Consider the following 219,485-nt stretch of genomic DNA (forward strand, 5'->3'; position numbering starts at 1 on the left):
ACGACGTACTACTGGAACACCTATGACGACCCCGCTGTCCAGAGTGTCGCGCTGGCGGACCACGATCCGGCCGGCAAGGAGCTCGTCGTCGTCTGACCGCTGATCGCACCTGGGTCGCGGCTCGGCGATCACCGGGGGCTGGCTCTAGCGGTGTGGCGCTCGTCCCGCTGTCTCGGCGCGGCTGCCGAGGAGGCGGAAGGCCTGGGCGAGCTCAAGCGGCTCCACGGCCTCGATCTCGGCGTCGAAGCGCAGGAGCGAGGCCGCGAGCGCGGGCCACGACCACGAGCCCTCCACGACCCGGGTGCGGTCGTCCGTGACCGCCTCGACGTGGCCGTCGCGGACGAACGGGCGCACCCGGTCGATCGGCAGGTGCACCACCGCTTCGCCGCGGCACGGCCACTCGTTGTCCTCGGACCCGCGGAACCGAGCGGTGACGAAGACGGCGGGGTCGCCGCCCGGCAGGTCGCGCGGGACGAACCGAGGCCCGTTCGGTACACGCGGGCTGATCCGGTCGGCGCGAAAGACGCGCCAGTCCTCGCAGCCGAGGTCCCAGCCGACGAGGTACCAGCGGCCGTGCCGGTGGACGAGGTGATGGGGCTCGACGCGGCGCCGAGCGCCGGCGTGGTCGAACCGCAGGACCTCGCGCGCATGGACGGCGGCGCCGATCGCGAGGAGGACGTCGCGGTCGACGGCCGGGCTCGATCGCGCCTCGACCACGTCGACGGGCAACGCGTCCAGGCGGTGCCGCAGTCGTGACGGCATGACCTGGCGCAGAACGGTGAGCGCCCGCAGTGCCGCCTCGCCGATCCGGTCGTCGAGCCCGAGGCCGGTGGTGGTGGAGACCTGCAGTGAGAGGGCCAGGGCCAGTGCCTGGTCGTCGTCGAGGAGCAGGGGCGGAAGGTCCGCTCCGGCGTCGAGACGATAGCCGCCGGCCGGCCCCGTGAAGGCCTCGATCCGGTAGCCGAGCTCGCGCAGCCGCTCGACGTCGCGGCGCACGGTGCGCGGGCTGACGTCGAGACGCGACGCGAGCACCTCGCCCGTCCAGTCGCGGCGGGTCTGCAGGAGCGAGAGCAGGGCGAGGAGCCGTCCCGAGGTCGTCGTCACGTCTCGATTCTGGCGCAAGTAACGGACAGATGCTGACCGCAATGCTCGGGAGGCTGCCACGAGAGCGGCCACCGTGGCCGCCGGAAATGAGGGTCTCCATGTTCAACGTCCTGGGTGACATCAGCTGGGTCGCCTTCGCGCTCGCCGCCGTGGCCTCGATCGTGCTGGCGGGCGTGTGGTTCGCGGTCGTCGTGTCGCGTCCCTACGCGCTCGCCCTCGGCCGGGTGGGCGAGGAGGCGCCTCCGGTGAGCGCCGTGTCCGCGGTGGGGCCGGTCGTGTGCCAGCTCGTCACCCTGCTCGCGACCGCGGTGCTGCTCGAGGCTCTCGGTGTCACGACGACGGGCGATGCGGTGGTCTTCGGCCTCGTCGTCGGCGTGGGCTACCTGACCGCGATGGCCTTCCAGATGGCGATCAATCCCAACGTCCCGCGACCGCTGCTCTACGGCCTCGTGAACGCGCCCTACTTCGTGGGCACGAGCGTGCTCGCCTCGGTGCTCCTCGTCGCCGTCGGATGACGTGCGAAGGGGTCGAAGGGCGGGGTCACCTCGTGCCCTTCGGCCCTGTGCGCGCCAGCGTTACGGCGGGACGATCGAGGGGTAGGAGGCGAGGGCCATGTGGACGATCCGGACCATGGGCGGCATCGCACTCCTGCTCGCCGGCAGCACGTGGCTGTGGCTGACGCCGGCGTTCGCCGGGCGCGGCGTCGCGACCTCCGGGGCGCTGTGGTGGGTCACGCGGCTTCTCTGTCTCGTGACGATCGCGGGATTCTGCTTGGCGACCTACGGGCTGTTCGCCCGCCGCCCCTGGTGGGAGACGGCGGCACTGACGTCGTCGGCCATCGGGCTCGTCGCCCTCCTCACCTACGCCGTGGCCGCCGCCCGCGGTGGTGAGCCCACCGGCACGTGGCTGTGGAACGCCTTCGTCCACGTGCTCATGCTGGCGGGGATCTCCGCCCTGCTGCTCGTCCCGGCGCTGGAGCGCTGGGTGGACTCCCACGTGATGAGCCCCTAGGAGGAGGAGGCCCCATGAGCTGGCTGTTCGGTGCCTTTCTCATCGCCCACGGTCTGGTGCACGCCGCCATCTGGATGGCGCCCGCCTCGGACGACGTGCCCTTCGACGTGCGGCACTCGTGGCTGCTGGGCGAGCTCGGCTCGTCGACGACGGTCGTGGCCCTGGCGGCGGCAGCGGTGTTCGTCGTCGCGGGCATCGCGTTCCTCGCGGGTGCGCCCTGGTGGCCGGGTGTGCTGTTGGCGGCGTCGCTGATCTCGCTCGCGCTGCTGCTCGTGACCTTCACCCCGTGGTGGCTGCTCGGCGTCGGCATCGACGTGGCGCTGGCGGCCGTGGCCCTGCGGGAGCTGTGGACCTGACCCACCGCTCCGCGGCGCCAGATGTGTAGCGTTCGCCACCGTTCTTCGGCCCCATCCTCCGGAAAGGGGTGGAGACCGCTACACATCTCGCGCGCCGGAGGCGTGGACGCGGACGGAGGTCAGCGCTGGCCCGGCAGGGTGCCGAAGCTGTTGCGGTACCGCGTGCCCTCCTTCGGGCGGGTGAACCGCAGCCCGCTCCACGTGGGGTCGACGGACAGGCAGGTGCTCTCCACGAGGCCGCAGTCGTAGCCGATCTCGATGACCTTCGGAAGGGTCAGGTCGGAGCCCAGGCCGCGTCCCTTCGGCCACGAGAGCCAGAGCTTGCCCTGCGGCGCGACGTGCGGCACGAGGCGGGGGAACTCGGCTCGCATCTGGTCCTGCGTGACGACGAAGAGGTGGAGGTAGTCGATCTCGCCGCGCAACGGCACCATCCTCAGGTCGGGGAGTCCCATGGACTCAGGCACGCCGTCGGGCGCGTGCACGAAGTGGGCCGTCCAGCCGGGCTTCACGCCCATCTTCTCGGCGACGCTCCGGTTGCCCACGGGCTCAGCCCTCGACTCGCACGTGCTGTCGGGCGGGGCGACCGGTCGCGACCACGGCCACGGCAAGCGGGAGCAAGATGACGCATCCGGCCGCGCTCGCGTGCGCGAGCGCCTCGTGAATCGGGAAGAGCTCGTTCGGGACGGTCTCGCCGGGGATCGGCATGTCGTGGGCATTGGCCCACACCACGAACTGGACGAGCCACAGGAGCCAGGTGACGAGTGCGACGGCCTGCGTGACCCTCCGGAGTCGACGACTCGGTCTCAGCAGGCCCGCGAGTGCGGCGATGGCCGGGGCGATGAAGGCTGCGAGCGCCCAACCCAGGATGATCCACCACTCCGCGAGGCTCTCCATGGCGCAAGGCTAGGCCTCGCGGCGCTCGCCGGGGCTGTTTTCGACGGTGACCGGTGGCATGCTGCCACCCATGGAGTCCCGTCACGTCAGCCGCGTCATCGCCGCATCGCCCGAGAAGGTCTACGACTTCGCCGTGGATCCCGCGCACCTGCCGCGCTGGGCGGCGGGGCTGGCTCAGGCCGAGGACATCGAAGTGCAGGGCGACGTCCTGCGGATGCAGTCGCCGATGGGAGAGGTGTCGGTGCGCTTCGTCCCGCGCAACGACCTTGGCGTCCTCGACCACGACGTCACCCTGCCGAACGGCGACGTCGTCACCAATCCGTTCCGCGTGCTCGCGCACCCGGAGGGCTCCGAGATCCTCATGACCGTGCGCCAGCTGGACCTCTCGGACGAGGACTTCGACCGCGACTGCCGCCAGGTGGCGGCCGACCTCGACACGCTGGCCGGCCTGCTCGAGGGCTGACTCAGGGCGAGACGGCGCGCGCCTCGGCCGGGTGTCCGGGCTCGAGGTCGTCCGCGTCCGAGACGCGCAACGGCGTGAACGGCCCGCCGCTGTGGGCCGAGAGCACGCGCGTGGTCAGGCAGACGTGGTCGCCGCCGTCGTCGAGCACCGCGATCCGCTCGAGCAGCAGCCGGTTCGGGAGGTCGCGCAGCAGCGGCGTGCCGTGCTCGTCGGTGTCGACCTCGAGGTCGGCGAACTTGTCGGTCTCGGCGCTGCACACGGTGCCAAACCGCTCGGCGAGCGCGTGGTCCTGGTCGGTGAGGAAGTGCACCGCGAAGTGCGTGGCGCGCAGACCCGTGCGGTACGTGTGGTTCGCCTTCGACAGCCACAGGCTGTAGTGCCCGCTGTCGATGCTGGACTGGGAGTGGAAGCCGACGAGGCAGCCCGCGCGCTCGTCCTCCGCCGCGGTCGTCACCACCACCAGGGGCGGGTCGACGGACGTCATCAGGGACTCGAAGGCCTCGTCGCTCACGCCAGCACCCTACGTCCGCCGGGCGTGCTCCGCAGCGGACGAACGATGAGGCATTCGGGTACCCCGGCGGGGCGAAAGGCATCATTCTGCGTCCCCTACGGTGGACGGGTGACCGAGCTGCTGATCGCGCGCCTCGTGCTGTTCGTCGTCATGGCGGGTACGGGAGTGCTGCTGCTGTGGATGGCGCGCGCCGCGGCCTCGGGCCGCCTCCGTCGCAACGCGCTCGCCGGGATCCGCACGCCCAGCACGATGGTCAGCGACGAGGCCTGGCTCGCCGCCCACCAGCGCGCCGAGCGCCCCACGCAGGCAGCGGGGGTCGTGTCGATCCTGGTCGCCCTCGTCATGCTCGCGCCGGTGTCGGAGGCCGTCATGCTCACCACGGTCCTGGTCGGCGCTGCCGCGATGCTCGTGCTGGTGATCCACGGCGCCGTCGTCGGCGGGCGCGCCGCGCGGGCGCTCGACGACTGAGGTCACACGTCGGCGAGGTCCGTCCCTTCCGGTGCCCAGTTGCCGTGGAAGCCCGCGGGCACGCGGCCGGGAAGGTGCACCGTCGCGACGTCCTCGAGCGTCGCGGCGTCGAGCAGGCGCAGCTGGCTCCGACCCTCGGCGCGGTCGTGGACGTAGCCCATCAGCACGCCGTCGTCCTCGGCCGTGCCGTCGGGGTCGGGCACGAAGCAGAACTCGCTCGCCTCCATCCCGGAGCCCAGCCGGCGCGCGTCGGTGGTGCCGGTGGCGAGGTCGTGCCGCAGGACGGTGTCGCCCGGGACGCCGTCCTCGAAGCCCACCGCCCAGCCGTACCGGTGCCGTCGTCCGGTGAGCCGCTCGTCATGCCGAGGGAACTCCTGCGACCGCTGGTCCAAGCCGCTCTCGTGGGCCCGGCCGGTGCGCAGGTCGAAGGTGAACCGGGTCAGCACCGCAGGGCCCTCGTCCGGCCCGTTGAGGACCGTGTCGAACATCCGCGGGTGCCGCACCACGTCCACCACGACGGAGTCGCCGTCGTCGTAGGCGTTCAGCGTGTGGAAGACGTAGCAGGGGTCGATCTCGAACCACCGCACGGCGTCACCATCGGCGTCGCGCGGCAGGATCCCGATCCGGGCGGGGTAGTCGCGGTTCCACAGGTAGGGGAGTGAGGGCTCGTCGCTCCCGCCGCGCGCGATCCGGGCGATCACCGGCTCCGGCAGCGGATTGCGCCCGATCACCCGGTTGAGGACTCCGCGGACGAGAGGCCTGATGAGGCGCGGCACGTCGGCGGTGGCCATCGCGATGTCGAACGTGACGGGCAGGTCGAGGATCACGACGTGCCGTTCGGTGAGGGCGAAGTCGTGCATCATCGGGCTGCCGTGCACCTCGATGTCGACGCTGCGCCGGATCCGGCCGTCGTTTCCGAGCACCGAGTAGGCCACCTTGTTGCCGCGCATCCAGCTGTAGGACAGGGCGTGCAGCTCCCCGGAGTCGGGGTCGCGATGGGGATGCGCCGCGTAGCCGGGCCGACCGGGCAGGCTCGGCAGGGTGCCGCCGAAGTCGCACGGGCCCACCGTGTCGAGCTCGTGGGTCAGCTCGTAGGGCGGCGCGCCCGCCTCGACGAGAGCGAGCGTGCGCCCGGCGTGCTGCAGGACGTTGGTGTTGGCGGCGAAGTCGAGCTCGCCGGGCGTGCCGCGCACGGGCTCGCCGAGGGCGTCGGCGACATCGGCCGAGCGCACCCAGCGGTTCCGGTACCACTGGGCCTGTCCGTCGCGCAGCCGGACGCCGTGCACCATGCCCTCGCCGAGGAACCAGTGGTGCTGGTCGCCGGGGTCGTCGAGCGGGTTCGGGCCGATCCGCAGGTAGCGGCCGTCGAGGTGGGCGGGCAGTCGCCCGGTGACGGCCAGGTCGGTCGCCGTGAGCTCCTCGCGAACGGGCGCGAAGTTGTCGCGCAGGTACCGGTTCGTCGAGCTGGTGATGGGGTCGATGGTGTGGGTCATGGCGTCTCCTCAGACAAGCGCCCGAGCCGCATAACGCTGTTATCGCTCGACCATAACGCCGTTATGGCAGGGTGTCCAGCATGAGCTCGGAGACCACCGCCGACGCGCCGGACGCCCGTCGCAGGCTGCTGGAGGAGGCGGCGCGCATCCTCGACGAGCAGGGCCCGTCGGCGCTGTCCGCCCGCCGGCTCGCCACGGGTGCCGGCACCTCCACGATGGCCGTCTACACGCACTTCGGCAGCATGGGCAAGGTCGTCGACGCCGTCGCGACCGAGGGATTCCGTCGCCTCATCGACCGGGTGGACGCCGTCGAGAGGACGGACGACCCGGCGGCCGACCTGTTGGCCACCGCGGCCGCGTACCGCGAGAACGCCCTCCAGAACCCCCACCTCTACGCCGTGATGTTCGGAGCGATCAGTGTGCGTGGTCTGGGTGGCCAGGGACCTGACCCCGATGTGGCCTACGCGGCCTTCCGGCAGCTGGTGACGCTGGTGGAGCGGGCCATGGACGCCGGGAGGCTTCGTCGCGACGACCCGAAGGCCGTGGCGGCACAGTGGTGGAGCGCGCTCCACGGCTACATGATGCTGGAGCTCGCGGGGATGGACCAGGTGGTGAGGGATGCGGAGCACCACGTGCTGTGGCGGCTCATGGGCAACCTCCTCGAGGCGCTCTCGGACTGAGCGCACCCACGAACGATGAGGCATTCGGGGACCGGAGCGGGGCGAAAGTCATCATCGTTCGTCCCGCCGGAGGCCGGCCTCAGGCGCTGCGGGGGGCGTACATGATGACGGCGACGCCGACGAGGCAGATGGCGGCGCCCGCGACGTCCCAGCGGTCGGGGCGGAAGCCGTCCAGGAGCATGCCCCAGGCCAGCGAGCCGGCCACGAACACGCCGCCGTAGGCCGCGAGGATGCGCCCGAAGCTCGCGTCTGGCTGCAGCGTGGCCACGAACCCGTAGAGGCCGAGTGCCACGACGCCCAGTCCCATCCACATCACGCCGCGGTGCTCGCGCACGCCCTGCCAGATCAGCCACGCGCCGCCGATCTCCGCGACGGCGGCCACGGCGAACAGGGCGATCGAGCGCAGGACGTCCATGGCGCGATCATGCCGTGTCAGGCTGGAGCCGTGACCGACCAGCCCCAGACGGCCGAGGCGCTGATGCGCTCGCGGTTCGACGCATTCCGGCGCGGCGACCGCGACTGGCTGCTCGCGACATGGCACCCCTCGACCCGCCCGGACGACCTCGATCTCGCGGACAACCCACGCTGGCGCGGCTTGCAGATCGTCGACACGCAGGCCGGCGGGCCCGGCGACACGACGGGCGTGGTGGAGTTCCGCGCCACGTACCTCGTCGACGGCGAGCTGGGCATCCTGCACGAGCGGTCGCGCTTCGTCCGCGAGGACGGACGCTGGCTCTACGTGGACGGGGACGTGCGGTGAGCGCCGCGCGAGACCTCCCGACCTCGATCGGCAGGCCGGCGACCCATGCGCTCCACGCCGCCGGCATCACGACGCTCGCGCAGGTCTCCGAGCGCTCCGAGGCGGAGGTCCTCGCGCTGCACGGCGTGGGACCCAAGGCCGTGCGGCTGCTCCGCGAGGCGCTGTCCGACCGAGGCCTGCGCTTCCGTCCGGGCGACTGACTACGCTCGCACCATGACGGAGAGCGTGAAGGGCCCCGCCTCGTACTTCCCGGCGATCGAGAAGAAGTACGGCGAGCCGATCGAGCACTGGATGAGCGAGCTGGAGTCGGTCGCGACCGCGAAGCACATGGAGCAGGTCGCGTTCCTCAAGGACCAGCACGGCTTCGGCCACGGACACGCCAACGCGCTCGTCGCGGTGTTCCGCCAGCGGAAGGGACTCTGAATGGCCCAGCGCATCGCCTTCGCCACCTGCGCCAAGCTCGCCGAGGGATTCGAGGACGACCACGCGGCCGCGCGCCTGCTCGACGCGGACTTCGTCGTCTGGAACGACCCCGCGGTCGACTGGTCGGTGTACGACCACGTCGTGATCCGCTCGGCGTGGGACTACACGATCCAGCGCGAGGCGTTCGTGGCCTGGGCGCGGTCGCTGGGCGAGCGGGTCTCCAACGCGCCCGACCTCATCGCCTTCAACTCCGACAAGGCCTACCTCGGCGCGCTCGGCGTGCCCACGGTCCCCACGGCGTACGTCGTGCCCGGTGCCGAAACGCCCCAGCTGCGCGGCGAGGTCGTCGTCAAGCCCACGGTCTCCGCCGGCGGCCGCGACACCGGCAGGTTCGACCCCGACCACCACGACGAGGCCCGCGACCTGATCGCGCAGATCAACGCCTCGGGTCGCGTCGCGATGGTGCAGCCCTACGTCGAGGGCGTCGACGCCGCGGGCGAGACCGCGGTCGTCTTCCTCGACGGCGAGGTCTCGCACGTCCTGCACAAGAAGCCGGTCCTGCGCGAGCAGGGCACGCCCGAGCTGCTCGATCCCGACGACCCGGCCTCCGAGGCCGCGGTCATGCACGACGAGGACCTCGTCACGTCGGGCGAGGCGTCCCCGGAGTTCCTCGACCTCGCGCACGCCGCCCACGGCGAGCTGGCCACCCGCTTCGGCGTGCCGCTCTACGTGCGCGTCGACATGGTGCCAGGCCCGTCGGGTCCGGTCGTCATGGAGATCGAGGCCGTCGAGCCGTGCCTCTACCTCGACCTCGCCGAGGGAGCGGCCGAGCGCCTCGCGGACGCCGTCAGAGCGCGCGCGACCCGGTGACGACGTCCTCGGGACGCAGCTTCTCGGGGGCCAGCCACACCGCGATCGCGGTCGTGATCGGCACCGCCAGCACGAGCCCGATCGCGCCGACGAGCGTGCGCACGATCTCCTGGGCAATGCCCTCGGTGACGGCGACCTCCAGCAGGGGCCGCTGGTAGGCCGAGATCAGCAGCAGCGTCGTCATCGCCGTGCCCGCGTAGGCGAACACCAAGGTGTAGACGCTCGACGCGATGTGGTCGCGGCCGATCCGCATCGCGGAGCCGAACAGCTCGGCGCGGCCCGCGGTGGGCTTGAGGGCGCGCATCTCCCAGACCGCGCTGGCCTGGGTCACGGTGACGTCGTTCAGCACGCCGAGGCCGGCGATCACCATCGACGCCGCCACGACTCCCGCGAGACTCATCGCGGGCGCGGTGGCCAGCAGCAGGTGGTCGTCCTCGGAGCCCACGCCCGTCAGGTGCGCCCAGTCGGTGGACATCGCCCCCACCAGCGCCGTGAAGGCGATGCCGAACAGGGTGCCGAACAGGGCGGCGGTGGTGCGGATCGAGACGCCGTGCGCGAGGTAGAGCACGGCGAGCATGATCACGGTCGAACCCGCCACCGCGACCGCGATCGGTGGCTGGTCGGCCAGCAGGGCGGGCAGGACGAAGCGCAGCAGCACGAGCAGCGTGATCCCGATGCCCAGCAGCGCGAACAGGCCGCGCCAGCGACCCACCACGGCGACGAGGATCGCGAAGACGACGGCGAGGATCAGCAGCTGCGGCCCTCGCTGGTGGTCGTAGAACTCGTAGGAGGCCGGCTGGCCCTCGGGCTGGACCTCGATGACGCGGATGCTGTCGCCGACCTCGACGGCCCCGCCGACGTAGCGCGTGGGATCGAGCGTGAACACCGCGGACGAGCCGCGCTCGGTCTCGGCCGTGACGTTCGCGCACGAGCCCTCGACCATCGGGATGTTGTCGGGCCCGGTGCCGGTGCTGCCGCAGTCGAAGGGGTTCACCTCGGTGACGGTGGCGTCCAGGATCGCGACCGAGCCGTAGGGATCCGCGCCCTGCGGGACGTCGGCCTTGTCGGGCCACAGCGCCGCGACCGCGCCGAACGCGACGAGCGCGACGACGAGGACGACGGCGGTCAGCGACCACGCGAGGCGGGGTCGCGGCGGTCCCTCGGGAGGCTGGATCGCGTGGTGGTGTGTCACGATGCCAGCGTGTCAGAAGGCGAAGAGATCCCCGAACACCTCCCCGGTGGATCCGGCGGTGTCTGGCGGGTGGGCCGAACGGTCCGCCGCCCGACCGGTGCCTGGACCCCCGCCGTCCACGAGCTGCTGCACTGGCTGGAGAACGAGGGCCTGGGCGGCATCCCGCACGTCTCCGGGCTCGACGACGACGGCCGCGAGATCGTCTCGTACGTCGAGGGCCGCGGCGTGCCGGTCGACGACGAGGTCGTCCTGGACTCCGTGCTGGTCGAGGCCGTGGGCTGGCTGCGCGACTTCCACGACATCGTCGAGGACTTCCGTCCTGAGGGCCCGCGCGTGTGGCGTCAGGCGGGCGAGGTCGAGCTCACCGGCGACCAGATCATCTGCCACAACGACCCGGGCGCCTACAACTGGATCATCCAGAGCGGGCACTTCGTCGCGATGATCGACTGGGACCTCGCCGGCCCGGGGGAGCGGATCGACGATCTCGCGTTCCTGTGCTGGACCGCGATCCCGCTGTACCGCGAGATCCCGCTCGAGGACGTCGTGCGCCGGCTCGACCTGGTCGTCGACGCGTACGCCGAGTGGGGGCCGATGGCGCTGCTCGACGCCGTGGTGGCCCGCATGACCACCGCCACCGAGCGGATCGCGGCGGGCATCGAGCGCGGCGACCCCGGCATGCTGAACCTCACGCGCAAGGGCGAGCCGCAGCGCACGCGCGACCGGCTGGCGGCTTTCGAGGCCCGTCTGCCCGAGATCCGCGCCGCGCTCTGAGGCCTCCGGGACCGACCTCGTCGGACCGCCCCGGAATGTGACACGTGTCACGTAGGGTGTCGGCCATGGATTCGATGCTGTCGACCGTGGGACTGCCCGTCGCCCTCGGGGTCATCATGTTCGGGCTGGGGCTGTCGCTGACCGTCGCGGACTTCGCGCGGGTGCGCAAGTCGCCCAAGGCGGTCGCGATCGCGCTGCTGTGCCAGCTCGTGCTGCTGCCGGTGGTGTGCTTCGGACTGGTGCTCGCCCTCGACCTCCCGCCGCTGCTGGCCGTCGGCATGATGCTGCTGGCCGCGTCGCCCGGCGGCAGCACCGCGAACCTCTTCAGCCACCTGTTCCGCGGCGACGTCGCGCTGAACATCACGCTCACCGCGATCAACTCGGTGGTCGCGATCATCTCGCTGCCGATCGTCACCAACCTCGCGATGGCCTACTTCGACCTCGGCGACGAGGTCTCGCTGCAGTACGGCAAGGTCATCGAGGTCTTCGCCGTGGTCCTGGTGCCCGTCGGCCTGGGCATGCTGGTCCGCGCCAAGCGGCCCGACTTCGCCGACGCGATGGACAAGCCCGTCCGGATCGGCTCGGCGGTGCTGCTGTTCGTCATCATCGCCGGCATCGTCGTGGACCAGCGATCGAACGTGGGCGACTACGCCGCCTCGGTGGGCCTCGCGGTCACGATCTTCTGCATCGCCAGCCTGGTCATCGGGTTCGTCGTGCCCTCGTGGGCGGGCGTCACCGACCGGCAGGCCGTGGCCTGCTCGTTCGAGATCGGCGTCCACAACGCCACGCTCGCGATCTACGTCGCCGTCGAGGTGCTCGACAGCGTCGAGCTCTCGGTGCCCGCTGCGGTCTACGGCCTGGTGATGTTCGTGCTGGCGGCGCTGTGGGGTCTGGTCCTCACCCGGTGGATCCTGCCGAGGTCGAAGGCGCGGGCGCTACCGTCGCACCATGGCTGACGTGCACTTCGACGAGCGCGACGACGCGATCGCGTTCGTCGCCTCCCTGGGGGCGCAGGACGTCCCGTGTCGCCTCCACCGCGACGAGTTCGCCGGCGAGGACGACTTCGAGGACGCCGCGTGGCTGGTCGAGGTCGATGCGTCCCTCCCGGGACTCGCGCAGCGCGCCGAGGAGGCCGGGGGCTGGCTCGTCGAGGCGTCGGAGGGACCCGCATCGGTCCCGCCGCCGCTGCCGGAGGCGCCGAAGCGGCTCAAGCGCGCCTGAGGCTCAGGCGGTCTGCGTGGCGTCGTCGTCCTCGGGCAGCTCGATGATGCCGTGGAAGACCGTCACCATCATCTGGTCGAGGACGGTCTCGCGGTCGAACGTCCGGCCCGTCCAGCGCGCCATCTCGGCCGAGAACCAGAGCGCGCCGAAGACCTCCTCCAGCCCCAGGCGGACGTCGATCTCGTCGCGCATGAGGTCGGGGATGCCGTTGACCGTGATCGCGGTGGCCACCTCGAAGAGCGCGTCGAGGCGCTCGATGAGCTTGGTGCGCACGGGGGAGTTCGGCCCGAAGCCGGTCGCGCCGATGAGCGGGCCGAGGTCGACCGCGAGGTCGGCGAGGTCGGTGAAGAACCTGCGGATGCCGTCCTCGACGTCGCTCGCGGAGCCGGCCAGGTCGCGGCTGATGCCGTGGGCGTTCTCGGTGGCGCGGACCATCGCCGCGTCGATCGACTCGAGCACGGAGGCCTCGAAGAGCTCCTCCTTGGACGGGAAGTGCCGGTACAGCATCGCCTCGTTGACACCGGCCTCGGCGGCGATCTCGCGGGTGCGCGTGGCGGCATAGCCGCTCTCCGCGAAGACGCGACGGGCCGACTCGATGATCTGGGCCCGTCGACGCTCCGCGGACATCCGCCGCTTGGGTGTGCGTTCTCCGGTCACGGAAGAGACGGTAGGACACACCACGGCAACATGGGGCAGAAGACTTGAAACTTATGGGGTTTGTGTGACACATGTGACTGGATGTGCGACCAAAAGTTACGCAAATCACCATTTCGACGAATTCGATTGCAGATCGCGTCATGGCGGCCCTAATCTGGCGTCACTCTCTTGAAGTCAATACCTACTTACTTAGGTCGGGATGCTGCCCCGGCCTTCGCGAAGGAGAAGATATGAGCGTTCCGAAGCCGCTCGTCCGGACCCGGCTGTTGATGGCCCGGTCCGTGATGCACTCCACCCGCGTGAGCCTGGGCGCCAAGCGCACCATGGCCGACTCGATGGCTGGAGCTGCCCGCGCCCCCGAGGGCGCGATCTACGACTTCGACGTGATGGCCGGACTGCCCGTGCAGTTCGTCACCGTCGAGAACACCGGCCCGGCCACCGGCCGCGCCACGATGATCTACCTGCACGGCGGCGGCCACGTCGTCGGCAGCTCGCGCGCCTACCGCGCCTTCGCCGCCCATGTCGCGATGCACGCGGGCATGGACGTCCTGCTGCCCGAGTACCCGCTGGCCCCCGAGAGCCCCTACCCGGCGGCGCTCGACTCCCTGATCGCGCTGTACCGCGCGCTCCCGTCCTACGGCGTCGACCCGAGCACCGTGGTGCTGGCCGGCGACGACGCCGGTGCCGGCCTGGCCCTGTCGATGGCGCTGGAGATCCGCGACCTCGGCCTGCCGATGCCGGCCGCGATCGGCATGATCAGCCCGTGGCTCGACCTCAACGCCGACATCGAGCGGGCCCGCCCCTCGGCCTCGGACCCGTGGTTCACCCCCGCGCTGGCCACTCGCTGGGCGCGCACCTACCTCGGCGGCGCCGACCCGCTCGACCCGAGCGTCTCGCCGCTGCACGGCGACTTCGACGGCCTCCCGCCGATCGTGGTCCACTACAGCGGCCTCGACCCGCTCCGCACCGACGCCGAGGCGTTCCTGCAGAAGGTGACGCTGCGCACCGAGAGCCCCCGCGTCATCGCCCGCGAGTACCCCGACATGTGGCAGTCGTTCCACCTCCAGGCCGGACGCCTCGAGGCGGCCGACCAGGCCACCGAGGAGTTCGGCAAGGCGATGGCCTCGCTCGTCGAGGCCCCGCGCGGTCACGGCGACGTCGTGCCGATCAACCGCCCGGTCGCCGGACTGGGCGGTCGCCGGCTGCGACTGGTCAAGCCAGCTGCTGCCGCAGGAACTCCATCTGTATGAGCTCGAGGTTCTCGGCGACCTCCTCCTGAGGCGTCATGTGCGTGACCCCCGACAGCGGCAGGACCGTGTGGGGGCGTCCCGCCGCCAGGAGTGCCGAGGAGAGCCGCAGCGTGTGCGCGGCGACCACGTTGTCGTCCGCGAGCCCGTGGATGAGCATGAGCGGTCGCTCGAGCCTCGGGGCCAGCGGCAGCAGTGAGTTGGCGTCGTAGACCTCGGGCACCTCGTCGGGGTGGCCGAGGTAGCGCTCGGTGTAGCAGGTGTCGTAGAGGCGCCACTCCGTGACGGGCGCTCCGGCGACGGCCGCGTGGAACACGTCGGGGCGCTGCAGCACCGCGAGCGCGGCGAGGTAGCCGCCGTACGACCAGCCCGTGATGCCGACGCGGCCGGTGTCGACGTCGTCGGGATAGCGCTCGGCGATCGCGGCGACCGTGTCGACCTGGTCCTGCAGCGTGACCTCGGCGAACCGGTGGTGGATCGCGCGGTCCCACTCCGAGCCACGACCGGGCGTGCCGCGGCCGTCGGACACGACGACGCAGAACCCCTGGTCGGCCATCCACTGCGACTTGAGGAACATCCGGCCCGATGCCAGCACGCGCTGGGCGCCCGGGCCGCCGTACGGGTCGAGCAGCAGCGGGAGCCGCGTCGAGCCGGGCACGTGGTCGCGCGGGAAGAGCACCGCGGCACGCAGCTCGCGCTCGCCCAGGCGCACCAGCTCGACGGACGGTGAGATCGGCGCGGGCTCGGACAGCACGCGGAGCGAGCCGGTGGCATTGCCGCGGCGGACCGTGAACGTGCTGGCGGTGGAGTCGAGGTCCGTGCGGACGACGACGGTGGTGCCGCCGCCGACCACCGCGCCGTGGACGGCTGCGCCCTGGGTGAGGACCTCGGCGTCGCGGCCGGCGGCGAACCGCACGAGGTGGACCTCGGTGGGCTCGTCGGACGCGGTGGCGAGCACGCCGTCCTCGTCGACCTCGACGATCGAGCGCACCTGCCAGGCGTCGCCGCTGACGGGGGTGCCGTCCACGCACACGCGACGGCGGCCGTCGACGTCCTCGACCGTGACGAGGCGGCCCTGCGGGTCGCGGCGCGGACCGGCCGACAGCTCGACCCACGCGTCGTCGGAGAGCTCGCGCAGGGTGCGGGTGGCGCCGGTGGCCGGGTCGGCCTCGAGCACGAGGCTGCGGTGCTGGTCGCGGCTGAGCACCTGCAGGAGCGGGTCCGAGCCCTCCGACCAGTCGACCCGGGCGAGGTACTCGAAGGCGTCGTGGTCCCACGCGATCTCGACCGGCTCGCCGCCCTCGAGCGGCACGTGCCACAGCGTGACCACGCTGTTCGCGGTGCCCGCGGCCGGGTAGCGCTGCTCGACCGCGGGGCGGTCGGGGTGCGCGGGGTCGGCGACGTGCCACACCTCGACGTCGACGTCGTCGTAGCGCTCGACCAGCAGCGAGCGGCCGTCCGGCGCCCACCAGAAGCCGCGGTGGCGGTCCATCTCCTCGGCGGCGGTGAACTCGGCGCGGCCCCACACCCGGGTGGGCGTGTCGGGCGTGACCAGCGCGCGGTCCTCGCGGCCGGCCACGTCGACCACGCGCAGCTCGCCGGCGGAGTTCGCGTAGGCGACGTGGCGGCCGGTGGGATCGAGTCGCGGGTCGATCACGGCGCCCTCGGCGGGCAGCTCGCGCACGGCGTCGGCGCCCAGGTGCACGGCGAAGAGGCGTCCCGAGAGCGCGAAGCAGGCCCAGCGGCCGGTCTGGTCGACGTCGTAGGACACGAGGCCGCCGGCGCCCTCGCGGCTGCGCTCGCGGCGCGCGCGCTCCTCGGGTGAGAGGTCCTCGTCGGCCCCGCCGAGCACGGCGACCGGGTCGACCAGCAGCGACTCCTCGCCCGTGGCGACGTCGTACTCCCACAGCCCGCCCGAGCGGGAGACGCCGTTGGCGGTGCGGATGAAGCGCACCGTGCCGCCGTCGGGGGAGACGGTCAGGTTGCGGGGGACGCCGAGCGTGAAGCGCAGGGTGCGTGCGGCCAGCCGGGGATAGGACTCCGTCATGCCCCCATCCTGTCAGGGCGGTCTGTCACCGTCGGCCCCTACATTGGGACCCATGTCCGACCGCCGACTGCTCCTCGTGCACGCCCACCCCGACGACGAGTCGATCCAATCGGGACTCACCATGGCGAAGTACGTCGCCGAGGGGGCTCAGGTCACGCTCGTCAACTGCACGCTGGGCGAGCACGGAGAGGTGCTGGTCCCCGAGCTGGCACACCTCGCGGCCGAGCACGAGGACCGCCTCGGCCCCCAGCGGCTCACCGAGCTCACCGACGCGATGGCCCACCTGGGCGTCACCGACTTCCGCCGGCTCGGCGGCGACGGCGCCTACCGCGACTCCGGCATGGTCTGGGACGAGAACGGCAACGCCGCCGCGATGGACGAGATCGACCCGCGAGCGTTCTGGCGGGCCGACCTGCTCGAGGCCGCGAACCACCTCGTCGCGATCATCCGCGAGGTCCGCCCGCAGGTGCTCGTGACCTACGACGAGTTCGGCAACTACGGCCACCCCGACCACATCCAGGCCCACCGGGTCTCGACCTACGCGGCCGCGCTGGCCGCCGTCGAGTCGCACCGGCGCGACCTCGGTCCCGCGTGGGACGTGCCGAAGATCTACTGGACCGCCGAGTCCGCCTCGCGGCTGCGCGAGGGCGCGGCGATGATGGCCGAGGCCGGCCAGGAGATGCCGTTCCAGTTCGACCTCGAGAACCTGCCGCCGATGTTCTCCGAGGACGAGGACCTCAGCACGGCCGTCTCGTCGACGCCCGAGCACGTGCAGGCGAAGCTCGACGCGATGCGCGCCCACGCCACCCAGATCACCCCCGACGGCGAGTTCTTCGCGATGGGGATGGACCTCGCGGCGATCACGTGGGGCACCGAGTACTACCGCCTCGCGAAGGGTCGGCGCGGACCCGTGGGGGAGTCCGGCTTCGAGGACGACCTGTTCGCCGGCCTGCGCTGAGTCGGGCTGCTTGGGCCGGAGCCCGTAGGCTTGACGGGTGGAGAAGTCCGTCGATCAAGCCGCATTCCGGGGTGCGCTGTCGCGATTCGCCAGTGGCGTGACCGTCGTGTCCACCCAGCACGAGGGTGTCGACCACGCGATGACCGCGAGTGCGTTCACCTCCGTCTCGCTCATTCCACCGCTCGTGCTGGTGTGCTCCAACAAGGGGAGTCGCTTCCACGACGCCGTGCGTGAGTCGCGCCGCTGGGGCGTGTCGATCCTGTCCGAGCACGGCCGCCAGGCCTCCGCCTGGTTCGCCCACCGCGGGCGCCCGCTCGACACCCAGTTCGCCGACATCCCGCACCACCGCAGCCCCGGCGGGCTCGCGCTGCTCGACGACGCGCTGTCCTGGCTCGAGTGCGAGACCGAGGCCGAGCACGACGGCGGCGACCACCTGATCCTCGTCGGCCGGGTGACCTGGGCGCAGTACCAGGACGAGACCGACGACCCGCTGCTCTACTACCGCTCGCACTACGGCACGATCATTCGCCAGCCCGAGTCCGAGAAGACGGCCTACCGAGGGGGCGCATGAGCCGCCGTCGCCTGCTGATCGTCGCGGGCGCCGTCGTGTCCGTGATCGCCCTCGCCTACGTCGCCGGGTACGTCCTCACCGGCCAGCGACTGCCGGCCGACACGTCGATCGCCGGCGTCGACGTCGGCGGCCAGAGCCCCGACGAGGCCGAGGAGACCCTCGAGCAGGGACTCGCGGAGCGCTCGAAGGAGCCGATCCGGGCCACGTTCGACGACCGCGACTTCGAGATCGAGCCCACCCAGGCCGGCCTCGCGGTCGACGTGGCCGCCAGCGTGCGCGCCGCGGGCGGCCGCTCCTGGGACCCGCGCGACATGGTCGCCCTGGTCGCGGGCGGCTCCGACCACGACCCCGTGCTCGACGTGGACGAGACGAAGCTGGCCGCGGCGGTGGCCTCGGTCGCCGAGACCGTGGACCAGCCCGTCGTCGAGGCGCAGATCACCTTCCCCGACGCGAAGCCGAAGGCGCGCGCGCCGAAGGCCGGCAACGAGGTCCCGCAGGACGAGTTCGCCGAGGCGATCCAGGACGCGTGGCTCACGCAGGACGAGCCCGTCGAGGTCCCGGTCGAGGCCGTGGCGCCCGCCGTCGACCGCGCCGGCCTGCGTCAGGCCATCCGCGACATCGCCCGGCCCGCCGTGGCGGCGCCGGTCAAGCTCCAGGTCGGTGACGCGACCATCGACCTGCCCGTCACCGCGTACGCACCGGCCCTCGCGGTGGTCGTCAAGGACGGCGCGATGACCCCGGTCATCGACGCGAAGGACCTCGCGAAGCCGCTCACCAGCTCCACCACCGGCATCGGTCGCAGCGCCGTCGACGCCTCGTTCCGCTTCGAGGGCGGGAAGGCGTTCGTCGTGCCCGGCAAGGCGGGTGTGGGCCTCGACCCCAAGACGATGGCCACGCAGCTGGTGCCGGTGCTGACGAAGACGGGCGACGCCCGCTCGATCACCGTCGAGGCCAGCGCGGTGCAGCCCGAGTTCACCACCGAGGACGCGAAGGCGCTCGGCATCAAGGAGCGCATCAGCTCCTTCACCACCGAGTACCCCCACGCCGACTACCGCAACACGAACCAGGCCGAGGCCGCCCGCCGCATCGACGGCGTCGTCCTCGAGCCCGGCGAGACGTTCAGCTTCAACGACATCGTGGGGGAGCGGACCGCGGCGAACGGCTTCGTGTCGGGCTTCGTCATCAACGGCGGCGTGTTCCGCGAGGAGCTCGGCGGCGGCGTCTCGCAGGTGGCCACCACCGCGTACAACGCGGCGTTCTTCGGCGGCCTCGACGACGTCGAGCACCACCCGCACGCGTTCTACATCGACCGCTACCCGGTGGGCCGCGAGGCGACGATCTACTACGGCAGCCTCGACCTGCGCTTCCGCAACCCCTACAAGACGGGCGTCGTCATCCATGCCTGGGTCGACAAGAGCGCGCCCGGCACGGTGGGCCGCATGAACGTCGAGATGTACGGCACGAAGGTCTACGAGGTGAAGTCGCGCTCGAGCGACCGCTACAACTTCCGCAACCCGGGCACGCAGTACGACGACACCGACCGCTGCGTCTCGCAGGCGCCGGTCACGGGCTTCGACATCGACATCCACCGCGACTTCTACCAGGGCGGCAAGCGGGTCAAGACCGAGAAGGACACGGCCTACTACCAGGCCGCCGACCGCGTCATCTGCGGCAAGAAGCCCGAGAAGGACGACTGACGGCTCGCCGCGCCCGTTCCCCTTCCCCACTTGTGGAACGCGTTGCACGTTCCTGAGTCCGAGAAGCGTGCAACGCGTTCCACAAGTTGCACGGTTCGCTCGGAGGCTCAGGGGGCGGTGAGGTACCGGTACGCGTGGTGCGTGCGGAAGCCGAAGGGCGCGTAGAGCGCGATCGCCGGGTGGTTGTCGCGCATCGTCTGCAGGTAGGCCTTGTCGGCGCCGTGCGCCGCGGCCCAGGCCAGCGAGGTCTCGACGATCCGCCGGGCCAGCCCCTGACGGCGGTGCGCGGGATCGACCTCGACCGCCGCGAGTCCCGCCCACTCGCCAGTCACCACGATGCGCCCGATCGCGGCGTCGCCGATCGACACGAAGCCCACGGTCGCCGGGCCCTCGAGCACCGCGCGCGCGGTGGAGGCGTCGCGCACGCGTCCGTAGTGCCGCAGCCAGCCGTCGGTCGCGTGGTCGGCGACGATCGCCTCGGGATCGGCGGCAGGCACATCGCGCAGGTCGGCGACCTGCACGATCGCGCCCGGCGGCTGGTCGGTGACGCCGACCCAGCCGGCCTCGACGAACCGCTGGTGCCACGCCGAGTCCTCGACGATCTGGACGAGCGGACGCAGGTCGCGGGCGCGGTAGAAGTCGACGACCGCGCCGAACGGGTCGTCGGTGCCCGGGTCGCCGTGCACGGCCGCGGAGTTCGCGCGGCCGGTGAATCCGCTCGCCGCCCGCAGCTCCCACGCGCCCAGCGGCACCGACTCGGTGGCCGGCCAGCCGCGCGACGTGACGCGGGTCAGGTCCTCGGACGAGATCGCGCCGGCCGCGCGCGTGCGGACGGGCCGGTCGGGCACGACGCGCATCGCCAGCACGGTGCCCGCGGGCACGAACGCGAGCTCGCCATCGCGCCGCTCGATGCGCAGCCCGTCGGGCTCCGCGCTCAGCACGCGGCCCACGACGTCGCGCGCGCCGTCGCCGCTGCGATGGCGCACGGAGACGCGACGACCGACCAGATCCACGGCGACACGATCTCATGAGGCGAACCCGGCCAGCGAAGCCCGGGTCCCCCGGGAGATACTGGGGACCGACCCCGAAGGAGCAAGCCCGTGACGTATGTGATCGCCCAGCCTTGTGTCGACATCAAGGACCGTGCGTGTGTGGACGAGTGTCCGGTCGACTGCATCTACGAGGGCAACCGCATGCTCTACATCCACCCGGACGAGTGCGTGGACTGCGGCGCCTGTGAGCCGGTCTGCCCGGTCGAGGCCATCTTCTACGAGGACGACACCCCGGACGAGTGGAAGGACTACTACGACGCGAACGTCCACTTCTTCGACGACCTCGGCTCGCCCGGTGGTGCCGCGAAGATGGGCGTGATCGACGCCGACCACCCGTTCGTCAAGGCCCTGCCTCCCCAGAACCAGGAGTGACGGGCCATGGCCGAGGCCCGGGTGTCGGGACGCTTCCCCGACTTCCCGTGGGACACGATCGCCGCCGCCAAGGCACGGGCCGCCGAGCATCCTGACGGCCTCGTCGACCTGTCGATCGGCACGCCGGTCGATCCCACGCCCGAGGTCGCGCGCCAGGCGCTGATCGCCGCGGCCGACTCGCCCGGGTACCCCACGGTCCTCGGCCCCGAGTCGTTGCGGCAGGCCGTCGTCGACTGGCTCGAGCGCCGCTTCTCCATCACCGGCGTCGGCACCGACAACGTGCTGGCCACGATCGGCAGCAAGGAGCTCATCGCCAACCTGTGCGTGCAGCTCGGCCTCGGCCCCGGCGACGTCGTCGGCCTGCCCGAGACGGCCTACCCGACCTACGCCGTGAGCGCGGCCTACGCGGGGGCCACGGCGATCGCCACGGACTCGCGCGTGGCGTTCGGCCCCCAGCGTCCGAAGCTCGTGTTCATCAACTTCCCGGCCAACCCGCACGGCCGCGTCGTCGGCCGCGAGCACCTCAAGGCGTGGGTCGACTTCTGCCGCGAGTCGGGCGCGCTGCTCGTCAGCGACGAGTGCTACCTCGAGTTCGTCTGGGAGGGCGAGCCCGTCTCGGTGCTCGACCCCGAGGTCAACGGCGGCTCGCTCGACGGCATCCTCGCGCTGCACTCGCTGTCGAAGCGCTCCAACATGGCGGGCTACCGCGACGCGTTCCTCGTGGGCGACCGCTCGGTCGTCGCCGAGCTGCTCGCGGTCCGCAAGCACCTGGGCTTCATGGTGCCCACGCCCGTCGCCGCCGCGATGGAGGCCGCACTGGCCGACGACACGCACGTCGACGAGCAGCGCGAGCGCTACCTCGCGCGGCGGGCCACACTGCGCACGGCGCTGGAGCAGGCGGGCTTCCGCATCGACCACTCGCAGGGCTCGCTGTACCTGTGGGCCACGCGCGGGGAGCCGTGCCGCGACACCGTCGAGTGGCTGGCCGACCGCGGCATCCTCGTTGCTCCGGGCGACTTCTACGGCGCCACCGGCTCGCACCACGTCCGGTTCGCGGTCACGGCCACCGACGAGCGCATCGCCGCCGCTGCCAAGCGCCTCTCGTCCTGAGCGCTGCCTGATCAGCCGGGCAGCTCGACGGCCTCGAGGGCCATCAGCACGCTGCCCACGCACGACGGGCGGTCGTCCAGCTCGGACCCGGTGACCCGCACCTCCCGGGCCACGGGCGTCAGCGCGTGACGGCGCATCGACGCGCGCACCTCGTCGAGCAGCAGGTCGCCCGCCGCGGCGAGGTCGCCGCCGATCACGACGACCTCGGGGCCGAGCAGGTTCGCGACGGCCGCGACGGCCTCGCCCAGGTGGCGTCCGGCGTCCTCGATGAGACGTCGGGCGCCCTGGTCGCCGCGCAGCGCGCGCTCGACGAAGCCTTGCACGTCCAGCTCGCCGCCCGTGGGCGCGTACTGGGCGATGAGGGCGGCGCCACCGACGTAGGCCTCGAGACAGCCGCGGCTGCCGCAGCGGCACAGGGGACCCGACTCGTCCATCGTGAGGTGGCCGAGCTCGCCGGCGGTGCCCAGGCCGCCGTGGTGGACGCGGCCGTCGAGCACGAGTCCGCAGCCGACGCCCGAGGCGATCTTGATGTAGACGAGGTCCTGGTGGCCGCGGCCCGCGCCGCGCATCCACTCGGCCAGCGCGCTGAGGTTGGCGTCGTTGTCCACCACCGTGGTGCGCTCGAAGACCTTCTCGGCCGCGGAGCGGGCGTCGACGCCCACCCAGCCGGGCAGGATCGAGCCGGAGTCGATGATGCCGTCGCGTCCGATCGGGGCGGGGATCGCCATGCCGATGGCGCGCAGGCCGTCGTGGTCGAGGCCCCCGGCCTCCAGCAGCTCGTCCACCATCGAGCGCGCGAGGTCGAGCGCCTCGTCGCTGGGGGCGTCGGGCGCGAGCGGGACGACGCGCGAGTCGCGGATGTCGCCGGCGAGGTCGGCCAGCGCGACCTGCAGGTGCGAGTGGCCGAAGTCGACACCGGCCACGACGCCGGCCTCGGGGGAGACGGTGACGGTGGCGCCGCGGCGTCCCGCCCCGGCCTCGGAGTGCAGGAAGCCCGCCGTGACCAGCTCGCGGATGATGCCCGAGACGGTCGCGGGGGCCAACTGCGTGCGGCGCGCGATCTGTGCCTGGCTGAGCCCGCCGGCCTCGCGGACGACCCGGACCACGCGACTCTGGTTGGAGACGCGCAGGGCAGCGGTCGAACCCGGGCTGGAGGACATGGCGTCCACTGTGACTCACGTCGCAGTTGTCGTCAAGTGTTGAAGACAAACACGGGCTCTACTGTTGCGTAACAAGATTTGCGTTCATCACTTGACGCTTTTCTTGTGACGTAGTTCACTGGTCATGCTCCACGCCGACGTGGGGACGACATTTCTTGGAGGAACTGTGAACACCATCTCCCGCGTCGCCATGCTCACGGCGACCCTGACGATCGGCCTCGGCGGCCTGGCCGCGTGCGGCTCCAACGACGACGGCGACAGTGGCTCGGACGAGGGCAAGACCATCGCCCTGCTGCTCCCGGAGACCAAGACCACCCGCTACGAGAGCTTCGACAAGCCGCTCTTCGAGGCCAAGGTCAAGGAGCTGTGCGACAGCTGCAAGGTCGACTACCTCAACGCCGACCAGGATGCCTCGAAGCAGCAGCAGCAGGCCCAGTCGGCCATCACGAACGGCGCCTCCGTCCTCGTGCTCGACCCGGTCGACGGCAAGGCCGCCACCACCATCGTGAAGTCGGCGCAGAGCTCCGACGTGCCGGTCGTGGCGTACGACCGCTTCATCGAGGGCGCGGACTACTACATCTCGTTCGACAACGAGCGCGTCGGCCAGATGCAGGGCGAGGCCCTCGTCGAGGCCACGGGCGACAAGGGCGACATCCTCATGCTCAACGGCTCGCCGACGGACCCGAACGCCGCGCAGTTCAAGAAGGGCGCGCACTCGGTCCTCGATGCGAGCGGCCTGAACATCGTGGCCGAGTACGACAACCCGGACTGGAGCCCCGACAACGCGCAGAAGTTCACCAGCTCGCAGTTCAACAAGGTCGATCCCGGTGACCTCGCCGGCGTCTACGCCGCCAACGACGGCCAGGCCGGCGGCGTCTTCGCCGCGTTCAAGGCCGCCGGCGCCGCCGACGTCCCGCCGATCACCGGCCAGGACGCCGAGCTCGCGGCGATCCAGCGCATCGTGGCCGGTCAGCAGTTCATGACCGTCTACAAGCCGATCAAGGCCGAGGCCGAGCAGGCGGCCGAGCTGGCCGTCGACCTCGCCAATGGCGAGGACATCAGCGGCACCGAGGACTTCCAGGGCGTGCCCTCGTTCATCCTGGACCCGATCTCGGTGAAGCAGGACAACGTGGGTGACACGGTCGTGAAGGACGAGTTCTACACCGTCGACCAGATCTGCACCGCCGAGTACGCCGACGCCTGCCAGAAGGCCGGCCTGTCCTGAGTGGCACACGGTGGGGCCGGCCGCCGCCGGCCCCACCGTGCTTCCCTTTTCTCCCGTCGCTCGACCCCAGGAACACTCATGACCACACCCGTGCTGTCCATGCGCGGCATCGGCAAGCGATTCGGTGCCGTCCAGGCGCTCACCGACGTCGACTTCGACGTCCGACCCGGCGAGGTGGTCGCCCTCGTCGGTGACAACGGCGCCGGCAAGTCGACCCTCGTCAAGATCATCTCGGGCGTCTACGGCTCCGACTCCGGGACGATCGAGGTGGAGGGCCGCGAGGTCCACATCCACGGCCCGAAGTCCGCCCAGGCGCTCGGCATCGCCACCGTCTTCCAGGACCTCGCGCTCGCCGACAACCTCGACGTCGTCGCGAACCTCTTCCTCGGCCAGGAGGCCACCGCCGGCGGCGTCCTCGACGAGGAGACGATGGAGTCGCGCAGCTGGGAGCTGCTGCGCCAGCTCTCCGCCAAGATCCCGTCGGTGCGCATCCCGATCGCCGCCCTCTCCGGCGGCCAGCGCCAGACCGTGGCCATCGCCCGCAGCCTCGTGGGCGAGCCGAAGATCGTGATGCTCGACGAGCCCACCGCGGCCCTCGGCGTCGCGCAGACCGCGGAGGTGCTGAACCTCATCGAGCGGCTGCGCGAGTCGGGCCTGGGCGTCGTCGTCATCTCGCACAACATGGCCGACGTGCAGGCCGTCGCCGACCGGATCTACGTGCTGCGGCTCGGCCGCAACGCGGCGGAGTTCCACATCGACGACGTCACCACCGACCAGCTGGTGGCCGCGATCACCGGCGCCTCGGACAACGTGGTGGCCGCCCGCCGCGCCCGTTCCGAGGGCGCCGACGTGGCCCCCAACCCGCAGGCCGACCTGTTGGTCGAGGACGAGGAGGGGAAAGCATGAGCAGCGGAAGCTTCGCGGACCGCGCGGACGAGCGCCTGGTCCAGGACTCCTCGCCCAAGGCCCTGCTGGGCAACCTGAAGCGGCGACTGCGCTCGGGCGACCTCGGGATGATCCCCGTGGTCGTGGGCCTGGTCGTCATCTGGATCGTGTTCTACGCGATGAACCCGCGGTTCCTCTCGTCGCGCAACCTCGTCGAGCTGAGCCTGGACTCCGCCACGATCGGCATGATCTCCGTCGGCATCGTGCTGGTGCTGCTGCTGGGCGAGATCGACCTGTCGGTGGGCTCGGTCTCGGGCCTGTCGGGCTCGATCCTGGCGGTCCTGCTCGTCTACCAGGGCTGGCCGCTGCTGGGCTCGATCCTGGCCGCGCTGTGCGCCGGCCTGCTGATCGGCGTGTTCTACGGCGTCCTCTACACGCGCTTCGGCGTGCCGAGTTTCGTCATCACCCTGGCCGGCCTGCTGGCCTTCCTCGGCGCGCAACTGCAGGTGCTCGGGTCGAACGGCACGGTCAACCTGCCGGGCGAGTCGGCGCTGATCGACTTCGCGAACTTCACGTTCCTGCCCCCGTGGCTGTCGTACGTGCTCGCGGCGGCGGTGGGCGTGGCCTACCTGCTGGCGCGGCTGCGCACCCTGCGTCGCCGTTCCGCGGCGAACCTGTCGACGCCGAGCGTGCAGTCGGTGCTCGTGCGCGCGGTGCTCATCACGGCCGCCATCGCCGGCGTGGCCTGGTACCTCAACATCGACCGCGGCATCGGTGCGATGCCGCTGCTGTGGGTCGGCGTCATCATCGGGATGGACTTCCTGCTGCGCCGCACGACGTGGGGCCGGCACGTGTTCTCCGTCGGCGGCAACGAGGAGGCCTCGCGGCGCGCCGGCATCGGCGTGGACCGGGTCTACATCTCGGTGTTCGCGCTGTGCTCGATGTTCGCGGCGCTCGGCGGCGTGCTGGCGGCCGGCCGTCTCCAGGCGGTGAGCCAGACCTCGGGCGGCACGGACACGAACCTCATGGCGATCGCCGCGGCGGTCATCGGCGGCACCAGCCTCTTCGGCGGGCGTGGCTCGGTGTACTCGGCGCTGTTCGGCATGCTCGTGCTGCAGTCCATCACCAGCGGCCTCAACCTGGTCGGCGTCGACGCCTACGTGCGGTACATGGTCACCGGCGCGGTCCTGCTGCTGGCGGTCACGATCGACTCGCTGTCCCGCCAGGCCCGCAAGAGCAGCGGCAGCGGCTGAGCCGTCCCCTGGTCGCCCTCGCCCCGTCCCCCCGGCGAGTGGCGCAGAGACGCCCGCCACTCGTCGAGTGGCGGGCGTCTCCGCGCCAGTCGGCACCCCGGCTTGCGCCAGTCGCGGACCAAGGTCGGACGGACGTTAGGGTCGAGTCATGCGAACCGAGACCGACATCGTCGTCGATCACCTGTCCAAGCAGTTCGGTTCCGTCAAGGCCGTCGATGACCTGAGCTTCACCGTCCGCCCCGGCGCGGTGACCGGATTCCTCGGCCCGAACGGTGCCGGCAAGACCACCACGCTGCGGATGCTGCTGGGCCTCGTGCGTCCCACCGGGGGCCTCGCGCTCATCGGCGGGAAGCGCTACGAGGACCTCGTGCGCCCCGGCTCCACGGTCGGCGCCGCGCTGGAGGCCTCGAGCTTCCACCCCGGCCGCACCGGCCTCGACCACCTCCGCGTCTTCGCGCCCCAGGTCGGCGCCACCGACGCCCGCTGCCACGAGCTGCTCGAGCTGGTCGGCATGACCGACGCGGCCAAGCGCCGGGTCGGCGGCTACTCGATGGGCATGCGCCAGCGCCTCGGCCTGGCCTACGCGCTGCTCGGCGACCCCGAGGTGATCCTGCTCGACGAGCCCGCCAACGGCCTCGACCCGCAGGGGATCGTGTGGCTGCGTCACCTGCTGCGCGCGTTCGCCGACGAGGGACGCACGGTGCTGGTCTCGAGCCACGTGCTCAGCGAGGTCCAGCACACGGTGGACGACGTCGTGATCATCGCCGGAGGCCGCCTCGTGCACGCCTCGCCGCTGCAGGGCCTGCACGCGCTGGTCGAGTCGCGGGTGCGGCTCGCCGGCCCCACGCCCGACAAGATCGTCGCGCTGGCGTCCGAGAAGGGCTGGCGCACCGAGCCCGTCGCGGGCGGCGTCGACATCATCGACGTCCCGGCGGCCGAGGTCGGCTCCGCCGCCTTCGCCTCAGGCATCGAGGTGCACCAGCTGGCCGACGTGGGCGTCGGCCTCGAGGACGTCTTCCTGCGCCTGACCTCCAGTCCCGACGCCCCGGCGTCGCGAGGCGGTGTTGCGGCATGAGCGAGCGCCAGCGAGTGAACCAGGAGAATCTCATGTCGGTGCCGACGTACCGTGCTCTTTCGACGGAGGTGGCGGCATGAGCGCTGCAGTGAAGGCAGAGCTGCGCAAGCTCTTCAGCACGCGTCTGTGGTGGCTGCTGGCCCTCGTGCTCGTGGCATACCTCGTGTTCATCGGCGCCGTGATGGCGTTCTCGTTCACCGTCGACACGGGGACCGACATGACCGGCGGCGGCCCGCTGGCCGAGGGGGAGGAGCTGGCGAAGCAGATCTACTCGCTGACCAGCCCGATCGGCTACGTCTTCCCGCTCATCATCGGCAGCCTGCTGTTCACGGGCGAGTTCCGGCACAAGACGATCACCGCGTCGCTGCTGGCGCAGCCGAACCGGTCGATCCTCATGGCGGCCAAGCTCGTGGCGGGCATCGCCGTGGGCGTCGTCTACGGCGTGATCGGCACGGCCTCGACGGTCCTGGGCGCGGCGCCGATCCTGGCGTGGCGCGGCGACGGCGCCTACCTCGGCTCGAGCGCGGTGCTCGAGCTGCTGGGGATGTCGGTCCTGGTCATGACGGTCTGGGCCCTGCTGGGCACCGCGATCGGCAGCGTCCTGACCAACCAGGTCGCCGCGATCATCGTGATCCTGGCGTTCACCCAGTTCGTCGAGCCGATCGCCCGCGTGGCGCTCGGCGCCTGGGACGCGACGTCCGAGGTGGCCAAGTACATGCCCGGTGCCGCGGCGGACGCCCTGATGGGCTCGAGCTTCTTCGCCTCCGACGCCAGCGCCGACCTGCTCTCGCGCGGTGCCGGCGCCGCCGTGCTGCTGGCCTACGTGCTGGTCTTCGTGCTGATCGGCCGTCTCGTCACGCTGCGTCGCGACATCGGCTGACGGCCCCTCGCCCCGCCCCTCCACTTCTGGAACGGGATGAACGCCTCCTCGCGCTGAGAGGGTGCATCTCGTTCCAGAAGTGGGAGGGGGCGGGGCGTTCGCGTTCCCGGGTTCAGCGCCGCACGAAGCGGACCTCGGTGCGGCTGGCGTCCTCGGTGGGGCTCCAGCCGGGCTCGTCCTGGTCGGCCTCCCAGCGCATGTCGTCGAAGGTGACCTCGGCGATGCGGAACTCGGTGGAGTTCGCCACGAGGAACTGCGCGAGCGCCCAGCCGCGGGCGTCGACGTCGTCCCCGGTCAGCGCGATCGCGCTCTGGCCCGAGGACGGGTCGGTGTCCACGCGGACCCGGCCGAACGCCTCGTCGAGGTACTCCTCGAGATCGGACGAGACCGAGCCGGCCTTCGGGTCGGTGGCGCACGCGAACGCGGCGGGGGAGTAGCCGCGCAGCGACGAGGCCAGCACGCGCGCGTCGGCCTCGTGGTCGGCGTACGCCTCGGGAAAGCCCGAGCGCTGCACGGCCTGCGCAGCGTCGGTGATCTCCATCGACTCGTAGCCGTCGATCCTCACCAGACCGTCGTAGAACTTCCCGATCGAGTACGACGGGTCGAGGATCTGCTCGACCGAGCCCCAGCCCTGCGACGGGCGCTGCTGGAACAGTCCGACGGAGTCACGGTCGCCGTAGTCGATGTTGCGGATCTTCGACTCCTGGTAGGCGGTCGCGATCGCGATCGTCGTGGCGCGCGGCGGCAGTCCACGCTCCTGGGCCTTCGCCGCGATGAGCGCCGACCACTTCGCCTGCTCGAGGTCGACCTCCACCGTGCGGTCGCCCACCGTGGCCACGCAGTAGTCGCGCGCCTGCGCCTCGGTCTCGTAGATCTTGAAGACGACGAGCACGAGCGCCACCGTCGCGACGACGGTGGCGACGATCCAGCGCATCAGTTGGCGTGCAGGTCGGCGTTCAGCTCGACGCCGGTGCGGCCGCCGCGGGGGCGCGCCTCGATGGCACCGGTCTGGCTGTTCGTGAGGAAGAGGATGCCGTCGGAGCCCGACAACTCGGCGGCCTTGACGACCGCGCCGTCGGGCAGCGTGACCTTGGTGCCCGCGGTGACGTACGTGCCCGCGGCCACGACGCAGTCGTCGCCGAGCGAGATGCCGATGCCGGCGTTGGCGCCGATCAGGCAGCCCTCGCCCACGCGGATGACCTCCTTGCCGCCACCGGACAGCGTGCCCATGATCGAGGCGCCGCCGCCGACGTCGGAGCCGTTGCCCACGACGACGCCGGCCGAGATGCGGCCCTCGACCATCGCATGGCCGAGCGTGCCGGCGTTGAAGTTCACGAAGCCCTCGTGCATGACCGTGGTGCCCTCGGCGAGGTGGGCGCCGAGGCGCACGCGGTCGGCGTCGCCGATGCGCACGCCCGAGGGGATGACGTAGTCGGTCATGCGCGGGAACTTGTCGATGCTGGTGACCGCGACGACGAGGCCGGCGGCGCGGGCGCGGGCGCGCACGTCCTCGAAGCCCTCGACGGGGCACGGGCCGATCGACGTCCACACGACGTTGCTGAGCAGACCGAAGACGCCGTCGAGGCTCTGTCCGTGGGGCTGGACGAGGCGGTGCGAGAGCAGGTGCAGGCGCAGGTAGACGTCGTACGCGTCGGTGGGCGCGGCGTCCAGGTCGGCGATCTCGGTGTGGACCACGCGGGTCTCGACCCCTCGCACGGCGTCGTGGCGCGACGCGGCCACGAGCTCGGCGGGCTCGACGGTGCTCTCCGGCGCAGGACCGAGGGCCGGGGCGGGGTACCAGACGTCCAGGACGGTGCCTTCGGGCGTGACGGTGGCCAGGCCCCAGGCGTGGGCGGATCGAGGGGAGTCGCTCATGCCCCCAAGGCTATCGAGGGGTCACACCCCGCCGGCGAACCCGTGCTGGCGCCAGGCCTCGTAGACCGCGATGGACGCGCAGTTCGCGAGGTTCATCGACCGGCGCGACGGCTGCATCGGCAGCCGGAGGCGGTCGGTGACGCGCGCGTCGGCCATGACCTCCTCGGGCAGACCGGTGGGCTCGGGGCCGAAGAGCAGCACGTCGCCCGGCTCGTACGCCACGTCGCTGTACCGCGTGGTCGCGGCGGTCGTGTACGCGAAGACACGCGCCGGCAGCAGGGCCTCGTAGGCCTCGTCGAGCGTGCGGTGCACCGTGACGACGGCGAGATCGTGGTAGTCCAGGCCTGCCCGGCGCAGCTTCGCGTCCTCGAAGTCGAACAGCGGATCCACCAGGTGCAGGTGCGATCCCGTGGCGGCGGCGAGGCGGATGGCGTTGCCGGTGTTCCCGGCGATGCGCGGCTCGAAGAACAGGATCCGGAACACGCCCCCACAGTAGGCGCTAACACCTTTCCGGCTTCGCCGACGCCAGTTCTTGGAGTGTGAGACGTGGTCGGAGGGGTTCGTGGGACCTGCCTACGGTCGTCGTCGCCCCTCCCACAAGGACCGGGGCGCCCCGCACCGGAAAGGAACCACCGTGTCCGACAACTCCCCCCTCATCGAGGCACCCAAGCGCCGCGGCCCCGCGATCGCGCTGGCTGTCGTCGTGATCGCCGTCGTGGCGGCCCTCATCGCGTTCGCCCTCACCCGGGGTGGCGACAGCGCCGGCGGCGACCTGACGAAGGTCAAGCTCGGCACCGTGGGCGCCAGCGACCCCTACTGGAAGACGCTCCAGGACGAGGCCGAGAAGGAGGGCATCGATCTCGAGGTCGTCGACTTCGCCGACTACGCGCAGCCCAACCCGGCGCTCACCGAGGGCGAGATCGACATCAACCAGTTCCAGCACATCGTCTACCTGGCGGACTACAACGTCTCGAACAAGCAGGACCTCGTGCCCGTCGGCGCCACCGCGATCTACCCGCTGGGCCTGTACTCGCAGAAGGTCGACTCGGTCGAGGAGCTCAAGCAGGGCGACACCGTGGTCGTGCCGGACGACGACAGCAACCAGGCCCGTGGCCTGCTGATCCTGCAGTCGGCCGGCCTCATCAAGCTGAAGGACGGCGGCTCGATCTTCTCGACGCTCGCCGACGTCGACAAGGCCGCCTCGAAGGTCAAGGTCAAGGCGATCAAGGCCGACCTGACGCCCACCTCGCTGCCCGACGTCGACGCCGCGATCGTCAACAACGACTTCGTCGAGAAGGCCGGCCTGAAGTTCTCCGACGCGATCGCCCAGGACGACCCGTCCGACCCGAACGCGCTGCCGTACGTCAACATCTTCGCCGTTCGCGCCGAGGACAAGGACAACAAGACGTACCAGAAGCTCATCGAGATCTACCAGAACAGCAAGCCCGTCCTCGACGGCGTGCAGGAGGTCTCGGGCAACACGGCGCAGCTGCTGAAGACGCCGGCGGCCGACCTGCAGGCGTCGCTCGCCGACGTCGAGGCGGACACCGCCGCGCAGGGCTGACATGGCACTGGTCGAGCTGCGCGACGTCCACAAGATGTTCGCGCCCACGAAGCGGGGCGCGGCCCCCGTCGAGGCGATCCGCGGGGTCGACCTCGACGTGGAGGCCGGTGAGATCCACGCGATCGTCGGCTACTCCGGCGCGGGCAAGTCCACCCTGGTGCGACTGGTCAACGCGCTGGAGCAGCCGACCTCGGGCAGCGTCACGGTGGACGGGACGCGGCTCGACCAGCTGCGCGAGCGCGACCTGCGTGGCGTCCGTCAGGGCATCGGGATGATCTTCCAGCAGTTCAACCTCATGCGGTCGCGCACCGTGTGGGGGAACCTGGAGTTCCCGCTGCGCCTGGCGGGCGTCGACCAGGCCGAGCGTCAGCGCCGGATCTCCGAGCTGCTGCACTTCGTCGGCCTGGCCGACAAGGCGCACGCCTACCCCGAGCAGCTCTCGGGCGGGCAGAAGCAGCGCGTGGGCATCGCCCGGGCGCTCGCGACGAACCCGTCGATCCTGCTGGCGGACGAGTCCACCAGCGCCCTGGATCCCGACACCACGCGTGAGGTGCTCGGGCTGCTCCGCAAGGTCAACGAGGAGCTGGGCATCACGATCATCGTCATCACGCACGAGATGGACGTGGTCCGCACGCTCGCCCACAAGGTGAGCGTCATGGAGCACGGCCGGATCGTCGAGAGCGGACGCGTGGCCGAGATCTTCGCCCGCCCGCGCGAGAACGTGACGCGGCGCTTCGTCGGCACGCTGGTCGAGGAGGTCCCGCAGGGGCCCGAGCTCGCGGCGCTGCGCGAGCGCTTCGGCGGGCGTCTCGTCGTCGTCGACGTCGAGGGCCGCACGAGCCAGTCCGACGTCTTCGCGGCGCTCGTCGCACGGGGACTGAAGGTGGAGATCGTGCAGGGCGGCGTGAACCGCGTCGGCGGCTCGGTCTTCGGGCACGTCACGCTGTCGGTGCACGGTGACGGCGTCGACGAGGCGGTGGCCCAGGTGGGTCGCCTCGAGGGCGTGGAGGTGCTCGCATGATCGCCCGGGACACCAACCTCCCCGAGCTGTGGCCGCTGATCGGCACGGCCACGTGGGAGACGTTCTACATGGTCGCGATCACCGTCGCGATCGGTGGCTTCCTGGGCCTCGTCGTGGGCCTGGCGCTCTACGCCACGCGCGCCGGCGGCCTATTCGCGAACCGCGTCGCCTTCACGGTGCTCAACGTGGTGGTGAACTTCTTCCGCCCGATCCCGTTCGTGATCTTCATCGCGGCGGTGCAGCCGTTCGCGCGGCTCGTCGTGGGCATTGGCATCGGTAACCGGGCGATCATCTTCGCGATGACCCTCGCGGCGATGTTCGGCATCGCGCGCATCGTCGAGCAGAATCTCGTGACCGTCGAGCCCGGCGTGATCGAGGCTGCTCGCTCGATGGGCGCCAGCCGGCTGCGAATCCTCGCGACCGTCGTGGTGCCCGAGGCCCTCGGTCCGCTGATCCTGGGCTACACGTTCGCGTTCGTCGCGATCGTCGACATGAGCGCGATCGCGGGCGTCATCGGCGCCGGCGGCCTGGGCGCCTTCGCCCAGCAGTACGGCTACCGCCAGTTCGACACGGTGGTCACGTGGACGGTCGTGCTGATCATCGTGGCCTTCGTCCAGGTGGGCCAGTTCTTCGGCAACACCCTGGCCCGCAAGGTCCTGCGCCGCTGATCCACGCCTCCGGCGCGCCAGATGTGTGGCGGCATCCACCCTTTTCGAGCCGAATCGGCCGGAAAGAGGTGGATGCCGCTACACATCTCGCGCGCCTCGGGGGCGCGGCCGGCGGTCAGCCGCGGGTCGGGCGGGTCTCGCCGGCCTCGACCGCGACCGGGAGGCGGTTCGCCGCGGGCGGCAGCGGGCACAGGTAGTGGTCGCTGAACGCGCACGGCGGGAGGTGGGCGCGGTTGAAGTCCAGCTCGACCGATCCGTCGGCCGCCGGCGGCCTCGTGTCGAGGAACCGGAACTGCTGGGTCCGGGCCCCGTTGGTGGCGTCCGCGAACACGATCTGGAGGCCGCCCGGGCGAGCCGAGGACGGGAAGGCGAGGAGGTCGGCCTCGTGGTCGCCGATCCGCACGCGCACGCTCCCGGCCAGCGGGTCCTCTGTCGTCGCGCCGTCGACGTGCTCGACCTCGAGGCCGGTCCCGGCCACGGCGGGCGTGAAGCTGCCCGTGAGGACCCATTCCGGACGATGGTCGAAGGCGTCGATGTCGCGCAGGCTCGTCCGGGTCGCGGCCGCGGGATCGAACACCCGCAGCCCCACGTGACCGCCACGCAGGATCGCTCGGAGCTCGACGTCGCCGAAGGGGGCCGCGCCGCCCACGGGCACCACGACCTCGTCGTCGTCGACCCCCCGCACCACGTCACCGGACACGAACCACGTGCCCGGGAGGCCCGGCACGGTCGCCGGGTCCTCGCCGAGCCACGTCGTCGTGGTGAGCGCGGCGACTCCGTGCGGGGCCGTGACGGCGACGAGTCGCTGCGCCCGCCAGTCCTGCCACGACCTCCGCGCGGTGTCGTCCAGCGTGGCCGTCACCGGGCACCCACGAGCTCGCGCTCGGCCAGCTTCGCCCGCACGAGCGGCAGGACGTAGCGCCCGTAGTCGATCGCGTCGTTGAGGTTGTCGTAGCCGCGGATCGAGATCAGGTCGGCGCCGAGCTCCACGTAGTCGACGATCGAGTCGGCGATCGTCTCGGGCGACCCGACCAGCGCGGTGGAGGCGCCGCGCGCCCCGGTCGCCGTGACGGTCGGGTACCAGAGCGCGCGGTCGTGGACCTCGCCCCGGGCGGCGATGTCGAGCAGCCGTTGCGAGCCGACGTTCTCCGGAGCCGGGCCGCCGGGTCCCTTCACGAGGTCGCCTCGCGAGGTGTTCCCCTGGAGCGCGTCGAGGATCCGGTGGGCCTTCTGCCAGGCGAGCTCGTCGGTCTCGGCCACGATCGGGCGGAACGTCACCCAGATGCGCGGCCGGTCCGTGCGGCCCGCCGCGGCGGCCTCGGCGTGGACGCGGTCGATCTGCTCCTTGGTCTCCTTCAGCGGCTCGCCCCAGAGCCCGAAGATGTCGCCGAGCCGGCCGCCGACCCGGTAGGCGGCGTCCGACGAGCCGCCGACCGAGACCGGGATCGTCCCGTTGACCGGCCGGACGGCGTTGCTGAACCCCTCGAAGCGGTAGTGGCGACCCTCGAAGTCGAACGGCTCGGGGGACTCCCAGGCCCGCTTGAGGATACGGACGTACTCCTCGGCCCGGTCGTAGCGCTCGTCCTTGTCGAGGAAGTCGCCCTCGCGGGCCTGCTCTGCGGTGTCGCCGCCGGCGATGACGTGCACCACCGCCCGGCCGCCGCTCAGCTGGTCGAGGGTGGCCAGAGCCTTGGCCGCCACGGTCGGGTAGACCGTGTTCGGCCGCAGCGCGACGATCGTCCGCAGGTGCGACGTGTGCTGCGAGATCGCGGCGGCCTGGACGAACGGGTCGAACGAGGACGAGTGGTACGGCAGCAGCGTGTAGTCGAAGCCGCCCTCGTCGAGGGCGCGGCTGTAGCGCCGCAGGAAGGCCGGGTCGAGCGCGGCGCCCGGGCGCGGGCTCAGCTCGGTCGCGTCGTTCGGGTAGGTGAGGCTGATGAACTCGGTGGTCACGAGGTCTCCCCGCGCGATCAGGCGACCGGCGCGGCGGCGCGGTCGAGCAGCGCGCGGATCTCGTCGTCGCCCTTGGCTCCAGGCGGCAGGTCCTGCTCGACCGCCTCGGCGGTCAGGACCTGCATGGCCTCGTTCAGGGGCGTGGGCACGCCGTGGAGGCGACCCAGCAGCACGATCTCGCCGTTAAGGTAGTCGGTCTCGAGCGGCGCGTGGCGCAGGTAGCTCTGCAGCGTCGAATTGCCCGGGCGGGACCGCCCCGCGATGTCGCCCTCGAGCACTGAGTGGGGCCACAGGGAGATGCCGGACTCGATGGGGCTCAGCGGCGTGATCCCGATCGCGGCGAAGACGCGCAGCGCCTCCTGGCGCAGCCCCTCCTTGACCTCGTCGCGCAGGTCGCTCGGGGCGAAGACCGGCTCGAGGCCGTTGATCGTGTTGTAGCTTAGCTTGGAGGCCTTGATCGCGGTGATGTCCTCGACCGCCTGGAAGCCCAGGCTGGGGGCGACGGAGAGCGCGTCGACGATCGCGCGCAGCTCGTCGTCGACGCCCCGGGTCAGGTAGTGGCCGAGCCACAGCAGGACGCGCTTCTCGCCTCCGTAGTTCTCGATCTCGCCGACCCTCTCCTTGCCTCCGGGGCAGTAGATCGAGCCCGCGACGATGTGCGAGAACCAGCGCAGGGCGGAGCGGTCGGTGTTGAGGCCGTTCTGCACGGTCACCAGCGGCAGGTCGGTGCCGGCGCGACCGCGGCTGCCGTCGGCGCGCAGCACCGGGGCCCAGGCCCAGTCGCGCAGCGCCGCCTCGGCGTCCTGGGACTTCGTCGCGAGCAGCAGCACGTCGCGGTCGGTCAGGGTCAGCTCGGCGGGACCGCCCACCACGTCGAGCGGGACGGTCCGGGTGCCATCGGAGGTGTGGTAGATCAGCCCGCGGCTGCGGATGGACTCGAGCTCGGCGCCGCGCGCGACGGCCACCACGCGGGCGCCGTGGAGGTGGAGCTCGGCGGCGATCGTGCCGCCCGTGGCACCGGGGCCGATGACGATGATGCGGCGGTCCGATGCGGTGGGTGTCGGGTTCGACATGGGGAGGGGCCTTTCGTGGCGGGGTGCGGAGGTGACCCCATCGTGTGCGGGTCGCACGACACGCGTCCAATCACGATCGACGATCGTCACCGATCACGGATCGGCCTTGGACCCCAGTGAATTTACTTCCTAACGTCGTGGTGTCGAATCGTCCGCCCCAGGCCTGCTGGCCCGACCGTCCGGAGCACCCAATGACCACCATCACCACGCAGCAGCCGCCGGCCGCGGAGGCGCCCTCGCCGGGCGCCACCGTGCTCGAGCGGCTGTCCGTCGGTGCCGAGACCTCCGCCCGCCGGCGGCGCTGGTTCTCGCCGCGGAACCTGCTGCGCGCGGCCCTGCCGCTCGGCGCGCTGCTGGCCTGGCACGTGCTCAGCGAGACCGGCGTCATCCCGGCGCTCTACTTCCCCTCGCCGGTCACCGTCTTCGAGGCCCTGGGCGAGCTCGTCCGCAGCGGCGAGCTGCAGGCCGCGGTGCCGACGTCGCTGGCCCGCGCCGTGACGGGCCTGGGCATCGGCCTGGCGATCGGGCTGGTGTTCGGCGTCGCGAACGGGCTCGTGCGGATCTCCGAGGAGATCTTCGACTCCAGCTTCCAGATCGTGCGCCAGGTGCCGTTCATCGCGATGGTGCCGCTGTTCATCATCTGGTTCGGCATCGGCGAGTCGTTCAAGGTCATCGTGATCTCGCTGGCGTGCGTCTTCCCGATCTACATCAACACGTACCACGGGGTGCGGCACGTCGATCCCCGCCTGGTCGAGGCGGCCCAGGTCTTCGGGCTCTCGCGGCTGCGCACGATCGTCACCGTGGTGCTGCCGGCCGCGCTGCCCCAGATCCTCGTCGGCCTTCGGATGTCGATGGGCGTCTCCCTGTTGGCGCTGATCGTGGCTGAGCAGGTCAACAGCCGCAACGGCATCGGCCACATCATCTTCGTCGCCACCGGCGCCCTCCGGATCGACATCATCGCCGGCGCGATCCTCATCTACGCCCTGCTGGGAGTGGTGGTCGACATGATCATGCGCTTCCTCGAGCGACGACTCCTCCCGTGGAAGTGACGGCCATGACGACTCTCGACCTCACCACCGACCCCCGGCCCACGACGGACGAGCCCGCGGTCCGACTCCGTGGGGTCGACAAGCGCTTCGGCGACCGCGTCATCCTCGACGGCGTCGACCTGACCATCCGGCGGGGCGAGTTCGTGGCCCTGCTCGGCGCCTCCGGCTCGGGCAAGACCACACTGCTGCGCATCCTGGCCTCGCTCGACCGGGCCACCGAGGGGGAGCTCGAGGTCTCGCCCCAGCGCTCCGTCGTGTTCCAGGACGCCCGGCTGCTGCCGTTCCACAAGGTCTGGCGCAACGTCCGGCTCGGGCTGCGGCGCGACCGGGCTCCGCGCGAGCGGATCCTCGAGGCGCTCGCCGAGGTGGGCCTGCAGGACCATGCCGACGCCTGGCCCAAGACGCTCTCCGGTGGCGAGGCCCAGCGAGTGGCGCTGGCGCGGGCCCTCATCCGCGACCCGCACCTGCTGCTCCTCGACGAGCCGTTCGCGGCGCTCGACGCACTGACCCGGCTCCGGATGCACGACCTCGTCCTGGGCCTGTGGCGCCGCCACCGTCCCGCGGTGCTCTTCATCACCCACGACGTCGACGAGGCGATCCTGCTGGCCGATCGGATCCTCGTGCTCGACCAGGGACGGTTCGCGGAGGACCTGACGATCGACGTCCCGCGCGAGGAGCGTCGCGTGTGGTCCGGCTTCCTCGACACCCGGGCACGCCTCCTGCGCCACCTCGGCGTCACCCCCTGATCCCTGCGGCGCTCGTCGCAGTCCATCCCCCCGCACGAAACGAACAAAGGAACCGTCATGTCCCTCAGTCCCCAACGCCGACGTCGCACCGTCGGAGCCGCCGTGGCCCTCGTCGCTGCGATGGGGCTCGCGGCCTGCGGCGCCGACGCAGCGTCGGACGGCTCCGGGAAGACGTCCTCCGTGACGCTCACCCTGGGCCAGAACGACCCGTCGGTGAAGGTCCTGCTCCCCGCCTCGGGCGTCTTCAACGACGCGCCGTACGACCTCGAGTTCGTCGACTTCACCAACCAGGTCGACGCCTCCACGGCGCTGACCACCGGTGAGATCGACGGCTCCTTCCTCGCGCAGTACACCGTCGTCCAGGCCGCCGCCAACGCCAAGCCGACGTGGACGCAGAAGACGGCGCCCTACCGCACGATCGGCGTCCCGGCCTTCATCGACGTGGAGAGCCACGACCCGTTCGGGACGGTCTCCTCGGCGAAGTCGGGCATCACCGAGCTGACGGCCGAGTCGGTCCGGGGCAAGAAGTGGACCGCCTCGCCGGGAGCCACGAACTACCTGACGATGCTGCAGACGCTGAACCACCTCGGGCTGGGCATCGACGACATCGAGTACGTCCAGCTGGACAACGCCGCCGGCGCGATCGCGCTGCTCAACAACGAGGTCGACCTCGCGTCCGGCGCGTACTCGGCCTACATCGAGACGGTGAACGCCGGCGGTCACAACCTGGACTCGTCGCACGACGTCGGCCCCGGCAGCCCGAGCGCGCTCGTCGCGACGACGAAGTCGCTGGGCGACCCCGACAAGGAGGCCGCCTGGGAGGACTTCACCCGTCGCTACGCCGCCTACCGCGTGTGGGTCCTGGAGAACAAGGACGAGTACGTCAAGGCGCTGGTCGAGGCCAACAAGGTGACCGAGGAGGCCGCCGCCGCGCAGTGGCTGCAGTTCGGCCGCGGCGGCTTCGGCCCCGTCACGCCGGAGAACGTCGCCGCCGGCCAGGACATCGCCGACCTCGCCTTCGGGGAGGGGGTCATCCCGGCCGAGATCGACGCGTCGATCGGCTACGACGACCGCTTCACGGCCGCGATCGAGAAGGGCGTGGAGGAGAGCGGACTGGACGCCGCGATCGCCGCCTCGATCGAGGAGAACCCGGCGCAGTGATCCCCGCGCGGGCGGCCGGCACGGACACGTGCCGGCCGCCCGCGCCTCGTCCCAGGAGGACCCGATGAAGCTGTCCGTCTTCGATCTCAACCCCGTCTCCGACGGCACGACCGGCGCGGAGGCGCTGCGTGCCGTGGTCGACCTCGCCCGCAACGCCGAGGACTGGGGCTTCCACGGCTACTGGTTCGGTGAGCACCACCTCGGTCGCGGTCGCGTGGGGTCCGCCCCGGTCGTCCTGACGTCGCTCGTGGCGTCGCGGACACGCACCCTGCACGTCGGCACCGCGGTCGCGGTGCTGCCGCACTACCGGCCCCTGTCCCTCGTCGAGCAGGTCGGCACGATCGCCGAGCTGTTCCCGGGGCGCATCCACCTCGGCCTCGGCAAGGGGCTGACGCACGCCGTCGAGCCGACACCCGCACGGGTGACCGCCGCCATCGCGGCCCTCGCCGACCCCGATCGCGAGCCGCCCGAGCTCGAACGGGGCGACCACCCCACGCTGCTGCGCGAGCTGCTCGTCTCGAGCCCGTCCGACGCCGAGGGCTACGACACCTCGGTGCGTCAGGTCCTGAGCCTGCTGCGGCGGCCGATCGCGACGGTGGACGGGCAGCCCGTCCAGGCATCGCCCGGGCTCGGTGCTCCCGTGCGCCCCTGGCTCTTCGGGTCGTCGGGCGTGCCCAGCGCGCTGAGGTCGGCGGCGCTCGGACTGCCGTTCGTGGTCAACCACCACGTCATCGACGAGTCGCTCACCGAGGCCGTCACCGCCTACCGCGACGCGTTCACGCCCTCGGTGCACCTCGACCGGCCCCACGTGGCGGTGTCGGTGCACGCCGTGGCCGCGGACACCGACCGGCAGGCGCAGGAGGCGGCGCGGAGCTACCGTGCTTGGATCTCCGGTGTCCTGACGCGCGGCTTCTCCGACGTCGTGCACGCGCCCGACCACGCGATCCACGGCGACCCGTCGGCCCGGCACGAGAAGTCGGACGGACCCGTCGGGACCCGCATCGTGGGCACGGGTGAGGAAGTGGCCGATCGGATCGCGGAGTTCTCCACGGCGCTCGGCGCCGACGAGGTCCTCGTCAACACGATCGTCCACGGCGACAAGGTGAAGGCCCGCTCGTTCGAGCTGATCGCCGAGCACTGGGCCGCACGGACCTGAGCCCGTGCGCGGGCCCGGCCGTCAGGCCGGGTCCGCGACCACGAGGTGGGAGTGCCGGCCGACGCCGTCGATCTCGATCTCCACCCGGGCGCCCGCGCGCACGGGCGTGAGCGGAGCCTGGTCGAGCTGGCCGGGGCTGCCCACGAGGATGACGTCGCCCGGCAGCAGTGGGACCCGGTGCGACAGGCGCGAGACGATCTGCGCGGCCGAGAAGACGTAGTCGGCGGTCGTCCCGTCCTGGACGAGCTCGCCGTCGATCCAGAGCCGGATCCGCAGGGAGTCCAGCGGACCGACGTCCTCGAGGGCGACGACGTGCGGCCCGACCGGCGCGAAGCCGGGCAGGGACTTGGCCGGGTTGTAGTAGGTGGTGCCGGGCCGGTCGGGGTCTGCGGCGGGGATCGTCACGAAGGCCTCGGCGTCCGCGATGTCGGCGGCGGCGGTGACGCCGGCGACATGCTCGAGCGCCGTGTCCTCGTCGACGCGCCACGCCCGACGGCCGACGACGAGTGCGAGCTCGGCCTCGACGTATACCGCGTCGCTCGTCCGCGTGATCGCGTCGTCCGGGCCGGCAAGGGCGGACCGCAGCTTGGAGATGAAGCCGACGTCGTCGGGATCGCCGAGACCGAACTGGCGCAGCTTGATCCGCGAGTTGATGCCGACCGCGATGATCTGGCGGGGCTCGGGACTCGGGGGCAGCCACGCGGCGTCGTCGGCCACGTGAGCGGCACCGGCGGGGTCGATGGTTCGCGACCAGGCGACGAGCTCGTCCCAGCGCTCGAGCAGCTCGTGGGGGTCGCTCGGCAGGGCGCCGTCGCTGGCCTGCGCCACGTCGATCACGCCCTCGTCCGTGACCAGGACGCCGCGGCCGTCGAGGTTCCCGAGCCGTGTCATCGGGCGCTCGCCCCGGTCGCAACGGGCAGGTCGTGGTGGCTCCACTGCGACCACGAGCCCGGGAACAGTGCCGCGTCGAAGCCGGCGACGGCCAGCGCGGCGATCTCGTGGGCCGCGGTGACGCCCGAGCCGCAGTAGGCCGCGACCGGCTCGCCCTCACGGACGCCGAGGGCCTCGAAGCGCTCGCGCAGCTCGGCCGCCGGCAGGAAGCGCCCGTCGTCGGCGAGGTTGTCCCCGGTGGGGGCGCTGACAGCCCCGGGGACGTGCCCGGCCTTGGGGTCGATCGGCTCGGTCTCGCCGCGGTAGCGCTCAGCGGCACGCGCGTCGAGGAGCACACCGGAGGATGCGAAGTCCGCGACGTCGGACAGCCCCAGCACGGGCACCGAGCCGGGTCGCAGCGTCACGTCGCCCTCGGTCGCGGTGACGTCGTCGGTGGAGAGCGGGAGGCCGGCAGCCGTCCAGGCCGGCAGCGCGCCGTCGAGGAGCCGGACGTCGGCGAGGCCGGCCCAGCGCAGCAGCCACCACGCCCGCGCCGCGGCGAGATTGCCGCCGCCGTCGTAGGCGACGACTGCCGCGCCCTCGGTGACGCCCCATCGGCGTGCCGCGGCCTGCAGCGTCTCGACGCTCGGCAGGGGATGACGACCATCCGTGGGTGCGCCGTGCGACGCGAGCTCGGTGTCGAGATCGACGTACACGGCGCCGGGCACGTGGCCGGTCAGGTAGGTCGCGTGGCCCGGCGGCCCGCCCAGCGACCAGCGCACGTCCAGCACGACGGGTGGCCGGTCGGAGGCGAGGGCGGTGGCAAGGGCATCGGCAGAGATCAGGACCATGTCACCACGCTAGGAACGGCGTCGCGGCCGGTCCAATACGGATCCCGCATGCGTCCCCATCACGCCTCGCGATCGGTCAGACCGCGATGTCGAGCAGGTGGTCCGAGCTGAGTCGGGCGAAGAACGCCTCGCCCGCCTCGATCGCGGTCAGCTCGACCTCGGGGTCCAGTCCCCGGCGCGTGAGCATGTTGAGGCCGGCCGACCCGACGTCGGGGAGGTCGTCGCGCACCACGAGCCCCACGGGAGTGCGGCCGACGTTCGGCAGCAGGGCGACGCCGAGGCCCGCCCGCACGCCGGCGATGACGCCCTCGAGCGTGGACGACTGGCCGGCGACCGCGACGCGGTGGCCGTCGCTGCCGAGCGCGGTCAGGGCGCGCTCGCGCAGCGCGCACGGCTCCTCGAACGCGACGAGCGGGAAGGGCGCGTCGTCGGCGGGTGGCGTCCAGCCGGGGGCCGCGTACCAGTGCAGGGGCAGGCGCCCGATCTCGCGCCCTCCCTCGTTGCCGCGCGACGCGAGAACGAACGCGAAGTCGACGGTTCCCTTGTCCACCGAGTCGGCCAACTGGGTCGAGCGTCCGATCTCGAAGCGCGTGGTCACCTCGGGGAACGCGGCGTGCAGCGCGCGGATCATCTCGGGCAGCACCTGCTCGGCCGAGTGCTCGCTCGAGCCGACCACGACGACACGCTCGGAGCGGACCTGGAGGCGTTCCAACGCCTGGTCGTGGGCGGCCAGGACGGCGCGCGCCTCGCCCAGCACCTGCTCGCCGTCCGCCGTCAGCTTCATGCCGCGCCCGTCCTTGACGAAGAGCTTGCGCTTGAGGCTCCGCTCCAGGAGCCTGACGTGCTGGCTCAGGGCGGGCTGGCTGATGTGGAGCACGACGGCGGCCTTGTTGAACCCGCCGCACTCGGAGATGGCGACGAGGGTCCGGAGGTGGTCGAGGTCGAGCGTGGTGGCCATGGGCTCGACCGTAGGCGGGCGCGGCGGCGGTGAGCCCCGCGTCCACGATGCGGTACCACGTGGATGGCACTGCCTCTCTGGGGGCAGGCACGACCGATCACGCCCGGTGGGGTGCACCGATCAGCGATCGTTGTTGGACGACGGCGTGCGGGTCGGGCACGGTGGACCGGTGACCGTGCTTCCCCCCGGTGCCCTGACCGACCCTGCGGCCCGCGCGGCCGCGACCTCCGACCGCAGCGGACGTCCGGGGGCCGAGCCCCTCGCGGTCGTGCGCGCCGTCGACGTCGACCACGTCGTGGAGGTGCTGCGCTGGGCCACGTCCACGCGGACGCCGGTGGTGACCCGGGGCGGCGGCTCCGGCCTCGCCGGGGGAGCGGTCGCGACGCAGGGCGCCGTGGTCCTCGACGTCGCGGGCCTGGACCGGATCGTCTCGCTGGACCCGGTGGACGAGATCGCCGTGGTGGAGCCGGGCGTGATCACCGCCGACCTCGACGCCGCCGCGCGCGAGCACGGCCTGTTCTACGCCCCCGACCCCGCCAGCGCCCACCTCTCGACCATCGGCGGGAACATCGCGACCAACGCGGGCGGCATGCGCTGCGTGAAGTACGGGGTCACGCGCGACGCGGTGCTGGGGCTGGAGGTCGTGCTGGCCGACGGACGTCGGCTCGCCACCGGCCGCGGCACGCTGAAGGGCGTGACGGGCTACGACCTGACCTCGCTGCTCGTCGGCTCCGAGGGCACGCTCGGCGTCATCGTCGGCGCCACGCTGCGGCTGCGTCCCGTGCCCGTCGCGGAGGCCACCGTCGCGGCCAGCTTCGCCGACGTCGAGACCGCGGCCGCCGCGACCTCGGCCCTGGCCGCGGCCCGACTCGTGCCCTCGGTGCTCGAGCTGCTCGACGCCTGCACCCTGGCGACGATCGACGCGGCGCAGGGCACCTCCCTGAGCGCGCGCGGGGGAGCGCTCGTGCTCGCCCGCACGGACGGCCCCGATGCGGCTTCCCAGGCCTCGGCCGTCGCCGCGGTGCTCGGAGCGACCGCCACGTGGATCGAGCACACCGAGGACGCCGCTCGCGCGGACGAGCTGCTCGCGGCACGGCGGCTGGCGCTGCCCTCGATCGAGCGCTTCGGCCGCGCCCTGATCGAGGACGTCTGCGTGCCGCGCTCCAGGCTCGCCGAGGCCGTGCGCGGCATCGAGGCGATCAGCGCGGAGACCGGCGTCACCGTGCACACGTTCGCCCACGCCGGCGACGGGAACCTGCACCCGATCGTCTCGTGGGACCCGAGACTCGGCGACGAGGTGCCCGAGGACGTCCAGCTGGCCGCCGACCGCATCTTCGACCTCGCGCTGGAGCTCGGCGGCACGCTCACCGGCGAGCACGGCGTGGGCCTGCTCAAGCGCGAGCACGCCCGCCGCGAGCTCGGCGACACGGGTCTCGACGTCCACCGCGCGATCAAGCACGCCCTCGACCCCCTGGGCCTGCTCAACCCGGGCAAGGCCTTCTGACCCTCGTGCACGCCTCCGGCGCGCGAGATGTGTAGCGCTGCCCACCCTTTTCGCGGCGGATCCGAGGGAAAACGGTGGATGCCGCTACACATCTGGCGTGCCCGGGGGGTGCGGCTGTACGGCGGCGGCTGTCAGGCGAGCGGCCGCATGGTGAGACGGCTGGAAAGTGTCCGAGGCGCGTGGCTGACTGGGAGCTCGAGCCCACGAGCACACGCCTGGAGGTGACCGTCATGACCGAGCCGATTGCGAGGCCCGTCTCGCAGCTGCGAGCCGGCGACCTGATCGCGCCCGACGACGAGGGGACCGTCTACGTCGTGTGTGCGGTCTCGCAGCCCGTCGGCACCAGCCGCAGGGCCGAGCTCGTCGACGCCCGCACGGGTGAGGCCGGGCGCTGCGTCCGGCTCCAGCTGCACGACGCCGTGCTCACCGTCCCGGGACGCGCCCAGTGGGTGGTCGTCGCGGGCGGCGAGGCCTCCGAGTCGCTGCTCGTCGGAGCCGACTTCCACGCCGGCGACGAGCGTCACCACCTCACCACGTGGGACGTGGAGATCGACCTGCTCGGTCGTCCCGGCTGGGAGCAGCTGCGACGCGGACCCCGGCTGGAGGCCGCGCGCGCCGCGTGATCAGAGGAAGTCGCGCGGGTCGAACTCGTCGATCGGGATGACCTTGATGCGCGGCAGTGCCACGGTGAACGCGTCGACGTCGTGCTCGAGGTCGTAGCACTCCAGCCCGCGGGGCACGAGCGCGCTGAAGCGGGAGTTGCGGAACTCGTCGAAGCCGAGCACGGCCACGCGGCGCGAGCCGCTGACGAGCGCCTCGACCTGCGGGACGAAGTCGCCGTCGTTGCTCGCGAGCATGACGTCCGCGTCGCGCCGGGCGATCTCCTCCAGCGTGCGCTGGATGGCCAGGTCGACGACCTTCTGGTCGGGCGTGCCCGACAGCGGCACCGGACGGTAGCCGATCGACGTCAGCGCCTGCACGAACGGCATCGGCAGGTCGGTGTCGACCGCGAGGAAGAACAGGCCCTGGACGGGCTGGCTCCAGAGGTCCTCGGCGAACCGGAGCAGCCGGTCCCACCGCGGGCGCTCCTGCGGTTGGGGACGGCGGCCGAGGATCGACATGCCGAGGGTGGCGTCGATGTTCTCGCCGTCCACCAGCAGGTAGGTCTGGGAGCCCGAGTCGCTGTTCACGCTCCGAACCCTACGCGGCCGCGGGCGGTCGGTCCTGCGCGCGGCCTCCCCACTTCTGGAACGGGATGAACGCTTTCGATCGCGGGGAACGTGCAACCCGTTCCAGAAGTGGAGAGGGGCGGCGGGCGTCGGAGGCCGCGTACACGACGACGCCCCCGGGACCGAGGTCCCGGGGGCGTCGTGCGGAGGTGGATCAGACCAGGTCGAACCGGTCGAGGTCCATGACCTTCGTCCACGCGGCGACGAAGTCCCGGACGAACTTCTCCTGCGCGTCGGAGCTGCCGTAGACCTCGGCCAGCGCGCGCAGCTCGGAGTTCGAGCCGAACGCCAGGTCGGCGCGGGTGCCGGTCCAGCGGCCGTCCTTCGTCGCGAAGCGCGTGCTCGACGAGTCCGTGGCGGTCCACTGGGTGTCGATGTCGAGCAGGTTGACGAAGAAGTCGTTCGTCAACGTGCCGACGCGATCGGTGAGGACGCCCAGGTCCGAGCCGTCGTAGTTGGCGCCCAGCACGCGCAGGCCGCCGACGAGGACGGTCGTCTCCGGAGCGGTCAGCGTGAGCAGGTTGGCGCGGTCGATGAGCTCGTACTCGGCCGGCATGCCGCCCTTGCCCTCGTAGTTGCGGAAGCCGTCGTGGCGCGGCTCGAGGTGGCCGAACGACTCGACGTCCGTCTCCTCGAGGCTGGCGTCGACGCGGCCCACCGTGACGGGGACCGTGATCTCGACGCCACCGTCTCGCGCGGCCTTCTCCACCGCGGCCGCACCGGCGATCGCGATGACGTCGGCCAGCGAGACCGCCTTGTCGTAGGCGTCCGCGACGCCCTGCAGGACGTTGAGGACCTTCGCCAGCTGCGCGGGGTTGTTGACCGCCCAGCCGTTCTGCGGCGCGAGACGGATGCGGGCGCCGTTCAGGCCGCCGCGCTTGTCGCTGCCGCGGAAGGACGACGCAGCGGCCCACGCCGTGGAGACGAGCTCGGAGACGGTCAGGCCGGTCTCGAGGACCTTCGCCTTGAGCGCGGTGACGTCGGCGTCGCCGATGACCTCGCCCTCCCACGCCGGCAGCGGGTCCTGCCAGAGCAGGTCCTCCTGCGGGACCTCGGCGCCGAGGTAGCGCGCCTTCGGGCCCATGTCGCGGTGCGTCAGCTTGAACCAGGCACGGGCGAACGCGTCGGTGAACGCCTGCGGGTCGTTCTTGAAGCGCAGCGAGATCTCGCGGTAGGCGGGATCCTCGCGCAGCGCGATGTCCGACGTGAGCATGCGCGGCTCGCGGGCTCCGGAGCCGTGGGCCTCGGGGACCATGTCCGCGCCGCCGCCGTTGACCGGACGCCACTGGTGCGCGCCGGCGGGCGAGGTGAACAGCTCCCACTCGTACGCGAACAGGATGTGGAAGAACTCGTTGTCCCAGCGCGTCGGGTGGTAGGTCCAGGTGACCTCGAGGCCCGACGTGATGGTGTCGGCGCCGTGGCCGGTGCCGTGGTTGTTCTTCCAGCCCAGGCCGAGCTGCTCGATGGGAGCGCCCTCGGGCTCGGGCTCGAGGTTGTCGGCGTCGGCCGCACCGTGCGTCTTGCCGAAGGTGTGGCCACCGGCGATGAGCGCGACGGTCTCCTCGTCGTTCATGGCCATGCGGCCGAACGTCTCGCGGATGTCGCGGGCGGAGGCCAGCGGGTCGGGGTGGCCGCCGGGACCCTCGGGGTTGACGTAGATCAGGCCCATCTGCACGGCGGCGAGGGGAGCCTCGAGCTCACGGTCGCCGGAGTAGCGGTGCTCGTCGCCCAGCCACTCGGTCTCGGCGCCCCAGTACACGTCGGCGTCGGCCTCCCACACGTCCTCGCGGCCACCGGCGAAGCCGTAGGTCGGGAAGCCCATGGTCTCCAGCGAGACGTTGCCCGCGAGGATCATCAGGTCGGCCCAGCTGATCTTCTGGCCGTACTTCTGCTTGACCGGCCACAGCAGCCGGCGGGCCTTGTCGAGGTTGACGTTGTCCGGCCAGGAGTTCAGGGGAGCGAAGCGCTGCTGGCCGGCGCCCGCGCCGCCGCGACCGTCGGTCACGCGGTAGGTGCCGGCGCTGTGCCACGCCATGCGGATCATGAGCGGGCCGTAGTTGCCGAAGTCGGCGGGCCACCAGTCCTTGGAGTCGGTCAGGACGGCCGCGATGTCGGCCTTGACCGCGGCGAGGTCGAGCGAGCTGAACTCCGCGCGGTAGTCGAAGTCGTCGTCCATCGGGTTCCGGACCGGCGCGTTCTTGGCCAGGATGCCGAGGTTGAGGCGCTCGGGCCACCACTTGCGGTTCGCGTCACCGGCCACCGGCTTCGGCAGCTGGTTGTGCACGACGGGGCACTTGCCCTTCGCCTCGTCCGGGTCGTTGACCTCGGCGAGGATCGCGTCGTCGTGGTTCTTGTCAGACATGCTGGTCCTTTCGGGATTCGTCAGGCGTTCTGGGCAGAGCAGGAGGGGCACAGGCCCCAGAAGACGACCTCGGCCTCGTCGATGACGAAGCCGTGGTCCTCGGCGGGCGTGAGGCAGGGCGCGGCGCCGATGGTGCAGTCGATGTCGACGATGCGGCCGCAGGACCGGCACACGAGGTGGTGGTGGTTGTCGTCCGTGCGCGACTCGTAGCGCGCCACCGAGCCGGCTGGCTCGATGCAGCGGACGAGGCCCGCGTCGGTGAGGGCGTGCAGGGCGTCGTAGACGGCCTGGTGCGAGATCTCGGGGAGCGTCGACCGGGCGTGGTCGATGATCGTCGAGGTCTCGGCGTGGGGGTTGGCGGCGACGGCGTCCATGACGGCCGTGCGCTGGCGCGTGACCCTCAGCCCGGCGTCGCGGAGCGACTGCTCGATGGCGGGGGAGGAGGTCATGGCTCCACCCTAGGGGCTTTTCTTGAATCGATCAAGAAAAGGTCGCGGGTGTGTCGCGTCGCGAGGTGTGGCGCGGCAGACTGGGGCCATGCCGCTGACCGGAGAGTACGAACCGAGCACGTCCGAGTGGGCCCGCACGCAGGCCGAGACCTACGAGGCCACGGACGGGCGTGAGGCCAATCTGCTGCAGGGGGTGCCGATCATCGTCCTCACCAGCGTGGGTGCGAAGTCGGGCAAGCTGCGCAAGACCGCGCTCATGCGCGTCGAGCACGAGGGCGAGTACGCCGTCGTCGCCTCGAAGGGCGGGCACCCGTCGCAGCCCAACTGGTACTGGAACCTCAAGGCGAACTCGCACGTCGAGCTGCAGGACGGGGCCGACAAGCGCGACTACCGCGCCCGCGAGCTCGAGGGTGAGGAGTACGAGACCTGGTGGGAGCGCTCGGTGGCCGTGTGGCCCGACTACGCCAACTACCAGAAGAAGACCGACCGGAAGATTCCCGTGTTCGTGCTCGAACCGATGAGCTGAGTCGTGCTCGAACCGATGAGCTGAGTCGTGCTCGAACCGATGAGCTGAGTCGTGCTCGAACCGATCGGCTGAGCGCGCTGGAGCGCATCTGATCGGGTGCCGGTGACAGGAATCGAACCTGCACGCCCGTGAGGACACCAGGACCTAAACCTGGCGCGTCTACCGTTCCGCCACACCGGCAACGGCCCCAGCGTAGGGCCGCGTGACCGCGACCGTCAGGCCGCGTCGAGGCCGAGATCGCGTCGCAGCTTCGCGACGTGACCCGTGGCCTTCACGTTGTACTGCGCGAGCTCGACCTTGCCCTCGTCGTCGATGACGAAGGTCGAGCGGATGACGCCCTCGACGACCTTGCCGTAGAGCTTCTTCTCGCCGAACGCGCCGTACGCACCGAGGACCTGCTTGTCCGGATCGGACAGCAGCGTGATCGACAGGCCGTCGCGCTCGCGGAACGTCGCGAGCTTCTCGGGCTGGTCGGGGCTGATGCCCAGCACGTCGTAGCCCTCGGCCTGCAGCCGGTCGATCGAGTCGCTGAAGTCGCAGGCCTGCTTCGTGCAGCCCGGTGTCATCGCGGCGGGGTAGAAGTAGACGATCACGCGGCGGCCGCGCAGGTCCGAGAGCGTGACGGTCTTCCCGTCGTCGGTCGGGAGGGTGAAGTCGGGGGCCGGATCGCCGGGCTGCAAGCGGGTCGTCATGGGCACTATCCTGACAAGGCACCCCGCACCGAACCGAGAGGACTCCCGTGGCACGAGGAAATGCGGACCCCGCCCAGGCGTCCCCCGACGAGATCGTCGACGAGCTCGAGGTGCTGCTGACGCGGCTCAGCGGCAACATCGACGAGCTCGTCGATCGCGTGAAGCCCGGCAACATCGCCAAGCGCCAGGTGCAGCGGATCAAGGACTACTTCGTCGACGAGGAGACCGGTCCGCGATTCGAGCACATCGTCCCGGTCGTCACCGGCACGGTCGCCACGATCGCCGGCTTCGCGGTGCTGCGCCGACTCCTGAAGTGATGGACGCCAAGCTCCCGATCCGGATGCTGCACGACCGGCTCCTGGTCTCGCTCGACAAGGAGGCCGGCGACCGCCGGTCGTCCGGCGGCATCGTCATCCCCGCCACCGCGGCCATGGGCCGCCGGCTGGGCTGGGCACGGGTCGAGGCCGTCGGCTCGCAGGTCCGGACGGTCGAGGTCGGCGACCGGGTCCTGTTCGACCCCGACGACCGCGCCGAGGTGGAGGTGCGCGGCGAGAGCTTCATCCTGCTCCGGGAGCGCGACCTGCACGCGGTGGCCTCCGAGCGGATCGACGAGGGCCAGACCGGCCTGTACCTGTGAGCGATCGCGACCGGCTCCCGTTCCGCCGGTTGCGCCTGCCCCGCCTCGAGGTCACGCTGCAGGACCGGCTCACCCGGGTGCGTCGCAGCTGGCGCATGCTGCTGCGGATCGCTCTGTCCACCGGTGCCGCATTCGCCATCGCCACGTACGTCCTGGGCCACAGCCAGGCGTTCTTCGCGCCGATCGCGGCGGTCATCACGCTCATGGGCGGCGCCGGACGGCGCCAGCGCGTCGTCTTCGAGCTCGTGCTGGGCGTGGCCTTCGGCGTGCTCGTGGGCGAGATGCTGATCCTGGCGATCGGCCGCGGCGCCTGGCAGATGGCGCTGGTCGCGTCCCTCACGGCCGTGGTGGCGATGCTGTTCAACCTGCGCGGCATGGCGCTCACGCAGGCCATCAACTCGGGCGTGCTGCTGGCGGCGATCGTGCCGCTCGCGGGCGCCGCCAACCCCGCGGTCAGCCGCTTCATCGACGCCCTGATCGGCGGCCTGTGCGGCTTCGCGATGCTGCTCGTGCTGCCGCGCAACACGCGCCGCGACATCGACGAGGGTCTGCAGGAGCTGCTCGCCGGACTCACCGGCGTGCTCGAGCGGATCGCCGCGGCGATGCGCAGCCAAGACGCGCAGCTGGCCGACGCCGCGCTCGCCGAGGCGCGCGACGCACAGCCGGTCATCGAGTCGCTGCACGCCACCGCCGCGAACGTCAGCGAGATCGTGCGACTCGCTCCGTTGCGCTGGAAGGAGCGGGCCGACGTGGAGCGCTACGCCGGCAGCGTCAACGACCTCGACAACGCGCTGCGCGACGCCCGCGTGCTGGCGCGACGCGTCGCCTCGATGCTCCGGCACGGTGAGCGTGCCCCCGACGGGCTGGCCCGCTCCGTCGAGACGCTCGTGGAGGCGGTGCGCATCTACGCCGACGAGTACGCCTCCTCGGTCGACCTCGAGCGGGCGAACGAGCGACTCGTCGAGGCCTCCGACCTGGCGATGCACGCCATGGCCGAACGGCTCACCGTGAACACCGCCTCGATCGCGGCCCAGGTGCGGTCGCTCGCGGCCGACCTGCTGATGGCCGGGGGAGTGCCGCGCACGGCCCTCGACGACCTCCTGGACGTGGACTGATGGAGCCGCGTCACCTGCTCGCCGAGCTGCGCCGGCGCCTCGCCGAGCTCGTCCATGACGACGAATCCGAGGAAACGCCGCCGGAACCCTCGACAGACGAGGATTGATCCACTAGTTTCGACAGGTCGCTCCGACCGGAGTGACTCGTCACACAGACGCAGGAGGTGAGCACCGATGACCCCGTTCCTCGTGTTCACGAACGCCGCCGGGCGCTCCTCCGTCGTGTTGCTGACCTAGTCGACTTCCTTCTGTCGACACGTATCACCAGCCGCTTCGGACGCTCGTCCGGAGCGGCTCTTCTTTTGCCCACCACCCACACGAATCAGAAAGGAGGCGCGTCATGACCACGACTCTCACCCACCTCATGCCCGCGAACACCACCACTGCCCCGACACCCGTCCCGAACTCCGGGACCGTCCACGCGGAGGCGACCACGGGAGAGGAGGTGACCTCCATGTCGTTGTTCGACCTGAAGATCAAGCCGCGACCGCGCCCCGATCTCGATCGCGTCGTGGTCCTGGAGCGGGTGAAGCACCGTCGACGCGCGCAGCGCCAGACCCGTTCCGTCTACAGCCAGGTGTGGGGCGTTCGCGCCAACCGCTGACTGACACGCCACGAGGCGCGTACCCGGACTCTCGTCCCGGTACGCGCCTCGTTCGCGTTCCTGCGGCGTCAGCGGCCCTGCAGCGCCTCGGCGTAGGCGAGGATCCGCTTCGCGTCGCGGATGTGCAGCTCCTCGATCATCTTGCCGTTGTACGTGGCGACGCCCTTCTTCTCGGCCATCGCCTCGTCGAACGCCGCGATCATGCCCTGGGCGCGCTCGACGTCGGCCTCGCTGGGCGCGAACGCCGCGTTGGCCGGCTCGACCTGCGAGGGGTGGATCAGGGTCTTGCCGTCGAAGCCCATCTCGCGACCCTGGCGGGCCTCGGCCGCGAAGCCCTCGTCGTCCTTGACGTCGTTGTAGACGCCGTCGATGACGACCTTGCCGGCGGCGCGGACGGCCAGCAGGGTCCAGGACAGGGCCGTGAGCACGAGCGGGTTGCGGCCCGGGACGTGCAGTCCGTAGGTCTCGTTCACGATGTCGTTGGTGCCCAGGACGATCACCGTGAGGCGGTCGTGCGCCGCGGCGATCTCCTCGGCGTGCAGCAGGGCGGTGGGCGTCTCGATCATGGCCCACAGCTGCGTGTGCGCCGGGGCACCCGCGGCCTCGAGGGCGGCGACCAGGTCGCGCACCTGCTGGGCCGACTCGACCTTGGGCACGAGGATCGCGTCGGGGCCGGCCTTCGCGGCCGCCGCGACGTCGTCGTCGTGCCACTGCGTGCCGATCGAGTTCACGCGGATGGCCAGCTCGCGGTGGCCGTACTCGCCCGAGGTGACCGCGGCGCACACGTTGGCGCGACCGGTCTCCTTGGCGTCGGGGGAGACGGAGTCCTCGAGGTCGAGGATCAGCGCGTCGGCGTCGATCGACTTGGCCTTCTCCAGCGCGCGCTCGTTGGCGCCCGGCATGTAGAGGACGGAGCGGCGGGGACGGATCTCGGTCATGTCAGGCTCCTCAGAGGTCGTAGGCCGCGGCCAGCTCGGGGTCGCGCTCGGCGAGGGACTTGGCCAGGTCGAGCATGACGAGGCACTGCTTGCAGGAGGCGTCGTCCTCCATCTTGCCGTCGATCATGACGGCGCCCGAGCCGTCGCCCATCGCCTCGACGACGCGCTTCGCGTGCGCGACGTCCTCGGCGCTGGGGGAGAAGACCTTCTTGGCGATGTCGATCTGCACCGGGTGCAGGCTCCATGCGCCGACGCAGCCGAGCAGGAACGCGTTGCGGAACTGGTCCTCGCACGCGACGACGTCCTTGATGTCACCGAAGGGGCCGTAGAACGGGAGGATGTCGTTCATCGCGCAGGCGTCCACCATGCGCGCGATCGTGTAGTGCCACAGGTCCTGCTGGTACGTGGTGCGGCCGACGGTGAGGTCCTCGCCGGTCGGGTCCTGGCGCACGATGTAGCCGGGGTGGCCGCCGCCCACGCGGGTGGTCTTCATGCGGCGGCTCGCGGCGAGGTCGGCCGGGCCGAGACTGATGCCCTGCATGCGCGGGCTGGCCGCGGCGATCTCCTCGACGTTGGCGACGCCCTCGGCGGTCTCGAGGATCGCGTGCACGAGGATCTGGCGGTCGAGGCCGGCGCGGGCCTCGAGCTGGGCCAGCAGGCGGTCGACGTAGTGGATGTCCTGGGCGCCCTCGACCTTCGGCACCATGATGACGTCGAGCTTGTCGCCGATCTCGGTGACCAGCGTGATGAGGTCGTCGAGCACCCACGGGGAGTCGAGGCTGTTGACGCGGGTCCACAGCTGCGTGTCGCCGAAGTCGGTGGCCTTCGCGATGTCGACCAGGCCCTGGCGTGCGGCCTCCTTCTTCTCGGTCTTCACCGCGTCCTCGAGGTTGCCGAGGATGATGTCGACCTTCTTCGCGATGTCCGGCACCTTCGCGGCCATCTTCTCGTTGCTCGGGTCGAAGAAGTGGATCATCCGGCTCGGGCGGAACGGGACGTCGGAGCTGGGCTTCGGGGCGCCGACGGCCAGCGGACGCAGGAAGGCACGAGGATTGCGCACGGGAACTCTCTTCCGTGGGAGTCAGGGTCGGGGCCAGTATGGCGCGCCGCGCCCGGACGGGCGCGACGGGTCCGGGCTCACGGCCCTCCGCCAGCCCGAGATTTGCTCCTTGATCCACCTTTGAGAGGTCCTGAAAGGTGGATTGAGGAGCAAATCTGGGGACTCAGAGGATCTCGTCGACCGACTCGATCGGCCGGGCCAGTCGCGCGCCCTTCTCGGTCACGACGAAGGGTCGCTCGACGAGGATCGGGTGCTCGACCATCGCGGCCAGGATCTGATCGTCGGTCGCGTCGGCGAGGCCCAGCTCGCGGTAGAGCGGCTCGCGCTTCCGAGCGGCCTGGGCGGGGGTGAGCCCGGCCGCGGCGAAGAGGTCGCGCAGCTGCTGCTCGGTCCAGCCCTCGTCGGCGTACTTCACGATCGTCGGCTCGACGCCGGTCTCGCGGAGCCGGTCCAGCGTCTTGCGCGAGGTCGTGCAGCGGGGATGGTGATAGATGGTCGCGTCCACGTCTCCGACGGTACTCACCAGACGCGGGCCAGCACAGGGACGCGCTCTCCAGCCGCGAGCCCCGGGCTCGGGACCACGGCCACGGCGTCGGCGTCGGCGAGGCCGCGCAGCATGTGAGGGCGGCTCGCTCCCGCCGGGACGAGGCCGTCGGACGTGCGCACGGCGGGCACGAGCGTGGTGCCGGCCCGGCCTTCGAACGCCGCGGCGGCCACCTCCTGCTCGAGGCGGGGGAGCGGTACGTCCGTGAAGCCCGCGACGAGCGCCGGCACGAAGGACAGCGCCGTCAGCGCGGCGGCCAGCGGGTTTCCCGGCAGCGCCAGCCAGGCGCGGCCGTCGGGCAGGACGGCCAGCGAGACCGGGTGACCGGGACGCATGTCCACACCGCGGAACCGCACGTCGGCGCCGAGCCGGTCCCACGCGGACTCGATCGGGTCGGCGGAGGAGCGTCCGGTGCCACCGGCGCTGACCACGAGGTCGGCGTCGCTGCGCCCGACCTGGGCGACCAGCGCGGAGACGTCGTCGTGGACGCGCTCGTGATGCGAGGTCTTGGCGCCGAGCGCCGCCAACAGCGGCGGCAGCATCGGGGTCATGACGTCGCGGACCTGTCCGGCCGCGGGAACACCCGCGCCGATCAGCTCGTCGCCGGTGACGAGCAGGCGGACGAGCGGCGCGTGGCGCACGCGGACCAGGTCGTGCCCCGCGGCGGACAGCACCGCCAGCCGCGCGGGCGTCAGCACCGAGCCGGACGCCACGATGACGTCGCCCTCCTGCGCCTCCTCGCCCGCGGGCCGGACGTGGCGACCGGCCGGGGGAGCATCGCCGTGCAGGAGGTCGCCATCGACCTCACCCCACTCCGACGGGAGCACGGCGTCGGCGCCCTCGGGCGGCACGCCGCCGGTGACGATGGGCCGGGCGTGCCCCGGCTCGAGCGGCCCGTCGGTCGCGTCGATCCGCCACGGACCCGAGCCCGCCACGGCCCAGCCGTCCATCGCCGAGGTCGCGGCATGGGGGACGGGTCCGAGCGCGCACAGGTCGGCGGCGGTGGTGGTGCCGAGGGCGCCGTGCACGTTGAGGTCGGTGGGCTCGGCCGGGCGCACGGCCGCACGGGCCAGCTCCCGGGCCTGTTCCCAGGACGGGTCGGTCACGCGAAGTCCTCGGCCGCCCGCTCGGCCCGCGCGATGAGCTCGGCCATGCTGTCGGCGCCGGCATCGGCGCGTCCGGCGGCGTAGCCGACGAGGAAGGTCGTGAGCGGCGCCGCGGGCCGCACGACCGAGTGCGCTGCGGTGCCGGCCAGGTCGAGCAGCGCCTCCGGGTCCGCCTGCGGGTCGATGCCCAGCTCGGCGGTCAGCGCCTGCCACCAGCGGGTCAGGGTCTCGTCAGTCATCGGCGTGCTCCTCCAGGTCGTCGGGCGTGTCGACGTCGGCACCGGCCGCGGCGTCGACGGGGACGTCGACCGGGTCGAGCCGGCCGATCAAGGATCGCAGGGACGCGCCCTCGGTGGGCGCCGTCGCGACGGCCGCCGCGAGGTCGCCGACGCGCACGACGCAGGCGGCCCACTGGCGGCGGCCGCCGGGGTCGACGGCGACGCGGTTGCCCTCCCCGCCGCGAAGTGCGGCGACCAGCAGGTCGGGCCGGACGAGGTCGGCCGCCAGCACGAGCACCTCGCCGTCCGTGTCGGGCGGAAGCGCTGCGAGCCCGGTGGCCACGGCATGCGCCGGTCCGGCGAAGGGCGGGTCCTCGCGCACCCACGCGACCTCGCGCTCGAGGTCGAGCCGGCGCCAGGGGCCGACCACGACCACCCGATCCGCCTGTGATGCCGCAGCCACGGCGTGGGCCAGGAGGGGGCGTCCGCCGACCGGGACCATCACCTTGTCGATCCCGCCGAGTCGGCTCGCCCGTCCGCCCGCGAGGACGATCGCGTGGAACGGGGCCATGTCCTCATCGTGCCGCACGTGATGGGTGGGTTGCGCGTGACCCACCTCACGCGTTCTGGTGGTGTCATGGCGAAGCCCCTCGATGGCCCCGCAAGCGCTGCACTGCTGAAGACCGGGAGGTTCTTCACTCGGTGGGAGGAGACCGACGACGGTCGAGCCGTCTTTCGCGAGGGAGGACGCCGCGGCGACGTCTTCTACCGCGACCGCTGGAGTCACGACAAGGTCGTCCGGTCCACCCACGGCGTGAACTGCACGGGCTCGTGCTCGTGGAAGGTCTACGTCAAGGACGGGATCATCACGTGGGAGGCGCAGCAGACCGACTACCCCTCGGTCGGACCCGATCGCCCCGAGTACGAGCCTCGCGGCTGTCCTCGGGGCGCGGCCTTCTCCTGGTACACCTACTCGCCCACGCGGGTCCGCTACCCGTACGCGCGCGGCGTGCTGCTGGAGATGTACCGCGAGGCGAAGCAGCGCCTCGGCGACCCGGTGCTGGCGTGGGCCGACGTGGTCGGCGACCCCGAGCGCCGCCGCCGCTACCAGCAGGCCCGCGGCAAGGGCGGCTTCGTCCGCACCAACTGGCAGGAGGCCGTCGAGATCACCGCGGCCGCCCAGGTGCACACGATCAAGCAGCACGGCCCCGACCGCATCGCGACGTTCAGCCCGATCCCGGCGATGTCGATGGTGTCGCATGCCGTCGGTGCCCGCTTCACGCACCTGCTCGGCGGCGCGATGACGTCGTTCTACGACTGGTACGCCGACCTGCCGGTGGCCAGCCCGCAGGTGTTCGGCGACCAGACCGACGTCCCCGAGTCCGGCGACTGGTGGGACTCGACCTACCTCATGATGTGGGGCTCGAACGTTCCCGTGACCCGCACGCCGGACGCGCACTGGATGGCCGAGGTCCGCTACCGCGGCACGAAGGTCGTGACGATCAGCCCCGACTACGCCGACAACACGAAGTTCGCCGACGAGTGGCTGCCCGCGCAGGCCGGCACCGACGGCGCGCTGGCGATGGCGATGACCCACGTCATCCTCAAGGAGTTCTTCGTCGACCGGCGGGTGCCGTTCTTCGTCGACTACGTCCGCCAGTACACCGACCTGCCGTTCCTCATCACGCTCAAGCAGAACGAGGAGCACGGCGGCCTGGTCCCGGGCAAGTTCCTCACGGCGCGCGACCTCGGCGACGAGACGCCCGAGGGCGCGTGGAAGACGGTCCTGGTGAACGCGGCCACGGGCGAGACCGTGGTCCCGAACGGCACGCTCGGCGACCGCTACTCCGAGTCGGGTGAGGGCAGATGGAACCTCGACCTGCAGGGCGTCACGCCGGCGCTGTCGCTGCGGGACGCGAGGGTCGAGACGGACGCCGCGGAGGTGCTGCTGCCGTCGTTCGCCGGCGTCGACGGCGAGGGCGAGGTGCTGCGCCGTGGCGTGCCCGTCACCCGCGTGGGCGACCAGCTGGTCACCACGGTGTTCGACCTCATGCTGGCGCAGCACGGCGTCGGCCGTCCCGACCTGCCGGGCCAGTGGCCCGCGGGCTACGAGGACGCGACCTCGCCGTACACGCCCGCGTGGCAGGCCGAGGTCACGAGCGTCACGCCCGAGGCGTGCGTGCGCGTGGCACGCGAGTTCGCGAGGAACGCCGAGGAGTCCGGCGGCCGCTCGATGATCATCCTGGGCGCCGGCGTCTGCCAGTGGTTCCACGCCGACGCGACCTACCGCGCGATCCTGTCGATGCTGCTGCTGACCGGCAGCATGGGCCGCAACGGCGGCGGCTGGGCGCACTACGTGGGCCAGGAGAAGTGCCGCCCCATCACGGGCTGGATCTCGCTGGCGAACAACCTCGACTGGAGCCGCCCGCCGCGCACGATGACGGGCACCTCGTACTGGTACATGCACACCGACCAGTGGCGCTCCGACGGCTATCGGGCCGACGCCCTCGCCTCGCCGCTCGCGGAGGGGCACCTGACGGGCATGCACACGGCCGACACGATCGCGCAGTCCGCGCGGATGGGCTGGATGCCGTTCTACCCGCAGTTCGATCGCAACCCGCTCGACCTGGCCGACGAGGCATTCGCGGCGATCGAGGCCGGCACGGCCGAGGACGTGAACGACTACGTCGTGCAGCGGCTCAAGGACGGCTCGCTGAGGTTCGCGATCGAGGACGTCGACGCGCCCGAGAACTGGCCGCGCACGCTCACGCTCTGGCGCTCGAATCTGTTCGGCTCGTCGGCGAAGGGAAACGAGTACTTCCTCAAGCACCTGCTGGGCACGCACTCGAACACGAAGGCGGTCGACGGGGAGGCCTCGGTCAGGCCGAAGGACGTCGTCTGGCGGGACGAGGCGCCCGAGGGCAAGCTCGACCTGCTCGTCTCGGCCGACTTCCGCATGACGTCGACGACGCTGCTGTCGGACGTGGTCTTCCCGGCCGCCACCTGGTACGAGAAGCACGACCTCTCGTCCACCGACATGCACCCGTTCGTGCACGCGTTCACGCCGGCGATCGACCCGCCGTGGGAGTCGCAGACCGACTTCTCGATGTTCCACCACGTGGCGAAGAGGTTCTCCGAGCTCGCGAGGACCCATCTCGGCGTGCGGCGCGACATCGTGGCCGTGCCGATGCAGCACGACACCCCCGGCGAGACGGCGCAGCCCGGCGGCGTCGTCCTGGACTGGAAGCGCGGCGACGTCGAGCCGATCCCCGGGAGGACGATGCCGGCCCTGCACCTCGTCGAGCGCGACTACACCGCCGTGGCCGACAAGCTCAAGGCGATCGGCCCGCTGGCCGACCGGCTGGGCTTCGGCGTCAAGAACGTGACCTTCGACCTCACCGAGGCGCTGTCGCTGCTCGCCCAGTCCGGGGGAGTGTTCGACTCGGGCGTCGCCGCCGGCCGACCCGCGATCGACACCGACGCGAAGATGGCCGAGGCGATCCTGACCCTCTCGGGCACCACGAACGGCGAGCTGGCCACGCAGGGCTTCCACACCCTGGAGAAGCGCGTGGGCAAGCGGCTGGCCGACCTGGCGGAGGGCTCGGAGGAGAAGCGCATCACCTTCGCCCAGACGCAGGCCGCGCCTGTCCCGGTCATCACGTCGCCGGAGTGGTCGGGCTCGGAGACCGGAGGCCGGCGGTACGCGCCGTTCACCGTCAACGTGGAGCGGCTCAAGCCGTGGCACACGCTCACCGGCCGCATGCACTTCTTCCTCGACCACGACTGGATGCGCGACCTCGGCGAGGCGATGCCGATCTACCGACCACCCCTCGACATGAGCCGGCTGTTCGGCGGGCCACGCCTGGGCGAGAACGGCGACCGCGAGATCACGGTGCGCTATCTGACGCCGCACTCGAAGTGGTCGATCCACTCCGAGTACCAGGACAACCTGCTGATGCTGTCGCTCTCGCGCGGCGGCCCCACCGCCTGGCTCAGCCAGGAGGACGCCGCGGCGATCGGGGTCAAGGACAACGACTGGATCGAGTGCTCGAACGCGAACGGCGTGTTCGTGTGCCGCGCGATCGTCACGCACCGCCTGCCCGAGGGCGTCACGTACGTCCACCACGCGCAGGAGCGCACGATCGACGTGCCGAAGTCGGAGTTCACCGGCCGGCGCGGCGGCATCCACAACAGCGTGACCCGCGTGCTGGTGAAGCCGACGCACCTCATCGGCGGCTACGCGCAGCTGTCCTACGCGTTCAACTACCTGGGCCCGACGGGCAACCAGCGGGACATCATCGCGACGATCCGTCGCCGGTCGCAGGAGGTGACGTACTGATGCGTGTCATGGCCCAGATGGGCATGGTGATGAACCTCGACAAGTGCATCGGCTGCCAGACGTGCTCGGTCACGTGCAAGCAGGCGTGGACGAACCGCGCGGGAACCGAGTACGTGTGGTTCAACAACGTCGAGACGCGGCCCGGCCAGGGCTACCCCCGCCGGTACGAGGACCAGGAGCAGTGGAAGGGCGGCTGGGAGCTGAACCGCCGCGGCAACCTGACGCTCAAGGCCGGTGGCCGGCTGCGCAAGCTGTTCGGCATCTTCGCCAGCCCCGTCCAGCCCGAGCTGAGCGACTACTACGAGCCGTGGACGTACGACTACTCCACGCTCATCGAGGCCCCGCTGGGCGACGACTTCCCAGTGGCACGTCCGAAGTCGCTCATCACCGGCGAGGACACCAAGGTCTCGTGGTCGGCCAACTGGGACGACAACCTCGCCGGCACGAGCGAGCTGGGGCACCTCGACCCGATCGTGGAGAAGGTCCGCCGCGAGAGCGAGGACAGGATCAGGTTCGAGTTCGAGCAGACCTTCATGTTCTACCTCCCGCGGATCTGCGAGCACTGCCTCAACCCGTCGTGCATGGCGTCGTGCCCCTCGGGCGCGATCTACAAGCGCGCCGAGGACGGCATCGTGCTGGTCGACCAGGATCGCTGCCGCGGCTGGCGCCAGTGCATCACCGGCTGTCCGTACAAGAAGATCTACTTCAACCACAAGTCCGGCAAGGCCGAGAAGTGCACGTTCTGCTACCCGCGGATCGAGGTCGGACTGCCCACCGTCTGCGCCGAGACGTGCGTCGGCCGACTGCGCTACCTGGGCCTGTTCCTCTACGACGCCGACGCCGTGACGGACGCCGCCTCGACCCCGGACCCGCAGGACCTGTACGAGGCCCAGCTGGACCTCATGCTGGACCCGAGCGACCCCGAGGTGGCGCGGCTGGCCCGCGAGCAGGGCATCCCCGAGGACTGGATCGACGCGGCCCGGAGGTCGCCGGTCTACGCGCTGGCGAAGACGTACCGCGTGGCGCTGCCGCTGCATCCGGAGTACCGCACGATGCCGATGGTCTGGTACGTCCCGCCGCTGTCGCCGATCGTCGATCTCCTGCGCGAGCAGGGCCACGACGCCGAGGCCCCCGAGACGCTCTTCGGCGCGATCGGCTCGCTGCGGATCCCGATGGAGTACCTCGCCGAGCTGTTCACCGCCGGCGACACCGAGGTGATCGCCGAGGTGCTGAACAAGCTCGCGGCGATGCGGTCCTACATGCGCGACGTGAGCCTGGGGCGCGAGCCCGACGGCTCGATCCCCGAGGCGGTCGGGATGACCGAGGAGTCGATGTACGAGATGTACCGGCTCATGGCGATCGCCAAGTACGAGGAGCGCTACGTCATTCCCAAGGCGCACGCCGAGGACGCCCACCACCTCGAGGAGATCGGCTGCTCCCTCGACTTCGAGGACGGCCCCGGCATGGGCGGCTCGGGCCCCTTCGGCGAGGCCAGCGGAGGACCTGTGCCGGTCGCGGTCGAGACCTTCCAGGCACTTCGCGACCGCCAGCAGACCGACACCCCGGCCGGCGGCGAGCGCCTGCGTTCGCGCGTCAACCTCCTCAACTGGGACGGCAACGGCGTGCCGCAGGGGTTGTTCCCCGACCGGAGCGAGGATTCATGAGCACCCAGGTCGTCCACCAGGTCGCGTCGTGGGTGCTCTCGTACCCGCACGACGACGTGATCGAGGCGCTGCCGCAGCTGACGGCGGCGCTGCGCGAGCAGCGCCCGACTCGCGCCGTGCGCGAGCTGCTCGAGGTCATCGAGCGGCTCGCCGCCACCGACCCGGAGGAGCTGCGCCACCTCTACGTCGACACGTTCGACCTGACCCGACGGCACGCGCTGCACCTCTCGTACTGGACCGAGGGCGACACCCGTCGCCGTGGCGAGGTGCTCGCCGCGTTCAAGCAGGTCTACCGCGACAGCGGCCAGGTCGTCCGGCTCGGCGGCGAGCTGCCCGACCACCTCCCGGTCGTGCTGGAGTTCGCCGCGGTCGTCGACCCGGAGGCGGGCGCCGCGCTGCTGCAGCGGTACCGCGCGAGCCTCGAGCTGCTGCGCATCGAGCTGGAGGACGACGCATCCCCGTGGGCCGGGGCCGTGCGCGCGGTGTGCGCGACCCTGCCGGGGGAGTCGCCCCGCACGCGCACCGAGGCGATGGCCCTCGCCGGACCCGTGCAGCCCACCGAGACCGTCGGCCTGGAGCCGTTCGACCCGCGGCTGCTGCCGCTCGCGGAAGGAGCACGCCGATGAACGTCCTGCTGTGGGGCGTCCTGCCCTACGTGATGCTGGCGGTGCTGGTCGGCGGCACGATCTGGCGCTACCGCTACGACAAGTTCGGCTGGACGACCCGCTCGTCGCAGCTCTACGAGTCCCGGCTGCTGCGGATCGGCTCGCCCGCGTTCCACTTCGGCATCCTCATGGTCGCGATCGGCCACTTCGGCGGCCTCGTCATCCCCGAGAGCTGGACCGAGGCGGTGGGCGTCACGGAGGACATCTACCACTTCAACGCCCTGTTCTTCGGCACGATCGCGGGCCTGCTGACGCTCGGCGGGCTGGCCCTGCTGATCTACCGCCGCCGCACGACCGGACCCGTCTTCATGGCCACCACCACGAACGACAAGGTCATGTACGTCGTGCTGGTCGCCGCGATCGTGCTGGGACTGTGGACCACGCTCGTCTCGATCGGCGCCGGCCACGAGGCGCACAACTACCGCGAGACGGTCTCGCCGTGGTTCCGATCGATCTTCGTGCTCCAGCCCGACGTCGACGCGATGGCGGCGGCCCCGTTCCAGTTCCACATCCACGTGCTGGTGGGGATGCTGCTGTTCACGATCTGGCCGTTCACCCGGCTCGTGCACGCCTTCACCGCACCGCTGCACTACCTGTTCCGCCCGTACATCGTCTACCGGAGCCGCGATGCGGCGCACGGTGCCGGAGCCCGTGACCCGCGGCCCGGCTGGGACCCCGTCGGCACCCGTGACAACGCGGGAAGAAGGAGAGACCGGTGAGCGATCAGCAGCAGGCCCTCGAGGCGGGACGGGGCCGGAACCTGGCACTGGCCACGCTCGCGTTCGCGATCAGCTTCTGGGCGTGGAACGTCATCGCGCCGCTGGGCGTGAGGTACGCCGAGCAGCTCGACCTGACCGCGGGGGAGAAGTCGCTGCTCGTGGCGACGCCCGTGCTGGTCGGCTCGCTCGGCCGCATCCTGGCCGGCGCCCTGACCGACCGCTTCGGCGGTCGGATCATGTTCCCCGCCCTCATGCTCGTGTCGGCGCCGTTCGTGCTGCTCGTCGCGTTCGCCGGCGACCGGGGCTCGTACCCGCTGCTGCTGCTGTTCGGCTTCTTCCTCGGCATCGCGGGCACGACGTTCGCGGTGGGCATCCCGTTCGTGAACGCGTGGTTCGACAAGCCGCGCCGCGGCTTCGCGACGGGCGTGTTCGGCGCGGGCATGGGCGGCACCGCCCTCTCGGCGTTCTTCACGCCGCGGATGGTCGAGTGGTTCGGCTACGGGATGACGCACGTCCTCATCGCGGCGGCGCTGGTCGCCGTGGCGCTCCTGTCGTGGACGATGATGCGCGACTCGCCCGCATGGTCCGCCAACCACGACCCGGTCGTGCCGAAGCTGGTCGGCGCCGCGAAGCTGCCGATCACGTGGCAGCTGTCGTTCCTGTACGCCGTGGCGTTCGGTGGCTTCGTCGCCTTCTCCACCTACCTACCGACGTACCTCAAGGACGTCTACGACTTCGACCTCGCCGCGGCGGGCACCCGCACCGCCGGCTTCGCGCTGGCCGCGGTGGCCGCGCGACCGCTGGGCGGCATCCTGTCGGACAAGGTCGGCCCGAAGGTGATCACCGGGGTCTCGCTGCTCGGCACCGTCGTGATGGCCGGCGTGGTCGCGCTGCAGCCCGTGCCCGAGGTCCCGGCAGGTGCCGCGTTCATCCTGCTGGCGCTGTTCCTGGGGCTGGGCACCGGATCGGTGTTCGCGTGGGTCGCGCAGCTGGCGCCGCCCGAGCGGGTCGGCAGCGTCACCGGCATCGTCGGCGCCGCCGGCGGCCTTGGCGGCTTCTTCCCGCCGCTGGTCATGGGAGCCACCTACAACGAGGCGGACCACAGCTACACGGTCGGCCTCGTCCTGCTGATGGTCGTGGCGCTGGGCGCCTGCGCGTTCTCCCAGTGGGGGATCAGGGCGAAGCGGACCACCTCGGCCTAGCCCGCCTCAGCCGATCCCCAGCAGGTTCGCCATCACGGTCACGCCCGTGACGATGATGACGATGCCGATGACGTCGAACACGATGCCCGACCGGAGCATCTTGGTGATCGGCACCATGCCGGTGCCGTAGACGATCGCGTTCGGAGGCGTCGACACCGGCAGCATGAACCCGAACGACGCGCCGAACACCGCGGCCAGCACGGGGATCGCCGGGTTCACGTCGGCGGCGAGCGCCAGCTGGGCGGCGATCGGCGCGACCACGACCACGCTGGCGGTGTTGCTCGTGGTCTCGCTGATGATCACGGCGATGACGGTGGCCAGGATGGTGATGCCGACGAGCGTCTCGGTGCCCAGCAGGTCGCCCAGGGAGGTGCCCATCGTCTCGGCCAGACCCGTGGACGACAGCAGTCCGCCCAGCGCGATGCCGCTGCCGAACAGGATGATCGTGCCCCAGTCGATCTTCACCGCGTCGTTCCAGCTCAGGGTGAACTCGCGCCTGCCCCAGTCCAGCGGCAGCAGGAACAGCAGCGAGGCGGCGAAGATCGCGACCGCGCCCTCGTCGAGGTGCTCCAGCAGCCAGTCGTAGGTGTCGGACTCGCCGCCGGTGACCAGGCCGACCGCGCCGGGCAGCACCCACAGGGCGACCGCGGTGCCGAACGCGATGAGGGTGTTGCGGCCTCCGGGGCCCATCGTGCCGAGCTTCTGGCGCTCCTCGGCGATGTAGCCCTCGACGCCCTCGACGCGCTTGATCTCGGGCTTGTTGAGCCGCACCAGCAGGACGCACAGCACGAGGAACATCAGCAGCACGAGCGGGAAGGCCAGGATCATCCACTGGAAGAACGGGATCGTGACGTCGAGCTCCTCCTCCAGGTACGCGCGGCCGATGAGGTTCGGCGGGCTGCCGACGGGCGTGAGCAGTCCGCCGACGCTGGCGCTGTAGGCCACCATCAGCATCAGGGCGGTGGCGAACTGCAGCCGCTGCGGGTTCAGGTCGGTGTCACCGTCGCTGCTGCGGCGCATCGCCGAGGCCATGAAGCCGACGATGCCGGCGCCGATCGGCATCATCATGGCCGCCGTCGCGGTGTTGGAGACGAAGCCGCTCAGCACGGCGGTGATCGCGCCGAACGCCACGATGATGCGCGTGGTCGACGCGGCGACCCCCGGCAAACTCAGGATCCCGAACGCGAAGCGGCGGTCGAGCCCGTGCTTGCGCATCGACTCGGCCAGGATGAAGCCGCCGATGAACACGAAGATCGTGCTGTTGCCGAAGGCCCCGAAGACGTCGTCGGCCGTCGCGATGCCGAGCGCGATCACCGCTGCCATCGCGAGCATCGCGGTGACGGGGATCGGGATCGCCTCGCAGATCCAGTAGACGGCGACCCACGCCAGCACCCCGGCCAGGCGCTGCGCCGGCTCGTCGAGCGCGCTGCACGCGAGGTACGTGACGATGCCCAGGACCGGGCCCGCGAACAGACCCGTGGTGCGGCGGATGCGCTCGAAGCGCTGCTCGGCCGGACTGAGCGTCTCCTGGACCTCGTCGAACGTGCGGTAGGTGGTCGGTCGTTCCTCGGCCGTGCTCATCGCGCCCCCCTGGCGGTGGTGATCGAAGTCACATCAGCCTAGGGAGGCCGCGGGCGTTACGCGAACGGGAGCTCGGCCTGGTCGTCCTCGTCGTCGGCGCTGCTGGCCAGGTGGCGGTGCGCCTGGAGGATCTCGACCTCGGGCCGCTCGGCCATCCACCGCTCCACGGCGTCGAGCACCTCGACGACGTGCGCGCGGTCGATCGAGACGAGGGAGCCGCCGATCCCCGCGCGGCGGTAGAGGTCGAGGGAGTCGGTCTCGGCGGCGGACACCGAGAACCGGCGCCGCAGCTCGTTGACGATCGGGCGGACGATGGCGCGCTTCTCCTTGAGGGAGTGCACGTCACCGAGCCGCAGGTCGAACTCGATCCATCCCACCCACACGTGATCAGTGTGGCAGGAGGTCGTCGACGAGACGGTGGAGGTGCGTGCGCAGGTCCTCGAGGGGCTCGGCGGTGCGCAGGGCGCGGGCGGTCAGGATCGCGCCCTCGATGGCGCTGATCTGGAAGCGGGCGAGCGCCGTGGCGGGCTCCGGCTCGGCCCCGGCCTCGACCAGGAGGTCGGCGAAGGAGCGGGTCCAGGTGTCGAACACCTCGGCCGCGGCCTCGACGACCTCGGGGAACTCACTGCCGGCGATCGCGGCCGCGGCGACCGGGCAGCCGAGGGCGAAGTCGTGGCGCTCGAGCTGGCCCACCCACCAGTCGACCCGCCGGTCGAGGTGCGCGTGCGGGCCGGACGCACCGTCGCGGCGGGCCATGAAGTCGCCGGCCCGACGGGTGGCCGCCGCGACGAGCTCGGCCTTGCCCCCGGGGAAGTGCTGGTAGATCGACTGGCGCGCCGTCCCGCTGGAGCTGAGCAGCTCGGCGATCCCGGTGCCCTGCACGCCGTGGCGGCGCAGGGACGTGATCGTGGCGTCGAGGAGCCGCTCGCGGGGCGAGGTGCGGGAGGCCATGGTGGACACCATAGACCGATCGGTCTACATTGACCAGCATGACCGCCCTGCCGCTCACCGATGACCAGCTCGCCGCGATGTCCCGCATGACCGGGCTCGAGTTCCTGCAGTTCGCCTTCACGCTGCCGCGCGACCAGCGTCCCGCCGTGATCGGCGACCTCTTCGGCATGCAGGTGCTGTCGTTGGAGGAGGGGAAGGTGTCGTTCTCGATCCAGTCGCTGCCGACGGCGGCCAACCCGCTCGGCACGCTGCACGGCGGCGCCTGCGCGACCCTGCTGGACTCGGTGATGGGCTGCGCCGTGCACACGATGCTCGGCCCCGGCGTCGGCTACGGCACGCTCGAGCTCAAGGTCAACTACATCCGCACCGTGCCGGTGGACGGCCGCACGCTGACCGGCACCGGGTCGATCATCCACGTCGGCCGCAGCACCGCCACGGCCGAGGGCAAGGTGCTCGACCCCGACGGCAAGCTCGTCGCGCACGGCACCACCACCTGCATGATCTACTCCTGAGCGGTGGCGGCGACGACCGCTAGGGTGGTCGTCAGGTGTGCCGGGAAGTCTGGTCGGCGTCCTGCCACCGACCCCTGAAGGACTGCCATGACCTCACCCGGCCTGTTCACCCGCGGCAGCTGGCGCGAATCCGCTCGCATCGCCGACATCCTGCGGCGCGAGACCGTGGGCGGCACGATCCTCGTGGTCGCCGCCCTCGCCGCGCTGGTCTGGGCCAACTCGCCCTGGTCGGACGCGTACTTCGACCTCACCCAGGCCCGGATCGGTCCCGAGTCGCTCCACCTGGACCTGACCGTGGCGCACTGGGCCGCCGACGGGCTGCTCGCCATCTTCTTCTTCGTCGTCGGACTCGAGCTCAAGCGCGAGTTCGTCGCGGGCGACCTCAGCGATCCGCGCCGTGCCGCGCTGCCCGTCGTGGCGGCCATGGGCGGCATGGCCGTCCCGGCCCTGATCTTCGTCGCGTTCAACGCCGGCAACGGCACCACCCACGGGTGGGCGATCCCCACGGCGACCGACATCGCCTTCGCGGTGGCGGTGCTGGCGGTGCTGAGCACGCACCTCCCGTCCGCGCTGCGCACGTTCCTGCTGACCCTCGCGGTCGTGGACGACCTGCTCGCGATCACGGTCATCGCGGTGTTCTACACCGCTTCGCTCGACCTCCTGATGCTCGGCGCCGCCGTGATCCCGCTCGCGCTGTTCGCCGTCGTCGCCCGCCGCGGTCCTCGCACGGGCTGGGTCCTGATTCCCCTCGCGCTGCTCACGTGGTGGTTCATGCACGAGTCGGGCGTCCACGCGACGGTGGCCGGCGTGCTGCTCGGCTTCACCGTGCCCGCGCGCGGCGACGACAGCATCGCCGAGCGGATGGAGCACCGGGTGCGTCCCGTGTCCACCGGAGTCGCCGTGCCGATCTTCGCCTTCACGGCCGCGGGCGTCGCCGTGTCGGGCGACGTGCTGGCCGACGCCTTCTCCTCGCCGGTCACCCTCGGCATCGTGGCGGGCCTCGTGCTCGGCAAGCCGATCGGCATCGTGGGCAGCGCCATGCTGCTCTCGGCCACGACGAAGGCGCAGCTCGACCCGAGCATCCGCTGGGTCGACGTCCTCGGCGTGGCGATGCTCGCCGGCATTGGGTTCACGGTCTCGCTGCTGATCGGCGACCTCGCCTACGCGACGGACGCGCTCGAGGAGTACGTCAAGATCGGCGTGCTGGCCGGCTCACTGACGGCGTCGATCCTGGCCGCGATCGTCCTGCGGCGCCGCAATCGGCACTACCGCGACGTGGAGCGCGAGGAGTCGGTGGACGACGACGGCGACGGCGTGCCCGACGCGTTCCAGCGCTGAGTCAGAGCACCCAGACGAAGCCCGCGGCGCAGATCCCCAGCAGCAGGACGAGCCACGGCGTGGTCCTCCAGCCGAGGAACGGCTTCTGCAGGATCACGATCGTCACGGCGTAGATGATGATCGCGAGCGGCACCGAGACGCCGAGCAGGATGATCTGGTCGCCGCGGCGGTCGTCGCCGATCGCCTGCGCGGCGCCGATCGCGCCGAACAGGCCGTGGATCGACGTGACCACCCACGTGATCGCCATGATCCGGCGGCGGACGATGTTGAGGGACTCCTCCGAGGCGTCGGGGAGGCGCTGGCTCATGCCGTGGTCCTTTCGTGGGCCCGGTCGGCCCGCTCGATGAGTTCGTGCAGCCATCGGTTGACCTGCTGGAGCTCGGCGACGTCCATGTCGAAGCGCTCGAGCATCGTCGCCGGGACCGCCAGGGCCTTCTCGCGCAGGGCGCGGCCCTCGTCGGTCACGGTGAGGGAGAAGGCGCGCTCGTCGCCCGCGCGGCGGTCGCGACGGATGAGGCCGGCCGTCTCCAGGCGCTTGACGAGGGGCGACACGGTGGCCGGCTCGAGGCGCAGCGCGTCGCTCAGTCCGCGCAGGGTGAGTCCGTCGTTCTCCCACAGCGCCAGCATCACCAGGTACTGCGGATGGGTGAGGCCGAGCGGCTCGAGGACGTCGCGGTAGCAGCCGATCACGGTGCGCGACGCGACCGAGAGCGCGAAGCACACCTGCTCGTCCAGGGAGAGCGGGTTCGGGGCCGAGGTCATGTCATCAGTGTACTAACGATTCGTGGGCTCACGAAATCGTCTCGCGCCCGGACCCCACCGGGCTTAAGTTGTCCACATGGCCTTCCGCCACCGTCGCGAGTACGACGAATCCGTGCCCCGGGCGCTCCGAGCGGCCCGTGACTCGTACGACGCCGCCACCGCCGAGTACGAGGAGGCCATCGCCCGCGCCCGGCGCGAGTGGGCGGCCGCCCTGGCCACGGCGATCGAGGCCGGGATGTCGTACCAGGAGATCGCCGACGAGGTCGGTGTCTCGCACACCAGCATCAGCCGCGCGATCAAGCAGTACGGCTCGGACTGAGGCGTTCGTGAGGCGGGTCCACGTCACGGTGCGCGGCCGGGTGCAGGGGGTCGGCTACCGCTGGTCGACGCGTCTCGTGGCCGAGCGCGAGCAGGTCACCGGGTGGGTGCGGAACTGCGACGACGGCACGGTCGAGGCCGAGCTGCAGGGCGAGCCCGAGCGGCTCGACGCCGTGCTCGCCTGGATGGCCGAGGGCCCTCCCGGATCGGTCGTGGAGTCGCGCGACGTGGCGGACCTGGAGCCGGTGGAGTCGAGCGGGTTCGACGTCCGATGAGACGACGAAGGCCCCGGTGTGAACCGGGGCCTTCGAGCGGGTGGTACACCCCCTCGGACTCGAACCGAGAACCCATTGATTAAGAGTCAATTGCTCTGCCAATTGAGCTAGGGGTGCTCGCGCGCTGCGCGATCACCAACACTAGCGCATACCCTCCCGCGACATGAAATCGAGTGCCACGATGGTCGTCATGACCACCATCGCGGACTGGAATCGCAGCACCTTCACTCACGCGGGGATCGAGCACGAGACGTTCCGGCGCGGCACGGGGCCCGGCGTCGTCGTGATGCACGAGCTGCCCGGGATCACCCCCGAGGTCATCGCGTTCGCCGACGAGGTGGTCGACCGCGGCTTCACGGTGGTCATGCCGAACCTGTTCGGCGACCCCGGCCGGCCCATGACGGCGGGGTACACGGTCCGATCGGTGGTGCGCGGCTGCGTCAGCAAGGAGTTCACGGCCCTCGCCCTGCGCCGCACGGCTCCCGTGACGCGGTGGCTCGCGGCGCTCGCGTCCGACCTGCACGCCTCGGTGGGCGGGCCCGGCGTCGGCGCGGTCGGGATGTGCTTCACGGGCGGGTTCGCCCTGGCGATGCTGGTGGACGACGCGGTGATCGCGCCGGTCCTCGCGCAGCCGTCGCTGCCGTTCCCCGTCACGCCCGCGCGATCGCGCGACCTCGGGCTGTCCCCGGCCGACCACACGCGAGTGCTCGACCGCGTCGCCGCCGGCTGTCCGGTGCTGGGGCTGCGCTACGAGGACGACCCGGCCTCCGACGGGCGCTTCGAGGTGCTGCGTCGCGAGCTGGGGGAGCGGTTCACCGCCGTCGAGCTCCCGGGCCGCAAGCACAGCACGCTGACGCTGCACCGCCAGCAGCGCGCCGTCGACGCCGTCCTGGACTTCCTCGACGAGCGGCTGCGGTGACGGTCAGAGCGAGTCGAGCAGCGCCCGCGCGGCGCTGTGGCCGCCGAGACCGCTGACCGCGCCGCCGCGCCGCGCGCCGCTGCCGCACAGCAGCACCCGCGGGTGCGCGGTCGCGACGCCCCAGCGCTCGGCCGGGGAGTGCGGACGCTCGCCCTCCTCGAGCCACGGCCACGCGAGGTCGCCGTGGAAGATGTGGCCGCCCGGCATGGCCAGCTCGTGCTCGATCTCGGTGGGCGTCTTGGCCTCGAGCCCCAGGATCAACGGCTCGATCGGCTCGGCGAGGTGCTCGTCGAGCGCGGCCAGGACCCGCTTGACGGCCTCCTCCTTCGCGCCGGGGGCGTCGAGGACGCCCGGGGGCGTGTGCAGGCCGAAGTAGGTCAGTGTCTCGGCGCCTGCGTCGCGCAGCTCGGGGCCGAGGATCGAGCGGTCGGTCAGGGTGTGGCAGTAGAACTCGCCGGTGGCCGGCGGGAGGTCGCCCGACTCGGCGACCGACCACGCGTGCTGCAGCTGGTCGAAGGACTCGTCGAGGTGGAACGTGCCGGCGAACGCCACGCGTGGGTCCACGCCCGAGGCGAGCTCGGGGAGTCGCGAGAGCAGGACGTTGAGCTTGAGCTGCGCCCCGGCGGGCTTGCTGGTCGGGGAATGGCCGAGCAGCCGCTCGAGCACGTACGGCGCCGCGCCGAACAGCACGTGGTCGGCGCGCTCGACGAATCCGTCGCCGCAGATCGTGACGTCGACGTCGCTCACGTCGATGCCGTCGACGGCCGAGTTGAGGCGGATCTCGGCGCCGGCCTCGGTGGCGACCCGCGCGAGCTCCTGCGTGACCGCGCCCATGCCGCCGACGGGGACGCGCCACTCGCCCGTGCCGTTGCCGATCAGGTGGTAGAGGAAGCAGCGGTTCTGCACGAGCGAGAGGTCCTCGAGCGACGCGAACGTGCCGATCAGCGCGTCGGTGGCGACGACCCCGCGCACGACGTCGTCGGCGAACCGGCGCCGGATGGCCTCACCGATCGGCTGCTCCACGAGGTCGGTCCAGATGGCCATCTCGACGTGGTCGCGCACGTCGCCGATGTGGGGGAGGGGCTGCAGCAGCGTGGGCGCGAGGGCCCGGGCCAGCGTGCCGACCTCGTCGTAGAAGGCCTTCCACGCCTCGAACTCGGCGTCGCCGCCGGTGAGCTCGGCGAAGGAGGCGCGCGTGGCCTCGCCGCCGGAGGTCTCGACGAGCAGCCCGCCGGCGCGTCCGTCGCGACGCCACGGCGTGAACGACGCGGTGTCGCGCGAGCGCAGCTCCAGGTCGAGCCCCAGCTCGTCGATGAGCGCCTGCGGGAACAGGCTCACGAGGTAGGAGAAGCGCGAGAGCCGCGCGTCGTGACCGTCGAACGCCTGCGTGCTCACCGCGGCGCCGCCCACGCGGTCGAGCCGCTCCAGCACCAGGACGTCGAGCCCCGCCCGCGCCAGCAGCGCCGCCGCCACGAGCCCGTTGTGTCCTGCCCCGACGATGACGACGCGTTCGGCCATGACCCGAGCCTAGACCGCGGCGGGCCCGGCATGGCGTCATGCGGAGCGGCCGCTCCCACGACCGCTGCGCATGACGTCCTCGTCCGGCTTCCACCCACCTCGGACGAGGGCGCGTCGGACCTGCTGCATGAACTCCGCCGGGGCGACGCGCAGGCCGAGGTTCGGGATGCGCAGCACCGTCGAACGCTCCAACACGACGTGATTCTGGCGAAGGGCATCGGCGACCATCACCGGCGCCTCGAGGTGGTGGACGCCGTCGATCTCGACCGCGACGCCGAACTCCGGCCACTCGACGTCCAGGAACGCCGAGCCCCGTCCGGTTCGTCGCCAAGACTGCCGCGTGGGCGCGGGCAGGCCGTGCTCCCGGCACAGTCGCGCGAAGTCGAGCTCGCCGAGCGCCTGGGAGCCACGGACCAGGTCGGACGTCACGTCGAGCAGAAGACGTCGGCGAGCGTGGCGTCTCACCTCCAGTACGGCCAGAGCGACGTCTTCCGCCCGGCACAGCCGTTGTTGGACGACGGCCGTCAGGAAGTACGCCGCCTGGCGATCGGACCGGGCCCAGAGAGCAGCGCGGACGACAGCGATGGGCGGTCGTACTCGCGGTAGGCCGGGACCTGCGAGGTCAGTGCGCGCAAGACGCCGGGTCTGTCGCACGGTGACGCCGGCGACTCGGGGTGTTCGAGCGCCCCGAGGGACGGAGACGCGGACGGTCTCGCTGTCGACACCGGTCAGTCCGGCGGCCTGGAGTGCCGAGACGCCGTCGAGCATCGCGCGCGGACCGGCCTCGATCACGGCGCGCCACCACGCGGCACGCATCGGGAGAGGCCCTGAGTGCAGGGCGATCGTGTGCCGTCCCCATGACCTCCATCTCCCCGCCCGGAGGTGCGCTCTCAGCGTCGATCGGGTGACGCCGGAGGCGAACAGCTGGCGACGGCTCACGATCTGCTCCTGGGAGGCGGCGACGGCGCGGAGGTCGGGATCCATGCCGAGAGGGTGTCGTTCCAGGGTCGCGAGGTCGATCCGTCGTCCACAGTGCGCGCAATGTCATACGGATCGGTCGCTGGGCAGACCGCTCCGTATGACGCACCGGGGGACCACGGCTCGTTAGGGTGAGGCGCATGTCACAGGAGTTCGTCGGCGCGATCGACCAGGGGACGACCAGCACGCGGTTCATGGTGTTCGACCACCGCGGGGAGGAGCAGGGACGGCACCAGGTGGAGCACGAGCAGGTGCTGCCGCAGGCCGGCTGGGTGGAGCACGATGCCACCGAGATCTGGGAGAACACGCGCGAGGTCATCGAGCGGGGACTCGAGGCCGCCGGGATCACCGCCGCCGACCTCGCCGCCGTCGGCATCACGAACCAGCGCGAGACCACGGTCGTGTGGGACCGGCGCACCGGCGAGCCCTACGCGAACGCGATCGTCTGGCAGGACACCCGCACCGCCGACCTCGCGAAGCGCCTCGACGAGGACGGACACGGCACGGTCATCCACGCCAAGTCCGGCCTGCCGCCCGCCGCGTACTTCGCCGGCGGCAAGCTGCACTGGATCCTGGAGAACGTGGACGGCGTGCGCGAGGACGCCGAAGTGGGCCACGCGCTGTTCGGCACGATCGACACCTGGCTCATCTGGAACCTCACCGGCGGCACCGACGGCGGCGTCCACGTCACCGACGTCACCAACGCCAGCCGCACCATGCTGATGAACCTCGAGAGCCTCGAGTGGGACGACGAGCTGCTCGAGATCTTCGGCGTCCCGCGGCAGATGCTGCCCGAGATCACCTCGTCGTCCCAGGAGTTCGGGCGCACGACCAAGGACGGCCCGTTCGGTGCCGAGGTGATCCTGGCGGGCAACCTCGGCGACCAGCACGCCGCGCTCGTCGGCCAGGCCTGCTTCGAGCCCGGGATGCTCAAGAACACCTACGGCACCGGCAACTTCCTCGTGCTCAACACCGGCACTGAGATCGTCCGCTCCGATCGCGGCCTGCTCACCACGCTGGCCTACCGCTTCGGCGACGAGCCGCCGGTGTACGCGCTGGAGGGCTCGATCGCCGTCACCGGGTCGGCGATCCAGTGGCTGCGCGACCAGCTCAAGGTCTTCGACGACGCGGCCGACTCCGAGGCGCTCGCCGAGACGGTGGACGACAACGGCGGCGTCTACTTCGTCCCGGCCTTCAGCGGCCTGTTCGCGCCGTACTGGCGCTCCGACGCCCGCGGCGTGATCGTCGGGCTCTCGCGCTTCAACACCGTGGCCCACGTGGCCCGGGCCGCCCTCGAGGCGATCTGCTACCAGAGCAAGGACGTCGTCGACGTCATGGTGGCGGACTCCGGCATCGAGCTGGAGGTGCTGCGCGTCGACGGCGGCATCACCGCGAACGAGCTGTGCATGCAGATCCAGGCGGACATCCTCGACATCGAGGTCAGCCGCCCGGTGGTCCCCGAGACCACGTGCCTGGGCGCCGCGTACGCCGCCGGGCTGGCGGTGGGCTTCTGGTCGAGCACCGACGAGCTGGTGGCGAACTGGTCGGAGTCGAAGCGCTGGAGCCCGGACTGGGACGACGAGCAGCGCGACGCCGGCTACCACCAGTGGAAGAAGGCCGTCGAGCGCACGCTGGGGTGGGTCGAGTGAGCGCCGGCACCAGCGCGGGCCTGTCCGCCGCGGCGATGGCCGAGCGTGCCGTGGTGCGCGGCTTCGCCCGTCTCCCGGAGTCCGTGGTCGCGCGGCTCGGCCGGCACGCGCCGGTCAACCGCGACGGGGAGCAGCTCTCGCCCGAGATCGCCGTGGCGCTGCGGGTCCTCAACCGGATCCCCGGTGGCGACTTCACCGAGCACCCCGTCGAGCAGGCCCGCCGCATGCTGACCGACGAGGCCCTCGTGTTCGCCGACGTGTTCCCCGAGTTCGCCGTCGAGGAGGACCTCCTCATCCCCAGCGCGGCCGGCCCGATCCCCGCCACCCGCTACCGCGCGACCACCGAGTCGAAGGGCCTCGTCGTGTACTTCCACGGGGGCGGCTGGGTGCTGGGCAGCCGCGTCAGCACCGACTCGGCCGTGCGCTTCCTGGCCACCGAGGCCGGCGTCGACGTCCTGTCCGTGGACTACCGGCTGGCCCCCGAGCACCCGTTCCCTGCCGCGGTCGAGGACGCGGAGGCGGCGTGGGACTTCGCCGTCGAGCACGCGCCCGGCTGGGGCCTCGACCCGCACCGGATCGTCGTCGCGGGCGACAGCGCGGGCGGCAACCTCAGCGCCGTGCTGTCGAACCGACTCCGCGGACGCGAGGTCGTGCCCGCGCTGCAGGTGCTGCTGTTCCCCGTCACGGACCTGTCCACCAAGCATCCGTCGTACCAGGAGTTCTCCGACGGCTTCTTCCTCACCGAGAAGCACATGGACTGGTACCGCGAGCGCTACCTGGCCGATCCGGCCGACGCGCTCGACCCGCAGGCCTCGCCGCTGCTCGAGCCCGACCTGTCCGGAGCCCCGCCCGCGTACGTCGCCGTGGCGGGCTTCGACCCCCTGCGCGACGAGGGGATCGCCTACGCCGAACGGCTCGAGCAGGCCGGCGTGCCGACCACGCTGGCGCGCGAGGGCTCGCTGATCCACGCCTTCGTCAACATCACCGGCGTCAGCCGTCCCGCGCGGGAGGCCACCACCCGCATCGCCCGAGCGATCGCGGCAGCCGTGGCCTGACACTGGTTGACTGGAGTCCATGCGATCGGTTGCCCTCTCCCCGCAGCACCGCCAGGAGGCGCTCGACGCGCTGGCCTCGGAACACCTCGACGTCCTCGTGATCGGCGGTGGCGTCGTCGGCGGCGGCGCGGCGCTCGACGCGGCGACCCGCGGCCTGTCCGTGGGCCTCGTCGAGGCGCGCGACTTCGGCTCCGGCACGTCCAGCCGCTCGAGCAAGCTCGTCCACGGCGGCCTGCGCTACCTCGAGATGCTCGACTTCCGCCTCGTCGCCGAGGCCCTGGGGGAGCGCAGCCTGCTGATCGACAAGCTCGCGCCGCACCTGGTCAAGCCCGTGCCGTTCCTGTACCCGCTGACCCACCGCGTCTGGGAGCGCTTCTACGCCGGATCCGGCGTCGCCCTGTACGACTCGATGGCGCTGCTGTCGGGCCGCTCGCGCGGTGTGCCGCGGCACCGTCACCTCACCCGCACCGGTGCTCGCCGGATCATGCCCGCGCTGCGCAAGGACGCCCTCGTCGGCGCCCTGCACTACTACGACGGCCAGGTCGACGACGCCCGCCACACGATGTTCCTCTCCCGCACGGCCGCCGCGTACGGCGCGCACGTCGCCAGCCGCACCCGCGTGATCGACCTGCTGCGCGAGGGCGACCGTGTCGTCGGCGCGCGGGTCAAGGACCTCGAGTCGGGCCGCGAGATCGACATCCGCGCGCGCCAGGTCGTCAACGCCACGGGCGTGTGGACCGACGAGACGCAGTCGTTCGCGGCCGAGCGCGGCCAGTTCAACGTGCGCGCCAGCAAGGGCATCCACCTCGTCGTGCCGCGCGACCGGATCCGCGGCGAGTCGGGCCTGATCCTGCGCACCGAGAAGTCGGTCCTCTTCGTCATCCCGTGGGGCCGCCACTGGATCATCGGCACCACCGACACGGACTGGTCGCTCAGCAAGGACCACCCGGCCGCGAGCGCCAAGGACATCCAGTACCTGCTCGACCACGTGAATCGCGTGCTCGTCGAGCCGCTCGAGCCCGAGGACGTCGAGGGTGTCTACGCCGGTCTGCGTCCGCTGCTGGCGGGGGAGGACGAGGCCACGAGCAAGCTCTCGCGCGAGCACGCCGTCTCGACCTCGGTGAAGGGACTCGTCGTCATCGCGGGCGGCAAGTACACGACCTACCGGATCATGGCCAAGGACGCGATCGACGCAGCCGTGCAGCAGATGGGCACGCTGCTCGACCGGCGCGTGCCCGAGTGCGTCACCGACGACATCCCGCTGCTGGGCGCCGACGGGTACGCGGCCCTGTGGAACCAGCGCCAGGCGCTCGCCGCCGCGCACGGCATCGGCGTCGGCCGCGTGGAGCACCTGCTCAACCGCTTCGGCACGCTGGCCACCGAGGTGCTCGACCTCATCGCCGGGCGTCCCGACCTGGGGGAGCCGCTCGCCGGCTCCGACGACTACCTGCGTGCCGAGGTCGTCTACGGCGTCACGCACGAGGGCGCCCGCCACCTCGACGACATCCTCGCCCGCCGCACGCGCATCTCGATCGAGACCTTCCACCGCGGCACCGAGTCCGCGCAGGACGCGGCCGCGCTCATGGCCGAGGCGCTCGGCTGGTCCGACGAGCAGCGCGAGCGCGAGGTCGACCACTACCTCAAGCGGGTCGACGCCGAGCGCGAGAGCCAGACGATGCCCGACGACGAGACGGCCGACGCGGCGCGCCTCGGCGCTCCGGACGTCGTGCCGGTGGCGCGCCAATGAGGAGTGCCGGTGGCGCGCCAGTGAGCCCCGAGAGGGTCCTCGTCGTCTCGGCGACGAAGGCCGAGGCCGCGCACCTGCCGACCGAGATGCCGCTGGTGCTGACGGGGATCGGCAAGGTCGAGGCGGCCACCGCGACCACCGAGGCGATCGCCGCGCTGCGTCCCGAGCTCGTGCTGAACGTGGGCACCGGGGGTGCCCTGCGGCCCGGTCTCACGGGGCTCTTCCTGCCGTCCACGGTGCTCAACCACGACTACTCGGCCGACGCGATCCGCGCCCTGGGGCACGACGCGGTCGACGAGATCGGCCTGCCGGACGGCGACGGGACCGTGCTCGCCACGGGTGACCTGTTCGTCACCGACCCGGCCGTCCGCGCGGGACTGGCCGAGCGGGCTCACCTCGTCGACATGGAGGGATTCGCCGTGGCCCGCGCCGCCCAGCGCGCCGGTGTCCCGTGCCGCCTCGTGAAGATCGTCAGCGACGCCGCGGACGACTCGGCGCTCGAGTGGAACGCCGTGGTCGACGCGTGCGCGCGCCTGCTCGGCCACTGGGTCCGCGAGCAGATCGTCTGAGGGTCAGGGCTCGGGGTCGTCCTCGCGGGCCCACGCGATCGCCACGAGCCGGCGCAGCACGTCGAGGTCGACGTCGTCGAGCCTCTTGACGTAGACGCAGCCCGCGCCCTCGGTGTAGGTGCCCAGGGAGGGCAGCAGTGCGGCGCCCTCGGGGCGGTCCTTCAGCCCGTAGAGCGACAGCGAGGCCTTGCGCGGGGAGAACGCGACCTTGGGCCAGTTCCCGCGCGTGCGCGGGTTGGCGGGGGAGACGTAGCGGTAGCTGCCGTACCCGACCATCGACGGACCCCAGAGGACGGGATCGGTGTCGGTGACCTCGCGGAAGAGCTCGGCCAGCCGCAGTCCGTCCTCGCGGCGGCGCGCGGGAGTGGCGGCGTGGAGGAAGGCCTCGACGTCGGCGTCGGTCGGCTGCGTCTTGATCTCGACCATGAGCCCATCATGACGCATGAAGAACGGCCCGGAATCATTCGATTCCGGGCCGTTTCCTGGGGTGGATGACGGGACTTGAACCCGCGGCCACCGGCACCACAAGCCGGTGCTCTACCAACTGAGCTACACCCACCATGTGCGCCTTGCGGCACAGCGCGACGAGTCTACCGGACGTCGCGCGCGGGACCTACTCCGAGGGGGTGGTCCCGGCGATCTCGGCGGCGATGGCGCGCGCCGACTCGCTGTCGATGCCCGGATCGGGCGTGAAGACCGTGCGGCGGTAGTAGCGCAGCTCGTCGATGCTCTCGCGGATGTCGGCCAGCGCGCGGTGGGCGCCGCCCTTCTCCGGGGCGGCGAAGTAGGCGCGCGGGAACCAGTGGCGGGCCAGCTCCTTGATGGAGGAGACGTCGATGACGCGGTAGTGCAGCCAGTCCTCGAGCTCGACCATGTCGCGGGCCAGGAAGGCGCGATCGGTGCCGATGGAGTTGCCGGCGAGCGGGGTCTTCCGCGGCTCCTTGGCGTACTGGCGCACGTACTCGAGCACCTGCTCCTCGGCCTCGCGCACCGTGATGCCGTGCTGCAGCTCGTCGAGCAGGCCCGAGGTCGTGTGCATCTGCGTGACGACCTCGTTCATCTGGTCGAGCGCCGCCTGCGGGGGCTTGATGATGAGGTCGACGCCGTCGCCGAGGATGTTGAGGTCGTAGTCGGTGACCAGGGCCGCGATCTCGACCAGGGCGTCGTCCTGGATCGACAGACCCGTCATCTCGCAGTCGATCCACACCAGCTTGTCGTTCACCCCGCCACCCTAGTCCGCGACGCCGACAGGTGGGCGGCGACGGGTAGGCTTCCGGCCGTACCGCGTATACGTCTGAGGAGCCACACGTGACGAACGACCGCCAGGCCCGCGCCGCCCGCGCCGAGCAGATGCGCAAGGAGCGCGAGAAGGCCGAGCGCAAGCAGCGCAACAAGATCACCGTCGCGATCGTCGCGATCGTGGTCGTGCTGATCGCCGCGGCCGGCTGGGGCATCAAGTCCCTCTCCGACTCCAACGAGAAGAACACCGAGGTCATCGAGCCGAAGAACCTCACCGAGAGCGGCGTCGACTTCCCGGCGACCGGTGGCGACGTCGACAACGCGGACGCGCCGCTCGTCGAGGTCTTCGAGGACTTCCTGTGCCCCGCGTGCGGCTCGTTCGAGCAGCTGAGCGGCCAGTTCCTGCAGGACCAGGCCGCGTCGGGCGCGATCCGCCTGCGCTTCATGCCGTTCTCGTTCCTGCACAACCAGAGCACCAACGACTACTCGCGCCGCGCCACCAACGTGGCGATGTGCGCCGTCGACCAGGACGGCCCCGAGGCCTTCTGGAAGGTCCACAACGCGCTGTACGCGAACCAGCCCTCCGAGGGTGGCGCCGGTCCCGAGAACGCCGCACTGATCGACCTGGCCGAGGAGGCCGGCGTCACGGGCATCGACGACTGCGTCCGCACCGAGCGCTTCGTGCCGTGGATCGACGACGTGAAGGACACCTTCACCGACGAGCGCGACATCTCCGGCACGCCCACGGTGCACATCGACGGCAAGAACTCCGAGGCGCGCACGCCGCAGGAGCTGCAGGCCGCGATCACCGAGGCGTCCAAGTCCTGACGTGACGAACGACCGCAAGGCCCGTGCCGCTCGTGCCGAGCAGGCGCGGGTCGAGCGCGAGCGGGCCGCGCGTCGCCAGCGCCTCACGATCACGACCGCAGCCGTGGTGGGCGCGCTCGTGCTGGTCGCCGCCGTGGCGTGGGGGATCTCCTCGCTCGGCGGCGACGACGCGGCCGACGGCCCGGTGGTCGAGCCGCGGGGGCTCACCGAGGGTGGGGTGCAGCACCCCGGCACCCCGGCCCGCGGCGCGCCCGTGGTGGAGGTCTACGAGGACTTCCTCTGCTCGCACTGCGCCGACTTCGAGGACGAGCACGGTGCCTACCTGACCGACCTCGCGGAGCAGGGCCAGATCGCGCTGCGCTTCGTGCCGATGACGATCCTCGACGGCACGGCCGACACCGGCCCGGCGCACGACGCCATGAACGCGGCGTTCTGCGTCACCGACCGTCAGGGCGCCGAGGCCTTCTGGGCGATGAAGCCGGCGCTGTTCGCCGCCGGCTTCGCCACCGGGGACGCCGAGCCCACGCAGCGGGCGCTCGCGGCGATCGCCCGCGACGTCGGCGTGCCGGACATCGAGTCGTGCCTCGAGGACGGCACGTTCGTGCCGTGGCTCAACGAGGTGCGCGAGCAGGCCCGCGAGCGTGGCGTCACCGGCACGCCGTCGGTCTTCGTCGACGGCACGAAGCTCGAGGACCCGGCGACCGTGCGCTCGGCCGTCGAGGACGCGCTCGCGTCCTGACGGCCCTCAGTCACCAGCGCAGCTCGACCTCGATCTCGTTGTCCTCGCCGATCTCGACCTCGACGGTCAGCTCGACCTCGTCGGGCACGTCGACCGTGATGCGGTGCCCGTTCTTCTCGAACTCCACGGAGTTGTGGCGCGCGAGGGCGTCGGCGAGGGCGTGCAGCCGCGCGGCGGCCTCCTCGCGACGCAGGCGCTGGGTCTGGTCGAGCTCGAACAGGTCGCTCATGGCGGTCTCCTTCGGTGGAAGCTGGCGCGCCCGGCAGGATTCGAACCTGCGACCTCGAGATTAGAAGGCTCTTGCTCTATCCAGCTGAGCTACGGGCGCCTGCGGCCACACTATCGGTGGCGGCCGCGGTCGTGACGGCGCTCTAGGCTGTCTCCGTGACGACGACCGAGGTGCAGGCCGCCCTCCCCGCCGAGGACGACCCCCTGCGCCAGCGTGGTCGCAAGCTGCTCGTGATCGCCGTCTGGATCGCCGGTGTCGTGGGTGCGGGCGGAGCGGTGTTCTTCGCCTCCACGTCGGGCTCGGTGGCCGGCGCCTCGCTGGCGCTGGTCTACGCGCTGATTCCGCTGCCGGTCGCGCTCGCCGCGTACTGGTGGCTCGACCGGGTCGAGCCCGAGCCGTTCCGCTACAAGGCCGCCGCGTTCGTGTGGGGCGCCGTGATCGCCGTCGCGATCGCGCTGCCGATGGAGATCGGCATGTCCCGCCTCGGGATGAGCGAGGACTGGCTCATCGCGCTGGGCGCGCCGGTGGCCGAGGAGCTCGCCAAGGGCCTGTTCGTCGTGCTCACCCTGGTGCGGCTGCGCCGGATCATCGACGGCGTGCTCGACGGCCTCATCGTCTCGGGCCTCGTCGCGCTGGGCTTCGCCGCGATGGAGAACGTCGGCTACTACGCGGCCAGCTACCTCGGCTTCGACGAGGTCCCGTACTCCGGCACCGAGATGGCCACCGCCACGTTCGTCGTCCGCGGCCTGTTCAGCCCGTTCGCCCACCCGCTGTTCGCCTCGGCGATCGGGATCGCGATGGGACTCGCGGTGCACCGGTCCTCGCGCGCCCAGCGCTGGGGTCTGCTCGCGCTCGGCTACCTGGCCAGCGTCGCGCTGCACGCGCTGTGGAACGGCTCGATCGTCGTCGGAGGGGGCGTCGGCTTCCTGCTGGCGTACGTCGTGCTGGCCTGCCTGCTGCTGGGTCTGGGCATCACCGCCGTCGTCCTGCGGATGCGCCAGCTCGACGTCCTGGCCCGGGCACTCGGCGACATGGCGCGACGCGGCTGGATCCATCCCGCCGAGGTGCCGTGGCTGGTCCGCTTCGCCCGCCGTCGCCAGGCCCGCACGTTCGCCACGCAGTACGGACCCCTGCACGCCGAGGCCGTCGAGCGCTACCAGCGACTCGCCACCGAGGCGGCGTTCCTGCACGACGCGGTCATGACCGGACGGGCCAAGCCCGCAGGGCCCGACCGCACCTACGCGCTGCTCGACCGGATGTGGCACCTGCGCCCGTTCCTGCGCTTCCCTCCGGCGCTGCCGCCGGGCGTCAGATGAGTGTCGCGTCGATTCGTTGGGGCTCGGTACTCGCCGGTACGCTGGTGGGTATGGATTATCGCGTCAAGGACCTGTCCCTCGCCGAGTTCGGCCGCAAGGAGATCGAGCTCGCCGAGCATGAGATGCCGGGCCTCATGGCCATGCGCGAGCGCTACGGCGACACCAAGCCGCTGTCGGGCGCCCGCATCGCCGGCTCGCTGCACATGACGGTGCAGACCGCGGTCCTGATCGAGACCCTCACCGCGCTCGGCGCCGACGTCCGCTGGGCCACCTGCAACATCTTCTCCACCCAGGACCACGCCGCCGCCGCGGTCGTCGTCGGCCCGAACGGCACCGTCGACGCGCCGGCCGGCACGCCGGTCTTCGCGTGGAAGGGCGAGACCCTCGCCGAGTACTGGGACGAGGCCGAGAAGGTCTTCGCCTTCACTGATGAGCAGGGTGCGGAGTGCGGACCGAACGTCCTGCTCGACGACGGCGGCGACATCACGATGCTGCTGCACCTGGGCGTGGAGTACGAGAAGGCCGGCGCCGTCCCGCCGCAGGACTCCACCGACAACGAGGAGTTCAAGGAGGTGCTGCGCGTCCTGGCCCGCTCGCTGGAGACCAAGCCGCAGTACTGGACCACCATCGCGAAGGACATCAAGGGCGTCTCGGAGGAGACCACCACCGGCGTCCTGCGCCTCTACGAGCGCTTCCGCGAGGGCACGCTGCTCTTCCCGGCGATCAACGTCAACGACTCGGTCACCAAGAGCAAGTTCGACAACAAGTACGGCTGCCGCCACTCGCTGATCGACGGCATCAACCGCGCCACCGACGTCATGATCGGCGGCAAGGTCGCGGTCGTGTGCGGCTACGGCGACGTGGGCAAGGGCTCGGCCGAGTCCCTGCGCGGCCAGGGCGCCCGCGTCATCGTCACCGAGATCGACCCGATCTGCGCGCTGCAGGCCGCGATGGACGGCTACGAGGTCAAGCGCCTCGAGTCGGTCGTCGAGATCGCCGACATCTTCGTCACCACGACGGGCAACTTCGACATCATCCGCGTCGAGCACTTCGAGAAGATGAAGCACCAGGCGATCGTCGGCAACATCGGCCACTTCGACAACGAGATCGACATGGCCGGCCTGGCCAAGGTCCCCGGCATCGTCAAGGACGAGATCAAGCCCCAGGTCCACCAGTGGATCTTCCCCGACGGCAAGAAGATCATCGTGCTGTCCGAGGGCCGCCTGCTCAACCTGGGCAACGCCACCGGCCACCCGTCGTTCGTGATGTCGAACTCCTTCACGAACCAGGTCCTCGCGCAGATCGAGCTGTTCAGCAAGGCCGACCAGTACGAGCTGGGCGTTCACGTGCTGCCCAAGCACCTCGACGAGGAGGTCGCCCGGCTGCACCTGGACGCCCTCGGCGTCGAGCTCACTGAGCTGTCGAAGGCGCAGGCCGAGTACCTGGGCGTCGACGTGGCCGGTCCGTACAAGTCGGACCACTACCGCTACTGAGCATGTCGCAACGTCGCCCCAAGAACGATCGGGTGCTCGTCGTCGACGACGACGCGTCGTTGGCGGAGATGCTCACGATCGTCCTCGAGGGCGAGGGCTTCCGGACCTCGGTGTGTCGCACCGGTGACGGCGTGATGGAGGCCTTCGAGGCCTTCAAGCCCGACGTGGTCCTGCTCGACCGGATGCTCCCGGGACTGGACGGCATGGAGGTGTGCCGCCAGATCCGGGAGCTCTCGGGCGTCCCGATCGTCATGCTCACCGCCAAGGGCGACACCCGCGACATCGTCGAGGGGCTCGGCGTCGGCGCCGACGATTACATCACCAAGCCGTTCCGCAACAGCGAGCTGATCGCCCGCATCCGCGCGCGGCTGCGCCGCAGCGACCCGCTCGGCGCGCGGATCGAGTTCGGCGGCATCGTGCTCGATCCCCAGGCGCACACGGTCACGCGCGACGGCCGGCCCGTGTCGCTGACCCCGCTGGAGTTCGATCTGCTGGCGTGCCTGATCTCCGCGCCCGAGCAGGTCTTCAGCCGTGAGGCACTGCTGCAGAAGGTGTGGGGCTACCACCATCCGGGTGACACCAAGCTGGTGAACGTCCACATGACCCGGCTGCGCCAGAAGATCGAGGACGACGCCGAGAACCCGAGCGTCATCCGCACGGTCCGGGGCGTCGGCTACCAGGCCATCGAGCCGGCGTCGCACTGATGGGCCGACTCGTCGGGCTGTGGCGCCGTTCGCTGCGCACGCGAGTCGTCATCAACACCCTGCTGCTGAGCACGGCGGTCATCATGATCGTCGGCTGGGCGCTGCTGCGTGACGTCGCCGGCGGCCTGGCCGACAACCGGCGCGACGCGGCCATCGCGGAGGCGCGCGCGGGACTCGAGCAGGCGCAGTCCCAGCTCGACGCGGCGGTCGACAGCGAGCCCGCCCGCCAGTCGCCGGCGCTGACCCAGCTGGTCGACTCCCTCGCCGCCACCCGCGGGGAGAACCGGGCCTACGAGCTCGTCCTGCAGGGCCCGCTGGCCGAGGGCGGCGACGCCCCCGTGCGGGCCTCGGGCAGCGTCGGCATCGACGAGGTGCCGTCCTCGCTCGCGGAGCGCGTCGGCTCCGACCAGGGCACCTTCTGGACCTTCTCCGAGCTCTCGCCCTTCGGCGCGGGCGACGACGTCCCGGTAGTCACCGTGGGAGGGCGCGTCACGGCGCCGGGCTCCAACGACCAGTACGCGCTCTACTACGTCTTCTCGATGGCCGACCAGCAGGAGACGCTCGACCTCGTGCGGACGGCGCTGCTCGCCGGCGCGGGCGTGCTGCTGGTGATGGTCACGCTCGTGTCGTTCCTCGTCGCGCGCCAGGTGGTCGAACCGGTGCGTCTGGCCCGCCGCATCGCCGAGCGCTTTGCCGCCGGCAACCTCGAGCAGCGCATGCACGTCAAGGGCGAGGACGACATCGCCCGACTGAGCACCTCGTTCAACCAGATGGCCGAGAGCCTGCAGAGCCAGATCCGCCGGCTGGAGAACCTCTCGCGCCTCCAGCAGCGCTTCGTCTCCGACGTCTCGCACGAGCTGCGCACCCCGCTCACCACCGTGCAGATGGCCGGTCAGGTGCTCTACGAGGCGCGCCCGACGTTCGACCCGCAGACCGCCCGGGCGGCCGAGCTGCTGCACACCGAGGTCGGCCGCTTCGAGGCGCTGCTGTCGGACCTGCTCGACCTCAGCCGCTTCGACGCCGGTGCGGCCACGCTCGAGCTCGACCCCGTCGACCTCACCGCCGTGGCCCGGGCGGCCGCCGCCGACGAGGCGCTGACCCGCGCCGGGATCGAGGGGCGCGCCCTCGGGGTCGCCGTGCCGGCGATCGTCGACGCCGACATCCGCCGCGTCGACCGCATGGTGCGCAACCTCATCGTCAACGCCGCCCGGTACAGCCGGTCCCAGCGGGTCGAGGTCGTCGTGTCGCAGGCCCCGGACCGTGTCTCGCTCGCGGTGCGCGATCACGGCGTGGGCATGGACACCGAGGAGGTGCGCCGCGTCTTCGACCGGTTCTGGCGGGGCGATCCGGCCCGCTCGCAGGGTGGCACGGGACTCGGACTGGCGATCGCGCGCGAGGACGCCGCGCTGCACGGCGGGACCCTCGAGGTCTGGTCGCGCAAGGGCGAGGGCACCGAGTTCATCCTGACGCTCCCGCGCGAGGCGGGGGAGCGCGTGTGGTCGCCCGTCACGAAGTCGGTGTACGCATGACGCGCCGCTCCGTGGGCCTCGTGCTCGCCCTCGCCGTCGCCGTGCTGACGGGGTGCGCCGGCATCCCCACGTCGGGTCCGGTCGAGCGCGTCGAGGACGAGGTCGGTCTCGGCGAGAGCACGGTCCGGTACACGCCGTCGGGGCCGATCCCGGGCATGACCGAGACGCAGGTCGTGCGCGGCTTCCTCGACGCGATGCTGGCCTACCCGGTCACGCACCGCGTCGCCGCGGAGTACCTCACGCCCACCGCCGCCCAGCGCTGGCGTCCGGGCGCCAGCACCACCGTCTACTCCTCCGTCGAGGCGTTCTCCGCGTCGGTCGGGTCCACCCGGGTCGAGCTCGGCACCGAGGTGCGCCTCGACGAGCAGGGCTCCCTGACGCCCGCCGAGGGCACCGAGCGGCTGCGGTTCGCGCTCGAGCGGATCGACGGGCAGTGGCGCATCGCGAACCCGCCCGACGGCGTGCTCGTCAGCCGGGACTGGTTCGAGGACTACGTGCGCGCCTTCGACCTGTTCTTCCTCGACGCGTCGGGCCGTCACCTGGTGCCCGTGCCGGTCCACGAGGTCGTCGGCGACCAGCTCGCGACCTCGCTCATGACCAGCCTCGCGCTCGGTCCGCCACCCGAACCTCCGGGACTCACCACCGCCGTCCCGCCCGAGGGCGAGCTGCGGGCCTCGGTGCCGGTCGTCGGCGGAGTGGCGCAGGTCGACTTCGCCCGGCGGGTCGGCGACCTCTCCACCTCGACGCAGAAGCGTCTCTCGGCCCAGGTCGCGTGGACGCTGCGGCAGGTCCCGGTGGTCACGGACGTCCAGATCACCGGCGACGGCACGGTCGTCGCGCCCACCGGCGACCTCGTGCAGGACGCCCGTGGCTGGGCCTCGTACGGCCCCGACAAGTCGCGGCGATGGGTGCACGTGACGGCGGGCGACATCGTCCACCAGGTCGGCCCGCGGGCGCAGCAGCCGGTGCCGGGCGCGTGGGGCCGCACCGACGGCGGAGCCACGGCCGTGGCCGTCGGCGAGGAGCTGGCGGTCGGCGTCTGGACCGATCGCGCCCGCGTCACCACCGCCCGGGGCGGGCGGCCGCTCGACCTCACGGGCGACCGCTTCGTGCGCCCCGCGGTCGACATCGACTCGATGGGCTGGCTCGTCGACCGCCAGGACGGTCGGGCGCGCGTCCGCGTGCACGACGGCGAGTCCCTGACGCTCGTCCCGAGCCCCGGCCTCCCGGTCCTCTCGTCCTTCGCGATCTCGCCCGACGGAGCGCGCTACGCGGCCACGTCGGGCGGGCGTCTGCTGCTCGGCGGGGTGGAGCGGCGCGAGGGCCGCGTGGTCGGTCTGACCGAGCCGGAGCAGCTGCCCACGCAGGCCGCCGCCCGCGAGGTCGCCTGGGTCGACGGCACGCGCGTCGCGCACCTCGGGCCGCGGGGCACGCAGGTCCGCTCGGTGCGCATCGACGGCACGGGCGCCGTGGACGCCTGGCCCGGGGGAGGGCAGCTGCTGCCCGGCATCGACCCGGTCGCCCTCGTCGCGACCCCGGCCGCTCGGTCCGACCTCTACCTGCTGGACACCGAGGGCGGCGTCTGGGTGCTCGACCGCACGCGGTGGGTGCAGCTGGACCTGCCCGCCGCCCGCGGCATCGCCTGACGATCCACAGGCCGTGTCCGGGCGCTGGTGACCGCGCCCCGGCGCGCCCACACTGGCTCGATGGACCGGTGGTGGCAGGGGGCGGCCGACCTCGTGCTCGGGGCGTGCTGTCCGCTGTGCGAGGCGCCCGGAGGACGCGTCTGCCGCCGGTGCGCCGCGAGCCTGCCGCCCGAGCCCGTCCACGTCGCCGCCGGTGACCTCGAGGTGGTCGCCGCGGGCGTCCACGCGGGACCGCGCCGCGATGCCGTGCTGGCCTGGAAGCTCCGCGCCGCCTCGGGCCTCGACCCGCTCCTGGCCCACCACCTCGCCGCCGCCGTGCTGACGCTCGTGGGCGACGCCGAGGCGGTCACACTCGTGCCGGTGCCGTCGACCCGGCGCTCACGCCGCGAGCGAGGGCGCGACCTCGTGGCCGACCTGGCCGTCGCGGCGGCCCGCGACCTGACGGGGATCGGGCTGCACGGCTCGGCCCGGCGGTGCCTGCGGCTCGTGCGCCAGACCGCCGACCAGCACGCGCTGGGACGCGAGGAGCGCGCCCTCAACCTGGCCCGGAGCATGCGCGCGACGGCGCTCCCGACCGGCCCCGTGGTCGTCGTGGATGACATCGTCACGACCGGCTCCACGGTGCGCGAGGCGGTCCGCGCCCTGGCGTCCCGGGGCGATGTCGAGGTGCTCGGCGCGGCAGCTCTCGTGGTCGCCGAGCAGGGCGGTCCAGCGGTGGCGGGTCACCCCGTGGACGGGCTACGGTCGAGGTGAGCCAGAAGCTCGAAACCTCGGGACTGGAGAAGGAGACGGACATGGAAATCGTGGTCACCGGACGCAACAGTGAGATCTCGGAGCGGTTCCGCTCCCACGTCACCGAGAAGCTCCAGCGCATCGAGAAGTTCGACGGTCGTCAGCGCATCAACCGCGTCGAGGTCGAGGTGACCCACGAGAAGAACCCGCGCCAGCACGACAAGGCCGCGCGGGTCGAGATGACGCTCCGCTCGCGGGGCCCCGTCGTCCGCGTCGAGGCCAACTCGACCGACCAGCACTCCGCCCTCGACGCCGCCGTCGACAAGCTGGAGAAGCGCCTGCGCAAGATGGGCGAGCGCCAGATCCGCCACCGCGACAAGCACGCGCCGGCGTCGATCGAGGAGGCCACCGCCGACCTGCGGCTGGCCGGATCGCCCGACGAGGACTCCGGAGAGCCCCACGTGCGCCAGGTCGCGACGCTCGAGGTGCAGGGCGACGGCCCGCTCGTCGTGCGCGAGAAGGACCACACCTCGCCGGCCATGACCCTGGACCAGGCGCTCTACGAGATGGAGCTCGTGGGCCACGACTTCTTCCTCTTCGTGGAGAAGGACTCGATGAAGCCGAGCGTGGTCTACCGCCGCAAGGGGTACGACTACGGCGTGATCCGCTTGTCGGTCGAGGGGTGAATCGCCTCGAACGTGGCATGATCGTGCCGTGACTACGAACGCCGACGCCATCCGGGTGCTGCTGGTCGACGACCAGGAGCTCTTCCGCAGGGGCGTGACGATGGTCCTGGGTGCCGACGGCGGGTTCGAGATCGAGGACGTCGACGACGGCGACGCCGCGCTGGAGCGCATCGCGGAGGAGCCGTTCGACGTCGTCCTGCTCGACGTCCGCATGCCGGGACGCAGCGGCGTCGAGATCTGCGGCGCGATCAAGGAGACCGCGCCCACGACCGGCATCATCATGCTGACCGCGAGCGACGACGAGGCCGACCTCTACGAGTCGATCAAGGCCGGCGCCGCGGGCTACCTGCTCAAGGACGGCTCCACCTACGACCAGGTCGCCGAGGCGGTCAAGCTGGTCGCGGCGGGGCAGTCCCTGATCAGCCCCAGCATGGCCACCAAGCTGCTCGACGAGTTCGTGCACATGGCCAAGGGGCCGGCCCCGGCCACCAGCCTGACCGCCCGCGAGCTGCAGGTGCTGCGCCTGGTCGCCCACGGCAAGAGCAACCGCGACATCGCCGGCGAGCTGTTCATCAGCGAGAACACGGTGAAGAACCACATCCGCAACATCCTGGAGAAGCTCCAGATGAAGTCGCGGATGGAGGCGGCCATGTACGCCGTCCGCAGCAAGCTCATCGACGACGTCCTGTGACCCCGCGCCTCTCGGCGCTGCAGGCCCGGCGCATCGCGCTGGCGGCCCAGGGGTTCACGAGACCCGCGCCCGCCGAGGTGCGGCGTGAGCACGTGGCGCGCGTCGCCCGGCGGCTCGGGTTCTTCCAGATCGACTCGGTGAACGTGCTGCAGCGGGCGCACTACCTGCCCCTGTACTCGCGGCTCGGGCCCTACGACACCGACCTGCTGCACCGCGCCGCGGGCCGCGCCCCGCGGCTGCTGTTCGAGTACTGGGCGCACGAGGCCGCGCTCGTCGACGTCGACCTGTGGCCCGCGATGAGCCACAAGATGCGCTCGGGTCGCGGCATGTGGGGTGCGATGGCCCGGACCGCCGCGGAGAACCCCGCGCTCATCGATGAGGTCGAGGCCGCCGTGGCACGGTGGGGGCCGATCACGGCGCGCGAGCTCGAGGCCCGGCTGGGGTCGCAGGAGCGCGACCGCACGCACTGGGGCTGGAACTGGTCGCAGACCAAGCAGGCGCTGGAGTACCTGTTCTTCGTCGGCCGCGTGTCGGCCGCTCGGCGCAACGCGGCGTTCGAGCGCGAGTACGACCTGCCCGAGCGCGTGCTGCCGGCCCGCGTGATGGCGATGCCCGAGCCCTCCGACGAGGAGGCGTACCTGACGCTCGTGGGGCACGCGTCCCGCGCGCTCGGCGTCGCCACGGTGCAGTGCCTGCGCGACTACTTCCGTCTCGCGCCCGAGCCGACCGCGCAGGCGGTCCAGACGCTGGTCGCCGACGGGACGCTCGAGCCGGTCACGATCGACGGCTGGAAGCGCCCGGCGTTCCTGCACGCCGAGGCCACCCGGCCGCGCCGCGTGGACGCGCGGACGCTGCTGAGCCCCTTCGACCCGCTCGTGTTCGAGCGCACGCGCACCGAGCACCTCTTCGGCTTCCGCTACCGGATCGAGATCTACGTCCCGGCCCCGAAGCGCGTGCACGGCTACTACGTGCTGCCCTTCCTCCTGGGCGACCGGCTCGTGGCGCGGGTCGACCTCAAGGCCGACCGGGCGCGCGGCCGGCTGCTCGTCCCGGGGGCCTTCGCCGAGCCCGACGCACCCGCCTCCACCGCCGCCGAGCTCGCCCGCGAGCTGCACCGGATGGCGGGCTGGCTCGGCCTCGACGGGGTCGAGGTGGGAGATCGTGGTGATCTGGCCCGCAGGCTGGCGACGGAGTGTGCCACCCCGCACTAGGATGTTCGGGTGCCGAAGATCATCGACAGTATCCTGCGGGCCGGCGAGGGCAAGATCCTCAAGCGCCTCGACCGCATCGCCGACCAGGTCAACGCCCTGAGCGACGAGTTCTCCGCCATGAGCGACGCCGAGCTGCGCGCCATGACCGACGAGTTCAAGGAGCGCCTCGGGGGCGGCGAGTCCCTCGACGACCTGCTGCCCGAGGCCTTCGCCACCGTCCGCGAGGCGGCCACTCGCGTGCTCGGCCAGCGGCACTTCGACGTCCAGATCCTCGGTGGCGCCGCCCTGCACCTGGGCAACATCGCCGAGATGAAGACCGGTGAGGGCAAGACCCTCGTCGCCACCCTGCCGTCCTACCTGAACGCGCTGTCGGAGAAGGGTGTCCACGTCGTCACGGTCAACGACTACCTGGCGAAGTACCAGTCCGAGATGATGGGCCGCGTCCACCACTTCCTGGGTCTCACCGTCGGCGTCGTCGTCGCCGGCCAGACCCCCGCGCAGCGCCGCGAGGCCTACGCCTGCGACATCACCTACGGCACCAACAACGAGTTCGGCTTCGACTACCTGCGCGACAACATGGCCGACTCGCTCGACGAGTGCGTCCAGCGCGGCCACAACTTCGCGATCGTGGACGAGGTCGACTCGATCCTCATCGACGAGGCCCGCACGCCGCTGATCATCTCGGGCCCCACCGAGGACGAGGTCAAGTGGTACGGCGAGTTCGCCCGCATGGTCGGCGCCATGCGCATCGACGAGCACTACGAGGTCGACGAGAAGAAGCGCACCGTCGCCGTCACCGAGAAGGCCATCGACGTCGTCGAGGACCAGCTCGGCATCGCGAACCTCTACGACGCGGTCAACACGCCGCTCATCGGCTTCCTCAACAACGCCGTCAAGGCCAAGGAGCTGTTCAAGCGGGACAAGGACTACGTCGTCATCGACGGCGAGGTCCTGATCGTCGACGAGCACACCGGCCGCCTGCTCGAGGGTCGCCGCTACAACGAGGGCCTGCACCAGGCGATCGAGGCGAAGGAGGGCGTCCGCATCCGCGAGGAGTACCAGACCCTGGCCACGATCACGCTGCAGAACTACTTCCGCCTCTACAGCACGCTCTCGGGCATGACCGGCACCGCGATGACCGAGGCCGCCGAGTTCGACAAGATCTACAAGCTCGGCGTCGTCCCGATCCGTACCAACAAGCCGATCCAGCGCGACGACCTGCCCGACCTCGTCTACCGCACCGAGGACGCCAAGTTCAACGCCGTCGTCGACGACATCGCCGCGCGTCACGCCAAGGGCCAGCCGGTGCTGATCGGCACCACGAGCGTCGCCAAGTCCGAGCGCCTCAGCAAGCAGCTGAAGAAGCAGGGCATCGCCCACGAGGTGCTGAACGCGAAGCACCACGACCGTGAGGCCGCGATCGTCGCCCGCGCCGGTCACAAGGGCGCCGTCACCGTCGCCACCAACATGGCCGGCCGCGGCACCGACATCATGCTCGGCGGCAGCGTCGAGTTCCTCGCCGACGCCGAGCTGCGCAGCAAGGGCCTCGACCCGGTCGAGACCCCGGAGGAGTACGACGCCGCCTGGCCCGAGGCGCTCGAGCGCATCGAGAAGCAGGTCGCGGCCGAGAAGGACGAGGTCGTCGCCGCCGGCGGCCTGGCCGTCATCGGCACCGAGCGCCATGAGTCGCGCCGCATCGACAACCAGCTGCGTGGCCGCTCCGGCCGTCAGGGCGACCCGGGCAGCACCCGGTTCTACCTGTCGCTCGAGGACGACCTCATGCGCCTGTTCAAGGGCGAGTGGGTCAACTGGATCCTGCAGACGATGAAGATCCCGGACGACGTGCCGATCGAGAACAAGCGCGTCACCAAGTCGATCGCGTCGGCCCAGGGCCTGGTCGAGGCGCAGAACTTCGAGACCCGCAAGAACATCCTCAAGTACGACGACGTCATGAGTGCCCAGCGCGAGGTCGTCTACGCCCAGCGCCGCCGGGTGCTCGAGGGCGAGGACCTCGAGCCGCGCGTGCGCCAGATGATCGAGGACGTCACCGGCGCCTACGTCACCGCGGCCACCGAGGGCTACCCGACCGCGTGGGAGCTCGACAAGCTCTGGACCGCCCTGCGCACCCTCTACCCGATCTCGCTCGATCACGAGCAGCTCGTCGAGGAGGCCGGCGGCCAGGAGCGCCTGGACGGCCCCACGCTGCGCACGCAGATCGTCGAGGACGCGCTGGCGGCCTACGACAAGCGCGAGGCCGAGCTGGGCGACGAGGTCGCCCGCGAGCTCGAGCGCCGCGTCGTGCTGAGCGTGCTCGACCGCAAGTGGCGCGAGCACCTCTACGAGATGGACTACCTCCGCGAGGGCATCGGCCTGCGTGCGTACAGCCAGCGCGACCCGCTGGTCGAGTACCAGCGCGAGGGCTACGACCTGTTCAACGCGATGATGGAGGGCATCTCCGAGGAGTCGGTCGGCTACCTGTTCAACCTCAACGTCGAGATCGAGGTCGAGGAGGGCGGCGAGGACGGCGAGGCGCCGCACATCCACGCGAAGGGCCTCGAGGCGGACAGCACGCCCAAGCAGCTGTCGTACTCCGCCCCGTCGGAGGACGGCTCGGCCATCGCGGTGGAGGAGTCGGTCGTCGACGAGGACGAGGAGCTCGACCCGAACGAGCAGGCGCGCCAGAGCAAGGCCAAGGAGGCCGCGCGCCGCAAGGCCAAGGCCCAGCGTCAGTCCCGCAAGAAGAACCGCTGACCTGACCGAGGCCGCTCGTCACGCCCACTCTGCTCGTTAAGCCCACTCGGCTGCCGTGCAGCGCCAGGTCGCGCGCCCCTGAGGGTCGCGACCGCGCTGCAGGCGGACGGCAAGGGCGTGCGAGCGGCCTCGGTGCACCATCCGGGCCGCGATCTCGGCGGCACCGATGTCGACCATGGTGATGTGCACCGACACGACCCGTGGGCTGTGGCGCGGGCCGCCGGAGACGAACCGGTCGGTCACGTAGCGGTGCAGCTGCTCGTACACGTCGCGGCTGAGCCACGGCCCGAGCTGGCGCACGGGCCGAACACCGGTGATCACCTCGGCCAGCGCCTGCGTGAAGCGGGCGCACCGGTGGCGCAGCTCGCTGGCGTCGCCGCGCTCCACCGGCACCGGCAGGAGCGGTGCCGAGGAGGTGAACGGCAGCGGCACCTGGCGCGGTGCGAACGGGTCGGTGGCGAGGGCGGTGGCGGTGATCATCGTGCTCCTGGCGGGTCGAGGCGTTGTCCGGGATGAATCAGGTCGGGGTCGGGGCCGATGACGGCGCGGTTCGCGCCGTGCCAGGCGCGGACCCGGTCGCTCACGGCGGCGTCGTCGGCGACGGGGGAGCGCTCGCGCACGATGGACCACAGGCTCTCGCCGGGTGCGACGACGCGTGCGGACGGGGCGGGGGCTCGGGCCGGCTCCGGCTGCGGGGCAGCCGTCGGCGGGCGCTCGGGCAGGGACAGCCCTTGGAGCGCGTCGACGTCGCTGGTGCTGGCGTGGCTCGGCGCCTGCACCGCCATGACGGCGCCGGTGGCGAGCAGGGCGCGCAGCAGGGGAGGGGCGAGTCGCGCCGCGAGCCTGCGGTCGACGAGTGCCGCGAGCAGCCCGACGCACCACCAGGCGGCCCAGGCCAGCAACAGGGCGGTGAGCACGGTGCGCAGTGCAGCCTCCGGCCCCATGGTCGTCAGGTCGTGCATCCGATCCCCCGATCGATGAGCCACTGACGTCCGATGGAGGCATTTGACGACAGATGGCGTGTGATGGCGACCAGCGAAGCGCATGCCGACCCCGCCGTCAACGGGTGCGTTGGCGGCCTGTGGAGATCAGGTCAGGACGAAGCGCGGGAGCGCAGCCGCCGGTTCTCGCTCTGGAGCCGGGCCAGCTGCTCCTCGAGGGCGAGCACGCGCTCGATGCCGGCGAGGTTCAGCCCCTCGGCCAGCAGGTCGCGGATGCGTACGAGGCGCCGCAGGTCGGTGCGGCTGTAGCGGCGGGTGCCGCCGGGCGTCCGGGTGGGCTCGAGCAGGCCGCGACGCTCGTACACGCGCAGGTTCTGGACCTGCATCGAGACCATCTCGGCCGCCACCGAGATCGCGTAGACCCCGGCCTCGTCGTCGTCGCGCATGCTCCACCTCCGTTGGAACTGAACTCTACTTGACAAGGAATATGAAATGACGAATATAGGTTTCAACGGATGAACCCATCACCACCCAGCGAGGAGGAGACGACGATGATGATCCGCACCACCGACCCGTTCCGTGACTTCGACCGCCTGACCCAGCAGCTCTTCGGGACGACGAACCGACCGGCCATCATGCCGATGGACGCCTGGCGCGAGGGCGACACCTTCGTGGTCGAGTTCGACCTCCCGGGCGTGACGAAGGACAGCATCGACCTCGACGTCGAGCGCAACGTGCTGACGGTTCGCGCCGAGCGCGTCGCGCGCAACGGCGACTGGGAGATGCTCGCCTCCGAGCGCCCCCGTGGCGCGTTCAGCCGCCAGCTCGTGCTGGGCGACAACCTCGATCTTGAGCGGATCGAGGCCGCCTACGACGCCGGCGTGCTGCGCCTGAGCATCCCGGTCGCGGAGCGGGCGAAGCCGCGCAAGATCCAGATCGGCGGCGCCAGCGAGAGCACCGCGATCGAGGCCTGACCCGCCCCTTCCCCCGAGGACACCGTGGGGCCTCCGTGCGAGGCCCTACGGTGTCCTCATGCGTTGGGACCGACTCTTCGCCGACCTCGAGGGCGCGGCGATCGACGAGCACGCCGACGAGCGCGACGCCCTCGCGGAGGACCTGCGCGACGAGCAGTGGGCCGCTCTGGCGTGGACCGACCTGCTCGGGGGTGCCGACGTCCGGCTCGACGTCGTGGGCCTGGGCGAGATCGGTGGACGGGTCACCGGGGTCGGCGATGTGGTGCTCGTGCAGGACGAGACGTCCCGCATCGTCGTGCTGCCCGAGGCGATCGCGGCCGTGGTCGGGCACGACGGTCGTGCTGCCGCGGCACCGACGGTCTCGAGGACGCGGCGCCAGGTCGCCCGTGCCGTGCGCGACGCGGGCGTGGAGGTGCGCGTGGTGCGGCGCGACGGCCGGACCATCGAGGGACCCATCGTGGAGGTCGGCGCGGACTTCGTGCAGGTGGCCGCCGCCGGGCTGCGGGTCAGTCTGCCGTGGGCGTGGATCGCGGCTCTCGTGCCGCGTTGACCGAGGTCTCTCGCGCGGTGCGCTCGTACTGCCGGGCGATGTAGTCCTCGAGGGCACTGGCCTCGATCCGCCACATCTTGCGTCCGCCCACCTGGAAGCCGCGCAGCTCGCCCGACTTCAGCAGTCCCCACACGACCCGCACGTCGACCTTGAGGGTCTCGGCGACGTCGTTCGCCGTGAGGAACTGATGCTCGGGGGCCATGGCGCCCATTCTCACACGCAGCACCGGCGACGAGGCGCACGTCACGCCCGGACTGTGGACGACCGGTGGCAGCCGCGGGTCGCGACCCCGTATGACTGGCCCATGCATGTCACGGGGGGTGACACGTCCCGGCGCGCGCTCGCCCGGCGCACCTCGATCTCCAGATGGCGCCAGCCGCGACTCGTGCTCGGTGCCGTCCTCGTCCTGGCCTCAGCCGTCGCCGGCGGCTGGCTCGTCGCCACCGCGCGCGACTCCACCGACTACTGGCTCGTTCGCGCCGAGGTGAGGGCCGGCGACCCGGTCGATCCCTCGCAGCTGTCGCCCGTGGCCGGTCGGGTGGAGGCGGCGGCGGCCGACTCGCTCGTGCCGGCCGGCGAGGGCGTGCCGCGCGGCGTGTGGGCGCGCGACGCCGGCCCCGGCACGCTCGTCACGCGCGACGCGGTCACGGCATCGGTCGACCGCGGTCGCGAGCTGGCGATGGCGGTGCCCGCGGGCACCGCCCCGCCGGACCTCGCCGCGGGCGACCGGGTCGACGTGTGGGCGGGGCCCGGCGAGAGCGGTGACCCGAGCCGGTCCACGCGGCGCGTCCTCGTCGACGTCCCGGTCGTCTCGCTGTCGGGGGTCGACGGCACCGGCTCGCGCACCCTCGTCGTCGACACGGGCCGTGGCGGACCCGGCGGCGACGTGGTCGCCGCGCTGGGCACCGGTCACCTCACCGTCGTGCGGGTCCCGTGAGCGCGACCGGGTCCCTGCGCGTCGCGGTCGCGGCGTGCGGGGCGCACTGGGAGGCGGTGGCGCTCGCCGAGATCGAGTCCGACCCGCGACTCGTGCTGGTCCGCCGCTGCGTCGACGTCGCCGACCTGCTGGCCACGGCCGGAACGCACCGCCTCGACCTGGCCCTCGTCGCCGTCGACAGTCCCGGCCTCGACGCGGGTGTCGTGCAGCGACTGCTCCAGCTCGGCGTCCGGCCGGCCGCCGTCGAGGGCGACGGCTCGCCCCTGGGGATCGACCAGTCGGCGCGTCTCGGTGCGCTCGCCGACGCGGCGGCCACACCGGTCCCCGAGCCGGAGCGCGAGAGCGAGCCCGGCCTGCTCGTGGCGGTGTGGGGCGCCACCGGCGCACCGGGCCGCAGCTCCCTCGCGGTGTCGCTCGCGGCGGCGGCAGCGGCGACGGGTCGCTCCACCGCGCTGGTGGACGCCGACGTCTACGGCGGGTCACTCGGCCAGCTGCTCGGGGTCCTCGACGAGGTCAGCGGGATCATGGCCGCCTGCCGCGACGTCAATCGTGGGCGGGCGGGCGTGGCCGGGACGCACCTGCTGCGGCTCGCCCCGCACTGGGACCTGCTCACCGGCCTGCCCCGCTCGGACATGTGGCACCACCTGCGGCCCGACGCCCTCGAGGCCGTGCTGCGCGACCTGCGCCGCGACCACGAGCTGGTGGTCGTCGACTGCGGCTTCGGGGTCGAGCCGGCGATGGGTCAGGGGCCGTCGCGCGACCAGGTCACCCGACGCGTGCTCGACCTCGCCGACGAGGTGATGGCGGTCGGCCGGGTCGATCCGGTGGGCCTGGCACGACTCGTCCGCGCGCTCGACGACGCGGGTCCGTGGAGGCGACCGCCGCGGCTGGTCCTGAACGGATTCCGGGCCTCGCTGGGCTGGACCGAGCGCGAGGTCGCCCAGACGGTCCGCGAGCTCACGGGCGTCACGCCGTGGGCGTTCCTGCCCCAGGACGGCGCTGGTCACGACCTTGCCCTGATGACGGGTCGTCCACTCCGCGAGGTCGCGCCGACCTCGGGCTACGTGTCGCGCGTCGAGCGGCTCGCGTCCGAGCTGGTGGCGGCGCGGTGACGCGGCTCAGGTCACAGGAGGCTGCCCTCGCCGATCGCGTCGTAGACGCCCACGATCTCCGAGCCCAGCACGAAGGCGCCGGTGGCGAACAGCGCCACGAGCAGGCTGCGGAGGAGCCAGGCCGCGACCTCGGGCATCCGACGTCCCACCCGGCGCCACAGCAGCCAGCCCGCCACCAGGACGATCGTCACCGGGAAGAGCGGGAACACCCACGGCACCAGCGCGAGCCACGTCCAGCCGCCACGCTGCCATGGCGAGCCGTCGCGCACGGCCCGGTCCACGGCCGGCGGCATGAGCAGGCAGAACACCAGCGGCACCGCCAGGGTCAGCGCGATGGCGGCCCACGTCGGCTCGAGCCGGGTGAAGTCCACGCCCTCGTCGTGCACGAGCGCCGCGCCGACCATCACGGTGCCGCCCACGGCGACCGAGAGTCGACGGAACCACGGCGGACCGAGCGCGAGCCAGCCCAGCGCGAGGTAGATGCCGGCGCCCAGGACGCCCAGGGCCGCGCCGGTCATCAGCAGCTGGAACGTCCCCGACGTCGTGAACTCGCCCATGGGGAAGCCGTCGTCGGTGATCGTCCCGTGGTCCTCGGGGTTCAGGCTCGCCAGCAGGGCCATGAACAGCCGGCCGCCGATGCCGCCCACCAGCAGCCCCAGCGCGGCGCCGACCCACGAGGCGGCGGCGAGACGGCGCGCCGCGGTCACCGCCGGCGCCGACGTTCGGGTGCGTGTCTCCATCCGGGGAGGATGGCACGGTGAGGGCCGGGCTGTCAGCGACTCGCAGCCTTTTCGTTGCCCGTTCGACGGGTGGGTCGGGTGGTAAGTTTCTGGGCTACCGGCGGACCGGACCGAGGCGAGGACAGCAGGGGATCGCATGCAACGACTGAGCCCTCTCGACGCGATGTTCCTGCACCAGGACCATCCCGAGACGCCCCGTCAGGTCGCCTCGCTGGCGATCCTCGAGCCGGGCGACCGGCCCCTCGACTACGACCGCCTGATCCAGGTCATCAACGACCGCATCGACCTCGTGCCGCGCTACCGCCAGGTGCCGCGGCGGATCCCCGGCGGCATCGGCATGCCGGTGTGGGCCGACGACGAGCACTTCGACCTGTCGCTGCACGTGCGCCGCTCGGCGCTCCCGCGGCCCGGCGGACGCGACGCCCTGCACGAGCTCGTCGGACGGCTCATCGCCCGACGGCTCGACCACGAGCGCCCGCTGTGGGAGCTCTACCTCATCGAGGGGCTCCAGGGCGGCGAGATGGCGCTGCTGTTCAAGTCGCACCAGGCGCTCGTCGACGGCTCGCACACGGTCGACCTCGCGCAGGTCCTCCTCGAGGAGACCCAGCGCGACCGTACGATCCCGCACGACGAGTGGACCCCGCGCGCCATGCCCGGCACGGTCGAGCTGCTGGCCGGCTCGGTGCGCTCCCAGCTGAGCCACCCGGCCGAGCTGCTGTGGAACGGCGAGTACCAGTGGTCGCGCGTCGCCTCGCACCTGCCGGTGCTGGGACCTGACGCCGCCACGCACGGCCCCCTCACCGCCACCTTGTCGCGACACCGGCGCTTCACCTCGGTGAGCGCCCCCTTCAGCGAGTTCCGACGGGTCCGCGACGAGCACGGCGGCACGGTCAACGACGTCATCCTCGCGGCGATCGCGGGCGGCCTGCGCGGCTGGATGCTCACCCGCGCCGAGCCCGTCACCGCCAAGACCAGCTTCCGGGCCATGGTGCCGATGTCCGTCACCCGCGACGGCCAGGCAGAGGGCGGCCACCCGACGTCGCTCGGCCCTCTCGTGCGCGGGCTCATGCTCACGCTGCCGGTGGGGGAGTCCAACGCGGTCGTGCGGCTGCACCAGGTCTCCTACGCGCTCAAGGGACACCGCGAGACCGGCTCGGCGGTGGCGGCCAACAAGCTGGCCAACCTGCCCGGCTTCGCCACCTCCACCTTCCACACGGTGGGCGCCCGGGTGGCCGCCGACGAGGCGAACCGGCCCTACCACCTGGTCATCACCAACGTGCCCGGTCCGCAGGACCCGGTCTACATGGCGGGCCAGCAGCTCAAGGAGATCTTCCCGGCGATCCCGCTCACGGGGCACCGGGCGATCTCGGTGGGCGTCACGTCCTACGACGGCCGGGTGTTCTTCGGCATCGTCACCGACCGCGAGGCGGTGCCCGACGCCGACGTGCTGGGCCAGTGCATCCTGGAGGCCCTGGAGGAGCTGACCGAGACGATCGGTCCGAGGCGAGCGCGGGCACCGCGCGGACGGAAGAGGCCCACATGAGCAGGACCCGCGTCTACGCGGCCGCCGACGCCGCGCTGCTGCGCGCGCTGGCCGACGACCGGCCGATCACGCCCGAGCGCGTCACCGCCGCCTCGCAGGACGAGGAGGACGAGTACGACGCGTTGCTGACCGCGGCCGAGCAGGGGCCGGTCGTGGTGTGCGCCGAGCTCGACGACGAGGACGGCCAGATCGTGCTGCGGGACGTGCAGTCGTTCCACGTCGACGCCGACGCCAGCGGCGACCTGGCCTGGTACGCGCCGCAGGAGCTCGCGCAGGTCATCGCGCTGCTGGCCGCACGCTGAGGGCTCACGCCCGCCAGTCGTAGTCCATCTGCCGCGCCACGCGGGCGCCCAGGCCGCCCTCGATCCGGTCGACCAGGTGCAGCGCCAGGTCGATGCCCGCGGAGATGCCCGCCGAGGTGTAGACCTCGCCCTGCCGGATCCAGCGCGGTCCGTCGACGACGTCGAGGCGCGGGAACCGCCTGGCCAGAGCGGCTTGGTCCTCCCAGTGCGTCGTGACGCGCTGGTCGGTGAGGATGCCGGCCTCGGCCAGCAGGAAGGCGCCGGTGCACACCGACGCGATCGTGGGCGTGGCCGCACGGGCGGCGATCCACTCGATCACGCGGGCGTCGCGCTCCACCGCGTCGGTGACGCCGCCGGGCACGAGCAGCAGGTCGAGGTCGGGCGCGTCCTCGAGCGAGGCGTGGGTGCCCAGGACCAGCCCACCACGGGCGACCACGGAGGATCGCCCGGGGTGGGCCGAGACGAGCGTGACGGTGAGCTCGGTGGGGGCGGGCTCGCGGCCCAGCAGCCGGGCCGCCACCGAGAACACCTCGAAGGGCCCGCACGCGTCGAGCACCTCGACGTCGTCGAACGCGAGGATGCCGTACCTCACGCGCGGGTCCTCGACGTCACAGCTGGGTCTTGCCGAACTCCACCTCGTCGCGCAGCGAGGCGGAGATCGCCTTGGCGACCTCGGGCTCGATGCGGCGACCGATGAGCGGGAGCGAGACCTTGACGTCGCCGTCGAGCGACATCGTGGTGGAGGAGGCGGTGCCGGCGATCGTGGACGTGCCGGTCATGCGCGCGGGCTGGCCGTGGATGTCCACCGAGACGTCGGCGGTGCGACCGCCCGAGGCATCGGCCGGGCCCCACTTCTCGACCTGGGTCACGGTGACCGAGTCGCCCGTGAGCTTCTTGATGAAGTCGGGCATGTCCGACTCCATCGTGCGCACGATCGTGACGACCGTCCTGCCGCCCTGCTCCTCCACGGTGACCGTGTAGTCGCGGGCGCCCTGGCGCTCGCACGACTGCTCGCGGAAGGTCTGGTCGCTGACCAGCCCGAAGACCTGCTCGGGGCTGGCGGGGTACTCGTACCGCTCGGTGAGCTTCACGCGTTCTCCTCAGGGGTGGGGGTGCCCTGGCCGAGCCCCTTGAGCTCGGCCAGGCGGGCCTCGATCTCGAGCTGGCCGGCGTCGGCCTCCAGCTCGGCGAACTGGGCGTCGAGGCTGGAGGAGGTCAGCTCCTGCTGACCGCGCACCTGCGCCTCGACGCGACGGACGCGGTCCTCGTAGCGGCTCAGCTCGCTCGTGGGGTCCAGGATGTCGATCGACTTGATCGCGTCGTTGACCTGCGCCTGGGCCTCCGCCGAGCGGTGGCGGGCGACGAGCTCGTCGCGCTTGCTGTTGAGCTCGGTCAGCTTGGTGCGCATCCCGACGAGGCCGGTCTTGAGCTTCTCGACGACCTCGCTCTGCTGCGCGATCATCGGGGCGGCGGCCTTGGCCTCGTTCTCGGCGGTGATCTGCTTGCCCAGCGCGAGCTTGGCGAGCTGGTCGAAGCGGTCGGCCTCGCCCGCGTGGCCGCCGGCTCGCAGCTGGTCGGCCTTGTTGGACGCGGCGATCGCCTTGGCGCCCCACTCCTTCGCGGCGGCGACGTCCTCGGCGTGGTCGGCCTCGGCGAGGCGCAGGTTGCCGATCGTCTGGGCGACGGCCTGCTCGGCCTCGGCGATCGAGTTCGTGTAGTCGCGGACCATCTGGTCCAGCATCTTCTGCGGGTCTTCCGCCTTGTCGAGCAGCGCGTTGATGTTCGCCTTCGTCAACTGGGAGATGCGTCCGAGGATGGACTGTTTCTGAGCCATGCGTCGAGCATAGTGGCGAACGTGAGCGTGAAGGTGGTGTCGCCGGGACGGCTCTGCACCGAGGCGTCTCCGCCGTGGGCCTGCATGATGGCGCGCACGAGCGACATGCCCAGGCCCGCTCCGCCGGCGCTGCGCGTGCGCGACGAGTCGCCGCGCGTGAAGCGCTCCCAGACCACGGGGACGAGGTCCTCGGACAGGCCCGGGCCGTCGTCGTGCACCTGCACGCGCGTCGGGCCGGTGAGGATGCGCACGGTCACGGTGGTGCCCTCCGGGGTGTGACGCGTGGCGTTCGTCAGCAGGTTCGTCACGGCCTGGTGCAGGCGCAGCTCGTCGCCCTCGACCGAGACCGGCTCGGGCGGCACCTCCAGGCGCCACTTGCGGCGCGGGTCGACGACGCGGGCGTCGGCCACGGCCTCGACGACGAGGTGGGTCAGGTCGACCTCGCGCTGCTCGAGCGAGCGCCCGGAGTCGAGCCGCGCGAGCAGCAGCATGTCCTCGACGAGCGCCGTCACGCGACCGACCTCGGACTCGATTCGCGCGAGGGACTCCTTCGGGTCGGCGTCGGTGCGGCGGGTGAGCTCGGCGTAGCCGCGGATCGTGGTCAGGGGAGTGCGCAGCTCGTGCGACGCGTCGGCGAGGAACTGGCGCACCTGCTGCTCGCTCTCGTGCCGCGCGTGGAGCGCGTCGTCGACGTGGCCGAGCATCTGGTTGAAGGCGGCGCCCACGCGGCCCACCTCGCTCACGGGGTCGGTCAGCTCCTCGGGCACTCGCGGGGTGGAGGCGACGTCGCCGCTGGCCAACGGCGTCTCGGCGACCTCGTGCGCCACGGCGGCGACCTGCTGCAGCGGCCGCAGCTGGCGGCGGACGATCTCGCGCGCCACCACCGCGGCGGCGCCGATGCCCAGCAGCGACAGCAGCACCTCCCAGCCGATGAGGCTGCGGATCGTGTCGTCGACGTCGTCGGTGGGCAGGCCGAAGGCCACGCGGTCGCCCGTGGCGTTGGTCGTCGCCGCGACCCGGTAGGACCCGAGATCGGGCAGCTCCACGGTGCGCGGCTCGGAGCCGACCTCGGCCTCGCTCATCGCGTCCACCGCCCCGGCGGACAGCTGGCTGAGCTGGCCACGGTCGGTGATGCGCACGCCGATGCGGCAGGCCGAGCCGAACACGGCCGTGACGCTGCCGGCGTTCTGTCCCGGGGGCAGGGTCGGCAGGTCGCCGCAGTCCGTGACGAGCCCGCTCGATCCGGCACCCGGTCCCTCGACGCGCTCGGCCCGCTCGACCGCTCGCTGCAGGTCGCGGTCGAGGCGCTCCATGAGCGACGACCGCATGATGATCGTGGCGGTCAGGGCGACCAGCATGCTGACGACCGTCACCAGGGCGACGGAGGAGGCGATCAGCCGGCCCGTCAGGGTCTGCGGCCGCATCAGGACGCCGGCGCCTTCAGGACGTAGCCGGCGCCGCGCTTCGTGTGGATCATCGGCTCGCGCCCGGCGTCGATCTTCTTGCGCAGGTAGGAGATGTAGAGCTCGACGATGTTGTCGTTGCCGCCGAAGTCGTAGTCCCAGACCCGATCGAGGATCTGCGCCTTGGACACGACCCGCCGCTCGTTGCGCATGAGGTAGCGCAGCAGCTCGAACTCGGTGGCGGTCAGCTCGATCGGCGTGCCGCCTCGCGAGACCTCGCGGCCGTCCTCGTCGAGCTCGAGATCGCCGACGACGAGCGTCGGGGTCTCGACCTGCTGGCGCCCGCCGGCACGTCGCAGCAGGCCGCGCAGCCGCGCCACGACCTCCTCGAGGCTGAAGGGCTTGGTGACGTAGTCGTCGCCGCCCGCGGTGAGGCCGGCGACGCGGTCCTCCACGGAGTCGCGGGCGGTCAGGAAGATGACGGGGACGTCGGGGGAGAAGGCGCGCACCTTCGCCAGCACCTCGAGCCCGTCGTAGTCCGGCAGCATCCAGTCGAGGATCATCGCGTCGGGCGCGAACTCGCGCGCCGCGGCGACCGCCTTGCGGCCGGTGCCGGCGATGCGGACGTCGAAGCCCTCGTAGCGCAGCGCCATCTGGAGCAGCTCGGCGATGTTGGGCTCGTCGTCGACCACGAGGACGCGCACGGGGGTGCCGTCGACACGGGTGAGGGCAGGGGCGACGCTCATGGGTCCAGTGTGGACCGATGGGCGCGGGAACGGCTGAGTCCGTCCTGTGAGTCCGCTGTGCGCCCTGGAATCACAGCGGTGTCATTAACACACTCCAACCCTAAAGTTCAACTTTAAGTTCATTTCGGCGTGTCGGTGGTCTAGGCTGTCGCCCATGCGCCGGTTGGGACTCGTGGGACTCGTGTGCCTTTTCGTCATGGCAGGGCTCACCGCCACCCAGACCTCGGCGCAGGCGTTCACCGTGATCTGCACCGGCAAGACCAAGTCCGAGGTCGCCACGTGCGACCTCTCCGGCTACGCCGAGGTGATGCACCAGATGCACTGGCGGATGTACGCCGGGCACAACTGCACGAACTACGCCGCCTGGCGGATGAAGAAGGCCGGGGTGCCCGAGCCGAAGATCCTCATGGGCAACGCCCGCGACTGGCACACCAACGCCAAGAAGCTCGGCTACCTCGTGGACAACCGACCCGCCGTCGGCTCGATCGCGCAATGGTCGAAGGCCGCCAGCCACGTGGCCTACGTCGAGCAGGTCGGCTCCGGCTTCCTGATCCTGTCCGAGGACAGCTACACGTCCAAGACGTACCGCCGGTACAAGGTGCTGACGGGCGCCTCCTGGTACCCCGAGCGGTTCATCCACTTCAAGGACGTCGCGGCCCCGCCGCCGGCCGAGTCCGACCCGACCCCCGCTCCGACGACCCCCGCGCCGGCCCCGGCGGTCACCTCGAAGGTCACCGTCTCCGGACCGGCGAAGGTCACCACCTCGGCCAAGCCGAAGGTGACCGTGAAGGTCGCGGCGGCGAAGGGCGTCGTGCCGCAGGGCACGGTCCGCGTCCGTCGCGGCGGCGTCACGGTCAAGACCGTGACCCTCAAGGCCGGCCACCGCGGCTCGGTCGCCGTCACGCTGCCCAAGATGAAGCGCGGCAAGCAGTGGATCTCGGCGGTGTTCGACGGCAGCGCCCAGGTCCGCAAGGCCACCAGCCCCACCATCAAGGTGGTCGTGACGAAGCCGGCGAAGGTCGTCTCCGCGAGGACCGCGATCGTCCTGCCGGCGAAGCAGTTCACGGTCGGAACGCGCCCGACGGCCACGGTCACGGTCACGCCCACGGACGGGCGCACCACGACCAACGCCGTCTCGGTGTACGTCGACGGCAAGCGGATCGCCTCGCCGAAGCTGACGAAGGCGAAGAAGGGCAAGGTCACCGTCCGTCTGCCCGCTCTCGCGCCCGGCCGTCACACGATCCGGGCGACCTACTGGGGCTCCAGGACCGTTCGCCGCTCGAAGGCCAGGGCCCAGGCGTTCGCGGTCGTCGAGCCCACCACCGTCCGCGCCTCGCTGGCGAAGGCCGCGGTGCGCTCGAACGAGCCCGCCCAGGTGGTCGCCACGGTCGGCACGGCACGCGGCGTCGCGCCCGCTGCGGGCGAGGTCTGGGTGCTGGCCGACGGCGCGAAGGTCGCCTCCGCACCGCTCTCGGCCGCGGCCCGCGGCACCGTCACGGTGGCGCTGCCGGTCCTGGCGCCCGGCACCCGCGCGATCTCGGTGCAGTACCGCGGCTCGACCTACCAGACCGCCTCGGCCACGGGGACGCTCCCGCTGCTGGTCCAGGAGCGCTCGATCACGGGCACCTCGCTGTCCGCCACGACGATCAAGTCGACCGCGCAGGCGAAGCTGACCATCTCGGTCCACTCCGGTCGCACGGTGCCGCAGACGTCCGGCGCGGTCGCCGTCCTGGTCGGCGGCAAGCAGGTCGCCACGGTCACCCTGACCGCCGCGTCGAAGGGCAAGGTCGTCGTCACGCTGCCGAAGCTGGCGGTGGGCAAGCACGCCGTCAGCGCCTCCTTCGGCGGCACCGACCTCCTGGAGCCGTCCACCAGCGTGGTGCGGACCCTCACCGTCACGAAGTAGGCGTCCCGGGGCCCGTGCGTGGGCACGTACCCTTGATGTCATGCCTGTCGACTCCGTCTACGCCCGACTCGAGCCGCTGCTCTCGGGAGTCTCCAAGCCGATCCAGTACATCGGCGGTGAGCTCAACTCCACCGTCAAGGACTGGGACGAGGCCGACGTCCGCTGGGCGCTGATGTACCCCGACGCGTACGAGGTCGGCCTGCCCAACCAAGGCGTCCAGATCCTCTACGAGGTGCTCAACGAGCGCGAGGGCATCCTGGCCGAGCGCACGTACGCCGTCATGCCCGACATGGAGGCCGTGCTGCGCGAGCACGGCATCCCGCAGTTCACGGTCGACGCCCACCGCCCGGTCGGCGCGTTCGACCTCTTCGGCCTCAGCTTCTCCACCGAGCTGGGCTACACGAACATGCTGACCGCGCTCGATCTCGCCGGCATTCCGCTGCACGCGGTCGACCGCGACGAGTCGCACCCGATCGTCCTGGCCGGCGGCCACAGCGCCTTCAACCCCGAGCCGATCGCCGACTTCGTCGACGCCGCCGTCATGGGCGACGGCGAGGAGGTCGTCCTCGCGATCAGCGAGGTCGTCCGCGAGTGGAAGGCCGAGGGCCGTCCCGGCGGCCGCGACGAGGTGCTCGCGCGCCTGGCCGCGTCCGGCGGCGTCTACGTGCCGAAGTTCTACGACGTCTCGTACCGCCCCGACGGCCAGATCGGCGCGGTCGTGCCGAACCGACCCGGCGTGCCCACCCGAGTCGCGAAGCACACGCTGATGGACCTCGACAGCTGGCCGTACCCGAAGAAGCCGCTCGTGCCGCTGGCCGAGACCGTGCACGAGCGCTTCAGCGTGGAGATCTTCCGCGGCTGCACGCGCGGCTGCCGCTTCTGCCAGGCCGGCATGATCACGCGTCCCGTCCGCGAGCGCTCGATCCGGACGATCGGCCAGATGGTCGACAACGGCCTCAAGCAGTCCGGCTTCGAGGAGGTCGGCCTGCTCAGCCTGTCGAGCGCCGACCACTCCGAGATCGGCGAGGTCGCCAAGCAGCTCGGCGACCGCTACGAGGGCACCAACACCTCGCTCTCGCTGCCGTCGACCCGCGTCGACGCCTTCAACATCACGCTGGCCAACGAGTTCAGCCGCAACGGCCGCCGCTCCGGCCTCACGTTCGCCCCCGAGGGTGGCAGCGACCGCATGCGCAAGGTCATCAACAAGATGGTCAGCGAGGACGACCTGATCCGCACCGTCGCCGCGGCGTTCTCGCACGGCTGGCGCCAGGTGAAGCTCTACTTCATGTGCGGCCTGCCCACCGAGACAGACGAGGACGTCCTGCAGATCGGCGAGCTCGCCAAGCGCGTCATCGACACCGGCCGCGAGGTCTCTGGCCGCCGCGACATCCGCTGCACCGTCTCGATCGGCGGTTTCGTGCCCAAGCCGCACACGCCGTTCCAGTGGGCCTCGCAGCTCGACCACGAGACCACCGACGAGCGCTTGCGCAAGCTGCGCGCCTCGGTGCAGTCCGACAAGCGCTACGGCAAGGCCATCGGCTTCCGCTACCACGACGGCAAGCCCGGCATCGTCGAGGGACTGCTGTCTCGCGGCGACCGTCGCGTCGGCGGCGTCATCGAGGCCGTGTGGCGCGACGGCGGCCGCTTCGACGGCTGGAGCGAGCACTTCAGCTACGACCGCTGGGCGCAGCAGGCCGCCGAGGTCCTGGAGCCGCAGGGCGTCGACCTCGACTGGTTCACCACGCGCGAGCGCGACCACGACGAGGTCCTGCCGTGGGACCACATGGACTCCGGTCTCGACCGTGAGTGGCTGTGGGAGGACTGGCAGGACGCGATCGACCCCGACGGCGCCGTCGAGGTCGAGGACTGCCGCTGGACCCCGTGCTTCGACTGCGGCGTGTGCCCCGAGATGGATCTGGAGATCCAGATCGGTCCCACGGGCCAGAAGCTCCTGCCCCTCTCGGTGGTCTGACATGGCCGACCAGTCTCCGCGCCAGTCGCTGGTGTTCGCCGCCCTCACGGGCCTGGCGTCGATCGTGCCCATCTGGCGCGCCCCGCGTCCCGTCCGCTTCGCGCTGGTCGCGGGCACGGGCCTGGTCGCCGGTGGCGCCGCCTACGTCGCGCTCACCCGACCCGATCTCATCGACGCCGACCGCGAGCCGGTCGCCGCTCCGCAGTCAGCAGCCGTCGGCACGGGCGTCGCGGTGCTGGCCGGGGGAGCGACGGCGGTGGGATTCGCCGTCGACCGCGCCTTCGAGCAGGGCCTCGTCCGCCGCGGCGTGAAGCACCCCCGCCTCGTGCTCGGCACCGCCGGCGCGGTGCTGTCGTACGCGATCGACGTGCTCGACCGCCGGTTCGACTCGAACTAGCCCGACGTTTCGCCCTGGCTCTCCGACCGCCCCGGCCCCGACTCTTGTGGCGGGATTCGGCCGGATCCGCCTCGGACGGGCGAAAGGCGTCACAAGAGCTGGTTCGGGGTGGGTTCGGGGGTCGGTCCCGCCTAGCGCAGCGTGTCCTCGAGCATCCGGGGACGGCTGATGACGATGCCGGCGGCCGTGATCGCCCCGGCCGACACGATGAGCGCCACGAGCGGCGCGGTCCACGAGCCCGTGGCGTCGTGGAGCGCACCGACGCCGAACGGGCCGAGCCCGGCCAGCAGGTAGCCCAGGCCCTGCGTGAGCAGGGACAGCGCCGTCGTCGCCGCGGGCGTGCGGGTGCGCTTGCCGATCATGGCCAGCACCCACGTGAAGGCGCCGCCGCCGAGGCCGAGCAGCACCGACCACAGCACCGGCAGGCTCGCCGGCGCCAGCAGCACCCCGAGCCAGCCCGCGGCGCTCACGACGCCGAAGAACACCGGGAGCACGGGGGTGTCGCCCGTGCGGGCCATGAGCCAGGGCAGGGCGAGCGTCAGCGGGATGCCGACGCCGGTGATGACGCCCAGCAGGATGCCGGCCTGGTGCTCGCCCACGCCGCCGTCGGTGAGGATCTCGGGGTACCAGCCGAACTGCGCGTACGCGGCGGCCGACTGGGCGCCGAAGCACGCGACCATGGCCCACGCCAGCGGGGACCGCGTGATCTCGCGCAGCGGCAGCCGGTCGGCCGTGGCGGGGCCGGTGTGCACGTCGTGCCGCAGCAGCGTGAGCCACGGCAGGATCGTCACCACGGCCAGCAGCGCCCACGCGGCGAGGCCGGGGCGCCAGCCGCCGAGCGCCTCGCTGATCGGCACCGTGGTGATCGAGGCGATCGTGGCACCGCCCATGATCGCGGCGCCGTAGAGGGCGCTGATGAGGGGGATGCGGTCGGGGAAGTGCACCTTCGCCAGCGGCGGCAGGATGACGTTGCCGACGGCCGCGCCGGCGAGGGCGATCGCGGTCGTGCCGAGGAACAGGGGCGTCTCGTCGAGGAGGGTCCGCGCGACCAGACCGGCCGCGAGCACGGCCAGCAGCGCGACGCAGGCGTGGTGCAGGCCGAACCGGCGGACGAGCCCCCCGGCGCTGAAGCCGATGAGGGCGAAGCACAGGACGGGCAGCGTGGTGAGGATCCCGGCCGTGGTGGGGGTCATCGCGAGGTCGTGGCGCACCTCGGGCAGGACGACGCCGAGGCTGGCGACCACCACGCGCAGGTTCAGCGCGAGCAGGACGATGGCGGCTCCGACCAGCCAGCGCCCGCCGACGCTCGGGGCGGGAGTGGTGGGCTGGTCGGGCACGTGCTCCATCTACGCACACGCCGCGGACGGCGGGACGGGTGGGGCAGGATCAGCGAAGGCGGCGTCAGCGGGGCGCGCCGAGGTTCTGCACCCAGTACGTGCCGTACGTCGACGACGAGTCCGTGGCGTACCCGACGCCCAGGTGGGTGAAGGCGTCGCTCATGAGGTTGGCGCAGTGCCCGGGGCTGCCCAGCCAGCCGCGCATGACCTCGGCGGGGGAGTCATACCCGGCGGCGATGTTCTCCCCGACGGCGCGCCACGCGTAGCCCTGCCGGTCGGCGCGGTCGGCGACGGTCGAGCCGTCACGGCCGGTGTGGCTGAAGTAGTCGTGGACGGCCATGTCCTTCGCGTGGCCCTGCGCGGCGGCGGTCAGCCGCTGGTTCAGCGAGACCGGGGCCTGCGCCTCGTAGGTCTTCGTGCCGCACTCGCGCTCGGAGGCGCGGGCCTCGTTGACGAGGCGGAGGATCTCCTGCGACCGGGCGTCCGGCTTCCAGGGCGCCCGGGCGGCGACCCGCTTCGCCGGGCTGTTGGCGGCCTTGAGCGAGCCCTTCGCCGAGACGCGGACCCGCAGGGCGATCGCGGCACCGGCCTTCGCCGGGGCGCGGTAGCGCAGGACGACGCGCCCGTAGCGGTTCGTGCGGGCGCGGTCGGCCTTGACCCACGTGCCGTTCACGCGGCGCTGGAGCGTGACGACGCGGGCCTTGGACGCGCGACCCTTCGCGGTGACCTTGACCGAGTACTTCAGGGCGGTCCCCGGCTTGACGGCCTGGCCCGCCTTCGTGAAGCCCGCGATCCTCGTCGGGGTCGCGGCGTCTGCCGGCGCGGCGCCCAGGACGAGGGCGCCGGCGGTGAGCAGCACGGCGATGGTGTGACGCATGTGACCTATGTTACGCGCTTTCGACGGCTGTCGGAGCCGTGATTCGAGGCGCCGTAGGCTGGAGCGGTGAGCAACGACGGCAGCACGACCCTCGAGGGCACCCCCAATCCGGAGGCCCCCAATCCGCAGCTGCCGATCGTGCAGAAGCTGCGCATCCGCTACGCCAAGCGCGGCCGGATGCGGTTCACCAGCCACCGCGACTTCGCCCGCGCCTTCGAGCGCGCGATCCGGCGCGCGGCGCTGCCGATCGGCCACTCCTCGGGCTACACGCCCCACCCCAAGATCTCCTACGCCGGGGCGTCGCCCACCGGCGCGGCCAGCGAGGCCGAGTTCGCCGAGATCGGGCTGACCCGCCCGATGGAGCCGGCCGACGTCCGCGCGGCCCTCGACGAGGCCCTGCCCGACGGTCTCGACGTCGTCGACGTGGTCGTCTCTCCCGGGGGCGCGCTGGCCGACCTGCTCCAGGCCAGCCGCTGGTCGATCGAGCTGCCCGACGTCTCGCCCGAGGACGCACGGACCGCCGTCGAGGCCTTCCTGGCCCGCGACGAGGTCCTCGTCGAGCGCATGATGAAGCGGGGCCTGCGCACCTTCGACTGCCGGGCCGCGGTCGTGCGTCTCGCCGTCGATCCCCGGGCAGGCACACACGGGTGTGCGATACTGGACCTGGTCGTACGCCATGACACCCCGTCGGTACGACCGGACGACGTGATCACCGGACTGCGCACCCTGTGCGGCCTGCCGATCGAGAAGGCGCCCCTGGCGACCCGCTCGGACCAAGGGCCGCTGGATGAGCAGCACGGTACGGTCGGCGATCCGCTCGCCACCGGCCGCGACGCACCCTGACAGGTGTCGACCGCGGCGGGTCGGGCTGGTCGCCGCGTGACAGGCCGTGGCGGAGTCCTTACAGACAGACTTGAGGTCCCGCGGGACCGTTGACCAGCCCGGTGGGTGGCTGCGCCGCTGCCGGGCGAAGGAGAGCACATGCTCGATCCGAACGACGCGGCCGACACGCCCGAGACCACCGGCGAGGACACCCCCGAGGCCCCCGTCACCACCACGACCACCACCCGTACGCGCCGTCGTGCCGCGGGTCGTCCCGCCGGGCCGCCCGCCGCGGTCTTCGCGCCTCCGGTCGAGGAGGAGCCCGAGCCCGAACCGGTGATCGACGAGGACGAGGACGCCCAGGACGGCGAGGCCGCTGAGCCCGCTCCCGTGGTCCGCACGCGCCCGCCGGTCGGCGCGATGTTCCAGGCCCCGCCCACCGAGCTGGCCCCGCCGCTCGAGCGCAAGCGCCCCGAGACCGACGACGCCGACTCCGGCTCGGACTCCGACGACGACGAGGACGGCTCGGACGACGACGGCAGCGAGGGCGGCCGCCGCCGTCGCCGCCGCGGAGGCCGTCGCCGCCGCAAGAGCGACCAGGACACCACCGACGACGACTCCGAGTCCGGCTCCGACGACGCCCAGTCGAAGGACAAGGACTCCTCCGAGTCCGGTGACGACGAGCAGTCCGGCTCCGGCTCCACCCGTCGTCGCCGTCGCCGCGCCCGGGCGGGCGAGGGCGCCGAGGGCTCGCCCGACGATCCCGAGAACACCGTCGTGAAGGTCCGCGAGGGGCGCACCGCCGAGGACGAGATCACGGGCGTCACCGGCTCCACCCGCCTCGAGGCCAAGAAGCAGCGCCGCCGCGAGGGCCGCGAGGCCGGCCGCCGCCGCGCGCCCATCGTCAGCGAGGCCGAGTTCCTCGCCCGCCGCGAGGCCGTCGAGCGGGAGATGGTCGTACGCCAGCGCGACGACTACACGCAGATCGCGGTGCTCGAGGACGGCGTCCTCGTCGAGCACTACGTCGCCCGCGAGTCGCAGACCTCGCTCATCGGCAACGTCTACCTGGGCAAGGTCCAGAACGTGCTGCCCAGCATGGAGGCGGCGTTCGTCGACATCGGTGCTGGCCGCAACGCGGTCATCTACGCCGGCGAGGTCGACTGGTCGAACATCCAGAACGGCAAGCAGCGCAAGATCGAGGACGCGCTCCAGCCCGGGCAGACCGTGCTCGTCCAGGTCTCCAAGGACCCGATCGGCCAGAAGGGCGCCCGCCTGACCAGCCAGATCAGCCTGCCCGGACGCTTCCTGGTCTACGTGCCCGGCGGTGGCAGCAACGGCATCAGCCGCAAGCTGCCCGAGAACGAGCGCGCGCGCCTCAAGGGCCTGCTGAAGGAGGCCCTGCCCGAGAGCGCCGGCGTCATCGTCCGCACGGCCGCGGAGGGCGCCACCGAGGATCAGCTGCAGCGCGACATCGCCGCGCTGACCGCCCGCTGGGAGGACATCGAGAGCAAGGTGACCGCCGGCAAGGCGCCCCAGCTGCTCTACTCCGAGCCCGACCTGATGATCAAGGTCATCCGTGACCTGTTCAACGAGGACTTCGCGTCGCTGACGATCCAGGGCGACGAGGCCTGGGACATGGTGGCGGGCTACGTCGCGCACGTCGCGCCCGACCTCGAGGAGCGGGTGAAGCGCTGGGACGGCGATGAGGACATCTTCGCCGCCCGTCGCCTCGACGAGCAGATCCACAAGGCGCTCGACCGCAAGGTCCACCTGCCGTCCGGCGGCTCGCTGGTCATCGACCGCACCGAGGCCATGGTCGTCGTCGACGTCAACACGGGCCGGTTCACCGGCTCGGGCGGCAACCTCGAGGAGACCGTCACCAAGAACAACCTCGAAGCGGCCGAGGAGATCGTGCGCCAGCTCCGGCTGCGCGACCTCGGCGGCATCATCGTCATCGACTTCATCGACATGGTCCTGGAGAGCAACCGCGACCTCGTCATGCGCCGTCTCGTCGAGTGCCTCGGTCGCGACCGCACGCGTCACCAGGTCGCCGAGGTCACCTCGCTGGGCCTGGTCCAGATGACCCGCAAGCGCATCGGCACGGGCCTGCTCGAGTCGTTCAGCCACGACTGCGAGGAGTGCAACGGCCGGGGTGTCGTCATTCAGGACGCGCCGGTCGAGCCGAAGAAGGACGAGGGCCAGCGGCGTGGACGTCGTGGCGGCCGCTCGAACCGCGGCAGCGGCGGCGGCAACGGTGGCGGTGGCAACAACGGTGGCGGACGCCAGCAGCGCTCGGACAAGAGCGACCAGTCCAAGGACGAGCAGCCGAAGGACGAGCAGCCCCAGGACGAGGCACCGCAGCAGGACGCCCCGAAGCCCGCGGAAGCCCAGGCCCAGGAGCAGCCCGCGCAGGCTTCCGACGCCCCCGTTTTGACCGACGATGGGGCGCCCGAGTAGAATCGACAGTCGGTGCGCTCGGCGCGCCCTTCAGACTTTCACGACCCAGTCTTTTTCAGTAAGTACAGAGTGAGGAATCCCGTGGTGTACGCAATCGTGCGCAATGGCGGCGGCCAGGCCAAGGTCGCGGTCGGCGACGTCATCTCGATCGACCAGGTCCAGGCGACCGAGGGCGACACCGTCCAGCTCGCCGCCGTCATGGTGGTCGACGGTGACCAGGTGACGGCCGGTGCCGACGCCTCCAAGGTCAAGGTCGACGCCGAGGTGATCGGCGGCGCCAAGGGCCCCAAGATCATCATCCAGAAGTACAAGAACAAGACCGGTTACAAGAAGCGCCAGGGTCACCGTCAGAAGTACACCCAGGTCAAGATCACCGGAATCAGCAAGTAAGGGACTGACGACATGGCACACAAGAAGGGCGCAGCCTCCACCAAGAACGGTCGCGACTCCAACGCCCAACGCCTCGGCGTCAAGCGTTTCGGCGGCCAGCTGGTCAACGCGGGCGAGATCATCGTCCGTCAGCGTGGCACCCACTTCCACCCCGGCTCCAACGTCGGTCGCGGTGGCGACGACACGCTGTTCGCCCTCGCCCCCGGCGCGGTCGAGTTCGGCACGAAGCGCGGCCGTCGCGTCGTGAACATCGTTCCGGAGCAGTGACACGCAGATCCTCCTGAAGGGGGCGGTCCGCTGATGCGGACTGCCCCTTTCTCATTTCCCTCTCGGGGCTCGTTCCCCACCCAGACGCATCCAGGAGACACCCATGGCGATCCCCACGTTCGTTGACCAGGTGACCCTGCACGTCTCGGGCGGCAACGGTGGGCACGGCGTCGCGTCGGTCCACCGTGAGAAGTTCAAGCCCCTCGGCGGTCCCGACGGCGGCAACGGTGGGCACGGCGGCGACGTCGTCCTGGTCGTCGCGTCCGACGTCACCACGCTGATCGACTACCACCACGAGCCCCACCGCAAGGCCACCAGCGGCGCGCCCGGCGCGGGCTCGAACCGCAACGGCGCCAACGGCGACGACCTCGTCCTGAAGGTCCCGGACGGCACGGTGATCCGCGACGAGAGCGGCGAGATCCTGGCCGACCTGGTCGGCGCCGGCACCTCCCTGGTCATCGCGGCCGGCGGTCGCGGCGGTCTGGGCAACGCCGCCCTCGCGTCGAGCAAGCGCAAGGCACCCGGCTTCGCGCTCAAGGGCGAGCCGGGCGAGGAGCGCACGGTCACGCTCGAGCTGAAGGTCGTGGCCGACATCGGCCTCATCGGCTTCCCCTCGGCCGGCAAGTCCAGTCTCATCGCCTCGCTCTCGCGCGCCCGTCCCAAGATCGCCGACTACCCGTTCACCACGCTGGTGCCGAACCTCGGCGTCGTGCGCGCGGGCGACACCACCTTCACCGTCGCCGACGTGCCCGGCCTCATCGAGGGCGCCAGCGAGGGTCGCGGCCTCGGTCACGACTTCCTGCGCCATGTCGAGCGCTGCGCCGCGCTGGTGCACGTGATCGACTGCGCCACCGTCGAGCCCGGCCGTGACCCGCTCAGCGACCTCGACGTGATCGAGACCGAGCTCGCGCGCTACGGCGAGTACGCCGACGTCGACTTCAGCGACCGTCCCCGTCTCGTCGCCCTCAACAAGACCGACGTCCCCGACGCCGCCCAGATCGCCGAGTTCGTGATCGGCGAGCTGCGCGAGCGCGGCCTGCGCGTCTTCGAGGTCTCCGCGGCCAGCCATGCCGGCCTGCGCGAGCTGTCGTTCGCGATGGCCGAGATCGTCGCCGCGCGTCGCGCCGCCGAGCCGAAGCGCGAGGCCACCCGCATCGTGCTGCGCCCGCCGGCGCCCTCCGGTGTGGGCCGCGAGTTCGAGGTCAGGCAGATCGACGGCCGCTGGCACGTCGTCGGCGAGAAGCCCGCCCGGTGGGTCCGCCAGACCGACTTCAGCAACGACGAGGCCGTCGGCTTCCTCGCCGACCGGCTCAACCGCCTCGGCGTCGAGGACGAGCTGCTCGGCCTGGGTGCCAAGGCCGGCGACGACATCGTCATCGGTGCCGCGCACGCCGGCGAGGTGGGCCGCGACGAGGTCGTGTTCGACTTCGATCCCACGATCACCGCCGGCGCCGAGGTGCTCGGCCGTCGCGGCGAGGACCTGCGCATCGACCAGAGCACGCGCCGCACGAACGCCGAGCGTCGCGAGCTGCTCGCCGCCCGTCGCGCCTGGGAGCTCGAGGCGGCCGCGCTGCGTGCCGAGGGCCGCGAGCCCGAGCCGTTCGACCCCAGCACGGTCCTCGAGGACTGGACGATCGGTGAGGAGTACCCCGGCGACGACGAGCTCGACGACGAGGACCTGCGGTGAGGGTCGTCGTCAAGGTCGGCTCCTCGTCGCTGACGACGCCGGACGGACACCTCGACCCCGACCGCATCGGCACCGTCGTCGACGCCGTCGTCACGGTGCGTGCCCGCGGTGACGAGGTCGTCCTGGTCTCGTCCGGTGCCATCGCCGCCGGCCTCGGCCCCCTGGGCCTGCCGCGCCGTCCCCGCGACCTGCCCACGCAGCAGGCCGCGGCCGCCGTCGGGCAGCGCGCGCTGATCGCGCACTACTCCGAGGCCTTCGCGGCCGCGGGCCTGGTCGTCGGCCAGGTGCTGCTCACCGTCGATGACGTCACGCGCCGCAGCCACTACCGCAACGCGCACCAGACCTTCGCGAAGCTGCTCGAGCTGGGCGTCGTGCCGGTCGTCAATGAGAACGACACGGTCGCCACCTCCGAGATCCGCTTCGGCGACAACGACCGGCTGGCCGCGCTCGTGGCCCACCTCGTCCACGCCGACCAGCTGATCCTGCTGTCCGACGTCGACGGCCTCTACACGGGCCACCCCGACCTGCCCGACTCCCGGCCGATCGCCACGGTGCGGTCCGAGGCCGACCTCGCCGGCATCGACGTCGCGCGCGTCGGCTCGGCCGTCGGCACCGGAGGCATGGTCACGAAGCTCGACGCCGCGCGGATCGCCACGGCCGCCGGCATCCCCGTCCGCCTCACCTCGGCCGCCCGCGCGGTCGAGGCGGTCGAGGGCGAGCCCGTCGGCACGCTGTTCGAGCCCACCGGCAAGCGACGCGGCACGCGCCTGCTGTGGCTCGCGCACGCCAGCGAGACCAGAGGTCGGCTGCTGCTCGACGCGGGCGCGCGCCGGGCGCTCGTCGACCGCGGCGCCTCGCTGCTGGCCGCCGGGATCGTGGGCGTGGAGGGCGACTTCTCCGCCGGCGACCCCGTCGACGTGGTCGATCCCGACGGCGCCGTCATCGCGCGCGGCCTGGTCAACTACGACAGCGACGAGCTGCCCGGCATGCTGGGCCGCTCCACGGCCGAGCTCGCCGCCGAGCACGGTCCCGAGCGCGAGCGCGCGGTCATCCACCGCGACGACCTCATCCTCGTCTCCTGACGCATCACGCGGGCTTGCCCGTGACTCTCCTTCGGTGACACGGTCACCCCAGGAGGTCGGTCATGTCCGGTCAGGACGCCAGCACGGTCGTGATGGAGCTGCGCGTGCACGGCGTGCGCGGCACGCCGACGGACTTGATGCTGGGCGTCCCGGCCGACGAGGTCGTCCAGGTCGCCGGTGACGGAAGGACCGGCTTCTACCGCATCCGCGACGGCGCCGACCCACCGCTGCGCACGCTGCCGCGCGGGATGGCACTCGAGGCCTACTCGTGGGGCGAGCTCACCTCGGGCGTGCGCGGCGTGCTCGGCTGGGTGACCCGGGTCCTGTGGCTCGTCCTGCTGCCGTTCGCGCTGGTGAACCTCGCGTTCTGGGCACGGACCCAGGCCGGCGAGGACAGCGGGCAGGCCCGGTGGGGGATGCGTGCCGTCCGGATCAGCGCGCTGCTGCTCACCGTGATCGCGATGCTGACCGTCTGCTTCGTCGCGATCGACCTCGTCGCCTGGCAGTGCTTCCGCGCGAACGCCGTGGCCTGCCCCGTCCTGCCCGACGCGCTCGACCGCGTGGCCGGACTGTCGGCCGGCGCCCGTATCGCGGTGATGTCGCTGGTCCCGCTCGGTGCCCTGCTCACGCTCGTCGCGCTGTCGTTCCAGAGCCTCGCGCGCTACGAGGCGGCGGTGCACGAGGCGGACGTGACGATGACTGACGAGGAGCGTGGCCGGCCTCGGGCCAGCATCCTCGAGCACCCCCTGATGTGGCGGGGCGAGCAGCGCACCCGCCGGCTGCAGCGCCTGCACGTCGCCGCCGGCCTGACCACGGTCGTGCTGTTCACCGGCATCCACGTGCTGGTGCGCGAGGGGCCGTCCCGGGTGTGGCCGACGACGCTGGCGGCGGCGGCCATCATGGCGGTCGTCGTGCTGCGGACGATGGCGGTCGACCAGGACGACCTGGAGTACCGCGACCGGCCGCACCAGGGACGGCTCAGCCGCCGCGTCTTCCCGTGGACGGGTCCGGGACGGATGATGCGACGGCTGCCGCTCGACGTCCTGGCCTGGGCGGCGCTCGGCGTCGTGGTGGTGCATCTGGCCGTGCTGTGGACGGTCGAGCTGCCCTTCGCGCAGCAGGACCTGGCCTGGTACGGCTCCAACCTGTGGTTCATCGGGCTGTTCGTGCTGCTGACGATCGTGCACGTCATCGTGTTCGTCGGCGGGCGCGTGCGGCTGCGCTGGACGTGCGTCGTGGTCCTCGGCGTGCTGCTCGTCGTGGCGTCCGGCTGGCTCGTGCCCGCGTGGGTGCTGGCGGTCGAGACGGTCGCGGCGTGGGTCGTGCTGCTGGTGTTCCACCGGAACCGCAGCCGCAGGGAGCGCAATCGTCGCGTGGCCTGGGGCGGTGCGGGGGCCTCGGTGATGCTCGGCGCCGCGACGATGGTGGCGCTGCTGTTCACGTCGGCGGGAGCGGTGGCCGCGGCGAACTTCCTCAACGGCGACACCCAGACCGTGGCCGACCTCATCACCGTGCGCAACGAGCGGTCACCCGTCTCGGCGCAGGGGGAGCGGCGGCTGGCGCTGTCCGGCGACATCCGCCTGCAGGGAGCCCGCATCGTCCTGGAGAGCGGTGCCGTGCGGGTCACCCACGGCACCATCCGTGCCGACGCGCTGTCCCGGGAGAGCGACGGCGTGGCCTCCTACTCCTTCGCCTCGACGCTCGTCGACCGAGCCGTCCTCGTGCTGCCGCCGGGCACGCGGACGGTCCGGCTGGTCGGGTCGTGCTTCGGTCGTGCCGACGACCCCGCGTACCCGGCGCAGGAGCCGTGCACGGGGGAGTCGAAGGGGTTCCGGACCGCCGGCGCCCTCGACGTCTCGCCCTCCTGCGTCCGCGACGACGCGCTCGTGCCGTGCCTGCGTGTCAAGGCCGCCGACGGGAAGGTGGCGCTCAAGGTCTCCGATCCGCCGCAGACGCCGATCGTCGTGCCCCAGGTGCTCGTGTGGACGCCGCTCATGCAGTCCTCGATGCTCGTGCTGGGCGGCCTGCTGACCGTCGTGATGGTGGTCCGCTACCGGACGAAGGCCGGTCCCGCGATCCGGCGGCTCGTGGGCCGCGACAGCCTCCGGGTGCCGTCGCAGGATCGCGACGGAGTGACCGACGCGCGCCTCGCGGCGGGCCTGGCCCACCGCGCCGAGCGTCTGCTGGACGGCTCGGGGATGGTGACGACGGCCCTGGCCGTGGCGACGCTCGCCCTCTCGTCGGGAGGCCGGGCGCCGTGGTCGGTCTACCCGGGGCTGCGGCCGCTCGCGACGATCTCGCTCTACGTCGCGCTGCTCGGCAGCATCGGCCTGATGATGGCCGGCGCGCGGGTCCGGCGATCGCCGACGGCGCGCCGCAACGTGGGCATCCTTTGGGACGTCACCACGTTCTGGCCGCGGGCGGCCCATCCCTTCGCACCGCCCTGCTACGCCGAGCGGGTCGTCCCTGAGGTCACGGCGCGGGCACGCTGGGCGCTGGGCGACGACCCGAAGCGGGCGGTCGTCCTGTCCGGACACAGTCAGGGCTCGCTGATCTGCGTGGCGGTGGCGTGCCGCCTGAACGGCCAGGCGTCGCGGCTGCGGCTGCTCACGTACGGCAGCCAGGTCCGCGCGATCTACGGTCGCGTGTTCCCCGCGGCGGCGGGTCCGTCGGCCCTGGGCTACGTGCCGACGCCGGGCCCGACGAGGCTGGGCGAGGCCTGGCCGGACGTGCCCGACGGACGGCCGCAGGCGTCGCCCGCGCCGACCGGCCTGCGGCACCAGCTCGGCGATCCGACGCACTGGGTCAACCTGTTCCGCCGCGGCGACCCGCTCGGCTACCGCGTCTACTCCGACCGCGACCACCCCGTGTTCGACGTCCCGACGCTCGAGGTGCGGCCCGCGGACTCGGGCGATCCCGGCTCGCTCGTGATGACGCATGGCGGCTACCAGCACTCCCCGGAGTACCGCACCGCGATCGCGGCGTGGACGGGGGAGCCCGTGCACGTCTGCCCGACGGATCCGGCCCGGGCCGACGCGCTCCCGCCCACCTGATGCACCAAATCTGAAAAACATTGCATGTGACCCACGTCATACGGCAGGATGCGGGACGTGGACCAGACCCGGCAGCAGCTCGTGCGAGCGGCCCGGCACGCGCTGATCGCGGGCGAGCCGGTCGACGTGGGCAAGGTCGCCGCAGAAGTGGGTGTCGACCGCAGCACCGTGTTCCGGCGCGTGGGCCGTCGTGACCGCCTGGTCGCCGACGCGCTGTGGGAGACCACCGAGCAGATCGCCTGGCCCCGGGTCGTGGCGGAGCACCCGCCGGGGACCGAGCACCGGGCCGCCAGCATCCTGCGCGCCTATGTGCAGCTGCTGATCGACGAGCCCTGGTTCCGCGCGTTCCTGCACCGTGACCCGGCCCGGGCGCTGCGCATCCTCACCACATCCGAGCAGCCCAACCAGGCACGAATGCTCGCCCTCGTGCGCGAGCTCATCCAGACCGAGCCGCCCGGACCGGTCGACCTCCCGTCCGACGAGCTCGCGTTCGTCGTCGTCCGGGTGGCCGAGTCGTTCATCTACGCCGACCTCATCACGGGCGGCACCCCCGACGCCGACGCGGCGTACCAGGTCTTCGTCGCCCTGCTCGGGTGACCGGAAGGAAAGAGAGAGACATGACCCCCCACGGAACCGCCGACCCCCGCTTCGACCGCCTGCGCGACCTCTTCGCCGCGAACCTCGAGTCCGGCGAGGAGCTCGGCGCCGCCATCGCCGTCGACCTCGACGGCAAGACCCTCGTCGACCTGTGGGGCGGGCATGCCGACGTCGCCCGCACCCGCGAGTGGGACCGCGACACGATCGTCAATGTCTGGTCCACCACCAAGGAGATCTCCGCGCTGGCGGTCCTCGTGCTGGTGGAGCGCGGCCTCGTCGACCTCGACGCGCCGGTGGCCACGTACTGGCCCGAGTTCGCCCGGAACGGCAAGGAGGGCGTGCTGGTCCGCCACGTCATGTCGCACACGTCGGGCGTCTCGGGCTGGGAGCAGCCGTTCGTGCTGGAGGACATGTTCGACCGCGAGGCGTCGACGGCGCGGCTGGCGGAGCAGGCGCCGTGGTGGGAGCCGGGCACCGCCTCGGGCTACCACGCGCAGAACCAGGGCCACCTGCTGGGCGAGATCGTCCGGCGGGTCAGCGGCCGCACGCTCACGCAGTTCGTGGCCGAGGAGATCGCGGGCCCGCTCGGCGTCGACCTGCAGATCGGCGCCACCGAGCAGGACGACGACCGGATCGCCGAGATCGTGCCCCCGCCGCCGCTGGACATCGACCTGAGCGCCGTCGCGATGGACTCGCCGATGGTCAAGACGTTCACGGGTCCGGTGGCCGACGCGAACGCCGCGAACACGATCCCGTGGCGTCGGGCCGAGCTGGGCGCGCTCAACGGGCACACGAACGCCCGCGCGCTGGCCCGTGCCTTCTCGGTCGTGTCGCGCGGGGGAGAGGTCGACGGGGTCCGGCTGCTCTCGAAGGGCACGATCGACCAGATCTTCCGCGAGCAGTCGCACGGCGTCGACCTGGTGCTGGGCGTGCCGCTGCGGTTCGGCATCGGCTTCGCCCTGCCCGAGCTGGAGACGCTGCCGTACCTCCCGGACGAGCGGATCTGCTTCTGGGGCGGCTGGGGCGGCTCGATGACCGTGATGCTCCCGGACCGTGGACTGACGTTCTCCTACGTCATGAACAAGATGGCGCCCGGAATCATCGGCTCGGAGCGATCGGCGGGGTACATCACCGAGATCCTCGCCGCCGTGCGGTGAACCAGCGGTCCCACCCCAGCACGATCGCGAGTCCCACGAGGACTCCGAGCACCGTGTCGACCACCCGGTCGAACACGAGCGTGGAGGCCGGGGCGTCCGAGCCGAGGCTCACCATCAGCAGGGCGCACGGCGTGATCGCGACGAGGGCGACGGCGTAGTTGCGACCCACCAGCAGCTCGGCGATCACCTGCAGGACGATGACCACGAGGATCGTCGCGAGTGGGTTCGGCTCGAGGGCGAGCAGCCCGCCCGCGACGACCACGCCGACGGTCGTGCCGACGGCGCGGTGCAGACCGCGCAGGACCTGGTGACCGGTGCTGGGCCCGGAGGCCACGGCCGCGCCGCCGACCGCGGCCCAGTACGCGTGACCGAGGTCGAGCGCGACGGCGGAGGCTCCTGCCGCTCCGACGACGAGGGCGACCCGGGCGACCTCCTCCAGGGTGCGCGGGCTGTGCAGCGCGCGGTGCAGGGGAGCGTCCCAGGCTGACCGCGGCCTGCGACGCGACGGCGTGAGAGCGCCGAGCGTGCCCACCACGAGGGCCAGCACCGCGGTCGCCGCGGCCACGGCTACGTGCGGCAGGACCTCGCTCGCGGCGGCGCCGGTGCTGCTCGTGGCTCCCACGGCGAAGACGGGGAAGAGGGCGCCCGGTGGATGCCACGACCACGCGATCGAGGCGAGCGTGGCGACAGCGCCCGTCGCCGTGAGCGCCACGACGAGGACCCACGGGCCCGTGTCGGCGGCCGCGAGGGTGGTGCCGAGCGCGACGGCGGCGACGAGCACCGTCGCGGCGGAGGTCTGCATCGCCGCGCGGGACCGGTACGCGTTCGCCCGCCCGTACAGCGCGGTGAAGGCGCCGAAGGTGGCCGGCAGGGCGAGGTCGAGACGGTCGATCGCCCACAGCAGGAGCAGCGGGACGCCGAAGCTGACACCGGCCCGCAGCGCGATCCAGTGGGCGTGGCCGTGTGGTGCGAACTCGGTCAGCGACCGCCAGGACCGGCGCAGCGGCGAGTCGGACGAGGGCACCTCCCGAGCCTAGTTCGCGCCACTAGACTCGCCGCATGGGTACCGAGGTCCGTGAGGCTGCTCTGCGCGCGCGTGACGCCGCGCGCGTGCTGGCGCTCGCGACGCGCAAGGACAAGGACGCGGCGCTGACCGCGATGGCCGAGGCGCTCGTCGCCGGCACCGATCGCATCGTCGCGGCGAACGCCGAGGACGTGGCCGAGGCGCGGGCGGAGGGCACGCCCGAGAACGTCATCGACCGCCTCGCGCTCGATGCCGGCCGCGTGGCCGCGTTCGCGCAGGGCGTGCGCGACATCGCCGCGCTGCCCGACCCTGTCGGCGAGGTCGTGCGCGGCTCGACGCTGCCGAACGGCCTGCAGCTGCAGCAGATCCGCGTGCCGATGGGCGTGATCGGCATGATCTACGAGGGCCGCCCGAACGTCACCGCCGATGCCGCGGCCATCTGTCTCAAGGCCGGCAGCGCGTCGCTGCTGCGCGGCTCGCGCTCGGCCCGACGCTCGAACGCCGTCATCGTCGAGATCATGCGCGAGGCCGTCGCCTCGGCCGGGCTGCCCGCCGACACGATCCAGGCCATCAGCGCCGAGGACCGCAGCACCTCCACCGACCTCATGACCGCGCGGGGCCTGGTCGACCTCGTCATCCCGCGCGGCGGCGCCGGCCTGATCCGCACGGTCGTCGAGCAGTCCACCGTGCCCGTCATCGAGACCGGCACGGGCAACGTGCACGTCTATGTCGACGCGGACGCCGACCTCGACATGGCGCTCGACATCGTCCTGAACTCCAAGACTCAGCGCAACAGCGTCTGCAACGCCGCCGAGTCGCTGCTCGTGCACCGCGCGGTCGCCGACGAGTTCCTGCCCCGCGTCGTGAAGGAGCTGCAGCACCGCGGCGTCGCGATCCACGGCGACGAGGCCTTCGGTGCGTTCGACGGGGTCGACGAGGCCACCGAGGACGACTACGCCACCGAGTACCTCGACGCGCAGATCGCGGCCCGCGTGGTGGACTCGCTCGACGAGGCGGTCGACCACGTCCGGCGCTACACCTCGGGGCACACCGAGGCGATCGTCACGCGCTCGCTCGACGCCGCCCGCCGCTTCACGATGGGCGTCGACTCGGCCGCCGTGATGGTCAACGCCTCCACCCGGTTCACCGACGGCGGGGAGTTCGGGTTCGGCGCCGAGATCGGCATCTCCACGCAGAAGCTGCACGCCCGCGGGCCCATGGGCCTGACCGAGATGACCACGACCACCTACGTGGTGACCGGCACCGGTCAGACGCGCTGATAGATTGTCGCCCATGCTCGATCTGATGCTGGCCGCCGAGGAAGTGGCCGAACACGGCGAGGCCGCGATCAACCACTGGGTGGTCGGCGGCATCGCCCTCGGAGTCCTGATGCTGCTGCTGCTCATCACGTTCCTGTTCGGATTGGGTCGCGAGCACACCTGAGCATGACCGACCGTCGCCGCCGCATCGGCGTGATGGGCGGCACGTTCGATCCCATCCACCACGGACACCTCGTTGCCGCCAGCGAGGTGCAGTCGTGGTTCGACCTCGACGAGGTCCTGTTCGTCCCCACGGGCCAGCCCTGGCAGAAGTCCGACCGTGAGGTCTCGCCGCCGGAGGACCGCTACCTGATGACGGTCATCGCCACGGCGGCCAACCCGCGCTTCCGGGTGAGCCGCGTGGACATCGACCGCGCCGGCCTGACCTACACGATCGACACGCTGCGCGAGCTGGCCGCGACGTACCCGGACGACGAGCTCTACTTCATCACCGGCGCCGATGCGATGGCCGCGATCCTCACGTGGCGCGACCACGGCGAGCTGTTCGAGCTGGCGCACTTCGTCGGCTGTACGCGACCCGGCCACGAGATGGACGAGTCCACCCTGGAGGGCCTGCCGAAGGAGCGGGTGACGCTGGTCGAGATCCCGGCCCTGGCGATCAGCTCCACCGACTGCCGCGCACGCGTGCACAGCGGCGAGCCGGTCTGGTACCTCGTGCCCGACGGCGTCGTCCAGTACATCGGCAAGCACGGCCTCTACCAACCCCACGACCCACCCAAGGACCCCTCATGACCGCCACCGATCGCGCGATCGAACTGACTCGTGCCGCTGCTGCTGCCGCCGCCGACAAGCAGGCGGCCGACATCATCGCCTTCGACGTCTCCGAGCAGCTGGCCATCACCGACGTCTTCCTGCTGTGCTCGGCGTCGAACCAGCCGCAGATGAACGCCGTCAAGGACTCCATCGAGGAGAGGCTGCTCGAGATCGGCGCGAAGACGATCCGCCGCGAGGGCCAGCGCGAGTCGCGCTGGATCCTCATGGACTACGGCGACATCGTCGTGCACGTCCAGCACTCCGAGGAGCGCGCGTTCTACGCCCTTGAGCGGCTCTGGAGCGACTGCCCGACCATCGACCTGAAGCTGTCGTGAAGCCCGGCTTCAACCCCGGCCGCCGCGTCATCCTGTGGCGGCACGGGCGCACCGAGTGGAACGTGGCCGGCCGCGTGCAGGGCCAGACCGACATCCCGCTCGACGAGGTCGGCCGCCAGCAGGCCGTCGACGCCGCGGCCCGTCTGGCGTCGCTGCGTCCCGTGCGGATCGTCAGCTCCGACCTGTCACGTGCCGCCGACACGGCCCAGGCGCTCGCCGACCGCACGGGACTCGAGGTCGAGCTCGACCCGCGGCTGCGCGAGCTCGCGTTCGGCGCGCGCGAGGGACTGACGTGGCGCGAGTCGTGGGAGCGGTTCCCGGCCGAGATGCAGGCGTGGGCCGACGGCGACGAGACCCGCATCGAGGGCGCCGAGACGCACGCCCAGGCCGGTGCCCGCCTGGAGGCGGCGCTGCGCGACCACCTCGACGCGCTGCCGCTGGGGGAGACCCTCGTGGTCGTCGCCCACGGTGCCGTCCTGCGCACGGGCATCCTGTCGTTCCTGGGCATCGCCGAGGAGTCGTGGCGCCAGTTCGGCGGCCTGTCGAACTGCCACTGGTCGGTGCTGCAGGAGGCCCGCTACGAGGAGTGGTCGCAGTGGCGCCTCTCGGAGTGGAACTCCGGATCCCTGCCCGAGCCGGTCATGTCGGACGACGAGGCCGACGAACCCGACCCCGGTTTGGGCAACTCGGCACCGGCCGTGTAATCTTACGGAGGTTGTTAGAGGGGCATTGGCGCAGTTGGTAGCGCGCTTCCATGGCATGGAAGAGGTCAGGAGTTCGAATCTCCTATGCTCCACCCGAAGCAGGTCCGGATCCTCCCAGAGGATCCGGACCTGCTGCTTTTTCCGGTGCCGGCGACGCCTACCAGCTGGACTTCGTGATCCCCGGCAGCTCGCCACGGTGGGCCGCCGCGCGGAACCGGATCCTCGACAGTCCCGCCTTGCCCACGTGCCCGCGCGGCCGTCCGTCGACCTGGTCCCGCTTGCGGACTCGCACGGGGCTGGCGTCCCGGGGGAGCCGGGCCAGCGCGCGCACCGCCGCGCGGACCTCGTCCGGGGTGGTCGCCGTCCGGACGGCCTGCTTGAGCTCGGCCCGGCGGACGGCGTGACGGGCCGCGACCTCCTTCCGGCGCTCGTTCGCGACGATCTTCGACCGCTTCGCCATCAGCGCTCCTCCCGGAAGTCGACGTGCCGACGGACGACGGGATCGAACTTGCGCAGCAGCAGCCGGTCGGGGTCGTTGCGCCGGTTCTTGCGCGTGACGTAGGTGAACCCGGTCCCGGCGGTGGACCGGAGCTTCACGATGGGCCGGACGTCGTGACCGCGCCGCGCCATCAGATCCTCACCCCTCGGGCGAGCAGGTCGGCGACGACCGCATCGATGCCCCGGCGGTCGACCGTCTTGATGCCGCGGGCGCTGAGGGTGAGCGTGACGCGACGGTTCAGGCTCGGCACCCAGTAGTGCCTCGTCTGGACGTTGACGTCGAACCGTCGCTTCGTGCGGCGGTGGGAGTGGGAGACCCGGTGACCGAATCCCGGCTGGGCGCCGGTGACCTGGCAGACACGCGACATGCGCACCTCCATCATGTAGAATGATAATCATTGTCAACTACGACGTTAGCAGGAGACCGTGAAGAAGGACATCCATCCCCGATACGAGACCGTGGTCTTCCGGGACAAGTCGTCCGGAACGACCTACCTGACCCGCTCGACCCTCACGAGCGACGAGCGCCTGGAGGTCGACGGCGTGACCCACCCGGTCGTCGACGTGGAGATCTCCAGCGCCAGCCACCCGTTCTGGACGGGCCGCGGCCGGGTCGTCGACACCGAGGGCCGCGTCGAGCGCTTCCGACGCCGCTACGGAACCCCCACGGAAGGAGCGAGTCGATGAAGGTCCGCAACTCACTGAGGTCGCTGAAGGACCAGCCCGGGTCGCAGGTCGTGCGACGCCGCGGCCGGACGTACGTGATCAACAAGCGGAACCCGCGGCTGAAGGCGCGGCAGGGATGACGCCGTCGCAGGCGGTGCCCGTGGTGCTCATCAGCGGCGTCGAGGACGAGCCCATGGCGGCCGCGGCGATCGCCCTGCAGTGGGACCTCCCGCGCGCGGTCGCGGTGCGCCACGTCATCGACGCCGAGCGCGAGGTGCTGTGGCGCATCGTCAGCGACGCCACGGGCGTCGTGGAGCGGACCGAGATCGACGTCGAGCACGCGTGCGTGAGCTGCGCGATCCGCGAGGACGTCGTCCCCACGCTGGAGCGGCTCGGCGCGGACGGGCGCTGGGAGACGATCATCGCCCAGCTGCCCGTCACGGCCGAGGCGGTGCAGGTCTGCCGCGTGATCGGCTGGGCGCCCCACCAGGTGCCGCACGCGCGGATCGCCGCGTCGTTGGTCGCCCTGTCGAGCGACACCCTGCTCGACGACCTCCTGGGCGACGACCTGGTCAACGAGCGCGACCTCCCGGTGCGCGCCGACGACAACCGCGGCGTGGCCGAGGTCACCTGCGCGATGGTCGAGTACGCCGACGTCGTGGCGGTCGGGGACGCGCTCGATGCCGAGGAGCGCGAGGTGCTCGAGGCGCTGGCGCGGCCCGGCGTCCCCGTCGTGGAGTCGTTCAGCCAGGTCGACGCGCGGCCCCTCGTGACGGGCGTCCACGACCACCGCGCGAACGAGTCGTGGGTCGCGGAGGTGCGTCGCGACGCGCTGCCGGACCGCGGGCTCGCGTCCGCCTGGGTGCTGGACTTCACGTCCGATCGGCCGTTCCACCCCGAGCGGCTCCGCGACGCGATCGCCGTCCTCGGGGGCGGTCCCCGGCGCTCGCGTGGCTGCTTCTGGCTGCCGTCGCGCCCGGGGCAGGTCTGCGTGTGGGACGGTGCCGGCGGCCAGCTCAGCGTCGGCTCGACCGAGACGTGGGGGCGTACCCGTCCGCTCACGCGGATCACGGTCGTCGGCGTGGACGACGGTCGCGATGAGCTCGAGCGCGCCTTCGCGTCCTGCGTGCTCACCGATGCCGAGATGCACGAGCGCGGCCCGTACTGGGAGGTGACCGAGGACGGCTTCGAGGCCTGGCTCGGTCCCATCCGCCGCGCCGCCTGACCCGACCACATCCCTCTCCGAAGGAGCCGTCATGGCCGTTCCCAAGCGCAAGCTGTCCCGCAGCAACACCCGTCACCGCCGCTCGTCGTGGAAAGCCACGGCAGCCGACCTCGTCCCCGTGGAGATCGACGGCCACGTCCACCGCGTGCCGCGCCGGCTGGTGAGGGCGGCCCGCCGGGGCCTGCTCGACCTCGACGGACGTGGCTGAGACGGTCGCCGCCCGCTGGGGGTCTGCGCCAGACTGGTCGCATGGCGCGCTACGTGACGTACACCCAGACCGGCGGACCCGAGGTCCTCGAGGTCACGGAGGGACCTGAGCCCCTGCCCGGCGAGGGCCAGGTACTCGTGGCGATCCGTGCGGCCGGTGTGAACCCGATCGACACGAAGCTGCGGGCCGGCATCCGGCCGTCGCCGCCGTTCGAGGAGCCGCGCGGCGCGGGCTTCGACGGCGCCGGCGTGATCGTGGCGGTCGGCGAGGGCGTCGACGGCTGCGGTCCGGGCGACGAGGTCGTCCTGCAGAACACCCAGGGCACCTACGCCACGCACGTGCTGGCCGACCCGGCGAACCTCACGGCGCTCCCCGCGGGCGTCGACTTCGAGGTCGCGGCGGCGCTCGGCGTGCCGGTCTCCACGGCCTACCAGGTGCTGAACTCGCTGGGCGTGGAGACGGGCGACCGCCTGCTCCTGCACGGCGGCTCCGGCAGCGTCGGCCAGGCGGCGATCCAGCTGGCACGCTCGCGCGGCGCGCAGGTCGTGGCCACGGCCGGCGAGGCCAACCACGACCGGCTGCGGGAGCTCGGCGCGGTCCCGGTGACGTACGGCGAGGGCCTGCTGGACCGGCTGCGTGAGGCGGCTCCGGAGGGCTACACCGTCTCGCTCGACTGCGCCGGCACCGAGGAGGCCCTCGAGGCCAGCCTCGCGCTGGTCGACCGCACCCGCATCGGCACGATCGTCCAGGGCGCGCAGTACCACGAGCTGGGCCTGCAGGCGTGGTCCGGCGGCTCGCCCGAGCCGCTGACGCCCGAGCAGCAGGGCTGGCGGAACGAGGCGCTCGGCGTCGTGCTGCCGCTCATCGCCGCCGGCTCCTTCGAGGTCGAGATCGGGACGGTGCTGCCGCTCGACCAGGCGGTCGAGGCGCATCGCCTCAGCGAGCAGGGCGGCGTGCGGGGCAAGATCGTCCTCGTGCCCTGACGCACGCCCGCGCCCACAGCAGGCGCACAACGAGCCCACATGGACGGCTGACGTGCCGTTGGTCTGCTGTTCACCATGAACTCCTACCTGGGCTACGCAGCCGACCTCGTCGCCGTCGCGGTGATGGTCTTCGTCCTGTTCCTCCCACGCGGCGGCCGCCGCGAGCTCGTCGTGGCGTACCTCGCGGTCAACGTCGGCGTCCTCGCCGTGGCGGCGGTGCTGTCCTCGAGTGGCGTCAGCGCCGGCCTCGGCCTGGGCATCTTCGGCGTGCTGTCGATCATCCGGCTGCGGTCGGAGGAGCTCTCGCAGCGTGAGGTCGCGTACTACTTCGTGGCCCTCGCCCTGGGGCTGCTGGGCGGCCTCGCGCCGGCCGACTCGTGGCTCGCGCCGGCCCTCATGGTGGCGCTGCTCGCCGTGCTGTGGGTCGGCGACCACCAGCGCTTCACGACCGGTGGCAGCCGGCAGGAGCTCGTGATCGACCGCGCCATCACCGATCGCGGCGAGCTGGCCGCGCACCTCGAGGCGCTGCTGGGCGCCGAGCCGGCGAGGATCGAGGTCCGGCGCACCGACCTGGTCAACGACACGACCACGCTCGTCGTCCACGGTGGCGCCCGATGACGCTCGTGGCCCCCGAGCGGCTCGCGCCGATCGGGCTGGACGAGCTCGTCGAGGACGCCGCGCTGCTGACGCGGGTCGACCGCAAGTACACGGTCCCGGCGGACGAGGTGGCCTCGCTGCTCCACGCCGTCCCGCCGGGGACGCGCGAGCTGGAGATCGACGGGCGGCGCGCCTTCGGGTACCGCTCCACCTACTTCGACACCGCCGACCTCGCGGCGTTCCACCTGGCGGGCCGGGGACGCCGTCGCCGGTTCAAGGTGCGCTCCCGGTCCTACGAGGACGCCGGGACGACGTGGCTCGAGGTGAAGGTCCCGGGACCGCGCGGCACCACCGTGAAGGAGCGGATCGAGCACCCCGGACTCGACGCGGCGTTCGTCGACGCGGCCCTGGTGGTCGGCCGGATCACGGGCGTGACGGCCGCCGACCTGCGGCCGGTCGTGGTGACCTCGTACCGACGCCGCACCCTGCTGCTGCCCGAGGGCAGCCGCGTGACGATCGACCTCGACCTCGGCTGGACGGACCTCCGCGGCGGCCGCGGCGCCCACCTCGCGCGCCCGGGGCTCGCGATCGTCGAGACCAAGAGCCCCTCCACCCCGTCGGCGTTCGACCGGCTGCTGTGGCGCCGGGGCCATCGACCCACCACCCTCTCGAAGTTCGCGGTCGGCCTGGCCGCGCTCGACCCCGACCTGCCGCGCCTGAAGTGGGCGCGCGTCCTCAAGGAGATCCGATGAAGACCTCGACCTGGAAGCACCGCATCGCCCTGTCCACAGCCGCCGCCGGACTGCTGCTGCTGTCTGCGTGCGGTGGCGAGGAGGGCGCCGCGGGATCGACCTCGACCACGGGAGCCGTGACGGCTCAGGAGGCCCTCGCCGACAACGCGGAGCCGCACGCGGACGGCGACGACACCGTCGACACCGCGAGCGCCACGACCATCACGCTCGCCGACGGCGCGTCCACCAGCTCGGTCGAGAGCGCGGCGACGGTCGCCGGCGACACGGTGACGATCTCCGCGGCCGGGACGTACGTGCTCTCCGGATCGCTCGACGACGGCCGCGTCATCGTGTCGAGCGAGGGGGACGGCGAGGTGACGCTCGTGCTCGACGGCGTCGACATCACGTCGGAGTCGGACTCGCCCCTCGTCGTGACGCAGGCCGACGCGGTGACCGTCGTGCTGGCCGACGGATCGCAGAACGCCCTGTCCGACGGCGCGGGCTCGGCGGCGGACGACGAGGAGGAGGACGCGGCGAACGCGACCCTGTGGTCATCGGACGACCTGACGATCGCGGGCTCGGGCGCCCTGTCGGTGACCTCGCAGGAGGCCGACGGCATCACGTCGAAGGACGGGCTCGTGGTGCTGGGCGGCGAGATCACGGTGGAGGCCGGCGACGACGGCATCCGCGGCAAGGACTACCTCGCCCTCGACGGCGGCACGATCGAGATCCGCGCCGGCGGCGACGGCCTCAAGTCGGACGACGACACCGAGGACGGCACGGGCTACGTCCTGCTCGACGGCGCCACCGTGACCGCCGACGTGGGCGACGACGGGATCTCGGCCACGACCGATGCGCTGGTGGTCTCGGGCTCGCTCGACGTCACCGCGACCGCCCCGGCGGACGAGCAGGACCCGTCGCCGAAGGGGATCAACGCCGGAGCGGTCGTCGCGATCTCCGGCGGCGAGGTCACGGTCGACGACTCCGAGGAGGCGATCCAGGGCACGGTCGTGAGCATCACGGACGGGACGGTCGACCTCACGGCGACGGACGACGGCATCAACGCGTCCAGCGGCTCGGGCGAGTCGATGGCGGCCGAGGACGGCGTCGAGCTGGTCATCGCGGGCGGCACGGTCACGGTGGATGCCGAGGGCGACGGACTGGACTCGAACGGCACCAGCACGATCACGGGCGGCACGGTCGTCGTCGACGGACCGACCCGCGACGGGAACGGCGCGCTCGACGCCGCCGGCGGAACGGCGGTGGACGGCGGATCGCTCGTCGCGGTCGGCAGCGGCGGCATGGCCGAGGCTCCTGCCGACGGGTCGGAGCAGGGCTGGCTCCAGGCCAGCCTGGGCACCGCGGCCGCCGGGGCCGAGGTGACCGTGCAGGACGAGGACGGCCGGGAGGTCGCGACGCACACCCTCGCCAAGGCGGCCGCGAACCTCGTGGTCGCGAACGACGACATCGAGGCGGGGCGGACGTACACCGTGCTGGTCGACGGCCAGCAGGTCGCGTCGGTCACGGCGGGCGAGTCCACCGGCGGCGGCATGGGCGGCGGCCCCGGGGGCGGTGGCCCGGCCGGCGGTGGTCCCGGCGGCGACATGGCGCCACCCGACCGGCAGGAATGAGTTCACGCGGCGTTCAGCCTGACGCGGCCCGGAGTTGGGCCGGGCCCGTCAGGGTGACGCCGTGTCTCGTTCCCTCGCGTGCCTCGCCGGCACCGCCGTGCTGGCCACGGTCCTCCCGCTCCTGACCACCTCCGCCGCGGACGCGGCGCCCGAGAAGTCCTTCCACCGGGTCGCGACGTACCCCGTGTTCCAGAACGTCCCCGCGGGCACTCCCGCCTCGGCCGAGACGGTCGCCGAGATCTCGGCGGTCTCCGACGACGGCCGGACGCTGGTGTACACCGACGCCCTCGGCAAGCGCATCGGCTTCCTCGACATCAGCGACCCGTCGTCGCCGCGCGGCGAGGGCTCGCTGTCGCTGGAGGAGCTCGGCGACGCCGACGACCAGCCCACGTCGGTGAGCATCGTCGGGAAGTACGTCCTCGTGGTCGTCGACACGTCCGCGTCCTTCACCGAGCCGAGCGGCCGGCTCGACGTCGTGCGCCTGTCCGACGGCGTGCGGGTCCGCAGCATCGACCTCGGCGGGCAGCCCGACTCCATCGCCCTCGACCCCGGCACGTCGGTGGCGGCGATCGCGATCGAGAACCAGCGCGACGAGGACGCGACGCCGGCCGGCCGCGCCAAGGGCGACCTGCCGCAGGCCCCGGCGGGCTTCGTGCAGCTGCTCGACCTCGAGGGCGCGCCGGCCGACTGGAGCCTGCGCCGCGTCGACCTCGACCCCGCGGTGCTCGGCGCCGCCGGGATCGCCGAGCCGACGGACCCGGAGCCGGAGTACGTCTCCATCAACGGGAAGGGCACGCTCGCCGTGACCCTCCAGGAGAACAACGGCATCGTGCTGATCGACACCGCGACGGGTGAGGTCGAGAAGGCCTTCAGCGCCGGCTCGGTGGCGCTGTCCGGCGTCGACGCGAAGAAGGACGGCGCGATCTCACTGACCGACTCGCTGGCCGCCGCCCCGCGCGAGCCCGACGCCGTCGCCTGGATCGGCGACGACCACCTGGCCACCGCCAACGAGGGCGACTGGAAGGGCGGCACGCGCGGCTGGACCGTGTTCGACACCGACGGCGACGTCGTGTGGGACGCCGGGAACACGTTCGAGCGCATCGCCGTGAGACACGGCCTGCACAACGACGACCGGGCCGCGAAGAAGGGCGCCGAGCCGGAGGGCCTCGCGGTCGCGGAGTTCGACGGCACGCCGTACGCCTTCGTCGGCTCCGAGCGCAGCAACTTCGTCGCCGTGTACGACGTCAGCGATCCGGCCGACCCGGAGTTCGTCCAGATCATGCCGACGACGAACGGCCCCGAGGGCCTGCTGCCGATCCCGTCGCGCGGTCTCTTCGCGGTGTCCAGCGAGACGGACGACGCCGGCGTCGGCGTCCGCGCCACCGTGGGCCTCTACTCCTGGGAGCCCGGCACGGCAGCGTTCCCGTCGATCGTGTCGGACGACAAGGGCGGCGCGCCGATCGGCTGGCAGGCGCTCGGCGCCCTGTCCGGCGACCCGAAGGACGCGAAGACGCTGTGGACCGCGGCCGACACCGTGATCAAGAACGGCACGCTCTACCGGGTCGACGTCTCGGCCACCCCGGCTCGGATCACCGACTCGGTGGCGGTCACGGACGGAGGGGCTCCGGCGGCGCTCGACATCGAAGGCCTGTTCAAGCGCCCGCAGGGTGGCTTCTGGCTCGCCTCCGAGGGCGCGACCGGCCCGGCGAACGCGCTGGTGCGCACCGACGACGCCGGAGCCGTGCGGGAGCGCGTCCCGCTGCCGGCCGACGTCACGGCGCGACTGGGCAAGTGGGGACTCGAGGGCGTGACCGCCACGAACGACGCCGACGGCGAGCACGTCTGGTTCGCCCTCCAGCGCCCGCTCACCGGCGAGGACGTGGTGCGGATCGGGCGGTACGACGTCGCCGACGGCACGTTCCACTGGTTCGGCTACGAGCTGGAGAGCCCACTGCGCGGTAGCGGCGACTGGGTGGGCCTGTCGGAGATCACGGCGATCGACGACGACACCTTCGCGGTCATCGAGCGCGACAAGCTCAACGGCCCCGCCGCCCGCAACAAGCGGATCTACACGTTCTCGGTCCCGGAGGACTCCGCCGAGGAGCTGCCGGTCGTGGAGAAGCGACTCGCGATCGACGTCCTGCCGCAGCTGCGGGCGACGAACGGCTGGACGCAGGAGAAGCTCGAGGGCTTCACGATCGCGGCCGACGGCTCGCTGTACGCCGTGACCGACAACGACGGCCTCAAGGACGCCACGGGCGAGACGGTGTTCCTGCGCCTGGGCCAGGCCTCCGACGCGTTCGGCGCGGAGCTCGCCACGACGACGGGCCTGAGGGTGTCGGCGTCGCGTGCCGCATACGGCGCGCGCCTGGCCGCCACGGTGACGCTCGGGGGAGCGGCCACCTCCGGCTCGGTCGAGCTGCGCGACGGCTCGAAGGTCGTGGCGCGGGCTCGCGTGGCGGGTGGGAGGGCCACGGTGACGCTGCCGCGCCTCGCGGTCGGCACCCACCGCCTGACGGCCCGCTTCACGGGCTCGGCCTCGGCGGCGGCGTCCACGAGCACGCCGGTCACCGTCACGGTCGTCAAGGCCGCGAGCCGGACGTCGCTCGCCGCGAAGGGCAGTGTGAAGCGTGGCAAGCCGGTCAAGGTCGTCGCGACCGTCCGCGCCATGGGCCACGTGCCCTCGGGGAAGGTCCGGTTCGTGTCCGGCGGGCGCGTCCTGAAGACCGTGAGCCTGAGGAACGGCAAGGCCGTCGCCACGGTCCGGCTGCGCTCGACCGGTGGCCAGCGGATCCGCGCGGTCTACGTGGGCTCGTCGCAGACGAAGGCCTCGACGTCGGCGCCCCGGAAGGTCACCGTCAGGCCATAATGGGCCGATGCCCAAGATCTCCGCGCCCACGGTCGGCGCGCACCGCGCAGCACAGCGTGCCGCGTTGGTGCGCGCCGCCGAGGCCGTCCTGAAGGAGGGTGGCGCGGCGGGGCTCAACCCCCGCACGGTCACCGAGCGTGCGGGGATGTCGCGGTCGAGCTTCTACGACTACTTCCCCTCGAAGGACGACCTGCTGGTGGCCGTCGCGATCGAGGCGTTCGGCCGCTGGAACGAGTCGCTGGCCGAGGCGCTGCGCGACGTCGAGCCCGGCCTGCAGCGGCTCCGGGCTCTCGTCGAGACGACGATGCGGATGACCGGCGACGGCGAGCACGACCTGGAGGGTCACCTGCGCCAGGCCGAGTTCTCGCCGGCCCGGCTCGACGACCTCATGGTGCTGCACGACGAGCTGTTGCGGCCGGTCACCGAGGTGACGGCCGAGCTCGGGGCGCCCGCGCGGTTCGTGCCCCTCGTGCACGGTGTCCTCGGTGCAGGCGTCCAGGCGGTCCAGCACGGTGCCGATCCCGCGTCGACCGCCGCGGACGTCGTCGCGCTGCTGGAGTCGGGACTGCCCCGAGACTGACCGCTCAGGGGTCGAGTGACACACTGTCGGTATCTTCCCGACAGTGTGTCGGGATGCGCCGACCCTCGAGGAGTCCCATGTTCCTGGCGCTGCGCGAGCTGCGGTTCGCCCGTGGCCGCTTCGCCCTGATGGGCACGGTGATCTCGTTGATCTCCGTGCTCGTCGTCCTGCTGTCCGGCCTGTCCACCGGCCTGGTCAACGACGGTGTGTCAGGGCTGAAGGCCATGCCCGTCACCGCCTTCGCCTTCGACGAGGGCACGATGAAGGACAACGCCTTCAGCCGCTCGATCCTCGAGGAGGACCAGCTCGCGCCGTGGCGTGACGCCGAGGGCGTCGACGCGGCCGAGCCGATGGGCGTCAGCATCGTCAACTCCACGACCGACGAGGGCCAGCAGGTCGACCTCACGCTCTTCGGTGTCGACGCCGGGGGCTTCCTGAACCCGGGCACGTCCAGCGGTGAGGGACTCGGCACACCGAATGGCATCGTCGTCTCGGAGACGCTGAAGGACGACGGCGTCCGGATCGGCACCGTCGTCACGCTCGACCGCATCGACGTGGAGCTGACCGTGGTCGGGTTCACCGAGGGACAGGCCACCTTCGGCCACGTCGACGTCGCCTACCTGCCGCTGGAGACGTGGCAGCTCATCGCGTCGAACGCCGTCCAGCCCGGCGCGCCCACCGCCGCGACCGTCGCGGCGGCCGACTACCCGCTCTACAGCGCGATCGCCGTGCAGGCGCAGGACGGCGCCGAGCCGGACCTCGCCGCGATCGACGAGCAGGCCGGGACCACGAGCATGACGCTCACCGAGTCCTTCAACGCCTCACCCGGGTACGAGGCGGAGACGATGACGCTCAGCATGATCCAGGTCTTCCTCTACGTGATCTGCGCGCTCGTCGTGGGCGCCTTCTTCACCGTCTGGACGATCCAGCGCGCCGGCGACCTCGCGGTGCTGCGCGCGATGGGCGCCTCCAGTCGCTACCTGCTGCGTGACAGCCTCGCCCAGGCCACGCTCGTCCTGGTCGTCTTCACCGGCATCGGCGTCGCCGCGGGCGTCGCGATGGGCGCCGTCATGCCCGACGCGATGCCGTTCGAGCTCGAGGCCGGCCCGATCGCCGTCGCCTCCGCGCTCACCATCGTGCTCGGCCTGCTCGGCGCAGCCGTCTCGGTGCTGCGCATCACTCGCATCGACCCGCTCGCCGCGCTGGGAGGCCGACGATGACCACTGACACCACCCCCGCCCTCGAGATCGTCGACGCCACGCTGGAGCTCGGCGACGGAGACTCGCGCGTGCGCGCCCTCGACGGCGTCTCGCTGACCGTGCGCCCCGGAGAGCTCGTCGCGGTCGTGGGACCGTCGGGCTCGGGCAAGTCCTCGCTGCTCGCGGTGGCCGGTGCCCTGTCGCAGCCCGACTCGGGCTCGGTCCGCGTGCACGGCACCGACCTCTCGACACTGTCGAAGGGGGCGGCGGCGCGGTTCCGCCTGGCGACCATCGGCTTCGTCTTCCAGTCCGGCAACCTGCTGCCCGCGCTGTCGGCCGCCGACCAGGTGCGCCTTGCCGGACGGCTGGCCGGCCGGAGGCGTGTCGATCCCGTGCCCGTGCTCGACGCGGTCGGCATGGCGCACCGGGCGACGCACCGCCCGGGCCACCTGTCGGGTGGCGAGCGCCAGCGTGTGGGCATCGCGCGCGCCCTCGTCAACGACCCCTCGCTGCTGCTGGTCGACGAGCCCACCGCGGCCCTCGACCGCCGCCGCAGCCACGAGGTCGTGCAGGTCCTGGCCGACCGGGCGCGCGACGCCGACGTCGCGGTCGTCATGGTCACCCACGACCACGACGTCCTCGGGCACTGCGACCGCGTGCTGGAGATGGTCGACGGGACTCTGACAGAGTTGGCGCATGCTGCCCGAGGGATGGATCCCGCACCGCCGAGGTGACGGCGAGGTGGTCGGCTGGCTGGAGATCGTGGGCGACGACGTCGTCGCCCACGACCTGCTCGGCCAGCAGGTCACGCCGCGCGGGCTCGACTGGCACGAGGCGGAGCAGGCGCTGGAGGATCGGGGCATCGGATACCTGGCAGAGCAGCACACCCTCACGACGCCGTACGGAAAGCTGATGCCCGTCCGCATCGGCGAGGCCACGACGGAGCAGGTGACCGTCGTCGTCGACGAGTTCGGCACGGCCTCGGTGATCGGCGCCGACCTCGAGTCGCACGTCCTCCCGTTCCCCGTGCCGCGGCGGCTCCTGCGCGACTACGTGCGGCCACGCTTCGACCACCGCGCCTGGCTGGACGCCGAGGGCCGTCCGATCGCCTACGGCGACCGGTGGGACATCGGCGAGGACCCGCCCGAGGAGCTGTACAGCGAGTGCGCTCATCCGGAGCGGTTCGAGCCGCTCGTCACCACGGCTCGCGCCCTGCTCGACCACCTGGAGCGCCGGTACGACGTCGAGCGGACCGAGGAGGTCGTGGGGGAGCAGACCAACGTCACGCTCACGCCGACGGGCCCGGGCGCCGTGCTGACCGTGATCCACCCGGCGGGAACGCTGCCGAGCGTCGAGGTCCGTGCGGGAGCGAGGTCCGTCGGGAACTGGCCCGTGTGCGGCTGTGACGCCTGTGACGACTCGGTGCCCGACCTGCTCGACCAGCTGGAGACCGCCGTGTTCGCGATCGCCGAGGGGACGGACGGTCAGCGCGCGCCGTGGCCGCTCAGAGGCTGAGGCGCATCAGCACCCGCGGGAAACGGTTGAGGACCGAGTCGGTGTCGGCAGCCTTCGTGAAGCCCGCGCGCTCGAACAGGGCGCGAGTGCCCACGTAGGCCATCGTGAGGTCGACCTTCGCCCCCTCGTTGTCGACGGGGTACGCCTCGACGGCGGGCGCGCCCTCGGACCGCGCGTACGCCACGGCGCCCTCGACGAGGTGGTGCGCGATGCCCTGGCCGCGATGGCCGGGGCGGACGCGGACGCACCACAGGCTCCAGACCTCGAGGTCGTCGACGTGCGGGATCTTGCGGTTCGTGGCGAAGGAGGTGTCGGCCCGCGGGTGGATCGCGGCCCACCCGACGACCTCGTCACCGTCGTAGGCCAGCACGCCGGGCGGCCCCTGCGCCATCAGCTCGCGGACCTTCTCGCCGCGGGCCTGACGGTGCAGCTCGCGGTTGACCTTGCCGGGCACGCGGTAGCTGAGGCACCAGCACACGTCGGCGTCGGGCCGCTTGGGCCCCACCATCGTGCGGACGTCCTCGAACTCCGTGGCGGGGCGCACCTCGATCGCCATGCCCCGCATCAGATCAGATGACGGGGACGTTCGCCAGGGCCGCCTGCAGGTCCTCGTCCGAGAGCGGGTCGTCCTCGAGCCGGCCGTTGAGGTACGAGTCGTACGCGCCGAGCTCGAGCAGACCGTGACCGGACAGGCCCACCACGATGACCGGCTCGGTGCCGTTCTCGGCGGCCTCCAGGGCGGCCCGGCGGGCCTGGGCCAGGGCGTGGGAGGACTCGGGCGCCGGGACGATGCCCTCGGTGCGCGCGAACTCGATGGCGCTGTCGAAGCACTCGCTCTGGTGCAGCGCCGTCGCCTCGATCAGGCCCTCGTGCACGGCGTGGGACACCAGCGGCGCCATCGCGTGATAGCGCAGGCCACCGGCGTGGATCGGCGACGGGACGAAGTCGTGACCCAGCGTGTACATCTTCATCAGCGGGGTCATGCCGCCCGTGTCGCCGAAGTCGTAGCGGTACTCGCCGCGCGTGAGCGTGGGGCACGAGGCCGGCTCGACGGCGAGGATCCGCGGCGACTGGTGGCCGGCGAGCTTCTCGCGCAGGAACGGGAAGGTGAGGCCGGCGAAGTTCGAGCCGCCGCCGGCGCAGCCGATCACGAGGTCGGCGCCGTCCTCGCCCGCCAGCGCGAGCTGCTTGAGCGCCTCCTCGCCGATGATCGTCTGGTGCAGCAGCACGTGGTTCAGCACCGAGCCGAGCGCGTACTTGATCGTCTCGTCCTGCGCGGCGACCTCGACGGCCTCGCTGATCGCGATGCCGAGCGAGCCGGTGTGGTCCTCGGGCAACGAGCGGCCGAACTCCGTGAGGCGGCTGGGGGAGCGGTGGACCTTGCCGCCGAAGACCTCGATGAGGGTGCGGCGCTGCGGCTTGGTGTCGAACGAGGCGCCGACCTGCCACACCTCGCACTCGAGACCGAACAGCGAGCACGCGTACGCCAGGGCCGTGCCCCACTGGCCCGCGCCGGTCTCGGTGGTCAGGCGGGTGATGCCGTGGATGGCGTTGTAGTACACCTGCGGCACGGACGTGTTCGTCTTGTGCGAGCCGGCCGGCGAGACGCCCTCGTACTTGTAGTAGATGCGCGCCGAGGTGCCGAGCCTCTGCTCCCAGCGCCGGGCGCGCACGAGCGGCGACGGACGGTACTGGCGGTAGACGTCGCGCACGGGCTCGGGGATCTCGACGAAGCGCTCGGAGGTGACCTCCTGGGCGATCAGCTCCGGCGGGAACAGCGGCGCGAGGTCGTCGGGACCGACCGGCTGGTGCGTCCCCGGGTGCAGCGGCGGAGGCGGCGGCGTGGGGAAGTCCGGGACGATGTTGTACCAGTGCGTGGGCATGTCGGACTCGGGGAGCACGAACCTGATCTGATCGGTCACGCGGCGAGCCTAGTGGTCCCGGCTGCCCGCCGAGGGTGAGTGTCGGGGAATCCGTCAGTCGACGCGAGCGGGCGCGCGGGACGCGAGCACGACGGTGGCGACGACGGGAACCGTCAGCAGGGTGGCGACGGCGGTGAGCGCGCCGAAGCTCCAGACGGCGACCACGAGGCCGGCGATCAGGCCGCCGGCGGCGCCGGCGAGGTTCATCGTGAGGTCGCTGAAGCCCTGCACCAGCGGCCGGACCTCCGGGGCGGCGCTGCGGGTGAGCAGGGCCGCGCCGGCGATCACCGACATCGACCAGCCGACGCCCAGCAGGATCAGGCCGATCGTGATCTGCACGTTGGACGAGCCGGCGGTGCCCGCGATGCCGCAGGCGAGGATCAGCACGGACTGCCCGAGCAGGATCGTGGGCTCGGGACCCCAGCGGTCGGACAGCCAGCCGAACAGCGGCGACAGCGCGAACATGCCGGCGATGTGCAGGCTGATCGTGAGGCCGATGATCGAGAGCTCGGCGCCGTGGCCGGACATGTGCACCGGCGTCAGCGCCATGACCGCGACCATGACCGCGTGCGACAACGCGACGGACGTGATCGCGATCGCCGTGGCGCCGCGGACGTGGGGCAGCGCGGCCGCGATCCGCGGCGGCGGGGGAGCGGCGGCGTCGCGGCGCGGAAGCGGGTCGGGCCGCAGCAGCACCCACGTGAGGATCCCGGCAGCCGTGAAGGCGAGCGCCGAGAAGACCTGGGGGCCCGCCAGCTCGGGGATGCCGAGTGCGCGGGCGACCGCGGCGCCCGGACCCGTGAGGTTGGGGCCGGCGACCGACCCGATCGTCGTGGCCCACACGACCAGCGAGATCGAGCGGCCCACCTGTGCGGGCTCGGCCCGGTCGGCGGCGGCGAACCGCGACTGCAGGTTGGCCGCCGTGCTGGCGCCGAACAGGAGGAACCCGACGAGCAGCAGCGGCAGCGAGCGCCACTCGCCGCCCGCGATCACGGCGACCGCGCCGAGCGCGCCGCCGAGCCAGCCCGCGGTCAGGGCGGGCCGACGCCCGCGGTGCACGGCGAGGTTCGACAGCGGCACGGTGAAGCCGGCGGCGCCGAGGGTCATCGCGACGACGGCGAGGCCCGCCCAGCCGGCCGAGCCGCTGACGTCCTCGACGAGCAGGGCGCCCACGGCGAGTCCGGCGCCGTTGCCGATGCCGCCCACGACCTGGGCCAGCGCGAGCGTGCCCAGGGCGCGTCGCTGGTGCGCCCAGGTCACCTCAGGCCCAGATCGTGACGCGCTCGGCCGGGTCGAGCCACAGCGCGTCGTCCGGGGTCACGCCGAACGCCTCGTAGAAGGCGTCGATGTTGCGCACGACCTGGTTGCAGCGGAACTCCGGCGGCGAGTGCGGGTCGACCGTGAGGCGACGGATCGTCTCGGCCGGCCGCACCTTGCCCTGCCACGCGCGCGCCCACGCCAGGAAGAAGCGCTGGTCCGGCGTGAGGCCGTCGATCGGGTCGGCGGGCTTGCCCTCCTGCGCGAGCTTGAACGCGAGGTACGCGATGCCGAGTCCGCCCAGGTCGCCGATGTTCTCGCCGATCGTGAGCGCGCCGTTGACGGTCTGGCCGTCGGCGTTCTCGGGGCTGAGGTCGTCGTACTGCGCGATGATCCTCGCGGCGAGGCCGTCGAACGCGGCGCGGTCCTCGTCGGTCCACCAGTTGCTCAGGGCGCCGGTGCCGTCGTACTGCGAGCCCTGGTCGTCGAAGCCGTGGCCGATCTCGTGGCCGATGACCGAGCCGATAGCGCCGTAGTTCACCGCGTCGTCGATCCCGGCGTCGAAGAACGGCGGCTGCAGGATCGCGGCGGGGAAGACGATCTCGTTCATCGTCGGGTTGTAGTAGGCGTTGACCGTCTGCGGGGTCATGTACCACTCGTCGCGGTCGATGGGCTGGCCGATCTTGGCCAGCTCGCGGTCCATCGCCACCGACTGCGCGCGACGCGCGTTGCCGACGAGGTCGGCCGGGTCGGTCTCGAGCGCCGCGTAGTCCTTGAACGACTCGGGGTGGCCGATCTTCGGCGTGAACGCGTCGAGCTTGGCCAGCGCGCGCTGCTTGGTCTCGTCGCTCATCCACGGCAGCTCGCGGATGCTGATCCGGTAGGCCTCGAGGAGGTTCGCGATGAGCTCCTCCATGCGCGACTTCGCCTCCGCGGGGTACTCGGTGCGGACGTAGATCTTGCCGACGGCCTCGCCCATCGAGCCCTCGACGAAGCCGATGCCGCGCTTCCAGCGGGGACGCAGCTCGTCGGTGCCCTGCAGGGTCTTGCCGTAGAACGCGAAGTTGGTCTCGACGAAGTCGTCGGACAGGAACGGCGCGGCGCCGTGGACCAGCTGCCAGCGCAGCCAGTCGCGCCACGCGGGCAGCGACCCCTCGTCGAGGAGGCCCTGGAGTCCCTCGAGGTAGGACGGCTGCGAGACGACGGCCTCGGCCAGGACGGACAGGTCGATGCCGGCGGCCTGCGCCCACGCCTGCCAGTCAAAGGCGGGGGTCAGCGCGCCGAGCTCGGCGAACGTCTTGAGGTTGTAGGTCTTCTGGGCGTCGCGGACGGCGACGCGGTCCCAGTGGTGCGAGGCGATCGCGGTCTCCAGCTCGAGGACACGGTCGGCGCGGTCGCTCGCGTCGTCGAAGCCGGCCAGCTGGAGCATCGCGGCGACGTGGTCGCGGTAGGCGTCGCGGATCTCGGCGAACTGCTCGTCGCGGTAGTACGACTCGTCGGGCAGACCGATGCCCGCCTGGACCACGTGCGTGACGTAGCGGTCGGGCTGGCCGCGGTCGGGCGCGATGTAGAGGCCGATGATGCTGTTGACGCCCGAGCGCTCCAGCGCGCCGATCGTGCGCACGAGCGAGGGGATCGAGTCGATCGCGTCGATGGCGGCCAGGTCGTCGGCCAGGGGAGCGGCGCCGAGCTGCTCGATGCGCTCGGTGTCCATGAAGCTGGCGAACAGGTCGCCGATCTTGCGCTGCTCGTCGTCCTCGGGCTCGGCCGCGCAGGACTCGACGATGGAGCGGACGAGGATCTCGGCCTCGTCGACGAGGTCCACGAACCCTCCGGCGGTGGCCCGGTCGGGCTTGATCGGCGTGTCGCGCAGCCAGGGCCCGTTCACGTGGCGGAACAGGTCGTCCTGCGGGCGGATCTGGGTGTCGAACGTCGTGGGATCGAAGCCTTGGGTCACGCGGTTTAGGCTACACAGCGTGGCTCAGAAGACCGAGGTGGAACTGACCGTCCAGCGCACCGAGGACCTGGCGCCGCGACTGCGCCGCGTGGTGCTCGGCGGAGCCGCGTTCGAGGAGTACCTGGCGCACCACCTCGACTCCACCGACACCTACGTCAAGCTGGCGTTCGCCGACGGCGACGACACCGTGCTGCGCACCTACACCGTGCGGTGGGTGGATCCCGAGGCCCGCGAGCTCGCGATCGACTTCGTCACCCACGGCACCGAGGGCCTCGCCGGGCCCTGGGCACTCTCGGCGCAGCCCGGCGACACGCTGCGGTTCCGCGGCCCCGGCGGCGCGTACCGGCCCCGACCCGACGCCGACCACCACCTGTTCGTGGGCGACGAGTCGGCTCTCCCGGCCATCGCCGCGTCCCTCGCGGCCCTCGAGCCCGGCGCCCGCGCGACGGCGTTCGTCGAGATCGACGGTCCGGGCCACGAGGTCGACCTGCCGAGCTCGGGCGAGGTCGACGTGCGCTGGCTGCACCGCGACGGCGCGACGCCCGGCTCCACCACGCTCCTCGACGACGCGGTGCGCGCCTGGCCGTGGCCCGAGGGTCGCGTGCAGGCCTTCGTGCACGGCGAGTCCGCGCTGCTGAAGTCCGTGCGTCCCTACCTGCTCGACGGCCGCGTCGAGCGCGCCGACATCTCCGTCTCGGCCTACTGGCGCCGCGGCGAGACCGAGGAGGGCTTCCGCGCCTGGAAGCGCGAGCAGCAGGACGCCGTCATGCGCCCCGGCGCCTGAAGGAGTTCCTCCCCGGTAACCTCGACGGGTGACCGAATTGCGCAACGTGGCCGTGATCCTCGCCGGTGGCACCGGGACCCGCGTGGGGCTGGCGATCCCGAAGCAGCTGATCAAGATCGCCGGCAAGACGATCCTCGAGCACACCATCTCGGTGTTCCAGGCCGCCGACGCGATCGACGAGATCATCATCCTCATGGCCCAGGGCCACTTGGACCCCGTGCACGCGATCGTGCGCGACGGCGCCTACCCGAAGGTCACCCAGGTGCTCGAGGGCGGCTCGACCCGCAACGAGACCACGAGCCTGGCGCTGCAGGCGCTCGGCGACGAGGAGTGCAACGTCCTGTTCCACGACGCGGTGCGCCCGCTCGTGTCGCAGACGATCATCTCCGACGTGGTCGCCGCGCTCGGCACGTACGAGGCCGTCGACACCGCCATCCCGTCGGCCGACACCGTGGTGCAGGTGCACGACGAGCGCACGGGCGACCTCGACACGATCTCCGACGTGCTGCGTCGCGACCTGCTGCGCCGCGGCCAGACCCCGCAGGCCTTCCGGTCCTCGATCATCCGCGACGCCTACGAGAAGGCGTGGCAGGACCCCGACTTCACCGCCACCGACGACTGCACCGTGGTGCTGCGCTACCGCCCCGACGTGCCGATCGCGGTCGTCCAGGGCCACGAGCGGAACATGAAGGTCACCGAGCCGATCGACGTCTACATCGCCGACAAGCTGTTCCAGCTGGCCTCGGCCGAGACGCCGGACGAGCTCGACGACGAGCAGTACCGCGCCGCGCTCGAGGGCAGGACGATGGTCGTGTTCGGCGGCTCCTACGGCATCGGCGGCGACATCGCGAAGCTCGCCGAGTCCTACGGCGCCCGGGTGTTCGCGTTCTCCCGCTCGTCCACGGGCACGCACGTCGACCGCCGCGAGGACGTCGCCGAGGCCGCGCGCGAGGTGGTGGAGAAGGCCGGCCGGGTCGACTTCGTCGTGAACACCGCCGGCGTGCTGCCGATCGGCGACCTCGCCGACACGTCCGAGGAGACGATCTGGGCCGCCACCGAGATCAACTACCTCGCCCCGATCTTCATCGCGCAGGAGTTCCGCCCGCTGCTGGCCGAGTCCAACGGTTCGCTGCTGCTGTTCACGTCGTCGTCCTACACGCGTGGCCGCAAGGGCTACTCGCTGTACTCCTCGGCGAAGGCGGCCACGGTGAACCTCACGCAGGCGCTGGCCGACGAGTGGGCCGGCGAGGTCCGCGTGAACTGCGTCAACCCCGAGCGCACCGGCACGCCGATGCGCACCAAGGCGTTCGGCGAGGAGCCCGAGGGCACGCTGCTGTCGTCCGAGGAGGTCGCGCGTCGCTCGCTCGACGTCCTCGTCGCGCCGATGACGGGGCACGTCATCGACATCCGCCGCGAGGCCGGTCCCGCCGCCATCGGCGGGGGCCACTGAGTCACGCCAGCGGGAACGTCCGGCCGCTGACCCAGCGGCGCTCGGTGCCGTCGACCGGGTCGGTGAGCTCGAGCTCGCTCGCGAGCAGCTGGAGCGGGCTCGAGAAGTCGTCGACCGAGACGTCGGCGACGGTCGGGTAGAGCGGGTCGTTCACGATCGGGCTGCCGAGCCCGGCCAGGTGCATCCGCAGCTGGTGCGTCCGTCCGGTGCGGGGACTGAGGCGGTAGACCGCGAGGTCGCCGCGGCGCTCCTCCAACTCGACGAGGGTCTCGGCGTTGACCGGCGCGTCGGCGACGACCTCGGCGCGGAGGGCGCCCCGGTCCTTGCGCAGGTGGTTGCGGACGACGACCGGCGACTCGAGCGCCTCCTGCCACGGGGCGAGGGCGCGGTAGGTCTTCTTGACCTGCCGGTGCTCGAACAGCGTCTGGTACGGCCCGCGCCAGCGGCGCTCGGTCGCGAGCAGCAGGACGCCCGAGGTGACGCGGTCGAGCCGGTGCAGCGGGGTCAGCTCGGGCAGGTCGAGCTCGGTGCGCAGCCGCACGACGACGCTCTGCAGCACGTGGCGGCCGCGCGGGATCGTCGAGAGGAACGGCGGCTTGTCGACCACGAGGACCCGCTCGTCGCGGTGCAGGACTCGGATCTCGCCGGGGACCTCGACCTCGTCGCGCAGGTCGCGGTGGAACCACACGAACGTGTGCGGCGCGTAGGGATCGCCGACACGTACGGGCGTCAGGTCGTCGTAGACGAAGCGCTCGTCCGCCAGCATCGCGTGGACGTCGGCATGCGGCGCGACCTCGTGCTCGAGCCACGCGACCATCGACGGCCACGGCGGTCCCTGCGGATCGCGGTCGGGCGTGCGCAGCCAGGCCGCCTGGAGCCCGTGACGGGGCGGCAGCGGCGAACGGGGAGGCACCGCCCGAGTCTAGGCACGGGATACTGGAGGGCGTGACGGTCACCAGGCGGGACGTGCAGGCGGCGGCGAGCCGGATCGAAGGACGCGTGCGGCGCACGCCGTTGTGGCAGACCTCGGCGGACGGTTCCCTGTGGCTCAAGCTCGAGCTGCTCCAGCACTGCGGCGTGTTCAAGACGCGCGGTGCGTTCAACCGCCAGCTCGCCGGACTCGAGTCGGGGGAGATCACCGACGCCGGCATCGTGGTGGCGTCCGGCGGGAACGCCGGCCTCGCCCAGGCGTTCGCCGCGCGCGAGCTGGGCGTGCGGGCCAACGTGTTCGTCCCCGAGGCGGCGCCGCAGGTCAAGGTCGACCGCATCGAGGCGTACGGCGCCGAGGTCCGCCGGGTGGGAGCCGAGTTCGCCGAGGCGCACCGTGCGTCCGTCGAGTTCGCCGACGAGACCGGAGCGGCGCTCGCGCACGCCTACGACCAGGTCGACGTCGCAGCCGGAGCCGGCACGCTCGCCGAGGAGCTGCTCGAGGACGAGCCCTCGATCGACACGATCGTCGTCGCGGTGGGCGGCGGAGGCCTGTACGCGGGCGTCGCGGCGTCCGCGTTGGGCCGGGCGCGCGTCGTGGTGGTCGAGCCCGAGCAGTGCCCGACGCTGCACCGCGCGATCGACGCCGGGCGACCCGTGGACGTCGCGGTCTCCGGCGTGGCCTCGGATTCACTCGGCGCGCGCCGGCTCGGCGATCTCGCGTTCTCGGCCGTCGAGGCCGAGGCGCCGGTCCCGGTCATGGTCACCGACGACGAGATCGTCGCAGCCCGGACGGCGCTGTGGGACGAGTTCCGCGTGCCGTCCGAGCACGGTGCCGCCGCGGCCTACGCCGCGCTGCACTCCGGCCGCTACGTGCCGGAGCCCGGCGAGCGCGTCGCGGTCGTCGTCTGCGGCGCGAACACGGACGCGGCCACCCTCGCGCGTCCCTGAGGTGCCCCGGGGACGAACGATGAGGCATTCGGGTAGCCGAGCGGGGCGGAATGCCTCATCGTTCGTCCGCCAGGACCATGCCGACCGACCTCGGGGCGCTGTCGACGAACCCGTGGCGCTCGTACAGGCGGCGGCCGGGCGGGTCGACCATCAGCGAGACGTAGGCGCCCGGGGGAGCGTCCGTGGCGATCACGTCGAGCAGGTGCGACAGGACGAGGTCGCCGAGCCCGCGGCGCTGGTGGTCGGGCAGCACGGCCATGTCGACGACGTGGAAGTACCAGCCGCCGTCGCCGATGACGCGGCCCATCGCCACGGTCTCGCCACTGGCCTCGTGCACCACGTGGCACGCCGCCCAGCCGCCGGCGAGCGCCGGGCCGGCCTGGTCGGGGCGCTTCGGCGTGAGCCCCGACGCCTCGCGCAGGCGCAGGTAGGCGACCTCGTCGGGGGCCGTTCCGTGCAGGGAGTAACCGTCCACCATGGGCCTACTGTCCCACCGTCGGGCCCGGCCAGAGGTGGCGGACGAGGAAGGCCATCGCGGGGTCGGCCTCGAACGCCGGCACCCCGGTGTGGCCGCCCATGTTGGCGTGCAGGGTCTTCTCCGCCGTGGCGAACGCGTCGAACAGGTCGAGGGCCCGTTGCCGGTCGTTGCCCGCGTCGTCCCACTGCAGGAGAACGTGCACGGGGATGCGCAGCCGCCGCGCCTCCTCGAAGGTCGACCGGGGAACGAAGCTGCCGGCGAACAGGAGCGCCGCCGCGATCCGCGGGTCCGTGACGGCGAGCCGGACGGCCAGCGCGATCACGCCGCCCGAGATGCCGACCGGCCCCTCGACCTCGGGCAGCTCGAGTGCGGCGTCGAGGGCCGAGCGCCACTCGGGTGCGGCCAGGTCGACCAGCGTGAGGACGAGGGCATCGACGATCGCGTCGTCGACCGGACGTCCCTCGGCCAGGGCCGAGCGCAGATCGGTGCGGGCCTGCTCCAGCTCCGGGATGCGAGGTCGGACACCCGCGCCGGGCAGCTCGATCGTCAGGGAGGCGAAGCCGTGCTGGGCCGCGTCGCGCGCGCGGCCGAGGAGCCGCTGGTGCATCGGCTGCAGCCCGCCGGGGTGTCCGAGGAGGATGAGGGGAGCGGGGCCGGAGTCCGGCGTCCAGAGGATGCCGGGGACGTCGTCGTGAGTGAGGTGGCGCTCGAGGACGCCGTCGTGGCGCTGCTCGGAGAGGAACTGCATGGTCGTGCCTTTCGGGAGTGCAGGAACGGCGCTCCCGGACGACCTATCGTCCGACCGTGACCCCGGAGGGGAGCACCCGTCGTGATGTGTTCACGGGTACCACCTCCTCGCTGTGCTGCACGGACCCTCCGACCGTAGCAGCGCGCGGCCCGCTCATGGTGCGACGAGCCGTCCGTCCACGTAGAGCGGGGCGCCGGGGATCGTCGCGGCGCGGAGCGCGGCGAGCGTGGCGTCCTCGAGGTCGGGATGGCGTCCGTCGAGGGCGCCGACGCGGTTCGCGACGACGAGGTCGAACGGGTCCTCTCCGGGCTCGAGCCTGAACGACTCGGCGGACGCGTGGCGCACGCCCAGGACACCCGCCGCGATCTCGGTGGCGCAGGCGGTGCGGGTGGCCGCGACACCCCGCTGCGAGCGGTCGACCACGAGGACGAAGCCGCCGGGGGAGACCCGGGCGGCCATCGCGCGGGCGAGCGGGCCGGGCGCTCCGCCGATCTCGAGCACCCGCAGACCCGGCGCGAGCGGCAGCGCCTCGAGGACTGCGGCCAGCCGCGGTGAGAGCGCGCTCATGGCGCCCATCGTCGCAAGATGCGGGCCTGTTCGGCACGCCCCCGCGGGGTTACCGTCGAGGCATGTGCCGCAACATCCGAGTCCTCCACAACTTCGAGCCGGCGACGACGGACGAGGAGGTCCGCGAGGCCGCGCTGCAGTTCGTGCGGAAGGTCAGCGGGTCCACGAAGCCGTCGCGCGCCAACCAGGAGGCGTTCGACCGCGCGGTCGACGAGATCGCGGAGGCCACCCGGCGTCTGCTCGACGACCTCGTGACGAAGGCGCCGCCGAAGAGCCGTGAGCGCGAGGCCATCAAGGGACGCGAGCGTCACGAGAAGCGGATGGAGCGCGAGGTCCGCCTGCGCACCGCGAGCGCATGAGCCTGCGGCGCACGTGAGAAGGGACACGTGCGCGCTCGGGAAGGTTCGAGCCCCGAGCAGACGTTAGTTGAATCATGAACGATTTTCTCGAGCTCTCGTCAGACGCCCAGGACCTGCTGTTCCGTCAGGCCCGCACCGCGAACTCCTTCACCGACGAGCCGGTGACCGATGAGCAGGTCGCGGCGATCCAGGACCTCGTGAAGTTCGGCCCGACCGCGATGAACTCGCAGCCCCTGCGCATCGTCCTCGTCCGCAGCGACGACGCCCGCGCGCGCCTGCTGAAGCACATGGCCGACGGCAACCGCGACAAGACCGCCGCCGCCCCGCTGGTCGCCATCCTCGCCGCGGACACCGACTTCAACGAGCACCTGCCCACCGTCTTCCCGCACGCCGAGGGTGCCAAGGACTGGTTCCCGGACCCGGTCGCGCGCGAGGCCACGGCTCGTCTCAACGCCGGTCTGCAGATCGGCTACTTCATCATGGGCGTGCGCGCCGCCGGCCTGGCCGCGGGCCCGATGACCGGCTTCGACGCCGAGGGCATCGACGAGGACCTGCTGGCCGGCACCGGCTACAAGACGATGGTCGTCGTCAACATCGGCCACCCGGGCGAGAACGCCTGGTTCGACCGCCTCCCGCGCCTCGAGCACGAGCAGGTCGTCACGGCTCTCTGAGCCCCACCGGGGGCGCGTCCACCGCCTCCTCCCCGTGCCCGCGTCGAGTCACCTCGGCGCGGGCACGGTCGATTCCGCCATGCTCCAGCGCGGCGAGGCCCGACTCGCCCTGCCACACCAGCCGGTCGCGGTGGTGGACCGTGACGTGCATCCGGGCGCCGAGGTGCTCGATCGCGCCGGGCACGTTGCGGCGCTCGCGAGGCACCGGCACCGGCAGCACGTGGGCGGCGGCGAGGTCGCCCCAGCCCTCGATCTCGATCCGCCAGCGGGCACTGCGGCCGCGCAGGGACCAGCGCTCGTCGCTGACCTCGGCGCGCACCGGCGACACGACCGGGTCGCCGAGCCGCACGAGCCGCCCGTCGGGCAGCAGCACGACGACGGCCGTCACGGTCGTGCGCAGCGGGCCGGCCGAGACCTCGCCACCCGCGAACGCGACGCACACCGACGGGTCCTCGAAGCCCTGCGCCTGGCCCCACCACCACGCGTCGGGGAAGCCGCCCTTGCCCCAGTTCTTCTCGCCGTAGACCTGCCAGCCGTCGATCTCCCAGGTCTGCGTGCCGACGACCGCCTCGCCGTGGGCCGAGCCGCCGAGCAGCCACGGATGCCAGTACTGGTTGAGGCCCGGGACGGCCTGGAAGATGCTCGAGCCGCCGAGGCTGCGGCGCGGCCACGGCACCGGCTGCCGGACCTCGACGTCGATCCGCGCGTCGGGTCCGAGATCGACGTGCAGGCGGTCGGGCGAGCCGCGGAAGGCGACTCCGGAGACGACGCCGAGCCCGCTCGCGTCCGCCTCGCCCACGGGGTGCGCCGTCGTGCGCAGGAACCCGTTCGGGTGGGAGGCCACGCCGAGCGTCGACCACGTGCCGCCGGCCGCGCGGTTCACCCCGTCGAGGGCGATCAGGACGCGCCCGGAGGCGGGGTCGGCGAACCTCCAGAAGTAGCCCTCCATCGCGACGCCGTGCGCGGGGAGGGGGTCGCCGAACGGGCGGTCCGCACCACTCGCCCGGTAGGCGTCACGCAGCGCGGCTGGCCGGCGCATGGCTCAGTCGAACAGCTCGCCGAGCCAGTGACTCTTCTTCTTGCCCCGGTAGCCGCTGCTGCGGTCGTCGTATCGGCGGTCCCGGTCGTCGTACGACGGGCGCGGCGCGTAGCGGTCGTCCCGCTGCGGCGCCGCCGTGCGGGTGGCGTCCTGCTCGGCGCGCTCGAGGATCTTGTCCAGCTCGCCGCGGTCGAGCCACACGCCCCGGCACTCGGGGCAGTAGTCGATCTCCACGCCGGACCGCTCGCTCATCACGAGGGTCGTCGCGTCGTTGGGGCACTTCATCGGGGACCTCCAGGAGTGGGAACTGGGTTCAGCCTAGGCGGGTCCTGCCAAGGCTGCCGCCGCTCGGCGTGCTTGCCGAGCGGGCCGCGGACGGTGAGCATGAGGCATGACCAGCCCGTCGCGCCGATGGCTCGTCCGGGCCCTCGCGGTGGCGCTGGTGCTGGTCGGGATGGGGGTGGCGGCCGTGTGGGCGCTGCAGCGCCAGCTGATCTACTTCCCCGACGCGGAGCCGGTGCCCGCGGCGGCGGAGGCGGTCCCCGGCGCGCGCGACGTCACGCTGAGCACCGCGGACGGGCTCGAGCTGGGTGCGTGGTTCGTTCCGGCGGCCGAGACCGACACGGGTCTGGCGGTGCTCCTGGCTCCGGGCAACGGGGGCAACCGGCTGAGTCGCACGGGTCTCGCGGAGGAGCTGAGCCGGCGCGGTCTCGCGGTCCTGCTGATGGACTACTGCGGCTACGGCGGCAACCCGGGGCGCCCGAGCGAGGACGGGCTCGCGGCCGACGCGGACGCCGCCCTCGAGGCGCTGGCCGACCTCGGGTACCCGGCCGATCGCACGATCCTGTTCGGCGAGTCCCTCGGCTCGGGCGTGGTCGCCGCGCTGCAGGCGCGCACGACACCGGCGGGAATCGTGCTGCGCTCGCCGTTCACCGAGCTGGCCGACGTCGGTGCGCACCACTACCCGTGGCTGCCGGTGCGGATGCTGCTGCGCGACCGCTTCCCGGTCTCGGAGCACCTGGCCGCCAGCGACGTGCCCGTCACGGTGATCCACGGCCACCACGACACGGTCGTGCCGACCGAGCTCAGCGAGCGCGTCGCCGACGGTGCACCCTCGCTGTTCGAGCGGGTCGTGCTGACCGGCGACCACAACGACGCCGTGATGTTCGGCGCACCTGTCGCGGACGCTGTCCTGCGGCTCGCGCACCACGTTCGGTGAGGCGTCGACGTCGGGTCAGCCCCTCGGCCGCGTGATCATCCGTCCCTGAGGCGATTCGCGAGCAGCTCGACCCCGGGACCGTCGAGGTCGTCGAGGGCGACGCGGCGGCCGGAGAGGGCGAGCAGCAGCGACAGCGTCGGTCCTCGGACCTCGGGCCCGTCGCCCGCCGCCAGGTCGGCGTCCGTGGCAGTCATGCGGACGCCCGTGAGGTGCTCCTTGCCGCCGCCGAACGCCACGGTCGTGCGCTCCTGCAGACGGAACGCGCGCACGACCGCCTCCTGCGGGTAGGCGCGCACCAGTCCCAGAGGCCGGCGGATGTCCTCGCCATGGACGACCTCCTCGACGAGGCGGCTGTCGAGCGGCGCCGGCGGCGTGGAGGTCCGGTGCGCGACGTCGCGCAGGCGGCGCAGGGTCTCGTGAGGACTCGCGCCGCGATGGCGGCGGACGCCCCGCTCGTTCTGGCGATGGAAGTCGAACCGCGCCCGGACGAGTCCCGCGACGAAGCCCACCCGTGTCGTCGACGCGGTGTCGACCAGGTGCGCCGCGACGTCGTGCACGGTCCATCCGTCGCACAGCGAGGGCAGCTCCCACGAGGACTCCGGCAGCTGCCCGAGGTCGGCGACGAGCGCCTCGCGCTCGGCATGCACGAGCGGCCAGACGTCGGACATGACGCCCACCCTAGGAGGGATGTACGCCGCGCGCGCCCGGGCGTACATTCCGAGAATGAGCGCAGACGAGCTGCTCCCGCCGTTCCCCGACGACGCGTTCGAGCGCATCCTGTGCGTCGTGGCCCACCCGGATGACGTCGAGTACGGCACGTCCTCGGCCGTGGCGCGCTGGACGAGCGAGGGCGTCGACGTCGCCTACCTCCTGCTGACCCGTGGCGAGGCGGGCATGGACGCGCTGTCGCCGAAGGAGACCGCCGAGTTGCGTCGCGACGAGCAGATCGCCGCCTCCGAGGTCGTGGGCGTGTCGCAGGTCGACTTCCTGGACTACCCGGACGGGATCCTGGAGTACTCCCTGGCGATGCGCCGCGACATCGCGATGTCGATCCGCGGCTTCCGCCCGGACGCGGTGCTGGTGGGCTCGTGGGACGTCGAGTTCGTCGCGGGGCTGAACCAGGCCGATCACCGCGTCGCCGGTCTCGCGGCGATCGACGGCCTGCGCGACGCCGGCAACCGCTGGGTGTTCCCCGAGCTGCTCGCCGAGGGCCTCGAGCCGTGGTCGCCGCGCTGGCTGCTGGTCTCGGGCGACAACCGTCCCACCCACGGAGTCGACGTGACGGGCGAGCCGCTCGAGCGCGGCATCGCGTCGCTGGAGGCGCACGGCCAGTACCTCGCCGGGATCCCCGGCCACCCGCCGCCGCGCCCGATGATCACGGGCATCACGGCGATGCAGGGTCGCCGGATGGGCGTCGACCACGCGGTGCTGTTCCGTGCCTTCGACTTCCATGCGCCGCCGCCGATCGCTCGCGAGGCGATGGAGCTCGGCGGGGCCTGACCTGCGCCCCGTCACGCCGTGAGCAGGCCGATGCCGAGGGTCGTGAGGCTGACGGCCAGCAGCGCGGCACCGCCGAAGACGAGCGCGATCAGCGCGTTCGGCCGCGTGCGTCCCCGGCCCATCGAGGCGAAGAAGAAGCCGCCCGGCATGAGCAGGGCCGAGACCGCGACGCCGGTGCGGGCGAGCCACTCCCAGATCCCGGTGAGTGTGGTGGCGTCGACGAACGGCTGGCAGACCAGGGCGAGGACGAGCAGGACGCCGGCGTGGGCGTGACCGGCCCGGGCGAACTTCTCCTGGAAGGAAGTGACGTCCTCGCGGCCGGTGACGATGCGCACCATGTACAGGCCGCCGGTCTCCACCGTGACGAGCGCGAGGAAGAGGATGCCGGCGAGCTGCCGCGAGTCGTCGGAGAGCAGGGATTCCATGGGGGCTCCAATGTTCGGATAGTGGAACTATCCCATTTATTGGAGACCTGGACTATCCGATCTGTCAAGATGTCCCCATGCGCCTCGCCGAGCTCTCCGCCCGCAGCGGCCTGTCGACCGCGACGATCAAGTACTACCTGCGCGCCGGCCTGGTCCCTCCGGGCGAGACCGAGGGCGCCACGTGGGCCCGCTACGACGAGTCGCACCTGCGCCGGCTGCGGCTGGTCCGCGCCCTGACGGAGGTCGCCGGACTTGCCCTCGACGAGGTGCGGGCGGTCGTCGCGGCGCTCGACGCGTCGGTCTCCGAGCACGAGGCCCGCGGGATCGCCCAGTGGCCGCTCTCGACGCCCGTCGCCGAGAACCCCTCGGACGACTCGCGCGAGCAGGTCGACGCCCTCCTCGCGCGGCATGACTGGCACCTGGAGGCGCAGAGCCCTCACCGCCGCACGCTCGCCGCCGCCCTCGACACGCTGGAGCAGCTCGACTTCCCCGCTACGGACGAGGTCCTCGACGCCTACCTCCGGGCGGCCGAGTCCGTGGCCGCCGTCGACGTCCCGCGCGTCGTGGCCGAGGCCGACCCCATCGTCGCGGCCGAGCGGCTGGTGGTCGGCACGCTGCTCTACGAGCCCGTGCTCACCACGCTGCGACGCATGGCGCACGAGGTCGTCTCTGGCCGCGGCTAGTCCGGGACGGTGCAGTCCCGCGCGGTCACCTCCGGGTGTAACGGACCCACGGGGTGTACGCGCCGCTGGCCGGCAGGTGATCGACGAGCGGCGGGTCGTTGGGATGGAACGTGGTGCCCTCGTAGTAGCCGCTCTGCTGCGTGCGGACGTTCACACGGACCAGCTTCGGGTGGTACAGGCAGCCCTTCTTCGGGCGGATGTGGACGGTGATGACGCCCTTCTGGACGTCCCAGCTCTCGGCGACGGTCCTGCCGCACCGGCCCACCGACGGGTAGGTGCGCCAGCTCTTCTTGAACCGCTTCGAGCCGTGGCGCGCGGAGAACCCGCCGTCGCCCGGCATCCCGAAGGCCTCCGCGAACTCGGCGCCGCCACCCTTCTTGGTGTCGATGAGCATCCGGAAGTCGCCCAGGGGACTGGAGGTCACCCAGTCGACAGGGTCGATCGTGACCGTGATCCGCACGCCCTTGGCGTTGTTCGTGACCTTCACGCGGTGGATGTCGAGCAGGCTCGATCCGCCGCCGCGGGGGTCCCTCGTGGTCTTCGTCTGCGCCACGGCGGGCGCGGCGGTCGCGCTCAGCGCGAGGACGAGCAGCAGGATCCCCCAAGTGCGTCGCATCAGGCCACGGTAGACCTGCACGAACCCGCTCGCCAGCAGTTCCGTTGCGTCGGTACGGACGGATCTCTCACGGGGTCTCACGGATGCGGTCGACCACGAGGTTGGGCACGTGGGCGGCCTCATCGGGACCGCCACGCTCGGGGAAGTCGAACACCGCGAGCATGACCTGCATCGGGTAGCGCGGCGGGGTCGGGCAGGTGCGCAGGAGGCGACCGTCGACCGAGAAGCTGACCTCGTCGGGCGTCCATTCCAGGCCGTAGGTGTGGAAGCGGCTCACGTCGATCGGCACCCGTGAGGTGGCGAAGTCCTCGGGGGCTACCGGGTCGCGGAACGCGTGGAGTCCGGCGCCGACCTCAGCCGACTCGCCGGCGACGATCGTGTCGCCGAAGACCTCGAACACGCAGATCTCGGCGCACTCGCGCGGGTCGACCTCGCGGCCCACCAGCCAGCACGACGCCATCGACCGAGGGGAGAGGTCCATGCGCGCGGTGATCTCGAGTCCGGTCAGCCGCGGGGTCCAGCCCCAGTGCTCGGACTGCTTCTCGCGGACCCGGAGGCCGGGCCGGAAAGGCTGCTGACCCTGCGTGCTGCCGACCGGTCCGGAGTGGTTGCCGCTCTGCACGCCCGAGACCCGCAGCGGCGGCTCGTGGTCGTCCTCGCACCAGACGCCCTGGCCCGGGCCGATCCGCAGGGTCAGGCAGGAGTCGGCCACCGAGTAGTCCGCGGCGGTGGCGTCGAGCGAGCTCCAGGCCGGGAGGTAGTGCGGCAGCCACACCGAGCGGTCGAGGTCCGAGTCGTCGAAGTGGTCGTCGAAGCGCGTGGCCATGCCTCATGGTGCCCCGGGGACGCGCCGAGGGGGACGGATCCTGGTACCCAGATGTCGCCGGAGCGACCCGAAGGCAGGAAGGATCCGTCCCCCCGCAGGGCGGTGCGGCGTCAGTCCTCGGGCTTGTCGGCGAACGCCTTCTTCATGTCGTTGTACCAGCCGAGGGACTTCTTGGGGTGGCGCCAGCGACCCTTCATGGCGTCGCGCGCTGCCTGGTGGATGGCGTCGCCGGACTTCTCGGCGTCCTTGAGGTGCTTGTCCTGGGCCTGGATGACGTCGTCGGCCGTCTCGCCGCGGTGCTCGAGGTCGCAGGGGCCGCCGAGCTCGCGGCACGTCATGGTCTTCATGGTGTTCTCCTTCGAAGCGGTTCTTCTACTCGTCTGACGATCGGGAGGGCGCGAGTGTGACCATTCAGCGCGGATCGGCGCCGTCGCGGCGCACGACCTGCTCGAGCACCTCGGGTGCGGCGCGGAACGTGATGCCCCGCACGAGGCCGTCGGCCACGGTGAAGTCGAAGACGACCTTCGCGTCGCCGAGGTGGAACCAGGCGGTGCCGGGCCGGTCCTCGACGAACACGGGGAGCGCTGCCTGGGCGCTGCCGTTGAAGAACGCCGCCACGTCGCCGCGACCCTCGATCCGCTCGGGGGTGCCGACGAGGATCGCCGCGTCGTCCGCCGTGACGAGGGCGTCGGGAGCCAGCAGCTGCAGCAGCCGGTCGAACTCGCCGTTCTTCGCCGCCGCCATGAACGCGTCCACGACCTCCCAGTCGGCGAGGGCGTCCTCGGCCGCCGGCTGCCGGACCTTCGCGCGGGCCCGCGAGGCGAGCTTGCGCGCCGCGGCCGGCGTCGTGTCGAGCAGCTGCGCGATCGTGGGGAACTCGAAGCCGAACGAGTCGTGCAGCACGAACGCGACGCGCTCGCCCGGCGTCAGCCGGTCGAGAACGACGCTCAGCGCGATGCCGACCGTGTCGGCCAGCGCCACGTCGTCGGCGGGGTCGTCCACGGTCTCGCCGGGGTCGAGGTCGTCCACCGGCTGCGGCGTGCGGGACCGGAGCCGGTCGAGGCACAGCCGCGTGGTGACCGTGGTCAGCCAGGCCGGCAGGTTGTCGATCTCGGTCTCGGTCCCGTGCAGTCGCAGCCACGCCCGCTGCACGATGTCCTCCGCCTCGGCCGGGTCCCCGAGCACGCGGCTCGCGATCGACACGAGCCGCGGTCGCTCCGCCTCGAACTGCTCGTCCTGGTCCACGGTGATCACCCTTCCACGTTCGTCGGTCACTCCCTCGACGTTCGGCGCGGCCCGAGTGTGACAACCGGGGAATCGGTCATCCGCGCGGACCATGTGCGAGTGAGCCCGTTCGGGAGCACAGTGGGAGCAGGAGCTGATCACGATGACGAATCTCCTTCGCTGGGCCGTGGTGATCATCGTGACCGTGCACGGCCTGATCCATCTCCTGGGCGCCGCCGAGCGGTTCGGCTGGGCCGACGACCCGACCCTGGAGCCGTCGAACGGGCTCGGCCTGCTGTGGCTCGCCGCGGCGATCCTGCTGCTCGTCACCGCACTGTTCGCCGCCCTCGGGCGGGTGGTCGGCTGGTGGCTGCTCGCCGTGGTCGCGGCACTCGTCTCGCAGGCCGCGATCCTTACCTCGTGGGACGTGTCGAGCGGCGGGACGGTCGTGAACGTCTTCCTGCTGCTGGTCGCCGTCTACTCGTTCCTGCTGCGCGGGCCCTTCAGCCTGCACGCGCAGTGGCACCGACACGTCGACGACGCGCTCGAGGCGGTCGGGACGGACGCGCGGGTCGTGACAGAGGAGGACCTGCGCGACCTCCCGGCACGGATCGCGGCCTATGTCCGGGCGTCGGGCGCGGTCGGCCGGCCGCGGCCCACGAGCGTCCGCGCCGACTTCCACGGCCGGATCCGCAGTGGCCCCGACGCCGCGTGGATGTCGATCACGGGCAAGCAGGTCAACACGTTCGGCGCCGACCCGCGGCGGTTCTTCCTGCTGGAGACGAGCCGCGCCGGGCTGCCCGTGCTGGTGCTGCACGCGTACGCCGGCGCCACCGCCTCGATGTGCGCGAAGGTGCTCTCGGTGTCCACGGTCGTCGACGCGGCCGGACCCGAGATGGACCAGGGCGAGACCGTCACGGTCTTCAACGACCTCGTCGTGCTGGCCCCCGGGGCGATCGTCGGCGCGCCGATCGAGTGGACGGCGCTCGACGACCGGCAGGTCCGCGGCGTGTTCACGAACGGAGGCCGGAAGGTCGAGGCGACTCTCACCTTCGACGGCGACCGCCTCGTCAACTTCGTCTCGCACGACCGGTTCCGCGCCTCGGCCGACGGGAGGTCGTTCGACCGCCAGGCCTGGTCGACCCCGCTCGCGGGCCACACGGCGGCCGACGGGCGCCACGTCATCACCTCGGGGGTCGGCCGCTGGCAGGACCCGAAGGGCTGGTTCACCTACGTCGAGATCGAGTTCGACGACATCACGCACGACGTCGGCGAGATGCACCGCACCGGCGAGCCTCGGCTCCGCACGCGCGCGTCGACGCCTAGCGATGCGACTCGGTGAGGAACTCGCGGACCTCCTGGTCGCAGCGGCACGCGGCCGCGAACTCCGCGGCCCACTCCAGGGCCTCCTCGTAGGTGGGCACCTGGATCAGGGCGAACCCGGCGATCGCTCCGTTGACCCCGGGCTCGGGGCCGTCGATGATCTTGCGCTCGGGCGTGACGATGGTCGTCTCGTCGTGATGCCTCAGCCCCCCGCCCAGGATCCACACGCCCGCGTCCTTGGCCTCGGCGACCACCGCGTGGGCGGCGCGGACCACCTCCGGCAGCTCCTCCTCGGACACGTCCATCGCGCCTTCGGTGAACGAGATCAGATACTTCGTCATCTCACGCTTCCTTTCGGCAGCCTCGGGGGCCTTACTGGCCATTGTGGACCCGCGGCGGGCTTCCGGGGTGTCGGAAGCGTGTCGCGCGTGCGAGCCTGAGGAAAAGCCCGCAGGAGGATCCATGTCCCAGTACCGCGTCGGCTACTTCGTCGGCAGCCTCTCCTCGACCTCGCTCAACCGGGCGCTGAGCCGGGCGCTCATCCGGCTCGCGCCGGAGAGCCTGGAGTTCACCGAGCTGCCGATCGGCAACCTTCCGCTCTACAGTCCCGACTTCGACAGCGCGTACCCGCCGGAGCCCCAGGCGCTCAAGAACGCCATCGCCTCCTCGCATGCCGTGCTGTTCGTGTCGCCGGAGTACAACCGCTCGATCCCCGGCGCGCTCAAGAACGCCATCGACTGGGCCTCGCGGCCCTGGGGCCAGAACTCGTTCGACCACGTGCCGGCCGCGGTCATCGGCGCCTCGCCGGGCCAGATCGGCACGGCCGTGGGCCAGCAGAGCCTGCGCTCGGTGCTGAGCTTCTGCAACGCCCGTCAGATGACCGCGCCGGAGGCGTACATCACCGCTCCGCCGGGGCTCATCCAGGACGATGGCGAGGTGACGAGCGAGTCCACGGCGGCGTTCCTGAAGGACTTCATGCAGGAGTTCGCCGACCACGTCGCGCGCGTGCTGACGGTGCTGCCGCGCTCGTAGCGTCAGGCCAGCTGCAGCAGCCGCTCGATGGCCGGCACGGTGTGCGTCGCGATCCGCTCCCGCGCGTCGTCGAGAGCGGGTGAGGCGGGGTACCCGGCGGGGATCCGCGTCGGGTTCAGCGGCACGTCGTTCGCCCACGCCTTCACGTCGGGGGCGGAGGTCGCCGACGCGGCGGCGCGCGTGCCCAGGACGGTCATCCGCACCCACGCGGCGAGCGAGTCGCCGTACGGCGTGGGCGGGCACAGGCGGTTCTTCTCCGCGTCGTCGTCGCGGGTCGCCTCCACGTAGCCCGCGAGGGCGGCGCCGAAGCACGGGAAGCCGGCCCGGATGGGCTGGAGGGTGATCGCGCGCGGGCCCCAGATGGGCACGAGCGGCGGATACTTCAGGCCGTCCGCGGCGCAGTGCACGACGAGGGCGTCACGTTCCACCGCGACCGTGGCGTCGGCGAACCTCAGCTCGCCGGGCGCGACCGCCACGAGGTGACCGTGACGGACCACGTTCTCCACGGTGCGCAGCTGCTCGAGCTCCCACGTGGCCAGCGTCGGTGCCTTCGCCATCGTCGGCACTCTCGAGCGGTCGATCCGCAGCATGATGCCGTGATCCTCGAGCCTCAGGAAGAGGTCGTCGAGGGACTCGGCCACCCGTGCCGACTCCATCAGGTCGGCCACCATGCCCAGGAAGATCGCCGGGTCCGGCTGGATCACGGCACGGTTGAACATCCAGGGCTCGCGGGCACGCACCCACGTGATCCGGTCGGGATCGACGCCCTGCGCGAGCAGCCAGATGCAGGCATCCGTGGCGGTCTTGCCCGCTCCCACCACGACGAGCTCGTCGGGCACGTCCTCCAGGCGGGGGAGCGCGTTGACCGGCACGACTCGAACGCCGTCGAGGACCTCGAAGGGTGGTGGCGTCTCGGCGGGGATACTCGGCGCGAGGTAGCGGGCGTCGACGACCCGGCAGCCGCCCGGCACCTCGGTGCGTCGTCCCGAGACGCGCGAGACCACGGCGCCGTCGGCGTACTCGCTGCTGGTGATCAGCTCGACCCGTCCCGTCTCCAGCAGCCGGGCGAGGACCTGCTCGTAGTACCGGCAGATCTCGGTCCGTGTGGCGCGCTCCTGGAGGCCGGCCTCGGGTCCGTGCTGCTGCAGCTGCCCGCCGCCGAGCAGCGTCGACGCGACGCCGTAGAACGCGGAGGCCTGGTGCAGGTGGACGAACGGGTAGGCCTCGAGCCAGTGCCCGCCGACGCCGTGACGGCGGTCGACGAGGGCGACCCGGGCGTCGGCGTGGTCGACCAGGGCGTCGGTGAAGGCCATCCCCATGGCGCCGGCGCCCACCACGAGGTAGTCGGCCTCGAGCGTGCGAGCCACGCCTCCACGGTGCGCCTCGTCCGCGCCTCGGTCAATGGCCGCTCGGAGCGGGGTTCTTTCGCGTGATGCGGTAGTCGAGCGTGAGGAACGGGAAGCCGAAGACCCGGAAGGCGTGCTCGGCGCGCAGGGCGCCGTCCTCGACGAACACGTCGAGCTGCTCCTCGAAGCCCGGCACGGCGAGGGTGGTCAGCTCGTCCGCCTCGGTGTCGACGTAGGAGAGGTAGTGCCCGGCCTGGCCGTCCTCGACGCGGCTGCTCAGGGTGAGGCCGCCGTCGCGTCGCGCCCTCGGGCGCAGGGTGGCGGTGAAGCTGCCCTCCGGCAGGGGGAACCCCACGCTGACGTAGCCGCGACCGTCGTGGACGTAGGTCGTGTAGATCCCGAGCATGATCGGCCGGTCGTCATCGGCGAACGATCGGATCCAGCCGCGCACGGACACGGCGCCGTCGACGCCGCTGATCGTGTCGATCCGGCTGCGGACGCCGCGCTGCGCCTCGCGCTGGTTCATCGGCATGATCGCCTGGCCGAGCGGTTGCGCCACGGCGGACCGGTACAGGAGGTAGCCGGGCCGGACCCAGGCCCGCCACCGGGGCACGATGTCGAGCGCGAACTCCGTGGTGTGCTCGTAGAACTCGCGCACCAGCGGGTGGACGACGGCCGGGTCGAACCCGGGGCCGGCCAAGGTGTCGAGGCTCGCCACGATGCCGGTGTCGCGACGATCCGCGGTGTACGTCCCGCCGAGCTCCTCGGCCAGCTCGCGCACGTAGCCCGTGCCGATGTAGCGCGAGCGCGACCGGCGGGCGACCACGAACGGCAGGTCGGTGGTGCGCGCGCGCTCGGCCAGCAAGGTCACCTGCGCGTCGCGGAAGAGCAGATTGGCGAGGCAGCGCTGGGCGACGACGGCGGTCGTGGCGACCACGGCACCGGGCGACCCCGCACGCCTCAGGACCAGTCCGACGCCCGCGCCGACCACCGGACCCATGAGGACCTTCTGCGGTCGCACGCCGAGCGCGCCCACCGCGGCGCCCGCGGCCGTGCCGATCGCGCCGGGACCGGCACCGGCCCGCTCGGCCGCCCAGCCGAGCGGCGCGGCCAGCGCACCGCTCACGACGATGCGGTGCCAGAGCCCGGGGATCTCGTCGGGCTGCTGGCGCGCGCGGGCGACGGCCTCCGACGCGGCGAGCCCGGCGGCCCCGGCGAGGGCGGACAGCGCCACCGAGCGCGCCCCGCGGCGGGCCGACAGGGCGGCACCGGCGAGACCGCCGATCGCGGCCGCGAAGCCGAGGGAGGAGGGAGTCGCCACGCCCGCGAGCCTAGTGCCGGACGGACTCTCAGCGGACCGCCCGCAGCTGCGACGACGTGGCCAGGGGAGTCCCGTCGGGCGTCCAGATCGTGATGTTCTCGGTGAGCCAGCCGTCATCGCTGGCGTCCACGGTCACGGCGTCGACGAGCACCCACGAGAACTCCGCCGTGGCGACCTCGGGCGTGAACCGCACCGTCGTGCGCACGGTGGGCATCGTGCGCAGCTCGGTCATCACCGCCGAGAGCGACGGGGCGAGTGCGTCGGCCAGCACGAGGAGGCGCTCCCACGGGTCCGCGACCTCCTCCGCGAGCCGGATCCACGCGCGCAGATTCGGCTCGGGCGAGGCCGAGAACGGCAGTGGATCGGTGGCCGGACGGATCTCGATGCGCGTGCTGATCGGCACGAACTCGGGGGGTACGACGAACGGGCGCGCGGTGGCCAGTGGGTGGTCGACCTCGGGTGCCTGCACGCGGGTCGTGGGCACGCCGGGGCGGTGCGTCGAGCCCAGCACGGCGGTGGCCACGGCGGCCGTGCGCGCGCCGGAGGAGGCCGTGGCCGACACGACGGTCACGGCGCGGCCGCGGTGCGTCACCTCGGCTGCCACGCCGAGGCGCGTGTCGACGGGACGGACGAGGTGCGCGGTCAGCTCGACCGGGACGAGGCCCGGACCGGCGACGGCACGCATCTCGCGCAGCGCGATGGCGGCGACGATGCCGCCCTGGAGTCCGCCGAACCCGTGGAACGGCCGCAGGTCGAGGTCGTCCCCCGAGAGCACGTCGGCGATGCCGGGCGAGGTCGTGATGGTCATCGGGGCTCCCTTGCCATCACGGTGACGGAGGACGCGAGCGCGAAGACCGCCGTCGTCCACCACGCGGCCTCGAACGCCTCCGCGCCGGGGGACTGCGCCCCGAGGACGGCGACCAGCACCGCCACGCCGACGGCGATGCCGACCTGTCGGGCGGTCTGCAGGACGGCCGAGCCGGTGCCACGACGGTCGGGCGGCAGCTCGCTGGTCCCGAGCGCCATCGAGGGCGGGACGACGAGGCCGACGCCGACGCCGGTCAGCAGCATGCCGGGCAGGACGGTCGCGGCGTACGAGGTGGAGGCGCCGGCGAGGACCGCCCACGACGCCACGCCTGCCGCGAAGACCGCCCCGCCGAGCGCGATGACGGCGCGCGGGCCGATCGCCGCCACGAGCCGGCCCCCGTACACCGCGACGAACGGCACGAGCAGCGGTCCCGGCGCGATCGCGAGGCCGGCCTCGAGTGCCGAGAGCTCCCAGACCTCCTGCAGCCACAGCACGATCGACAGCAGCATCGCGCCGAACGCGACGTGGAACGTGAGCAGGGTGAGGCTCGTCGACGCGAAGTGCGGCGCCCGCAGGACGTCGAGGCTGACGAGCGGGTCGGCCGCGCGGGTCACCGCGGCCACGTTGAGGGCGAGCCCGACGACCGTGACGGCGGCGAACGCCAGGGTGCGGCCTGACGTCCAGCCCCACTCCGGCCCGTTGACCAGGACGAGGACGAGCGCCGCGACGGTGACGGTCAGGAGCAGCGCGCCGACGAGTCCGGGCGCCCGGCCCCGGTCGCCCGGTGCGTCGGGCAGCACACGCCAGCCGACGAACGCCGCCACGAGGCCGGTGGGGATGTTGACGAGGAAGACCCACCGCCAGTCGGCGTGCACCAGGACGCCACCGACGACGGGTCCGAGGGCGGCGCCGATGCCGCCGAGTCCGGCCCACAGTCGCACGGCGCCCTGGCGGCCCTCGGGCGGGAAGGCGGTGAGGACGAGCCCCAGCGACGAGGGGATCATCAGTGCCGCGCCGGCCGCCTGGACGACGCGGAAGGCGACGAGTCCGGCGAGGCCGGGGGCGAAGGCGCAGGCCGCGGAGGCGGCCGTGAACAGCAGCAGCCCACCGAGGAAGCCGCGCTTGGCGCCGATGCGGTCGCTGATCCGCCCGGCCGGCACCAGCAGCGCGGCGAAGGTGATCGCGTACGCGTTGAGGATCCACGACAGGTCGGCGAGGTCGCTCACGCCGAGCGCGACCGCGATGTCCCCGAGGGCGACGTTGACGATGAACAGGTCGAAGCCGGAGAGGAGGACGCCGACCGCGACGACCGCCATGACGAGGCGGGTCGAGGTGGGACGTTCTGTCAGTTGCGTCACGAAACGCACACTAGACCTAGTGCGTTGCATGGTGCAACTGACTACGCTGGGGGCATGCGCCGCAGCAGCTTCTCCGACATGAACTGTTCGATCGCCCAGAGCCTCGAGGTGATCGGCGAGTGGTGGACGCCTCTGATCCTGCGCGACGCCCTCATGGGTGTGACCCGCTTCGAGCAGTTCCAGTCGCGCCTCGGGATCGCGCGCAACGTCCTGTCGGCCCGCCTGCAGACCCTCGTCGAGCACGGCGTGCTGGAGGAGGTCGAGTACTCGCAGCGGCCGCCCCGCTCGGAGTACGTGCTGACCCCGAAGGGCCGCGAGCTGTGGACCGCCCTCACGATGCTGCGCCAGTGGGGCGACAAGTGGCTCGCGCCCGACGGTGCTCCGGTGGAGCTCGTGCACACCTCTTGCGAGCACGTCGCGCACGCCGAGCTGACCTGCTCGCACTGCGGCGAGCGCCTGCGCGGGCGTGACCTCGAGCTGCGTCACGGGCCCGGCGCCCCCGGCGGCGGACTCCTCCCCGAGCCTCGAGTCGACAGCGGGGTCCCACGGGGCTAGACCTGAGGGATGGAACCAGGCACTCGCGCGGGCGCGAAGCTCGCCGGCATGGCAGCCGCGGCGCTCGGAGGCGTCGTCGCCTACGACCTCACGCAGAAGAAGCACGCGATCCTGCGGAACTTCCCGGTCATCGGCCACTTCCGCTACTGGGTCGAGACGGTCGGTCCCGAGCTGCGCCAGTACATCGTCACGAGCAACGACGAGGAGCGCCCGTTCTCGCGCGACCAGCGGCGCTGGGTCTACGCCAGCGCGAAGGGCGAGAACAACTACTTCGGGTTCGGCACGGACAACGACGTGGAGCGCGTGGTCGGCTACCCGATCATCAAGCACCGCACGTTCACCGGCCCCGGGGCGACCACCGCCCCGCACGGCGGCGAGGGGATGCCGCTGCCCTCGGCGAAGGTGCTCGGAGGTCCGCGCGGACGGCGCCACGCGTTCCGTCCGGCGTCGGTCGTGAACATCTCGGGCATGAGCTTCGGGGCGCTGTCCGCGCCGGCCATCACGGCGCTCAACGCGGGCGCCGCGATCGCCGACTGCCTGCAGAACACGGGGGAGGGCTCGATCGCGCCGGCCCACCGGCAGGGCGGCGACCTGGTATTCCAGATCGGCACCGCCTACTTCGGCTGCCGCGACGAGCAGGGCCGCTTCGACCTCGGACGCCTCGTCGACCTCGTGCAGTCCGCGCCCGTGCGCGCCATCGAGATCAAGCTGTCGCAGGGCGCGAAGCCCGGCCTCGGCGGCATGCTGCCGGCGGCGAAGGTCGACCGCACGATCGCCGGCATCCGCGGCATCCCCGAGGGCGTCGACTGCGCCTCGCCCAGCCGCCACACCGCCTTCGACGACGTCGACTCGATGCTGGACTTCGTCGAGACCGTCGCCGAGGCCACCGGGCTGCCGGTCGGCATCAAGTCCGCCGTCGGCAACATGACGTTCTGGGACGAGCTCGTCGAGCGGATGGAGCCGCGGCAGCGCGGCGTCGACTTCGTGAACGTCGACGGCGGCGAGGGCGGCACGGGCGCGGCGCCGATGATCTTCGCCGACTCGGTGGCCTACCCGTTCCGCATCGCGTTCACCGAGGTCTACAAGCGCTTCGCCGAGGCCGGGCTGACCGATGACCTCACGTTCATCGGCGCCGGGAAGCTGGGCCTCACCGAGAACGCGCTGGTCGCGTTCGCGCTCGGCGCGGACATGGTCAACGTCGGCCGTGAGGCCATGCTCTCCATCGGCTGCATCCAGGCGCAGAAGTGCCACACCGACCACTGCCCGGTGGGCGTCGCGACGCAGAATCCGCGGTACACGCGCGGCCTCGACCCCACCCTGAAGAAGGAGCGGCTGGCGAGCTACGTCCTGTCGCTGCGCCGCGACCTGCTGAAGGTCTCCGAGGCGGTCGGCGTCGTGCACCCCGGCCTCATGAACGCCGACGACATCGACATCCTCGACGGGCAGCGCTCGGCCGAGTCCCTGCGCGCGCTCTACGGCTACGAGCCCGGCTGGGGCGAGCTGGGCCAGGGCCTCCAGGACGAGCTGCTCGACGTCATGGCGTCGCTCGGCGAGGGACAGCACGACGACGAGGACGGGAAGCGCTGAGCGCCGCCGTCCGGGCCGCGGTTAGAAGGTGCGCGTGTTCGACGACGAGTCAGGATCGGCGTTGCCCTTGCCCGAGACGGTGACGGTCCCCGACGGCGACACGGCCATCAGCGCCAGCTGCAGTGGCGTCACGTCCTGGCCGGGCTGGTAGGCGTACTGGCAGCGCACCTGGAGGAAGAAGTACGGGTTGCCGCTCGAGTCGCCGGCCTCGATCGGCCCGCAGTCCCACCCGGGGGAGCGCCGCGCGACGAATCCCGTGACCTGGTTCATGGTGATGTCGACCGCGAGGGTGAACGGCGCCGCGGCGGCGCCCTCCGTCGCGAGGATCGGCACGGTCAGCTCCCAGGACGTCTCGTCGCCGGTCTGGACGAGCGTCGGGTCGCCGACGCCGAGGTCCACCGGCTCCGGCTGAGGCTCCGGCGTCGGCTCGGGAGTCGGTTCCGGGGTCGGCTCGGGAGTGGGCTCCGGGGTCGGCTCGGGAGTGGGCCCTGGGGTGGGCGTGGGTGTCGGGGTCGGCGTCGGATCCGGGTCGGTGACGGGCTCCGGGTCGGGCGTTGGCGTGGGCGCCGGCGGAGGGTCGTCGACCGGCGTCACGTCCGTGGGCGCCGGGTCGGTGGGCGCATCGGTCACGATCAGGGGCGAGGACAGCAGCGTCGCCGCGTCGTCGGGCGCGGGAGTCTCCGCCGGCAGGGGGTCGGCCTCCACGGCGGGCGCGAGCAGGGGAGCGGCCACGTCGACGGGCAGCTCCGCACGGTCGTTCGCGAGGTGGACCACCCCCGCGGCCACGGCGGCGACGACTCCCACGGCCACGGCGATCGCGGGCACGGCCGCGAGGACGCCTCCGGAGGCCGCGGCCGAACCCGCCGCGCCGGCCGAGCCGGCGCCACCGGACGCCCCGCCACCGCCCGAGCCCGACGAACCCGAGCCGTGGGGGGTGACGACACCTGTCGCCGGGGCCGACCACGGGAACGCGCCGGCGGACACGCCGCCCGCGAGCACGAGCGGCCAGACGACGGCGCCCAGCTTCGTGTTGAGGCGGTGCAGGTCGTCGTAGAGGGCGGAGCAGTCGGCGCACTCGCTCAGGTGCTGGTGGACCTTGGCGGTGAGGCGCGAGGTGAGGCTGCCGCGGGCGAGCCGGCTGAGCCGGGCCCGCGTCCACTCGCAGCGGTCGTCGTCGGCGGGGGGCACGTGCTGGTCGAGGTAGGCCACGCGCAGGCCCTCGCGGGCCCGGTAGACCGTGCTGGACACGGTGGTGACGGGCACCTCGAGCTCGCGCGCGACCTCGGCCGGCTTGCTGCCCTGGACGTCGAGGCGCCACAGCAGCTTCTGCCAGGTCTCGGGCAGCGAGCGCAGGGCGCGGGCGGCGCGGTCGGCATCGACCTCGGCCTCGAAGGGCCCGGGCTCCGTCTCGTCCACGGAGTCCAGCAGCCACGGCTTGTCGGACGCGGCCTGCTCGCGGCCGGCCCGGCGACGGCGCTCGAGGTTGAGGTTGCGGATGACGGTGTGCAGGTAGGCGCGGAACCCGCTGGTGGGGCCGCCGCCGTCGGCGATCCGGGTGACCACGCGGGCGAAGGCCTCGGCGGCGAGGTCGTCGGCGTCGGTGTCGGGGCTGACGATGCGGGCGACGCGCAGGGCGTCGGGGTGGTGGCGTGCGTAGAGCTCCGCCATCGACTGATCGTCGCCGGACCGCACCCCTGCCACCAGCTCGGCGTCAGGGATCGCGGCGTGCGTCTCCAGTTCCGTCATCGCCTCGTGAGCGGGTCCCGTCGACCCCGCTCTCCTCCCGTTCGCGCGTCACGTTACTTCACCATGCGGAACAAAGGTCTCGTTTCGCCCCGATGTGAACAGGCCCACATCCGCGCGGTTTTCGCGCGAGATTTCCGGGCTCGTCACTCCAGTAGGCGTAACCAGCGTTCGCGGACTCCGCGGATGCACGCCTCACCACGAAGGACGAGACACCGATGAGACGAACCCTGCCGGCCGTAAGGGCCGCGGTCGTGGCGGCGCTGGCGCTGCTGCTGACCGCGCTGGCGCTGCCTGCGATCGCCGCGACCTCCGGGATCACCTCCAGCCTGCTGCTGAACGGCGCGACCTACCACGGCACGGACGTGGTCACCGAGGGCGACGTGCTGACGCTGCGCGTGCAGTACAACACCGACGTCACCCCCGGCTCGACGGTCGAGTTCGACCTCGGCACGAACGTCAAGCTCACCGGTGTCCCGTCGGCGAACACGGCGATCGAGTCGGTGACGCAGGACGGCAACTCGGTGGCCATCACCTTCAAGGACCCGTGGCCGACGGGCGTCAACCAGGGCGTCTTCGACCTGAAGCTCACGGTCGACGAGGTCGAGGGCAGCTCCGCCGAGAAGATCGTGTGGAAGGTCGACGGCGAGGAGAACTCGATCGACGTCATCATCCGCGACCGCGGCGACGAGTTCGCGAACGTCACGGAGGGCTTCTCCAAGGGCGTGACCCCCGGCAACCTCGACAGCTTCGTGACCGTCGTCGACGGCACCGTGAGGCTGAAGCCGGAGATCGTCGACCAGGACCTCACCTACACGCTTCGGGTGAACTCGCCCGAGGCACGCGACGACTTCGAGATCGCCGACCGTCTCCCCGCCGGCCTCGGCTACGTCGCCGGCTCGTTCGCCGGCGAGATCACGAGCTGGGACGAGGACGGACTCAACAAGAGGACCGGTCCCTTCGCGTTCGCGCCCACCGTCTCGGGACAGACCTTCGCCGGCACCGTGGACGTGCCCGGACCGTCGATCCTCGCAATCACCTACAAGGCCCGGGTCACCGACGTGGCCGCGATCGAGGCACTCCTGCAGGCGCAGCTCGACCGGCTCACCGATGGCTACGGCCAGTTCGAGACCGTGCTGACGAACACGGCCACCTTCGGCTCGGCCACGGTCGAGCGCCAGGCGGGCGTCCGCCTGCGCCACACGGTGGCCAACCCGAACCCCGGTCCGAACGTGGGCTCGCTCTTCGGCAAGACCGCCGACTGGAGCGCGAAGAACGTCGTCACGGACGAGGCCGGGAACCTCGAGCCGCCGGCCGAGATCACCTACACGCTGAAGGCCGACCTGCGCGGCTGGGACGGCAGCAACCCGAACAAGGTGCTCGCGCGCAACGTCGTCATCAGCGACACGCTCCCCGCCCAGGCCGCGTGGCGCACCGACGCCGGTGACTTCATCACCGCCACCGGTATCACGCTGACGAAGGCCGAGACCTGCCCCGCCACCCCCGCCGCGTTCGCGGGCAACGAGTTCGTCGGCCAGTACTGCGTGGACGGCCAGCGCCTGCTGGTCAACGTCGGCAAGGACACGACGACGAACGCGTCCATCGCGGTCAAGGCGCAGCTGAACTCCGTGGACGGACTGACCGTCGCGGGCAGCACGACCATCAAGGACGCGACCCCGTACCGCTGGCGCAACGTCGCGGACTTCCACTACCGCGACGGCAACCCGCACACGTCGACCCGCGACGTCACGGTGGTCGTCCTGCCCGACACGACCGGCGGGATCAACGACCCGAGCGTCTTCAGCAAGACCGGCGCGCCGCGCCAGAAGGCCGTCGACCCGGGCGAGTCCGTGACCGTCGACTACACGTTCACCGTCGCCGCCGGCAAGGGCATCGACGTGCGCGAGAGCCGGATCGTCGACCACGTGGACGCCGACGTCTACGACCTGGGCGACCTCTCCAGCGTGAGCGTCTCCGGCAGCTACGACGGCGTCGCGCTGAACGCCTCCCACTTCGACCTGCGCAAGAGCGCCGACGGCGACCTCGTCATCGAGCTCAACGCCGCGGGCGACGCCATCGTCACCTCGCGTGGGGCCGACAAGCGCTTCCAGGTCACGATCGCGCTGACCACGAAGGCGTTCGAGGGCAAGGAGACGAAGACGATCAAGAACAAGGCCACGCTCCTGGGCCTCGACGACAAGCCCCTCCACTGGTCCGAGACCGTCAGCGAGGCCACGTCGTACGGCGACGAGGCCGAGGTCCGCAAGCGGGTCTGGGACACCGTGAAGCAGGAGTGGGTCGCGTCCCTCTCGGCGCAGATGGACGGCGCGGGCTCGCTCGTGCAGGACGAGTACGTCTACCGCATCGAGTTCATCCCGCACGGCAGCTACGACCAGGTCGCGATCCTGCCGGTCGTCGACGTCCTGCCCGACGCGGTCGAGTTCCTCGGCTTCGTCGACGAGGACGACAAGGCCACGGCCGCCGGCGCGAGCGCGGGACCGGTCGACATCGGTGGCAACCTCGTCGCCTCGCACGACGCGGGCACCGTGACGATCAAGCAGAAGGACGGCACCCGCCTGCAGGCGGGCGGCACGCTCGCGGCCTACGTGGCCGTGAAGGTCACCGACGCGTCGGCCCCGATCGTCAACCGGATCGGTGACACGTCCGCGGAGATCGTGCCGGTGCGCTCGGTGTCGGTCGGCGACTTCGTCTGGGTGGACGAGGACCGCGACGGCCGCCAGGGCGAGGGAGAGCCCGGCATCGAGGGCGTCGTGCTCGAGCTGGTCGGTCCCGACGGCGAGCCCGTCGTGGACGTGTTCGGCCAGCCCGTGCGTCCGGTCACGACCGACGCCGACGGCCGGTACACGTTCGACCACCTCCCGGCGCTGACGGGCGACCAGACGTACACCGTCCGGATCGACCGCGAGGAGTCCGCCGAGGCGCTGCGACCGTACGTCCCGACGCGTCCCGGCATGGGCGACCGCGTGCTCGACTCGTCGACCTGGGAGGCCACCACGGTTCCCGGCGAGCTGCACGAGGACGGCGACCGCGACCCGACGCTGGACTTCGGCTTCGTGACGAAGACCTACGCGATCGGCGACCGGGTCTGGATCGACACCGACAAGGACGGCGTCCAGGACCCCGGTGAGAAGTCGCTGCCCGGCGTGAAGGTCGAGCTGCTCGACACGGACGGCACCGTCCTGGCGACGACCACGACCGACCGTGACGGCCGGTACGCGTTCGACGAGCTGCCCGCGGGCACCTACCGGGTGCGGTTCACGCTGACGCCCGAGCAGCAGCGGACGTACGAGTTCACCAAGCGCGACGCCGGTGACGACGACGCCGCGGACTCGGACGCGAACCCCGCGGACGGGCTCACGATCGAGATCGTCCTCGACGACTCGAACACGGCGCTCACGGGCGACTACGAGCACCGCGAGATCGCGGCCACACAGGGCATCGACCCGACGTGGGACGCCGGCGTCGTCGTGAAGCCGGAGCCGGTCGAGAGCGGCACCGGGGGAGAGCAGGACCCGGAGGGCGAGGACACTCCGGTCACCGACGAGTCCGGTTCTGGGGGACCGGACGCCAGCGAGCCGAACGCCGAGGAGTCGGACGGGCAGCTGCCCCGCACCGGCGCCGACCTCGGCCTCGGGCTCGTCGCGCTCATGCTCGCGCTGCTCGGCGCGGGTGGAGCGCTGGTGTGGCGCGGACGGCGCGGGACGCTGTGAGGGGCGAGTAGCGCCGGTCGCGTGAGGGGGGGGGGAATTGGGGAAGTGACGGTGCCCCGGCCGAGAGGCCGGGGCACCGTTGCGTTCCGCGGCGGTCAGTCCTCGCCGATGCCGGCGTCGCGCGCCCGGGCCACGGCCTCGGCGCGGGTGCCGGCCTGGAGCTTCGCGAGGATGTCGCTGACCCGGTTGCGCACGGTCTTCTCCGAGAGGAACAGCTGTCGGGCGATGCTGGCGTTGTCGAGTCCGCGCGCCATCAGGTCGAGGACCTCCCGCTCGCGGGTGGTGAGGTGGGGGAACGCCGACGTCGCCGGTGCGCTCCCGCCTCCGGCGAAGAACCGCACCACGTGCTCGGCCACCTTCGGGCCGAACACGGCCTCTCCGCGCATCACGCCCTCGACGACCCGGTGGACGTCGTCGGCACCCGACTCCTTCAGCAGGTAGCCGCGGGCGCCGGCGCGCAGGGCGGCGAAGACCGAGTCGGGGTCTTCGTTCATGGTCAGCACCACGACCTTGGTGTCCGGGTGCCGCTCGGTGATCCGCCCGGTGGCGGCGAGGCCGCCGATGCCGGGCATCCGCAGGTCCATCAGCACCACGTCGGGCCGCAGCCGCGCCACGGACTCGAGCGCCTCCTCTCCGGTGGAGGCCTCGCCCGCGACCTCGATCCCAGGCAGGCTGCCGAGGACGGCCAGCATCCCGGCGCGGAAGAGCTCGTGGTCGTCGACGACGAGGACGGTGGTCATGGGCGCTCCTCGGGCAGCGGGATCGAGAGGTGCACGGTGGTGCCGCCGCCGGGGGTGGGGCGGTGCTCGATCGTTCCCTCGAGCTCGGCGGCGCGCTGGCGCATGCTCGTCAGGCCCACGCCGGCGCGCGGGTGGGCGGGCAGCCCGCGGCCGTTGTCGGCGACCGTCACGTGGACGCCGTCGCCTCGACGGGCCTCGAGGCGCACGCGCGAGGCGGCGCTGTGCTTCACCGCGTTCGTCACGGCCTCGGCCGCGATGGCGTAGGCCGCCACCTCGACCGCCGCGGGCAGGTCGCCCAGGTCGTGGACGTCGGCCTCGCCGACGATCGGCTCGATGCCGGCGACGAGCTGGCGAAGCGACTCCTCGAGCCCGACCTGGTCGAGGATCGGCGGGCGCAGGCCGTGCGAGACCGAGCGGACGTCGGCCACGGTCTCGCGCAGGCGGTCGCGGATCAGCACCGCGTGCTCGCCGTGGTCGCTGTCGGAGAGCTGGTGGGCCAGCACGTCGGCCTGCAGGGCGATGGCCGCGAGGGAGGGCCCGACGCCGTCGTGCAGGTCGTTGCGGAGGCGGCGGCGCTCCTCCTCGCGCGCGCCGACGATCGAGGCGCGGCTGCGCTGCACGTCGGCCACGAGTCCGGCCGCGTACGCGAGCATCCCCGCCTGGGCCGCCGACTCGTCGAGCACCTGGCGCTCCTGGCGCGTGAAGCCCTCGCCCTCGCGGCGTGGGCCGATCTCGAGCAGGCCGACCTCGCGCCCCATCGCGACGGCGTCGAGGGCCACGACGTGCTCGGGCCGTCGGCCACTCTCGACCGAGGCGAGGCCGGGCCCGCTGAAGCCGACGTACGGCAGACGCATCGTGGTGCGCACGGCCGCGACCAGCTCGCGCAGGGCCTCGCGCGGCTCGGTCGAGCCCGACATGGCCGCGGCGATGCGGCGGCCGAGCAGGCGCGAGCTCTCGCGTTCGGGGAACAGCCAGCGGTCCACCCCGTGCTGCACCGCCGCGCGCAGCAGCACCGCCGCCACGGCGAGGGCCGCGATGAGGAAGATGCCGCGGCGCGTCCCGGCGACCTCCGGGTCCAGCCGCAGCAGCAGCCAGGCGCCACACGCCATCACGACCGCGAGCACGACGACGAACACCAGCGACCGGCCGAGGACGACGTCGATGTCGAACAGCCGGTGCCGCACGATCGCGACGGCGATGGCGAAGGGCACGCCCAGCAGGCCCATCGCGAACACGGCGGGGTGGGTGTCGGGCACGGCCGAGAGCAGCAGCGACACCAGGACGAAGACGCCGCCGAGCGCGAGCCACTGCAGCTGCGCCCGCTCGACGCCGACCGACCGACGGATGCGTCGCAGCACCGCCACGATCGCCACCGGGATGCCCACGAGGTTGCAGTAGATCGCCGAGATCAGGACGACGTAGTTGAGCGCGTCGGGGACGGGGAGGTCGAGCGGGCTGTAGACGTTCGGGTCGATGTCGCTGCGGCCGGGGACCAGCATGCGGCAGACCGCGACGGCCGCCGCGGCGACGACGATCGACCAGGCGAACGGCCGCCAGCGCGGCGAGGGGAGTCGTCCGTCGGGGAACAGCAGCGGCACGAGGGGCAGCACCAGGACGTAGGCCGCGAAGCCCCACATCGACGTCCAGTCGGTGAACGCGGCGAACGGCAGCTCGGAGACGTAGGCGTTCCAGATGCTGTACTCGCCGAGCAGCTGGTAGACCGAGATCCACGCCGTGCCCACGAGCAGCCAGCCGCAGCGGTTGCGCGGCTGGGCGCGCACGACGACGAGCCCGGCGAGGGGCCACGTCGCGCCGAACGCGAGGTTCGACCACGCGAAGACCGGGACCTCGGGGGAGCGGGCCTGCGCGACGACGTGGAGCGCGACGGCGCCCGCCGAGCACACCAGCGACACGACCACGCAGGCGGCCGCCAGGCGGCGCAGCTGCGGATCGGTCAGGCGGGACACGAGCACATCGTGGCACGCAGCGGCGGTGGCCCGGGCCCGATCCGGGCAGGAATCCCGGGCGATCGGGGGTCCTCGTCCCTCCTGCCCGGGACGCGTCCCGACCTAGCTTCGGGTCACCGAGAACAGATCCGTGATCCTCCAGAAAGGGACCCACCATGACCGCCACCACCGCGCCCCACCCGCAGGCCGAGCCCGCCACCGTCGGACGAGGCCGCTGGCCGCTGCTGGGCGTCGCCGCCGGCATCGGCAGCATCGTCGCCACGCTCGCGCTGGACATCCACCCGTCGGGCTGGGACATCGACACCCCGTACAGCCAGGCCGTCGTCGAGCAGGTCAGCACCGGCAAGGCGCACGCCAGCGTCATCGTCGGCTACCTGACGGTGGGCCTGCTGCTCTTCCTCGCGGCTGCGTGGCGTCGTCACGTCGAGCCGCGAGCGCTGGCCAGCACGGCCGCCCGGGTCGTCCCGCTGGCGCTGACCGCCGCGGCGGGCGCCCTGTCGCTCGGCTACGGCTGGCGCGGCGCGTTCGGCCTCTACACCGGCAACGAGGCGGGCGCCTTCGACACGGAGGGTCTCTACGTCCTGTTCGTGCTGAACGACTTCGGCGCCTACATCGGCTACCTCGGCGTCACCGTCGCCGCGGCCGCCGTGATCTGGATGTCCCTCAAGGAGCGCCTCGTCTCCCGCTGGATCGGCGTCTTCAGCATCCTGCCGATCCTGCCGGTCGTCATCACCGTCGCCGCCTTCGGCCTCCCGGGATTCCCCGGCGTCGTGAGCGGCTTGTGGCTGATCGTCGTCTTCGCCGGCCTCGCCTTCGGCCGCAGCCCGATCAACCGCTGAACGCACCACCCACCGGACCGGCGCCCCTCGGGGCGCCGGTCTCGTGTGTCTGGAGTGATTCGTGGGACGCGCCGCCGATCCGCGCCTACAGTCGCGGGATGACCGCCGAGATCGCCCCTCAGAAGCAGATGCGGCTCCGCTATGCCGGGACCTGTCGCCTGTGTGGCCTCGAGCTGGCGGCGAGGACGCTGGCCGTCTACGAACGTGCATCGCAGACGGTGCGGTGCGTCGACTGCAGCGAGGACACGACGGCCGAGCCGCCCGTCGTCGATCCGGGCGCGCCCGGCGCGTCCGCGCGACGCGAGTACCAGCGCCGCAGGGCCAAGGACGAGCAGGCGATCCGCGACCGGCATCCCAGGACCGCGCGCCTCCGTCTGGCCCTCGGAAGTGAGCGACGGTCGACCAAGTCCTGGGCCACCGGAGCCACGGGCGAGGAGCAGCTGGGCGCCGCCCTCGAGCGGAAGGCGTCGAATCGGCTGCGCGTGCTGCACGACCGTCGCATTCCGGGCAGTCGGGCGAACATCGACCACATCGTCGTCACGCCAGCCGGGGTCTGGGTCATCGACCCCAAGCGGTACGTCGACCAGCGGCCCGTGCGACGGGTCGAGGGTGGAGTCGTCCGACCTCGCACCGAGCGGCTGTTCGTCGGTGGCCGCAACCGAACCCCATTGGTGGAGGGTGTTGAGAAGCAGCTCGGCGTCCTGCGCGAGATCGTTGGCTCCGACGTCCCCCTGCGTGGGGTCCTCTGCTTCATCGAGGCGTCGTGGCCGGTGTTCGGTGGTGACTTCCGCATCCGCGAGATCGACGTCGTCTGGCCGCGCAGGCTTCACGCGATCCTCGACGAGGAGGGCCCGCTCGTCGAGTCTCGGATCGAACAGCTCTACCAGCAGCTCGGCCTCGCCCTCCCGCCGGCGTGACACGGTCCGCCGGATGTGTAGCGGCATCCACCGTTTTCCGGCCTCGAACCCCAAAATTCGGTGCATACCGCTACACATCTCGCGCGCGGGACGCGCGGGACCGAGTCAGACCAGCGTGAACCGGATGCACGCGATGAGCGTGTCGTCCTCGACGGGTGTGCCGGCGGCGGCCCAGAAGCGGCGGTGGCCCGTGCGCCACTCGTCGAGATCGGCGTCGCCCTCGCCCTCGGCGGCGGCGAACTCCCACGGGATCTCGAGGAAGGGGTGGATCGTCAGATCCGTGACCTCGACCGTGCCGATGCGGTTCCCGTCGTCGTCGAGCAGCGCCAGTCGCTCGCCGACGTGCTCGAGCTCCTCGCTCTCCTCGTCGTACTCGCTCAACAGGCCCGCGGTGGCGCGCTTCTGGCCGGCCAGGACGAGCCCGTTCAGGCGGGCGCGCAGCTCGCCGGGGGAGCCGAGCTCGAGCCCGCGCAGGCCGTCGACCCGGGGCCACGTCATCGCGGGCCCTCCGTCCGGCTCAGCGTCGCGCCGACGCGCAGGCGATGCACTGCCGCGCCGTCGGTCGTGCCTCGAGTCGCGCGGGGGCGATCGGTCGTCCACATGTCTCGCATGTCCCATAGACTCCCGCATCGAGGCGCTCGATCGCAGCATCGACCTCGGCGAGGTGTCGGTGGGACTGCTGGATGAGAGAGTCCACCTGCGACCGCTCGAAGGCGATCGTCGAGCCGTCCGGGTCGTGCTCGTCGTCGGCGTTGGAGTCGAGCGAGGCCTCGACGACCGCGTCGAAGTCGCGCGTCAGGCTGGCGAGCTGCCGCAGCGTCCGCCGTCGCTCGTCCTCGAGCCGCTCCCGGGTGTCCATCTCTCGATGATCTCGCACCGTGCCCAGCGCCGTGGGTTCCGCGCAGCGCCACACCCGGCGAGACTGCGGAGATGAGCAGAGTCGATCTGGAGCCGGCGGGCCACGCGCTCCTGCGCACCGCCTCCCGCATCACCGACCAGGACTTCCATCGCCCCACGCCGTGCGAGGGGGGTGACCGTCGGCCAGCTCCTGCACCACGTCGTCGGGCTCACCCAGGCGTTCCGCGCGGCCGCCGACAAGGAGTTCGGACCGCTGACCGACACGGCTCCGGACCCCGACGCCGCCCCGAGCGCGGGCGAGGGCTGGGAGGTCGAGCTGGAGCAGCACGTGCCGCGCCTGGTGAACGCGTGGAGGGAGGCGTCGGCCTGGGAGGGGATGACCCGTGCGGGCGGCGTCGACCTGCCGGGTGCCGCGGCGGGGCTGGTGGCGCTCGACGAGGTCGTCCTGCACGGCTGGGACCTCGCGCGCGCGACGGGTCAGGAGTACGTCCTCGACGACGCCACCGCGGCGGCGTGCCTGGGCTTCGTCGAGTCGTTCGACCCGGGCGGGACGCCCGGCCTGTTCGGACCGGCGGTGCCGATCGCGGACGACGCCCCGGTGCTGGACCGCCTCGTGGCGCGGGCGGGCCGCGACCCCGGCTGGTCGCCGCGCTGACGGCTCAGGCGCGCAGGACCTTCTCCATCGCCTTGCCCTTGGCGAGTTCGTCGACGAGCTTGTCGAGCCAGCGGATCTGCTGCATGAGCGGGTCCTCGACCTCCTCGACGCGCACGTGGCAGACGACGCCGGTGATGAGGGTGGCGCTGGGGTTGAGGTCCGCCTGCGCGAAGAAGTCCTGGAACGTGGTCTCGGCGTCGAGGTGCTTCTGCAGCGCGGCCTCGTCGAAGCCGGTGAGCCACTCGATGACCTGGTCGAGCTCGGCCTTCGTGCGCCCCTTCTTCTCCACCTTGGCGACGTAGTGGGGGTAGACCGAGGCGACGCTCGTGGTGAAGATCCGGTGCATGCCGCGATTCTAGGCCGAGGTCAGCCCTCGACGGCAGCCTCGCTGTAGGCGGTGGCGAAGGTGTCGAAGTGCTCGAGGAACCGCGCTCGCTCGCCCTCGGGCAGCGCCTGCAGGGCACGGTCGAGGAGCGCGAGGTGGTCCTGGAGCTCGCGCGAGAAGTCCTCGAGCGCCGCCTCGCTGGCGCTGAAGTGCCAGGCGTTCTGGCCGGGCTCGCGCGACCGTGTCAGCAGGCCGGCCTTGAGTGCCGCGTTGGCCTGGCGGTTCACGGTGGACTGCTCCAACGCGAGCTCGTCGGCGATCTCCCGCAGCGTCCGCGGCCGGCCGTCGGAGAACATCCACAGCAGGCGTCCGTCGGCGTGCCCGAACCTGACGCTCTCGGCGGCACGGCGACCCCGCTCCAAGCGGGCGATCCCGCGGAGGGCGGCCCACGCGGGGGCGGCGCGGGCGGACTCTGTGAGGGAGGTCATGCGGACTCCGATGCGGCGGGGGACGATCTCCATGTGTAGTCTACACAGGTTGCTTGTGTAAACTACACATCGCTGTTCGGACAGGACCTCCCATGCGCTCACCCTCCGTCGTCGACGAGCCCGTCGACACGCGCTTCCCGCCGCTCGCCGTCATCCTCGTGCTCTGCTTCGGCAGTCTCGCGGGCGCGCTCATGCAGTCGCTCGTCATCCCGATCCAGAGCGACCTGCCGCGCCTGCTGGGCACCGACCCCGGCAACGCCTCGTGGGCCGTCACGGCCACGCTGCTCGCCGCCGCGGTGACGATGCCGGTCACCGGCCGCCTCGCCGACATGTACGGCAAGAAGAAGGTCATGGTCGGGTCCGCCGGCATCCTCGTCCTCGGCTCGCTCATCGCCGCGCTCTCGAGCTCGCTCGCGCCGTTCCTCGTCGGCCGCGCCCTCCAGGGCATGGCGATGGGCTACATCCCCGTCGCGATCAGCATGGTGCGCGAGGTCGCGCCGGTGGAGAAGCGCGCCACCGCCGTCGCCGCCGTCAGCGCGACCCTCGGTGTCGGCGGCGCCCTCGGCCTGCCGCTGGCCGCCTGGATCGCGCAGGACTACTCGTGGCACGCGCTGTTCTGGTTCTCATCCGTCCTCGCGGCGGTCATCCTCGCCGCGACGCTGGTCGTCGTCCCGGGCATCCACGACGAGCACCCCGCCCGGATCGACGTCGTCGGCGTCGCGGGCCTCGCGATCGGCCTGGTCTCGGCGCTCATCGGCGTCAGCAAGGGCAGCGAGTGGGGCTGGACCGACGGTCGCACCCTCGGCTCGATCATCGGCGGCGTCGTGGTCCTGCTGCTCTGGGGCTGGTTCGAGCTGCGTCACGACGACCCGCTCGTCGACCTGCGCACGAGCGCGAACCCGCCGGTGCTGTTCACCAACCTCGCCGCCGTGCTCATCGGCTTCGGCATGATGGCGCAGTCCATCGTCCTGCCGCAGCTCCTGCAGATGCCGGAGGAGACGGGTTTCGGTCTCGGTCAGACGATCCTGCAGGCGGGCCTGTGGATGGCGCCCGGCGGTCTCATGATGATGTTCTTCGCGCCCGTGTCGAGCAAGCTCATCACCACGGTGGGCGCGCGGATCACGCTCTCGGTCGGCGCCACGGTGCTGGCCGTCGGCTACCTCGTGACGCTGTTCCTCATGAACGCGCCGTGGGAGCTCATGCTCGGCTCGCTGGTCGCGTGCGCCGGCGTCGGCATCGGCTACGCCGCGATGCCCACGCTGATCCTCGACAATGTCCCGGAGTCCGAGTCCGGCTCGGGCGTCGGCCTCAACGCGCTCATGCGCTCGGTCGGCACCACGATCGCCGGCGCGATCATGGCCGCCGTGCTGACCAGCAAGACGGTCGACTTCGCCGGCTACGCGATCCCGGACAAGGGGGCGTTCCAGCTGTGCTTCGTGATCGGCGCGGGCGCGGCCTTCGCCGGTGCGCTCGTGGCCCTGCTGGTGCCGCGCCAGGTCAGTCGTCGATGACGTCCTCGCCCCGGGCCTTCAGCGCGGCCAGGCTGTCGCGCATGTGCTGCAGGACCTCGGGCGAGTGCGGGTCCCACGCGACCTCCTCCACGACACGGATCGGGTCCTTGCTCCGGTAGGAGCGTGTCGGGTTCCCCGGGAACCTCTTGTTCGTGAGGTTCGGGTCGTCGTGGAACGGCCCCGTCGGCTCGACGCGGTACACGTGCCCGGGCCCCTCGCCCACCGAGAGCTCGGCGCCCCACACGGCGGCGTCGAGGGTGGCCGCGAAGTAGATGTGGCCGGCGGTGCGGTTCTCGCCGAAGTTGGCGCGCCGCCCCGGCTCGAGGAGGTCACCGGGGGAGAGCGAGGCCTTCGTGCCGTGGAAGAAGGGACCGTCGTCCGGTCCCGGTCGGTCGGTCATGGGAACAGGATGGCCGACCTGGACGGATCTTGGTACCAAGGTGTCGCCGGGGCGACCCGAACGTCGAAGGATCCGTCTCCGTCAGGGACCGGTGGCGCCGCGCCGACGGTGGGACGCCCAGGTGCGGTCGCGCAGGTCGATCGCGTCGCCGCACGCTTGCAGGAAGCGCTCGGTCGCGGCACCGGGGGTGGTGTCGCCGAGGTAGTACTCGAGCAGCTCGCCGCGGGCCGCGGCACCGGGGTCGGCCGCGAGGTGCTGCGCCACGAGCGCCGCCACGTCGGCTTCCTCGTCCAGCAGCGGCAGCGTGTCCATGAGGCGCGACGGCGGCACCGGCACGCGCGGTCGGCAGACCAGCACGGGCTTGCCGCTGGGCAGCCAGTTCAGGGTGACGGCCGAGACGTCGGTGACCAGCAGGTCGGCGTCGGCGAACGACTGCTCGAGCGGCACGTCGGTGTCCACGCGGTCGGCGCGCTCGCGGATCGCCGCGTCGGCCTCGCCGTAGGCCGGGTCGATGACGCCGTTCAGCGGGTGCGGCCGGTAGACGACGCGGTACGTGCCCGACAGCGCGTCGAGGATCGCGGCGCCGTGGGTCAGCAGCGAGCCGTAGGAGACCGACGGCTGCGACGCCTCCCACGTGGGGGCGTAGAGCACGGTGGGGCGCTGCGGGTCAGGGCGCGGTGCGGGCGCGGGCGCGTCCAGCTGCGGCTGGCCGATGAGCACCGAGCGGGCCTGCGCGTCGTAGAGCATCACGCCCACGTCGGTGCGGTCGAGCGCCGCCTGGCCCGCGAGGAAGCACAGGTCGTAGGCCTTGACCTGGTTGGACACCGAGACGCCCTTGTCGCTGTCGCCGTGGCCCAGGTAGACGTGCACGAGCGACGTGAACCGCAGGCACTCGAAGTTGATCGGGTCGTGGTTGACGTAGAGCGCCAGCTTCACGTCGCTGAGCGCGAGGATCTCGTCCAGCTGGCCGTAGCGGGCGAGGGTGACGCAGTCGAGGCCCGACTCGGCGCGCACCAGCGCGGCCGTGCGGGAGTCCTTGAACACCGCGACCACGCCGTGCGCCGCGTCGAGCGCCTGCAACGCTCGGAACCACGGCCGCAGCTGGTAGAGCGCGTCGGCGCCGTTGGGGAAGTAGAGCAGCACCGACTGGGTGAACGCCCGGCCGAGCCGGTGCTCGTCGGTGCGCTTGTCGGGCATGCCGACGGGCAGGAAGCGCGAGCGGCGCAGGCGTGCGATCGCCCACTGGCGGAGCCGGGCGACGATCCCGACCCGCGACTCAGCCACGGACGAGCCCCGGCCTCAGGACGTTGTCGACCATCGAGAGCGCCGACGCGATCGCCATGTGCATGTCGAGGTACTGGTAGGTGCCCAGGCGCCCGCCGAAGTGCACGTCGGACTCGCCGGCCGTGAGCTCGCGATAGGCCTTCAGCGCCGTGCGGTCGTCGGCGGTGTTGACGGGGTAGTACGGCTCGTCGTCGGTGCCGGCGGTCGCGAAGCGGCTGAACTCGCGCATGATCACGGTGGCGTCGGACGGGTAGTCGCGCTCGGGGTGGAAGTGCCGGAACTCGTGGATCCGCGTGTACGGGATCTCCTCGTCGGCGTAGTTCATCACCGGCGTGCCCTGGAAGTCGCCGATCGGCAGCACCTCGGACTCGAAGTCGAGCGTGCGCCAGCCGAGAGGGCCGTGGGCGTGGTCGAAGTAGCGGTCGAGCGGGCCGGTGTAGACCACCGGCAGCTGCCCGACGGTGGCCGCCTTGTTGAACGGCTGGGACTCGTCGAAGAAGTCGGTGTCGAGGCCGATCGTGATGTTCGGGTGGTCGGCCATGCGCTCGAGCCACGCCGTGTAGCCGTCGGTCGGCAGGCCCTCGTACGTGTCGTTGAAGTAGCGGTTGTCGTACGTGTACCGCACGGGCAGCCGGGTGATGATGTCCGCCGAGAGCGCGGTGGGGTCGGTCTGCCACTGCTTGGCCGTGTATCCGCGGATGAACGCCTCGTAGAGCGGCCGCCCGATCAGGCTGATCGCCTTCTCCTCGAGGTTCGTCGCCGCGGCGGCGCCGCCCGACAGGCCGATGCCGGCCTGCTCGGCCACCCACGCACGGGCCTCGTCGGGTCCCATCGACGAGCGGGTGAACTGGTTGATGGTGCCGAGGTTGATCGGCAGCGGGTACACCTCGCCGCGGTACGTCGAGTAGACGTGGTGGCGGTAGCCCGTGAAGGTCGTGAAGCGGTTGACGTACTCCCACACGCGCTCGTTGGAGGTGTGGAACAGGTGCGCGCCGTAGCGGTGCACCTCGATGCCGGTGGTGGGCTCGGCCTCGCTGTAGGCGTTGCCGCCCAGGTGCGAGCGGCGGTCGATGACGTGCACCGTGAGACCGGGGTCGTTCGCCAGCTGCTCGGCCACGGTGAGGCCGAAGAAGCCCGACCCGACGACGAGGACGTCAGTCATGCGTGCCGCCCTCCAGCGCGGGCATCGGCTGCCACGTGCGGTCGGCCCAGATCCTCCGGCCGTCGCGCCAGCCCTTCACCAGGGAGGAGAAGCCCTTGAAGGAGCGCTCGACCACGATGAGCCGGACGATCTCCTTGGCGAACGTGAGCGCGGTGCCGAGGGCGAAGCCCGGCTTGTTCAGGCGGCCGTGCTCGGCGAAGTAGCGGCCGACGTAGGCCCGGTTCCGCATGACGTGGTACTTCGCCAGCGGGCTGGAGTCGTTGAGGTGCCGCACGCCGAGGCTGACCTGCTTCTGCTCGCGCTTCTTCTGCAGCACGAACTCGTCGACGTAGACGACCTCGGTCTCCAGCGAGGCGAGCCACGCGTAGATCGCGTCGTCCCACGAGATGAAGAAGCGGGGATCGGGCAGTCCGATCCGGCGCACGACGTCGGCGTGCACGAGCATGCCCTCGAAGGTGCCGGAGTTGGTGACGGCGTAGCCGTCGGTGTTGAAGGTGCGCACCGAGTAGGGCAGCGGCACGCCGAGGAACTGGTTGAACTTGGCCTGCCAGTAGAAGGGGGTGCCGTCGACGTCATAGCGGCGGCCGTGGATGACCTTGAACCGCTCCATCCAGGGCGCGAAGCGCTCGAGGGCGTCGGGGAGGATCTCGACGTCGTCGTCCATCAGCCAGACCCACTCGGCGCCCAGCTCGAGGGCGACCTTGGTGCCCTCGCTGAAGCCGCCGGCGCCGCCGGTGTTGGTCTCCATGCGGTGGTTCACCAGCACGTCAGGGCCGAGCTTCGCCTGCCAGCGGGTGACGACCTCCTGCGTGTCGTCGGTGCTCGCGTTGTCGACGACGACGATGCGATCGGGCGCGGTCGTCATCGTGGAGGCGCTCTGCAGCAGCTCGTCGAGCAGGGCGGAGCGGTTGAACGTGACGATGGCGATCGCGAGAGGGCTGGTCGTCGAACTCACCACGACAGGCTATCGGCCCTGATGACGGATCCGTGAATCCCACCTACGCTGAACGGGTGGCGCTGCGCACCGCTGGTCGAGCACTCGCCGTCGTCGGGATCCTGACGACGGCGACCGGTGCGGGCCTGTGGAGCACGAGTCCCGCGTGGGCCGTCGGGCCGGTCAATCCGGTCGTGGTCGACTCCGCCGATCCGGCCAACGCCAACTTCCTGATCTTCGTCGAGGGCGACGCCATCCTCGAGGCCGACGAGGCCGAGGGCACGATGGCCGTCGGCGGCGACGTGACGTTCCGCCGCAACTACAACGTCCTGGCAGGGGCGGCGTCGACTCCGCAGGACGTCGCGCTCTACGTCGGGGGAGGGCTCACGTTCCCGGCCGCCGGCTCCGGCGCGATCCTGCGGATCATCGGGGGCCAGGCCCGGGTGATGGACGACTCCACCTACGACGCGTTCGTCGGCGGTCCCGGTGCGGTCGCGGTGCCGCAGGGCCAGACGGCCGACTACATCCCGCGCCTCGAGGTCCAGACGGCGCAGACCGTCGCGGAGTTCACGCAGCCCGTGCCCGAGGTGGACTTCGACGGCGCTTTCGAGCAGTACCGCACGCTGTCCACCGAGATCGGCGCGTGCGTCGAGAACGTCACCCTCACCAGTGCGAACGGCGATCCGCTCACGCGGCCCGTGCCCGTCGGACAGCAGGCCTACGTGTCGCTGACCGCCGGCACCACCAACGTGCTCAACCTGACCTCCGCCGAGCTCGACGGCCTGACGAGCATCACGTTCAACGACCCGCGGCCGGGCCCCGGGACGCCGCTCGTGATCAACGTGACGGGCGACTTCGACGGGTCCATGCCGAACCTCGCGGGGATCGGCGGCGCGAACGCGCCGTTCATCCTGTGGAACTTCCCCGACGCGACGTCGCTGCAGATCGAGAACTCCGACACCCTCGAGGGCACGATCTACGCCCCGCGCGCCGACCTCGACTGGTACGCGCACGGCAACATCGAGGGCAACGTCATCGCGCGCAGCTTCGACCACCTCAGCTTCGCCGGGCGCACGGTGCGTGAGGTGCACGACTTCCCGTTCCAGGGAGTGATCGACTGCGAGCCGGCCACGCAGCCCACGACCGAGCCGACGACGGAGCCCACCACCGAGCCCACGACGGAGCCCACCACCGAGCCCACGACGGAGCCGACCACGGAGCCGACCACGGAGCCGACGAGCGAGCCCACCACCGTCCCGACCACGACGCCGACCACCGTCCCGACCACCCAGCCGACGGCGATCGACTCGGACGGCGACACGACTGACGACGACGCGTACTACTGGAGCTCCGGCGGCACCACGGGCGGTGGCTCGGGCCTGGCGTCCACCGGCGGTCCCGGGCCGGGACTCGTGGCCGGGGGAGCGGTGGCCACCGTCGCCGGCCTGCTGCTCCTGGCGCTCAGCGGTAGATCGCGCGCTCGGCGTCCGAGCGCTCCACGAAGGCCGTGACCGCGGCGCGGAACGCCTCGAGCGTGCGCTGCTCGGGCGAGCCGAGCAGGTAGGTCGCCAGCTTCGAGCGGTACTCCGCGAGCAGGTCGGGGCCGCGGCCCGTGACCACGTCGAGGAGCTCCTCCACGCCCGTGGCCTGGGCGCCCAGGATCGTGGCCGCGGCGCTGGAGGGGTAGTCCTCGCGGAACTGCTTGGTCGAGGAGCCCTCGTGGTTGAAGACGGCGTAGGGCTTCTCGCCGGCGAGCCAGTCCGACAGCACGCTGGAGATGTCGCTGACGAGCGCCGTGGACTGATTCATCCAGCCGGTCAGCGAGCCCCCCGTGACGACCCGGTGGTCGATCCCGGTGCGTGCCTTGGCGTCGTCGAGGCGGCGGCTGATCACGGCGTGCGCCACGCGGTACTTCGCGTCGCGCTGGCCCGTGAACGGGTGCGGCTTGTAGACGACGCGGACCGAGCCGTCGGCCAGCAGCGCGTCGATCAGCTGCACGCCGATCGCGCGCAGGGAAGAGTACTCCTGGTGCTGGTTGACGCCCTCCCACGTGGGCGCGTAGAGGACCGTCGGGATCTCCTGCTCGCCGATGCGCGGCGTGGGCTCGATCGCGTGCACCTGCGGGCGGCCGACGAAGCGGAACTGGTCCTCGGGGATGTGCATGCCGGACCGGCGGTACCGGTCGGCGCCGGCCTCGCCCGCCACCCAGAGCTCGTCGTAGACCCGTGAGAACGGGTTGTTCGAGGCGCTCTTGTCGCTGTCGCCGTGGCCGATGAAGGCGCTCATCATCGTGGGCAGCCGCAGCAGGTGGATGTTGTTGCCGGTGTTGGCCGGGTAGAGCGCCACCTTGACCGTCGAGAAGTCGAGCATGAGCAGCTCGCCGGGAGCCGGCAGCGAGAGCGTGGGCAGCTTCGAGGCCGCCATCCTCTCGAACAGCGGGTGGTCGCGCAGGACCACCATGACCCGCTGGTCGAGCGCCTCGAGCGCCTCGATCCACGTGTTGATCTGGTAGGCCGCGGTGTCGGGTCCGGACAGGTGGACCACCACCTCGGGCCGGTACTCGTCGATGAACTGCTGGACGGCCGAGAGCTGGGGCGTGAAGCCGGTGGCACGCTTGGCCGTGCGCATCCGCCAGCTGGTGAGCAGCTCGGGCACGGTGCCCGCCAGCACGAGCGCCACGGCCGCGGCTCCGACGGCCAGGACGGCCCACCACGGGGCGCCGAGCACGGCCGGCGCGAGGGCGCCGAGCTGGGCGACGGTGACCAGGAGCGGGCGGCTCTGCGGCTCCTCCTCGATGTACGTGTCGCCGGGGATGTGCCGCGTGCGCATCGGCTTGAGGGGGCCGATGCGGCGGTACTCGGCGTGCAGCGCGCGCACGCACAGCACCGTGATCATGAGCAGCGTGACGAGCAGGAACGCGTGCAGGGCGGGGCCGTCGGCGAACTGCGTGGAGGCGACCGCGGCGACGATGACGCGCAGGGCGAACCGCAGCGGCGGGCCCGCCGACGCCTGCCTCAGCAGCATCGAGGAGACGGGGGAGCGGCGCTCGAGCCACCACTCGGCGGCGGTGGACACGAGCAGGGCGATCACGGCGGCCAGGTCGAGGTCGAGGACCACGAGCAGCAGGGCCAGCAGGATCGTTCCGTTGACCAGCAGCAGGCCCGGAAGCTCCGAGCTGCGACCCAGACGCGTCACGAGGGCACGGACGAAATGCGCCGGGGAAGCCATGGTCCGCAATCTACCGGGTGTGACGGCTGGGGCGGGTGTACCGTCGGGGCGTGCCCTGGCGCCGTCGCTTCCGTCTCCCGGCGTCGATCGCCCACCCCGTGCGATTGCTGCCGCTGACGTTCCTGTCCCTCATCGTGGTCGGCACGCTGCTGCTGCTGATGCCCTTCGCCCGTGCGGGCGAGGAGGACCCGTCGTTCATGGACGCCTTCTTCACGTCGGCGTCCGCCGTCACCGTGACCGGCCTGGCCGTGGTCGACACGGGCACCTACTGGTCGCCGATCGGGCAGGGCATCATCATCGTGCTCGTCGAGATCGGCGGCATCGGCATCATCGCGATGACGACGCTGCTCGGCCTGTTCGTCGGCGGGCGGCTGGGCCTGCGCACGCGGCTGGCGGCCCAGACCGACATGCACGTCGTGAGCCTGGGCGACGTCGGCCCCCTGTTCAAGCGCGTCGCGATCACGACCCTGATCTTCCAGGGCATCACGGCGATCATCCTCACGATCCGCTACGCGACGTATTACTTCGACTCGTTCGCCTACTCGCTGTGGCACGGCGTGTTCGACGCGGTCATGGCGTTCAACAACGCGGGCTTCTCGCTGCACCCCGACAGCCTCACCAGCTACGCGGGCGACTACGCCGTGATCCTGCCGATCTCGGTCGCCGTGTTCGCCGGCGGTGTCGGCTTCCCGGTCCTCGCCGAGCTCTACCAGGAGTGGCGCTCCCCGAAGACGTGGACGATCCACACCCGGCTGACCGTGTGGGGCTCGTTGGCGCTGCTGGCCATCGCCTCCACGATGTTCGTCGTGGTCGAGTGGAACAACGCCGCCACGATCGGCGACCTCAGCCCCATCGACAAGCTGGTCACGGGCATCGAGGGCGGCATCATGCCGCGGTCGGGCGGCCTCAACAGCTTCGACTGGGGCCAGGTCGAGCCCGTCACGCTCTTCACCGCGATCGTCATGATGTTCATCGGCGGCGGCAGCGCCTCCACGGCGGGCGGCATCAAGATCACCACGTTCCTGCTGCTGGCGTACGTCATCCTGGCCGAGCTGCGCGGCGAGGAGCAGGTGCGGATCGGCTCGCGCGCGATCAACGCGCGCACGATCCGCACGGCGCTCAGCATCGCGCTCATCGCCGTCGGCCTCGTCACGGGCGGCGCGATGGCCCTCATGATCGTCGCGGGCGTCCCGCTGTCGGAAGGACTCTTCGAGTCGACGTCCGCGTTCGGCACCGTGGGCCTGTCCACGGGCCTGACCCCCGAGCTCAACGTCGCGGGCCAGCTCGTCCTCATCGTCTTGATGTTCATCGGCCGAGTCGGCACCATTACGGCAGCCTCGGCGTTCGTGCTGCGGCGCCGCGTCGCCAGGTATCACCTTCCCGAGGAGCAACCGATCATTGGCTAACAACGACCCCCTCACCGCCCCGGTCCTGGTCGTCGGCCTGGGCCGCTTCGGCTCGGCCGTCGCGCGCTCGCTGGTCCGCCTCGGCCACGACGTCCTCGGCGTCGACGAGGACGCCGCGCTCGTGCAGCGCTTCGCCAGCGAGTTCACGCACGTCGTCTCCGCCGACACCACGGACACCGAGGCGCTGCGCCAGATCGGCGCCGAGCAGTTCGACCGCGCCGTCGTGGGCATCGGCACCGACATCGAGGCCAGCGTCCTGACCGTGCTGAGCCTCGTCGAGCTCGGCGTCTCGGAGGTGTGGGCCAAGGCCATCAACGCCAAGCACGCCCGGATCCTCGAGCGCGTCGGCGCCACCCACGTGGTGCGTCCCGAGTCGGCGATGGGCGAGCGCGTGGCGCACATGGTCACCGGCGCGATGATCGACTACATCGAGTTCGACGACGGCTTCTCGATCGCGCGCACGCGCGCGCCGAAGCTGGCCGCCGGGCGCACGCTGCTGGAGTCGCAGCTGCGGGCGAAGTTCGGCGTCACCGTCGTCGGCGTCAAGCGGCGCGGCGAGGACTTCACGTACGCCCGCCCCGAGACCTCGATCGAGGCGACCGACGAGCTGATCGTCTCCGGTCCCACCCGCAAGGTGGAGACCTTCTGTGCCCTCGGCAACTCCTGACGCGACGGCGGGCGCCCGAGCCCGGCGGGTAACCTAGGTCGGTGAGCAACCAGGACACCCAGGAGGGCGCGGCAGCCGACGGCGCCGCACACCGGTACACCAGCGCGTACGCCGGCCGCATCGAGACGGCGTGGCAGGACCGCTGGGAGACCGAGGGCACGTTCGAGGCCCCCAACCCGGTCGGTGACCTCGCGCTCGACGACGACCGCCACAACGCCGGCGGCTCGAAGTACTTCCTGATGGACATGTTCCCGTACCCCTCGGGCGCCGGCCTGCACGTCGGCCACCCGCTGGGCTACATCGCCACCGACGTCGTCGGCCGCTTCCGCCGCATGCAGGGCGACAACGTGCTGCACGCCCTCGGCTACGACGCGTTCGGCCTGCCCGCCGAGATCTACGCCGTCCAGACCGGTCGCCACCCGCGCGAGACCACGCTGGAGAACATCGCCAACATGCGGCGCCAGCTGCGCCGCCTGGGCCTGGCCCATGACGCGCGCCGCTCGTTCGCCACGATCGAGCCCGAGTTCATGCGCTGGACGCAGTGGATCTTCCTGCAGATCTTCAACTCCTGGTACGACCCCGAGCAGGGCAAGGCCCGCCCCATCAGCGAGCTGATCGAGCAGCTGGGCACCGACGACCCCGCCGTGATCGACCAGCACCGCCTGGCCTACATCAGCGAGTCCCCGGTCAACTGGTGCCCGGGGCTGGGCACGGTGCTGGCGAACGAGGAGGTCACGGCCGAGGGTCGCAGCGAGCGCGGCAACTTCCCGGTCTTCAAGCGCAGCCTGCGCCAGTGGCAGATGCGCATCACCGCCTACGCCGACCGCCTCATCGACGACCTCGATCGCGTCGACTGGCCCGAGCCGGTCAAGCTCATGCAGCGCAACTGGATCGGCCGCTCGCACGGCGCCCAGGTGCGCTTCGAGTCGGCCGCGGGCCCGATCGAGGTCTTCACCACGCGCCCCGACACGCTGTTCGGCGCCACCTACATGGTGCTCGCGCCCGAGCACCCGATGGTCGACCGGCTGGCCGCCGAGACGTGGCCCGAGGCGGTCGACGAGCGCTGGACCGGCGGTGCGCCCGACCCGGTCGCCGCGATCGCGCAGTACCGCCGCACGGCCGCGGCGAAGTCCGACGTCGAGCGCCAGGAGAACAAGGAGAAGACGGGCGTCTTCACCGGCTCCTTCGCCACCAACCCGGTCAACGGCGAGGCCGTCCCGGTCTTCATCGCCGACTACGTCCTCATGGGCTACGGCACGGGCGCGATCATGGCCGTGCCCGGCCACGACGAGCGCGACTTCGAGTTCGCCACCGAGCTGAGCCTGCGCATCACGCCGGTGGTCCAGGCGCCCGAGGACGAGGTCCTGCCCTGGACGGGTGCGGGCGTCGCGATCAACTCCGACAACACCGGCGTGTTCGGCGACGAGGGCGTGAGCCTCGACGGCCTGACGGTCGACGACGCGAAGGCCGCGATCATCGCGTGGCTCGAGCAGCGCGGCGTCGGCGAGGGCACCACCACCTACCGCCTGCGCGACTGGCTGTTCAGCCGCCAGCGCTACTGGGGCGAGCCGTTCCCGATCGTCTACGACGAGGACGGCCGCGCGATCGCGCTGCCCGAGTCGATGCTGCCGGTCGAGCTGCCCGAGGTGCCCGACTACTCGCCGAAGACCTTCGAGGCCGACGACGCCACGAGCGAGCCCGAGCCGCCGCTGGCGCGCGTGCCCGAGTGGGTCGAGGTCGAGCTGGACCTCGGCGACGGCCCGAAGCGCTACCGCCGCGAGACCAACACGATGCCCAACTGGGCCGGCTCCAGCTGGTACGAGCTGCGCTACACCGATCCGCACAACGCGAACGTCCTCGCGGATCCGCAGAACGAGCGCTACTGGCTCGGCCCGAAGGCGCCCGGCGAGACCGGCGGTGTCGACCTCTACGTCGGCGGCGTCGAGCACGCGGTGCTGCACCTGCTGTACGCGCGCTTCTGGCACAAGGTGATGTTCGACCTCGGCCACGTGAGCAGTGAGGAGCCGTTCCACCGCCTGTTCAACCAGGGCTACATCCAGGCGTACGCCTTCACCGACGAGCGCGGCACCTACGTGCCCGCCGACGAGGTCGAGGAGCGCGACGGCGGCTGGTTCCACGAGGGCAAGCCCGTCAACCGCGAATACGGGAAGATGGGCAAGAGCCTCAAGAACGTCGTCACGCCCGACGAGATGTACGAGGCCTACGGCGCCGACACGTTCCGCGTGTACGAGATGAGCATGGGCCCGCTGGACGTCTCGCGTCCCTGGGAGACCCGCGCGGTCGTCGGCTCGCAGCGCTTCCTCCAGCGCGTGTGGCGCCTCGTCGTGGACGAGGAGACGGGCGAGGTCGTCGCCGACGACACCGAGCCCGACACCGCGTCGCTGCGCGCCCTGCACCAGGCCATCGCCGGCGTCACCGAGGACATGGGCGAGCTGCGGTTCAACACCGCGATCGCCAAGCTCATCGAGCTGACGAACCACCTGACCAAGTCGTCGGTGCGCTCGCGCACGATCATCGAGCCGCTCGTGCTGATGCTGGCCCCGCTGGCCCCGCACCTGGCCGAGGAGCTGTGGTCGCGCCTGGGCCACGAGGACACGCTCACCTACGAGCCGTGGCCCGTCGCCGACGAGCAGTACCTCGTCCAGGACCTGGTCACGTGCGTCGTGCAGATCCAGGGCAAGGTGCGCGGCAAGCTCGAGGTGGCCGCCGACATCAGCGACGAGGACCTCACGGCCCTCGCGCTGGCCGAGCCGAACGTGGTCCGCACGATCGACGGCCGCGAGATCCGCAAGGTCATCGTCCGCGCCCCCAAGCTCGTCAGCATCGTCGTCTGATCACACGCGGGCCGCGTGGGTGTCGGTCCCGGGTCGCGCGTAGACGCCCCAGGCGACCACGAGCATGACCGCGTAGACGGCGGCGAAAGCCCACAGGCCACCGGTGATGCCGAGCTCGGCGAAGGTGCGCGGCACGAAGAACGAGCCGAGCGCGCCGACGGCGCCCGCGATGCCGATGCAGCCCGCGGCGGCGCGGTGCCCGCGGGCTCGGGCGTCGTCGTCGTGCGCGCCGATCTGGAAGGCGATCGGGATCATCCGGTAGACCGAGCCGTTCCCCACGCCGGCCGCGCCGAACAGCACGAGGAACAGGGCCAGGAAGAGCGCGAACGAGGCGTCCTCGAGCGTCAGCACCAGCCCGATCACGCCCGCGGCCATCGCGACGTAGGAGGCCATCGTGACGCGCGTGCCGCCGAAGCGGTCGGCCAGCGCGCCGCCGAAGGGCCGCATCAGCGCGCCGGTGGCTGCGCCGAGGAATGCCATCGCGATCGGCACGTCGGGATGCATCGCCTTCATGAGCGTGGGGAAGGTCAGCGAGAAGCCCAGGAACGAGCCGAACGTGCCGATGTAGAGGAACGAGATGACCCACGTGTGGGGGTTGCGGACGGCCAGCGCGTAGCTGCGCAGGTCGGAGCTCGTGTTGGACAGGTTGTTCATGAGCAGCAGGGCCGCGAGCGCCGAGATGATGGCGGCGGGCACGAAGATCAGTCCCGCGCGCTCGAGGGCGACGCCGGCGCCGGTCGTGATGATGAGCGGCACCACCAGCTGCACGACGCCGGTGCCGAGGTTGCCGCCGGCGGCGTTGATGCCGAGCGCCTTGCCCTTCTCGCGCTGCGGGTAGAAGAACGAGATGTTCACCATCGACGAGGCGAAGTTGCCGCCGCCGAGGCCGGCCAGGGAGGCGACCAGCAGCATCACCGCAAACGGCGTGGTCGGGTCGCTCACCGCCCAGGCGAGCCCGAGCGCGGGGATCAGCAGCAGCAGGGCCGAGATCACGGTCCAGTTCCGCCCGCCGAACACCGGCACCATGAACGTGTAGAGCACGCGCATGGCCGCGCCCGCGAGCCCCGGCAGCGCGATCAGCCAGTAGAGCTGGTCGGTCGAGTAGGAGAAGCCGGCCGTGCCCAGGTTCGGGACGACCACGCTCCACACGCCCAGCATCATGAAGCCGAAGAACTCGGCGAACACGGACACGGTGAGGTTGCGCCGTGCGATCGGGCGACCCTCGGCGGCCCACTGGCCGTCGTTCTCGGGATCCCAGCCGTCGATCCACCGGCCGGGCCGGTGGACGAGGGAGGAGGTCTGCAGGTCGGTGTTCACGGTGGTCATCACGACTCCTGACGCGGGGCTGCTCGGATGGCCACGACCGTAGGAACGGCGCGTTTCGGCCGCCCGCGCCTGCCGGTAACCGGCCGGGAACGTTCTCCTCACAGGCCGTCGGTGACGATCGTGAGACCGATGTCATCGGTTGTTACATCCAGGTGTCGGGCCGGAAACCTGCGCCACGGACGCTGGAGGCATGACACGCAAGAGACTGATCGTGGCCGGCGCCGGCATGGTCGCCCGCCGCCTGGTGGAGGCCCTCGTCGAGCGCGGCGCCACGGAACAGTGGGACATCGACGTGTTCGGTGAGGAGAGCCGTCCTCCCTACGACCGCGTCGCGCTCACCTCCTTCTTCACGGTGGCCGACCCCGACGAGCTGCTGCTCGGCGACCAGGCCCTGTGGCGCACGCCCGGCGTACGACTGCACCGCAACGCGCGGGTCTCGGGCATCGACCGCGAGGCGAGGACGGTCACGGTCCACGGTCGCGAGGAGCATTACGACGAGCTCGTCCTGGCCACCGGCTCGTACGCCGCGGTGCCGCCCGTGGACGGGTCGGACCTGCCGGGCTGCTTCGTCTACCGCACGGTCGACGACGTCACCGAGCTGCGCACGTGGGTGCGCGACCGCGGCGAGCAGCTGGGCCACCCGGCGCGCGGCGTCGTCATCGGCGGCGGCCTGCTCGGTCTCGAGGCGGCCGGCGCCCTGCGCGAGCTGGGCGCCGAGTGCACCGTGGTCGAGTTCGCCGACCGGCTCATGCCCGTCCAGCTCGACCTCGCCGGCGGCCAGGCGCTCCGCCGCCTCATCGAGGGGCTCGGCGTCGAGGTCCGCACGTCCACCGCGACGAAGTCCCTGCGCACCGGTCGCGGGACGAAGAAGGTGGGCAGGATGACGTTCGTCGACGGCGAGACGATCCCCGCCGACGTCGTCGTCTTCGCCACCGGCGTGCGGCCACGCGACGAGCTGGCCCTCGAAGCCGGCCTCGAGGTCCACCCGCGCGGGGGCGTGATGGCCGACGACTCCTGCCGCACGAGCGACGAGCACATCTGGGCGATCGGCGAGGTCGCCTGCATCGCCGATCGCGTCTGGGGCCTCGTCGGTCCGGGCTACACGATGGCCGAGGTCGTCGCTGACCGGCTGCTCGGTGGCTCGGCCGCGTTCACCGGCGCGGACCTCTCCACCAAGCTCAAGCTGATGGGCGTCGACGTCGCCAGCTTCGGCGACGCGTTCGCCGCGCAGGGCGGCAGCCTCGAGGTCGTCTACGCCGATCCGCTCGCCGGCGTCTACAAGAAGCTCGTCATGAGCGACGACGCGAGCACGCTGCTCGGCGGCATGCTCGTCGGCGACGCCTCGGCGTACACGAGCCTGCGCCCGATGGTCGACGCCGAGCTCGGCAGCGACCCCGCCGCGTGGCTGATGCCCGACGGCATCGAGCCGCCGTCGACCGGCGCGCTGCCCGACACCGCCACGGTGTGCTCGTGCAACAACGTGTCCGCGGGCGCGATCCGCTGCGCGATCAGCGGCGGCGAGTGCACCGACCTGGCGGGTGTGAAGGCGTGCACGAAGGCCGGCACCAGCTGCGGCTCGTGCGTGCCGCTCGTGAAGACGATCGTGAACGCCGAGCTCGAGGCGCAGGGCATCACCGTCAGCAACGCCCTGTGCGAGCACTTCGACCTCAGCCGCACCGAGCTGTACGAGGTCGTGCGGGCCACCGGGATCGGCTCGTTCAGCGAGTTGATCGCGCGGCACGGGCGGGGTCACGGTTGCGACATCTGCCGTCCCGTCGCCGCCTCGATCCTGTCGAGCCTGGGCCGCGGCCACGTGCTCGACCGCGAGAACGCCCGACTGCAGGACACGAACGACCACGTCATGGCCAACCTCCAGAAGGACGGCACGTACTCGGTGGTCCCGCGCATCCCCGGCGGCGAGATCACCCCGGAGGGCCTCATCGTCATCGGCCAGGTCGCCGCCGACTTCGGGCTCTACACGAAGATCACGGGTGGACAGCGGATCGACCTCTTCGGCGCCCGCATCGACCAGCTGCCGGCGATCTGGAGGCGCCTCGTCGACGCGGGCTTCGAGTCGGGGCACGCGTACGGCAAGAGCCTGCGCACCGTGAAGTCGTGCGTCGGCCAGACCTGGTGCCGCTACGGCGTCCAGGACTCGGTGGGCCTCGCGGTCGAGCTCGAGCTGCGCTACCGCGGCCTGCGCTCGCCGCACAAGATCAAGCTCGGCGTCTCCGGGTGCGCGCGCGAGTGCGCCGAGGCGCGCGGCAAGGACGTGGGCGTCATCGCCACCGACCACGGCTGGAACATGTACGTCGGCGGCAACGGCGGCTTCACGCCCCGGCACGCGCAGCTGTTCGCCGAGGACCTCACCACCGAGGAGCTCGTGCGGGCCATCGACCGCTTCCTGCTCTACTACGTCCGCACGGCCGACCGGCTCCAGCGCACGGCGCCGTGGATCGAGTCGATCGAGGGCGGGATCGAGCACGTCCGCGACGTCGTCCTGAAGGACTCCCTGGGCATCGGCGCCGAGCTGGACGCGCAGATGGCCGAGCACGTCGAGAGCTACGCGGACGAGTGGGCGCAGACGCTGGCCGATCCCGAGAAGCTGGCCCAGTTCGGCTCCTTCGTGAATGCGCCGGACACGCCCGACCCGGACCTCGCCTACGTCGAGGAGCGTGGTCAGCGCCGGCCCGCCGACCCGGTCGTGATCGCCGGCGACCGCCTGCCCGTCCGGACGGAGGCCGTCTCATGAGCGCCGCCGTGTCGGAGACGGCGTGGACCGCAGTGTGCACGGTCGATCGGCTCTGGGTCGACCGGGGCGCGGCGGCTCTCGTCGACGGCGATCAGGTGGCGATCTTCCGCCTCCAGGACGGCGAGATCCTCGCGGTGGGCCACCGCGACCCGTTCACGGGATCGAACGTCATCGCGCGCGGCCTCGTCGGGTCCCGCGGCGACGTCCCGACGGTGGCCTCGCCGCTGCACAAGCAGGTGTTCGACCTGCGCACCGGCGTGTGCCTCGACGAGCCCGAGGTCACGCTCGGACGCTGGGACGTGCGGGTCGTCGACGACGTCGTCTGGCTGCGCCGGGAGGGCGCGTGACCCCTCACGGGCCGGTGCTCGCCGGGACCCGGATCCTCGTCACCGCGCAGCGCCGCGCCACCGATCTGGCCAGCGCGCTCGTGCGGCGCGGCGCGCAGGTCCACACGGCGGCGACGCTGGGCGTCGAGGCGCACATCGACGAGGCCACGCTCGTCGCGCGCACGCAGGAGCTCATCGACGACCGTCCCGACATCGTCGTCGTGACGACCGCGATCGGCTTCCGCAGCTGGCTGGAGACGGCCGAGTCGGTCGATCTGCTCGAGCCGCTGCACGAGGTGCTGGCCGGCGCCCGCATCGTCGCGCGCGGGCCCAAGGCGCGCGGCGCGATCCAGGCCGCCGGGCTGGTGGCCGACTGGGTCGCGGAGTCCGAGACCTCGCGCGAGATGGCCGAGTACCTCGTCGCGGAGGGCGTCGACGGGCTGCGGATCGCCGTGCAGCACCACGGCGCGGGCGACGACGGACTGGAGTCCGCCGTCTCCGGTGCCGGAGCCTCGACCGTGCCGCTGGTCGTCTACCGCTGGGGCCCGCCGCCGGACCCCGAGGCTGTCGAGCGCTCGGTCCGCGACGCGGCCTGCGGCGGCTTCGACGCCATCGTCTTCACCTCGGCGCCCGGCGCCAGCGCGTGGCTGCGCGTCGTGCGCGAGCTCGGCGTGCTGCCCGAGCTGCTCGAGCTGGCGGGGGAGGGCCGGCTCGTGCTGGCCGCGGTCGGCCCCGTCACCGCGGAGCCGCTCCTCGTCGCCGGCTTCGACCCGCTCGTGCCCGACCGGGGCCGTCTCGGCGCGCTCGTCCGCTCGGTCGTCGTGCACTTCGGCCGTGACGACCTCGGCATCGACGTCGCCACCGGCCGTCTGCGCGTGCACGCCACCGCGGCCACCCTCGACCACGAGGTGCTGCCGCTGCCGCCCGCCGGGCTGGCCGTGCTGCGACTCCTGGCCTCCGAGCCCGGAGCCGTGTTCACCCGCGAGCAGGTGCTGGCCGTCCTGCCGCGCGCCACGGCCGACCCCCACGCCGCCGACGTCGCCGTCGGCCGGCTGCGCGAGGCGCTCGGCGACCGCCGCCTCGTCGGCACCGTCGTCAAGCGCGGCTACCGACTCGAACCGCACACTCTGGAGAGGCCCGCATGAGCATGCCCGTCCTGATCGCCTGCAGTCACGGCACCCGCTCGGAGCGCGGGGCCGCCGCCGTCACCGCCCTGGTGGACGCCGTCCGGGACGCCTCGGGTCTCGAGGTGGTCCCGACGTGGGTCGACGTGCAGGAGCCGGCGCTGCCCGAGGTCGCCGCGTGGCTCGGTGACCGTCCGGCGGTCGTCGTGCCGCTGCTGCTCTCGGCGGGCTACCACGTGCACCACGACATCGCGGGCGTCGTCGCGCGGCGCCCGGCTCACGCCGCTGCCGCGCCGCTCGGCCCGCACGCGGCCGTCATCGACGTGCTCGTCTCGCGGCTGCACGACGAGGGGCTCGCGCCCGACGAGGTCGTGGTCCTGGGCGCCTCCGCCTCCAGCGATCCGCGCGCTCTCGCCGACCTCCGGGCGACCGCCCATGATCTCTCGCTCCGGCTCGACCGCGAGGTCGCGCTCGGCCACGTCGGGCACTGCGGCACGCCGCTGGCCGAGGTCGTGACCTCGGTCCGCCGTCCCGGCCGTCGGGTGCTGGTCGCGAGCCACCTGCTGGCTCCCGGGCACTTCCACGACGCGCTCGGTCGGACCGGCGCGGACGTCGTCACCGCACCGCTGCTCGACGAGCGGACGCCCGACGAGCGCCTCGTCCGTCTCGTGCTCGAGCGGTACGACCAGGCCCGGGCTCGCGAGCTGGCGACGGCGGTCTGACGTGGTGCGCACGGTCTGCGGGTACTGCGGCGTGGGCTGCGGCCTCACCCTGCAGGTCGAGCGACGCCACGACCAGGTGCTCGTCACCGGCGCGGCGGGCACGCCCGACCACCCCGCGAACGCAGGCCGGCTGTGCACGAAGGGCGCGACGACGGCCGACCTGCTCGCCGCACCGGGACGGATGGAGAAGGCCTCGATCCGCTCCGACCGCGCGGCCGACCGGGTCGAGGTCGGCATCGAGGCCGCGCTCGACGAGGCGGCCGCCCGCTTCCGCGCCGTGATCGACGAGCACGGACCCGACGCGGTCGCGCTGTACGTCTCGGGCCAGATGTCGCTGGAGGCGCAGTACCTCGCGACGAAGCTGGCCAAGGGCTACCTGCGCACGGTCAACATCGAGTCGAACTCGCGGCTGTGCATGGCCAGCGCGGGCACGGGCTACAAGCAGTCCCTGGGCGCGGACGGTCCGCCGGGCTCGTACGACGACTTCGACCACGCCGACCTGTTCCTGGTCATCGGCTCGAACATGGCCGACGCCCATCCGATCCTGTTCCTGCGGATGATGGAGCGGGTCAAGGCCGGAGCGCGTCTCGTCGTCGTGGACCCGCGGCGCACGGCGACCGCCGAGAAGGCCGACCTGTTCCTGCAGGTCCGCCCCGGCACCGACCTCGCCCTGCTCAACGGGCTGCTCCACCAGCTCATCGCGACGGACGCCGTGGATCGCGCGTTCGTCGCGGACCACACCCGCGGCTGGGAGGACGTCGAGGCGATGGTGGCCGCGTACGACCCGGACTCCGTCGCCGCCACGAGCGGCGTCGCGGCCGACGACCTGCGCACCCTCGCCGGCTGGATCGCCGCCGCCGACGACTGGATGAGCTGCTGGACGATGGGCCTCAACCAGTCCACGCACGGCACGTGGAACACCAACGTGCTGGTCAACCTGCACCTCGCGACCGGTGCGATCTGCCGCACCGGGTCCGGTCCCTTCTCGCTCACGGGCCAGCCGAACGCGATGGGCGGACGCGAGATGGGCTACATGGGGCCGGGCCTGCCGGGCCAGCGCTCCGTCGTCTCGCCCGCCGACCGGGCGTTCGTCGAGGAGGCGTGGGGGCTCGAGCCCGGCACGATCCGCGACGAGGTGGGCCGCGGCACGATCGACCTCTTCGAGCAGCTGGCCGCGGGTGAGGTCCGCGCCGCGTGGATCATCTGCACGAACCCCGTGCACTCGGTCGCGAACCGCTCCACCGTGCTCGCCGGGCTGGCCGCCGCCGACGTCGTCGTGGTGCAGGACGCCTACGCCGAGAACGAGACGCTCACGCACGCCGACATCGCCCTGCCCGCCGCGCTCTGGACCGAGGCCGAGGGCGTCATGGTCAACTCCGAGCGCAACCTGACGCTGTGCCAGCCGGCCGGGTCGCCGCCGGGGGACGCCCGCCCGGACTGGCGGCTCATCGCCGACATCGCCACGCGACTGGGGTTCGGCGAGGCGTTCGCCTTCGACAGCGCCGAGGAGGTGTTCGACGAGATCCGGTCCTTCGCCAACCCCGCCACGGGCTACGACCTGCGCGGCGCCGACTACGACCGCCTGCGCGAGGGCCCGCTCCAGTGGCCGTGCCCGCCGGACGGCGAGCGGCGCAACCCGATCCGCTACGTCGAGGACGGGGTCGTGAGGTTCCCGACCCCCGACGGCCGCGCCGTGTTCCACGCCCGGCCGCACCTCGCGCCGGCCGAGCTGCCCGACGACCGGTTCCCGGTGGTCCTCAACACCGGGCGCCTGCCGCACCAGTGGCACACCATGACCAAGACCGGGAAGGTCGCGCGACTCAACCGGCTCAACCCCGGCCCCTTCGTCGAGGTCCACCCCGACGACGCCGCTGCGCTCGGGATCGGCGACGGCTCGTCGGTCCGGGTCGTCTCGCGCCGCGGGACCGTCGAGCTGCCGGCCGTCGTCACCGATCGCGTGCTGCCCGGCACGTGCTTCGCGCCGATCCACTGGGGCGAGATGACGGGGGAGCGGCTCGCCGTCAACGCGGTCACGCACGACGCGGTGGACCCCGACTCGCTCCAGCCCGAGTTCAAGTACTGCGCGGTGCGGCTCGAGCGTGCCCCGATCCGGCTGCCCGTCACGCCGCCGCGGCCCACGTCCGAGGCCGAGACGGCCTGGCTCGCGGGATTCCTCGCGGCGAGGACGCACGCCGGTCTACCGGCCTCTGCGCCGGTCGGTCCGGAGGTGCGCGGGTGGTTCGCCGAGGTGCTGGCCGCCCTCGCTCCCGAGGAGGAGTCCGGCGACGCGGACGTCACGGTCCTCACGGCCTCGCAGACCGGCCGCGTGGAGGACCACGCGCCGCAGCTGGTCGAGCTGCTCCGCGCCCGCGGCGTCTCGACGGTGCACCGCTCGATGCGCGACGCCGGCGACCTGCGCGGCACCGTCCTGTTCGTCACCAGCACCACGGGCGACGGCGATCCGCCCACCGAGGCGGTCGGCCTCTGGCGCCGTCTCGTCGCGCCGGACGCACCCCGGCTGGAGGACCTGCGCTTCAGCGTGCTGGCCTTCGGGGACTCCACCTACGCCGACTTCTGCGGCTTCGGGCGGCGCCTCGACGAGCGGCTGGCCGAGCTCGGAGGCCGACGGCTCGCCCCGCGCACGGAGTGCGAGCCGGCGTACGACGGGCCCGCTGCCGCCTGGCTCGAGGCGGTCGGCCGCGCCCTCGGCGCGACGGACGCACCCCCTGTCACGCCCGCGCGCAGGCCCTCCCTGATGACCCGACTCACCCGCAACGAGCTGCTGACCGCGCCGGGCTCGTCGAAGGAGGTGCGCCGGTTCGGCTTCCACCTGCCCGACGACTCGCTCACGTACGAGCCCGGCGACGCGCTGGCCGTGTCGCCGAGGGTCGACCCGGCGTACGTCGACGCCTGGCTCACCCTCACCGGCCTCGACGGCGACGCCGTCGTGGACTCCGACGGCGAGCCCGTGCGCCTCGCCGACGCCCTCGCCGACCGGTACGACCCCGTGACGATCACACCGGCGGTCGTCCGGCTCGTGATCGAACGCCACCGCGGCACGCTCACCGGCCTGCCCGACCCGGATGACCGCCTCGCCGTGCAGGAGTGGGCGTGGGGCCGTCAGGTCGTCGACCTCCTCCACGACCACCCGACCCTCGCCCGGCTCGACCAGTGGCTCGACGTCCTGCGGCCGCTCACGCCGCGGCAGTACTCGATCTCCTCGAGCCCGCTGGAGGACCCGCACGAGGTGCAGGTGACCGTGGGCGTCGTGCGCCACCGCGTGCACGGTCCGGAGCGCCACGGCATCTGCTCGGGCTTCCTCGCCGACCGCGCGGACGACGTCCGGGTCCACGTGCAGCGCCAGCGCCACTTCCGGCCGCCCGCCGACCCGGACGCCGCGGCGATCATGGTCGGTCCCGGCACGGGCATCGCGCCGTTCCGCGGCTTCCTGGCGCACCGCGCGATGGCGGGGGAGCCGGGCCGGAACTGGCTGATCTTCGGCGATCGCCACGAGCAGACCGACTTCCTCTACCGCGAGGAGCTCGAGCGGTGGCGCGACGACGGCGTCCTGACCCGCCTCGACACCGCGTTCTCGCGCGACCAGGACCGTCGCGTCTACGTGCAGGACCGGATGCGCGAGCACGGCGCCGAGCTGTGGCGCTGGCTCGACGAGGGCGCCCACCTCTACGTGTGCGGCGACCGCGTGCACATGGCCAAGGACGTCGAGGCCACCCTGCTGCACCTTGCCGAGCGGCACGGTGGGCTGGGCCGCGAGGCGGCGCGCGACTGGCTCGCGGGCCTCGCCGACGAGGGGCGCTACGCGAAGGACGTGTACTGATCTCGATAGGGTCACGAGCATGACCGTGGCCGTCGTCACCGACTCGACCGCGTCGTTGGATCCCGACGACGCGGCGCGCGAGGGCATCACCGTCGTGCCCACGACCGTCATCATCGGCGCGCGCGTCTACACCGAGGGCGTCGACGTCACGTCGCACATGATCGCCGACGCGCTGGCCGACAACGTGCCCGTCAGCACGTCGAGACCCTCGCCCGAGACCTTCCAGGCCGTCTACCGGGCGCTCGCGTCCACCGGCGTCGACGAGATCGTCTCGGTCCACATCAGCTCGAAGGTCTCCGGCACGGTCGACGCCGCGCGCCTGGCCGCCGACCGCGTCGACGTCCCCGTCCGCGTCGTGGACACGATGCAGGTCGGTCTGGCCACGGGCTTCGCCGCGGGTGCCGCGGCTCGCGCCCGCGACGCCGGCGGCACGGCCGAGGAGGTCGAGGCGGCGGCCGTCGCGTCCGCCCGCTCGGCCCGGGTGCTGCTCTACGTGGACACGCTCGAGTACCTGCGCCGCGGCGGCCGGATCGGTCGGGCCGCCGCCCTCATCGGCTCGGCACTCGCGGTGAAGCCGATCCTCACGCTCGAGGACGGCGAGGTGACGCCGCTGGAGAAGGTCCGCACGTCGTCGAAGGCCCTCGCCCGCGTGGAGGCGCTCGCCGTGGAGGCCGTCCGCGGCTACGCCGGCGACTACGACATCGGCGTGCTGCACCTGGCGAGCGAGCCCGTCGCGGTCCGCGTCGCCCAGTCGCTCGCGCAGCAGCTGGACCGTCCCGAGATCCCCGTCGACGAGGTCGGCGCGGACATCGGCGCCCACGTCGGTCCGGGGATGATCGCGGTCACCGTCAGCGCCCGCTGATCCACAGGCGGGTCCGACCCGTCGCGGCGCTCCACAGGCGCGCGATGACGGGTTCCGCGCCGAGGCCGGGGATTCCTAGGGTCGCGGCATGGTTCCCGTCCCGCCCGAGACCCGCGCCCAGGTCGCACGGCAGCGCCTGGCCGAGCTGGCCGCGACGTTCGACGCGACGCTCCCCGATCCCGACCGCCCGCCACCGGGCCGGCGCCGCAAGCCGCGCCGCGTGCTGCGACCCGTCCACGTCCGGTTCGCCGGGATCGTGGGAGGCGCGGCGGCCGTCCTCGTCGTGTGGTGGCTGCTGGCCGGCCGACCGCAGGAGGTCGCCGTGCCCGACCCGACGCCGGTGGCCGTGAGCGAGGGCGCTCCTGCGGCCTCCGCACCCGCGACCCTCGTCATCGACGTGGCGGGGCGGGTGCGACGTCCCGGCATCGTCACGCTGCCGCCGGGCTCGCGCGTGCACGAGGCGATCGAGGCCGCCGGCGGCACGAAGGGCAAGGTCGACACCGCCTCGCTGAACCTCGCGCGCGTCCTCAGCGACGGCGAGCAGGTCGTGGTGGGCGGACCTTCCGCGGGTGCGGCACCCGCAGGTGACGACGCCCCCGCGACCGTCAATCTCAACTCCGCCGACGTCGTCGCCCTCGACGCCCTGCCCGGCGTCGGCCCCGTGACCGCCGAGGCGATCGTGTCGTGGCGCGACGAGAACGGTCCGTTCCGGTCGGTCGAGGACCTGCTCGACGTGAAGGGGATCGGCGAGGCGACCCTGGCCGACCTGCGTGACCGGGTCGCGCTCTGACCTGAGGGTCGTCCCGGCCGCGCTCGCGGTCTGGGCGGCCGCCGCGGCGCTCTCGCACGCGGCGCCCCCGTGGGCGTTCGGCGCCGCTCTCTCCGGCGCGGTGGTCCTCGCCCTCGGCTGGCGACGCCCGGTGCTCGCGTTCCCCGCCGCCGCCCTCGTGGTGGTCGCCGTCACGTGCGGCTGGCGGGTGACGGCGGTGGAGGCGTCGCCGGTCACCGCACTCGCCGAGCGGGGGACCACCGTCCGCGCCGAGGTCCAGGTGCGCCAGGACGGTCGCGTCTACCGCGCGCCCTCGGGTCCCGGCACGGTCGTCCCGGTGATGGTGCGCGTCGTCGAGGCCCGCGGTCGCACGTGGGAGGTGCGCGTGCGCGCCACGGCGTTCGTCGAGGGGTCGCAGTCGCTCGTCACCGGCACGCGGCTGGCGGTGCGCGCCGAGCTCGCGCCCGCCGACGGCCGGGACGAGGCGGCGGTCCTGCGGGTGCGCGAGTGGCGCAGCGTCGGCTCGGGGCCGTGGTGGTGGCGCTGGAGCGAGGTCGTGCGCGACGGCGTCCGCGACGGTGTCGACCACCGCGACGACCAGGCCGCGGCGCTCGTCCCCGCCCTGGTCGCCGGCGACGAGACCGGACTGTCGGACCGGACCCGCGAGGAGTTCGCGGCGACCGGGCTCACCCACTTGCTCGCCGTCTCCGGCGCGAACCTCACGATCGTGCTGGGCATCGTGCTGCTGGGGCTCAAGGCCGTCGGCGCGTCCCGCCGCGTGGTGCTCGCGGCGGGCGCCCTCACGGTGGTCGCGTTCGTGCTCGTCGCACGACCGGAGCCCAGCGTGCTGCGGGCGGCGGTGATGGGATCGGTCGCGCTCGCCGGTCTCCTCGTCGGTCGCACGGGCGCGGGTCTGCGGGCGCTCGCGTGGTCCGTGATCGCGCTGGTCGTGCTGGACCCGTGGCTCGCGACGAGCGCGGGGTTCGTCCTGTCGGTCTGCGCCACGGCCGGCATCATCGCCCTCGCGCCACCCCTGGCCCGTCGCCTCCGCTGGCTGCCCGGGCCACTCGCCACGGCGGTGGCCGTGCCGATCGCGGCTCACCTCGCCTGCCTGCCGGTCGTCACGTCGTTGAGCGGCGAGGTCTCCCTGGTCGCGGTCTTCGCGAACGTCGTCGTGGCCCCCGCCGTCGCGCCCGCCACGGTGGCGGGGCTCGTCGCGGGACTCCTCGACCTCGTCTGGGCGCCCGTCGCGTCGGTCCCTGGCACCGTCGCGTGGGGTGCGGCCTCGGTGATCGTCGCGGTCGCCCGCGTCGGCGCGTCCGTCCCGGGCGCCTCGGTCGCGTGGCCGTGGCCGTGGTGGACGCTGCTGCCACTGGTGCCGGCGCTCGGCGTCGCCCTCTGGTGGCTCGTCCGTCGACCGGCCCTGACCGTCGGCGTCACCCTCGGCCTGCTCGTCGCGATCGTGCGGACGCCGACGCCCGGATGGCCGCCACGGGACGTCGTGGTGGTGGCGTGCGACGTGGGCCAGGGGGACGGGTTCGTCGTGCCGACGGGGCCGGGCGAGGCGATCGTCGTCGACGTCGGGCAGGAGCCCGGACCGATCGACCGCTGCCTCACCGAGCTGGGTGTCGAGCGCATCCCGCTCCTCGTGCTCACCCACGGCGACGCCGACCACGTCGAGGGCTGGCGCGGCGCGGTCCGCGGGCGCGAGGTCGAGGTGCTCGCCGACGGTCCGTCCGGCGGCCCGGGCGTGCCGGCCGCGCGCCGAGTCCGCCTCCTGTCGGGCAGCACGCTTCAGGTCGGGGACGTGCGCCTCGAGGTCCTCTGGCCGCGCACCGACGCCGAGCGCGTCCCGCCCGAGGCGCGCAACGACGTGAGCGTGGTGCTGCGGGCCACCGTTCGCGGGCACCGCGTCCTGTTCACCGGCGACCTGGGGGAGGAGGCCCAGCGGGGGCTCGGCCGCCTCCACCCCGACCTGGCCGCCGACGTGCTGAAGGTGGCGCACCACGGCAGCGCCGACCAGTGGCCGGGGCTCGTCGAGAGGGTCGCGCCGACGGTCGCGCTGATCGGCGTGGGCGCCGACAACCCGCACGGTCATCCCACCGGGGCGGCCCTGGACGAGCTGGCCTCGCACGGGGTCTCGGTGTGGCGCACGGACACCTCGGGCACGGTCGCGGTGGTCGACCGCAACGGGAGACTCGTCGTGTCGGCGCGGTGACCTATTCTCGGGACGTGGCGAACCCGTTCGGCAAGATCCTGCTGGTCACCGGCAACTCCGAGTTCCTCTCCGACCGTGCCCGGCGCCAGGCCGTCGCGCAGGTCCGCGAGGCGGCGCCCGAGGCCGAGATCGCCGAGTCGTCCGCCTCCTCGCTCGCCCCGGGCGAGTTCACCGCGCTCACCAGCGCGTCGCTGTTCAGCCAGGCCACGGCCGTCGTGCTCACCGACCTGCAGGACCTCGGCGAGCAGGTCGCCGCCGAGCTGCTCCAGTACGCCGCGTCGCCGTCCGACGACACGGCCGTCGTGCTGGTGCACGGCGGGGGAGCGAAGGGCAAGGGCCTGCTCGACAAGCTGCGCAAGACCGCGGCCGTCAGCGAGGTCGCCCAACAGGCGCCGAAGTACGAGCGCGACCTCATCGCGTGGGCGCGCCAGGAGGCGCGCTCGCGCGGCCGAGCGATCGACGACGAGGGCGCGGCGCTGCTCGTGGCGGCGGTCGGCTCGGACCTGCGGTCCCTGGCCGCGGCCGTCGACCAGCTGGTCACCACCCTCGCCGAGGGGGAGCGGCTCGACGCCGCGGTCGTCGGACGGTACTTCGGCGGGCGCGCCGAGGTGCGCGGCTACGAGATCGCCGACGCGGCCCTCGACGGGCGCCTCGACCTCGCGCTCGAGCGGGCCCGGTGGGCCGAGGCCGCGAAGGTCGCGCCGCTGCTCATCACCGCGGCGCTCGCGTCCGGCCTTCGCCAGCTGGCGCGCGTCGCCACGGCCGACCCCGGCCTGCGCGACGCCGACCTGGCCCGCGAGGTGGGCGCGCCGCCGTTCAAGATCCGCACGCTGCGCCAGAGCGCTCGCGGCTGGACCGAGGCGTCCCTGCGCCAGGCGCTCGACGCCGTCGCCCGCGCCGACCTCGCGGTCAAGGGCGGCTCGGCCGAGCCGGGTCACGCGGTCGAGCGGATGATCATCGACATCGCGGTCGCGCGCTCGCGCGGCTGACTCCCGAACGCACGAACGCCCCGCCACCCATCGGGTGCGGGGCGTTCGAGGCGGAGCTCAGAGAGCGGCGGCCTTCTTGGCGATCGCCGACTTGCGGTTCGCAGCCTGGTTCTTGTGGATGACACCCTTCGAAGCAGCCTTGTCGAGCTTCTTCGCGGTGTCGGCGGCGAGGACCTTCGCCTCGTCGGCGTTGCCGGCCTCGACGGCCTCCTGGAAGCGGCGAACCGAGGTCTTCAGTGCCGAGCGCACGGACTTGTTGCGCTCGCGCGCGGCCTCGTTCTGCCGGTTGCGCTTGATCTGCGACTTGATGTTCGCCACGGCAAACCTGTTCTTTCGTCGTTCTGGGTGATGAGAAGTCTGGTCGCGTCCGAGCCCGTCGTACGGTGGGCTGGACACGCAATCGTCAATGCTACCAGCGGTGACGGTCGGTCCTCAAATCCGGTGCGTCTCGTAGGCTACGGGCGTGCAGCTCCTCTACGACATCCTGGTCTGGGTCCACATCGCGTGCTGGGTCGCGGCCCTCGTCCTGTGGGCCATGTCCCTCAAGGCTCCGCGCGTCCCGAAGGGCATGGCGCACGCCGTCGCCACGGCCCTGGTCATCGGCATCGTGCTGACCGGCATCGGCTCGGCCAGCGAGGCCGTCCACGACCCGAACAACGCGAAGGTGGGCGTCAAGCTCGTCATCGCCGCGGTTGCCACCGCGCTGGCGTTCATGAAGCAGAAGCTCCCCGCGCCGAACCCGTGGGGACACGTCGTGGCGGCCCTCGTGCTCGTCAACGTCGTGATCGCGTACGCCTGGCGCTGATCGGCTGTCACGACCCCTGTGCGGGTCGTGGACAATGGATCTCACCATGACGCGCCCCACCACCGCCCCGGCCCCGGGGTCGACGCCGCCCGACCTGCTGCGGAACTTCTGCATCATCGCGCACATCGACCACGGCAAGTCGACCCTCGCCGACCGCATGCTGCAGCTGACCGGCGTCGTGGACGAGCGCGCCGCCCGCGCCCAGTACCTCGACCGGATGGACATCGAGCGCGAGCGCGGCATCACGATCAAGAGCCAGGCCGTGCGGATGCCGTTCACGAAGTCCGACGGCGACGACGCGGGCACGACCTACGTGCTCAACATGATCGACACGCCCGGGCACGTGGACTTCACCTACGAGGTGAGCCGCTCGCTCGAGGCGTGCGAGGGCGCGATCCTGCTGGTCGACGCGGCCCAGGGCATCGAGGCGCAGACGCTGGCGAACCTCTACCTGGCGATGGACGCCGACCTGCACATCATCCCGGTGCTCAACAAGATCGACCTGCCGGGCGCGCAGCCGGAGAAGTACGCCGAGGAGATCGCCGGGATCATCGGCGGCGACCCCGACGACGTGCTGCGGGTCTCGGCGAAGACCGGCCAGGGCGTCGAGGCGCTGCTGAACCTCATCGTCGACGAGGTCCCGCCGCCCGAGGGCGATCCCGACGGCCCGCCGCGTGCGCTGATCTTCGACTCCGTCTACGACACGTACCGCGGCGTCGTGACCTACGTCCGCGTGGTCGACGGCAAGCTCAGCCACCGCGACAAGATCAAGATGATGTCCACCGGCGCGGTCCACGAGATGCTCGAGGTCGGCGTGATCAGCCCCGAGCCCGTCAAGGAGGACCACCTCGGCGTGGGCGAGGTCGGCTACCTCATCACCGGCGTGAAGGAGGTCCGCCAGAGCCGCGTCGGCGACACCGTCACGTCGGCCACGAAGCCGGCCTCCGAACCGCTCGGCGGCTACCAGCACCCGAACCCGATGGTGTTCTCCGGCCTGTACCCGATCGACGGCGACGACTTCTCCACCCTGCGCGACGCGCTGGAGAAGCTGCAGCTCAACGACGCGGCGCTGGTCTACGAGCCCGAGTCGTCCGGCGCACTGGGCTTCGGCTTCCGCATCGGCTTCCTGGGCCTGCTGCACCTGGAGATCGTCCGCGAGCGGCTCGAGCGCGAGTTCAACCTCGACCTCATCTCCACGGCGCCCAACGTGGTCTACCGCATCGAGCTCGAGGACGGCAGCGAGCACGTCGTCACCAACCCGAGCGAGTACCCGAACTCGGGCAAGATCGCGAAGGTCTACGAGCCCGTCGTCTCGGCCACGATCCTGGCGCCCTCGGACTACATCGGCACGATCATGGAGCTCTGCCAGGCGCGACGCGGCCAGCTCGGCGGCATGGACTACCTGTCCGAGGACCGCGTCGAGATCCGCTACACGCTGCCGATGGGCGAGATCATGTTCGACTTCTTCGACGCGCTGAAGTCGCGCACGAAGGGCTACGCCTCGCTGAACTACGAGCTCGCCGGCGAGCAGGCCGCCGACCTGGTGAAGGTCGACATCCTGCTGCAGGGCGAGGTGGTCGACGCGTTCAGCGCGATCGTCCACCGCGACAGCGCCTACACGTACGGCGTCGCGCTCGCGGGCAAGCTCAAGGAGCTCATCCCGCGCCAGCAGTTCGAGGTGCCGATCCAGGCCGCCATCGGCGCGCGCGTCATCGCCCGCGAGAACATCCGCGCGATCCGCAAGGACGTCCTCGCCAAGTGCTACGGCGGCGACATCAGCCGCAAGCGCAAGCTGCTGGAGAAGCAGAAGGAAGGCAAGAAGCGCATGAAGATGGTCGGTCGCGTCGAGGTCCCCCAGGAGGCGTTCATCGCCGCCCTCTCCACCGGGGACGCCAAGCAGTCCTGAGCCCTCGGGGCCAACTGTGACGAGAAACACCCGCGTGGCCCGTACGCGCGGGTAGGGTGACGGGCATCACAGTGTCGACCGTCCCCCGGGAGCTCTCCAATGTCCGTCTCCGCCGCCGACCAACTCACGATCGTCCAGAACCGCGCCCGCAGCGTCGGTGAGCTGTTCTTCAGCCGCGTCGACGCGTCGGGTCCCCGCGAGGCGTTCCGCTACCCCGATGCCGACGAGAACTGGCACTCGCTGACCTGGACCCAGTCCGGCGAGAAGGTCACGAAGCTGGCTGCGGGCCTCGTCGCCCTGGGCATCGAGCCCGAGGAGCGCGTCGCGATCGCGTCGGGCACGCGCATCGAGTGGATCCTGTCCGACCTCGCCATCAACTCCGCGGGCGCGGCCACGACCACCGTCTACCCCAGCACGGTGACGAACGACGTCGTCTACATCCTGGCCGACTCCGAGAGCCGCGTCGTCTTCGCCGAGGACGACAGCCAGGTCGCGAAGCTGCGCGAGGGCCGCGCCGAGCTGCCGCAGGTGGCCAAGGTCGTCGTCTACGAGGGCGAGACCGACGGCGACTGGGTCATCTCGTTCCAGGACCTGCTGGACCTCGGCGAGAAGCACCTCGCCGACCACCCGGGCGTCGTGCAGGAGCGCATCGCGGCCACGGGCCCCGAGTCCCTGGCCACGCTGATCTACACGTCGGGCACCACCGGCCGTCCCAAGGGCGTTCGCCTCGTGCACGACTGCTGGACCTACGAGGGCGCCGCCGTGGCCGCGCCCGGCTTCCTCTCCATCGACGACCTCGAGTACCGCTGGCTGCCGATGGCGCACTCGTTCGGCAAGGTGCTGCTGACGACGCAACTCGCCGTCGGCTTCCCGTGCGCGGTCGACGGCCGCGTGCCGAAGATCGTCGAGAACCTCGCGGTCGTGAAGCCCACGTTCATGGGCGCCGCGCCGCGCATCTTCGAGAAGGCCTACGGACGCATCGTCGGCATGATGGAGGAGGAGGGCGGCCCCAAGCTCAAGCTCTTCCACTGGGCCGAGCGCGTCGGCCTGCAGGTCTCGCGCCTCACCCGGGCCGGCAAGCCCGTGCCGCTGCCGCTGAAGGCGCAGCACGCGATCGCCGACAGGCTCGTGTTCTCCAAGGTCCGCGACCGCTTCGGCGGGCGCGTCCGGTTCTTCATCTCCGGCGCCGCCTCGCTCTCCACCGACATCGCCGAGTGGTTCCACGCCGCCGGCATCCTCGTGCTGGAGGGCTACGGCCTGACCGAGACGTCGGCCGGCGCCGTCGTGGCCCACCCCGACGACTTCAAGATCGGCACCGTCGGCCGCCCGTTCCCCGGCTCCGAGGTCAAGATCGCCGAGGACGGCGAGGTCCTCATCAAGGGTCCGAACGTCATGCGCGGCTACCACAACCTCGAGACCGAGTCGGCGTCCGCGCTGACCGACGACGGATGGCTCGCCACCGGCGACATCGGCGAGTTCGACGCCGACGGCTTCCTGCGGATCACCGATCGCAAGAAGGACCTCTTCAAGACCTCGGGCGGCAAGTACGTCGCGCCGTCGCACATCGAGGGCATCTTCAAGGCGGTGTGCCCGTTGGCCAGCCAGATGGTGGTGCACGGCAACGACCGCAAGTTTTGCTCGGCGCTCATCACGCTCGACCCCGACGCCGTCGACGGCTGGGCCGAGCACCACGGCATGTCCGGCAAGTCCTACCAGGAGATCGTGTCTTCGCCCGGCATCCAGCAGCAGATCGCGCAGGACGTGGAGGAGCTCAACGCGAAGCTCAACCCGTGGGAGACGATCAAGAAGTGGGCCGTCCTCGACCACGACCTGTCGATCGAGTCCGGGGAGATCACGCCGAGCATGAAGGTCAAGCGCCGGGTCGTCGAGGAGCGCTACGCCGACGTGCTCGACGGCTTCTACGCCGGGGCCTGACGGGCCGCCACGTACCCTTGGTGCGTGGCGTTCGGCATCTACCTGCACGTGCCGTTCTGCTCGGTGCGGTGCGGCTACTGCGACTTCAACACGTACACCGCCGACGAGCTCGGCGGACCCGACGTGGTCGGTGCGTCGCGCACCACCTACATCCAGGCGGCGCTGCGCGAGCTCGACCTCGTGCCCGAGCGCACGGTCGACACCGTGTTCGTCGGCGGCGGCACGCCGTCGCAGGTGCCTGCGGGTGACCTCGTGCGGTTCCTGAAGGCGGTCGACGCGCGCGGCGCGCTGGCCCCCGGCGCCGAGGTCACCACCGAGGCCAACCCCGACAGCGTCTCGCCCGCCTCGCTCGCCGAGCTGCGCGAGGGCGGCTTCACCCGGATCTCGTTCGGCATGCAGTCCGCCGTGCGGCACGTCCTGTCGGTGCTCGACCGCACGCACGATCCCGAGCGCGTTCCGCAGGCCGTGGCCTGGGCGCGCGAGGCCGGCTTCGAGCAGGTCAGCCTCGACCTCATCTACGGCTCGCCCACCGAGACGATGGACGACTGGCGTCACACCGTGGAGGCGGCGCTGGAGATGGAGCCCGACCACATCAGCGCCTATGCGCTGATCGTCGAGGACGGCACCGCCTTCGCCCGCAAGGTCCGTCGCGGTGAGGTCGTCATGCCCGACGACGACGAGACCGCGGACAAGTACCTGCTGGCCGACGACCTGCTCGAGGCCGCGGGGCTGCGCTGGTACGAGCTGTCGAACTGGGCTCGCGACGAGGCGGCACAGTGCCGTCACAACGTCGGCTACTGGAACGGCGGCGAGTGGTGGGGCGTCGGACCCGGCGCGCACTCGTTCGTCGACGGTGAGCGCTGGTGGAACGTCAAGCACCCCGCCGCCTACGCGCAGCGGCTCACGGCGGGGGAGTCGCCCCGTGCCGACGGCGAGCGTCCCGACGCCGACGCGCGTCACCTCGAGGACGTCATGTTGCGCATCCGCCTGGCCGAGGGGATCGAGCCGAGCCTGCTCGGCGACGTGAGCCGGTTCGTCGACGCGGGCTGGCTCGAGCCGCGCGGCGACCGCGTGGTGCTGACCCGCACGGGCCGCCTCATGGCCGACCGTGTGGTCCTTGAGGCTGTCGGCGACCTCTGAGGCCTGTTCGGCACCCTGTCGGCTGCGCTACGTTCGCCCCATGGGGGACGTGGAGGTCACCACCTCGAAGGTCAGCCGCCCGGTCCTGACCGCGATGGTCATCGGCTCCATGGTCGGAGCCGGGGTCTTCTCGCTGCCGGCGCGCTTCGGCACGGCCACGGGCGTCGCGGGCGCCCTCATCGCGTGGACGATCGCCGGCACCGGCATGCTCATGCTGGCCTTCTGCTTCCAGGCCCTCGCGGTGCGCAAGCCCGAGCTGGACTCCGGCGTGTTCATCTACGCCAAGGCCGGGTTCGGCGACTACGTCGGCTTCAACTCCGCGGTCGGCTTCTGGGCCAGCACGATGGCCGGCAACGCCTTCTACTGGGTCTTCATCACTGCGACGATCGGCGCGTTCTTCCCGGAGTTCGGCGACGGCGACACGATCCTGGCGGTCGCGATCTCGTCCGCCGGCGTGTGGGTGTTCCACGTCCTCATCGCGCGCGGCGTCCGCGACGCGGCCGTCATCAACCGCCTCGTCACGATCTTCAAGATCATCCCGATCCTCGTGTTCATCGTGGTGCTGGGCCTGAGCTTCGACGCGGGCACGTTCAGCGACAACTTCTTCGCCTACGACGACCTCGGCACGATGACCGAGCAGGTCAAGAGCACGATGCTCGTCACGACGTTCGTCTTCATCGGCATCGAGGGCGCCAGCGTCTACTCGCGCTACGCCCAGCGCCGCGAGCACGTCGGTCAGGCCACGGTGGTGGGCTTCCTGAGCGTGCTGGCGATCTTCTCGCTCGTCACCCTCGTGTCGTACGGCGCGTTCCCGCAGTCGCAGATCGCCGGCACCCGCCAGCCGTCGATGGTGGGCCTCTTCGAGGAGACCGTCGGCCCGTGGGGCGAGTGGTTCATCAGCGCGGGTGTCATCGTGTCGGTGCTCGGCGCCTACCTCGCGTGGACCCTGATGGCCGCCGAGGTCGCGTTCGTCCCCGCCCGCAGCAACGACATGCCGCGGTTCCTCGGCCGCGAGAACGCCTCGGGAACCCCGATCGCCGCGCTCATCGCGACCACGATCGGCGTGCAGGCCCTGCTGGCGCTGACGCTGTTCGTCGACGACTCGCTCAACTTCATGCTGGACCTCACCACGAGCCTCGCGCTCGTGCCGTACCTGCTGGCGGCGGCCTACGCGCTGAAGCTGACCCTGTCGGGTGAGACCTACGAGGAGGACTCCTCCGAGCGGGTGAAGCACGGAGTCTTCGCGGGCGTCGCCACCGCGTACGCGATCTTCCTCTTCGTCGCCGCAGGTCTGGAGTTCCTGCTGTTGTCGTGCTTGCTCTACGCGCCCGCGGTGCTGCTCTACGTCATCGCGCGCTTCGAACGCCGTCTGCGGATCTTCACCGTGTCGGAGGGGGCGTTGTGCGCGATCATCTTCATGGGCGCCGTCGTCGCCCTGTTCGCACTCGTCACCGGCTGGATCACGCTGTGATGCCACGTCCCGAAGGAGCCCCATGACGAACCCGTCCGACGCCTACGGCGTCCACTCCGAGGTCGGTCGACTGCGGAAGGTCCTGGTCTGCGCGCCGGGCCTCGCGCACGAGCGCCTCACGCCGTCGAACTGCGACGACCTGCTCTTCGACGACGTGCTGTGGGTGCAGAACGCCCAGCGCGACCACCAGGACTTCGTCGAGAAGATGCGCGAGCGGGACGTCGAGGTCATCGAGCTGCACGACGTCCTCGCCGACACAATGGCCGATCGTGCCGCGCGCGCCTGGCTGCTCGACCGCAAGATCGTCGCGAACGAGGTCGGCGTCGGCCTCGTGGAGGAGACGCGCGGCTACCTCGACGAGCTGCCCGCCGACGAGCTGACTCGCTTCCTCATCGGCGGCCTGTCCACGCGCGACCTGCCGCGCGAGCTGGCGCCCGGCTACCGCGCCCTGGTGCGGGAGGCCCACGGCGGTCACGAGTACCTGATGCCGCCGCTGCCGAACACGCTCTACACGCGCGACACGACGTGCTGGGTGTACGGCGGACTCACGCTGAACCCGCTGTACTGGGCGGCGCGCAAGGACGAGACGCTGCTGATGAAGGCGGTCTACGAGTTCCACCCCGACTTCGCCGGCTCGAAGGTCTGGTGGGGCGACCCCGAGGTCAACTGGGGCACAGCCACCGTGGAGGGCGGCGACGTCCTCGTCCCCGGCAACGGCGTCGTGCTGATCGGCATGAGCGAGCGGTCGTCGCGCCAGGGCATCACGCAGCTGGCCAAGTCCCTCTTCGACCGGGGCGCCGCCGAGAAGGTGATCGTCGCCGGCATGCCGAAGCTGCGCGCTGCGATGCACCTCGACACCGTGTTCACGTTCGCCGACCGCGACGTGGTGACGATCTACCCCGACATCGTGAACACGATCCACGCCTTCACGGTGCTGCCCGGCGAGGGGCTCCCGGGCATCGAGGTGATCGACCACGAGGACACCCCGTTCCTCGACGTGGTGGCCGACGCGCTGGGCATCGAGAAGTTCCAGGTCGTCGAGACGGGCGGCAGCGAGTACGACACCGAGCGCCAGCAGTGGGACAGCGGCAACAACCTCGTCGCGCTGGAGCCGGGCGTCGTCGTGGCCTACGACCGCAACACCTACACGAACTCGCTGCTGCGCAAGGCCGGCATCGAGGTCATCGAGATCGTCGGAGCCGAGCTCGGGCGCGGCCGCGGGGGCGGGCACTGCATGACGTGCCCGATCATCCGTGAGCCCCTCGACGGCTGAGCCGCGGCGCCGCTGGCTGCGCTTCGCGGTCACCGTCGCGGTGACGCTGCTGATCCTGGCCGTCGGGATCAGCCTCGCGGACGAGATCGACTGGGAGGGCGTGCGCTCCTCGCTCGCCCGGCTCGAGGCGTGGCAGCTGCTGGTGCTGTGCCTCGGGCTGCTGCTGCGGCAGTGGCTCAACGCGCTGCCGCTGGCGCTGTTCATCGACGGTCTGCCGTCGTGGCGGGCGATGCAGAACGACCAGGCCGCGATCCTCATGACCACGGTCGCGCCGCCCCCGGCGGACTACGTGATGCGGTTCGCGATCTTCACGTCCTGGGGGATCGCGCTGCCCGCCGCGGTGGCCGGCTCGGTCATGAACACGCTCTCGTTCTACGTCGTGCGGTTCGGGGCGCCGGTGCTGGGCAGCCTGCTGATGATCCTCCTCGGCACGTTCCACCTCGGTGAGCTGCTCGGCGCCCTGCCGAGCATGCTCGTGAGCGTCGCGATCCTCGGGGCGCTGTGGCTGGCGTTCCGTGGCGAGGCGTTCACGGCCGTGCTCGCGCGCCGGGCGGG

General features: G+C 71.9%; 229 protein-coding genes and 5 tRNA genes (2 of these 234 only partly in view). 139 read left to right on the plus strand and 95 right to left on the minus strand.

From position 1 onward, the window contains the following. A protein-coding gene (gene bsh / locus BJ975_RS02520) for a choloylglycine hydrolase (RefSeq protein ID WP_179423325.1) crosses the window boundary here: on the plus strand, nucleotides 1-96 show its 3' portion. 852 nt of this gene lie to the left of the window's left edge; only the last 96 of its 948 coding nucleotides appear in the window; the start codon falls outside the window, past its left edge; its stop codon occupies nucleotides 94-96. A gap of 48 nt (nucleotides 97-144) precedes the next feature. Here bsh and BJ975_RS02525 read toward each other — a convergent pair whose 3' ends face one another. After that, a complete protein-coding gene (locus BJ975_RS02525) occupies nucleotides 145-1,104 on the minus strand; it encodes a helix-turn-helix transcriptional regulator (protein ID WP_179423327.1) in 960 nt (319 codons plus the stop codon). 98 nt (nucleotides 1,105-1,202) lie between these two features. Here BJ975_RS02525 and BJ975_RS02530 point away from each other — a divergent pair, with 98 nt between their 5' ends. The 3 genes from BJ975_RS02530 to BJ975_RS02540 all read left to right on the plus strand — a co-directional run bounded on the left by BJ975_RS02530 (nucleotide 1,203) and on the right by BJ975_RS02540 (nucleotide 2,471). Then, nucleotides 1,203-1,619: a DUF1761 domain-containing protein gene (locus tag BJ975_RS02530; RefSeq protein WP_179423329.1), complete on the plus strand. Its 417-nt coding sequence runs from the start codon at nucleotides 1,203-1,205 to the stop codon at nucleotides 1,617-1,619. Between the two features lie 115 nt (nucleotides 1,620-1,734). Continuing rightward, nucleotides 1,735-2,115 carry a hypothetical protein gene (locus BJ975_RS02535; protein WP_179423331.1) on the plus strand — a complete coding sequence of 127 codons (381 nt, stop codon included), beginning with the start codon at nucleotides 1,735-1,737 and terminating at the stop codon, nucleotides 2,113-2,115. 14 nt (nucleotides 2,116-2,129) lie between these two features. Then, nucleotides 2,130-2,471 carry a hypothetical protein gene (locus tag BJ975_RS02540; protein WP_179423333.1) on the plus strand — a complete coding sequence of 114 codons (342 nt, stop codon included), beginning with the start codon at nucleotides 2,130-2,132 and terminating at the stop codon, nucleotides 2,469-2,471. A 119-nt stretch (nucleotides 2,472-2,590) separates the two neighbouring features. Here BJ975_RS02540 and BJ975_RS02545 read toward each other — a convergent pair whose 3' ends face one another. Together BJ975_RS02545 and BJ975_RS02550 are read right to left on the minus strand one after the other, a co-directional pair. Then, nucleotides 2,591-3,013, minus strand: coding sequence for a hypothetical protein (locus tag BJ975_RS02545; protein WP_218845716.1), 423 nt, complete (start codon nucleotides 3,011-3,013; stop codon nucleotides 2,591-2,593). Nucleotides 3,014-3,017: 4 nt separating this feature from the next. Beyond that, on the minus strand, nucleotides 3,018-3,365 hold the full coding sequence (locus BJ975_RS02550; protein WP_179423335.1) for a hypothetical protein: 348 nt from the start codon (nucleotides 3,363-3,365) through the stop codon (nucleotides 3,018-3,020). Nucleotides 3,366-3,435: 70 nt separating this feature from the next. Here BJ975_RS02550 and BJ975_RS02555 point away from each other — a divergent pair, with 70 nt between their 5' ends. Beyond that, entirely contained in the window at nucleotides 3,436-3,828 is a 393-nt protein-coding gene (locus tag BJ975_RS02555; RefSeq protein ID WP_179423337.1) for an SRPBCC family protein, read from the plus strand. A 1-nt stretch (nucleotide 3,829) separates the two neighbouring features. Here the strand turns inward: BJ975_RS02555 and BJ975_RS02560 are convergent, their stop codons facing one another. Continuing rightward, complete coding sequence (locus BJ975_RS02560) at nucleotides 3,830-4,339, minus strand: flavin reductase family protein (protein ID WP_179423339.1); 510 nt, start codon at nucleotides 4,337-4,339, stop codon at nucleotides 3,830-3,832. A 108-nt stretch (nucleotides 4,340-4,447) separates the two neighbouring features. On the opposite strand from BJ975_RS02560, the gene BJ975_RS02565 reads away from it, so the two are divergent. Further along, nucleotides 4,448-4,807 (plus strand): SdpI family protein, encoded by a 360-nt coding sequence (locus tag BJ975_RS02565; RefSeq protein ID WP_179423341.1) that lies wholly within the window; start codon nucleotides 4,448-4,450, stop codon nucleotides 4,805-4,807. A gap of 2 nt (nucleotides 4,808-4,809) precedes the next feature. On the opposite strand, the gene BJ975_RS02570 is transcribed toward BJ975_RS02565, so the two are convergent. Then, nucleotides 4,810-6,300, minus strand: coding sequence for a carotenoid oxygenase family protein (locus BJ975_RS02570; RefSeq protein WP_179423343.1), 1,491 nt, complete (start codon nucleotides 6,298-6,300; stop codon nucleotides 4,810-4,812). An 80-nt stretch (nucleotides 6,301-6,380) separates the two neighbouring features. Between BJ975_RS02570 and BJ975_RS02575 the strand changes: the two genes are divergently transcribed. After that, nucleotides 6,381-6,980 (plus strand): TetR/AcrR family transcriptional regulator, encoded by a 600-nt coding sequence (locus BJ975_RS02575; protein ID WP_179423345.1) that lies wholly within the window; start codon nucleotides 6,381-6,383, stop codon nucleotides 6,978-6,980. 79 nt (nucleotides 6,981-7,059) lie between these two features. Here the strand turns inward: BJ975_RS02575 and BJ975_RS02580 are convergent, their stop codons facing one another. Beyond that, entirely contained in the window at nucleotides 7,060-7,395 is a 336-nt protein-coding gene (locus tag BJ975_RS02580) for a YnfA family protein (RefSeq protein WP_179423347.1), read from the minus strand. 30 nt (nucleotides 7,396-7,425) lie between these two features. On the opposite strand from BJ975_RS02580, the gene BJ975_RS02585 reads away from it, so the two are divergent. The 4 genes from BJ975_RS02585 to BJ975_RS02600 are packed head-to-tail and all read left to right on the plus strand — an operon-like array spanning nucleotide 7,426 to nucleotide 9,033. Next, complete coding sequence (locus tag BJ975_RS02585) at nucleotides 7,426-7,740, plus strand: YchJ family protein (RefSeq protein WP_317628218.1); 315 nt, start codon at nucleotides 7,426-7,428, stop codon at nucleotides 7,738-7,740. Next, nucleotides 7,737-7,940 (plus strand): helix-hairpin-helix domain-containing protein, encoded by a 204-nt coding sequence (locus BJ975_RS02590; protein ID WP_179423349.1) that lies wholly within the window; start codon nucleotides 7,737-7,739, stop codon nucleotides 7,938-7,940. The genes BJ975_RS02585 and BJ975_RS02590 overlap by 4 nt, the downstream gene beginning before the upstream one ends. 13 nt (nucleotides 7,941-7,953) lie before the next feature. After that, nucleotides 7,954-8,163, plus strand: coding sequence for a DUF4287 domain-containing protein (locus tag BJ975_RS02595; protein WP_179423350.1), 210 nt, complete (start codon nucleotides 7,954-7,956; stop codon nucleotides 8,161-8,163). After that, a complete protein-coding gene (locus BJ975_RS02600; protein ID WP_179423352.1) occupies nucleotides 8,164-9,033 on the plus strand; it encodes an ATP-grasp domain-containing protein in 870 nt (289 codons plus the stop codon). On the opposite strand, the gene BJ975_RS02605 is transcribed toward BJ975_RS02600, so the two are convergent. Then, nucleotides 9,011-10,225, minus strand: a complete 1,215-nt coding sequence (locus BJ975_RS02605; RefSeq protein WP_179423354.1) for a YibE/F family protein — start codon at nucleotides 10,223-10,225, stop codon at nucleotides 9,011-9,013. The two genes, BJ975_RS02600 and BJ975_RS02605, sit on opposite strands and share 23 nt — an antisense overlap. Nucleotides 10,226-10,294: 69 nt before the next feature. Here BJ975_RS02605 and BJ975_RS02610 point away from each other — a divergent pair, with 69 nt between their 5' ends. From BJ975_RS02610 to BJ975_RS02620, 3 genes are all read left to right on the plus strand, one after another. Then, the gene (locus BJ975_RS02610) at nucleotides 10,295-10,996 is read left to right on the plus strand and encodes a phosphotransferase (RefSeq protein ID WP_317628217.1); all 702 of its coding nucleotides are present in this window, start codon (nucleotides 10,295-10,297) and stop codon (nucleotides 10,994-10,996) included. 65 nt (nucleotides 10,997-11,061) lie between these two features. Further along, nucleotides 11,062-11,952: a bile acid:sodium symporter family protein gene (locus BJ975_RS02615; RefSeq protein ID WP_179423359.1), complete on the plus strand. Its 891-nt coding sequence runs from the start codon at nucleotides 11,062-11,064 to the stop codon at nucleotides 11,950-11,952. After that, nucleotides 11,945-12,217 carry a hypothetical protein gene (locus tag BJ975_RS02620; RefSeq protein ID WP_179423361.1) on the plus strand — a complete coding sequence of 91 codons (273 nt, stop codon included), beginning with the start codon at nucleotides 11,945-11,947 and terminating at the stop codon, nucleotides 12,215-12,217. Before BJ975_RS02615 ends, BJ975_RS02620 begins: the two co-directional genes overlap by 8 nt. A 3-nt stretch (nucleotides 12,218-12,220) precedes the next feature. Here the strand turns inward: BJ975_RS02620 and BJ975_RS02625 are convergent, their stop codons facing one another. After that, on the minus strand, nucleotides 12,221-12,874 hold the full coding sequence (locus tag BJ975_RS02625; RefSeq protein WP_179423363.1) for a TetR/AcrR family transcriptional regulator: 654 nt from the start codon (nucleotides 12,872-12,874) through the stop codon (nucleotides 12,221-12,223). A gap of 230 nt (nucleotides 12,875-13,104) precedes the next feature. Here BJ975_RS02625 and BJ975_RS02630 point away from each other — a divergent pair, with 230 nt between their 5' ends. After that, a complete protein-coding gene (locus BJ975_RS02630) occupies nucleotides 13,105-14,124 on the plus strand; it encodes an alpha/beta hydrolase (protein WP_179423365.1) in 1,020 nt (339 codons plus the stop codon). On the opposite strand, the gene BJ975_RS02635 is transcribed toward BJ975_RS02630, so the two are convergent. Continuing rightward, nucleotides 14,087-16,168: a S9 family peptidase gene (locus BJ975_RS02635; RefSeq protein ID WP_179423367.1), complete on the minus strand. Its 2,082-nt coding sequence runs from the start codon at nucleotides 16,166-16,168 to the stop codon at nucleotides 14,087-14,089. The genes BJ975_RS02630 and BJ975_RS02635 overlap by 38 nt on opposite strands. A gap of 52 nt (nucleotides 16,169-16,220) precedes the next feature. Here BJ975_RS02635 and mshB point away from each other — a divergent pair, with 52 nt between their 5' ends. The 3 genes from mshB to BJ975_RS02650 are packed head-to-tail and all read left to right on the plus strand — an operon-like array spanning nucleotide 16,221 to nucleotide 19,394. Further along, nucleotides 16,221-17,126, plus strand: a complete 906-nt coding sequence (mshB, locus tag BJ975_RS02640) for an N-acetyl-1-D-myo-inositol-2-amino-2-deoxy-alpha-D-glucopyranoside deacetylase (RefSeq protein WP_179423369.1) — start codon at nucleotides 16,221-16,223, stop codon at nucleotides 17,124-17,126. 37 nt (nucleotides 17,127-17,163) lie between these two features. Further along, entirely contained in the window at nucleotides 17,164-17,697 is a 534-nt protein-coding gene (locus BJ975_RS02645; protein WP_179423371.1) for a flavin reductase family protein, read from the plus strand. Continuing rightward, a complete protein-coding gene (locus tag BJ975_RS02650) occupies nucleotides 17,694-19,394 on the plus strand; it encodes a VanW family protein (RefSeq protein WP_179423373.1) in 1,701 nt (566 codons plus the stop codon). Before BJ975_RS02645 ends, BJ975_RS02650 begins: the two co-directional genes overlap by 4 nt. Nucleotides 19,395-19,501: 107 nt before the next feature. Here BJ975_RS02650 and BJ975_RS02655 read toward each other — a convergent pair whose 3' ends face one another. Next, the gene (locus BJ975_RS02655; RefSeq protein WP_179423375.1) at nucleotides 19,502-20,407 is read right to left on the minus strand and encodes a GNAT family N-acetyltransferase; all 906 of its coding nucleotides are present in this window, start codon (nucleotides 20,405-20,407) and stop codon (nucleotides 19,502-19,504) included. 87 nt (nucleotides 20,408-20,494) lie between these two features. On the opposite strand from BJ975_RS02655, the gene fdxA reads away from it, so the two are divergent. Both fdxA and dapC read left to right on the plus strand, forming a co-directional pair. Then, on the plus strand, nucleotides 20,495-20,818 hold the full coding sequence (fdxA, locus tag BJ975_RS02660; protein WP_179423377.1) for a ferredoxin: 324 nt from the start codon (nucleotides 20,495-20,497) through the stop codon (nucleotides 20,816-20,818). Between the two features lie 6 nt (nucleotides 20,819-20,824). Then, nucleotides 20,825-21,928, plus strand: coding sequence for a succinyldiaminopimelate transaminase (gene dapC, locus BJ975_RS02665; RefSeq protein ID WP_179423379.1), 1,104 nt, complete (start codon nucleotides 20,825-20,827; stop codon nucleotides 21,926-21,928). 11 nt (nucleotides 21,929-21,939) lie between these two features. On the opposite strand, the gene BJ975_RS02670 is transcribed toward dapC, so the two are convergent. Next, a complete protein-coding gene (locus BJ975_RS02670; RefSeq protein WP_179423381.1) occupies nucleotides 21,940-23,088 on the minus strand; it encodes an ROK family transcriptional regulator in 1,149 nt (382 codons plus the stop codon). Between the two features lie 166 nt (nucleotides 23,089-23,254). Here BJ975_RS02670 and BJ975_RS02675 point away from each other — a divergent pair, with 166 nt between their 5' ends. The 5 genes from BJ975_RS02675 to BJ975_RS02695 all read left to right on the plus strand — a co-directional run bounded on the left by BJ975_RS02675 (nucleotide 23,255) and on the right by BJ975_RS02695 (nucleotide 28,406). Next, complete coding sequence (locus BJ975_RS02675) at nucleotides 23,255-24,313, plus strand: substrate-binding domain-containing protein (RefSeq protein WP_269303211.1); 1,059 nt, start codon at nucleotides 23,255-23,257, stop codon at nucleotides 24,311-24,313. A 78-nt stretch (nucleotides 24,314-24,391) separates the two neighbouring features. Continuing rightward, nucleotides 24,392-25,219, plus strand: coding sequence for an ATP-binding cassette domain-containing protein (locus BJ975_RS02680; RefSeq protein ID WP_179423383.1), 828 nt, complete (start codon nucleotides 24,392-24,394; stop codon nucleotides 25,217-25,219). Next, nucleotides 25,216-26,451 carry a sugar ABC transporter permease gene (locus BJ975_RS02685; RefSeq protein WP_179423385.1) on the plus strand — a complete coding sequence of 412 codons (1,236 nt, stop codon included), beginning with the start codon at nucleotides 25,216-25,218 and terminating at the stop codon, nucleotides 26,449-26,451. The genes BJ975_RS02680 and BJ975_RS02685 overlap by 4 nt, the downstream gene beginning before the upstream one ends. A 148-nt stretch (nucleotides 26,452-26,599) precedes the next feature. Further along, nucleotides 26,600-27,526 carry an ATP-binding cassette domain-containing protein gene (locus tag BJ975_RS02690; RefSeq protein WP_179423387.1) on the plus strand — a complete coding sequence of 309 codons (927 nt, stop codon included), beginning with the start codon at nucleotides 26,600-26,602 and terminating at the stop codon, nucleotides 27,524-27,526. A gap of 76 nt (nucleotides 27,527-27,602) precedes the next feature. After that, nucleotides 27,603-28,406, plus strand: a complete 804-nt coding sequence (locus tag BJ975_RS02695; RefSeq protein ID WP_179423389.1) for an ABC transporter permease subunit — start codon at nucleotides 27,603-27,605, stop codon at nucleotides 28,404-28,406. A gap of 112 nt (nucleotides 28,407-28,518) precedes the next feature. Here the strand turns inward: BJ975_RS02695 and BJ975_RS02700 are convergent, their stop codons facing one another. Genes BJ975_RS02700 through BJ975_RS02710 form a run of 3 tightly spaced genes read right to left on the minus strand, consistent with a single transcriptional unit; the run spans nucleotide 28,519 to nucleotide 30,764 of the window. Then, nucleotides 28,519-29,340: a hypothetical protein gene (locus tag BJ975_RS02700; RefSeq protein WP_179423391.1), complete on the minus strand. Its 822-nt coding sequence runs from the start codon at nucleotides 29,338-29,340 to the stop codon at nucleotides 28,519-28,521. Continuing rightward, nucleotides 29,340-30,281, minus strand: a complete 942-nt coding sequence (gene dapD / locus BJ975_RS02705) for a 2,3,4,5-tetrahydropyridine-2,6-dicarboxylate N-succinyltransferase (protein WP_179423393.1) — start codon at nucleotides 30,279-30,281, stop codon at nucleotides 29,340-29,342. Before dapD ends, BJ975_RS02700 begins: the two co-directional genes overlap by 1 nt. 21 nt (nucleotides 30,282-30,302) lie before the next feature. Continuing rightward, nucleotides 30,303-30,764: a tRNA (cytidine(34)-2'-O)-methyltransferase gene (locus BJ975_RS02710; RefSeq protein ID WP_179423395.1), complete on the minus strand. Its 462-nt coding sequence runs from the start codon at nucleotides 30,762-30,764 to the stop codon at nucleotides 30,303-30,305. A 151-nt stretch (nucleotides 30,765-30,915) separates the two neighbouring features. Here BJ975_RS02710 and BJ975_RS02715 point away from each other — a divergent pair, with 151 nt between their 5' ends. From BJ975_RS02715 to BJ975_RS02725, 3 genes are read left to right on the plus strand one after another with little or no spacing between them, the layout of a single operon-like run. Then, nucleotides 30,916-31,845: a MetQ/NlpA family ABC transporter substrate-binding protein gene (locus BJ975_RS02715; RefSeq protein WP_179423397.1), complete on the plus strand. Its 930-nt coding sequence runs from the start codon at nucleotides 30,916-30,918 to the stop codon at nucleotides 31,843-31,845. Nucleotide 31,846: 1 nt separating this feature from the next. Then, a complete protein-coding gene (locus BJ975_RS02720) occupies nucleotides 31,847-32,866 on the plus strand; it encodes a methionine ABC transporter ATP-binding protein (RefSeq protein WP_179423399.1) in 1,020 nt (339 codons plus the stop codon). Next, nucleotides 32,863-33,534 carry a methionine ABC transporter permease gene (locus tag BJ975_RS02725; protein WP_179423401.1) on the plus strand — a complete coding sequence of 224 codons (672 nt, stop codon included), beginning with the start codon at nucleotides 32,863-32,865 and terminating at the stop codon, nucleotides 33,532-33,534. The genes BJ975_RS02720 and BJ975_RS02725 overlap by 4 nt, the downstream gene beginning before the upstream one ends. A gap of 115 nt (nucleotides 33,535-33,649) precedes the next feature. On the opposite strand, the gene BJ975_RS17055 is transcribed toward BJ975_RS02725, so the two are convergent. From BJ975_RS17055 to BJ975_RS02740, 3 genes are read right to left on the minus strand one after another with little or no spacing between them, the layout of a single operon-like run. Further along, nucleotides 33,650-34,396, minus strand: coding sequence for a DUF1684 domain-containing protein (locus BJ975_RS17055; RefSeq protein WP_179423403.1), 747 nt, complete (start codon nucleotides 34,394-34,396; stop codon nucleotides 33,650-33,652). Continuing rightward, nucleotides 34,393-35,487, minus strand: a complete 1,095-nt coding sequence (locus BJ975_RS02735) for an LLM class flavin-dependent oxidoreductase (protein ID WP_179423405.1) — start codon at nucleotides 35,485-35,487, stop codon at nucleotides 34,393-34,395. Before BJ975_RS02735 ends, BJ975_RS17055 begins: the two co-directional genes overlap by 4 nt. A 17-nt stretch (nucleotides 35,488-35,504) precedes the next feature. Beyond that, complete coding sequence (locus BJ975_RS02740; RefSeq protein WP_179423407.1) at nucleotides 35,505-36,560, minus strand: ketopantoate reductase family protein; 1,056 nt, start codon at nucleotides 36,558-36,560, stop codon at nucleotides 35,505-35,507. A gap of 191 nt (nucleotides 36,561-36,751) precedes the next feature. On the opposite strand from BJ975_RS02740, the gene BJ975_RS02745 reads away from it, so the two are divergent. From BJ975_RS02745 to BJ975_RS02760, 4 genes are all read left to right on the plus strand, one after another. Then, complete coding sequence (locus BJ975_RS02745) at nucleotides 36,752-37,609, plus strand: ABC transporter permease (protein WP_179423409.1); 858 nt, start codon at nucleotides 36,752-36,754, stop codon at nucleotides 37,607-37,609. 5 nt (nucleotides 37,610-37,614) lie between these two features. Beyond that, complete coding sequence (locus BJ975_RS02750) at nucleotides 37,615-38,355, plus strand: ABC transporter ATP-binding protein (RefSeq protein ID WP_179423411.1); 741 nt, start codon at nucleotides 37,615-37,617, stop codon at nucleotides 38,353-38,355. A 57-nt stretch (nucleotides 38,356-38,412) separates the two neighbouring features. Further along, on the plus strand, nucleotides 38,413-39,516 hold the full coding sequence (locus tag BJ975_RS02755) for an ABC transporter substrate-binding protein (protein ID WP_179423412.1): 1,104 nt from the start codon (nucleotides 38,413-38,415) through the stop codon (nucleotides 39,514-39,516). A 64-nt stretch (nucleotides 39,517-39,580) separates the two neighbouring features. Beyond that, nucleotides 39,581-40,672, plus strand: coding sequence for an LLM class flavin-dependent oxidoreductase (locus tag BJ975_RS02760; RefSeq protein WP_179423414.1), 1,092 nt, complete (start codon nucleotides 39,581-39,583; stop codon nucleotides 40,670-40,672). A gap of 21 nt (nucleotides 40,673-40,693) precedes the next feature. Here BJ975_RS02760 and BJ975_RS02765 read toward each other — a convergent pair whose 3' ends face one another. The 3 genes from BJ975_RS02765 to BJ975_RS02775 all read right to left on the minus strand — a co-directional run bounded on the left by BJ975_RS02765 (nucleotide 40,694) and on the right by BJ975_RS02775 (nucleotide 43,351). Beyond that, complete coding sequence (locus BJ975_RS02765) at nucleotides 40,694-41,563, minus strand: fumarylacetoacetate hydrolase family protein (protein WP_179423416.1); 870 nt, start codon at nucleotides 41,561-41,563, stop codon at nucleotides 40,694-40,696. Further along, nucleotides 41,560-42,393 (minus strand): sulfurtransferase, encoded by an 834-nt coding sequence (locus BJ975_RS02770; RefSeq protein WP_179423418.1) that lies wholly within the window; start codon nucleotides 42,391-42,393, stop codon nucleotides 41,560-41,562. Before BJ975_RS02770 ends, BJ975_RS02765 begins: the two co-directional genes overlap by 4 nt. Before the next feature lie 76 nt (nucleotides 42,394-42,469). After that, nucleotides 42,470-43,351: a LysR family transcriptional regulator gene (locus BJ975_RS02775; protein WP_179423422.1), complete on the minus strand. Its 882-nt coding sequence runs from the start codon at nucleotides 43,349-43,351 to the stop codon at nucleotides 42,470-42,472. A gap of 169 nt (nucleotides 43,352-43,520) precedes the next feature. Between BJ975_RS02775 and BJ975_RS02780 the strand changes: the two genes are divergently transcribed. Both BJ975_RS02780 and BJ975_RS02785 read left to right on the plus strand, forming a co-directional pair. Beyond that, on the plus strand, nucleotides 43,521-44,855 hold the full coding sequence (locus BJ975_RS02780) for an FAD-binding oxidoreductase (RefSeq protein WP_317628215.1): 1,335 nt from the start codon (nucleotides 43,521-43,523) through the stop codon (nucleotides 44,853-44,855). A gap of 230 nt (nucleotides 44,856-45,085) precedes the next feature. Beyond that, entirely contained in the window at nucleotides 45,086-45,478 is a 393-nt protein-coding gene (locus BJ975_RS02785) for a hypothetical protein (RefSeq protein WP_179423426.1), read from the plus strand. On the opposite strand, the gene BJ975_RS02790 is transcribed toward BJ975_RS02785, so the two are convergent. The 3 genes from BJ975_RS02790 to BJ975_RS02800 all read right to left on the minus strand — a co-directional run bounded on the left by BJ975_RS02790 (nucleotide 45,479) and on the right by BJ975_RS02800 (nucleotide 48,895). Beyond that, nucleotides 45,479-46,045, minus strand: a complete 567-nt coding sequence (locus tag BJ975_RS02790; protein WP_269303192.1) for an NYN domain-containing protein — start codon at nucleotides 46,043-46,045, stop codon at nucleotides 45,479-45,481. It abuts the gene before it with no gap. A gap of 193 nt (nucleotides 46,046-46,238) precedes the next feature. Next, complete coding sequence (katG, locus tag BJ975_RS02795) at nucleotides 46,239-48,446, minus strand: catalase/peroxidase HPI (protein ID WP_179423428.1); 2,208 nt, start codon at nucleotides 48,444-48,446, stop codon at nucleotides 46,239-46,241. 20 nt (nucleotides 48,447-48,466) lie between these two features. After that, the gene (locus tag BJ975_RS02800; RefSeq protein ID WP_179423430.1) at nucleotides 48,467-48,895 is read right to left on the minus strand and encodes a Fur family transcriptional regulator; all 429 of its coding nucleotides are present in this window, start codon (nucleotides 48,893-48,895) and stop codon (nucleotides 48,467-48,469) included. 88 nt (nucleotides 48,896-48,983) lie between these two features. Here BJ975_RS02800 and BJ975_RS02805 point away from each other — a divergent pair, with 88 nt between their 5' ends. Continuing rightward, nucleotides 48,984-49,421, plus strand: coding sequence for a nitroreductase family deazaflavin-dependent oxidoreductase (locus BJ975_RS02805; protein WP_179423432.1), 438 nt, complete (start codon nucleotides 48,984-48,986; stop codon nucleotides 49,419-49,421). Nucleotides 49,422-49,518: 97 nt separating this feature from the next. On the opposite strand, the gene BJ975_RS02810 is transcribed toward BJ975_RS02805, so the two are convergent. Then, a tRNA-Leu gene (locus tag BJ975_RS02810) sits at nucleotides 49,519-49,601 on the minus strand. A gap of 35 nt (nucleotides 49,602-49,636) precedes the next feature. Continuing rightward, nucleotides 49,637-50,113 (minus strand): thioredoxin-dependent thiol peroxidase, encoded by a 477-nt coding sequence (gene bcp / locus BJ975_RS02815; RefSeq protein ID WP_179423434.1) that lies wholly within the window; start codon nucleotides 50,111-50,113, stop codon nucleotides 49,637-49,639. Nucleotides 50,114-50,160: 47 nt separating this feature from the next. Between bcp and BJ975_RS02820 the strand changes: the two genes are divergently transcribed. The 4 genes from BJ975_RS02820 (at nucleotide 50,161) to BJ975_RS02835 (ending at nucleotide 52,469) form a co-directional block, all read left to right on the plus strand. Beyond that, entirely contained in the window at nucleotides 50,161-50,430 is a 270-nt protein-coding gene (locus BJ975_RS02820; RefSeq protein ID WP_179423436.1) for a DUF3618 domain-containing protein, read from the plus strand. After that, nucleotides 50,430-50,750, plus strand: a complete 321-nt coding sequence (locus BJ975_RS02825; RefSeq protein ID WP_179423438.1) for a GroES family chaperonin — start codon at nucleotides 50,430-50,432, stop codon at nucleotides 50,748-50,750. Before BJ975_RS02820 ends, BJ975_RS02825 begins: the two co-directional genes overlap by 1 nt. Beyond that, entirely contained in the window at nucleotides 50,747-51,865 is a 1,119-nt protein-coding gene (locus BJ975_RS02830) for an FUSC family protein (protein WP_179423440.1), read from the plus strand. The genes BJ975_RS02825 and BJ975_RS02830 overlap by 4 nt, the downstream gene beginning before the upstream one ends. Nucleotides 51,866-52,205: 340 nt before the next feature. Then, nucleotides 52,206-52,469, plus strand: coding sequence for a hypothetical protein (locus BJ975_RS02835; protein WP_179423442.1), 264 nt, complete (start codon nucleotides 52,206-52,208; stop codon nucleotides 52,467-52,469). Between the two features lie 68 nt (nucleotides 52,470-52,537). Here BJ975_RS02835 and BJ975_RS02840 read toward each other — a convergent pair whose 3' ends face one another. The 6 genes from BJ975_RS02840 to mobA all read right to left on the minus strand — a co-directional run bounded on the left by BJ975_RS02840 (nucleotide 52,538) and on the right by mobA (nucleotide 56,906). Continuing rightward, on the minus strand, nucleotides 52,538-53,407 hold the full coding sequence (locus BJ975_RS02840) for an HpcH/HpaI aldolase/citrate lyase family protein (RefSeq protein WP_179423444.1): 870 nt from the start codon (nucleotides 53,405-53,407) through the stop codon (nucleotides 52,538-52,540). A gap of 10 nt (nucleotides 53,408-53,417) precedes the next feature. After that, nucleotides 53,418-54,467, minus strand: coding sequence for an HpcH/HpaI aldolase/citrate lyase family protein (locus BJ975_RS02845; protein WP_179423446.1), 1,050 nt, complete (start codon nucleotides 54,465-54,467; stop codon nucleotides 53,418-53,420). 163 nt (nucleotides 54,468-54,630) lie between these two features. Next, on the minus strand, nucleotides 54,631-54,972 hold the full coding sequence (gene arsC, locus BJ975_RS02850; protein ID WP_179423448.1) for an arsenate reductase (glutaredoxin): 342 nt from the start codon (nucleotides 54,970-54,972) through the stop codon (nucleotides 54,631-54,633). 14 nt (nucleotides 54,973-54,986) lie between these two features. After that, on the minus strand, nucleotides 54,987-56,117 hold the full coding sequence (locus BJ975_RS17060) for a molybdopterin molybdotransferase MoeA (RefSeq protein WP_179423450.1): 1,131 nt from the start codon (nucleotides 56,115-56,117) through the stop codon (nucleotides 54,987-54,989). Further along, the gene (locus tag BJ975_RS02860) at nucleotides 56,114-56,356 is read right to left on the minus strand and encodes a DUF6457 domain-containing protein (protein WP_179423452.1); all 243 of its coding nucleotides are present in this window, start codon (nucleotides 56,354-56,356) and stop codon (nucleotides 56,114-56,116) included. The genes BJ975_RS17060 and BJ975_RS02860 overlap by 4 nt, the downstream gene beginning before the upstream one ends. Then, nucleotides 56,349-56,906, minus strand: a complete 558-nt coding sequence (gene mobA / locus BJ975_RS02865) for a molybdenum cofactor guanylyltransferase (protein WP_179423454.1) — start codon at nucleotides 56,904-56,906, stop codon at nucleotides 56,349-56,351. The genes BJ975_RS02860 and mobA overlap by 8 nt, the downstream gene beginning before the upstream one ends. A gap of 66 nt (nucleotides 56,907-56,972) precedes the next feature. Here mobA and BJ975_RS02870 point away from each other — a divergent pair, with 66 nt between their 5' ends. From BJ975_RS02870 to BJ975_RS02890, 5 genes are read left to right on the plus strand one after another with little or no spacing between them, the layout of a single operon-like run. Beyond that, complete coding sequence (locus tag BJ975_RS02870) at nucleotides 56,973-60,674, plus strand: nitrate reductase subunit alpha (RefSeq protein WP_179423456.1); 3,702 nt, start codon at nucleotides 56,973-56,975, stop codon at nucleotides 60,672-60,674. Further along, the gene (gene narH, locus BJ975_RS02875; RefSeq protein WP_179423458.1) at nucleotides 60,674-62,338 is read left to right on the plus strand and encodes a nitrate reductase subunit beta; all 1,665 of its coding nucleotides are present in this window, start codon (nucleotides 60,674-60,676) and stop codon (nucleotides 62,336-62,338) included. Before BJ975_RS02870 ends, narH begins: the two co-directional genes overlap by 1 nt. Beyond that, nucleotides 62,335-62,964, plus strand: coding sequence for a nitrate reductase molybdenum cofactor assembly chaperone (gene narJ, locus BJ975_RS02880; protein ID WP_179423460.1), 630 nt, complete (start codon nucleotides 62,335-62,337; stop codon nucleotides 62,962-62,964). The genes narH and narJ overlap by 4 nt, the downstream gene beginning before the upstream one ends. Then, nucleotides 62,961-63,722, plus strand: a complete 762-nt coding sequence (gene narI / locus BJ975_RS02885) for a respiratory nitrate reductase subunit gamma (RefSeq protein ID WP_179423462.1) — start codon at nucleotides 62,961-62,963, stop codon at nucleotides 63,720-63,722. The genes narJ and narI overlap by 4 nt, the downstream gene beginning before the upstream one ends. Next, nucleotides 63,719-64,924 (plus strand): MFS transporter, encoded by a 1,206-nt coding sequence (locus BJ975_RS02890; protein ID WP_179423464.1) that lies wholly within the window; start codon nucleotides 63,719-63,721, stop codon nucleotides 64,922-64,924. Before narI ends, BJ975_RS02890 begins: the two co-directional genes overlap by 4 nt. Before the next feature lie 6 nt (nucleotides 64,925-64,930). Here BJ975_RS02890 and BJ975_RS02895 read toward each other — a convergent pair whose 3' ends face one another. The 3 genes from BJ975_RS02895 to BJ975_RS02905 are packed head-to-tail and all read right to left on the minus strand — an operon-like array spanning nucleotide 64,931 to nucleotide 67,456. Next, the gene (locus BJ975_RS02895) at nucleotides 64,931-66,505 is read right to left on the minus strand and encodes an SLC13 family permease (RefSeq protein WP_179423466.1); all 1,575 of its coding nucleotides are present in this window, start codon (nucleotides 66,503-66,505) and stop codon (nucleotides 64,931-64,933) included. Between the two features lie 56 nt (nucleotides 66,506-66,561). Continuing rightward, the gene (locus BJ975_RS02900) at nucleotides 66,562-66,888 is read right to left on the minus strand and encodes a DUF503 domain-containing protein (protein WP_179423468.1); all 327 of its coding nucleotides are present in this window, start codon (nucleotides 66,886-66,888) and stop codon (nucleotides 66,562-66,564) included. A 4-nt stretch (nucleotides 66,889-66,892) separates the two neighbouring features. After that, a complete protein-coding gene (locus tag BJ975_RS02905; protein ID WP_179423470.1) occupies nucleotides 66,893-67,456 on the minus strand; it encodes a TetR/AcrR family transcriptional regulator in 564 nt (187 codons plus the stop codon). A gap of 38 nt (nucleotides 67,457-67,494) precedes the next feature. On the opposite strand from BJ975_RS02905, the gene BJ975_RS02910 reads away from it, so the two are divergent. Next, a complete protein-coding gene (locus tag BJ975_RS02910) occupies nucleotides 67,495-67,968 on the plus strand; it encodes a PaaI family thioesterase (RefSeq protein WP_179423472.1) in 474 nt (157 codons plus the stop codon). Between the two features lie 87 nt (nucleotides 67,969-68,055). Beyond that, entirely contained in the window at nucleotides 68,056-69,306 is a 1,251-nt protein-coding gene (gene nhaA / locus BJ975_RS02915; RefSeq protein WP_179423474.1) for a Na+/H+ antiporter NhaA, read from the plus strand. A 1-nt stretch (nucleotide 69,307) separates the two neighbouring features. On the opposite strand, the gene BJ975_RS02920 is transcribed toward nhaA, so the two are convergent. Together BJ975_RS02920 and BJ975_RS02925 are read right to left on the minus strand one after the other, a co-directional pair. Next, nucleotides 69,308-69,613 carry a hypothetical protein gene (locus tag BJ975_RS02920; protein ID WP_179423476.1) on the minus strand — a complete coding sequence of 102 codons (306 nt, stop codon included), beginning with the start codon at nucleotides 69,611-69,613 and terminating at the stop codon, nucleotides 69,308-69,310. Beyond that, a complete protein-coding gene (locus BJ975_RS02925) occupies nucleotides 69,610-70,068 on the minus strand; it encodes a MarR family winged helix-turn-helix transcriptional regulator (RefSeq protein ID WP_179423478.1) in 459 nt (152 codons plus the stop codon). Before BJ975_RS02925 ends, BJ975_RS02920 begins: the two co-directional genes overlap by 4 nt. Before the next feature lie 76 nt (nucleotides 70,069-70,144). Between BJ975_RS02925 and BJ975_RS02930 the strand changes: the two genes are divergently transcribed. Continuing rightward, nucleotides 70,145-70,387 carry a helix-turn-helix domain-containing protein gene (locus BJ975_RS02930; RefSeq protein WP_179423480.1) on the plus strand — a complete coding sequence of 81 codons (243 nt, stop codon included), beginning with the start codon at nucleotides 70,145-70,147 and terminating at the stop codon, nucleotides 70,385-70,387. 7 nt (nucleotides 70,388-70,394) lie between these two features. Continuing rightward, complete coding sequence (locus BJ975_RS02935) at nucleotides 70,395-70,661, plus strand: acylphosphatase (protein WP_179423482.1); 267 nt, start codon at nucleotides 70,395-70,397, stop codon at nucleotides 70,659-70,661. 41 nt (nucleotides 70,662-70,702) lie between these two features. Here the strand turns inward: BJ975_RS02935 and BJ975_RS02940 are convergent. Next, nucleotides 70,703-70,778, minus strand: a tRNA-Lys gene (locus BJ975_RS02940). A gap of 73 nt (nucleotides 70,779-70,851) precedes the next feature. Here BJ975_RS02940 and BJ975_RS02945 point away from each other — a divergent pair. Next, on the plus strand, nucleotides 70,852-71,580 hold the full coding sequence (locus BJ975_RS02945) for a dienelactone hydrolase family protein (protein WP_179423484.1): 729 nt from the start codon (nucleotides 70,852-70,854) through the stop codon (nucleotides 71,578-71,580). 3 nt (nucleotides 71,581-71,583) lie between these two features. Here the strand turns inward: BJ975_RS02945 and BJ975_RS02950 are convergent, their stop codons facing one another. Next, a complete protein-coding gene (locus BJ975_RS02950; protein WP_179423486.1) occupies nucleotides 71,584-73,098 on the minus strand; it encodes a phytoene desaturase family protein in 1,515 nt (504 codons plus the stop codon). Between the two features lie 36 nt (nucleotides 73,099-73,134). Further along, nucleotides 73,135-73,527, minus strand: coding sequence for a PDDEXK family nuclease (locus BJ975_RS02955; RefSeq protein WP_179423488.1), 393 nt, complete (start codon nucleotides 73,525-73,527; stop codon nucleotides 73,135-73,137). 689 nt (nucleotides 73,528-74,216) lie between these two features. Here BJ975_RS02955 and glpK point away from each other — a divergent pair. From glpK to BJ975_RS02975, 4 genes are read left to right on the plus strand one after another with little or no spacing between them, the layout of a single operon-like run. Next, the gene (gene glpK / locus BJ975_RS02960) at nucleotides 74,217-75,725 is read left to right on the plus strand and encodes a glycerol kinase GlpK (protein ID WP_179423490.1); all 1,509 of its coding nucleotides are present in this window, start codon (nucleotides 74,217-74,219) and stop codon (nucleotides 75,723-75,725) included. Continuing rightward, a complete protein-coding gene (locus BJ975_RS02965; protein ID WP_218845720.1) occupies nucleotides 75,722-76,780 on the plus strand; it encodes an alpha/beta hydrolase in 1,059 nt (352 codons plus the stop codon). Before glpK ends, BJ975_RS02965 begins: the two co-directional genes overlap by 4 nt. 19 nt (nucleotides 76,781-76,799) lie before the next feature. Then, nucleotides 76,800-78,527, plus strand: coding sequence for a glycerol-3-phosphate dehydrogenase/oxidase (locus BJ975_RS02970; RefSeq protein WP_179423492.1), 1,728 nt, complete (start codon nucleotides 76,800-76,802; stop codon nucleotides 78,525-78,527). 20 nt (nucleotides 78,528-78,547) lie between these two features. Continuing rightward, a complete protein-coding gene (locus BJ975_RS02975) occupies nucleotides 78,548-79,096 on the plus strand; it encodes a nucleosidase (RefSeq protein ID WP_179423494.1) in 549 nt (182 codons plus the stop codon). Nucleotides 79,097-79,099: 3 nt separating this feature from the next. On the opposite strand, the gene BJ975_RS02980 is transcribed toward BJ975_RS02975, so the two are convergent. From BJ975_RS02980 to orn, 3 genes are all read right to left on the minus strand, one after another. Next, complete coding sequence (locus tag BJ975_RS02980; RefSeq protein ID WP_179423496.1) at nucleotides 79,100-79,522, minus strand: DUF1801 domain-containing protein; 423 nt, start codon at nucleotides 79,520-79,522, stop codon at nucleotides 79,100-79,102. Nucleotides 79,523-79,579: 57 nt separating this feature from the next. Further along, nucleotides 79,580-79,655: transfer RNA gene (locus BJ975_RS02985), tRNA-His, on the minus strand. Nucleotides 79,656-79,709: 54 nt separating this feature from the next. Beyond that, the gene (orn, locus tag BJ975_RS02990; RefSeq protein WP_179423498.1) at nucleotides 79,710-80,318 is read right to left on the minus strand and encodes an oligoribonuclease; all 609 of its coding nucleotides are present in this window, start codon (nucleotides 80,316-80,318) and stop codon (nucleotides 79,710-79,712) included. A gap of 86 nt (nucleotides 80,319-80,404) precedes the next feature. Here orn and BJ975_RS02995 point away from each other — a divergent pair, with 86 nt between their 5' ends. Then, entirely contained in the window at nucleotides 80,405-81,163 is a 759-nt protein-coding gene (locus tag BJ975_RS02995; RefSeq protein ID WP_179423500.1) for a DsbA family protein, read from the plus strand. A 1-nt stretch (nucleotide 81,164) separates the two neighbouring features. After that, nucleotides 81,165-81,902, plus strand: coding sequence for a DsbA family protein (locus BJ975_RS03000; RefSeq protein WP_179423502.1), 738 nt, complete (start codon nucleotides 81,165-81,167; stop codon nucleotides 81,900-81,902). 10 nt (nucleotides 81,903-81,912) lie between these two features. Here the strand turns inward: BJ975_RS03000 and BJ975_RS03005 are convergent, their stop codons facing one another. Both BJ975_RS03005 and BJ975_RS03010 read right to left on the minus strand, forming a co-directional pair. Then, nucleotides 81,913-82,131 (minus strand): amphi-Trp domain-containing protein, encoded by a 219-nt coding sequence (locus tag BJ975_RS03005; protein ID WP_179423504.1) that lies wholly within the window; start codon nucleotides 82,129-82,131, stop codon nucleotides 81,913-81,915. A 22-nt stretch (nucleotides 82,132-82,153) separates the two neighbouring features. Next, a tRNA-Arg gene (locus tag BJ975_RS03010) sits at nucleotides 82,154-82,230 on the minus strand. Between the two features lie 56 nt (nucleotides 82,231-82,286). Between BJ975_RS03010 and BJ975_RS03015 the strand changes: the two genes are divergently transcribed. From BJ975_RS03015 to secA, 10 genes are read left to right on the plus strand one after another with little or no spacing between them, the layout of a single operon-like run. Continuing rightward, the gene (locus BJ975_RS03015) at nucleotides 82,287-83,447 is read left to right on the plus strand and encodes a PrsW family intramembrane metalloprotease (protein ID WP_179423506.1); all 1,161 of its coding nucleotides are present in this window, start codon (nucleotides 82,287-82,289) and stop codon (nucleotides 83,445-83,447) included. Nucleotides 83,448-83,497: 50 nt separating this feature from the next. Continuing rightward, on the plus strand, nucleotides 83,498-84,940 hold the full coding sequence (gene ahcY, locus BJ975_RS03020) for an adenosylhomocysteinase (protein ID WP_179423508.1): 1,443 nt from the start codon (nucleotides 83,498-83,500) through the stop codon (nucleotides 84,938-84,940). Between the two features lie 2 nt (nucleotides 84,941-84,942). After that, on the plus strand, nucleotides 84,943-85,644 hold the full coding sequence (gene mtrA, locus BJ975_RS03025) for an MtrAB system response regulator MtrA (protein ID WP_179423510.1): 702 nt from the start codon (nucleotides 84,943-84,945) through the stop codon (nucleotides 85,642-85,644). Next, nucleotides 85,644-87,173, plus strand: a complete 1,530-nt coding sequence (mtrB, locus tag BJ975_RS03030) for an MtrAB system histidine kinase MtrB (protein ID WP_179423512.1) — start codon at nucleotides 85,644-85,646, stop codon at nucleotides 87,171-87,173. The genes mtrA and mtrB overlap by 1 nt, the downstream gene beginning before the upstream one ends. Continuing rightward, nucleotides 87,170-88,819, plus strand: coding sequence for a GerMN domain-containing protein (locus BJ975_RS03035; RefSeq protein WP_179423514.1), 1,650 nt, complete (start codon nucleotides 87,170-87,172; stop codon nucleotides 88,817-88,819). The genes mtrB and BJ975_RS03035 overlap by 4 nt, the downstream gene beginning before the upstream one ends. Before the next feature lie 60 nt (nucleotides 88,820-88,879). Beyond that, a complete protein-coding gene (locus BJ975_RS03040) occupies nucleotides 88,880-89,572 on the plus strand; it encodes a ComF family protein (RefSeq protein WP_179423516.1) in 693 nt (230 codons plus the stop codon). Between the two features lie 41 nt (nucleotides 89,573-89,613). Then, complete coding sequence (gene hpf / locus BJ975_RS03045) at nucleotides 89,614-90,237, plus strand: ribosome hibernation-promoting factor, HPF/YfiA family (protein WP_179423518.1); 624 nt, start codon at nucleotides 89,614-89,616, stop codon at nucleotides 90,235-90,237. A gap of 28 nt (nucleotides 90,238-90,265) precedes the next feature. After that, entirely contained in the window at nucleotides 90,266-90,928 is a 663-nt protein-coding gene (locus tag BJ975_RS03050; protein ID WP_231948952.1) for a response regulator, read from the plus strand. Beyond that, complete coding sequence (locus BJ975_RS03055; protein WP_179423520.1) at nucleotides 90,925-92,139, plus strand: winged helix-turn-helix domain-containing protein; 1,215 nt, start codon at nucleotides 90,925-90,927, stop codon at nucleotides 92,137-92,139. The genes BJ975_RS03050 and BJ975_RS03055 overlap by 4 nt, the downstream gene beginning before the upstream one ends. Before the next feature lie 9 nt (nucleotides 92,140-92,148). After that, nucleotides 92,149-94,890, plus strand: a complete 2,742-nt coding sequence (gene secA / locus BJ975_RS03060) for a preprotein translocase subunit SecA (RefSeq protein ID WP_179423522.1) — start codon at nucleotides 92,149-92,151, stop codon at nucleotides 94,888-94,890. 36 nt (nucleotides 94,891-94,926) lie between these two features. On the opposite strand, the gene BJ975_RS03065 is transcribed toward secA, so the two are convergent. The 3 genes from BJ975_RS03065 to BJ975_RS03075 all read right to left on the minus strand — a co-directional run bounded on the left by BJ975_RS03065 (nucleotide 94,927) and on the right by BJ975_RS03075 (nucleotide 96,277). Beyond that, the gene (locus BJ975_RS03065; protein ID WP_179423524.1) at nucleotides 94,927-95,370 is read right to left on the minus strand and encodes an Rv3235 family protein; all 444 of its coding nucleotides are present in this window, start codon (nucleotides 95,368-95,370) and stop codon (nucleotides 94,927-94,929) included. Then, entirely contained in the window at nucleotides 95,367-95,852 is a 486-nt protein-coding gene (locus tag BJ975_RS03070; RefSeq protein WP_179423526.1) for a LysM peptidoglycan-binding domain-containing protein, read from the minus strand. The genes BJ975_RS03065 and BJ975_RS03070 overlap by 4 nt, the downstream gene beginning before the upstream one ends. Before the next feature lie 131 nt (nucleotides 95,853-95,983). Further along, nucleotides 95,984-96,277, minus strand: coding sequence for a MerR family transcriptional regulator (locus BJ975_RS03075; RefSeq protein WP_179423528.1), 294 nt, complete (start codon nucleotides 96,275-96,277; stop codon nucleotides 95,984-95,986). Between the two features lie 105 nt (nucleotides 96,278-96,382). Here BJ975_RS03075 and BJ975_RS03080 point away from each other — a divergent pair, with 105 nt between their 5' ends. Both BJ975_RS03080 and BJ975_RS03085 read left to right on the plus strand, forming a co-directional pair. Beyond that, nucleotides 96,383-96,805, plus strand: a complete 423-nt coding sequence (locus tag BJ975_RS03080; RefSeq protein ID WP_269307060.1) for an Hsp20/alpha crystallin family protein — start codon at nucleotides 96,383-96,385, stop codon at nucleotides 96,803-96,805. A gap of 58 nt (nucleotides 96,806-96,863) precedes the next feature. Beyond that, entirely contained in the window at nucleotides 96,864-97,355 is a 492-nt protein-coding gene (locus tag BJ975_RS03085) for a hypothetical protein (protein ID WP_179423530.1), read from the plus strand. Here BJ975_RS03085 and BJ975_RS03090 read toward each other — a convergent pair. Continuing rightward, nucleotides 97,312-97,557: a helix-turn-helix domain-containing protein gene (locus BJ975_RS03090; protein WP_223302971.1), complete on the minus strand. Its 246-nt coding sequence runs from the start codon at nucleotides 97,555-97,557 to the stop codon at nucleotides 97,312-97,314. The genes BJ975_RS03085 and BJ975_RS03090 overlap by 44 nt on opposite strands. Nucleotides 97,558-97,659: 102 nt before the next feature. On the opposite strand from BJ975_RS03090, the gene BJ975_RS03095 reads away from it, so the two are divergent. Together BJ975_RS03095 and BJ975_RS03100 are read left to right on the plus strand one after the other, a co-directional pair. Next, nucleotides 97,660-98,292, plus strand: coding sequence for a hypothetical protein (locus BJ975_RS03095; RefSeq protein ID WP_179423534.1), 633 nt, complete (start codon nucleotides 97,660-97,662; stop codon nucleotides 98,290-98,292). Then, nucleotides 98,289-99,404 (plus strand): AAA family ATPase, encoded by a 1,116-nt coding sequence (locus BJ975_RS03100; protein ID WP_179423536.1) that lies wholly within the window; start codon nucleotides 98,289-98,291, stop codon nucleotides 99,402-99,404. Before BJ975_RS03095 ends, BJ975_RS03100 begins: the two co-directional genes overlap by 4 nt. A gap of 11 nt (nucleotides 99,405-99,415) precedes the next feature. On the opposite strand, the gene BJ975_RS03105 is transcribed toward BJ975_RS03100, so the two are convergent. Then, nucleotides 99,416-100,144 carry a hypothetical protein gene (locus BJ975_RS03105; RefSeq protein WP_179423538.1) on the minus strand — a complete coding sequence of 243 codons (729 nt, stop codon included), beginning with the start codon at nucleotides 100,142-100,144 and terminating at the stop codon, nucleotides 99,416-99,418. Between the two features lie 136 nt (nucleotides 100,145-100,280). Here BJ975_RS03105 and BJ975_RS03110 point away from each other — a divergent pair, with 136 nt between their 5' ends. Both BJ975_RS03110 and BJ975_RS03115 read left to right on the plus strand, forming a co-directional pair. Next, nucleotides 100,281-101,687, plus strand: a complete 1,407-nt coding sequence (locus BJ975_RS03110) for a wax ester/triacylglycerol synthase family O-acyltransferase (RefSeq protein WP_179423540.1) — start codon at nucleotides 100,281-100,283, stop codon at nucleotides 101,685-101,687. Then, nucleotides 101,684-101,989, plus strand: coding sequence for a hypothetical protein (locus BJ975_RS03115; protein ID WP_179423542.1), 306 nt, complete (start codon nucleotides 101,684-101,686; stop codon nucleotides 101,987-101,989). Before BJ975_RS03110 ends, BJ975_RS03115 begins: the two co-directional genes overlap by 4 nt. A 4-nt stretch (nucleotides 101,990-101,993) precedes the next feature. Here BJ975_RS03115 and BJ975_RS03120 read toward each other — a convergent pair whose 3' ends face one another. From BJ975_RS03120 to BJ975_RS03140, 5 genes are read right to left on the minus strand one after another with little or no spacing between them, the layout of a single operon-like run. Next, a complete protein-coding gene (locus BJ975_RS03120) occupies nucleotides 101,994-102,581 on the minus strand; it encodes a DJ-1/PfpI family protein (RefSeq protein WP_179423544.1) in 588 nt (195 codons plus the stop codon). Between the two features lie 16 nt (nucleotides 102,582-102,597). Further along, the gene (locus BJ975_RS03125) at nucleotides 102,598-103,080 is read right to left on the minus strand and encodes a DUF2505 domain-containing protein (protein ID WP_179423546.1); all 483 of its coding nucleotides are present in this window, start codon (nucleotides 103,078-103,080) and stop codon (nucleotides 102,598-102,600) included. After that, on the minus strand, nucleotides 103,077-103,823 hold the full coding sequence (locus BJ975_RS03130) for a PspA/IM30 family protein (protein ID WP_179423548.1): 747 nt from the start codon (nucleotides 103,821-103,823) through the stop codon (nucleotides 103,077-103,079). Before BJ975_RS03130 ends, BJ975_RS03125 begins: the two co-directional genes overlap by 4 nt. Continuing rightward, nucleotides 103,781-105,247: a sensor histidine kinase gene (locus BJ975_RS03135; RefSeq protein ID WP_179423550.1), complete on the minus strand. Its 1,467-nt coding sequence runs from the start codon at nucleotides 105,245-105,247 to the stop codon at nucleotides 103,781-103,783. The genes BJ975_RS03130 and BJ975_RS03135 overlap by 43 nt, the downstream gene beginning before the upstream one ends. Beyond that, nucleotides 105,247-105,972 (minus strand): response regulator transcription factor, encoded by a 726-nt coding sequence (locus BJ975_RS03140; RefSeq protein WP_179423552.1) that lies wholly within the window; start codon nucleotides 105,970-105,972, stop codon nucleotides 105,247-105,249. Before BJ975_RS03140 ends, BJ975_RS03135 begins: the two co-directional genes overlap by 1 nt. A 154-nt stretch (nucleotides 105,973-106,126) precedes the next feature. Between BJ975_RS03140 and BJ975_RS03145 the strand changes: the two genes are divergently transcribed. The 3 genes from BJ975_RS03145 to BJ975_RS03155 are packed head-to-tail and all read left to right on the plus strand — an operon-like array spanning nucleotide 106,127 to nucleotide 110,247. Next, nucleotides 106,127-107,878, plus strand: a complete 1,752-nt coding sequence (locus tag BJ975_RS03145) for an Ig-like domain repeat protein (protein WP_179423554.1) — start codon at nucleotides 106,127-106,129, stop codon at nucleotides 107,876-107,878. Nucleotides 107,879-107,918: 40 nt separating this feature from the next. Beyond that, nucleotides 107,919-109,850 carry a TIGR03960 family B12-binding radical SAM protein gene (locus BJ975_RS03150; RefSeq protein ID WP_179423556.1) on the plus strand — a complete coding sequence of 644 codons (1,932 nt, stop codon included), beginning with the start codon at nucleotides 107,919-107,921 and terminating at the stop codon, nucleotides 109,848-109,850. A gap of 1 nt (nucleotide 109,851) precedes the next feature. Next, nucleotides 109,852-110,247: a hypothetical protein gene (locus BJ975_RS03155; RefSeq protein WP_179423558.1), complete on the plus strand. Its 396-nt coding sequence runs from the start codon at nucleotides 109,852-109,854 to the stop codon at nucleotides 110,245-110,247. 131 nt (nucleotides 110,248-110,378) lie between these two features. On the opposite strand, the gene BJ975_RS03160 is transcribed toward BJ975_RS03155, so the two are convergent. After that, nucleotides 110,379-111,593, minus strand: a complete 1,215-nt coding sequence (locus tag BJ975_RS03160) for an MFS transporter (protein ID WP_179423560.1) — start codon at nucleotides 111,591-111,593, stop codon at nucleotides 110,379-110,381. Between the two features lie 55 nt (nucleotides 111,594-111,648). After that, nucleotides 111,649-112,461 (minus strand): CAP domain-containing protein, encoded by an 813-nt coding sequence (locus tag BJ975_RS03165; protein WP_179423562.1) that lies wholly within the window; start codon nucleotides 112,459-112,461, stop codon nucleotides 111,649-111,651. A 66-nt stretch (nucleotides 112,462-112,527) separates the two neighbouring features. On the opposite strand from BJ975_RS03165, the gene BJ975_RS03170 reads away from it, so the two are divergent. The 9 genes from BJ975_RS03170 to BJ975_RS03210 all read left to right on the plus strand — a co-directional run bounded on the left by BJ975_RS03170 (nucleotide 112,528) and on the right by BJ975_RS03210 (nucleotide 123,973). Then, entirely contained in the window at nucleotides 112,528-113,304 is a 777-nt protein-coding gene (locus BJ975_RS03170) for a TIGR03936 family radical SAM-associated protein (protein ID WP_317628214.1), read from the plus strand. A gap of 138 nt (nucleotides 113,305-113,442) precedes the next feature. Then, nucleotides 113,443-115,740, plus strand: a complete 2,298-nt coding sequence (locus BJ975_RS03175) for an Rne/Rng family ribonuclease (RefSeq protein WP_179423564.1) — start codon at nucleotides 113,443-113,445, stop codon at nucleotides 115,738-115,740. 84 nt (nucleotides 115,741-115,824) lie between these two features. Beyond that, nucleotides 115,825-116,130 carry a 50S ribosomal protein L21 gene (gene rplU, locus BJ975_RS03180; protein WP_179427982.1) on the plus strand — a complete coding sequence of 102 codons (306 nt, stop codon included), beginning with the start codon at nucleotides 115,825-115,827 and terminating at the stop codon, nucleotides 116,128-116,130. 12 nt (nucleotides 116,131-116,142) lie between these two features. Beyond that, nucleotides 116,143-116,397 carry a 50S ribosomal protein L27 gene (rpmA, locus tag BJ975_RS03185; RefSeq protein WP_179423566.1) on the plus strand — a complete coding sequence of 85 codons (255 nt, stop codon included), beginning with the start codon at nucleotides 116,143-116,145 and terminating at the stop codon, nucleotides 116,395-116,397. 103 nt (nucleotides 116,398-116,500) lie between these two features. Beyond that, nucleotides 116,501-118,084 carry a GTPase ObgE gene (gene obgE, locus BJ975_RS03190; RefSeq protein ID WP_179423568.1) on the plus strand — a complete coding sequence of 528 codons (1,584 nt, stop codon included), beginning with the start codon at nucleotides 116,501-116,503 and terminating at the stop codon, nucleotides 118,082-118,084. Beyond that, nucleotides 118,081-119,166, plus strand: coding sequence for a glutamate 5-kinase (gene proB / locus BJ975_RS03195; protein WP_179423570.1), 1,086 nt, complete (start codon nucleotides 118,081-118,083; stop codon nucleotides 119,164-119,166). Before obgE ends, proB begins: the two co-directional genes overlap by 4 nt. A gap of 62 nt (nucleotides 119,167-119,228) precedes the next feature. Next, the gene (locus tag BJ975_RS03200; protein WP_179423572.1) at nucleotides 119,229-122,219 is read left to right on the plus strand and encodes a hypothetical protein; all 2,991 of its coding nucleotides are present in this window, start codon (nucleotides 119,229-119,231) and stop codon (nucleotides 122,217-122,219) included. 57 nt (nucleotides 122,220-122,276) lie between these two features. After that, nucleotides 122,277-122,816 carry a QsdR family transcriptional regulator gene (locus BJ975_RS03205; RefSeq protein WP_179423574.1) on the plus strand — a complete coding sequence of 180 codons (540 nt, stop codon included), beginning with the start codon at nucleotides 122,277-122,279 and terminating at the stop codon, nucleotides 122,814-122,816. Nucleotides 122,817-122,836: 20 nt separating this feature from the next. Continuing rightward, nucleotides 122,837-123,973, plus strand: coding sequence for a serine hydrolase domain-containing protein (locus BJ975_RS03210; RefSeq protein WP_179423576.1), 1,137 nt, complete (start codon nucleotides 122,837-122,839; stop codon nucleotides 123,971-123,973). On the opposite strand, the gene BJ975_RS03215 is transcribed toward BJ975_RS03210, so the two are convergent. After that, nucleotides 123,945-124,997, minus strand: a complete 1,053-nt coding sequence (locus tag BJ975_RS03215) for an FUSC family protein (protein ID WP_179423578.1) — start codon at nucleotides 124,995-124,997, stop codon at nucleotides 123,945-123,947. The two genes, BJ975_RS03210 and BJ975_RS03215, sit on opposite strands and share 29 nt — an antisense overlap. A gap of 35 nt (nucleotides 124,998-125,032) precedes the next feature. Here BJ975_RS03215 and BJ975_RS03220 point away from each other — a divergent pair, with 35 nt between their 5' ends. The 6 genes from BJ975_RS03220 to BJ975_RS03245 all read left to right on the plus strand — a co-directional run bounded on the left by BJ975_RS03220 (nucleotide 125,033) and on the right by BJ975_RS03245 (nucleotide 128,221). Beyond that, nucleotides 125,033-126,277, plus strand: a complete 1,245-nt coding sequence (locus tag BJ975_RS03220) for a glutamate-5-semialdehyde dehydrogenase (protein WP_179423580.1) — start codon at nucleotides 125,033-125,035, stop codon at nucleotides 126,275-126,277. A 13-nt stretch (nucleotides 126,278-126,290) separates the two neighbouring features. Next, a complete protein-coding gene (locus tag BJ975_RS03225) occupies nucleotides 126,291-126,440 on the plus strand; it encodes a hypothetical protein (protein WP_179423582.1) in 150 nt (49 codons plus the stop codon). A gap of 2 nt (nucleotides 126,441-126,442) precedes the next feature. Further along, nucleotides 126,443-127,069, plus strand: coding sequence for a nicotinate-nucleotide adenylyltransferase (gene nadD / locus BJ975_RS03230; protein WP_179423584.1), 627 nt, complete (start codon nucleotides 126,443-126,445; stop codon nucleotides 127,067-127,069). Continuing rightward, nucleotides 127,066-127,425, plus strand: a complete 360-nt coding sequence (gene rsfS / locus BJ975_RS03235; protein ID WP_179423586.1) for a ribosome silencing factor — start codon at nucleotides 127,066-127,068, stop codon at nucleotides 127,423-127,425. The genes nadD and rsfS overlap by 4 nt, the downstream gene beginning before the upstream one ends. Beyond that, the gene (locus BJ975_RS03240; protein WP_179423588.1) at nucleotides 127,422-128,129 is read left to right on the plus strand and encodes a histidine phosphatase family protein; all 708 of its coding nucleotides are present in this window, start codon (nucleotides 127,422-127,424) and stop codon (nucleotides 128,127-128,129) included. The genes rsfS and BJ975_RS03240 overlap by 4 nt, the downstream gene beginning before the upstream one ends. Before the next feature lie 19 nt (nucleotides 128,130-128,148). Then, a tRNA-Ala gene (locus BJ975_RS03245) sits at nucleotides 128,149-128,221 on the plus strand. 65 nt (nucleotides 128,222-128,286) lie between these two features. Here the strand turns inward: BJ975_RS03245 and rpsN are convergent. The 3 genes from rpsN to rpmB are packed head-to-tail and all read right to left on the minus strand — an operon-like array spanning nucleotide 128,287 to nucleotide 128,995. Further along, entirely contained in the window at nucleotides 128,287-128,589 is a 303-nt protein-coding gene (gene rpsN / locus BJ975_RS03250) for a 30S ribosomal protein S14 (RefSeq protein ID WP_179423590.1), read from the minus strand. Further along, the gene (rpmG, locus tag BJ975_RS03255; RefSeq protein WP_179423592.1) at nucleotides 128,589-128,759 is read right to left on the minus strand and encodes a 50S ribosomal protein L33; all 171 of its coding nucleotides are present in this window, start codon (nucleotides 128,757-128,759) and stop codon (nucleotides 128,589-128,591) included. Before rpmG ends, rpsN begins: the two co-directional genes overlap by 1 nt. Beyond that, the gene (rpmB, locus tag BJ975_RS03260; protein WP_179423594.1) at nucleotides 128,759-128,995 is read right to left on the minus strand and encodes a 50S ribosomal protein L28; all 237 of its coding nucleotides are present in this window, start codon (nucleotides 128,993-128,995) and stop codon (nucleotides 128,759-128,761) included. The genes rpmG and rpmB overlap by 1 nt, the downstream gene beginning before the upstream one ends. Nucleotides 128,996-129,053: 58 nt before the next feature. On the opposite strand from rpmB, the gene BJ975_RS03265 reads away from it, so the two are divergent. The 13 genes from BJ975_RS03265 (at nucleotide 129,054) to BJ975_RS03325 (ending at nucleotide 140,831) form a co-directional block, all read left to right on the plus strand. Beyond that, nucleotides 129,054-129,314, plus strand: a complete 261-nt coding sequence (locus BJ975_RS03265) for a type B 50S ribosomal protein L31 (RefSeq protein WP_179423596.1) — start codon at nucleotides 129,054-129,056, stop codon at nucleotides 129,312-129,314. Beyond that, nucleotides 129,311-129,433: a type B 50S ribosomal protein L36 gene (ykgO, locus tag BJ975_RS03270; protein ID WP_179423598.1), complete on the plus strand. Its 123-nt coding sequence runs from the start codon at nucleotides 129,311-129,313 to the stop codon at nucleotides 129,431-129,433. The genes BJ975_RS03265 and ykgO overlap by 4 nt, the downstream gene beginning before the upstream one ends. Beyond that, the gene (locus BJ975_RS03275) at nucleotides 129,430-130,518 is read left to right on the plus strand and encodes a GTP-binding protein (protein WP_179423600.1); all 1,089 of its coding nucleotides are present in this window, start codon (nucleotides 129,430-129,432) and stop codon (nucleotides 130,516-130,518) included. The genes ykgO and BJ975_RS03275 overlap by 4 nt, the downstream gene beginning before the upstream one ends. A 31-nt stretch (nucleotides 130,519-130,549) precedes the next feature. Continuing rightward, nucleotides 130,550-130,726: a 50S ribosomal protein L32 gene (gene rpmF, locus BJ975_RS03280; protein ID WP_179423602.1), complete on the plus strand. Its 177-nt coding sequence runs from the start codon at nucleotides 130,550-130,552 to the stop codon at nucleotides 130,724-130,726. A 41-nt stretch (nucleotides 130,727-130,767) separates the two neighbouring features. Then, nucleotides 130,768-131,709: a quinone oxidoreductase family protein gene (locus BJ975_RS03285; RefSeq protein WP_179423604.1), complete on the plus strand. Its 942-nt coding sequence runs from the start codon at nucleotides 130,768-130,770 to the stop codon at nucleotides 131,707-131,709. Nucleotides 131,710-131,784: 75 nt separating this feature from the next. After that, nucleotides 131,785-132,327, plus strand: coding sequence for a DUF4956 domain-containing protein (locus BJ975_RS03290; protein WP_179423606.1), 543 nt, complete (start codon nucleotides 131,785-131,787; stop codon nucleotides 132,325-132,327). Further along, on the plus strand, nucleotides 132,324-133,058 hold the full coding sequence (locus tag BJ975_RS03295) for a polyphosphate polymerase domain-containing protein (protein ID WP_179423608.1): 735 nt from the start codon (nucleotides 132,324-132,326) through the stop codon (nucleotides 133,056-133,058). Before BJ975_RS03290 ends, BJ975_RS03295 begins: the two co-directional genes overlap by 4 nt. Further along, nucleotides 133,055-134,668, plus strand: coding sequence for a carbohydrate-binding domain-containing protein (locus BJ975_RS03300; RefSeq protein WP_179423609.1), 1,614 nt, complete (start codon nucleotides 133,055-133,057; stop codon nucleotides 134,666-134,668). The genes BJ975_RS03295 and BJ975_RS03300 overlap by 4 nt, the downstream gene beginning before the upstream one ends. Before the next feature lie 61 nt (nucleotides 134,669-134,729). Beyond that, nucleotides 134,730-137,537: an esterase-like activity of phytase family protein gene (locus BJ975_RS17065; protein ID WP_179423611.1), complete on the plus strand. Its 2,808-nt coding sequence runs from the start codon at nucleotides 134,730-134,732 to the stop codon at nucleotides 137,535-137,537. A 7-nt stretch (nucleotides 137,538-137,544) separates the two neighbouring features. Next, entirely contained in the window at nucleotides 137,545-138,117 is a 573-nt protein-coding gene (locus tag BJ975_RS03310; protein WP_179423613.1) for a TetR/AcrR family transcriptional regulator, read from the plus strand. A 77-nt stretch (nucleotides 138,118-138,194) separates the two neighbouring features. Beyond that, on the plus strand, nucleotides 138,195-139,337 hold the full coding sequence (locus BJ975_RS03315) for an ABC transporter permease (protein ID WP_179423615.1): 1,143 nt from the start codon (nucleotides 138,195-138,197) through the stop codon (nucleotides 139,335-139,337). Beyond that, nucleotides 139,334-140,050, plus strand: coding sequence for an ABC transporter ATP-binding protein (locus tag BJ975_RS03320; RefSeq protein ID WP_179423617.1), 717 nt, complete (start codon nucleotides 139,334-139,336; stop codon nucleotides 140,048-140,050). The genes BJ975_RS03315 and BJ975_RS03320 overlap by 4 nt, the downstream gene beginning before the upstream one ends. Then, nucleotides 140,013-140,831, plus strand: a complete 819-nt coding sequence (locus BJ975_RS03325; RefSeq protein ID WP_179423619.1) for a DUF6226 family protein — start codon at nucleotides 140,013-140,015, stop codon at nucleotides 140,829-140,831. Before BJ975_RS03320 ends, BJ975_RS03325 begins: the two co-directional genes overlap by 38 nt. Here the strand turns inward: BJ975_RS03325 and BJ975_RS03330 are convergent. The 4 genes from BJ975_RS03330 to BJ975_RS03345 are packed head-to-tail and all read right to left on the minus strand — an operon-like array spanning nucleotide 140,821 to nucleotide 145,967. Further along, nucleotides 140,821-141,387: a GNAT family N-acetyltransferase gene (locus BJ975_RS03330; RefSeq protein ID WP_179423621.1), complete on the minus strand. Its 567-nt coding sequence runs from the start codon at nucleotides 141,385-141,387 to the stop codon at nucleotides 140,821-140,823. The two genes, BJ975_RS03325 and BJ975_RS03330, sit on opposite strands and share 11 nt — an antisense overlap. A 13-nt stretch (nucleotides 141,388-141,400) precedes the next feature. Further along, complete coding sequence (locus tag BJ975_RS03335) at nucleotides 141,401-142,753, minus strand: TrpB-like pyridoxal phosphate-dependent enzyme (protein ID WP_179423623.1); 1,353 nt, start codon at nucleotides 142,751-142,753, stop codon at nucleotides 141,401-141,403. 54 nt (nucleotides 142,754-142,807) lie between these two features. Beyond that, entirely contained in the window at nucleotides 142,808-144,013 is a 1,206-nt protein-coding gene (locus BJ975_RS03340; RefSeq protein WP_179423625.1) for an MFS transporter, read from the minus strand. 1 nt (nucleotide 144,014) lies between these two features. Then, nucleotides 144,015-145,967, minus strand: a complete 1,953-nt coding sequence (locus BJ975_RS03345) for a M13 family metallopeptidase (RefSeq protein WP_179423627.1) — start codon at nucleotides 145,965-145,967, stop codon at nucleotides 144,015-144,017. 19 nt (nucleotides 145,968-145,986) lie between these two features. Between BJ975_RS03345 and BJ975_RS03350 the strand changes: the two genes are divergently transcribed. Next, nucleotides 145,987-146,751, plus strand: coding sequence for a siderophore-interacting protein (locus tag BJ975_RS03350; protein WP_179423629.1), 765 nt, complete (start codon nucleotides 145,987-145,989; stop codon nucleotides 146,749-146,751). A 28-nt stretch (nucleotides 146,752-146,779) separates the two neighbouring features. Next, the gene (locus BJ975_RS03355) at nucleotides 146,780-148,201 is read left to right on the plus strand and encodes an SDR family NAD(P)-dependent oxidoreductase (RefSeq protein WP_179423631.1); all 1,422 of its coding nucleotides are present in this window, start codon (nucleotides 146,780-146,782) and stop codon (nucleotides 148,199-148,201) included. A gap of 1 nt (nucleotide 148,202) precedes the next feature. Here BJ975_RS03355 and BJ975_RS03360 read toward each other — a convergent pair whose 3' ends face one another. Further along, nucleotides 148,203-149,018: a pseudouridine synthase gene (locus BJ975_RS03360; protein ID WP_218846272.1), complete on the minus strand. Its 816-nt coding sequence runs from the start codon at nucleotides 149,016-149,018 to the stop codon at nucleotides 148,203-148,205. Nucleotides 149,019-149,146: 128 nt separating this feature from the next. On the opposite strand from BJ975_RS03360, the gene BJ975_RS03365 reads away from it, so the two are divergent. After that, the gene (locus BJ975_RS03365) at nucleotides 149,147-150,079 is read left to right on the plus strand and encodes a threonine/serine dehydratase (RefSeq protein ID WP_179423635.1); all 933 of its coding nucleotides are present in this window, start codon (nucleotides 149,147-149,149) and stop codon (nucleotides 150,077-150,079) included. A 55-nt stretch (nucleotides 150,080-150,134) separates the two neighbouring features. On the opposite strand, the gene BJ975_RS03370 is transcribed toward BJ975_RS03365, so the two are convergent. The 3 genes from BJ975_RS03370 to BJ975_RS03380 form a co-directional block, all read right to left on the minus strand. Beyond that, nucleotides 150,135-150,557 (minus strand): GNAT family N-acetyltransferase, encoded by a 423-nt coding sequence (locus tag BJ975_RS03370; protein WP_179423637.1) that lies wholly within the window; start codon nucleotides 150,555-150,557, stop codon nucleotides 150,135-150,137. A gap of 4 nt (nucleotides 150,558-150,561) precedes the next feature. Beyond that, a complete protein-coding gene (locus BJ975_RS03375) occupies nucleotides 150,562-151,305 on the minus strand; it encodes a dienelactone hydrolase family protein (protein WP_179423639.1) in 744 nt (247 codons plus the stop codon). Nucleotides 151,306-151,458: 153 nt separating this feature from the next. Next, nucleotides 151,459-151,872, minus strand: a complete 414-nt coding sequence (locus tag BJ975_RS03380; protein ID WP_179423641.1) for a methyltransferase domain-containing protein — start codon at nucleotides 151,870-151,872, stop codon at nucleotides 151,459-151,461. A gap of 62 nt (nucleotides 151,873-151,934) precedes the next feature. Between BJ975_RS03380 and BJ975_RS03385 the strand changes: the two genes are divergently transcribed. Together BJ975_RS03385 and BJ975_RS03390 are read left to right on the plus strand one after the other, a co-directional pair. Continuing rightward, nucleotides 151,935-152,231, plus strand: a complete 297-nt coding sequence (locus BJ975_RS03385) for a DUF2277 domain-containing protein (protein WP_179423643.1) — start codon at nucleotides 151,935-151,937, stop codon at nucleotides 152,229-152,231. Between the two features lie 74 nt (nucleotides 152,232-152,305). Further along, nucleotides 152,306-152,902 carry a malonic semialdehyde reductase gene (locus tag BJ975_RS03390; RefSeq protein ID WP_179423645.1) on the plus strand — a complete coding sequence of 199 codons (597 nt, stop codon included), beginning with the start codon at nucleotides 152,306-152,308 and terminating at the stop codon, nucleotides 152,900-152,902. On the opposite strand, the gene BJ975_RS03395 is transcribed toward BJ975_RS03390, so the two are convergent. Both BJ975_RS03395 and BJ975_RS03400 read right to left on the minus strand, forming a co-directional pair. Beyond that, complete coding sequence (locus BJ975_RS03395) at nucleotides 152,889-153,941, minus strand: tocopherol cyclase family protein (RefSeq protein WP_179423647.1); 1,053 nt, start codon at nucleotides 153,939-153,941, stop codon at nucleotides 152,889-152,891. The genes BJ975_RS03390 and BJ975_RS03395 overlap by 14 nt on opposite strands. Nucleotides 153,942-153,944: 3 nt before the next feature. Continuing rightward, the gene (locus BJ975_RS03400) at nucleotides 153,945-154,226 is read right to left on the minus strand and encodes a TFIIB-type zinc ribbon-containing protein (protein ID WP_179423649.1); all 282 of its coding nucleotides are present in this window, start codon (nucleotides 154,224-154,226) and stop codon (nucleotides 153,945-153,947) included. Nucleotides 154,227-154,332: 106 nt separating this feature from the next. Here BJ975_RS03400 and BJ975_RS03405 point away from each other — a divergent pair, with 106 nt between their 5' ends. After that, nucleotides 154,333-155,160 carry an alpha/beta hydrolase gene (locus BJ975_RS03405; RefSeq protein ID WP_179423651.1) on the plus strand — a complete coding sequence of 276 codons (828 nt, stop codon included), beginning with the start codon at nucleotides 154,333-154,335 and terminating at the stop codon, nucleotides 155,158-155,160. A 35-nt stretch (nucleotides 155,161-155,195) separates the two neighbouring features. On the opposite strand, the gene BJ975_RS03410 is transcribed toward BJ975_RS03405, so the two are convergent. Then, on the minus strand, nucleotides 155,196-155,828 hold the full coding sequence (locus BJ975_RS03410) for a maleylpyruvate isomerase family mycothiol-dependent enzyme (RefSeq protein ID WP_179423653.1): 633 nt from the start codon (nucleotides 155,826-155,828) through the stop codon (nucleotides 155,196-155,198). A gap of 55 nt (nucleotides 155,829-155,883) precedes the next feature. Between BJ975_RS03410 and BJ975_RS03415 the strand changes: the two genes are divergently transcribed. Beyond that, complete coding sequence (locus BJ975_RS03415; protein WP_179423655.1) at nucleotides 155,884-156,660, plus strand: PIG-L deacetylase family protein; 777 nt, start codon at nucleotides 155,884-155,886, stop codon at nucleotides 156,658-156,660. 11 nt (nucleotides 156,661-156,671) lie between these two features. Here the strand turns inward: BJ975_RS03415 and BJ975_RS03420 are convergent, their stop codons facing one another. Beyond that, complete coding sequence (locus tag BJ975_RS03420; protein WP_179423657.1) at nucleotides 156,672-157,085, minus strand: hypothetical protein; 414 nt, start codon at nucleotides 157,083-157,085, stop codon at nucleotides 156,672-156,674. A gap of 77 nt (nucleotides 157,086-157,162) precedes the next feature. On the opposite strand from BJ975_RS03420, the gene BJ975_RS03425 reads away from it, so the two are divergent. Then, entirely contained in the window at nucleotides 157,163-157,768 is a 606-nt protein-coding gene (locus BJ975_RS03425) for a MerR family transcriptional regulator (protein ID WP_179423659.1), read from the plus strand. A gap of 25 nt (nucleotides 157,769-157,793) precedes the next feature. Here the strand turns inward: BJ975_RS03425 and BJ975_RS03430 are convergent, their stop codons facing one another. From BJ975_RS03430 to BJ975_RS03445, 4 genes are all read right to left on the minus strand, one after another. Continuing rightward, nucleotides 157,794-158,384, minus strand: a complete 591-nt coding sequence (locus tag BJ975_RS03430; RefSeq protein ID WP_179423661.1) for a hypothetical protein — start codon at nucleotides 158,382-158,384, stop codon at nucleotides 157,794-157,796. 67 nt (nucleotides 158,385-158,451) lie between these two features. Next, nucleotides 158,452-159,210, minus strand: coding sequence for a glycoside hydrolase family 16 protein (locus tag BJ975_RS03435; protein WP_179423663.1), 759 nt, complete (start codon nucleotides 159,208-159,210; stop codon nucleotides 158,452-158,454). Between the two features lie 110 nt (nucleotides 159,211-159,320). Then, nucleotides 159,321-159,557, minus strand: coding sequence for a DUF1059 domain-containing protein (locus BJ975_RS03440; RefSeq protein ID WP_179423665.1), 237 nt, complete (start codon nucleotides 159,555-159,557; stop codon nucleotides 159,321-159,323). A 64-nt stretch (nucleotides 159,558-159,621) separates the two neighbouring features. Beyond that, entirely contained in the window at nucleotides 159,622-160,464 is an 843-nt protein-coding gene (locus BJ975_RS03445; protein WP_317628213.1) for a sigma-70 family RNA polymerase sigma factor, read from the minus strand. Between the two features lie 133 nt (nucleotides 160,465-160,597). Between BJ975_RS03445 and BJ975_RS03450 the strand changes: the two genes are divergently transcribed. After that, entirely contained in the window at nucleotides 160,598-161,776 is a 1,179-nt protein-coding gene (locus tag BJ975_RS03450) for a DUF6544 family protein (RefSeq protein WP_179423667.1), read from the plus strand. Here BJ975_RS03450 and BJ975_RS03455 read toward each other — a convergent pair. Next, entirely contained in the window at nucleotides 161,757-162,098 is a 342-nt protein-coding gene (locus tag BJ975_RS03455) for a YciI family protein (protein WP_179423669.1), read from the minus strand. The genes BJ975_RS03450 and BJ975_RS03455 overlap by 20 nt on opposite strands. A 121-nt stretch (nucleotides 162,099-162,219) precedes the next feature. Here BJ975_RS03455 and BJ975_RS03460 point away from each other — a divergent pair, with 121 nt between their 5' ends. Then, the gene (locus BJ975_RS03460; RefSeq protein ID WP_179423671.1) at nucleotides 162,220-162,789 is read left to right on the plus strand and encodes an NADPH-dependent FMN reductase; all 570 of its coding nucleotides are present in this window, start codon (nucleotides 162,220-162,222) and stop codon (nucleotides 162,787-162,789) included. A 2-nt stretch (nucleotides 162,790-162,791) separates the two neighbouring features. Here BJ975_RS03460 and BJ975_RS03465 read toward each other — a convergent pair whose 3' ends face one another. From BJ975_RS03465 to BJ975_RS03480, 4 genes are read right to left on the minus strand one after another with little or no spacing between them, the layout of a single operon-like run. Beyond that, complete coding sequence (locus BJ975_RS03465; RefSeq protein ID WP_179423673.1) at nucleotides 162,792-164,156, minus strand: NAD(P)-binding protein; 1,365 nt, start codon at nucleotides 164,154-164,156, stop codon at nucleotides 162,792-162,794. Nucleotides 164,157-164,187: 31 nt separating this feature from the next. Further along, nucleotides 164,188-165,456: a hypothetical protein gene (locus tag BJ975_RS03470; protein ID WP_179423675.1), complete on the minus strand. Its 1,269-nt coding sequence runs from the start codon at nucleotides 165,454-165,456 to the stop codon at nucleotides 164,188-164,190. A 28-nt stretch (nucleotides 165,457-165,484) separates the two neighbouring features. Next, nucleotides 165,485-166,264: an acyl-CoA thioesterase gene (locus BJ975_RS03475; RefSeq protein ID WP_179423677.1), complete on the minus strand. Its 780-nt coding sequence runs from the start codon at nucleotides 166,262-166,264 to the stop codon at nucleotides 165,485-165,487. Further along, nucleotides 166,261-167,622, minus strand: coding sequence for an MFS transporter (locus BJ975_RS03480; protein WP_218845723.1), 1,362 nt, complete (start codon nucleotides 167,620-167,622; stop codon nucleotides 166,261-166,263). Before BJ975_RS03480 ends, BJ975_RS03475 begins: the two co-directional genes overlap by 4 nt. 54 nt (nucleotides 167,623-167,676) lie before the next feature. Here BJ975_RS03480 and BJ975_RS03485 point away from each other — a divergent pair, with 54 nt between their 5' ends. Further along, a complete protein-coding gene (locus BJ975_RS03485) occupies nucleotides 167,677-168,177 on the plus strand; it encodes a winged helix-turn-helix transcriptional regulator (RefSeq protein ID WP_179423681.1) in 501 nt (166 codons plus the stop codon). A gap of 9 nt (nucleotides 168,178-168,186) precedes the next feature. Then, complete coding sequence (locus BJ975_RS03490; protein ID WP_179423683.1) at nucleotides 168,187-169,764, plus strand: FMN-binding glutamate synthase family protein; 1,578 nt, start codon at nucleotides 168,187-168,189, stop codon at nucleotides 169,762-169,764. 21 nt (nucleotides 169,765-169,785) lie between these two features. On the opposite strand, the gene BJ975_RS03495 is transcribed toward BJ975_RS03490, so the two are convergent. Next, a complete protein-coding gene (locus tag BJ975_RS03495) occupies nucleotides 169,786-171,510 on the minus strand; it encodes a sigma-70 family RNA polymerase sigma factor (RefSeq protein ID WP_179423685.1) in 1,725 nt (574 codons plus the stop codon). Nucleotides 171,511-171,725: 215 nt separating this feature from the next. Between BJ975_RS03495 and BJ975_RS03500 the strand changes: the two genes are divergently transcribed. Next, entirely contained in the window at nucleotides 171,726-175,238 is a 3,513-nt protein-coding gene (locus BJ975_RS03500; RefSeq protein WP_179423687.1) for an SdrD B-like domain-containing protein, read from the plus strand. Between the two features lie 95 nt (nucleotides 175,239-175,333). Here BJ975_RS03500 and BJ975_RS03505 read toward each other — a convergent pair whose 3' ends face one another. Together BJ975_RS03505 and BJ975_RS03510 are read right to left on the minus strand one after the other, a co-directional pair. Continuing rightward, nucleotides 175,334-175,978: a response regulator transcription factor gene (locus tag BJ975_RS03505; protein WP_179423689.1), complete on the minus strand. Its 645-nt coding sequence runs from the start codon at nucleotides 175,976-175,978 to the stop codon at nucleotides 175,334-175,336. Next, complete coding sequence (locus tag BJ975_RS03510) at nucleotides 175,975-177,945, minus strand: sensor histidine kinase (RefSeq protein WP_179423691.1); 1,971 nt, start codon at nucleotides 177,943-177,945, stop codon at nucleotides 175,975-175,977. The genes BJ975_RS03505 and BJ975_RS03510 overlap by 4 nt, the downstream gene beginning before the upstream one ends. Before the next feature lie 155 nt (nucleotides 177,946-178,100). On the opposite strand from BJ975_RS03510, the gene BJ975_RS03515 reads away from it, so the two are divergent. Both BJ975_RS03515 and BJ975_RS03520 read left to right on the plus strand, forming a co-directional pair. After that, nucleotides 178,101-178,784 carry a hypothetical protein gene (locus BJ975_RS03515; protein ID WP_223302969.1) on the plus strand — a complete coding sequence of 228 codons (684 nt, stop codon included), beginning with the start codon at nucleotides 178,101-178,103 and terminating at the stop codon, nucleotides 178,782-178,784. Nucleotides 178,785-178,882: 98 nt separating this feature from the next. Continuing rightward, nucleotides 178,883-179,701: a nuclease-related domain-containing protein gene (locus BJ975_RS03520; RefSeq protein WP_179423693.1), complete on the plus strand. Its 819-nt coding sequence runs from the start codon at nucleotides 178,883-178,885 to the stop codon at nucleotides 179,699-179,701. Nucleotides 179,702-179,806: 105 nt separating this feature from the next. On the opposite strand, the gene BJ975_RS03525 is transcribed toward BJ975_RS03520, so the two are convergent. Together BJ975_RS03525 and BJ975_RS03530 are read right to left on the minus strand one after the other, a co-directional pair. After that, nucleotides 179,807-180,199 carry an ASCH domain-containing protein gene (locus tag BJ975_RS03525; protein ID WP_179423695.1) on the minus strand — a complete coding sequence of 131 codons (393 nt, stop codon included), beginning with the start codon at nucleotides 180,197-180,199 and terminating at the stop codon, nucleotides 179,807-179,809. 19 nt (nucleotides 180,200-180,218) lie between these two features. Continuing rightward, nucleotides 180,219-180,560: a TraR/DksA family transcriptional regulator gene (locus BJ975_RS03530; RefSeq protein ID WP_179423696.1), complete on the minus strand. Its 342-nt coding sequence runs from the start codon at nucleotides 180,558-180,560 to the stop codon at nucleotides 180,219-180,221. A gap of 171 nt (nucleotides 180,561-180,731) precedes the next feature. On the opposite strand from BJ975_RS03530, the gene BJ975_RS03535 reads away from it, so the two are divergent. Then, the gene (locus BJ975_RS03535; RefSeq protein WP_179423698.1) at nucleotides 180,732-181,214 is read left to right on the plus strand and encodes a TIGR03086 family metal-binding protein; all 483 of its coding nucleotides are present in this window, start codon (nucleotides 180,732-180,734) and stop codon (nucleotides 181,212-181,214) included. A gap of 4 nt (nucleotides 181,215-181,218) precedes the next feature. On the opposite strand, the gene BJ975_RS03540 is transcribed toward BJ975_RS03535, so the two are convergent. Both BJ975_RS03540 and BJ975_RS03545 read right to left on the minus strand, forming a co-directional pair. Further along, entirely contained in the window at nucleotides 181,219-181,560 is a 342-nt protein-coding gene (locus BJ975_RS03540; RefSeq protein WP_179423700.1) for a DUF2200 domain-containing protein, read from the minus strand. Between the two features lie 20 nt (nucleotides 181,561-181,580). Further along, on the minus strand, nucleotides 181,581-182,027 hold the full coding sequence (locus BJ975_RS03545; RefSeq protein WP_218845724.1) for a MarR family transcriptional regulator: 447 nt from the start codon (nucleotides 182,025-182,027) through the stop codon (nucleotides 181,581-181,583). A gap of 92 nt (nucleotides 182,028-182,119) precedes the next feature. Between BJ975_RS03545 and BJ975_RS03550 the strand changes: the two genes are divergently transcribed. Beyond that, nucleotides 182,120-183,538: an MFS transporter gene (locus BJ975_RS03550; protein ID WP_179423702.1), complete on the plus strand. Its 1,419-nt coding sequence runs from the start codon at nucleotides 182,120-182,122 to the stop codon at nucleotides 183,536-183,538. On the opposite strand, the gene arr is transcribed toward BJ975_RS03550, so the two are convergent. The 4 genes from arr to BJ975_RS03570 form a co-directional block, all read right to left on the minus strand. Further along, nucleotides 183,525-183,938, minus strand: a complete 414-nt coding sequence (gene arr / locus BJ975_RS03555) for an NAD(+)--rifampin ADP-ribosyltransferase (RefSeq protein ID WP_179423704.1) — start codon at nucleotides 183,936-183,938, stop codon at nucleotides 183,525-183,527. The genes BJ975_RS03550 and arr overlap by 14 nt on opposite strands. 81 nt (nucleotides 183,939-184,019) lie before the next feature. Then, nucleotides 184,020-185,222 carry a CDP-glycerol glycerophosphotransferase family protein gene (locus BJ975_RS17070; protein ID WP_179423706.1) on the minus strand — a complete coding sequence of 401 codons (1,203 nt, stop codon included), beginning with the start codon at nucleotides 185,220-185,222 and terminating at the stop codon, nucleotides 184,020-184,022. Continuing rightward, on the minus strand, nucleotides 185,215-186,384 hold the full coding sequence (gene glf / locus BJ975_RS03565) for a UDP-galactopyranose mutase (RefSeq protein ID WP_179423708.1): 1,170 nt from the start codon (nucleotides 186,382-186,384) through the stop codon (nucleotides 185,215-185,217). Before glf ends, BJ975_RS17070 begins: the two co-directional genes overlap by 8 nt. Then, on the minus strand, nucleotides 186,377-187,339 hold the full coding sequence (locus BJ975_RS03570; RefSeq protein ID WP_218845725.1) for a glycosyltransferase: 963 nt from the start codon (nucleotides 187,337-187,339) through the stop codon (nucleotides 186,377-186,379). The genes glf and BJ975_RS03570 overlap by 8 nt, the downstream gene beginning before the upstream one ends. Before the next feature lie 56 nt (nucleotides 187,340-187,395). On the opposite strand from BJ975_RS03570, the gene BJ975_RS03575 reads away from it, so the two are divergent. Then, complete coding sequence (locus BJ975_RS03575) at nucleotides 187,396-188,829, plus strand: collagen-binding domain-containing protein (RefSeq protein WP_179423712.1); 1,434 nt, start codon at nucleotides 187,396-187,398, stop codon at nucleotides 188,827-188,829. On the opposite strand, the gene BJ975_RS03580 is transcribed toward BJ975_RS03575, so the two are convergent. Then, on the minus strand, nucleotides 188,780-190,546 hold the full coding sequence (locus BJ975_RS03580; RefSeq protein WP_179423714.1) for a CDP-glycerol glycerophosphotransferase family protein: 1,767 nt from the start codon (nucleotides 190,544-190,546) through the stop codon (nucleotides 188,780-188,782). The genes BJ975_RS03575 and BJ975_RS03580 overlap by 50 nt on opposite strands. Nucleotides 190,547-190,596: 50 nt before the next feature. Between BJ975_RS03580 and BJ975_RS03585 the strand changes: the two genes are divergently transcribed. Genes BJ975_RS03585 through leuS form a run of 3 tightly spaced genes read left to right on the plus strand, consistent with a single transcriptional unit; the run spans nucleotide 190,597 to nucleotide 195,474 of the window. Beyond that, entirely contained in the window at nucleotides 190,597-191,952 is a 1,356-nt protein-coding gene (locus tag BJ975_RS03585) for a TrkH family potassium uptake protein (RefSeq protein WP_179423716.1), read from the plus strand. After that, nucleotides 191,945-192,619, plus strand: coding sequence for a potassium channel family protein (locus tag BJ975_RS03590; RefSeq protein ID WP_179423718.1), 675 nt, complete (start codon nucleotides 191,945-191,947; stop codon nucleotides 192,617-192,619). Before BJ975_RS03585 ends, BJ975_RS03590 begins: the two co-directional genes overlap by 8 nt. A gap of 41 nt (nucleotides 192,620-192,660) precedes the next feature. Continuing rightward, nucleotides 192,661-195,474, plus strand: a complete 2,814-nt coding sequence (gene leuS, locus BJ975_RS03595) for a leucine--tRNA ligase (protein ID WP_179423720.1) — start codon at nucleotides 192,661-192,663, stop codon at nucleotides 195,472-195,474. Here leuS and BJ975_RS03600 read toward each other — a convergent pair whose 3' ends face one another. Next, nucleotides 195,475-196,800, minus strand: coding sequence for an MFS transporter (locus BJ975_RS03600; RefSeq protein ID WP_179423722.1), 1,326 nt, complete (start codon nucleotides 196,798-196,800; stop codon nucleotides 195,475-195,477). 190 nt (nucleotides 196,801-196,990) lie between these two features. Here BJ975_RS03600 and nirB point away from each other — a divergent pair, with 190 nt between their 5' ends. From nirB to holA, 9 genes are all read left to right on the plus strand, one after another. After that, on the plus strand, nucleotides 196,991-199,552 hold the full coding sequence (gene nirB, locus BJ975_RS03605) for a nitrite reductase large subunit NirB (protein WP_179423723.1): 2,562 nt from the start codon (nucleotides 196,991-196,993) through the stop codon (nucleotides 199,550-199,552). After that, nucleotides 199,549-199,899 (plus strand): nitrite reductase small subunit NirD, encoded by a 351-nt coding sequence (gene nirD, locus BJ975_RS03610; protein WP_179423726.1) that lies wholly within the window; start codon nucleotides 199,549-199,551, stop codon nucleotides 199,897-199,899. The genes nirB and nirD overlap by 4 nt, the downstream gene beginning before the upstream one ends. Then, nucleotides 199,896-201,023: a uroporphyrinogen-III synthase gene (locus tag BJ975_RS03615; RefSeq protein WP_269302969.1), complete on the plus strand. Its 1,128-nt coding sequence runs from the start codon at nucleotides 199,896-199,898 to the stop codon at nucleotides 201,021-201,023. The genes nirD and BJ975_RS03615 overlap by 4 nt, the downstream gene beginning before the upstream one ends. Then, nucleotides 201,020-201,724 (plus strand): sirohydrochlorin chelatase, encoded by a 705-nt coding sequence (locus BJ975_RS03620; protein ID WP_179423728.1) that lies wholly within the window; start codon nucleotides 201,020-201,022, stop codon nucleotides 201,722-201,724. Before BJ975_RS03615 ends, BJ975_RS03620 begins: the two co-directional genes overlap by 4 nt. Nucleotide 201,725: 1 nt before the next feature. Beyond that, nucleotides 201,726-205,562 (plus strand): bifunctional nitrate reductase/sulfite reductase flavoprotein subunit alpha, encoded by a 3,837-nt coding sequence (locus BJ975_RS03625; RefSeq protein WP_179423730.1) that lies wholly within the window; start codon nucleotides 201,726-201,728, stop codon nucleotides 205,560-205,562. Between the two features lie 19 nt (nucleotides 205,563-205,581). After that, nucleotides 205,582-206,424, plus strand: coding sequence for a DegV family protein (locus BJ975_RS03630; RefSeq protein WP_179423732.1), 843 nt, complete (start codon nucleotides 205,582-205,584; stop codon nucleotides 206,422-206,424). 88 nt (nucleotides 206,425-206,512) lie between these two features. Then, nucleotides 206,513-207,214, plus strand: coding sequence for a ComEA family DNA-binding protein (locus BJ975_RS03635; protein WP_179423734.1), 702 nt, complete (start codon nucleotides 206,513-206,515; stop codon nucleotides 207,212-207,214). Then, a complete protein-coding gene (locus tag BJ975_RS03640; RefSeq protein WP_179423736.1) occupies nucleotides 207,195-209,411 on the plus strand; it encodes a ComEC/Rec2 family competence protein in 2,217 nt (738 codons plus the stop codon). Before BJ975_RS03635 ends, BJ975_RS03640 begins: the two co-directional genes overlap by 20 nt. Nucleotides 209,412-209,425: 14 nt before the next feature. Then, nucleotides 209,426-210,400, plus strand: a complete 975-nt coding sequence (gene holA, locus BJ975_RS03645; protein ID WP_317628210.1) for a DNA polymerase III subunit delta — start codon at nucleotides 209,426-209,428, stop codon at nucleotides 210,398-210,400. 57 nt (nucleotides 210,401-210,457) lie between these two features. Here holA and rpsT read toward each other — a convergent pair whose 3' ends face one another. Next, the gene (gene rpsT, locus BJ975_RS03650) at nucleotides 210,458-210,718 is read right to left on the minus strand and encodes a 30S ribosomal protein S20 (protein WP_179423740.1); all 261 of its coding nucleotides are present in this window, start codon (nucleotides 210,716-210,718) and stop codon (nucleotides 210,458-210,460) included. 145 nt (nucleotides 210,719-210,863) lie between these two features. On the opposite strand from rpsT, the gene BJ975_RS03655 reads away from it, so the two are divergent. From BJ975_RS03655 to BJ975_RS03685, 7 genes are all read left to right on the plus strand, one after another. Continuing rightward, on the plus strand, nucleotides 210,864-211,205 hold the full coding sequence (locus tag BJ975_RS03655) for a hypothetical protein (RefSeq protein ID WP_179423742.1): 342 nt from the start codon (nucleotides 210,864-210,866) through the stop codon (nucleotides 211,203-211,205). A 46-nt stretch (nucleotides 211,206-211,251) separates the two neighbouring features. Next, nucleotides 211,252-213,111, plus strand: coding sequence for a translation elongation factor 4 (gene lepA / locus BJ975_RS03660; protein ID WP_179423744.1), 1,860 nt, complete (start codon nucleotides 211,252-211,254; stop codon nucleotides 213,109-213,111). Nucleotides 213,112-213,210: 99 nt separating this feature from the next. Next, nucleotides 213,211-215,046: an AMP-dependent synthetase/ligase gene (locus BJ975_RS03665; RefSeq protein WP_179423746.1), complete on the plus strand. Its 1,836-nt coding sequence runs from the start codon at nucleotides 213,211-213,213 to the stop codon at nucleotides 215,044-215,046. Between the two features lie 24 nt (nucleotides 215,047-215,070). After that, nucleotides 215,071-216,186 carry a radical SAM family heme chaperone HemW gene (gene hemW, locus BJ975_RS03670; RefSeq protein WP_179423748.1) on the plus strand — a complete coding sequence of 372 codons (1,116 nt, stop codon included), beginning with the start codon at nucleotides 215,071-215,073 and terminating at the stop codon, nucleotides 216,184-216,186. A gap of 40 nt (nucleotides 216,187-216,226) precedes the next feature. Continuing rightward, a complete protein-coding gene (locus BJ975_RS03675) occupies nucleotides 216,227-217,657 on the plus strand; it encodes a basic amino acid/polyamine antiporter (RefSeq protein ID WP_179423750.1) in 1,431 nt (476 codons plus the stop codon). Nucleotides 217,658-217,679: 22 nt separating this feature from the next. Then, nucleotides 217,680-218,930, plus strand: coding sequence for an arginine deiminase (locus tag BJ975_RS03680; RefSeq protein WP_179423752.1), 1,251 nt, complete (start codon nucleotides 217,680-217,682; stop codon nucleotides 218,928-218,930). Beyond that, a protein-coding gene (locus BJ975_RS03685; RefSeq protein WP_179423754.1) for a lysylphosphatidylglycerol synthase domain-containing protein crosses the window boundary here: on the plus strand, nucleotides 218,911-219,485 show its 5' portion. Its footprint extends 457 nt past the window's final position; 575 of the gene's 1,032 nt are visible here — the first part of the coding sequence; the start codon lies at nucleotides 218,911-218,913; its stop codon lies off the right edge, out of view. The genes BJ975_RS03680 and BJ975_RS03685 overlap by 20 nt, the downstream gene beginning before the upstream one ends.

The organism is Aeromicrobium tamlense (assembly GCF_013408555.1).
GTDB lineage: Bacteria > Actinomycetota > Actinomycetes > Propionibacteriales > Nocardioidaceae > Aeromicrobium > Aeromicrobium tamlense.

What these genes read in the sequence shown, in the direction of transcription:
- hpf (WP_179423518.1), top strand. Translation starts at nt 89,614, where the DNA reads ATGGAAATCGTGGTCACCGGACGCAACAGTGAGATCTCGGAGCGGTTC.
- BJ975_RS03520 (WP_179423693.1), top strand. Translation starts at nt 178,883, where the DNA reads ATGACCGCCGAGATCGCCCCTCAGAAGCAGATGCGGCTCCGCTATGCC.
- BJ975_RS03500 (WP_179423687.1), top strand. Translation starts at nt 171,726, where the DNA reads ATGAGACGAACCCTGCCGGCCGTAAGGGCCGCGGTCGTGGCGGCGCTG.
- mobA (WP_179423454.1), bottom strand. Translation starts at nt 56,906, where the DNA reads ATGGCCCCGTTCCACGCGATCGTCCTCGCGGGCGGACGGGCGAGCCGA.
- BJ975_RS03430 (WP_179423661.1), bottom strand. Translation starts at nt 158,384, where the DNA reads ATGCGACGCACTTGGGGGATCCTGCTGCTCGTCCTCGCGCTGAGCGCG.
- BJ975_RS02535 (WP_179423331.1), top strand. Translation starts at nt 1,735, where the DNA reads ATGGGCGGCATCGCACTCCTGCTCGCCGGCAGCACGTGGCTGTGGCTG.
- BJ975_RS03285 (WP_179423604.1), top strand. Translation starts at nt 130,768, where the DNA reads ATGGCGCGCTACGTGACGTACACCCAGACCGGCGGACCCGAGGTCCTC.
- BJ975_RS02530 (WP_179423329.1), top strand. Translation starts at nt 1,203, where the DNA reads ATGTTCAACGTCCTGGGTGACATCAGCTGGGTCGCCTTCGCGCTCGCC.
- BJ975_RS02615 (WP_179423359.1), top strand. Translation starts at nt 11,062, where the DNA reads ATGGATTCGATGCTGTCGACCGTGGGACTGCCCGTCGCCCTCGGGGTC.
- BJ975_RS02580 (WP_179423347.1), bottom strand. Translation starts at nt 7,395, where the DNA reads ATGGACGTCCTGCGCTCGATCGCCCTGTTCGCCGTGGCCGCCGTCGCG.
- BJ975_RS03110 (WP_179423540.1), top strand. Translation starts at nt 100,281, where the DNA reads ATGCAACGACTGAGCCCTCTCGACGCGATGTTCCTGCACCAGGACCAT.
- BJ975_RS03080 (WP_269307060.1), top strand. Translation starts at nt 96,383, where the DNA reads ATGATGATCCGCACCACCGACCCGTTCCGTGACTTCGACCGCCTGACC.
- BJ975_RS03005 (WP_179423504.1), bottom strand. Translation starts at nt 82,131, where the DNA reads ATGAGCGACCTGTTCGAGCTCGACCAGACCCAGCGCCTGCGTCGCGAG.
- BJ975_RS03225 (WP_179423582.1), top strand. Translation starts at nt 126,291, where the DNA reads ATGCTCGATCTGATGCTGGCCGCCGAGGAAGTGGCCGAACACGGCGAG.
- BJ975_RS02805 (WP_179423432.1), top strand. Translation starts at nt 48,984, where the DNA reads ATGCCGCTGACCGGAGAGTACGAACCGAGCACGTCCGAGTGGGCCCGC.
- BJ975_RS03460 (WP_179423671.1), top strand. Translation starts at nt 162,220, where the DNA reads ATGTCCCAGTACCGCGTCGGCTACTTCGTCGGCAGCCTCTCCTCGACC.
- BJ975_RS03330 (WP_179423621.1), bottom strand. Translation starts at nt 141,387, where the DNA reads ATGGCGATCGAGGTGCGCCCCGCCACGGAGTTCGAGGACGTCCGCACG.
- BJ975_RS03490 (WP_179423683.1), top strand. Translation starts at nt 168,187, where the DNA reads ATGGAACCAGGCACTCGCGCGGGCGCGAAGCTCGCCGGCATGGCAGCC.
- BJ975_RS02760 (WP_179423414.1), top strand. Translation starts at nt 39,581, where the DNA reads ATGAAGCTGTCCGTCTTCGATCTCAACCCCGTCTCCGACGGCACGACC.
- bcp (WP_179423434.1), bottom strand. Translation starts at nt 50,113, where the DNA reads ATGACGACCCGCTTGCAGCCCGGCGATCCGGCCCCCGACTTCACCCTC.
- BJ975_RS02595 (WP_179423350.1), top strand. Translation starts at nt 7,954, where the DNA reads ATGACGGAGAGCGTGAAGGGCCCCGCCTCGTACTTCCCGGCGATCGAG.
- BJ975_RS02895 (WP_179423466.1), bottom strand. Translation starts at nt 66,505, where the DNA reads ATGAGCACGGCCGAGGAACGACCGACCACCTACCGCACGTTCGACGAG.
- katG (WP_179423428.1), bottom strand. Translation starts at nt 48,446, where the DNA reads ATGTCTGACAAGAACCACGACGACGCGATCCTCGCCGAGGTCAACGAC.
- BJ975_RS03070 (WP_179423526.1), bottom strand. Translation starts at nt 95,852, where the DNA reads ATGCACGACCTGACGACCATGGGGCCGGAGGCTGCACTGCGCACCGTG.
- BJ975_RS03165 (WP_179423562.1), bottom strand. Translation starts at nt 112,461, where the DNA reads ATGCGTCACACCATCGCCGTGCTGCTCACCGCCGGCGCCCTCGTCCTG.
- BJ975_RS03505 (WP_179423689.1), bottom strand. Translation starts at nt 175,978, where the DNA reads ATGACCACCGTCCTCGTCGTCGACGACCACGAGCTCTTCCGCGCCGGG.
- BJ975_RS02550 (WP_179423335.1), bottom strand. Translation starts at nt 3,365, where the DNA reads ATGGAGAGCCTCGCGGAGTGGTGGATCATCCTGGGTTGGGCGCTCGCA.
- BJ975_RS03410 (WP_179423653.1), bottom strand. Translation starts at nt 155,828, where the DNA reads ATGTCCGACGTCTGGCCGCTCGTGCATGCCGAGCGCGAGGCGCTCGTC.
- narI (WP_179423462.1), top strand. Translation starts at nt 62,961, where the DNA reads ATGAACGTCCTGCTGTGGGGCGTCCTGCCCTACGTGATGCTGGCGGTG.
- BJ975_RS03415 (WP_179423655.1), top strand. Translation starts at nt 155,884, where the DNA reads ATGAGCGCAGACGAGCTGCTCCCGCCGTTCCCCGACGACGCGTTCGAG.
- BJ975_RS03065 (WP_179423524.1), bottom strand. Translation starts at nt 95,370, where the DNA reads ATGATCACCGCCACCGCCCTCGCCACCGACCCGTTCGCACCGCGCCAG.
- nirD (WP_179423726.1), top strand. Translation starts at nt 199,549, where the DNA reads ATGAGCGCCGCCGTGTCGGAGACGGCGTGGACCGCAGTGTGCACGGTC.
- BJ975_RS02930 (WP_179423480.1), top strand. Translation starts at nt 70,145, where the DNA reads ATGGCCTTCCGCCACCGTCGCGAGTACGACGAATCCGTGCCCCGGGCG.
- BJ975_RS02635 (WP_179423367.1), bottom strand. Translation starts at nt 16,168, where the DNA reads ATGACGGAGTCCTATCCCCGGCTGGCCGCACGCACCCTGCGCTTCACG.
- BJ975_RS02925 (WP_179423478.1), bottom strand. Translation starts at nt 70,068, where the DNA reads ATGACCTCGGCCCCGAACCCGCTCTCCCTGGACGAGCAGGTGTGCTTC.
- rpmG (WP_179423592.1), bottom strand. Translation starts at nt 128,759, where the DNA reads ATGGCGCGGCGCGGTCACGACGTCCGGCCCATCGTGAAGCTCCGGTCC.
- BJ975_RS03175 (WP_179423564.1), top strand. Translation starts at nt 113,443, where the DNA reads ATGCTCGATCCGAACGACGCGGCCGACACGCCCGAGACCACCGGCGAG.
- BJ975_RS03370 (WP_179423637.1), bottom strand. Translation starts at nt 150,557, where the DNA reads ATGGTGGACGGTTACTCCCTGCACGGAACGGCCCCCGACGAGGTCGCC.
- BJ975_RS03620 (WP_179423728.1), top strand. Translation starts at nt 201,020, where the DNA reads ATGAGCATGCCCGTCCTGATCGCCTGCAGTCACGGCACCCGCTCGGAG.
- BJ975_RS03155 (WP_179423558.1), top strand. Translation starts at nt 109,852, where the DNA reads ATGGCCGACCAGTCTCCGCGCCAGTCGCTGGTGTTCGCCGCCCTCACG.
- BJ975_RS03035 (WP_179423514.1), top strand. Translation starts at nt 87,170, where the DNA reads ATGACGCGCCGCTCCGTGGGCCTCGTGCTCGCCCTCGCCGTCGCCGTG.
- BJ975_RS03275 (WP_179423600.1), top strand. Translation starts at nt 129,430, where the DNA reads ATGACGCCGTCGCAGGCGGTGCCCGTGGTGCTCATCAGCGGCGTCGAG.
- ykgO (WP_179423598.1), top strand. Translation starts at nt 129,311, where the DNA reads ATGAAGGTCCGCAACTCACTGAGGTCGCTGAAGGACCAGCCCGGGTCG.
- BJ975_RS02700 (WP_179423391.1), bottom strand. Translation starts at nt 29,340, where the DNA reads ATGCGCTGGATCGTCGCCACCGTCGTCGCGACGGTGGCGCTCGTGCTC.
- BJ975_RS02745 (WP_179423409.1), top strand. Translation starts at nt 36,752, where the DNA reads ATGACCACCATCACCACGCAGCAGCCGCCGGCCGCGGAGGCGCCCTCG.
- BJ975_RS03580 (WP_179423714.1), bottom strand. Translation starts at nt 190,546, where the DNA reads ATGGCTTCCCCGGCGCATTTCGTCCGTGCCCTCGTGACGCGTCTGGGT.
- BJ975_RS03300 (WP_179423609.1), top strand. Translation starts at nt 133,055, where the DNA reads ATGAAGACCTCGACCTGGAAGCACCGCATCGCCCTGTCCACAGCCGCC.
- glpK (WP_179423490.1), top strand. Translation starts at nt 74,217, where the DNA reads ATGTCACAGGAGTTCGTCGGCGCGATCGACCAGGGGACGACCAGCACG.
- BJ975_RS03075 (WP_179423528.1), bottom strand. Translation starts at nt 96,277, where the DNA reads ATGCGCGACGACGACGAGGCCGGGGTCTACGCGATCTCGGTGGCGGCC.
- nhaA (WP_179423474.1), top strand. Translation starts at nt 68,056, where the DNA reads ATGACCTCACCCGGCCTGTTCACCCGCGGCAGCTGGCGCGAATCCGCT.
- BJ975_RS03310 (WP_179423613.1), top strand. Translation starts at nt 137,545, where the DNA reads ATGCCCAAGATCTCCGCGCCCACGGTCGGCGCGCACCGCGCAGCACAG.
- BJ975_RS02920 (WP_179423476.1), bottom strand. Translation starts at nt 69,613, where the DNA reads ATGAGCCAGCGCCTCCCCGACGCCTCGGAGGAGTCCCTCAACATCGTC.
- BJ975_RS03440 (WP_179423665.1), bottom strand. Translation starts at nt 159,557, where the DNA reads ATGAAGACCATGACGTGCCGCGAGCTCGGCGGCCCCTGCGACCTCGAG.
- BJ975_RS03210 (WP_179423576.1), top strand. Translation starts at nt 122,837, where the DNA reads ATGACCCCCCACGGAACCGCCGACCCCCGCTTCGACCGCCTGCGCGAC.
- BJ975_RS02540 (WP_179423333.1), top strand. Translation starts at nt 2,130, where the DNA reads ATGAGCTGGCTGTTCGGTGCCTTTCTCATCGCCCACGGTCTGGTGCAC.
- BJ975_RS03325 (WP_179423619.1), top strand. Translation starts at nt 140,013, where the DNA reads ATGCTGCCCGAGGGATGGATCCCGCACCGCCGAGGTGACGGCGAGGTG.
- nirB (WP_179423723.1), top strand. Translation starts at nt 196,991, where the DNA reads ATGACACGCAAGAGACTGATCGTGGCCGGCGCCGGCATGGTCGCCCGC.
- BJ975_RS02570 (WP_179423343.1), bottom strand. Translation starts at nt 6,300, where the DNA reads ATGACCCACACCATCGACCCCATCACCAGCTCGACGAACCGGTACCTG.
- BJ975_RS02670 (WP_179423381.1), bottom strand. Translation starts at nt 23,088, where the DNA reads ATGTCCTCCAGCCCGGGTTCGACCGCTGCCCTGCGCGTCTCCAACCAG.
- BJ975_RS02870 (WP_179423456.1), top strand. Translation starts at nt 56,973, where the DNA reads ATGGCGAAGCCCCTCGATGGCCCCGCAAGCGCTGCACTGCTGAAGACC.
- BJ975_RS03220 (WP_179423580.1), top strand. Translation starts at nt 125,033, where the DNA reads ATGGGTACCGAGGTCCGTGAGGCTGCTCTGCGCGCGCGTGACGCCGCG.
- BJ975_RS03435 (WP_179423663.1), bottom strand. Translation starts at nt 159,210, where the DNA reads ATGGCCACGCGCTTCGACGACCACTTCGACGACTCGGACCTCGACCGC.
- BJ975_RS03200 (WP_179423572.1), top strand. Translation starts at nt 119,229, where the DNA reads ATGTCCGGTCAGGACGCCAGCACGGTCGTGATGGAGCTGCGCGTGCAC.
- BJ975_RS02600 (WP_179423352.1), top strand. Translation starts at nt 8,164, where the DNA reads ATGGCCCAGCGCATCGCCTTCGCCACCTGCGCCAAGCTCGCCGAGGGA.
- BJ975_RS03375 (WP_179423639.1), bottom strand. Translation starts at nt 151,305, where the DNA reads ATGCAGTTCCTCTCCGAGCAGCGCCACGACGGCGTCCTCGAGCGCCAC.
- BJ975_RS03515 (WP_223302969.1), top strand. Translation starts at nt 178,101, where the DNA reads ATGACCGCCACCACCGCGCCCCACCCGCAGGCCGAGCCCGCCACCGTC.
- rpmF (WP_179423602.1), top strand. Translation starts at nt 130,550, where the DNA reads ATGGCCGTTCCCAAGCGCAAGCTGTCCCGCAGCAACACCCGTCACCGC.
- BJ975_RS03485 (WP_179423681.1), top strand. Translation starts at nt 167,677, where the DNA reads ATGCGCCGCAGCAGCTTCTCCGACATGAACTGTTCGATCGCCCAGAGC.
- BJ975_RS03090 (WP_223302971.1), bottom strand. Translation starts at nt 97,557, where the DNA reads ATGGCCCCCGAGCATCAGTTCCTCACGGCGAACGACGTCGCCGAGACC.
- BJ975_RS02825 (WP_179423438.1), top strand. Translation starts at nt 50,430, where the DNA reads ATGGACGCCAAGCTCCCGATCCGGATGCTGCACGACCGGCTCCTGGTC.
- BJ975_RS02690 (WP_179423387.1), top strand. Translation starts at nt 26,600, where the DNA reads ATGCGAACCGAGACCGACATCGTCGTCGATCACCTGTCCAAGCAGTTC.
- rsfS (WP_179423586.1), top strand. Translation starts at nt 127,066, where the DNA reads ATGACCGCCACCGATCGCGCGATCGAACTGACTCGTGCCGCTGCTGCT.
- BJ975_RS02775 (WP_179423422.1), bottom strand. Translation starts at nt 43,351, where the DNA reads ATGGCCACCACGCTCGACCTCGACCACCTCCGGACCCTCGTCGCCATC.
- BJ975_RS03395 (WP_179423647.1), bottom strand. Translation starts at nt 153,941, where the DNA reads ATGCGCCGGCCAGCCGCGCTGCGTGACGCCTACCGGGCGAGTGGTGCG.
- BJ975_RS03380 (WP_179423641.1), bottom strand. Translation starts at nt 151,872, where the DNA reads ATGAGCGCGCTCTCACCGCGGCTGGCCGCAGTCCTCGAGGCGCTGCCG.
- dapD (WP_179423393.1), bottom strand. Translation starts at nt 30,281, where the DNA reads ATGAGCGACTCCCCTCGATCCGCCCACGCCTGGGGCCTGGCCACCGTC.
- BJ975_RS03160 (WP_179423560.1), bottom strand. Translation starts at nt 111,593, where the DNA reads ATGGAGCACGTGCCCGACCAGCCCACCACTCCCGCCCCGAGCGTCGGC.
- BJ975_RS02620 (WP_179423361.1), top strand. Translation starts at nt 11,945, where the DNA reads ATGGCTGACGTGCACTTCGACGAGCGCGACGACGCGATCGCGTTCGTC.
- lepA (WP_179423744.1), top strand. Translation starts at nt 211,252, where the DNA reads ATGACGCGCCCCACCACCGCCCCGGCCCCGGGGTCGACGCCGCCCGAC.
- BJ975_RS02945 (WP_179423484.1), top strand. Translation starts at nt 70,852, where the DNA reads ATGACCACCATCGCGGACTGGAATCGCAGCACCTTCACTCACGCGGGG.
- BJ975_RS03680 (WP_179423752.1), top strand. Translation starts at nt 217,680, where the DNA reads ATGACGAACCCGTCCGACGCCTACGGCGTCCACTCCGAGGTCGGTCGA.
- narH (WP_179423458.1), top strand. Translation starts at nt 60,674, where the DNA reads ATGCGTGTCATGGCCCAGATGGGCATGGTGATGAACCTCGACAAGTGC.
- BJ975_RS02740 (WP_179423407.1), bottom strand. Translation starts at nt 36,560, where the DNA reads ATGTCGAACCCGACACCCACCGCATCGGACCGCCGCATCATCGTCATC.
- BJ975_RS03290 (WP_179423606.1), top strand. Translation starts at nt 131,785, where the DNA reads ATGAACTCCTACCTGGGCTACGCAGCCGACCTCGTCGCCGTCGCGGTG.
- BJ975_RS02685 (WP_179423385.1), top strand. Translation starts at nt 25,216, where the DNA reads ATGAGCAGCGGAAGCTTCGCGGACCGCGCGGACGAGCGCCTGGTCCAG.
- BJ975_RS02835 (WP_179423442.1), top strand. Translation starts at nt 52,206, where the DNA reads ATGACCACGACTCTCACCCACCTCATGCCCGCGAACACCACCACTGCC.
- BJ975_RS02840 (WP_179423444.1), bottom strand. Translation starts at nt 53,407, where the DNA reads ATGACCGAGATCCGTCCCCGCCGCTCCGTCCTCTACATGCCGGGCGCC.
- BJ975_RS03390 (WP_179423645.1), top strand. Translation starts at nt 152,306, where the DNA reads ATGAACGATTTTCTCGAGCTCTCGTCAGACGCCCAGGACCTGCTGTTC.
- BJ975_RS03635 (WP_179423734.1), top strand. Translation starts at nt 206,513, where the DNA reads ATGGTTCCCGTCCCGCCCGAGACCCGCGCCCAGGTCGCACGGCAGCGC.
- BJ975_RS02905 (WP_179423470.1), bottom strand. Translation starts at nt 67,456, where the DNA reads ATGGCCTCCCGCACCTCGCCCCGCGAGCGGCTCCTCGACGCCACGATC.
- BJ975_RS03405 (WP_179423651.1), top strand. Translation starts at nt 154,333, where the DNA reads ATGACCAGCCCGTCGCGCCGATGGCTCGTCCGGGCCCTCGCGGTGGCG.
- BJ975_RS02630 (WP_179423365.1), top strand. Translation starts at nt 13,105, where the DNA reads ATGAGCGTTCCGAAGCCGCTCGTCCGGACCCGGCTGTTGATGGCCCGG.
- BJ975_RS02650 (WP_179423373.1), top strand. Translation starts at nt 17,694, where the DNA reads ATGAGCCGCCGTCGCCTGCTGATCGTCGCGGGCGCCGTCGTGTCCGTG.
- BJ975_RS02770 (WP_179423418.1), bottom strand. Translation starts at nt 42,393, where the DNA reads ATGGTCCTGATCTCTGCCGATGCCCTTGCCACCGCCCTCGCCTCCGAC.
- BJ975_RS03315 (WP_179423615.1), top strand. Translation starts at nt 138,195, where the DNA reads ATGTTCCTGGCGCTGCGCGAGCTGCGGTTCGCCCGTGGCCGCTTCGCC.
- BJ975_RS03455 (WP_179423669.1), bottom strand. Translation starts at nt 162,098, where the DNA reads ATGACGAAGTATCTGATCTCGTTCACCGAAGGCGCGATGGACGTGTCC.
- BJ975_RS02695 (WP_179423389.1), top strand. Translation starts at nt 27,603, where the DNA reads ATGAGCGCTGCAGTGAAGGCAGAGCTGCGCAAGCTCTTCAGCACGCGT.
- BJ975_RS02555 (WP_179423337.1), top strand. Translation starts at nt 3,436, where the DNA reads ATGGAGTCCCGTCACGTCAGCCGCGTCATCGCCGCATCGCCCGAGAAG.
- glf (WP_179423708.1), bottom strand. Translation starts at nt 186,384, where the DNA reads ATGACTGACGTCCTCGTCGTCGGGTCGGGCTTCTTCGGCCTCACCGTG.
- BJ975_RS03600 (WP_179423722.1), bottom strand. Translation starts at nt 196,800, where the DNA reads ATGACCACCGTGAACACCGACCTGCAGACCTCCTCCCTCGTCCACCGG.
- BJ975_RS02755 (WP_179423412.1), top strand. Translation starts at nt 38,413, where the DNA reads ATGTCCCTCAGTCCCCAACGCCGACGTCGCACCGTCGGAGCCGCCGTG.
- rpmA (WP_179423566.1), top strand. Translation starts at nt 116,143, where the DNA reads ATGGCACACAAGAAGGGCGCAGCCTCCACCAAGAACGGTCGCGACTCC.
- BJ975_RS02950 (WP_179423486.1), bottom strand. Translation starts at nt 73,098, where the DNA reads ATGGCCGAACGCGTCGTCATCGTCGGGGCAGGACACAACGGGCTCGTG.
- BJ975_RS03550 (WP_179423702.1), top strand. Translation starts at nt 182,120, where the DNA reads ATGCGCTCACCCTCCGTCGTCGACGAGCCCGTCGACACGCGCTTCCCG.
- ahcY (WP_179423508.1), top strand. Translation starts at nt 83,498, where the DNA reads ATGGATTATCGCGTCAAGGACCTGTCCCTCGCCGAGTTCGGCCGCAAG.
- nadD (WP_179423584.1), top strand. Translation starts at nt 126,443, where the DNA reads ATGACCGACCGTCGCCGCCGCATCGGCGTGATGGGCGGCACGTTCGAT.
- BJ975_RS03085 (WP_179423530.1), top strand. Translation starts at nt 96,864, where the DNA reads ATGCGTTGGGACCGACTCTTCGCCGACCTCGAGGGCGCGGCGATCGAC.
- BJ975_RS03095 (WP_179423534.1), top strand. Translation starts at nt 97,660, where the DNA reads ATGCATGTCACGGGGGGTGACACGTCCCGGCGCGCGCTCGCCCGGCGC.
- mtrB (WP_179423512.1), top strand. Translation starts at nt 85,644, where the DNA reads ATGGGCCGACTCGTCGGGCTGTGGCGCCGTTCGCTGCGCACGCGAGTC.
- BJ975_RS02750 (WP_179423411.1), top strand. Translation starts at nt 37,615, where the DNA reads ATGACGACTCTCGACCTCACCACCGACCCCCGGCCCACGACGGACGAG.
- BJ975_RS03665 (WP_179423746.1), top strand. Translation starts at nt 213,211, where the DNA reads ATGTCCGTCTCCGCCGCCGACCAACTCACGATCGTCCAGAACCGCGCC.
- BJ975_RS03385 (WP_179423643.1), top strand. Translation starts at nt 151,935, where the DNA reads ATGTGCCGCAACATCCGAGTCCTCCACAACTTCGAGCCGGCGACGACG.
- BJ975_RS03525 (WP_179423695.1), bottom strand. Translation starts at nt 180,199, where the DNA reads ATGACGTGGCCCCGGGTCGACGGCCTGCGCGGGCTCGAGCTCGGCTCC.
- BJ975_RS03150 (WP_179423556.1), top strand. Translation starts at nt 107,919, where the DNA reads ATGCCTGTCGACTCCGTCTACGCCCGACTCGAGCCGCTGCTCTCGGGA.
- BJ975_RS02980 (WP_179423496.1), bottom strand. Translation starts at nt 79,522, where the DNA reads ATGGTCGAGATCAAGACGCAGCCGACCGACGCCGACGTCGAGGCCTTC.
- rpsN (WP_179423590.1), bottom strand. Translation starts at nt 128,589, where the DNA reads ATGGCGAAGCGGTCGAAGATCGTCGCGAACGAGCGCCGGAAGGAGGTC.
- BJ975_RS02910 (WP_179423472.1), top strand. Translation starts at nt 67,495, where the DNA reads ATGACCGCCCTGCCGCTCACCGATGACCAGCTCGCCGCGATGTCCCGC.
- BJ975_RS02680 (WP_179423383.1), top strand. Translation starts at nt 24,392, where the DNA reads ATGACCACACCCGTGCTGTCCATGCGCGGCATCGGCAAGCGATTCGGT.
- BJ975_RS03115 (WP_179423542.1), top strand. Translation starts at nt 101,684, where the DNA reads ATGAGCAGGACCCGCGTCTACGCGGCCGCCGACGCCGCGCTGCTGCGC.
- BJ975_RS02800 (WP_179423430.1), bottom strand. Translation starts at nt 48,895, where the DNA reads ATGACCTCCTCCCCCGCCATCGAGCAGTCGCTCCGCGACGCCGGGCTG.
- BJ975_RS03135 (WP_179423550.1), bottom strand. Translation starts at nt 105,247, where the DNA reads ATGCGGCCGCAGACCCTGACGGGCCGGCTGATCGCCTCCTCCGTCGCC.
- BJ975_RS03540 (WP_179423700.1), bottom strand. Translation starts at nt 181,560, where the DNA reads ATGCACCGGATCTTCACCACGAGCGTCGCCTCGGTCTACCCCCACTAC.
- narJ (WP_179423460.1), top strand. Translation starts at nt 62,335, where the DNA reads ATGAGCACCCAGGTCGTCCACCAGGTCGCGTCGTGGGTGCTCTCGTAC.
- BJ975_RS03630 (WP_179423732.1), top strand. Translation starts at nt 205,582, where the DNA reads ATGACCGTGGCCGTCGTCACCGACTCGACCGCGTCGTTGGATCCCGAC.
- BJ975_RS03420 (WP_179423657.1), bottom strand. Translation starts at nt 157,085, where the DNA reads ATGGAATCCCTGCTCTCCGACGACTCGCGGCAGCTCGCCGGCATCCTC.
- BJ975_RS03675 (WP_179423750.1), top strand. Translation starts at nt 216,227, where the DNA reads ATGGGGGACGTGGAGGTCACCACCTCGAAGGTCAGCCGCCCGGTCCTG.
- mtrA (WP_179423510.1), top strand. Translation starts at nt 84,943, where the DNA reads ATGTCGCAACGTCGCCCCAAGAACGATCGGGTGCTCGTCGTCGACGAC.
- BJ975_RS02970 (WP_179423492.1), top strand. Translation starts at nt 76,800, where the DNA reads ATGCGATCGGTTGCCCTCTCCCCGCAGCACCGCCAGGAGGCGCTCGAC.
- BJ975_RS03320 (WP_179423617.1), top strand. Translation starts at nt 139,334, where the DNA reads ATGACCACTGACACCACCCCCGCCCTCGAGATCGTCGACGCCACGCTG.
- BJ975_RS03545 (WP_218845724.1), bottom strand. Translation starts at nt 182,027, where the DNA reads ATGACCTCCCTCACAGAGTCCGCCCGCGCCGCCCCCGCGTGGGCCGCC.
- BJ975_RS02720 (WP_179423399.1), top strand. Translation starts at nt 31,847, where the DNA reads ATGGCACTGGTCGAGCTGCGCGACGTCCACAAGATGTTCGCGCCCACG.
- mshB (WP_179423369.1), top strand. Translation starts at nt 16,221, where the DNA reads ATGTCCGACCGCCGACTGCTCCTCGTGCACGCCCACCCCGACGACGAG.
- BJ975_RS03130 (WP_179423548.1), bottom strand. Translation starts at nt 103,823, where the DNA reads ATGGCTCAGAAACAGTCCATCCTCGGACGCATCTCCCAGTTGACGAAG.
- obgE (WP_179423568.1), top strand. Translation starts at nt 116,501, where the DNA reads ATGGCGATCCCCACGTTCGTTGACCAGGTGACCCTGCACGTCTCGGGC.
- BJ975_RS03475 (WP_179423677.1), bottom strand. Translation starts at nt 166,264, where the DNA reads ATGACCATCACGACCTCGCCCGGCATCGCCGACGTGCTCTCGGGGGAC.
- BJ975_RS03040 (WP_179423516.1), top strand. Translation starts at nt 88,880, where the DNA reads ATGGACCGGTGGTGGCAGGGGGCGGCCGACCTCGTGCTCGGGGCGTGC.
- BJ975_RS03425 (WP_179423659.1), top strand. Translation starts at nt 157,163, where the DNA reads ATGCGCCTCGCCGAGCTCTCCGCCCGCAGCGGCCTGTCGACCGCGACG.
- BJ975_RS03105 (WP_179423538.1), bottom strand. Translation starts at nt 100,144, where the DNA reads ATGGAGACACGCACCCGAACGTCGGCGCCGGCGGTGACCGCGGCGCGC.
- BJ975_RS03145 (WP_179423554.1), top strand. Translation starts at nt 106,127, where the DNA reads ATGCGCCGGTTGGGACTCGTGGGACTCGTGTGCCTTTTCGTCATGGCA.
- BJ975_RS03360 (WP_218846272.1), bottom strand. Translation starts at nt 149,018, where the DNA reads ATGGTCGCGTGGCTCGAGCACGAGGTCGCGCCGCATGCCGACGTCCAC.
- BJ975_RS02765 (WP_179423416.1), bottom strand. Translation starts at nt 41,563, where the DNA reads ATGACACGGCTCGGGAACCTCGACGGCCGCGGCGTCCTGGTCACGGAC.
- BJ975_RS03400 (WP_179423649.1), bottom strand. Translation starts at nt 154,226, where the DNA reads ATGAAGTGCCCCAACGACGCGACGACCCTCGTGATGAGCGAGCGGTCC.
- dapC (WP_179423379.1), top strand. Translation starts at nt 20,825, where the DNA reads ATGGCCGAGGCCCGGGTGTCGGGACGCTTCCCCGACTTCCCGTGGGAC.
- arr (WP_179423704.1), bottom strand. Translation starts at nt 183,938, where the DNA reads ATGACCGACCGACCGGGACCGGACGACGGTCCCTTCTTCCACGGCACG.
- BJ975_RS03495 (WP_179423685.1), bottom strand. Translation starts at nt 171,510, where the DNA reads ATGACGGAACTGGAGACGCACGCCGCGATCCCTGACGCCGAGCTGGTG.
- BJ975_RS03140 (WP_179423552.1), bottom strand. Translation starts at nt 105,972, where the DNA reads ATGAGCGTCGCCCCTGCCCTCACCCGTGTCGACGGCACCCCCGTGCGC.
- BJ975_RS02725 (WP_179423401.1), top strand. Translation starts at nt 32,863, where the DNA reads ATGATCGCCCGGGACACCAACCTCCCCGAGCTGTGGCCGCTGATCGGC.
- BJ975_RS03450 (WP_179423667.1), top strand. Translation starts at nt 160,598, where the DNA reads ATGACGAATCTCCTTCGCTGGGCCGTGGTGATCATCGTGACCGTGCAC.
- rpmB (WP_179423594.1), bottom strand. Translation starts at nt 128,995, where the DNA reads ATGTCGCGTGTCTGCCAGGTCACCGGCGCCCAGCCGGGATTCGGTCAC.
- BJ975_RS02575 (WP_179423345.1), top strand. Translation starts at nt 6,381, where the DNA reads ATGAGCTCGGAGACCACCGCCGACGCGCCGGACGCCCGTCGCAGGCTG.
- BJ975_RS02785 (WP_179423426.1), top strand. Translation starts at nt 45,086, where the DNA reads ATGACCGAGCCGATTGCGAGGCCCGTCTCGCAGCTGCGAGCCGGCGAC.
- BJ975_RS03295 (WP_179423608.1), top strand. Translation starts at nt 132,324, where the DNA reads ATGACGCTCGTGGCCCCCGAGCGGCTCGCGCCGATCGGGCTGGACGAG.
- BJ975_RS03530 (WP_179423696.1), bottom strand. Translation starts at nt 180,560, where the DNA reads ATGGACACCCGGGAGCGGCTCGAGGACGAGCGACGGCGGACGCTGCGG.
- BJ975_RS02860 (WP_179423452.1), bottom strand. Translation starts at nt 56,356, where the DNA reads ATGACTGACGAGACCCTGACCCGCTGGTGGCAGGCGCTGACCGCCGAG.